The organism is Vibrio sp. Vb1337 (assembly GCF_033338715.1).
Lineage (GTDB): Bacteria > Pseudomonadota > Gammaproteobacteria > Enterobacterales > Vibrionaceae > Vibrio > Vibrio alginolyticus.
The window spans coordinates 1-230,686 of sequence record NZ_JAWOTD010000007.1 but is presented as its reverse complement, the minus strand read 5'-3'; the positions used below and the strand labels follow the sequence as shown (position 1 = coordinate 230,686).

The 230,686-nt window shown below is 45.8% G+C and carries 202 protein-coding genes and 1 pseudogene (1 of these 203 cut by a window edge); 99 read left to right on the top strand and 104 right to left on the bottom strand.

Annotation, left to right across the window (positions count from 1 at the left end; all coding sequences use genetic code 11):
- Positions 1-701: the 3' end of a PLP-dependent aminotransferase family protein gene (locus R7E42_RS10635; protein WP_182038601.1), read on the top strand. 736 nt of this gene lie to the left of the window's left edge; the window shows 701 of its 1,437 coding nt (coding positions 737-1,437); the start codon falls outside the window, past its left edge; the stop codon is at positions 699-701.
- A gap of 95 nt (positions 702-796) precedes the next feature.
- Here R7E42_RS10635 and R7E42_RS10630 read toward each other — a convergent pair whose 3' ends face one another.
- The 3 genes from R7E42_RS10630 to R7E42_RS10620 form a co-directional block, all read right to left on the bottom strand.
- Positions 797-1,933 carry a glycerate kinase gene (locus R7E42_RS10630; RefSeq protein WP_138939346.1) on the bottom strand — a complete coding sequence of 379 codons (1,137 nt, stop codon included), beginning with the start codon at positions 1,931-1,933 and terminating at the stop codon, positions 797-799.
- Positions 1,934-1,949: 16 nt separating this feature from the next.
- Complete coding sequence (locus R7E42_RS10625) at positions 1,950-3,302, bottom strand: GntP family permease (protein WP_017634362.1); 1,353 nt, start codon at positions 3,300-3,302, stop codon at positions 1,950-1,952.
- A 158-nt stretch (positions 3,303-3,460) separates the two neighbouring features.
- Positions 3,461-4,603: a sugar diacid recognition domain-containing protein gene (locus R7E42_RS10620; protein ID WP_005374330.1), complete on the bottom strand. Its 1,143-nt coding sequence runs from the start codon at positions 4,601-4,603 to the stop codon at positions 3,461-3,463.
- 234 nt (positions 4,604-4,837) lie between these two features.
- Between R7E42_RS10620 and R7E42_RS10615 the strand changes: the two genes are divergently transcribed.
- On the top strand, positions 4,838-5,011 hold the full coding sequence (locus tag R7E42_RS10615) for a hypothetical protein (RefSeq protein WP_005374332.1): 174 nt from the start codon (positions 4,838-4,840) through the stop codon (positions 5,009-5,011).
- A 70-nt stretch (positions 5,012-5,081) separates the two neighbouring features.
- Here R7E42_RS10615 and R7E42_RS10610 read toward each other — a convergent pair whose 3' ends face one another.
- Positions 5,082-5,444, bottom strand: coding sequence for a hypothetical protein (locus R7E42_RS10610; protein WP_017634365.1), 363 nt, complete (start codon positions 5,442-5,444; stop codon positions 5,082-5,084).
- Positions 5,445-5,720: 276 nt separating this feature from the next.
- On the opposite strand from R7E42_RS10610, the gene R7E42_RS10605 reads away from it, so the two are divergent.
- The 5 genes from R7E42_RS10605 (at position 5,721) to R7E42_RS10585 (ending at position 9,752) form a co-directional block, all read left to right on the top strand.
- Positions 5,721-7,568 carry a M3 family metallopeptidase gene (locus tag R7E42_RS10605; protein WP_318072637.1) on the top strand — a complete coding sequence of 616 codons (1,848 nt, stop codon included), beginning with the start codon at positions 5,721-5,723 and terminating at the stop codon, positions 7,566-7,568.
- 69 nt (positions 7,569-7,637) lie between these two features.
- On the top strand, positions 7,638-8,174 hold the full coding sequence (locus R7E42_RS10600) for a DUF924 family protein (RefSeq protein WP_213886356.1): 537 nt from the start codon (positions 7,638-7,640) through the stop codon (positions 8,172-8,174).
- 24 nt (positions 8,175-8,198) lie between these two features.
- A complete protein-coding gene (locus tag R7E42_RS10595; RefSeq protein ID WP_213897430.1) occupies positions 8,199-8,528 on the top strand; it encodes a DUF4144 domain-containing protein in 330 nt (109 codons plus the stop codon).
- Between the two features lie 139 nt (positions 8,529-8,667).
- Positions 8,668-9,153 (top strand): VOC family protein, encoded by a 486-nt coding sequence (locus R7E42_RS10590; RefSeq protein ID WP_005374344.1) that lies wholly within the window; start codon positions 8,668-8,670, stop codon positions 9,151-9,153.
- Between the two features lie 173 nt (positions 9,154-9,326).
- Complete coding sequence (locus R7E42_RS10585) at positions 9,327-9,752, top strand: VOC family protein (protein ID WP_137282899.1); 426 nt, start codon at positions 9,327-9,329, stop codon at positions 9,750-9,752.
- A gap of 76 nt (positions 9,753-9,828) precedes the next feature.
- Here the strand turns inward: R7E42_RS10585 and R7E42_RS10580 are convergent, their stop codons facing one another.
- Positions 9,829-10,956, bottom strand: coding sequence for an MBL fold metallo-hydrolase (locus tag R7E42_RS10580; RefSeq protein ID WP_137282900.1), 1,128 nt, complete (start codon positions 10,954-10,956; stop codon positions 9,829-9,831).
- 180 nt (positions 10,957-11,136) lie between these two features.
- On the opposite strand from R7E42_RS10580, the gene R7E42_RS10575 reads away from it, so the two are divergent.
- Positions 11,137-11,382, top strand: coding sequence for a Rho-binding antiterminator (locus tag R7E42_RS10575; protein ID WP_005460845.1), 246 nt, complete (start codon positions 11,137-11,139; stop codon positions 11,380-11,382).
- A gap of 96 nt (positions 11,383-11,478) precedes the next feature.
- On the opposite strand, the gene R7E42_RS10570 is transcribed toward R7E42_RS10575, so the two are convergent.
- The 3 genes from R7E42_RS10570 to ompW form a co-directional block, all read right to left on the bottom strand.
- Complete coding sequence (locus tag R7E42_RS10570; protein ID WP_318072636.1) at positions 11,479-12,969, bottom strand: MDR family MFS transporter; 1,491 nt, start codon at positions 12,967-12,969, stop codon at positions 11,479-11,481.
- A complete protein-coding gene (locus R7E42_RS10565; protein ID WP_054702114.1) occupies positions 12,966-13,991 on the bottom strand; it encodes an HlyD family secretion protein in 1,026 nt (341 codons plus the stop codon). Before R7E42_RS10565 ends, R7E42_RS10570 begins: the two co-directional genes overlap by 4 nt.
- 214 nt (positions 13,992-14,205) lie before the next feature.
- Entirely contained in the window at positions 14,206-14,850 is a 645-nt protein-coding gene (gene ompW / locus R7E42_RS10560) for an outer membrane protein OmpW (RefSeq protein WP_064354457.1), read from the bottom strand.
- Between the two features lie 495 nt (positions 14,851-15,345).
- Between ompW and R7E42_RS10555 the strand changes: the two genes are divergently transcribed.
- Genes R7E42_RS10555 through R7E42_RS10545 form a run of 3 tightly spaced genes read left to right on the top strand, consistent with a single transcriptional unit; the run spans position 15,346 to position 16,976 of the window.
- Positions 15,346-15,996 (top strand): Qnr family pentapeptide repeat protein, encoded by a 651-nt coding sequence (locus R7E42_RS10555; RefSeq protein ID WP_005460782.1) that lies wholly within the window; start codon positions 15,346-15,348, stop codon positions 15,994-15,996.
- Positions 15,997-16,005: 9 nt separating this feature from the next.
- Entirely contained in the window at positions 16,006-16,317 is a 312-nt protein-coding gene (locus R7E42_RS10550; protein WP_025522087.1) for a cupin domain-containing protein, read from the top strand.
- Positions 16,318-16,355: 38 nt separating this feature from the next.
- Positions 16,356-16,976: an HAD-IB family hydrolase gene (locus R7E42_RS10545; RefSeq protein WP_285385396.1), complete on the top strand. Its 621-nt coding sequence runs from the start codon at positions 16,356-16,358 to the stop codon at positions 16,974-16,976.
- A 116-nt stretch (positions 16,977-17,092) separates the two neighbouring features.
- Here R7E42_RS10545 and R7E42_RS10540 read toward each other — a convergent pair whose 3' ends face one another.
- Positions 17,093-18,271 carry a lytic polysaccharide monooxygenase gene (locus R7E42_RS10540; RefSeq protein ID WP_085569482.1) on the bottom strand — a complete coding sequence of 393 codons (1,179 nt, stop codon included), beginning with the start codon at positions 18,269-18,271 and terminating at the stop codon, positions 17,093-17,095.
- A 214-nt stretch (positions 18,272-18,485) separates the two neighbouring features.
- A complete protein-coding gene (locus R7E42_RS10535) occupies positions 18,486-18,926 on the bottom strand; it encodes an Lrp/AsnC family transcriptional regulator (protein WP_031780811.1) in 441 nt (146 codons plus the stop codon).
- Positions 18,927-19,040: 114 nt separating this feature from the next.
- Between R7E42_RS10535 and R7E42_RS10530 the strand changes: the two genes are divergently transcribed.
- Together R7E42_RS10530 and R7E42_RS10525 are read left to right on the top strand one after the other, a co-directional pair.
- Positions 19,041-19,625: a LysE family translocator gene (locus tag R7E42_RS10530; RefSeq protein WP_064369529.1), complete on the top strand. Its 585-nt coding sequence runs from the start codon at positions 19,041-19,043 to the stop codon at positions 19,623-19,625.
- 178 nt (positions 19,626-19,803) lie between these two features.
- Positions 19,804-20,577, top strand: coding sequence for a siderophore-interacting protein (locus tag R7E42_RS10525; RefSeq protein ID WP_045603380.1), 774 nt, complete (start codon positions 19,804-19,806; stop codon positions 20,575-20,577).
- Positions 20,578-20,676: 99 nt separating this feature from the next.
- Here R7E42_RS10525 and R7E42_RS10520 read toward each other — a convergent pair whose 3' ends face one another.
- Together R7E42_RS10520 and R7E42_RS10515 are read right to left on the bottom strand one after the other, a co-directional pair.
- Positions 20,677-21,549 carry a LysR family transcriptional regulator gene (locus tag R7E42_RS10520; RefSeq protein WP_285385394.1) on the bottom strand — a complete coding sequence of 291 codons (873 nt, stop codon included), beginning with the start codon at positions 21,547-21,549 and terminating at the stop codon, positions 20,677-20,679.
- An 80-nt stretch (positions 21,550-21,629) separates the two neighbouring features.
- Positions 21,630-22,436 (bottom strand): arylamine N-acetyltransferase family protein, encoded by an 807-nt coding sequence (locus R7E42_RS10515; protein WP_213873633.1) that lies wholly within the window; start codon positions 22,434-22,436, stop codon positions 21,630-21,632.
- 293 nt (positions 22,437-22,729) lie between these two features.
- Between R7E42_RS10515 and R7E42_RS10510 the strand changes: the two genes are divergently transcribed.
- The 5 genes from R7E42_RS10510 to R7E42_RS10490 all read left to right on the top strand — a co-directional run bounded on the left by R7E42_RS10510 (position 22,730) and on the right by R7E42_RS10490 (position 27,197).
- Positions 22,730-23,878 carry an S-(hydroxymethyl)glutathione dehydrogenase/class III alcohol dehydrogenase gene (locus tag R7E42_RS10510; protein ID WP_017821027.1) on the top strand — a complete coding sequence of 383 codons (1,149 nt, stop codon included), beginning with the start codon at positions 22,730-22,732 and terminating at the stop codon, positions 23,876-23,878.
- A gap of 62 nt (positions 23,879-23,940) precedes the next feature.
- Positions 23,941-24,780: an S-formylglutathione hydrolase gene (gene fghA, locus R7E42_RS10505; protein ID WP_064354455.1), complete on the top strand. Its 840-nt coding sequence runs from the start codon at positions 23,941-23,943 to the stop codon at positions 24,778-24,780.
- 444 nt (positions 24,781-25,224) lie between these two features.
- A complete protein-coding gene (locus tag R7E42_RS10500) occupies positions 25,225-25,680 on the top strand; it encodes a hypothetical protein (RefSeq protein ID WP_005374384.1) in 456 nt (151 codons plus the stop codon).
- A 5-nt stretch (positions 25,681-25,685) separates the two neighbouring features.
- Positions 25,686-26,783 (top strand): GGDEF domain-containing protein, encoded by a 1,098-nt coding sequence (locus R7E42_RS10495; protein ID WP_005383270.1) that lies wholly within the window; start codon positions 25,686-25,688, stop codon positions 26,781-26,783.
- A 24-nt stretch (positions 26,784-26,807) separates the two neighbouring features.
- Complete coding sequence (locus R7E42_RS10490) at positions 26,808-27,197, top strand: hypothetical protein (RefSeq protein ID WP_246542522.1); 390 nt, start codon at positions 26,808-26,810, stop codon at positions 27,195-27,197.
- Between the two features lie 108 nt (positions 27,198-27,305).
- On the opposite strand, the gene R7E42_RS10485 is transcribed toward R7E42_RS10490, so the two are convergent.
- Both R7E42_RS10485 and R7E42_RS10480 read right to left on the bottom strand, forming a co-directional pair.
- Positions 27,306-28,109, bottom strand: coding sequence for a Cof-type HAD-IIB family hydrolase (locus R7E42_RS10485; protein ID WP_054575260.1), 804 nt, complete (start codon positions 28,107-28,109; stop codon positions 27,306-27,308).
- Between the two features lie 94 nt (positions 28,110-28,203).
- Positions 28,204-29,091, bottom strand: a complete 888-nt coding sequence (locus R7E42_RS10480) for a LysR family transcriptional regulator (RefSeq protein ID WP_213965755.1) — start codon at positions 29,089-29,091, stop codon at positions 28,204-28,206.
- A 126-nt stretch (positions 29,092-29,217) separates the two neighbouring features.
- On the opposite strand from R7E42_RS10480, the gene R7E42_RS10475 reads away from it, so the two are divergent.
- The 3 genes from R7E42_RS10475 to R7E42_RS10465 all read left to right on the top strand — a co-directional run bounded on the left by R7E42_RS10475 (position 29,218) and on the right by R7E42_RS10465 (position 32,495).
- The gene (locus R7E42_RS10475; RefSeq protein WP_025545336.1) at positions 29,218-30,084 is read left to right on the top strand and encodes an MBL fold metallo-hydrolase; all 867 of its coding nucleotides are present in this window, start codon (positions 29,218-29,220) and stop codon (positions 30,082-30,084) included.
- The gene (locus tag R7E42_RS10470) at positions 30,078-30,698 is read left to right on the top strand and encodes a DsbA family protein (RefSeq protein ID WP_031848865.1); all 621 of its coding nucleotides are present in this window, start codon (positions 30,078-30,080) and stop codon (positions 30,696-30,698) included. Before R7E42_RS10475 ends, R7E42_RS10470 begins: the two co-directional genes overlap by 7 nt.
- Before the next feature lie 117 nt (positions 30,699-30,815).
- Complete coding sequence (locus tag R7E42_RS10465; RefSeq protein ID WP_318072635.1) at positions 30,816-32,495, top strand: RluA family pseudouridine synthase; 1,680 nt, start codon at positions 30,816-30,818, stop codon at positions 32,493-32,495.
- 97 nt (positions 32,496-32,592) lie between these two features.
- Here the strand turns inward: R7E42_RS10465 and R7E42_RS10460 are convergent, their stop codons facing one another.
- Complete coding sequence (locus tag R7E42_RS10460; protein WP_064354450.1) at positions 32,593-33,933, bottom strand: MATE family efflux transporter; 1,341 nt, start codon at positions 33,931-33,933, stop codon at positions 32,593-32,595.
- Positions 33,934-34,440: 507 nt separating this feature from the next.
- On the opposite strand from R7E42_RS10460, the gene R7E42_RS10455 reads away from it, so the two are divergent.
- Positions 34,441-35,589 (top strand): GGDEF domain-containing protein, encoded by a 1,149-nt coding sequence (locus R7E42_RS10455; protein WP_318072634.1) that lies wholly within the window; start codon positions 34,441-34,443, stop codon positions 35,587-35,589.
- 3 nt (positions 35,590-35,592) lie between these two features.
- On the opposite strand, the gene R7E42_RS10450 is transcribed toward R7E42_RS10455, so the two are convergent.
- Complete coding sequence (locus R7E42_RS10450; RefSeq protein ID WP_005374405.1) at positions 35,593-35,874, bottom strand: hypothetical protein; 282 nt, start codon at positions 35,872-35,874, stop codon at positions 35,593-35,595.
- Positions 35,875-36,006: 132 nt separating this feature from the next.
- A complete protein-coding gene (locus tag R7E42_RS10445) occupies positions 36,007-36,291 on the bottom strand; it encodes a pyrimidine/purine nucleoside phosphorylase (protein WP_137282907.1) in 285 nt (94 codons plus the stop codon).
- Positions 36,292-36,619: 328 nt separating this feature from the next.
- On the opposite strand from R7E42_RS10445, the gene R7E42_RS10440 reads away from it, so the two are divergent.
- Together R7E42_RS10440 and R7E42_RS10435 are read left to right on the top strand one after the other, a co-directional pair.
- Positions 36,620-37,123, top strand: a complete 504-nt coding sequence (locus R7E42_RS10440) for a DUF2850 domain-containing protein (RefSeq protein ID WP_005374408.1) — start codon at positions 36,620-36,622, stop codon at positions 37,121-37,123.
- 369 nt (positions 37,124-37,492) lie between these two features.
- Positions 37,493-40,039 carry a glycosyl hydrolase family 18 protein gene (locus R7E42_RS10435; protein WP_137282908.1) on the top strand — a complete coding sequence of 849 codons (2,547 nt, stop codon included), beginning with the start codon at positions 37,493-37,495 and terminating at the stop codon, positions 40,037-40,039.
- 168 nt (positions 40,040-40,207) lie between these two features.
- Here R7E42_RS10435 and R7E42_RS10430 read toward each other — a convergent pair whose 3' ends face one another.
- Together R7E42_RS10430 and R7E42_RS10425 are read right to left on the bottom strand one after the other, a co-directional pair.
- Positions 40,208-41,065: an alpha/beta hydrolase gene (locus tag R7E42_RS10430; protein ID WP_017633823.1), complete on the bottom strand. Its 858-nt coding sequence runs from the start codon at positions 41,063-41,065 to the stop codon at positions 40,208-40,210.
- Positions 41,066-41,193: 128 nt separating this feature from the next.
- Entirely contained in the window at positions 41,194-41,784 is a 591-nt protein-coding gene (locus tag R7E42_RS10425) for a TetR/AcrR family transcriptional regulator (protein WP_005374416.1), read from the bottom strand.
- 250 nt (positions 41,785-42,034) lie between these two features.
- Here R7E42_RS10425 and R7E42_RS10420 point away from each other — a divergent pair, with 250 nt between their 5' ends.
- Positions 42,035-43,060, top strand: a complete 1,026-nt coding sequence (locus tag R7E42_RS10420) for an acyltransferase (RefSeq protein WP_318072633.1) — start codon at positions 42,035-42,037, stop codon at positions 43,058-43,060.
- Positions 43,061-43,480: 420 nt separating this feature from the next.
- Complete coding sequence (nhaD, locus tag R7E42_RS10415; protein WP_005374422.1) at positions 43,481-44,911, top strand: sodium:proton antiporter NhaD; 1,431 nt, start codon at positions 43,481-43,483, stop codon at positions 44,909-44,911.
- A 37-nt stretch (positions 44,912-44,948) separates the two neighbouring features.
- Here the strand turns inward: nhaD and R7E42_RS10410 are convergent, their stop codons facing one another.
- A complete protein-coding gene (locus R7E42_RS10410; protein WP_017821038.1) occupies positions 44,949-45,344 on the bottom strand; it encodes a GFA family protein in 396 nt (131 codons plus the stop codon).
- Between the two features lie 201 nt (positions 45,345-45,545).
- On the opposite strand from R7E42_RS10410, the gene R7E42_RS10405 reads away from it, so the two are divergent.
- Complete coding sequence (locus tag R7E42_RS10405) at positions 45,546-46,154, top strand: YitT family protein (protein WP_005374427.1); 609 nt, start codon at positions 45,546-45,548, stop codon at positions 46,152-46,154.
- 72 nt (positions 46,155-46,226) lie between these two features.
- Here the strand turns inward: R7E42_RS10405 and R7E42_RS10400 are convergent, their stop codons facing one another.
- From R7E42_RS10400 to R7E42_RS10390, 3 genes are all read right to left on the bottom strand, one after another.
- A complete protein-coding gene (locus R7E42_RS10400) occupies positions 46,227-47,045 on the bottom strand; it encodes a hypothetical protein (protein WP_238844228.1) in 819 nt (272 codons plus the stop codon).
- A 100-nt stretch (positions 47,046-47,145) separates the two neighbouring features.
- Entirely contained in the window at positions 47,146-47,628 is a 483-nt protein-coding gene (locus tag R7E42_RS10395) for a methylated-DNA--[protein]-cysteine S-methyltransferase (RefSeq protein ID WP_005374431.1), read from the bottom strand.
- Positions 47,625-48,992, bottom strand: coding sequence for an AlkA N-terminal domain-containing protein (locus R7E42_RS10390; protein WP_213962268.1), 1,368 nt, complete (start codon positions 48,990-48,992; stop codon positions 47,625-47,627). Before R7E42_RS10390 ends, R7E42_RS10395 begins: the two co-directional genes overlap by 4 nt.
- Positions 48,993-49,186: 194 nt before the next feature.
- Between R7E42_RS10390 and R7E42_RS10385 the strand changes: the two genes are divergently transcribed.
- The 3 genes from R7E42_RS10385 to R7E42_RS10375 all read left to right on the top strand — a co-directional run bounded on the left by R7E42_RS10385 (position 49,187) and on the right by R7E42_RS10375 (position 50,864).
- The gene (locus tag R7E42_RS10385) at positions 49,187-49,390 is read left to right on the top strand and encodes a hypothetical protein (protein WP_017633816.1); all 204 of its coding nucleotides are present in this window, start codon (positions 49,187-49,189) and stop codon (positions 49,388-49,390) included.
- Positions 49,391-49,715: 325 nt separating this feature from the next.
- Complete coding sequence (locus R7E42_RS10380) at positions 49,716-50,159, top strand: DoxX family protein (RefSeq protein ID WP_005374434.1); 444 nt, start codon at positions 49,716-49,718, stop codon at positions 50,157-50,159.
- Positions 50,160-50,168: 9 nt separating this feature from the next.
- On the top strand, positions 50,169-50,864 hold the full coding sequence (locus R7E42_RS10375; RefSeq protein WP_017821043.1) for a pirin family protein: 696 nt from the start codon (positions 50,169-50,171) through the stop codon (positions 50,862-50,864).
- Between the two features lie 81 nt (positions 50,865-50,945).
- Here R7E42_RS10375 and R7E42_RS10370 read toward each other — a convergent pair whose 3' ends face one another.
- A complete protein-coding gene (locus tag R7E42_RS10370) occupies positions 50,946-51,839 on the bottom strand; it encodes a LysR family transcriptional regulator (protein ID WP_005374436.1) in 894 nt (297 codons plus the stop codon).
- A gap of 149 nt (positions 51,840-51,988) precedes the next feature.
- Between R7E42_RS10370 and R7E42_RS10365 the strand changes: the two genes are divergently transcribed.
- Positions 51,989-52,342 carry a DUF413 domain-containing protein gene (locus R7E42_RS10365; protein WP_005374439.1) on the top strand — a complete coding sequence of 118 codons (354 nt, stop codon included), beginning with the start codon at positions 51,989-51,991 and terminating at the stop codon, positions 52,340-52,342.
- A gap of 147 nt (positions 52,343-52,489) precedes the next feature.
- On the opposite strand, the gene R7E42_RS10360 is transcribed toward R7E42_RS10365, so the two are convergent.
- Positions 52,490-52,741, bottom strand: coding sequence for a DUF3081 domain-containing protein (locus tag R7E42_RS10360; RefSeq protein ID WP_005374440.1), 252 nt, complete (start codon positions 52,739-52,741; stop codon positions 52,490-52,492).
- A gap of 374 nt (positions 52,742-53,115) precedes the next feature.
- Between R7E42_RS10360 and nagB the strand changes: the two genes are divergently transcribed.
- Positions 53,116-53,916 carry a glucosamine-6-phosphate deaminase gene (gene nagB, locus R7E42_RS10355; RefSeq protein WP_005374441.1) on the top strand — a complete coding sequence of 267 codons (801 nt, stop codon included), beginning with the start codon at positions 53,116-53,118 and terminating at the stop codon, positions 53,914-53,916.
- A 90-nt stretch (positions 53,917-54,006) separates the two neighbouring features.
- Here nagB and R7E42_RS10350 read toward each other — a convergent pair whose 3' ends face one another.
- Positions 54,007-54,873: a hypothetical protein gene (locus R7E42_RS10350; RefSeq protein WP_005374442.1), complete on the bottom strand. Its 867-nt coding sequence runs from the start codon at positions 54,871-54,873 to the stop codon at positions 54,007-54,009.
- A 154-nt stretch (positions 54,874-55,027) separates the two neighbouring features.
- The gene (gltS, locus tag R7E42_RS10345) at positions 55,028-56,254 is read right to left on the bottom strand and encodes a sodium/glutamate symporter (protein WP_274342593.1); all 1,227 of its coding nucleotides are present in this window, start codon (positions 56,252-56,254) and stop codon (positions 55,028-55,030) included.
- A gap of 413 nt (positions 56,255-56,667) precedes the next feature.
- Here gltS (R7E42_RS10345) and R7E42_RS10340 point away from each other — a divergent pair, with 413 nt between their 5' ends.
- Genes R7E42_RS10340 through R7E42_RS10330 form a run of 3 tightly spaced genes read left to right on the top strand, consistent with a single transcriptional unit; the run spans position 56,668 to position 58,723 of the window.
- Positions 56,668-57,039, top strand: a complete 372-nt coding sequence (locus tag R7E42_RS10340; protein WP_005383223.1) for a GntR family transcriptional regulator — start codon at positions 56,668-56,670, stop codon at positions 57,037-57,039.
- A complete protein-coding gene (locus tag R7E42_RS10335; RefSeq protein WP_017821046.1) occupies positions 57,036-57,893 on the top strand; it encodes an ABC transporter ATP-binding protein in 858 nt (285 codons plus the stop codon). The genes R7E42_RS10340 and R7E42_RS10335 overlap by 4 nt, the downstream gene beginning before the upstream one ends.
- Positions 57,893-58,723 carry a membrane protein gene (locus tag R7E42_RS10330; protein WP_017821047.1) on the top strand — a complete coding sequence of 277 codons (831 nt, stop codon included), beginning with the start codon at positions 57,893-57,895 and terminating at the stop codon, positions 58,721-58,723. The genes R7E42_RS10335 and R7E42_RS10330 overlap by 1 nt, the downstream gene beginning before the upstream one ends.
- Before the next feature lie 100 nt (positions 58,724-58,823).
- On the opposite strand, the gene gltS (R7E42_RS10325) is transcribed toward R7E42_RS10330, so the two are convergent.
- Positions 58,824-60,059, bottom strand: a complete 1,236-nt coding sequence (gene gltS / locus R7E42_RS10325; RefSeq protein ID WP_005374448.1) for a sodium/glutamate symporter — start codon at positions 60,057-60,059, stop codon at positions 58,824-58,826.
- Between the two features lie 862 nt (positions 60,060-60,921).
- Here gltS (R7E42_RS10325) and R7E42_RS10320 point away from each other — a divergent pair.
- From R7E42_RS10320 to R7E42_RS10305, 4 genes are all read left to right on the top strand, one after another.
- Positions 60,922-61,716, top strand: a complete 795-nt coding sequence (locus R7E42_RS10320) for a DUF4344 domain-containing metallopeptidase (protein WP_318072632.1) — start codon at positions 60,922-60,924, stop codon at positions 61,714-61,716.
- Positions 61,717-61,740: 24 nt separating this feature from the next.
- On the top strand, positions 61,741-62,127 hold the full coding sequence (locus R7E42_RS10315) for a thiol-disulfide oxidoreductase DCC family protein (protein ID WP_285385387.1): 387 nt from the start codon (positions 61,741-61,743) through the stop codon (positions 62,125-62,127).
- Positions 62,128-62,302: 175 nt separating this feature from the next.
- Positions 62,303-63,964 (top strand): methyl-accepting chemotaxis protein, encoded by a 1,662-nt coding sequence (locus R7E42_RS10310; RefSeq protein ID WP_042522321.1) that lies wholly within the window; start codon positions 62,303-62,305, stop codon positions 63,962-63,964.
- Positions 63,965-64,086: 122 nt separating this feature from the next.
- Positions 64,087-64,581, top strand: coding sequence for a peptidylprolyl isomerase (locus R7E42_RS10305; RefSeq protein WP_005374458.1), 495 nt, complete (start codon positions 64,087-64,089; stop codon positions 64,579-64,581).
- A gap of 117 nt (positions 64,582-64,698) precedes the next feature.
- Here R7E42_RS10305 and R7E42_RS10300 read toward each other — a convergent pair whose 3' ends face one another.
- The 8 genes from R7E42_RS10300 to R7E42_RS10265 all read right to left on the bottom strand — a co-directional run bounded on the left by R7E42_RS10300 (position 64,699) and on the right by R7E42_RS10265 (position 72,035).
- Entirely contained in the window at positions 64,699-65,334 is a 636-nt protein-coding gene (locus R7E42_RS10300; protein WP_274342591.1) for a DUF2268 domain-containing putative Zn-dependent protease, read from the bottom strand.
- Between the two features lie 68 nt (positions 65,335-65,402).
- Entirely contained in the window at positions 65,403-66,194 is a 792-nt protein-coding gene (locus R7E42_RS10295) for a LytR/AlgR family response regulator transcription factor (protein WP_274342590.1), read from the bottom strand.
- Positions 66,195-66,209: 15 nt separating this feature from the next.
- Positions 66,210-67,232 carry a sensor histidine kinase gene (locus R7E42_RS10290; RefSeq protein WP_274342589.1) on the bottom strand — a complete coding sequence of 341 codons (1,023 nt, stop codon included), beginning with the start codon at positions 67,230-67,232 and terminating at the stop codon, positions 66,210-66,212.
- Positions 67,233-68,579, bottom strand: coding sequence for a hypothetical protein (locus tag R7E42_RS10285; RefSeq protein ID WP_274342588.1), 1,347 nt, complete (start codon positions 68,577-68,579; stop codon positions 67,233-67,235).
- Between the two features lie 45 nt (positions 68,580-68,624).
- Positions 68,625-69,410, bottom strand: a complete 786-nt coding sequence (locus R7E42_RS10280; protein WP_213903352.1) for an outer membrane lipoprotein-sorting protein — start codon at positions 69,408-69,410, stop codon at positions 68,625-68,627.
- On the bottom strand, positions 69,403-70,671 hold the full coding sequence (locus tag R7E42_RS10275; protein WP_130545306.1) for an ABC transporter permease: 1,269 nt from the start codon (positions 70,669-70,671) through the stop codon (positions 69,403-69,405). Before R7E42_RS10275 ends, R7E42_RS10280 begins: the two co-directional genes overlap by 8 nt.
- The gene (locus R7E42_RS10270; RefSeq protein ID WP_078610161.1) at positions 70,659-71,357 is read right to left on the bottom strand and encodes an ABC transporter ATP-binding protein; all 699 of its coding nucleotides are present in this window, start codon (positions 71,355-71,357) and stop codon (positions 70,659-70,661) included. Before R7E42_RS10270 ends, R7E42_RS10275 begins: the two co-directional genes overlap by 13 nt.
- A 9-nt stretch (positions 71,358-71,366) precedes the next feature.
- Positions 71,367-72,035, bottom strand: coding sequence for a hypothetical protein (locus R7E42_RS10265; protein WP_171345560.1), 669 nt, complete (start codon positions 72,033-72,035; stop codon positions 71,367-71,369).
- A gap of 392 nt (positions 72,036-72,427) precedes the next feature.
- Here R7E42_RS10265 and rodA point away from each other — a divergent pair, with 392 nt between their 5' ends.
- On the top strand, positions 72,428-73,510 hold the full coding sequence (rodA, locus tag R7E42_RS10260; protein ID WP_017633806.1) for a rod shape-determining protein RodA: 1,083 nt from the start codon (positions 72,428-72,430) through the stop codon (positions 73,508-73,510).
- Between the two features lie 70 nt (positions 73,511-73,580).
- Here rodA and R7E42_RS10255 read toward each other — a convergent pair whose 3' ends face one another.
- The 3 genes from R7E42_RS10255 to R7E42_RS10245 form a co-directional block, all read right to left on the bottom strand.
- Positions 73,581-74,297, bottom strand: a complete 717-nt coding sequence (locus R7E42_RS10255; RefSeq protein WP_005374482.1) for a YebC/PmpR family DNA-binding transcriptional regulator — start codon at positions 74,295-74,297, stop codon at positions 73,581-73,583.
- A gap of 135 nt (positions 74,298-74,432) precedes the next feature.
- Positions 74,433-74,642: a DUF3283 family protein gene (locus tag R7E42_RS10250; protein ID WP_005374484.1), complete on the bottom strand. Its 210-nt coding sequence runs from the start codon at positions 74,640-74,642 to the stop codon at positions 74,433-74,435.
- A 100-nt stretch (positions 74,643-74,742) separates the two neighbouring features.
- Complete coding sequence (locus R7E42_RS10245) at positions 74,743-76,641, bottom strand: ATP-binding protein (protein ID WP_318072631.1); 1,899 nt, start codon at positions 76,639-76,641, stop codon at positions 74,743-74,745.
- A 68-nt stretch (positions 76,642-76,709) separates the two neighbouring features.
- Here R7E42_RS10245 and R7E42_RS10240 point away from each other — a divergent pair, with 68 nt between their 5' ends.
- A complete protein-coding gene (locus R7E42_RS10240) occupies positions 76,710-77,465 on the top strand; it encodes a substrate-binding periplasmic protein (protein ID WP_005374490.1) in 756 nt (251 codons plus the stop codon).
- A gap of 68 nt (positions 77,466-77,533) precedes the next feature.
- Here the strand turns inward: R7E42_RS10240 and ribA are convergent, their stop codons facing one another.
- Positions 77,534-78,595: a GTP cyclohydrolase II gene (ribA, locus tag R7E42_RS10235; RefSeq protein ID WP_005374492.1), complete on the bottom strand. Its 1,062-nt coding sequence runs from the start codon at positions 78,593-78,595 to the stop codon at positions 77,534-77,536.
- Positions 78,596-78,833: 238 nt separating this feature from the next.
- Positions 78,834-79,031: a PA3496 family putative envelope integrity protein gene (locus R7E42_RS10230; RefSeq protein WP_005374493.1), complete on the bottom strand. Its 198-nt coding sequence runs from the start codon at positions 79,029-79,031 to the stop codon at positions 78,834-78,836.
- A gap of 361 nt (positions 79,032-79,392) precedes the next feature.
- Between R7E42_RS10230 and R7E42_RS10225 the strand changes: the two genes are divergently transcribed.
- The 3 genes from R7E42_RS10225 to R7E42_RS10215 are packed head-to-tail and all read left to right on the top strand — an operon-like array spanning position 79,393 to position 81,643.
- Entirely contained in the window at positions 79,393-80,241 is an 849-nt protein-coding gene (locus tag R7E42_RS10225; protein WP_005374497.1) for an ABC transporter ATP-binding protein, read from the top strand.
- 2 nt (positions 80,242-80,243) lie between these two features.
- The gene (locus tag R7E42_RS10220) at positions 80,244-81,176 is read left to right on the top strand and encodes an ATP-binding cassette domain-containing protein (RefSeq protein ID WP_053350124.1); all 933 of its coding nucleotides are present in this window, start codon (positions 80,244-80,246) and stop codon (positions 81,174-81,176) included.
- Positions 81,176-81,643, top strand: a complete 468-nt coding sequence (locus R7E42_RS10215) for a hypothetical protein (RefSeq protein ID WP_005374501.1) — start codon at positions 81,176-81,178, stop codon at positions 81,641-81,643. Before R7E42_RS10220 ends, R7E42_RS10215 begins: the two co-directional genes overlap by 1 nt.
- A 289-nt stretch (positions 81,644-81,932) precedes the next feature.
- Here R7E42_RS10215 and R7E42_RS10210 read toward each other — a convergent pair whose 3' ends face one another.
- Complete coding sequence (locus R7E42_RS10210; RefSeq protein ID WP_225492006.1) at positions 81,933-83,903, bottom strand: replication initiator protein RctB domain-containing protein; 1,971 nt, start codon at positions 83,901-83,903, stop codon at positions 81,933-81,935.
- 1,237 nt (positions 83,904-85,140) lie between these two features.
- Here R7E42_RS10210 and R7E42_RS10205 point away from each other — a divergent pair.
- The 4 genes from R7E42_RS10205 to R7E42_RS10190 all read left to right on the top strand — a co-directional run bounded on the left by R7E42_RS10205 (position 85,141) and on the right by R7E42_RS10190 (position 91,404).
- Positions 85,141-86,358, top strand: coding sequence for an AAA family ATPase (locus R7E42_RS10205; RefSeq protein WP_005374503.1), 1,218 nt, complete (start codon positions 85,141-85,143; stop codon positions 86,356-86,358).
- Positions 86,359-86,365: 7 nt separating this feature from the next.
- Positions 86,366-87,340, top strand: a complete 975-nt coding sequence (locus R7E42_RS10200; protein WP_005374504.1) for a ParB/RepB/Spo0J family partition protein — start codon at positions 86,366-86,368, stop codon at positions 87,338-87,340.
- Positions 87,341-87,445: 105 nt separating this feature from the next.
- Positions 87,446-89,473 carry a tRNA(Met) cytidine acetyltransferase TmcA gene (locus tag R7E42_RS10195; RefSeq protein ID WP_225495784.1) on the top strand — a complete coding sequence of 676 codons (2,028 nt, stop codon included), beginning with the start codon at positions 87,446-87,448 and terminating at the stop codon, positions 89,471-89,473.
- Between the two features lie 251 nt (positions 89,474-89,724).
- Positions 89,725-91,404, top strand: coding sequence for a DUF342 domain-containing protein (locus R7E42_RS10190; RefSeq protein WP_167415796.1), 1,680 nt, complete (start codon positions 89,725-89,727; stop codon positions 91,402-91,404).
- Positions 91,405-91,460: 56 nt separating this feature from the next.
- Here the strand turns inward: R7E42_RS10190 and catC are convergent, their stop codons facing one another.
- The gene (gene catC / locus R7E42_RS10185) at positions 91,461-92,120 is read right to left on the bottom strand and encodes a type C chloramphenicol O-acetyltransferase (protein WP_025516497.1); all 660 of its coding nucleotides are present in this window, start codon (positions 92,118-92,120) and stop codon (positions 91,461-91,463) included.
- Positions 92,121-92,208: 88 nt separating this feature from the next.
- On the opposite strand from catC, the gene R7E42_RS10180 reads away from it, so the two are divergent.
- Positions 92,209-93,120 carry a LysR family transcriptional regulator gene (locus tag R7E42_RS10180; protein WP_318072630.1) on the top strand — a complete coding sequence of 304 codons (912 nt, stop codon included), beginning with the start codon at positions 92,209-92,211 and terminating at the stop codon, positions 93,118-93,120.
- 37 nt (positions 93,121-93,157) lie between these two features.
- Positions 93,158-93,811 (top strand): peptidase E, encoded by a 654-nt coding sequence (locus tag R7E42_RS10175; RefSeq protein ID WP_318072629.1) that lies wholly within the window; start codon positions 93,158-93,160, stop codon positions 93,809-93,811.
- Positions 93,812-93,900: 89 nt separating this feature from the next.
- Here the strand turns inward: R7E42_RS10175 and R7E42_RS10170 are convergent, their stop codons facing one another.
- The 3 genes from R7E42_RS10170 to murQ form a co-directional block, all read right to left on the bottom strand.
- Complete coding sequence (locus R7E42_RS10170; protein WP_318072628.1) at positions 93,901-94,956, bottom strand: porin; 1,056 nt, start codon at positions 94,954-94,956, stop codon at positions 93,901-93,903.
- Between the two features lie 148 nt (positions 94,957-95,104).
- A complete protein-coding gene (gene murP / locus R7E42_RS10165; protein WP_025500819.1) occupies positions 95,105-96,559 on the bottom strand; it encodes a PTS N-acetylmuramic acid transporter subunit IIBC in 1,455 nt (484 codons plus the stop codon).
- Between the two features lie 28 nt (positions 96,560-96,587).
- Positions 96,588-97,490 (bottom strand): N-acetylmuramic acid 6-phosphate etherase, encoded by a 903-nt coding sequence (gene murQ / locus R7E42_RS10160; RefSeq protein WP_262665441.1) that lies wholly within the window; start codon positions 97,488-97,490, stop codon positions 96,588-96,590.
- 242 nt (positions 97,491-97,732) lie between these two features.
- On the opposite strand from murQ, the gene R7E42_RS10155 reads away from it, so the two are divergent.
- Positions 97,733-98,584, top strand: coding sequence for an SIS domain-containing protein (locus R7E42_RS10155; protein ID WP_262665443.1), 852 nt, complete (start codon positions 97,733-97,735; stop codon positions 98,582-98,584).
- 19 nt (positions 98,585-98,603) lie between these two features.
- Here the strand turns inward: R7E42_RS10155 and mpaA are convergent, their stop codons facing one another.
- The gene (gene mpaA, locus R7E42_RS10150) at positions 98,604-99,314 is read right to left on the bottom strand and encodes a murein tripeptide amidase MpaA (RefSeq protein ID WP_033907251.1); all 711 of its coding nucleotides are present in this window, start codon (positions 99,312-99,314) and stop codon (positions 98,604-98,606) included.
- A gap of 142 nt (positions 99,315-99,456) precedes the next feature.
- On the opposite strand from mpaA, the gene R7E42_RS10145 reads away from it, so the two are divergent.
- Entirely contained in the window at positions 99,457-101,082 is a 1,626-nt protein-coding gene (locus tag R7E42_RS10145; RefSeq protein ID WP_167415798.1) for an ABC transporter substrate-binding protein, read from the top strand.
- Positions 101,083-101,145: 63 nt separating this feature from the next.
- Here R7E42_RS10145 and R7E42_RS10140 read toward each other — a convergent pair whose 3' ends face one another.
- Positions 101,146-101,730: a flavodoxin family protein gene (locus tag R7E42_RS10140; protein WP_318072626.1), complete on the bottom strand. Its 585-nt coding sequence runs from the start codon at positions 101,728-101,730 to the stop codon at positions 101,146-101,148.
- 231 nt (positions 101,731-101,961) lie between these two features.
- Between R7E42_RS10140 and R7E42_RS10135 the strand changes: the two genes are divergently transcribed.
- Positions 101,962-102,300 carry a hypothetical protein gene (locus R7E42_RS10135; protein ID WP_017821886.1) on the top strand — a complete coding sequence of 113 codons (339 nt, stop codon included), beginning with the start codon at positions 101,962-101,964 and terminating at the stop codon, positions 102,298-102,300.
- Between the two features lie 300 nt (positions 102,301-102,600).
- Here the strand turns inward: R7E42_RS10135 and R7E42_RS10130 are convergent, their stop codons facing one another.
- From R7E42_RS10130 to R7E42_RS10100, 7 genes are all read right to left on the bottom strand, one after another.
- A complete protein-coding gene (locus R7E42_RS10130) occupies positions 102,601-103,194 on the bottom strand; it encodes a mechanosensitive ion channel family protein (protein ID WP_170889917.1) in 594 nt (197 codons plus the stop codon).
- 493 nt (positions 103,195-103,687) lie between these two features.
- A complete protein-coding gene (locus tag R7E42_RS10125) occupies positions 103,688-105,802 on the bottom strand; it encodes a type I secretion system permease/ATPase (protein WP_005374556.1) in 2,115 nt (704 codons plus the stop codon).
- A gap of 15 nt (positions 105,803-105,817) precedes the next feature.
- Positions 105,818-107,731, bottom strand: a complete 1,914-nt coding sequence (locus R7E42_RS10120) for an EAL domain-containing protein (RefSeq protein ID WP_005383568.1) — start codon at positions 107,729-107,731, stop codon at positions 105,818-105,820.
- A 5-nt stretch (positions 107,732-107,736) separates the two neighbouring features.
- Entirely contained in the window at positions 107,737-108,420 is a 684-nt protein-coding gene (locus R7E42_RS10115; RefSeq protein ID WP_005374561.1) for a transglutaminase-like cysteine peptidase, read from the bottom strand.
- Positions 108,421-108,534: 114 nt separating this feature from the next.
- Positions 108,535-109,926 (bottom strand): HlyD family type I secretion periplasmic adaptor subunit, encoded by a 1,392-nt coding sequence (locus R7E42_RS10110; RefSeq protein ID WP_213866652.1) that lies wholly within the window; start codon positions 109,924-109,926, stop codon positions 108,535-108,537.
- 173 nt (positions 109,927-110,099) lie between these two features.
- Positions 110,100-111,323: a sigma-54-dependent transcriptional regulator gene (locus tag R7E42_RS10105; RefSeq protein WP_005383565.1), complete on the bottom strand. Its 1,224-nt coding sequence runs from the start codon at positions 111,321-111,323 to the stop codon at positions 110,100-110,102.
- Positions 111,316-113,190 (bottom strand): sensor histidine kinase, encoded by a 1,875-nt coding sequence (locus R7E42_RS10100; protein ID WP_017634535.1) that lies wholly within the window; start codon positions 113,188-113,190, stop codon positions 111,316-111,318. The genes R7E42_RS10105 and R7E42_RS10100 overlap by 8 nt, the downstream gene beginning before the upstream one ends.
- Positions 113,191-113,305: 115 nt before the next feature.
- Here R7E42_RS10100 and pdxH point away from each other — a divergent pair, with 115 nt between their 5' ends.
- Positions 113,306-113,941 carry a pyridoxamine 5'-phosphate oxidase gene (gene pdxH, locus R7E42_RS10095; RefSeq protein WP_005374570.1) on the top strand — a complete coding sequence of 212 codons (636 nt, stop codon included), beginning with the start codon at positions 113,306-113,308 and terminating at the stop codon, positions 113,939-113,941.
- A 73-nt stretch (positions 113,942-114,014) separates the two neighbouring features.
- On the opposite strand, the gene R7E42_RS10090 is transcribed toward pdxH, so the two are convergent.
- Positions 114,015-114,734, bottom strand: coding sequence for a PAS domain-containing protein (locus tag R7E42_RS10090; protein ID WP_081008340.1), 720 nt, complete (start codon positions 114,732-114,734; stop codon positions 114,015-114,017).
- 972 nt (positions 114,735-115,706) lie between these two features.
- Between R7E42_RS10090 and R7E42_RS10085 the strand changes: the two genes are divergently transcribed.
- The 4 genes from R7E42_RS10085 to putP all read left to right on the top strand — a co-directional run bounded on the left by R7E42_RS10085 (position 115,707) and on the right by putP (position 122,406).
- Positions 115,707-116,519 (top strand): AraC family transcriptional regulator, encoded by an 813-nt coding sequence (locus R7E42_RS10085; protein ID WP_025768702.1) that lies wholly within the window; start codon positions 115,707-115,709, stop codon positions 116,517-116,519.
- A gap of 406 nt (positions 116,520-116,925) precedes the next feature.
- Entirely contained in the window at positions 116,926-120,057 is a 3,132-nt protein-coding gene (gene putA, locus R7E42_RS10080) for a bifunctional proline dehydrogenase/L-glutamate gamma-semialdehyde dehydrogenase PutA (RefSeq protein WP_222712164.1), read from the top strand.
- Positions 120,058-120,068: 11 nt separating this feature from the next.
- The gene (locus R7E42_RS10075; RefSeq protein WP_005374581.1) at positions 120,069-120,776 is read left to right on the top strand and encodes a 1-pyrroline-5-carboxylate dehydrogenase; all 708 of its coding nucleotides are present in this window, start codon (positions 120,069-120,071) and stop codon (positions 120,774-120,776) included.
- Positions 120,777-120,912: 136 nt separating this feature from the next.
- Positions 120,913-122,406, top strand: a complete 1,494-nt coding sequence (gene putP / locus R7E42_RS10070) for a sodium/proline symporter PutP (protein ID WP_005374582.1) — start codon at positions 120,913-120,915, stop codon at positions 122,404-122,406.
- 124 nt (positions 122,407-122,530) lie between these two features.
- On the opposite strand, the gene R7E42_RS10065 is transcribed toward putP, so the two are convergent.
- The gene (locus R7E42_RS10065; RefSeq protein ID WP_213866655.1) at positions 122,531-123,064 is read right to left on the bottom strand and encodes a GNAT family N-acetyltransferase; all 534 of its coding nucleotides are present in this window, start codon (positions 123,062-123,064) and stop codon (positions 122,531-122,533) included.
- Positions 123,065-123,212: 148 nt separating this feature from the next.
- Between R7E42_RS10065 and R7E42_RS10060 the strand changes: the two genes are divergently transcribed.
- Complete coding sequence (locus R7E42_RS10060; protein ID WP_005374587.1) at positions 123,213-123,452, top strand: RNA recognition motif domain-containing protein; 240 nt, start codon at positions 123,213-123,215, stop codon at positions 123,450-123,452.
- A 91-nt stretch (positions 123,453-123,543) separates the two neighbouring features.
- Here the strand turns inward: R7E42_RS10060 and R7E42_RS10055 are convergent, their stop codons facing one another.
- Both R7E42_RS10055 and R7E42_RS10050 read right to left on the bottom strand, forming a co-directional pair.
- Positions 123,544-123,978 (bottom strand): hypothetical protein, encoded by a 435-nt coding sequence (locus R7E42_RS10055; protein ID WP_017820067.1) that lies wholly within the window; start codon positions 123,976-123,978, stop codon positions 123,544-123,546.
- An 18-nt stretch (positions 123,979-123,996) separates the two neighbouring features.
- Positions 123,997-124,530: a GNAT family N-acetyltransferase gene (locus R7E42_RS10050; RefSeq protein ID WP_085569453.1), complete on the bottom strand. Its 534-nt coding sequence runs from the start codon at positions 124,528-124,530 to the stop codon at positions 123,997-123,999.
- A gap of 358 nt (positions 124,531-124,888) precedes the next feature.
- On the opposite strand from R7E42_RS10050, the gene R7E42_RS10045 reads away from it, so the two are divergent.
- Both R7E42_RS10045 and R7E42_RS10040 read left to right on the top strand, forming a co-directional pair.
- Positions 124,889-125,137 (top strand): hypothetical protein, encoded by a 249-nt coding sequence (locus R7E42_RS10045; RefSeq protein ID WP_005374593.1) that lies wholly within the window; start codon positions 124,889-124,891, stop codon positions 125,135-125,137.
- A 292-nt stretch (positions 125,138-125,429) separates the two neighbouring features.
- Positions 125,430-125,906 (top strand): Lrp/AsnC family transcriptional regulator, encoded by a 477-nt coding sequence (locus R7E42_RS10040; protein ID WP_318072625.1) that lies wholly within the window; start codon positions 125,430-125,432, stop codon positions 125,904-125,906.
- 102 nt (positions 125,907-126,008) lie between these two features.
- Here R7E42_RS10040 and R7E42_RS10035 read toward each other — a convergent pair whose 3' ends face one another.
- Both R7E42_RS10035 and R7E42_RS10030 read right to left on the bottom strand, forming a co-directional pair.
- The gene (locus tag R7E42_RS10035) at positions 126,009-126,716 is read right to left on the bottom strand and encodes a DUF445 domain-containing protein (RefSeq protein ID WP_005383549.1); all 708 of its coding nucleotides are present in this window, start codon (positions 126,714-126,716) and stop codon (positions 126,009-126,011) included.
- A gap of 591 nt (positions 126,717-127,307) precedes the next feature.
- Positions 127,308-129,158, bottom strand: a complete 1,851-nt coding sequence (locus R7E42_RS10030) for an ABC transporter ATP-binding protein (protein ID WP_005374597.1) — start codon at positions 129,156-129,158, stop codon at positions 127,308-127,310.
- 404 nt (positions 129,159-129,562) lie between these two features.
- Between R7E42_RS10030 and R7E42_RS10025 the strand changes: the two genes are divergently transcribed.
- Positions 129,563-130,564 carry an arginine deiminase-related protein gene (locus tag R7E42_RS10025; protein WP_005383547.1) on the top strand — a complete coding sequence of 334 codons (1,002 nt, stop codon included), beginning with the start codon at positions 129,563-129,565 and terminating at the stop codon, positions 130,562-130,564.
- Between the two features lie 264 nt (positions 130,565-130,828).
- A complete protein-coding gene (locus tag R7E42_RS10020; RefSeq protein WP_318072624.1) occupies positions 130,829-132,067 on the top strand; it encodes a DEAD/DEAH box helicase in 1,239 nt (412 codons plus the stop codon).
- 66 nt (positions 132,068-132,133) lie between these two features.
- On the opposite strand, the gene R7E42_RS10015 is transcribed toward R7E42_RS10020, so the two are convergent.
- Positions 132,134-132,826 carry an MOSC domain-containing protein gene (locus R7E42_RS10015; RefSeq protein WP_053307998.1) on the bottom strand — a complete coding sequence of 231 codons (693 nt, stop codon included), beginning with the start codon at positions 132,824-132,826 and terminating at the stop codon, positions 132,134-132,136.
- A 111-nt stretch (positions 132,827-132,937) separates the two neighbouring features.
- Here R7E42_RS10015 and R7E42_RS10010 point away from each other — a divergent pair, with 111 nt between their 5' ends.
- Both R7E42_RS10010 and R7E42_RS10005 read left to right on the top strand, forming a co-directional pair.
- Positions 132,938-133,753, top strand: coding sequence for an AraC family transcriptional regulator (locus tag R7E42_RS10010; RefSeq protein WP_025768697.1), 816 nt, complete (start codon positions 132,938-132,940; stop codon positions 133,751-133,753).
- 88 nt (positions 133,754-133,841) lie between these two features.
- A complete protein-coding gene (locus R7E42_RS10005) occupies positions 133,842-134,834 on the top strand; it encodes a zinc-dependent alcohol dehydrogenase family protein (protein ID WP_047102450.1) in 993 nt (330 codons plus the stop codon).
- A gap of 73 nt (positions 134,835-134,907) precedes the next feature.
- Here the strand turns inward: R7E42_RS10005 and R7E42_RS10000 are convergent, their stop codons facing one another.
- The 3 genes from R7E42_RS10000 to R7E42_RS09990 form a co-directional block, all read right to left on the bottom strand.
- Positions 134,908-135,603 (bottom strand): VC0807 family protein, encoded by a 696-nt coding sequence (locus tag R7E42_RS10000; protein ID WP_005383527.1) that lies wholly within the window; start codon positions 135,601-135,603, stop codon positions 134,908-134,910.
- Between the two features lie 166 nt (positions 135,604-135,769).
- Entirely contained in the window at positions 135,770-136,300 is a 531-nt protein-coding gene (locus tag R7E42_RS09995; RefSeq protein WP_318072646.1) for a sigma-70 family RNA polymerase sigma factor, read from the bottom strand.
- A 120-nt stretch (positions 136,301-136,420) separates the two neighbouring features.
- A complete protein-coding gene (locus tag R7E42_RS09990) occupies positions 136,421-137,107 on the bottom strand; it encodes a DJ-1/PfpI family protein (protein WP_213973042.1) in 687 nt (228 codons plus the stop codon).
- Positions 137,108-137,233: 126 nt separating this feature from the next.
- On the opposite strand from R7E42_RS09990, the gene R7E42_RS09985 reads away from it, so the two are divergent.
- Together R7E42_RS09985 and R7E42_RS09980 are read left to right on the top strand one after the other, a co-directional pair.
- Positions 137,234-138,190: a LysR family transcriptional regulator gene (locus R7E42_RS09985; RefSeq protein WP_318072623.1), complete on the top strand. Its 957-nt coding sequence runs from the start codon at positions 137,234-137,236 to the stop codon at positions 138,188-138,190.
- A gap of 127 nt (positions 138,191-138,317) precedes the next feature.
- Positions 138,318-138,857 carry a CAP domain-containing protein gene (locus R7E42_RS09980; protein WP_005398264.1) on the top strand — a complete coding sequence of 180 codons (540 nt, stop codon included), beginning with the start codon at positions 138,318-138,320 and terminating at the stop codon, positions 138,855-138,857.
- Positions 138,858-138,934: 77 nt separating this feature from the next.
- Here R7E42_RS09980 and R7E42_RS09975 read toward each other — a convergent pair whose 3' ends face one another.
- The 4 genes from R7E42_RS09975 to R7E42_RS09960 form a co-directional block, all read right to left on the bottom strand.
- The gene (locus R7E42_RS09975) at positions 138,935-139,354 is read right to left on the bottom strand and encodes a VOC family protein (RefSeq protein WP_186585576.1); all 420 of its coding nucleotides are present in this window, start codon (positions 139,352-139,354) and stop codon (positions 138,935-138,937) included.
- 919 nt (positions 139,355-140,273) lie between these two features.
- Positions 140,274-141,842, bottom strand: coding sequence for an alkyl hydroperoxide reductase subunit F (gene ahpF / locus R7E42_RS09970; RefSeq protein ID WP_318070942.1), 1,569 nt, complete (start codon positions 141,840-141,842; stop codon positions 140,274-140,276).
- A 334-nt stretch (positions 141,843-142,176) separates the two neighbouring features.
- Positions 142,177-142,734 (bottom strand): alkyl hydroperoxide reductase subunit C, encoded by a 558-nt coding sequence (ahpC, locus tag R7E42_RS09965; RefSeq protein ID WP_005374632.1) that lies wholly within the window; start codon positions 142,732-142,734, stop codon positions 142,177-142,179.
- A gap of 305 nt (positions 142,735-143,039) precedes the next feature.
- Positions 143,040-143,498, bottom strand: a complete 459-nt coding sequence (locus R7E42_RS09960) for a MarR family winged helix-turn-helix transcriptional regulator (RefSeq protein WP_136976782.1) — start codon at positions 143,496-143,498, stop codon at positions 143,040-143,042.
- A 137-nt stretch (positions 143,499-143,635) separates the two neighbouring features.
- On the opposite strand from R7E42_RS09960, the gene R7E42_RS09955 reads away from it, so the two are divergent.
- Positions 143,636-144,058, top strand: a complete 423-nt coding sequence (locus tag R7E42_RS09955) for an organic hydroperoxide resistance protein (protein ID WP_005374640.1) — start codon at positions 143,636-143,638, stop codon at positions 144,056-144,058.
- A gap of 77 nt (positions 144,059-144,135) precedes the next feature.
- On the opposite strand, the gene R7E42_RS09950 is transcribed toward R7E42_RS09955, so the two are convergent.
- Complete coding sequence (locus tag R7E42_RS09950; protein WP_318072622.1) at positions 144,136-145,233, bottom strand: ElyC/SanA/YdcF family protein; 1,098 nt, start codon at positions 145,231-145,233, stop codon at positions 144,136-144,138.
- Positions 145,234-145,531: 298 nt separating this feature from the next.
- Positions 145,532-146,431: an AraC family transcriptional regulator gene (locus R7E42_RS09945; protein WP_020195560.1), complete on the bottom strand. Its 900-nt coding sequence runs from the start codon at positions 146,429-146,431 to the stop codon at positions 145,532-145,534.
- Between the two features lie 184 nt (positions 146,432-146,615).
- Between R7E42_RS09945 and R7E42_RS09940 the strand changes: the two genes are divergently transcribed.
- Together R7E42_RS09940 and R7E42_RS09935 are read left to right on the top strand one after the other, a co-directional pair.
- Entirely contained in the window at positions 146,616-147,479 is an 864-nt protein-coding gene (locus R7E42_RS09940) for a helix-turn-helix transcriptional regulator (protein WP_318072621.1), read from the top strand.
- A 91-nt stretch (positions 147,480-147,570) separates the two neighbouring features.
- Positions 147,571-148,158 (top strand): GNAT family N-acetyltransferase, encoded by a 588-nt coding sequence (locus R7E42_RS09935; protein ID WP_167415808.1) that lies wholly within the window; start codon positions 147,571-147,573, stop codon positions 148,156-148,158.
- A 111-nt stretch (positions 148,159-148,269) separates the two neighbouring features.
- Here the strand turns inward: R7E42_RS09935 and R7E42_RS09930 are convergent, their stop codons facing one another.
- The 5 genes from R7E42_RS09930 to R7E42_RS09910 all read right to left on the bottom strand — a co-directional run bounded on the left by R7E42_RS09930 (position 148,270) and on the right by R7E42_RS09910 (position 153,677).
- Entirely contained in the window at positions 148,270-148,536 is a 267-nt protein-coding gene (locus R7E42_RS09930; protein ID WP_004746427.1) for a DUF2999 family protein, read from the bottom strand.
- Positions 148,537-148,615: 79 nt separating this feature from the next.
- The gene (locus tag R7E42_RS09925) at positions 148,616-149,737 is read right to left on the bottom strand and encodes a lipocalin-like domain-containing protein (RefSeq protein ID WP_167415809.1); all 1,122 of its coding nucleotides are present in this window, start codon (positions 149,735-149,737) and stop codon (positions 148,616-148,618) included.
- Complete coding sequence (locus R7E42_RS09920) at positions 149,737-152,247, bottom strand: ABC transporter permease (protein ID WP_167415810.1); 2,511 nt, start codon at positions 152,245-152,247, stop codon at positions 149,737-149,739. The genes R7E42_RS09925 and R7E42_RS09920 overlap by 1 nt, the downstream gene beginning before the upstream one ends.
- Positions 152,234-152,944, bottom strand: coding sequence for an ABC transporter ATP-binding protein (locus R7E42_RS09915; protein WP_167415811.1), 711 nt, complete (start codon positions 152,942-152,944; stop codon positions 152,234-152,236). The genes R7E42_RS09920 and R7E42_RS09915 overlap by 14 nt, the downstream gene beginning before the upstream one ends.
- Before the next feature lie 487 nt (positions 152,945-153,431).
- Positions 153,432-153,677, bottom strand: a complete 246-nt coding sequence (locus R7E42_RS09910) for a DUF3297 family protein (RefSeq protein ID WP_005374689.1) — start codon at positions 153,675-153,677, stop codon at positions 153,432-153,434.
- Between the two features lie 266 nt (positions 153,678-153,943).
- Between R7E42_RS09910 and R7E42_RS09905 the strand changes: the two genes are divergently transcribed.
- The 5 genes from R7E42_RS09905 to R7E42_RS09885 all read left to right on the top strand — a co-directional run bounded on the left by R7E42_RS09905 (position 153,944) and on the right by R7E42_RS09885 (position 158,815).
- Complete coding sequence (locus R7E42_RS09905) at positions 153,944-155,116, top strand: glycosyltransferase (protein WP_262637823.1); 1,173 nt, start codon at positions 153,944-153,946, stop codon at positions 155,114-155,116.
- 8 nt (positions 155,117-155,124) lie between these two features.
- Positions 155,125-156,075 (top strand): glycosyltransferase family 2 protein, encoded by a 951-nt coding sequence (locus tag R7E42_RS09900; RefSeq protein WP_130545676.1) that lies wholly within the window; start codon positions 155,125-155,127, stop codon positions 156,073-156,075.
- The gene (locus R7E42_RS09895) at positions 156,062-156,439 is read left to right on the top strand and encodes a GtrA family protein (RefSeq protein WP_167415812.1); all 378 of its coding nucleotides are present in this window, start codon (positions 156,062-156,064) and stop codon (positions 156,437-156,439) included. The genes R7E42_RS09900 and R7E42_RS09895 overlap by 14 nt, the downstream gene beginning before the upstream one ends.
- A gap of 13 nt (positions 156,440-156,452) precedes the next feature.
- The gene (locus tag R7E42_RS09890; RefSeq protein ID WP_154204080.1) at positions 156,453-157,169 is read left to right on the top strand and encodes a class I SAM-dependent methyltransferase; all 717 of its coding nucleotides are present in this window, start codon (positions 156,453-156,455) and stop codon (positions 157,167-157,169) included.
- A gap of 101 nt (positions 157,170-157,270) precedes the next feature.
- Complete coding sequence (locus R7E42_RS09885; RefSeq protein ID WP_318072620.1) at positions 157,271-158,815, top strand: glycosyltransferase family 39 protein; 1,545 nt, start codon at positions 157,271-157,273, stop codon at positions 158,813-158,815.
- 30 nt (positions 158,816-158,845) lie between these two features.
- Here R7E42_RS09885 and R7E42_RS09880 read toward each other — a convergent pair whose 3' ends face one another.
- Positions 158,846-160,837, bottom strand: coding sequence for a U32 family peptidase (locus R7E42_RS09880; RefSeq protein WP_318072619.1), 1,992 nt, complete (start codon positions 160,835-160,837; stop codon positions 158,846-158,848).
- A gap of 227 nt (positions 160,838-161,064) precedes the next feature.
- On the opposite strand from R7E42_RS09880, the gene R7E42_RS09875 reads away from it, so the two are divergent.
- The gene (locus tag R7E42_RS09875; protein ID WP_042772558.1) at positions 161,065-161,511 is read left to right on the top strand and encodes a DUF302 domain-containing protein; all 447 of its coding nucleotides are present in this window, start codon (positions 161,065-161,067) and stop codon (positions 161,509-161,511) included.
- A 95-nt stretch (positions 161,512-161,606) separates the two neighbouring features.
- Here R7E42_RS09875 and ptsG read toward each other — a convergent pair whose 3' ends face one another.
- Complete coding sequence (ptsG, locus tag R7E42_RS09870; RefSeq protein WP_079769832.1) at positions 161,607-163,049, bottom strand: glucose-specific PTS transporter subunit IIBC; 1,443 nt, start codon at positions 163,047-163,049, stop codon at positions 161,607-161,609.
- A 265-nt stretch (positions 163,050-163,314) separates the two neighbouring features.
- On the opposite strand from ptsG, the gene R7E42_RS09865 reads away from it, so the two are divergent.
- From R7E42_RS09865 to R7E42_RS09855, 3 genes are read left to right on the top strand one after another with little or no spacing between them, the layout of a single operon-like run.
- Entirely contained in the window at positions 163,315-164,022 is a 708-nt protein-coding gene (locus tag R7E42_RS09865; protein ID WP_021450481.1) for a response regulator, read from the top strand.
- On the top strand, positions 164,012-165,442 hold the full coding sequence (locus R7E42_RS09860) for an ATP-binding protein (RefSeq protein ID WP_137282960.1): 1,431 nt from the start codon (positions 164,012-164,014) through the stop codon (positions 165,440-165,442). Before R7E42_RS09865 ends, R7E42_RS09860 begins: the two co-directional genes overlap by 11 nt.
- A gap of 2 nt (positions 165,443-165,444) precedes the next feature.
- Entirely contained in the window at positions 165,445-166,689 is a 1,245-nt protein-coding gene (locus R7E42_RS09855) for an ABC transporter substrate-binding protein (RefSeq protein WP_137282961.1), read from the top strand.
- A 72-nt stretch (positions 166,690-166,761) separates the two neighbouring features.
- Here the strand turns inward: R7E42_RS09855 and R7E42_RS09850 are convergent, their stop codons facing one another.
- Genes R7E42_RS09850 through R7E42_RS09830 form a run of 5 tightly spaced genes read right to left on the bottom strand, consistent with a single transcriptional unit; the run spans position 166,762 to position 174,010 of the window.
- On the bottom strand, positions 166,762-167,964 hold the full coding sequence (locus R7E42_RS09850; RefSeq protein ID WP_137282962.1) for a type III PLP-dependent enzyme: 1,203 nt from the start codon (positions 167,962-167,964) through the stop codon (positions 166,762-166,764).
- Positions 167,957-169,786 carry an IucA/IucC family protein gene (locus R7E42_RS09845; protein WP_318072618.1) on the bottom strand — a complete coding sequence of 610 codons (1,830 nt, stop codon included), beginning with the start codon at positions 169,784-169,786 and terminating at the stop codon, positions 167,957-167,959. The genes R7E42_RS09850 and R7E42_RS09845 overlap by 8 nt, the downstream gene beginning before the upstream one ends.
- Positions 169,758-170,963 carry an MFS transporter gene (locus R7E42_RS09840; protein WP_239938456.1) on the bottom strand — a complete coding sequence of 402 codons (1,206 nt, stop codon included), beginning with the start codon at positions 170,961-170,963 and terminating at the stop codon, positions 169,758-169,760. Before R7E42_RS09840 ends, R7E42_RS09845 begins: the two co-directional genes overlap by 29 nt.
- Positions 170,964-170,969: 6 nt before the next feature.
- The gene (locus R7E42_RS09835) at positions 170,970-172,802 is read right to left on the bottom strand and encodes an IucA/IucC family protein (RefSeq protein WP_318072617.1); all 1,833 of its coding nucleotides are present in this window, start codon (positions 172,800-172,802) and stop codon (positions 170,970-170,972) included.
- Complete coding sequence (locus R7E42_RS09830; protein ID WP_213905535.1) at positions 172,799-174,010, bottom strand: acetyl-CoA carboxylase biotin carboxylase subunit family protein; 1,212 nt, start codon at positions 174,008-174,010, stop codon at positions 172,799-172,801. The genes R7E42_RS09835 and R7E42_RS09830 overlap by 4 nt, the downstream gene beginning before the upstream one ends.
- A gap of 250 nt (positions 174,011-174,260) precedes the next feature.
- On the opposite strand from R7E42_RS09830, the gene R7E42_RS09825 reads away from it, so the two are divergent.
- The 6 genes from R7E42_RS09825 to fecE all read left to right on the top strand — a co-directional run bounded on the left by R7E42_RS09825 (position 174,261) and on the right by fecE (position 182,350).
- The gene (locus R7E42_RS09825) at positions 174,261-176,297 is read left to right on the top strand and encodes a TonB-dependent siderophore receptor (protein ID WP_318072616.1); all 2,037 of its coding nucleotides are present in this window, start codon (positions 174,261-174,263) and stop codon (positions 176,295-176,297) included.
- Positions 176,298-176,417: 120 nt separating this feature from the next.
- Positions 176,418-178,556, top strand: a complete 2,139-nt coding sequence (gene pvuA / locus R7E42_RS09820; protein ID WP_053303931.1) for a TonB-dependent siderophore vibrioferrin receptor PvuA — start codon at positions 176,418-176,420, stop codon at positions 178,554-178,556.
- A gap of 101 nt (positions 178,557-178,657) precedes the next feature.
- The gene (locus tag R7E42_RS09815) at positions 178,658-179,581 is read left to right on the top strand and encodes a Fe(3+) dicitrate ABC transporter substrate-binding protein FecB (RefSeq protein ID WP_239938802.1); all 924 of its coding nucleotides are present in this window, start codon (positions 178,658-178,660) and stop codon (positions 179,579-179,581) included.
- 74 nt (positions 179,582-179,655) lie between these two features.
- Complete coding sequence (locus R7E42_RS09810; protein WP_370687806.1) at positions 179,656-180,615, top strand: FecCD family ABC transporter permease; 960 nt, start codon at positions 179,656-179,658, stop codon at positions 180,613-180,615.
- A complete protein-coding gene (locus tag R7E42_RS09805; protein WP_213915592.1) occupies positions 180,612-181,583 on the top strand; it encodes a FecCD family ABC transporter permease in 972 nt (323 codons plus the stop codon). Before R7E42_RS09810 ends, R7E42_RS09805 begins: the two co-directional genes overlap by 4 nt.
- A gap of 2 nt (positions 181,584-181,585) precedes the next feature.
- Entirely contained in the window at positions 181,586-182,350 is a 765-nt protein-coding gene (gene fecE, locus R7E42_RS09800) for a Fe(3+) dicitrate ABC transporter ATP-binding protein FecE (protein WP_130545694.1), read from the top strand.
- A gap of 118 nt (positions 182,351-182,468) precedes the next feature.
- Here the strand turns inward: fecE and R7E42_RS09795 are convergent, their stop codons facing one another.
- Positions 182,469-184,355 (bottom strand): methyl-accepting chemotaxis protein, encoded by a 1,887-nt coding sequence (locus R7E42_RS09795; protein WP_053350167.1) that lies wholly within the window; start codon positions 184,353-184,355, stop codon positions 182,469-182,471.
- Positions 184,356-184,719: 364 nt separating this feature from the next.
- On the opposite strand from R7E42_RS09795, the gene R7E42_RS09790 reads away from it, so the two are divergent.
- The gene (locus tag R7E42_RS09790; protein WP_318072615.1) at positions 184,720-187,470 is read left to right on the top strand and encodes a M16 family metallopeptidase; all 2,751 of its coding nucleotides are present in this window, start codon (positions 184,720-184,722) and stop codon (positions 187,468-187,470) included.
- Between the two features lie 87 nt (positions 187,471-187,557).
- Here the strand turns inward: R7E42_RS09790 and R7E42_RS09785 are convergent, their stop codons facing one another.
- Positions 187,558-188,010: a bactofilin family protein gene (locus R7E42_RS09785; RefSeq protein ID WP_081007941.1), complete on the bottom strand. Its 453-nt coding sequence runs from the start codon at positions 188,008-188,010 to the stop codon at positions 187,558-187,560.
- Positions 187,914-188,867, bottom strand: a complete 954-nt coding sequence (locus R7E42_RS09780; protein WP_213873729.1) for a M23 family metallopeptidase — start codon at positions 188,865-188,867, stop codon at positions 187,914-187,916. Before R7E42_RS09780 ends, R7E42_RS09785 begins: the two co-directional genes overlap by 97 nt.
- A gap of 427 nt (positions 188,868-189,294) precedes the next feature.
- Between R7E42_RS09780 and R7E42_RS09775 the strand changes: the two genes are divergently transcribed.
- Positions 189,295-191,049 carry a hypothetical protein gene (locus R7E42_RS09775; protein WP_080276972.1) on the top strand — a complete coding sequence of 585 codons (1,755 nt, stop codon included), beginning with the start codon at positions 189,295-189,297 and terminating at the stop codon, positions 191,047-191,049.
- Between the two features lie 80 nt (positions 191,050-191,129).
- On the opposite strand, the pseudogene R7E42_RS09770 reads toward R7E42_RS09775, so the two are convergent.
- The 12 genes and pseudogenes from R7E42_RS09770 to R7E42_RS09715 form a co-directional block, all read right to left on the bottom strand.
- Positions 191,130-191,671 (bottom strand): annotated as a pseudogene (locus tag R7E42_RS09770) (START domain-containing protein).
- Positions 191,672-191,748: 77 nt separating this feature from the next.
- On the bottom strand, positions 191,749-192,933 hold the full coding sequence (locus tag R7E42_RS09765; protein WP_213973071.1) for a multidrug effflux MFS transporter: 1,185 nt from the start codon (positions 192,931-192,933) through the stop codon (positions 191,749-191,751).
- Positions 192,930-193,574, bottom strand: coding sequence for a recombinase family protein (locus R7E42_RS09760; RefSeq protein WP_054576561.1), 645 nt, complete (start codon positions 193,572-193,574; stop codon positions 192,930-192,932). Before R7E42_RS09760 ends, R7E42_RS09765 begins: the two co-directional genes overlap by 4 nt.
- A 146-nt stretch (positions 193,575-193,720) precedes the next feature.
- Positions 193,721-194,728: a LacI family DNA-binding transcriptional regulator gene (locus tag R7E42_RS09755; protein ID WP_017820101.1), complete on the bottom strand. Its 1,008-nt coding sequence runs from the start codon at positions 194,726-194,728 to the stop codon at positions 193,721-193,723.
- A 217-nt stretch (positions 194,729-194,945) separates the two neighbouring features.
- Positions 194,946-196,679: a sodium:solute symporter family transporter gene (locus tag R7E42_RS09750; protein WP_005374733.1), complete on the bottom strand. Its 1,734-nt coding sequence runs from the start codon at positions 196,677-196,679 to the stop codon at positions 194,946-194,948.
- A complete protein-coding gene (locus R7E42_RS09745; protein ID WP_017634491.1) occupies positions 196,672-197,667 on the bottom strand; it encodes an ester cyclase in 996 nt (331 codons plus the stop codon). Before R7E42_RS09745 ends, R7E42_RS09750 begins: the two co-directional genes overlap by 8 nt.
- A 49-nt stretch (positions 197,668-197,716) precedes the next feature.
- Positions 197,717-198,691: an ester cyclase gene (locus R7E42_RS09740; protein ID WP_064376319.1), complete on the bottom strand. Its 975-nt coding sequence runs from the start codon at positions 198,689-198,691 to the stop codon at positions 197,717-197,719.
- A 513-nt stretch (positions 198,692-199,204) separates the two neighbouring features.
- Positions 199,205-200,485 carry a TRAP transporter large permease gene (locus tag R7E42_RS09735; protein WP_033906641.1) on the bottom strand — a complete coding sequence of 427 codons (1,281 nt, stop codon included), beginning with the start codon at positions 200,483-200,485 and terminating at the stop codon, positions 199,205-199,207.
- On the bottom strand, positions 200,482-201,045 hold the full coding sequence (locus R7E42_RS09730; protein WP_025768663.1) for a TRAP transporter small permease: 564 nt from the start codon (positions 201,043-201,045) through the stop codon (positions 200,482-200,484). Before R7E42_RS09730 ends, R7E42_RS09735 begins: the two co-directional genes overlap by 4 nt.
- A gap of 58 nt (positions 201,046-201,103) precedes the next feature.
- On the bottom strand, positions 201,104-202,099 hold the full coding sequence (locus R7E42_RS09725; protein WP_182016039.1) for a TRAP transporter substrate-binding protein: 996 nt from the start codon (positions 202,097-202,099) through the stop codon (positions 201,104-201,106).
- Between the two features lie 267 nt (positions 202,100-202,366).
- Positions 202,367-203,323: a LacI family DNA-binding transcriptional regulator gene (locus R7E42_RS09720; RefSeq protein WP_182016038.1), complete on the bottom strand. Its 957-nt coding sequence runs from the start codon at positions 203,321-203,323 to the stop codon at positions 202,367-202,369.
- A gap of 150 nt (positions 203,324-203,473) precedes the next feature.
- Positions 203,474-204,223: an HpcH/HpaI aldolase family protein gene (locus R7E42_RS09715; RefSeq protein WP_005374748.1), complete on the bottom strand. Its 750-nt coding sequence runs from the start codon at positions 204,221-204,223 to the stop codon at positions 203,474-203,476.
- 289 nt (positions 204,224-204,512) lie between these two features.
- Between R7E42_RS09715 and hisD the strand changes: the two genes are divergently transcribed.
- Genes hisD through R7E42_RS09695 form a run of 4 tightly spaced genes read left to right on the top strand, consistent with a single transcriptional unit; the run spans position 204,513 to position 208,308 of the window.
- Entirely contained in the window at positions 204,513-205,805 is a 1,293-nt protein-coding gene (hisD, locus tag R7E42_RS09710; protein ID WP_005374756.1) for a histidinol dehydrogenase, read from the top strand.
- Position 205,806: 1 nt separating this feature from the next.
- The gene (locus R7E42_RS09705) at positions 205,807-206,541 is read left to right on the top strand and encodes an SDR family NAD(P)-dependent oxidoreductase (protein ID WP_047102420.1); all 735 of its coding nucleotides are present in this window, start codon (positions 205,807-205,809) and stop codon (positions 206,539-206,541) included.
- Between the two features lie 47 nt (positions 206,542-206,588).
- Entirely contained in the window at positions 206,589-207,593 is a 1,005-nt protein-coding gene (locus R7E42_RS09700; RefSeq protein ID WP_005374765.1) for a cupin, read from the top strand.
- A gap of 1 nt (position 207,594) precedes the next feature.
- Positions 207,595-208,308 carry an alpha/beta fold hydrolase gene (locus R7E42_RS09695; RefSeq protein WP_213871300.1) on the top strand — a complete coding sequence of 238 codons (714 nt, stop codon included), beginning with the start codon at positions 207,595-207,597 and terminating at the stop codon, positions 208,306-208,308.
- A gap of 69 nt (positions 208,309-208,377) precedes the next feature.
- Here R7E42_RS09695 and R7E42_RS09690 read toward each other — a convergent pair whose 3' ends face one another.
- From R7E42_RS09690 to R7E42_RS09680, 3 genes are all read right to left on the bottom strand, one after another.
- Positions 208,378-209,463: a porin gene (locus R7E42_RS09690; RefSeq protein ID WP_318072614.1), complete on the bottom strand. Its 1,086-nt coding sequence runs from the start codon at positions 209,461-209,463 to the stop codon at positions 208,378-208,380.
- A gap of 177 nt (positions 209,464-209,640) precedes the next feature.
- Positions 209,641-210,657: a nuclear transport factor 2 family protein gene (locus tag R7E42_RS09685; RefSeq protein ID WP_005374772.1), complete on the bottom strand. Its 1,017-nt coding sequence runs from the start codon at positions 210,655-210,657 to the stop codon at positions 209,641-209,643.
- A 101-nt stretch (positions 210,658-210,758) separates the two neighbouring features.
- Positions 210,759-212,054, bottom strand: a complete 1,296-nt coding sequence (locus R7E42_RS09680) for an MFS transporter (protein ID WP_039840592.1) — start codon at positions 212,052-212,054, stop codon at positions 210,759-210,761.
- Between the two features lie 340 nt (positions 212,055-212,394).
- Here R7E42_RS09680 and R7E42_RS09675 point away from each other — a divergent pair, with 340 nt between their 5' ends.
- Both R7E42_RS09675 and R7E42_RS09670 read left to right on the top strand, forming a co-directional pair.
- On the top strand, positions 212,395-213,936 hold the full coding sequence (locus R7E42_RS09675; RefSeq protein ID WP_005374777.1) for a sodium:solute symporter: 1,542 nt from the start codon (positions 212,395-212,397) through the stop codon (positions 213,934-213,936).
- Positions 213,937-213,947: 11 nt separating this feature from the next.
- Complete coding sequence (locus R7E42_RS09670) at positions 213,948-215,318, top strand: L-serine ammonia-lyase (protein ID WP_318070918.1); 1,371 nt, start codon at positions 213,948-213,950, stop codon at positions 215,316-215,318.
- 78 nt (positions 215,319-215,396) lie between these two features.
- Here the strand turns inward: R7E42_RS09670 and glgX are convergent, their stop codons facing one another.
- Complete coding sequence (gene glgX / locus R7E42_RS09665) at positions 215,397-217,388, bottom strand: glycogen debranching protein GlgX (RefSeq protein ID WP_318072613.1); 1,992 nt, start codon at positions 217,386-217,388, stop codon at positions 215,397-215,399.
- A gap of 446 nt (positions 217,389-217,834) precedes the next feature.
- Here glgX and R7E42_RS09660 point away from each other — a divergent pair, with 446 nt between their 5' ends.
- The 5 genes from R7E42_RS09660 (at position 217,835) to R7E42_RS09640 (ending at position 224,521) form a co-directional block, all read left to right on the top strand.
- Positions 217,835-219,106 carry a maltoporin gene (locus tag R7E42_RS09660; RefSeq protein WP_005374784.1) on the top strand — a complete coding sequence of 424 codons (1,272 nt, stop codon included), beginning with the start codon at positions 217,835-217,837 and terminating at the stop codon, positions 219,104-219,106.
- Between the two features lie 100 nt (positions 219,107-219,206).
- Complete coding sequence (locus tag R7E42_RS09655; protein WP_005374786.1) at positions 219,207-220,016, top strand: MalM family protein; 810 nt, start codon at positions 219,207-219,209, stop codon at positions 220,014-220,016.
- Between the two features lie 316 nt (positions 220,017-220,332).
- On the top strand, positions 220,333-220,839 hold the full coding sequence (locus tag R7E42_RS09650; protein ID WP_017634473.1) for a hypothetical protein: 507 nt from the start codon (positions 220,333-220,335) through the stop codon (positions 220,837-220,839).
- A 120-nt stretch (positions 220,840-220,959) separates the two neighbouring features.
- Positions 220,960-222,573: an alpha-amylase family glycosyl hydrolase gene (locus R7E42_RS09645; protein WP_017634472.1), complete on the top strand. Its 1,614-nt coding sequence runs from the start codon at positions 220,960-220,962 to the stop codon at positions 222,571-222,573.
- A 331-nt stretch (positions 222,574-222,904) separates the two neighbouring features.
- The gene (locus tag R7E42_RS09640) at positions 222,905-224,521 is read left to right on the top strand and encodes an endonuclease (RefSeq protein WP_064354973.1); all 1,617 of its coding nucleotides are present in this window, start codon (positions 222,905-222,907) and stop codon (positions 224,519-224,521) included.
- 99 nt (positions 224,522-224,620) lie between these two features.
- On the opposite strand, the gene pulA is transcribed toward R7E42_RS09640, so the two are convergent.
- Positions 224,621-228,610, bottom strand: a complete 3,990-nt coding sequence (gene pulA / locus R7E42_RS09635; RefSeq protein ID WP_318072612.1) for a pullulanase-type alpha-1,6-glucosidase — start codon at positions 228,608-228,610, stop codon at positions 224,621-224,623.
- A gap of 546 nt (positions 228,611-229,156) precedes the next feature.
- Between pulA and R7E42_RS09630 the strand changes: the two genes are divergently transcribed.
- Positions 229,157-230,353, top strand: coding sequence for a hypothetical protein (locus tag R7E42_RS09630; protein WP_318072611.1), 1,197 nt, complete (start codon positions 229,157-229,159; stop codon positions 230,351-230,353).
- Positions 230,354-230,499: 146 nt separating this feature from the next.
- Here R7E42_RS09630 and R7E42_RS09625 read toward each other — a convergent pair.
- The coding region (locus R7E42_RS09625) for a hypothetical protein (RefSeq protein ID WP_318072610.1) at positions 230,500-230,686 on the bottom strand (187 nt) is incomplete at its 5' end.

Sequence of the window (230,686 nt, the reverse complement as noted above, 5' to 3'; positions counted from 1 at the left end):
AAGCGATCATCGTAACGCCAAACTTCACCAATCCAACTGGTGCCATGATGCCGCTAGAAAAGCGCCAGCGATTGCTCTTGGCATCTGGCAATATTCCTATTATCGAAGACGATGTGTTTGGCGGGTTAAGCTATGACAAGCCGTTACCAAGCTTGAGATTGCTCGATGACAAGCAACGCGTAATTTACGTGAATTCGTTATCCAAAACGCTCGATTCGCGTTTGAGAATTGGTTGGATGTTGGCGGGGCGATATCGAGATCAAATTGAGCAATATCTACTGTGTGAGAACATGGGCAGTTTGAACCTGATGCAATCCGCCGTGGCAACGTTTCTAACGTCAGGCAAGTATCGAACGCATACTGCGCGAATGGGTCGGGTTTATCAAAACAACATGCGCCGATTTATCCAGATGCTTCATCAATACTTGGATGAATACGAACCTCTAAAAAATCGATACCAGATCAACGCCGTGCAAGGTTCGTTCTTGCTTTGGTTGCGACTGCCCGAAGACACGGACAGCTATGCGTTGTATCAAGCATGCAATAAGCACAGAATCAGCCTACTTCCCGGCACCGTATTTGGCACTCAAGGGCAATATCGGCATTGCGTACGCCTCAGCGTGGCAAACTTTGGTCATGAAACCGATTGGAGTCACGCGATGCAAACACTGGCAAAATTGATAGCAAAGCATGCCTGTTAACTCGCTCTTACTAAATGAACTTATGCCGACACACGCAAACAGGTAACAACAAAAAACTCCACGCAAAGGTGGAGTTTTTCATATCGTCATCGCCTTCAGTGCGACTTAATTTGCCACATTCTCGCGACGTTTTCGGCTAAATTAGCAACGTTGACGTCGGCCTCTTTCATGGCCTCAGGTAAGCTCATCGCCCTTGGTACACAAGCAAACACCGCATCAATGCCGCACTCATAAACCGCCTGATAGTTGTCGCCCACACAGCCTGCTAATGCAATGACTGGTAAATTACACTGCTTAGCCACCTGAGCAACGCCCATCGGCGTTTTGCCATGTGCGGTTTGATGATCGATTCGACCCTCGCCTGTAAATACGATATCCGCATCCTCAACATGCTGAGCAAGTTTGACCGTTTCAAGCACAATCTCAATTCCTGGTTGCAAACGTGCTGGCGTGTACCCGAGCAAGGCCGCGCCCATACCACCAGCAGCACCCGCCCCTTCACGAGTCAGTACATGCTTACCCGTCGCTTGTTCCGTCAACTCGCCAAACTTGCGCAATGCGTTATCGAGCAGAGTGACGTCTGATACCGTCGCTCCCTTTTGAGGGCCAAAGATAGCCGACGCGCCTTTGTCACCACAGAGTGGGTTATCAACATCGCACGCTACCAACACTTCGCAAGTTGCTAAACGAGGGTCAAGACCAGAAATATCGATGGACGCAAGCGCCGCTAACCCGCCTCCATTTGGGGTAATTGCATGACCAGATTCATCAAGAAACGCCACCCCCAACGCGGTCAACATGCCCACGCCACCATCATTGGTAGCGCTGCCGCCCAAACCAATGATTAAGCGTTGAATACCTCTATCTAGCGCGTGTTTGATCAGCTGTCCAGTACCAATGCTACTGGTCAGTTTTGGGTCGCGAGCATCACTCGGCACAAGGTGCAGACCACTGGCCTCCGCCATTTCAATAACCGCGGTTTCGCCGTCGCCGAGGATGCCATAAAACGCTTCAACATCATTCCCTAATGGCGCGGTCACCGTTGTGAAGACTTGTTCGCCTTGAGTTGCATCTATCAAAGATTGAACCGTGCCTTCGCCACCGTCTGCGACCGGAACCGTAACAAACTCGGCATCATGCCATACGCGAGCAAGACCCGTTTTGATCGCCTCGCTCACTTGTTTGGCGGTTAAGCTTTCTTTAAATGAATCAGGTGCAATTACCACTTTCATACGTATTTCCAGAGACTTATAAGAGAACGAGGCTCAAAATGTACACTAATGCCATTGCCGTGACACCTTGAACGAGCGTAGCCATGGTTTGCGCGCGGTACGCTAGGCCCACCGACATGCGACTAAACTGCGAAACTACCCAGAAGAAACTGTCGTTTGCATGAGAAACCGTCATCGCACCTGCACCGATCGCCATCACCGTTAATACGCGGCCCATTTCTGAATCGAGCCCCAATTGCGTGAGCATAGGCGCAACCAAAGCCGATGTGGTCACCAATGCAACCGTTGATGAACCTTGCGCCGACTTTAGCGCAGCCGCAACGATAAATGGCATGAAAATACCCACGCCCAGCGCCGATAGCGTCGTACCTAAGTATTCACCTAGCGGCGTGGCTTTTAATACCGCGCCAAAAGCACCACCCGCACCGGTAATCAAAAGAATAGGCGCAGCAGCCGTAATACCTTGGCTGATTCGCTCGCCAAATTCTTCAATCTTGTTGTCTGACTTGAGTAGGCGAACAGAAAGGAACAGGCCAATCACCAATGCCGTTAGTGGCTGTCCTAAGAAAGTCAGAACATCAAACACAAAACCTTCGCCCAGCGGTAGGCTTGGGAATTTCGCGATAGAGCCAAAACAGATCAATAAGATAGGAACAAAAATAGGAGCGAATGCTTGGCTCGCCGTTGGCAATTTGCCGTAAGACGCTTTGAGTGCTTGCCAGTCTTGCTGAATTTCTTCTGCGGCTTCAATGCCATCTGGTTCAACATGTTGGAATCGGTTCGCCCACAACATCCCCGCTAACGCCGCAACCGCTGCAACAAACACACCCACACCAATCACTAAACCAAGGTTAGATTCCAGGCCTAAGTTACCCGCAGCGGCAATCGGGCCAGGAGTTGGCGGCACAAACGTGTGCGTTGCGTATAGGCCAGTTGCCAACGCCACACTCATCGCAACGCTTGAGGTTTTTAAACGCTTCGCGAGCGATTCTTTGAGCGAGTTCAGAATGACAAAGCCTGAATCACAAAATACCGGAACAGAAACGATGTAACCTATGATACTCATGGTCAATGTTGGGAAACGCTCACCCAACACTTTGATGACCGTATCGGCCATGGTGATCGCCGCACCACTTTTTTCCAAAATAACACCAATGATGGTACCTAAAACGATAACCAAACCAATGTAACCAAGGATGCCGCCAAAGCCAGAAGCAATGGTTTTGGCAATGCTATCTGCCGGTAAGCCGTAAGCAAATGCCGCAAGGAACGCCGCGATGATCAGCGCTAAAAAGGGATGTAATTTGAATTTGGTGGTCGTGAGCACAATAAATGCGATCACCCCGAGCAGGATTAATATAAGGTTCATGATAACTCCATTTATTCTTATTTTGCTGAGCGAGTCCGTGTTGGCTCACTCAACATGTAGGGACGCATGAATTATTAATCGTTTGCTTTCGAATTCCTTTAGGCGGAGTGACAAATGATGTGGTCAAAAAATAACGCGTATTGTGCAAATGCACAACATCACGACATTTTTGAGAGCCGAGTCGCAATATAAAGCTCCGCTAACCCCACAAAATTGGTTGTTGGTAGCCCTGTTATCTCGGTGATTTTCTCTAACCGATAGCGCAGAGTGTTCCGGTGAATAAACAGCATTTTAGAGCATTCTGTTACATTGCCATTGCATTCAAACAGTGCATCTAGGGTTTTCAATAATTGCCCAGATTTGTCTTTCTCTTTCAACCGTTTCACACCATCAATAATTTGTTCACCTTGCCAAATATCCGCCAACGGCGCTAACAAAACAGGCAAACGAAGTTCATCGAACAGGTACTTACGTTTCTCTGGGTAGAACTGCTTGCCAATAGCTAATACCTGCTTCGCACTTTGGTATGACAACGCGACATCTTTAGGCTCATTAAACAGCTGCCCTAGCGCAATGTGAAACGTATGCGAATCGTGATCGCTTAAACGCGACATCAACTTATCAATGCGCTCACTTTCAACTTGGCTATCCCACTGCTTGGCGGAATGACACGGTTTCAACACCACAATTTCATTCACTGAGACAATCGCAACTAGGTTGTTACGCTCTGGGTATTCAAGCAGCTCAACAATATTGCGCACACTCTTCATGCTTTTCGAGGCGGACGGCGTCGAGACTTCAATCACCGTTGCCACCCGTGGTTGAGTCACATCGATAGAAAGACGCATCGCCCAATCTTTCAGCTCTTCATCGGTCAATTTCCCATTGATCCAAGCCAGAATAAACTCTTCGCGATGACGTCTGTCCCACTGAAATTTTTCCACCAGTGCAGCTTGCTCTATTGTTAGTTCAGCGGTCATTTTAACCAGTTTTGCAAAATCTCGGATTTTCTCCGGCTCTCCTGTGACGCCAACAATACCGACCACGTCGCCATGTAATTTCAACAACATATTGATACCGGGTTTGACACCCTGCAACGTCAAACATTGCTGCTCATTAAGCTCTAGCGAATCGCCATGATTCAGCGCCAGTACCGCGCCATCATGCACTTGCCCAACACGTTTAGGGTCGCCACTGCCAATGATGATGCCTGCCGAGTTCATCACATTCACATTGTGACCAATGATGGACATGGTTCGATCAACAATTTGTTGTGCTAAAGCGTGGTCGAGAATCACCATTTCGAGTTTCCAAATTGACCGTTTAATCACTCAATAAATCACAAATGGCAAACTATCGCGATGCTGCGGTTCTAAATAACGGAAGCAGCTCAAAGCATTATCCAATTACCCACATTTAAAAAGTGGATTAAACCTTCATTTTTAGCAGCGGGTTATATACTTAGAACAAAGGTTACCAATGCATTCTTCACTGTGCATTGATGCCACTCGTCTACCTACAGAGGAGAGATCAACATGGAGTTACGGAATAAATCGGGGGAAGTTGCAAATATTGCTGATAACCTCACTTTGAAGGAAATCACAGAAATGGGCTACACCGTAGATTTATGCGATGAAGCATTTGCTCCTGGAGAGCATTGGAAAGCGGAAGGTAAAACGCAAGGTATGGGCGAGTATCCAGAGGAGTAAACGTCCTGACGAGCCAGCGTAAAAAAGCGTTCCACAAACAGAAAAACCGAGCGACTTAACGCTCGGTTTTTTACTTTTGAACTTCTTGAATAAACAAGCTCATCTCTTCTAGATAATTGCCGTTTGAGCATCCCCAGTCGGTGACCTCAATCAACTCTGTAACTAACTGTCCAGACTCATCATCTTGCACTCTCTGCACAAACGCTTCAAAACGTTCCAGTTGTGCCTGACTCTTAACGCCATGCACGGCATATTCTACAAGCAAGCCGTTGTACGTCTGCCAGCGCTGGTCGCCCGCAACATCATTGCTTAAAATCACAGAACACTTTTGTTGAATGCTTTCAACCGCATCATTTCTTGGTGGCGCGACTGTGGAACATCCAACTAAAATCGTACCTACCGCCAATAACGTAACTTTTGTCTTATTTATCATATCGTTTCCAACTGTATCGCCACGATATGGAAATCTTATTACACCTGATAAGGATCATCGATAGCGCACCGCAGATTAATTACTTAATAAACTGTAAACTCCATACCAGTCTTAACACTGCAAGCTCAGAACTCCTATTAACCCACCCAAATGTAAACAAATAGTAAAATCACCTTTACGCGATGCAAAATCGACAAATGAGATTAGCGTTCCTTTCTCGCGGCCAAGCGTGCAATAATCAACTGTCTACATAACGAAACCATTTGAAGGATCAAAATGACCGCAACGGATTATCTCAACGACCTCAATCAACGTTACCTTGCGATTCACCGCACCAAAGAAGATTTCTTTTGGGAAACTTACATGGGGATCAGCGATGACCATGATGGCTCGACGCAAGCACAAACGGCATGGACAAGCTTTTTAAGCAACGCCGAGCAAATTACTGCCATCAAACAACAGCTTGAAGCCGCGGACTCAATTACCGACCCACAAGAGAAACAACAAACCATTACAGGTCTTTCGGGTTGGCTGGCGATGTTTGAATCTCACGCTATCGAGGGCGAAAAGGCACAAGCGTTGAAAAATCAGCTCATTGCCTTTGAAGCTGAGCTGTTCGAGAAAAAACAGAACCACGTACAAACGTTTACCGATGAAAACGGCGAGCAAGTGGAAGGTTCACTGCCAGTATTGAGCTCAACCATTCGCACCAACAATCATGAAGAAGTTCGCCAATCGGCTCATCAAGCGTTGCTGAACCTTGAACAATGGCTACTGCAAAACGGCTTTATAGAACTGATCAAACTACGCAACCAGTTCGCTCGCTCACTCGGTTATGCGACTTTCTTTGATTACTCCGTGCAAAAAACGGAAAAGATGAGCTCTGAACAGCTATTCGAGATTTTGGAAGATTTCGAACAACGCACGCGAGATGCGCATCTAAACAGCTTAGAAAACTTGGCGAAAGAGAAAGGCGCAAGCGCACTAGCAGGCTACAACTTTGTTTACTCATTCGCGGGTGACGTTATGCGTGACCTTGACCCATACGTGCCGTTCTCAAAATCTCTGAGACGCTGGGTAGAATCATTTGGTCGCCTAAATATTGATTACTCTGGTGCGACGCTAACGCTGGATTTACTAGATCGCAAAGGTAAGTACCCGAATGGGTTCTGCCACGGCCCTATTCCTTCTTTCTATAATCAAGGCGAATGGGTCGCAGCGCAGGTGAACTTCACCAGTAATGCCAAACCAGACCAAGTGGGCAGCGGCTACGATGGCATTAACACGCTGTTCCACGAAGGCGGCCACGCAGCACACTTTGCGAACGTAAAAATGAACGCGCCTTGTTTCTCGCAGGAGTTTGCGCCGACGTCAATGGCTTATGCAGAAACTCAGTCGATGTTCTGTGATAGCCTGTTAACCGATGCCGATTGGCTAAAACAGTACGCACTGGATGATGAAGGGAATTCTGTGCCTGATGAGATTATTCAAGCAATGATCAACAGCCGTCAGCCATTCAAAGCTTATGAAGAACGTAGCATCTTGGTTGTGCCATATTTTGAGCGCGCGTTGTATCAATTGAGCGATGACGAGTTAACGCCAGAGCGCATCACTAAGCTCGCTCGCGATTGTGAAAAACAGATCCTTGGTTTGGAATGCAGCCCTCGCCCACTGATGGCGATTCCACATTTGCTATCCGACGAAGCAGCTTGTGCGTATCAAGGTTATCTACTCGCGCACATGGCGGTGTATCAGACCCGTGCATACTTCCTTGAGAAGTTTGGTTACCTGACGGATAACCCAGAAATTGGCCCACTGCTGGCAAAACACTACTGGCACGCAGGCAATCACTTGTCGCACAACGAAACCATTGTCAGCCTGACTGGCGAAGGCTTCAATGCCAAATACCTTGCAGACGTGTGTAACCTGTCGCCAGAACAGGCATGGGAAGTGCAGCAGAAGAAAATCGACTCACTTGCGACGCGAGAGCGAGCATCAGTCGCTTCACTGAACGCCGCGATTAAAGTCGTCGACGGCAGTAAAGAGCTGGCAAGCAACGCCATCTCTGACGAACAAATGTGTGACGATTTTGAACATTACATCATAGAGACTTACGGTCGATAACACGCAGAAAGCCAGGAGCTCGCCTTCTGGCTTTTTATTCTTTAGCTAATGCAATAGGAAGGAAGATCCATGCATCAACAAATCATCAAATTTTGGTTCGAGGAGCTATCGCCCAAAAATTGGTTTGAAAACAACCCAGAACTGGACAAGCGTATTGCATCGCGATTTGCCTCGGTATTAGAACAAGCCGCTCGTTGTGAACTGTTTAATTGGCGTAACAGCGCACAAGGACGATTGGCCGAAATCATCGTCCTCGACCAGTTTTCACGTAATGTGTATCGCAACACCCCAAAAGCGTTTGCACAAGACCCACTCGCATTAGCATTGGCTCAAGAGGCAATTCGGTTAGGTTACGACAAAGAATTAGCGCCTGAGCAGCTAAGCTTTTTGTACATGCCGTTTATGCACAGCGAATCTCGCCTCATTCATGTCCAAGCTGAAAAATTGTTTCGCGCATCAGGGCTTGAAAATAACTACGATTTTGAGCTAAAACACAAAGCCATCATCGACCAGTTTGGGCGCTATCCTCATCGCAATGCGATATTGGGAAGAAAGAGCACTCCCGAAGAGTTAGCGTTTTTGCAACAACCTGGGTCAAGTTTCTAAATAACAATGAATAATGAGTTAACCATGAGAGACCACGCAGTATGTTGGCCATGCTTGCTAAAACTAGACGGCGACGATGAGCTGATCTACACGCATTCCCAGTCCGACTTAGACTCTGAATGCGAAGCCCTCATTTTTGGGCAAGATGATTACGTTATCGACTCAAATGGCAACACGTTTGAATTGAAAAACCATGGTTCGAACACCACTCTTTTACATCTAAAAGAACGAACGCTGTCCGTAGAAGAGGTTACGTCATTAATCCAATCGCATGAATTCAGCCTCGCGCAACGGTGCATTATCAAGATTCATTTCACCTCGGTGAGGCAAGCTGTTGAGGCCTTAGCTCACTAACTCAATCCCAACATGCAGATCATTAAATAAAATTATCATTTTTATAATTTATGATAATTTCATGTAATCAACATCACACCATATACTCTCCCACATCGAAACAAGACAACGTTCAAACACACATGTTGGGAGCAAACAAATGAAAATGAATCATGTCGGTATTATGGTCGGAGATATGGACAAAGCGGTTGAGTTTTACACGCAAGCGCTAGGTCTAAAAGTCGTTATGGGCAACACGAAAGTGATTGAAGAACGCGAAACGGCAATTGGCAGAATGTGTATTGCGGTCTTTGGGGAAGGCTTTAAAGGCTTCAACATTGCGCACCTTGTGACAAGTGATGGCATCGGCCTTGAGTTATTCGAAATGAAAGAACGTCAAGAGCGCCATGAAGTGGATTTTTCTCGCATCGGTATCTTCCATTTCTGTTTGCAGACAGACGATTTTGAAGGTGCTATCAAACGCACCGAAGCACTAGGTGGCAAAGTTCGCATGGACATCATGCGTTACCACCCAGAAGACGATAATAAGCCTGCGAAAATGGTTTACCTAGAAGACCCATTCGGCAACCTATTCGAGCTTTACTCACACACTTACGAAGAAACTTACGCTTCTGATTACGAGTAATAGCCCCATCCATATTCCAAAAGGCTAGCAATACGCTAGCCTTTTTTGTTTGCTTTGAGTTGCAGTGTTTCTGCACTCGCTCTAGAAAAAAACATCTGGAATTTGATCATTTCTCTCACCACTTTTAAGGTCACTTTATACTTACCTCAACACAATGCAAAAAGGAGTGAAGCATGCCCACCAAAAATCCAATCGCCATCAAAGCGCTTGATCATGTTGTTTTAAGGACCTGTAACCTCGATGCTATGTTGCATTTCTATCGAGACATTTTGGGCTGCCCTGTCGAACGCGAAGTAACGGAACTTGGTTTAACTCAACTTAGGGCAGGTAACGCATTAATTGATGTAGTGACGGTAGACAGCGAATTGGGCCAACTCGGCGGTAAGCCACCAGTTCAAAATGGTCGTAATATTGACCATTTTTGCCTGCAATTGGCGCCTTTTCCCGAGGATGAATTACTGGAATATCTGCGTGCGCGCGGCATTGAAACCGAAGAGTTTGCGAAACGCTACGGCGCACAAGGATTCGGTCGCTCACTCTATATTCATGATCCGGAAGGAAATGTCGTCGAGTTAAAACCTCAAGTGATTGATGAGTAAGCGAGTAAAAACCTTGTTATATTCTGAAAATAACAAGGTTAATTTCTAAAATAATTATTGAAGTAAGAACATATTATTAAGTCAAAATTATATCTGGCTCACCTATTTCTTTTTCTCGCCACCATTGTTTATTTATATGTTCTTGATGAACGTAAAAACTCTCCCCCGGCATTGGCGTCAGCAGCGTTATATGTTCTTTTTGACAATGGGTAAGCAAATCTAAAATCGGTTCGTCCCAGCGGTGAGTAAACAGTTCGTATGTAGCCCAATGTACTGGCAACAGTTTTTTCGCATTTAAGTCGCGAAACGCTTGCACGGTATGATGAGCCTGCATGTGCCCCCAGTTTTCGACCGGATAACCTTGGCCTTTCACATCAGCAGCCACTTCCAAACAGGCAATGTCGATTGGTCCACATCGCAGTGCGATCTCGGAAAAGTGCGAATCGTAAGCTGAATCGCCACTAAAATAGAGCGTCTCTTCTTTACCTTTGATGACCCAAGAAGCCCACAAGGTCGAGTTTTTATCGAAATAAGTACGACCAGAATTATGGTTAGCGGGCGTACAAATCAGTTCGATTCCGGCATAGTGCACGCTATCCCACCAATCGAATTCCACGATGTTGTCTGCGCAAACGCCCCACTTTATCAGATGCTTGCCAACCCCTAAGGGTACATAAAACGTCACGGGTTTATCGGCGTAGAAACGTATGGTCGATGCTTCTAAATGGTCGTAATGATCGTGCGAAATCACGATAATTTCAGGAATCGGCAAACAATCTCTGGCATGGGTATTGGGAATATTGCGTTCAAACCACGCTTTTGCGATGAACGGAGAAGCGTAATCAAATACCGGATCAGTCAGAATTCGAATGCCATCGACCTCCACCAGCATGGTGGAATGGCCCAGCCAAGTAACGCGCATCGATTCACTTCGCTGCGCAAACTGCGTAGGTTGAATTGGGAAATGTGGCAGATGTTCGTTAGGACTCAATGGCGTTCTACCACCAAGATAGCTCCAACACACCTGCCAGAATGATTGCGGGCTAGGGACATTTGGCATCTCGTTTTTAACGCGGCCGTTTTCAAATTGAGGCGAGTGGTAAACACGGTGCGCCAACTGCGCATGGTAGGTTTGAGGCGGAATCAGTGAACTTGGCTTTTGTTCACTCGTTAGGTATGTGCGCTTAAGTATCGTCTCAGACATATCGTTATTTTGTCTCGCTTGTGAACGCTCAACAGTAGGTTTATTAAAACGTGCGTGTATGTCTATTTCGTGACCAAAATGAGGTGTAAGATGAAGATTCAGTTTCAATCAAACGTCTTCTATTTAAGGAAGCGGTTCTCAAACCTTCTGAATACTGCGTCGGTTTGAAAGGAGAAAACTATGGTGACTTGCAGCCAATACGATTTTATTGAAATCGCCTGTATGTTTAAGCTCCCTATCGAGATCACGCTAAAAAATGGTGAAACTCATCAGGGCAACGCGTTCGACACAGGCTACGACATGCAGCGACAAGAGTGCTTGTTTTTAGATATGGATGGTGAGCACACCGCTTTCCCGACTGAACAATTAGTCGCAATGCGCGCGCTCAAAGCCAATCCGCATTTTGATGAAGTGACGTTTGAGTAAACGTCCGTCTTTCATTGACACCGTCCAATAAAAAACACCTCTCAAGCAAATACAACTTGAGAGGCGTTCTCTTACACGATTCACCGGAACTTGTTGTTATTCTCGCGACCGGATGAAAACCAGCATCGGCATCATGATCACGAACATCACTCCCACAAGCTGGAAGGTGTGCACAAACGCGACCATTTGCGATTGCTGCTGCAACATCTGTTGGTATTGGTCTAACGCAACCGGATCGGTAATAGAAAGCCCCTGATTGGCCGCCCAGTCATGCAAGTTAGGATTATAAGGATTAATACCCTCTCCCAGCGCATGCCATTGCTGCTGACTATCACGATATTGGAACGTGGTGGCGATAGAAATACCAAACGAGCTACCAATGGTACGGAACAGATTGTAAATACTCGCCGCCGCAACAGATTGCTCTTTCGGAATCGTTAAATACGCCAAGGTGGATAGCGTCGAGAAGGTTAAACCAAGCCCCATCCCCTGAATCATACTCGGCATCACAATCCAAAATGTATCGATCTGCAGTGAGTATTGCATCATCAAATAACTACCAATCCCGATGCAGCTTAAGCCAAAGACTATTTTGATTCTGGGATCGAATTGCGGATTGAGCTTAATCACTAAAATCAACATCGCCGCCGACGCCAACCCTCGCGGTGCCATTAATAAGCCAGTGGTTGAGACCGGATAATCCAGCAAGCTTTCCAACAGCATTGGTTGTTGAGTCGTCAGACCAAACATCGCCATCGACACCACGGCAATCATCAATGACGAGACCATAAGGTTTCGGTCTTTCAGTAGCCACAATGGCGCTATTGGACTTTTGGTTTTCCAACTGCGATAGATCCACATCACCAATCCCATGACTGCGAGCAATATCGCCGTCTGAATCATACGTGAGTCGAGCCAGTCGTCTTCATTCCCTTTATCCAACACAAACTGCAACGCGCCCACACCTAACGCCATGTAACCGATGATCCACCAGTCAAAGTTAGGTTTGGATTTGTTGTCGATATGGATATAGCGATAAATCAAAGAGGTACAGATCAAACCGAATGGCAAGTTGATGTAAAAAATCCAGCGCCAGTTAATGTTGTCGGTGATCACACCACCTACAACTGGGCCCAAAATAGGACCAAGCAAAATGCCGATGGAGAAAATCGCCATCGCTTTGCCTTTTTGCTCATACGGATAGATCTGCACTAACGTCGACTGCGCCAATGGAATCACCGACGCGCCGAAAGCGCCTTGGATAATGCGAAATAGCACCATCTCTTCAAGAGACTGTGCTTGCCCACAAAGCGCACTGGCAATCACAAAACCGATCACAGCAACCAACATGACTTTGCGTTCACCAAAGCGCGACACCCAGAAACTGGTCATCGGAATGAAGATCGCTTCCGCCATGCTGTAACCCGTCAGCACCCAAGTAATTTGGTCTGCCGTTGCGCCCAACGCGCCCATCATGTGCGATAGCGACACGTTCGCAACGGTCATATCGATTAACACCATGATGGCAGAAAGCATCACGGCGACGGTGGCAATCCCCCGTTTGTCTGCCGTAATTTGATGGCTCATTGCACGCTACTTTGCAAATCAATGGTGACTTCTGAGCTCGCACCCACGCGAAGTTGCGGCGCATCGGCCGGTACTTCTAATGCCAAACGTACAGGGAAACGCTGTTTGATTTTAACCCAGTTACCCGTTGCGTTTTCTGGTGGCATCAAGGAGAACGATGTACCACTCGCAGGCGACAGTTGCTCTACCGTTGCTTTCCACACCACGTCTGGGTACATATCAATCACCACATCCGCATGCATGCCAGGTTTAATATGAGTAAGATCGGTTTCTTTAAAATTCGCGCGTACCCAATAGCTGTCTTTTAAAATCACAGGGAACAGCGTTTGACCCACGCTAACGACCGAGCCTACGTGCGTATTGATTTCACCGGCAATGCCATCCACTGGTGACGTAATGTCGGTGTAACTCAAGTTCAGCTCCGCTTGCGCTAACTGTGCCGCCGCTTGTTGAACAACCGCAGCCTCTGCGCCTTCTTCACCACGGTTCGCAATGGCTTTTTCTACCGTCGCGCGCGCTTGCTCTAGGCTCGCTTGAGCATTGGCTAGTTTGTTTTTCGCCGTATCTAAATCTTGGTCTGACGCCAGTTTGCGTTTCACTAGAGAATCCGTACGTTTGTACTCTACTTGCGCTTCTGTCAGGTTAGAGCGCGCCGCATCTAAGCCCGCAACGGCTTCAGTTACCTGCTTATCGGCAACGTCATGTTGCTGGACCGCCAATTGGTATGCCGCTTTTGCTTGCTTCACTGCCAACAAATATGGGCGTGAATCTATCTTCAGCAGTAGGTCACCTTTGTTAACGGATTGGAAATCTTTAACATCCACAGAAACCACTTGGCCTTTTACCTGAGGTGCTACCGACAGAATTTTTGCCCTAACGTAGGCATCTTCCGTGCTTGGGTGACTGTCTGAATACTGCCAAGACCAATACATCGCACCAAATGCGATAACACAGAGAGTAAAGAAAAGAGTTTTTACCAGCTTAGATCTGGAGGAGGAATGCTTTGCGATGTCGTCGCTCATTTATATTGTCCACTTGTTCAATTATGTGATCAGTGTAGGACTTTTCGATCTTCCGACAATAAAATGATCTGCAAGGTAAAGATCCAATTTTGCATGTTGCTAAGTGGAGTAAATGATGTGCAATCAAAACGAGGATAAAAAAGAGGGGCAGTCCCCGTAACCGCCCCCAAAGTCATGCCAATAATAGTAATGTGCGTGTAACTACTGGTTTTTCTTAGAACTTGTAACCGCCGCTGATCATAAATACCCAAGGGTTAATTTTGACGTCGGTTTTTTGCTTCTCTCCACCTGCTTTGTAAGTTGCTTCTGTTTCAATGTTTGCGTACCACGCAGCAGCGTTGAGGAACCATTGATCGTTGATCATGTAGTCCACACCAATATTCGCTGCTAGACCGAATGAGTCATCCAACTTAAGATCTGAAAGACCAGCGCCTTTACCCGTGCTATTGAAGCCCTCATCAAAGAACATGGTGTAGTTGAGACCTGCACCCACGTATGGACGGAACTTACTTTGTGGCTCGCCAAAGTAGTACTGCACCATAAGCGTTGGTGGAAGGTGTTTGGTGTCCGCGATATCACCAAGACCTAACAAGTCTGTTGAAATATCGTGGCTGAATGGTGTTGCTGCTAGAAGCTCTAAACTGATGTTGTCTGTAAACATGTAGCCAAACGTCAAACCAAGCTGCGTATTTGAATCCACTTTCAATTCTTCTTGAGAACCAAGAATCTTATCGCTGCTGTCGTTTGGAACGACAGACGCCGCACCAACACGAAGAACGAAGTCACCTTGTTTATGAGCGAAAACACTTGGTGACACGAGTGCAGCAACCACTGCTAGACTGCAGATTGTTTTTTTCATTTTTATTTCCTTTCGTAGGGCTTCGTTATGTCGTACCCAAAGGGGTGCCTGCTAACTGATCTGAGATTTCAAGTAAACTCAGCGCCTTGAAGCACACGGGTATCTATATCTTTTTGAGCTGTGCGCAATCTAGCACATAGAAACCCTACTATTTTGATGGAAATCAATTTGTGAAAAATATAGGTTTTTTGTATGGAGAAACGCCATACCGATCAACAAATTATGCAAATCGGATACAATTCTGTAATGCAAACTGTGCGTGTGAGTTGCCATGCATACCCATAAATGCGAATCCTCTCGTTAAGGCTCGTAGCCAGCAAAAACTTTCTTCTTCCTCTACGTCTTCTATTTTCAAAAAACAACCCACTTAAAACGCTCGTTTGACCCCTTAAAATCGCGATTTGAGGGGTTTGTAAAACACTGAAATACAAGAAGTTATTTTTCTGGAAAATCAGTCACTTGGAGTGCTAGTCTGCTCGCAGCTAAGGAGAAGACATGTTAAAAACCGATCTCATTTTTGAACGAGAAAACTTTTCTCATCACGATTTTCAGAATGCCACCTTTAAAAACTGCCACTTTTATATGTGCAGTTTCGACCATGCCGATCTGCGCGATGCTAAGTTCATCGACTGTCGCTTTATCGAATCCAAAGCGCTAGAAGGGTGTAGTTTTCGCTTCGCGAACTTAAAAGATGCCAGCTTCACGAACTGTATGTTGGCGATGAGCCTGTTTAACGGCGCAAATTGTATGGGCTTGGAGCTGCGTAAGTGCGATCTCAAAGGGGCAAACTTCCAAGGTGCGAACTTTGCTAATCGCGTCAGTAACACCATGTTTTTCTGTTCTGCTTTTATTACTGGCTGCAACCTCACCTACTGTAACTTCGAGCGAGTGTTACTAGAAAAATGTGACCTCTTTGAAAACCGTTGGAACGGTGCGAACCTCGCAGGGGCAACTCTCAAAGGCTCGGATTTATCTCGCTGCGAATTCTCGCCAGAACAATGGGGAACCTTTAACGTTGAGCAGTGTGATCTGACTCATGTCGAACTGGACGGGCTGGATGTTCGCCGCGTTTCTCTGTTTGGTGTTAAAATTTGTGATTGGCAACAAGAGCAATTGCTTGCGCCTTTTGGACTGATCATTCTCTAAGGAAAGGCCATGAATCTTTTTAAAGACTTACCGAATAACCTCGACGAGGAAGTGTTCGAAGACCTGCTGACCCACAAAAACCTGCGTATAGAACGCATTGTCTCAACGGGGCAAACCTCGCCCAAAAGTGGCTGGTACGATCAAGAAGAACATGAATGGGTCTTGGTTCTTAAAGGAGCAGGTGAGCTGACTTTTGAATCAGGTGTCGTGCAACGACTTGAGGCAGGCGATCACGTTACGATTCCAGCTCATACCAAACACAAAGTGAGCTGGACTGACCCAACGCAAGAAACCATCTGGTTGGCGGTGTTTTATCAATAAACACAAAATGATCTTAAACCCAAAAATAGGCGCTGAGTTTGCTCGATACTACTAAGCCGTCACTGGCACTGTTTGATTTTGATGGCACCATCACCCGAGAGGATATGTTTAGCCTTTTCCTCCACTATTCTGCTTATGGCCTGCGCAAACGAGTAGGAAAGGTCGCTATCATGCCATTTTATGCGCTGTACAAACTCGGAGTGTTACCCGCTCGTGTTATGCGCCCTCTCAGCAGTTTTATTGCATTTTCAGGGAAAGAAACGCAGAAAATTGAAGCGATTGGCACTCAGTTTGCCCATGAAGTGATCCCGCTGTACTTACGGCCAGAAGCGATGGAAAGGCTTGCTTGGCATCAACACCGAGGCGATACCATCGTAGTGGTGTCGGCATCACTCAATGCGTATCTCAAGCCTTGGTGTGAGGCGAACGGTTTCCACTTGCTGTGCAGTGAACTGATCTCAGAACAGCCAAAACTGAGTGGCTTTTACCAGCAAGGTGATTGCAGTTTAGAAAGAAAAGTCTCACGCGTGAAAGCGGCGTTTTCGCTCGACGAGTTTGCGTCTGTTTATGCCTACGGAGATACGCATGAAGACATTCCGATGCTCAAACTGGCAGACTACGCGATGCTCAACTGGAGCGAGTGGAGAGCAAGCGAATAACGATATGTGCTCTGATTTTCAAGACAGCCACTCAACCAAAGTGGTCGTTTTAGACTGAAAAAACAAACCCTTCTCACATGAGAAGGGTTTTATTGTTCAGGGCCCGAATAAATGGCTTAACGCCATACACCCCACTGACCCGTTGTGCCTGGTTCCTCACCAGACGTCCACCACTGGGCAGTCCATTCTTTACCGTTGTGCGTCACCACATCACCTTGGTTGTAAACGGCCGTCTTGTCCCACAAGTTGGTTGGTTCAACTGGTGGCGTGACATCCGCTTTGATCAGTGACAACGCATAACTGAAGTCTGCGCTTGGCGCTAATACTTGGTTCGCATTCACGTTCTTATTATCGAACATGTAGTGGTTCATCTCTTGATGCCAAATGCCCACATACCAATCGCCCGTTTGCTGCGCGTTAAATTGATCCGCAATTTCTGCCGCCCAAGTCGCCGTATTGTTTGCACTGATTGGTAGTGAAATATCGACAATTTCATTGCCTGTCGCATTAAACGTACGAAAACGGATGGTGTCACCCGCTTCTATTGGTCCGAAACCTTGCTGAACAAAGTAGCCCAGAGATGTCAGATTATTGCCCGGTTCGGTTGGATCAACAGGGTCAGTCGGTGGCGTCGTGCCCGTTCCGTTTAACGTAATGTCACTACAGTTGTAGAAACCTTCACCGGCAACATCAATACGCTGCCAACGAGTATAAAGCACCGCATCGCCCGAACGATCAGCAGGGAAAGTCACCTGAATACGGTAGCGTTTTTCCGCATCAACATACACATCACCTGCGGTGTCGATCAGCTCTAAATCACTCCAAGTAAGAGGTTTTGAATCATCATAAGTTGGCTTGGTGAGATAGAATTCCCAGTACGATGGGTTGTGCGGCGCTTTGCCGTAAAACACCAATTCAATCTGGTTATTTGCATCTGGCGTAACATTGGTGCGCTGCCAGTTTGGAGAAGGAATGTTCAAGCCTTTCTTAGCTGTATCGCCAGCAGAACATAGCTCACCGTCGCGAACCACGGCTTTCACATGCTCCATATCTCGGTAATTTGGTACGTTTGCTGCAATTTCGCTACGCTGCACAAACGGATACGCGCCAGATTCATCAAAAGCCGCTTTACACGCTTGGTTAGGGATCTCGTTGGTCCAAAAGCCACCGTCTAAATAACACGTATTTTGACGAGCACTTGGAAACTCTACCCAGCCATGGGCGTTGACGTTAAATGAGCTCAATGCGGCAACAGCGCTTAAGCTCAAAAGAGGAAGTGTTACATGTGATTTCATCGTTCATCCTTAATTTTGCTGACTCGCCGCTCTGAAACACAAGCGGTTTAAGCAAAACTAGCAGGATGGGATTATTTAGAAGGTGAGAATAAATATGGAAATTGTAAGAGTGCCATCTGCTTTCCAGCATTTGTTGTGAACCATTCTCATACTCGACTGACTCTTTCGAGTCACTTCAAATTCATGTGCCACAAAAACTGTCACCCTCGTTTGGCTATCGCTCGTCTTTTGGTGTGTCCATCACCACCATGGTTGTGATCGACTTGACGTGTTCGCACTCACCCAACACATCAGCATGGAACGCTTTATAAGCGGCGAGATTTTGCGTCTCTACGCGTATGAGATATTCGTTAGATCCCGTAATGTTGTGACATTCCACCACCTCGTTTACAAAACGCACATGCTCTTCGAAACCCAGCTGTGCCTGCTTAGAGTGCGAGGCCAAACCAATCGACACATAAGCGACAAAACCCACGCCAAGTTGCTGATTATCCAGTACTGCTCGGTAGCCTTTGATCACGCCTTTACGCTCTAAATCTTGCACTCGGCGTAAGGTTGCAGACGGAGATAAACCAACGCGTTCCGACAGCTCCACATTGGAGATTCTTCCGTCTCGTTTGAGCACTTGCAATATTCTTTCGTCAAATCTATCCATCATGATGTTTCATTGCTTATTTAGTTTCTAATCATCAAATAAAAGCACAATATTGACCTCAGTTCTACTTATAGTTGTTCTCAACTTATCGAGAACTGATTCAAGGAACAATCTATGGAATATCATCAACTGGGCGCTTTGGCGTTGTTCGCTTTTGTCTCCACTTTTACGCCGGGTCCCAATAACATTATGTTGATGACCTCAGGGGCAAATGTCGGCTTTAAACGCACTATCCCACACATGTTGGGCATTACCTTCGGCTTTGGTGCCATGCTAATTTTGGTGGGTATTGGCTTGATGAGCCTGTTCCACGCATATCCAATTACACACTCCATTTTGAAAGTGTTGAGCTTGAGTTATTTGCTGTACTTGACGTACAAAATCGCCACCAGCGACAAAACCGAAGCAAAACACGATTTTCGCCCAATGTCTTTTTTAGGGGCAGTGGCATTCCAATGGGTGAACCCAAAAGGTTGGTCGATGGCGTTGACGGCCATTACGGTATACAGCAGTGGCGGTTCTTGGCTCGAACTGACTTTTATCGCCGGTATCTTCTGTTTAGCCAACTTGCCATCGGTGACATTTTGGACGGCGGCAGGTATGCAATTGCAGCGTTGGTTGACCACCGATAAACGCGTTAAGGGGTTCAACTACAGCATGGCTGCGCTGTTGCTTTTGTCTACGATTCCAATGATATAAGTCCATTTATGGTTAAAAATGACTCACTTTACGTGGTTAGAGAAAGGATAGAGGTAATATTTTTCTTGAGGCTTTGGCGTTAATTCACAGTGTAAATTTGTTTAAAGACGCTACCCTCTTGTTAGGGAACTTGATAATCTTTAAATGAGAAAGAGAATAATTATCGAGTAAAGTAACAATGAAAAAGAAGCCTCAACCTAAAACGCTTGTTGTCACAGACACAGAAACCATCACTCCAAACATGCAGCGCATTACCTTGCAAGGTGAGGCGCTGAGCCACTTTCCTCGTGACTGCGAAGGCAGTTACATCAAATTACTGTTTAACGATATGGGTGGCTCGGATCTGAGCATCCTGTCAGAAGACGACCGACCAATCATGCGCACTTACACAATTCGACGCTTTCATCCAGAAACCAGTTCAATCGAAGTGGATTTCGTCCGACACGTAACGCAAGATCTGCAATGCGGATTTGCAGCGCGTTGGGCAATGGCCGCGCAAAAAGGCGACACGATCAGCATTGTTGGGCCAGGTAGCATCTCCAACTTAAATACTGAGGCGGATTGGTTCTTCATGGCTGCCGATATGACGGCACTTCCAGCACTTTCTGCGAAAATTCGTACGCTGCCAGAAGAGGCCAAAGGCTATGCAGTGATCAGCGTGATGTCTCCAGCCGACATTCAACCCCTAAACACGCCAGCCGGTATGGAGTTGATTTGGCTAACTGAACAGCAAACCTTGGCTGATAGCGTTCGCGAACTCGAGTGGTTAGATGGTAACGCTTCGGTATGGTGTGCGTGTGAGTTCGATTCAATGCGTACGCTGCGCCAATATTTCCGCAACGAAAAAGAAGTCGATCGCGAGAATATCTACATCAGCAGCTATTGGAAGCAAGGCGTGTCTGAAGATGGGCACAAAGTGATTAAACGTGAAGACGCGGAATCCAACCAATAGTGATTCATGTCTTTTCGATTCCAGCTCTCATCCTAATAAAAACGCCCGGCATCACCGGGCGTTTTAGCAACTTCAGTTGTATTAAAGTTCATGAAAACTCTAATCCGCTAGTTCCTGCGCTAAAAAGTCGATCAACAACCTCACTTTGGGCGATAAATTTCGGCTTTGTGGATACAGTGCCCAAATGCCTTCACGGTCGTCTCGGTAATCGGTCAGCACCTCGACTAGCTCACCGTTATCTAGGGCTTCTTGAACGTAATAGTCCGGCAACTGCACTAAACCCAAACCACGTTTGGCGGCGCCCATTAGCGCAAAACCACTATTGCATTTAATCCTCCCCGATACGCGCAAAGACTTATCGCGTTTATTTTCCTTAAAATGCCAATAATCGACCGAACCAACTAGGCACTCATGTCGAGCCAGTTCGGATAATGTGTGAGGCTCGCCAAATCGCTCCAAATACATAGGGCTAGCACACACGTAATTTTGACGCGACGAAAGACGCTTTGCGATCATGCTAGAATCTTGCAGGCGGCCAAGACGAATCGCCACGTCTACCCCTTGCTCTATCAAATCCAGTTTTTGATTGGTCAGAACTAAATCGAGGTCCACACGCGGGTACTTCTCCAAAAACTGATGCAAGAGCGGTGCGAGGTTCATTTCCCCATAGGTCACAGGCGCTGTCACACGCAGCAAACCTCGCGGTTCGGTTTGCATTTGCGTTACAGCAAGCTCAGCTAGTTCTAGCCCTTCGACCAAGTGTTTGCACTGCTGATAATAAAGCTGTCCAGCTTCAGACAGAGAAACTTTTCGCGTCGTGCGATGCAGTAACTTAACCGCAAGGCGCTCTTCAAGTGCCGATACGCGGCGACTGATTTGTGCCACTGACGTTTTCAGTTTAGCCGCGGCAGCTGTAAAGCTGTTAGTTTCCGCTACGGCAACAAACTCGCTGACTCCTTCCCAATTCGCCATGCTGTATTCCTGTCGACCTCTTCTAGACAAATAGTGATTACATTGTTCTCGTCGCGCTACGCTTTGAAAACGGGAAAACTTTACGCGTCAGGTAACGGACGAAGTTCGTCGTATTGCGCATCAAGCTCAATGCCAAAATATTCTTTCAACGCATCCAGGTAGGTTTGACCTGGCTCTAGCTCTATTTCTGTTAGCGCTTCATGATTGGCGCATCTGAGTGTGTAGTTAAGCAGCGTCACCAACCCACTTTCTGTCGCTCTAGCAGCGACTCTTGCGCTAGTAAAACGCGAATTAGGCGAAGTCGAGGTAAAGAAGTTGCTACATGCAATGTCACCAGCACACACGAACTCTAGGTCAAAGCTGTATAGATTGCTCCACACGTCCGTTCCATCGGTTGAAAGCACTTGGAGGAAATAACCAAACTGAGCATCTTTGACAAAACGGAAGGTTTGTAAATCCGTCTGAATCACTTGGTCAAGGATAAATGGCAATGGCGCTCGAGGGGTATTGGAGCCAAAACCCACATCGACAATCCATGTTTGTTCCTCTAAAGTCACTAACGTGATTTGATGACTACGACCTGTTGGTGTACCAGACACATGTACACGCCCTAGCAAACTTCGCGCTTCAAACCCAAGAGTGTTGAGCACATCAAGCATTAAACCATTTAATTCAAAGCAGTAACCACCGCGAGAGTGGTACACGGTTTTTTGAATAATATCTTCAATCTCAACAGAGACGCCTCGCTGCAATGCGATGTCAAAATTCTCAAACGGCAGGCAACGATGCTGCGCCACGTGAATTCTGTGCAATGACTCCAAATCGGCGGGCAATTCACTAGGCAAGCCTAGCTTGGTTAAATAGGCACTCAGATCCGTCTTATTCATAATCACTCTTACTTAGCTGATGGTTTGACAGTTTTCTACTTTAGCCCCTCTATCTAACTTCAGGTCAATCACCTTTTCCATTTCCCTTCCGCTTTAAGGAGGCATCGCACTCTTTTTACACGCTCACCTTATCATTATTACACATATGTAAAAATCATTTTCAAAATGGACGGATTATCATTTTTACTGAAACACCTAAAATGAGCACCAACAAAACGACGAAGCGCGGTAAGCAAACCTTAACTACGCTTATTACGTCACTCCATATACTGAAAATATAAAGGAAACATCCAATGTCGCTTGAAATCAAACCTGGTCAAACTCACATAAAATCAAAAGCAATGGTCGCTTGGGCTGCAGGTGAGCCGCTTAAAATGGAAGAAGTGGATGTACAACTTCCAAAAGCCGGCGAAGTGCTAGTACGCATCGTAGCAACTGGTGTTTGTCACACTGACGCATTCACACTATCAGGTGACGATCCAGAAGGTATCTTCCCTTCAATCCTTGGTCACGAAGGTGGCGGTATCGTTGAAATGGTTGGCGAAGGCGTAACAAGCGTTGAAGTTGGCGACCACGTTATCCCACTTTACACTGCTGAATGTGGTGAGTGTAAGTTCTGTAAATCTGGCAAAACGAACCTATGTCAGGCCGTTCGTGAAACGCAAGGTAAAGGCCTAATGCCAGATGGCACAAGCCGATTCTCTATCAACGGCGAAACTATCTTCCACTACATGGGTTGTTCTACTTTCTCTGAGTACACGGTTCTTCCAGAAATCTCACTAGCGAAAGTAAACAAAGAAGCACCACTTGAAGAAGTTTGTCTTCTAGGTTGTGGCGTAACCACTGGTATGGGTGCGGTATTAAACACAGCTAAAGTTGAAAAAGGCGACACAGTGGCAATCTTTGGTCTCGGCGGTATCGGTCTTTCTGCAATCATCGGTGCTCGCATGGCTGGTGCCAGCCGCATCATCGGTGTAGACATCAACGAAAGCAAATTCGACCTAGCGAAACAACTTGGTGCAACTGATTGCATCAACCCACAAAAATTCGACAAGCCAATTCAAGAAGTGATTGTTGAAATGACAGACGGTGGTGTTGACTACTCATTCGAATGTATCGGTAACGTAAACGTGATGCGCCAAGCACTTGAGTGCTGTCACAAAGGTTGGGGTGAGTCAGTCATCATTGGTGTTGCTGGTGCAGGTCAAGAGATCTCAACTCGTCCATTCCAACTGGTAACTGGTCGTGTATGGCGTGGCAGCGCTTTCGGTGGCGTTAAAGGTCGCTCTGAGCTTCCAGAAATCGTAAACCGTTACATGGCTGGTGAATTCGGCTTACAGGAGTTCATTACCCACACAATGGGATTAGCAGACGTCAACAAAGCGTTTGATCTGATGCATGAAGGTAAGAGCATCCGAACAGTTATCCATATGGATCAATAATGCTGCCTCAGGCTCTCCTTTTGGGGAGCCTGAATTCCTTCTGCTAATTAGAGAGTTTATTCATGACCATTGAAAATGTAAGCCAAGCCAAAGTGTTTGGCGGTTGGCACAAGCAATATACACACGAATCCAATGCCCTAAACTGCACCATGCGCTTCGCGATATTCTTGCCACCTAACGCAACGAAATCAAATCCCGTACCCGCGCTATACTGGCTCTCTGGTTTAACGTGTACCGATGAGAACTTTATGCAGAAAGCGGGCGCATTTCGTATGGCGGCCGAGCTTGGCATTGCGATCATTGCACCAGACACAAGTCCGAGAGGCGAAGGTATCGCTGACGACGAAAGCTATGACCTAGGAAAAGGAGCTGGCTTTTACCTTAATGCGACGCAAGCACCTTGGTCACTGCATTACTGTATGTACGACTATGTGACTGAGGAGTTGCCTGCGATCATCGAAAGTAACTTCCCAGTCTCTGACGTGAAGTCGATTTCGGGTCACAGCATGGGCGGCCACGGAGCGCTCACCATTGGTCTGAAAAATTCAGAACAGTACCGTTCTATTTCAGCGTTCAGTCCAATCAGTAACCCAATGCAATGCCCTTGGGGACAAAAAGCCTTTACTGCTTACTTAGGCAAGGAGCTTGAAAGCTGGAAGCAATACGATGCAAGTGAACTTCTAAAACAACAACAATCACCATTACCAATTTTGATTGATCAAGGTGATGCTGATGGCTTCTTAAATGAGCAGCTTAGACCGGAAGCGCTGATTGCTGCGGCAAAAATACACGATTCAAACCTAACCTTGAGAATGCAACCAGGCTATGACCATAGCTATTACTTCATCTCAAGCTTTATTGAAGAGCACCTCAACTTCCATGCAAAATATTTGTTTGCATAGTTAATTTAAGTAAGCTCATGAAATAAAAAATAAAGTCACCAAAACTAGGTGACTTTATTTTCTTTACGTACTAACAAATACATATCTGAATATCGATGATTTAAATATGTAAAATAATGTAACTTAAGAACAAATTCGACATCCATTTCTCGCCTTATTAAATTCTCATTTCCGACACAGTATCTTTATTAAAAATGACACAAAGTTGCACTAAAAACCAATTAAATACCGCGAAATCATTACGAAACTCTACCATCATCCCAATACTCTGAGCTTTTAATTAAGAAGCAACTTAATAACCTTGACGTGACGTAAACCGACAGTTATTTTTGAAACATAACGTATTATAAAATCTCATCCGGTTGGCTCTATAATTATAAATAAATTACCGCTAGCACCTTTGTCCTAGCTAAGAAAAAAGAATAAAACTCAAAAGGGCATATGATGAAAAAGATAGTCGCGCTAGGTCTGTTTTTTGTTGCGCCATTCTTGTCTGCAAATACGATCGTATTTAGTAGTAGCCAGCAGCCTAGTGTCATACTGGAACTGGAAGAGATCCAAGCTTTACCTACCACTAGCTACACGATGACATTGCCTTGGCTTCCTGCCTCGTCAGAGTTTTTAGGCGTTAAACTCAGCACGCTTCTTACACACGTCTACGGAAAGGTACCAGAGCAGGTTGATATCAGCAGCTTAAACGACTATCACTCGACATTGTCCCGACAAGATATTCTTCGATATCAACCAATACTGGCTTATCAACAAGATCAGAATTACATAAAAGTCAGGAATAAAGGCCCTTTCTGGGTGATATATCCACTCAATCTCTATCCAGAGCTAAACTACAATAAATATCATGCGCAAATGGTATGGCAAGTAAATGAAATAAAAGAAAAATAATAAGAATGAAGTTATCAGAACCCTATTCTAAGAAACAAAGAATATTGCAATATTCTACCACCAGCAAAATGCTGCTGGTGGTGTTTGCCGTTTCTTTGCTTCTCGCGAATGTCGTGCTTTTACAGCAAACACGTTCACTCTCACAAAATTTTAATAACGAACAAAAACAAGCGACTTGGTTTTTATTCCAACTCTCCAAAGAACTATCAGAACTTGTCGGCGAGGCCAGACGGTTAGATGAAAACGTATTGAATATTGATGGTGCAGAGCTTCAATACGAGTTAGCGTGGAGTCGCTTTGACTTATTGACCAGTAGCACGAAAGCCAATAAGTTCTTTTCTCGGAACAACATGCACCTTTACTTCATTAACCTTTTTGAAGAGTTCAAAGAGCTAGAAAAACAACTAGTAGAAGCTAGAACAGGTGATAGCCAAGCTGCTGCTGCATTTTATCGTTCAACTCAAACACTATATTTAGGCTTAATAGACTTCGTTAATCAAAACTTTCGTCTAAGCAGTAAAGCTTATGAAGCACAAAAAGGTCAAACCCAGCGCTTAATGCAAGCACAATATATGTTGTTTGCGACGTTCGTTTTGTCGATTATCTCTCTAACTTATTTCTTTTATCGTGAATCCCATTTTCATAGAAAATTGGCGCTAAGCGACCCTTTGACGAACCTAGGGAACCGCAATGCACTATTCATAACCCTAAACAAATTTACTCAAGAAAAAAGGCCCTTTTCTCTCTGGATTCTAGATTTAAATGGTTTTAAAGAAGTCAACGATACACACGGACACCAAGTTGGCGACACTGTACTGCGGGAAATCGCTAGGCGGCTTAATTCTATGGCACTCAATGATTTTACTGTTTATCGCATGGGAGGAGATGAGTTCGCGGTTATCCTTGAAGGTGAACATCTCAATGAAGAGAACGTACGTGAGCAGATAAATACCGTCTTTGATGCACAAATATTAAACTCCGATAAAGTCTCAACACTTTCAACAAGCATGGGCTTAGCGCAATACCCTAAAGACAGTGACAATGTTGACTTTCTTATCAGCATAGCGGATAAGCGCATGTACAAAATGAAATTTCAACGTTAAACGGTATATATGATGAGAAAGTTCATGCAAGTACTGCTTCTACTGGCAGTCATTGCGGCAGGTGTGTTGGCTTGGGTATTTATTCCATCGCACGAAACCATCGGGCAAAAAACGCTTGAGCAGGCACTCAACGACGACTACAGCCTAGTTGGGCATCGAATCTACTCAACCGATCCGGATGCTGGCAACCGATTCGGCTACTTCGTATTGGCAACGGGCCAGAGCATTGAAGAGCAAGAGCCGTTTTTGGTCACTTCGGATCAGTTTATTCGCATGGAGCAAACGGGTGATAATACCTTGTCTGTGACCGTCAATGGCCGTATTTACCATTATCATAACGACTTGTGGGTGCCAAAATCGGATGGAAAGTTGCAGCACTTTTTGGTCAGCGCAACTGCCAACTACGTGCGCTAAAAAACGGGAACATTACTACCCCCTCCCACCACACACACAAAAAACAAAGCCCCGCATGCACTGCGGGACTTTTACGTGAAGAAGAAAATAACATCGAAAAAATGAGCGTTACTTCGCTAACACTTTCTCTTTAATCACTTTGAGTACCCCAGCCTCTTGGTTGCTTGGCGCAGAATAACGAGCAATTTTCTTAATCTCTTCGTGCGCGTTGGCAACCGCGTACGAATGCTCACTGACTTGCAGCATTTCGAGGTCATTGAGGTAATCACCAAACGTCATTGTTTCTGCCGGAGTAAAATTCATCGTCTCTTGAAGGTGCTGAATGGCCGCGCCTTTAGACGCCTCGGCATTCATCACATCCAGCCAAATTTTTGCGCTCACTACGACTTTATGCGTTGCGCCAAACTTCGCGTTCATGGTCGGGAACAGGAGCTCTTCCGAACCGTCAAAGTGACAAATTGCTACCTTAATAAACTCGTCTTCGACCTCAAGCAAATCCGGCACATATTCACAGCGGTGGTAGTACTTTTGAAATTCTTCCAGCGATTGCTGATCATGCGTTTCGATGTACGCCGAGCGCTTGCCACACAATACGATGTTCGCCCCGTCAATCTCACGAGCCGCTTTCACAATCTCCAACACTTCCGCTTTAGGAATGGTACAACTGTAGAGCTCTTTGTCTTGGTACATCACTAAGGTGCCGTTTTCAGCCACATACAACAGTCTGTCTTTGATTGGCGCGAACGTGTCTCGCAGACTGTAATACTGACGACCAGACGCAGCGGAGAACAAAATGCCTTGCTCTTCCAGTTGCAAAAACAGATCGAAAAACTCTGGATCCAAACGACCGTACTGGTCAAGCAATGTGCCATCCATATCGGTAGCAATAAATTTGATGCAAACTTGTGACATTAACGAAAACTCTAAATGATGCTGCGAAAATATATCCATGTAAGGTACAGGATCTTGTATGAATCTCAAGTCGGGATGACGACGCTTTTCGCATTCACCAAGGGTGCTGCTTAAAGTAATCTTCACTGTGATCGATGAAAGCTCTCACCGCAGGAGACAAGTGTTTACGTGATGAATACAGCGCGTAAATGTTGAGATCATTTGGCTTCCAATCCGGCAACACCGACTCAAGCTGACCCGATTTGAGATAGATATTGCTCAAATAGGTTGGCAGCATCGAAATACCCATGCCTTGCAAAGCGCCATGCAATAACGCCGTGGCCTCATTGCTGGTTAGGCGACACTCAATTCCCACCGATTCGAACTGGTCGCCCTGAGACAAATGCCACACGTGACGCTCAAAGTTTTTGTATCCCAAACAGTCGTGTGAAGATAAATCTCGCGGATGCGCGATCGCGTGGTGAGTTTGCAAGTATTGTGGCGATGCCACCAACACCGATTCACACACCGCAATCGGCTTACCAATCAAAGAAGGATCGGGATCTGACGCAATTCGGATTGCCAGATCGATGCGTTGCTCGGTTAGATCACTCACTGAGTCTTGCAGATCTATGTCGATATGCACTTTGGGGTGCTTTTGCATAAAACTGTTTACTACTGGGATCAACTGTGAGAATCCAAATGAAGTGCTAGACGCGAGACGGATTTTTCCGGACAGCTCACCATCAACGGCAATGTTCGACGTCAACGTATCGGCCTGTTTTAACCAGCGCTCAATCTGAGGCAAGCTGCGCTCCCCTGCGGTGGTGAGCGACACCTTGCGCGTGGTGCGGTGCAACAAACGAGTTTGCAGCCAGTTCTCCATCGCCTCTACATAACGAGTCACCATAGGCCGAGACATGTCTAACCGCTCTGCGGTCGCGGTAAAACTGCCAGAATAGACCACATCCACAAATACTTTTGCTGCCGTTACTCTGTCCATACATTTGCTCGAAATAAGAAATAGTGATGCACATTATTGTGTATTTTTCCGAGCGTATCAATTTCCTAATATAGCTCCCGTTCCCAAGCCGTCGTCGCTTGGCCCCAAATTCTTTAGGAGCTTATTATGAAAAAATTCACTTTGATTGCTGCATCCGTTTTAATGGCAAGCCCTGTCCTAGCGGCAAACCACTCTCCCCTTACTCTTGAGGTTTACAACGCCGACGGTAACAGCTTCCACGTTAACTCAACCTTGGTATACGGTGAGACTGACGCCATGGTCATCGACACTGGCTTCACCAAAGCTGACGCGATGCGCATTGCCGCTAAAGTGTTGGACTCAGGCAAAACGCTTAAAACCATTTTTATCAGCCAAGCGGACCCAGACTACTACTTTGGCGCAGAGGCCCTACACCAACAGTTCCCTGATGCGCAGATCATCGCAACGCCTGCGGTTCAAAAAATTATTAAAGAGAAATTGGCTGGAAAGCTGGCGTACTGGGGACCAAAGCTGGGCGCAAACGCACCGGTAAAACCAGTGATCCCTGTCGCGTACGATAAAGCATCATTAGAGCTAGAAGGTCATAAGATTGAAATTCGTGGTAACCATGGCACATCAGCACACCGCCCTTACCTATGGATTCCAGATAACAAAGCGATTCTAGGTAACGTAGCCGTGTACTCAAACGTACATTTGTGGATGGCCGATGCCGCTGACCAAACCGCTATCAATGCTTGGGAGCAACAGCTTAGCGAGATGCTTGCGCTTAAACCTCAAGTGGTCATCCCTGGTCACATGAAAGCAGGCACAAAGCTGAACGCAGACACCATTCACTACTCGCAACAATATTTGCAGGATTTTCAGCAAGCGAAAAAACACAGCAATAACAGCGTTCAACTCATTGACACCATGTCAGCGAAATACCCAGAAGCTCAATTGCCAATCGCGCTAGAAATCGGTGCGAAAGTGCATACTGGTGAAATGTCATGGTAACCGTGCATTACTTCTTCGATCCCATGTGTGGTTGGTGCTACGGGGCATCACCACTCATCGAAGCCTTGATGGACACCTCTCAATTTAAGGTAGAGCTTCATCCCGGCGGTATGATTGAGAAACGCGCGATTGAATCTGAATTTCGTCAGCACATCATCAACAGTGACGCTCGTATCGCAACCGAAACCGGAGCAACGTTTGGTGAAGCATATCTGCAACGCGTGAAAAGCGAAGATGCGTTTGTTCTTGATTCTTACCTACCAACACAAGCGATCTTGAGTGCGGAGAAAATGGGGCTGAATCCATGGCACATGCTAAAGGCCATCCAATCCGCGCATTATCAGCTCGGGTTAAAAGTGAATGAAGCATCGACGCTCAAAGCCATTGCAGAATCGCTAGGTTTAGCAAACGATGCGTGGGAGCAAAACATGGCGTTAAGCGAAGCCGAACTAAACGAGAGAATTCGCTCTAGCCGACAGTTGATGCGCCAGTTACACGTTGGTGGTTATCCAACCCTGATTGCAGAAGTAAATGGCGAGTACTTGACCTTGCCGCACTCGACCTACTACGACAAACCGGCGCAGTGGAAGCTTGCATTACAAAAACTGCAATAAGCTCTTCCCCACTCGCTCTTGTTCTTAATCCAAGAGCGAGTGCCAACACCGACATGGCAATCCTGACTCAAACAGGTACAATCCTCGCTCGATTTTTTACTCGCGCGGATACCCACCATGCACTCGCCTGAACATTGTTTTACTCGTTTTACTGCTGATACTTCTGACTATGAATTACCAACGCAGTTTACGTTTCCGTTCTACTACACGCCGCATCCTCTTTGCGTTATGGCCGCAAAGCAATTGCAGCAGCACTTATTAGCGCAAACCGACTTCGAACACGATTTTGGTTTGGTTAATGAAGAAACGGGGCGAGGCAAAATGTTTGGCGTATTGCTGGTAGAAAGCCCTCAAGGCGAGCTCGGCTTTTTAAGTGCGTTTTCTGGCAAAATTGCCGACCAAAACTTGATTCCAGGATTTGTCCCTCCTGTGTACGACATGCTGACCGATGAAGGCTTCTTCCGCGCAGAAACGGATGCCATCAACGCCGCCAATGCGGAGTACAAAACCTGTGCCGCGAATCCGGAATTGGAGGATCTTAAAGCGCAAATCCAAGCCGACCGAGCCGCTTATCAACAAGAAGAGCAAACACAGCGCCAAGTGATGATTGACAGCCGCGCCGCACGCAAACGACAGCGCCAACAAAGTGAGCAAACGCTCAATGCCGATGATCTCAAAATCTTGTTGGATGAGCTGGGTAAACAAAGTGTCGCCGAGAAAAACGTTCTCAAATACTTAAAGCAAGCGTGGGATGAAAAGCTTGCAATCAAAGAAGCGCGCTTGGCCGAGTTAGAGCAGCAACTTGCTCATCTGAAAGAGCAGCGCAAGACACTCTCCAACGCTTTACAGCACAAACTGCATAAACAATACCGCTTCCTAAACAGCCATGGCGAAGCACGCGACTTGGTGGACATTTTTGCGGACACCACAAACCCAATACCACCAGCAGGTGCAGGGGAATGTGCTGCGCCAAAACTGCTCCAATACGCGTTTAAACACGAATTCAAACCGCTGGCGTTGGCAGAATTTTGGTGGGGTGTTTCGCCAAAGTCTGAAGTTCGCCAACACAAAAAATTCTACCCATCGTGCAACAGCAAATGTCAGCCGATTTTGGGCCATATGATGCAAGGACTGGATGTCGAACCTAACCCATTGGCGGAGAATTGGGCAGAAGACAAAGAGCTAGAGATAATCTACCAAGACGACGCTATGGTCGTTGTCAACAAGCCCTCGGGCTTACTTTCAGTGCCGGGTAAAACCATCAAAGACTCTGCTTATACTCGCCTACAAGCGATGTTCCCTGATGTGGAAGGGCCGTTTGTGATTCATCGCCTCGACATGGCGACCTCTGGCATTTTGGTGTTTGCCTTAACTAAGCGCGCGAACAAAAGTCTGCAAAAACAGTTTATGGCTCGCGGCGTACAAAAACGTTATATGGCACTACTCGAAGGCGTATTGAACGCGCCAGAAGGGGAAATTTCACTGCCAATGCGTGGTGACCCCGACGACCGCCCACGTCAACTGGTGTGTTTTGAACACGGGAAACATGCAGAAACCTACTGGCAACTGATTGAAGTCAAAGATGGACGCAGCAAGGTATACATGTATCCGAAAACCGGGCGAACTCACCAACTACGTGTACACAGTGCTCATCACATGGGGTTAAACATGCCGATGGTTGGTGATGGTTTATACGGCGAAAAAGCGAATCGCTTACACCTGCATGCTGAGATGCTAGAGCTGGATCATCCATACAGCAAAGAGCGCATGGTGTTCAAAGCTGAGTGCGAATTCTAACGTCTTCCCGAGTTTAAATAACAAAAAGGCACTGACTATCAGTGCCTTTTTTGGTTTCTAACAACAGAATAAGCGTGATGCGCGATACCGAAAACCGTTAGCTCACCTTAAACTTGGTCCACACCTGAGAGCGCCAACGCCTTGCCATGATGATACCACGCACCCATTCATCGAGTGCGATTGCCATCCAAGCCCCTAAAACGCCATACCCCATGTGAATGCCAAAGATGTAAGAGAAAAGCACGCCTAGTCCCCACATACTCAAAATCCCCATTTGCACTGGGAACTTGATGTCACCCGCGCCTTTGAGCCCCGCGATAAAAATCAGGTTAAACACACGTCCGGCCTCGAGCAAAATTGAGCCCATGACTAACGAACCTGCCAATGCGAGTATCTCTGGTTGATCGGTAAATACGCGCAGAATCTCTTCTCTAAACAGGTAAATCAGTGTGGTTGCCGCCGTTGATGCCACAAATCCTACTAAGAAGTAGATTTGTACGCGTTTTAAAATGCTGCTCACCCAACCTTTACCGATGTAGTAACCAGTCTGAATTTGCGCTGCCTGACCAATTGCCAGCGCGAAAGCAAACGAGAAACGGGCAATGTTTTGCGCATAAGTGAAAGCCGCTAACGATGCCGTCCCCATTTGCACCACAAAATACACAATGCAGATTTGCGCCACGTTGTAAGACAGCACCTCACCCGCGTTCATGCCGCCGATTTTTAAGATCTTTTTGTAAATCTCTACGGGCACTTGTTTCATGGTCGACATTGGTAGCTCAATGCTGCTGCGCGCGAGAATAAACCATAACATTAACGTACCGATGACTTGGCTGACGACGGTTGCTATTGCCACGCCTTGCACGCCATACACAGGTAAACCAAATGGCTGGTAAAGCGCAATATAGTTACCAATGATGTTGAACACACCCGAGATCAAATTCACCACCATTGGGGAACGTGAATAACCATGACTACGCAGAATAGTTGTAAAAACAACGCCAATCGTAACGTTAAACGTCATCGCACCGCTTATCAGCAGATATTCATGAGCGTACTGCTCGACTTGCGCTTCCAAGCCGTAATACGGGAGTAGATATATCGCACCAAGCACGGCAATCACACTCAATAGCACACCGACGAGCACAGACAACGCAATACTCGCAACACCAACGCTCACTGACTCTTGCTCGCGTCCAGCGCCATTGTATTGGGCAATCAAAATCCCCGTACCGCTACTGACAAAGGTCGAAACGATGATTAAAAAGAAGGTAATCTGCGTGATCACACCAACAGCGGATACGGCTTTGTCTGAGTAGCCACTCAGCATGAACACGTCACTGGTTCCTAAAGCCGTCCGTAGCAAAATTTCGACAAGAATTGGCCAAGCTAATGCCACGATGGACATTCGTTGGTTGATGTTTTGGCTTTTAGGCATGCTTGTAACCTTTCCTACAACTAAAAACTGCCTCACAATATTTGTGAAGCAGTTTAAAAATAGTGACTCGAACGAAGCTCGATATGAGGTTGTGATTTAGCGCGGATTCTAGTCGCATATTGGTCATAACGACAACAATATTTCGCCCTGTTTCGGAAAAATATTTCTAATGCATTTTCGAAACGACATATGCCTTGACGATACGTAGAGCAGAGATTGGTGAACAATACTCTCAATCAACGAGCACCGAACAGAATCAGGATAATCAATAGAAATATCTCCAACTAGATACATTACTTTGAGTTATCAGTCCAACCATATAGAGCCATGAAGAACCGTCATGAAAACCTGCATGCGCCACCATTCCTCTTTGAACACTCGCACCAAATCACACTGATGGCTTTGCACTAAAAATGACTGATATCACATTTGGAAACTTTGTTGTTCTATTTATCGCGAAAATACCGCCTAGAATAAGCGTACACGTTAATTAAGCAAGGATACGTAATGTCGACATTGGCTGGGGCGCGCTTAGAAGAAATGGCGGACATCCGTTCAACAAGAAAAAAGAAAATTGTCTTTTTATGCTCCAGTATCGCCGCTGCCTGTTTAACTTATGGTTCCATTGCTCAATCACTTGAGAATAACTGGGGTTTAAGCTTTTTCCATGCTTTGTGTGCCTTGGCATGCTTAGCAATCAGTTATGTAATAAAAGTCCAGCGGCACCATCAATACGCCGACTTATGGCTAAGTGCTGTCTTAATGTTCGAAGGGTTATTGTTACTTCTGTATAACGACGCTCCGTCAGGCAAAATGTTATGGCTATATCCTATTGTCGCCACTCTAGTATTAATTAATGAGTTTAAGGTCGGTCTGTTGTTCAGTGGCACCTACATTTTACTGATCTTTTTTGGGGTCGCTTTTTTAGATCGACTGCCAACAGCCACAGAAATCATAGAGCGGAGATTGATGCTGACCCTGATAGCGACCGCGTTTGTGTGTCACACGTTCTCGTATTACTACACGAAAGTCCTCAATTACATTCAAACACTGTATCGTGAGGGGATTGAGGAGTTAGCATATTTTGACCAGCTCACTGGGCTTGCCAATCGCTGGAGCTTTGAAACTTGGGCGCGCGCAAAGCTCGATGAAATCAAGCACTCATCTGATGACAGCATCACCGCATTGGTCTTTCTCGATATCGATAACTTCAAGCACATCAACGACACCTACGGGCACGATATTGGTGACCAAGTACTTCAAGCCTTCGCCACTCGATTAAAAAATAACATTCGCAACAAAGACAGAAAAACAGATAAACACGACTACTCCATCGCTCGATTTGCGGGCGACGAGTTTGTAATCATGCTTTACGATGTAAAAAGTAAAGATGACCTCGACAGCATCCTAAAACGGATCGTGAATCTGTTTCCGACAGGTTACCGAAGCTACGATATGATTAACGAGTTAACAATGAGTGTAGGTGCTGCTATCTATAAGCAAGATGCAAAGGATTTGTCTGAATTGACTCGATGTGCAGATAAAGCAATGTACGCAGCTAAACATACTGGTAAAAACCAGTACGCCTTTTATGAGCACTGCAATACGGAAGAACAGTCAACATCTAATGCATCAGCGGTACCAGAAGCTTGCTAATGACTAAGCGAACACATGCATCACCCAAAGCCCCACAACGAGGAATACGATTAACCACACTACTTGCAACGTTCTGTTCGGCTTGTCTTGCTGACGAGTGGGGTGATCTTTAAACGCACGGCCCTTCATTTTGCCCATTAAGCTCTTTCCTAGAGCACGTCGATAAAATTCACGTCTCTTATGAGCGGCATTGGCAACTTCGGTAAAGCGCTGTCTTTGCTCATTGGTGAGATCTTTGTCCTCGTAACGAGGAGGGAGATCAGAATGCTTGCGTTGTACTGCCATCACTTCCTCCCTGGTCGATGGGTACATTTTTATTAAGTATATACCCAAATAACCAAAAAGATGCGTTATAAGTGAAGCACATAGACGAAAAAACCACCCGAAGGTGGTTTTATGACGAGCAACAAATGAACGCTAGAAGTACTCACATAAATACGCAGTCGCTTCTTTCACTTGAAGCTCAAATGAAGAATTACCTTCCACTTCAAAAAACTCACCACTTTGATAAGTCGTCCAATCGTTCTCGCCAACACGCTTGACCACAAGCGCACCTTTTACAACCGTCATACGCTCTGGTGCTTGAGTACCAAACGTGTACTCACCAGGAAGCATCACACCAACGCTAACATCCTGATCTTTCTGGTTAAAGCCTAGTGATTTTACACTACCAGCAAAATAGCTATTTTCCTTAATATTCATTATTGGTTTCCTTATCAAAAGTCTGCTCTTTTTTACCTTGTTTCTTTCCGTTACTCAAGCTTTGAAAGCCATTAAACTCAACGTAATAACGCACATCCTTTGCTACTGAGCGAGAACCTTTTTTCGCGAGGATTAATCAGGCGACCTAAACCGAGCAAGAAAACCTGCGAAGTAATGAATGTGAGCAAACAACAAAACCATCAATAAGATGTGTATCTGAATGTAAAAGTGGACATTAGATCATAGTTTCGTCGTCTCAATGGCGGGATTGTTTGTTTTTAAAAAGGAAGGTTTCCACCATGTTAAAAAAGTGGAGAAAATTAGATCTATGACGGACTCGACTCGCCGAAGGCGAAAAGCACGACAAGAACCAAAACTTTCATTTTTGGCTCGCCACCAATCCAAAATCCTCAAGAGTACATTTGTCTGCTTCGGGATGGGTCTGTTGACGTTTTTTGGCTATCAAATCCACCTCTCCTATCAAGACCACATTGATCCGGAAAAGGTGTACGGCGAATGGATTGAGATTGGCGCGCCACCCTACCAAACAGAACGTCTCGTTTTCACTGAAGATGGGGTATACCGAAACCATCGACTTATTACGACGGAATTTGAATTCGATGGCAAGGTCATCACGTTGAATACCGGATTAGGAAAGACAGCGTATCAGATCTCGGGCTCTCATCTTTCACCTCAAATACGCCGTATTGAGCCTCTTATTCCAGATCAGCGATTCATTCGTAAAGGATTTGAGCATACCGTTCAGGGCTCAGAAACCGGTGCAGCCTCTAAACGTCGCGCCGCGTTGAGTGAACACTTCAGCCGTGACTAGTATGTCTTCACGGCTATTTTTCCTTTCAATTCTCTTTCTATATCAATGAAACAAAACCTTAATAAACAACAAAATAAGGCCTTCATCGCATTTAACCAACTCGTTACTGAGTAAACAATAATTTTAGTTTCTGCTGAGATTTTATAAATTATTGACTCAGTCTGACACTTTCTGTGTAACAGAGTGCGAGTTTTAGTTAAGTTCTCTCAAGTGCCTCGAAAACCGTCTTAATTTTTTTTGACGAAAAAAAACTCTCTGAAATGCTGAGTGTGATGCTTTTGCACGTGGAGTAAATCCAATCATCTTATCTGGTGCAAGAGCAGCCTATGTTCTAGGTAGAACATGAATCCAAGGATTGAGAGAGAAGTTATGATTCGATTTAACCTATGTGCAGCTGGAGTTGCTTTAGCGCTATCAGGTGCTGCAGTTGCGGCTCCAACCGCACCAAGTATCGATATGTACGGTTCCAACAACCTTCAGTTTTCTAAAATTGAACTCGCGATGGAAACCACGTCAGGCTACTACGACATGGTGAAATACCATGAGCAAGCGAAGATCACTGTTAAATTTAACCAGTGGAGTGGCACACCTGGTGACACTTACAACGTCTATTTTGATGGTGTAAAAGTAGCAAGCGGCCCTATCACTGGTAGCCAAACGACAGCTTCGTTTGAATACGGTCAAGGTGGCTTATACCAAATGGAAATCGAAGCATGTGATGCGACAGGTTGTGCGAAAAGCGCACCAGCTGAAATCACGATTGCAGATACCGATGGTTCTCACCTGAAGCCACTAACGATGAATGTTGATCCAAACAACAAAACCTACAATACCGATCCAAGCGTCGTGATGGGTACGTATTTTGTTGAATGGGGCATCTATGGCCGTGACTACACAGTCGATAATATGCCGGTCGACAACTTGACTCACATCCTTTACGGTTTTATCCCAATTTGTGGCCCAAATGAGTCTGTGAAGTCTGTTGGCGGCAACAGTTTCAACGCGCTACAAACTGCTTGTACAGGTGTGCCTGATTATGAAGTCGTTATCCATGACCCTTGGGCTGCTTATCAGAAGAGCTTCCCACAAGCTGGTCATGAATACAGCACGCCTATCAAGGGTAACTACGCAATGCTAATGGCATTGAAACAACGTAACCCTGATCTAAAAATCATCCCATCGATCGGTGGTTGGACACTGTCTGACCCATTCTTCGATTTCGTGGACAAGAAAAACCGTGACACATTCGTCGCATCAGTTAAGAAGTTCCTGAAAACTTGGAAATTCTACGACGGTGTTGATATCGACTGGGAATTCCCTGGCGGCGGCGGTGCAGCAGCCGATAAGGGCGACCCTGTAAACGATGGCCCAGCATACATCGCACTGATGCGTGAACTGCGCGTAATGCTTGATGAATTAGAAGCTGAGACAGGCCGTACTTACGAGCTAACGTCCGCTATCGGTGTCGGTTACGACAAGATTGAAGACGTAGACTACGCAGATGCGGTTCAGTACATGGATTACATCTTCGCAATGACTTACGACTTCTACGGCGGTTGGAACAACGTTCCTGGTCACCAGACTGCGCTTTACTGTGGTTCATTCATGCGTCCTGGTCAGTGTGACGGTAGTGGCGTTGATGAAAACGGCGAACCGTACAAAGGTCCTGCTTACACAGCAGATAACGGCATCCAACTTCTTCTTGCTCAAGGCGTTCCTGCGAACAAGCTAGTACTTGGTACAGCAATGTACGGTCGTGGCTGGGAAGGCGTAACTCCAGATACGCTAACCGATCCAAACGACCCAATGACAGGTACTGCTACAGGTAAACTGAAGGGCAGCACAGCGCAAGGTGTTTGGGAAGATGGCGTAATTGACTACAAAGGCATTAAGTCATTCATGCTAGGTGCAAACAACACTGGTATTAACGGCTTCGAGTACGGCTACGATGCACAAGCAGAAGCACCATGGGTATGGAACCGTACTACGGGCGAGTTGATCACATTTGATGACCACCGTTCAGTGCTAGCAAAAGGTAGCTACGCGAAGTCTCTTGGTCTTGCTGGTCTATTCTCTTGGGAAATTGACGCGGATAACGGTGACATTCTAAACGCGATGCACGAAGGTATGGCTGGTGGTGTGGTTCCTCAACCAAACCGTAAACCAACCGCAGCCGCTGGCGCAGATCAATCGGTAACAGGTCCTGCAAATGTGGTTCTAGATGGCAGCCTGTCAAAAGACTCTGACGGCACCATCGCAAGCTACGCTTGGGAACAAGTATCTGGCACAGCAGTGGTACTAACAGGTGCAAACACAGCGAAAGCAAGCTTTGATGCAGCAGAAGTTACTGTTGAAGAGCAATTAACTTTCAAGCTGACGGTGACTGATAACGAGGGTGCAACGGCATCTGACCTCGTTGTAGTAACAGTGAAACCAGCAGGTGTTGTTGACCCAGTGAACAGCGCACCAGTAGCACAAGTTGTTGCTCCAGCAACAGCAAACGCTGGTGACGTTGTGGTTGTAGATGCATCTGCGTCTAGCGATGCAGACAACGATACCCTGACATTCAACTGGACTCTACCTCAAGGTCTGAATGCAACGGTTGAAGGCTCTAAAGTCACGTTCACTGCTGCGGAATACCCGCAAGACACAAGCTTAAGCTTCACTGTAAGTGTGAGCGACGGTAAAGCGTCTTCATCGGCAAGCGCGACAGTGGTTGTTGCACAGCACGCAACCGATCCGAACCCTGGTACTTGTGACAACGCATGGAATGCGAGCGCAGTGTACACAGGTGGTAACCAAGTGACTCACGCAGGTAAAACGTGGGAAGCGAAATGGTGGACTCAGGGTGACGATCCTAGCCAATCTGGCGAATGGGGCGTTTGGAAAGAAGTTGGCGTAGCTAACTGTAACTAATTTCAGCCTTGCAGACGTTCTGCTAAATAAACAAAGGACAGCTTCGGCTGTCCTTTTTGGATTTAACCTCTTAACGAAGAGAGCAACACCAGAGACGAAAAAATCTGAGGTGTTACTTTCAAATCGAATTAGCGCAAAACGGAGCGAGTCAATCAGTAAAAGTAAGGGTTACCAAGCACTATCGAGCAAACGGTCAAAACTACTGAAGACTTGCTCACACTTCATCACTCGACCATGCCCCTGACCTTGTGTTGTCACTAACTCAACGTTTTTAATCTCTTCAGCCGCTTTTGCCGAGACACTGTATTTGGTGAACTTGTCTTGCTCATCATGAATAATAATGGTGTGAGACGGACGCTCAGACAACCGCTTCATCGGATCAATGGACTGTAACGGATAACCAAATTGGTCTTCAACTTCTGAAACCACAGCATTAAAAAGCTTCATCGAGTAACCGGAACGTGCAATGCTACCGAATAAGTTCTCTACGTAATTTAATACCGGAGCAATAAGCAGCAAAGGCTTGTTTTCTAACTTACTGTGCCTACACTCAAGAGCAGAAGCGGTGCCCATGCTGTGCCCAACTAGACCAACAATATCCTCGACAGTATCCAACACATCTTCTAATCCTCTGACAAACCCCGGAATGTGCCCATACTGCCCCTCACTCTCACCATGTGCCGGATGATCGTACGCCAAAGCAGTAAACCCTTTCGACGCAATATGTTCCATCAGTGGATAAAACTGACTTGCCGTTCCAGACCAACCATGAGTTAGCACCCAAATAGGTCCAGAGCCCAAAGTATAGGTTTTGATGATGCCTGCATGCCCTTTAATTTCACCTTTGATAAGCCCTTGAGGTTCAATATTTTTAGGTTGCGTACGAGCAGGTGTCAGGAGAAGCTTGCGCGCGGTCTTCTTTGCATGTGACGGGGCCAGTGTATGGTGTAACCGAGTACTAATGTTCACCAAACTGCGCTTAATACTGAAACGTTGCGATGTATTAAAGTAAATTTTTTCACTCATAATCATGTCCTTAACTATCAGCTTTGCACAAAATAGAACGGTCGTGCTTTTTATACTGATAAGAAAGAGCGAACTCAGCCGCTCTTTGTGATTTTATGTCTACGAATCTGGGAAGCGAATAACCGATATTAGCCTTTCCAGCGAGAAAATAAGTTGTCGATCCCTTGCCAAAACAGACGCAAGCTTTCTTGCTCACCTTTAATTGAGTAAAAAACATGCGCACTCAAATAGAGACCGTACAAATCAAACGTTGCTTGGCGTGTATCTAAGTCTGCTGCAAATTCTTGCTTCTCTTTGCCTTTCGCTATTTGGATCTCCAAATAACTCAGCCAAGTGTCTATGGATTTACGCAGTCCGGCCTGAAGCGGGCAATCTTTATCTGCCGTATCATTCCAAGCGTCAAGAAACATACAACTTCCTTGGAATGCGTGATTCCAAGTCATCCAAGAGTCGAGCAACCCTCGAATTTTACGCTCGATATTGCCATCCCCGAGTTCTCGAGCAGGCTCAATAACCCGATCAGCGAACACTTTATTGGCGTGATCAAGCACCGATAGCTGTAAATTCAACTTCGAATTAAAGTGGGCAAACAGACCACTTTTCGACATACCGCATTGCTTGGCTAACTCTCCAATCGTAAGACTTTCCAATCCGTCTTCGCTGGCGATCTCAAAAGCCCGCTGCAGAATAAACTCTTTTGTCACTTTTCCTTTTTGCATAGTCTTATTTTTAGCACGATCGTTCTTTTTTGCAATCTCGAGTTAACTGGTCTAACCATTATTCAGTGCTATTTTCGACTCACGAATCAGGTATTGATTGCGTTAATAGGTTAATAATTAAGAAGTTTGAAGTAAGTCTTAATTTTCAAAACAGCTTCAATGTAAGCGCAAGTCTGTTGACTTTTTCACGTATTACTTCAGTAACAACCTGCTATTTTCACCTAAGTTTTTTATTTAGGTAAACAATGTAATGGCAAAGAAACAAAAAATAGCCAGCTTAGAGTTTGCACGTATCATTGCGATGCTTGCGATTGTGGGTTTGCATTGCCAGATGGCACTGACGTACTGGCAGTGGAATGGGATACCATGGGTTGGCTATATGCTCAACCAACTGGCTCGTTTTGCTGTTCCGCTGTCCTTTCTCATCTCGGGTTATCTAATCCAGCCGAAGTTGAGTCATTCACCTATCGATACTCTGAAGAACTACGCCAAACCGTTAATGAAGGTTTGGCTCATTTGGAGCATGATCAGTTTACTGATGCCATTCCAATGGCAGACGGTCGCTGAGGCAGGGTATCTCGCCGAAAGGCAAGGTTATTGGGGGTACTTAATGTCAACCCCGATCAATTCACTCATCGAAGGCGGACTCGTTCATCTGTGGTTTATTCCGGCTCTGGTCATTGCCGTAGCGTTAATTGCCTTTCTCGTGCATATCAATATGGCGCAAATGATACTGCCAACTGCAGTATTGCTATACATATACGGGGTCTTTGCTGGCAGTTACGCGACCATTACCGACCTGCCAGCGCCTTTCTTTACTCGTAATGGGCCTTTTTTCAGCACGTTGCTAGTTGTTCTGGGTTATTTCGCACGAGAAGCGCAGTGGCGGTGGTCGCGAAACAATACGGTTCGATGCATTATTCTTGGCATGGCACTGCATTTTGGTGAAGCTTACTGGCTGATGCAACATGACATCGCTTTCAACTCGCACGACTTCCTATTCGGTACCGTTATCTGGGCTGTAGGTGTCTTTATGTGGTTTTTGGCTCACCCTCATTTTGGCGACATGCCTTGGATCTTCAAACTATCTCCTAGCGTGTTAGGGATATATGTTAGCCATCTGCTTATCATAATTGTCATGATGAATGTCGCTGGATTTATCGGGCTGCAACACCTCGCGAAAGATGTGTTTATTTATCCTGCAACGATTGTTGCAACCATACTGCTTGTGAAAGCAATCGACGCTTCACCGTTGAAAAAATGGCTCCTACGCTAAATGCATTCAGCTCTAGATATAGCTAGCTTTAACTCAAAAGGATTAGAGCTAGCCAGTTAAAAATGAGATTTCTCTCTCACTGACCAATTTTTGACTTTCTAATCCTTCAGAATTTGCTTTCACTCACAAAAAACATTGTTCATTTCCTTTAAATTGACTCGACTATTACAACATTGCTCATTAAACGGAGGCTGTATGTGGGCAGGTCAAGGACTCGTTCCTTTTTTAGAGATTAGTCACTGGTTAACTTACGGTTTATATGCCGCTGCGGTTTTATTCGGCGCAGCAAGCATTGCGTCACTCAGAAAATAGTGGCGCACACTATCATTTCCTAACTCCTACTGTTAATTCGAGCTCTCTCACAACTAACTCATTCATTTGTGGCTAATATTTCTCCAACCAGACAAAGGAGAAATGTCTATGCCAATCTATCCAATTGTGGCTTTCTGCTGTTTGTTGTTCTCTAGCGCCACCTTTGCTGCATCAACCAATGAACTGAACCTTGTTAATTCTGGTGTCGGTTACGCGGCTCTGATTATCTTTTCGATCGCTTACATACTGGTTATGTTGGAAGAGTATCTGAAAATGAGAAAATCCAAGCCAGTGCTGCTCGCTGCAGGATTAATTTGGATTCTGATTGGCTACACCTTTGCTCAACACAACCAGCCTGAAATCGCCAAATCCGCACTAGAACACAACTTGTTGGAATATGCCGAGTTGCTGCTGTTTTTGCTCGTGGCGATGACTTACATCAACGCAATGGAAGAACGCAAACTCTTCGATGCCTTACAGGCGTGGATGGTTGGTAAAGGTTTTGGATTCAAAAAGTTGTTCTGGCTGACGGGGTTTCTCGCTTTTGTCATTTCACCGATTGCCGATAACTTAACTACGGCCCTTTTGATGTGCGCTGTAGTGATGAAAGTCTCTGGTGATAATCCTAAGTTCGTCAATCTTGCTTGTATCAACATTGTTATCGCAGCCAACGCTGGCGGTGCATTCAGCCCATTTGGGGATATTACAACCCTGATGGTGTGGCAAGCCGGTCATGTCAGCTTTGCTGAGTTCATTCCGTTGTTTGTACCGTCATTGGTGAACTACTTGGTTCCCGCGTTTTTGATGTCACTGTTTGTTCCAAACACAAAACCGAATACGATTCACCAACACGTTGAGCTAAAACGCGGGGCAAGGCGTATTGTCGCATTATTCATTCTGACGATTGCCACCGCAGTCTCTTTCCATGCTGTGCTGCACTTCCCACCCGTTATGGGCATGATGATGGGCTTGGCGTACTTACAGTTTTTCGGATATTTTTTGCGCCAAACTCTCAAACACTCACTCGCAAAAAAAGCAGCTATGGCAATTGCCAATGGCGATGATCAGGCATTGAAGCGCTTAGGCTCAGTGGTTCCGTTTGATGTGTTTCATCGTGTGTCTCGAGCCGAATGGGACACCTTGTTGTTCTTCTACGGTGTTGTAATGTGTGTTGGCGGTTTAAGTTTACTTGGCTACCTCGAACTGGTTTCAAACGTCATGTACACGCAATGGAACCCTGTCTGGGCAAACGTAATGGTTGGTGTCCTATCTGCAATCGTCGATAACATTCCGGTTATGTTTGCTGTACTGACCATGGAACCAAGCATGTCGATGGGCAACTGGCTACTGGTCACATTAACCGCAGGTGTCGGGGGCAGTTTGCTTTCCATTGGCTCCGCGGCAGGCGTCGCTTTAATGGGAGCCGCGCGTGGACAATACACCTTCTTTGGCCACCTAAAGTGGGCTCCCGTCATCGCCTTGGGTTATGCCGCCAGTATTGCGGTACACTTGTGGATGAATAGCGGTTTATTTACTTAAAAGCACCGACAATCAGGTGCTTAACTTGCAACACAACCTAGCGGTCGGATGGATGGTTAACGCCATCCATCACTTCAATCGCTCCCAACTCATATGGGTTGACGCCCTCTAAGCAGCCGACATTATAGCCATACTCACTCGGGTCAGAACGACGCTGATGGTGCGTATAAATTCCGCACTCGCCACAGAAAAAGTGCTTCGCAGTGTGTGTATTAAATTGATACTGCTTCAAGACGTCTTCGCCTTGCACAATACGAATACCGTTCAAAGGTACAGACGCGACAATCGCGCCACGACGTCGACACATAGAACAGTCACACCGTCTCGGTTTCTCAATACCATTGGGTAACGCCAGTTCCAACTCAACTTTTCCACAGTGACAACTCAGTCGATGTAATGTGTTGATTTGGGTGTTGCCAACTTTCTTAATCATAACTTTTCCTTGTTGTTTTTCTATCTGTGTACATTATGTTAAACAGGTTAATATCATCATAATCTCGTCCAAAAACTCGACATCCATCACTTTTCGCGACATTTTATTGGCCGATTTGTTAGTTGCTATTTTGGCGACTGTCTATCGCGTCCGTGAGACGTGTTATCTCCGGCGCGGTTTTTAAACCAAGGAAATTAATTTATGGACAAAGATCATAGCCTAAGAGAGAACCTCTTGGCTCTGACGCTCGGCAGTGCGTTGGTGTCACTTGGGGTGATATTTTTTAGCAAAGTAGGATTGCTCACTGGCGGTACGGCTGGTTTGGCGATCTTCCTAACCAAAGTGAGTGACTTCAGTTTTGGTCAGATATTTTTCGCTCTTAACCTCCCTTTTTATATTTTATCTGTGATGCGCATGGGTTGGCGCTTCACTATCAATACCTTTATTGCGGTTTCGATTGTCTCTTTTGCGGTCGATCATCTGCATCATGTGATTGAGATTTCACGAATCGAACCTTTCTATGCGGCACTTTTGGGTGGTGGGCTGATTGGAATCGGTATGTTGGTAATTTTCCGTCACAAAATGAGTTTGGGTGGCTTTAACATTCTAGCGTTGTACCTTCAGGAACGTTTTGGAGTTCGAGCGGGTAAAGTTCAAATGGCGTTAGATTGTGCCATCGTGGTGATGTCACTGTTCATTGTAGATGTGCACCTTATCGCTCTATCTGTTCTAGGTGCCATCGCAACAAACTTGATTTTGGCGATGAACCATAAACCAGGACGATACCAAGCAAAGGCGCAAGCAGCATAATCATCGCTGCATAGTCAACAACCCTAAAGCCCCCAGCCAGTCGCTCGGGGCTTTTTTCATTCTACGCTAAGATCACGTCAACGAGCTCGTTTTGCAGTGCTGCTGCATCTCCTCATCCAATTTAGCTTTATATTTCTGGCTAAGATGGAAGTGTACTTGCATCAGCAAGTCATGTGCGTGGAACAGCTCAAGCGCGTCGCTACCATGTTGCTGACAAATATCTTCACAGCGCTCAGCATGCACTTTGGCTTCTTGCGGTTTATCCGCTTTAAGCAAGCTCATAGCTAAGCGATACTCTGCGCGCTCTTCTTGCATCCAACCCCCTGCCACTTTCCAATAGTCTAGCGCGAGTGTTGCTGCTTCTAACATCTTCGATGTTTCCATGCACGTGCGCTCAGCCAGCGCTTCGTACTGACATGCTAAGTTGTTCGCAGTGATCGCGATAGCGCGCGCTAATGGCCCTTCTGCATCGTTCGGCGTCATTCCTAACGCTGCCTTCACCAACCATTGACTCGCCAGTTCAAGCTGAACAAGTGCAGAAAGTTCATTCGAAATCAAAGCGTAAACTCGGCGTTGTTCTTGCTCTTCCAATAATTCCATATTGTCAGTGCCATCTACGAAATAGCGCGCAACGGCAATACTGCGTTGAAATGCCAAACTCTCGGCAACCTTGCGTTCATCAAAGTGCTCTAAACAAGTAAGAAACTGTTCTGGGCACTGGAGATGCCCAATAGCGGTATGCAGCATCAATGCGAATATTCGCTCGATTTGGGTAACGTCTTCCACCTCGCTCAGAGCCGTTTCTAGCTTAGCATAAACTTGTTCGGGATTTTCCTCGTGATGCTGCCAACACTCTCTCATGAAGGCATCAAAATCCGTTTTGAAAGGCATGTCCTTATTGTCCTTCTTCTATTCATATAACGATTATGAAACTCTACACTATCGTTACCCCTGTGTAGCACGCTTAATCCCAATACGAGAATCGCCTCACTTAAAGCGGTGTACCTTGCTCCAGCGCGAGCAAACGTTGCTTGCGCTCCACTCCACCTGCATACCCAGTCAGTTTTCCGCTTTTGCCAATAACGCGATGACAAGGTACCACGATAGAAATCGGATTCTTCCCGTTTGCTAACCCAACAGCACGCACAGCTTTAGGGTTACCTATCGCATTCGCGAGATCTTGATAGCTCCACGTTTCCCCATATGGAATGGTCGTTAGTGCCTGCCAAACTTGATTTTGAAAATCAGTGCCTGTCGCAGCAAGGGGCAAGTCGAATTCGTTGCGCAGACCAGCAAAGTATTCATCCAGTTGGGTGACAGCTTGGCGCAAGACCGGATGCTGCTCGTCTCGCACCCCCAGCTCACTCGGCTTAGTGGTGCATGTTTCAAACCAAATGCCAAGTAAGCCCTCAGCGTTCGATTGGATAGTCACCGTTCCTAGTGGACTCGGCATTTCGGTATAAAATGTTTTCATGATTGATTCCATAAGTGAAACGTCGCGTAGCTTCCCCAAGGGGCCGCAGTGTGCGTATTCAGTGATGGGTAACGCTGCATCGCCTTTTTCACCACTAAGTCTTTATCTAGAAAGCAATCGGGTTGAGATTGCCCTCGCAGTTGAGCATAACTGACGGTCCAAGGTCCAATGCCTTTCAAAGCTAGCCACTGCTGGGGGTCAGCTTCTGAGTTGTCCTGCATAAACTGGGCGAAGCGCACTAGCGTCTCTTTACGGCTTTGCGGCATGCGCAAAAAGCTCACGTCGGCGTTCGCAATATCACTGGGAGTCGGGAAAAAACGTTTTTCTGACTCACCACTAAGTGTGGCCACCAATAAGTTAAGTTGACCAATCGCAGCTTTAACCGACACTTGCTGGCCTAAAATAGCTCTAACCCCTGCTTCCCATGCATTCCATACACCAGGAATACGAATACCTTTACTCGACACGAGCCCAGGCGCGACATACTCCAAATGCTGCTCAACAGTACAAATATCAGCGTCAAGATCGAACATACGACGAATGTCAGACACCAAGTTTTGCAGCTTCGTTACGTCTTCAATTTCAAACGCCAGTTCTAAGTATCCTTCACCTTTTGTCGCTTTAAACCAGGCTTTGCTGTTATCCAAAAAAACGTTGCGCTGATAACTCTCATCACTCACTAGCTCAACCCCCTCAACCGCTCGCAAACGATAGAAGTCCAACATGTGCGACCAATTCAACTCACCTCGATAAGGTAAGGCAATTCGATTGCAACCCGCACCATCAAACTCTTTACGGCGTACTTGAGAAGGCGTTAGTTTGAGAAACTTTTGAAAAGCATCGTTAAAGCGGCGCGTACTGTTAAAACCGGACGCAAACCCCACGTCGGTGACCGACATAGAGCTGGAGTGAAGCAACTGTTTGGCGAACATTAGTTGCTGATATTGCGCATACTGCTTGGGTGACATACCTAGATACTGCTCAAACAACATACGTAAGTAACGGTCAGAAATCCCAACACGCTCAGCCAACTCAGACACCGAATGCTGATGCAACTCCCCTCTATCAATTAACGAAATCGCTCGTTGAAAGGTCGTCTCGACACCTTTCCATGCCCAAGATCCAGGCGCGCTATCAGGTCGACAGCGTAAACACGGACGGTACCCTGCTTGAAGGGCTTGCGTCTTATCAGCGAAATACTCAACATTTTCTTCTTTAGGCAAATTTGCCGGGCAAATCGGACGACAAAAGATTCCCGTTGTTTTTACCGCCACATAGAATCGCCCATCAAAACGACTGTCTCGCGCGACTCGCGCCTTGTGACACTGCTCGAAGGTCAGTGAAGTATGGGGGTGAATAAACATAGTGCTTTCCTTGCTCATGCCTTTTGTCATTTATTGTTCATAGGCATCGTTCAATATAGTGTTATTGTAGCTTGCTTAAGCGCCCACAATTAGCCATTTTCGGAACTCAATATTGAGATTTATTGGCATTAGCGCTTTTGTACACTAAAGTTAGATCCAGAACATCACAACAACGTCGGCTAAAGGGAATTGGCATGGACTTACATACTTGCGTAATTGTATTAAGAAACCAAAAGGTTATTACCAGTAAATCCGTAGATCATTCTATTGGAATTATCGAACGAGACTCAGATAACGAGATCTCAGAAATTCAGATTAATGCGACGGATGGACGTAATATTCGAACTTATCACTACAACAATGTAGAGGAGTCATTAGAGAGCTTAATGAACCTCTGACGGTTTTCTTTAACACACCTTTCTCCCTTGTTAAAAGCGAAAGCAATAGAGCACAGTACATGTGCTCTTTTTTTGTTTAACAGCAAAAATGTTTATCGAAAATAATGACAGACCTTGATTTTAAAAAGAACATAATAGGCAAATATAAACCCAAAAAAACTTTACAAAATATTGATTTAAAATCATAAAAACCACTTATTCAATTTTTTAGAATGAGTTTATCAAAATCCTCCCGTTATTTTTATGTTCGCCTCTACCTAAACTGTTCTCAACAGCACGGGAGCACACGCTTCCCACTCATTGAAAAGAGTCAGAGGACAGAATCATGAAAGCACTATTACAGAAAATTACCACATCAAACGCAGGTTACAGCGCACTATCACTTCGCGTTCCAATCGGCATTATCTTTATGGCGCACGGCGCACAAAAACTATTTGGCTGGTTTGGTGGCTACGGCCTAGAAGGCACAGGTCAGTGGATGGCATCTATCGGTTTAGGTCCTGGCGTACTCATGGCGTTACTTGCGGGCAGCGCAGAGTTCTTTGGCGGCTTGTTCATTTTACTTGGTCTGCTAACTCGACCAGCAGCGGTTGCTTTGGCGTTCACGATGGTGGTAGCGATATTCTCTGTCCACTTTGAGAATGGCCTGTTCATGGCAAACAACGGTTACGAGTTTGGCTTGGCATTACTGGCAGCGAGCGTTTCTCTGGCGTTCTCTGGCGCAGGTAAAGCAGCGTTAGATAACTTTTTAAACAAAAAGCTCTCTTAAGGAGGCCTTATGATTACGGTAAGACATGCAGCAGACCGAGGTCGAGCAAACTTTGGCTGGCTTGATAGCAAACATACGTTTTCTTTTGGTAGCTACTACGATCCTCAACATATGGGCTTTTCTGAGCTGAGAGTCATTAATGACGATGTAGTCAAGCCTGGCGCGGGTTTTGATACACATGGTCACCGTGATATGGAGATCATCAGCTATGTGTTGGAAGGTGTTATCGCACACAAAGACAGTGAAGGTAACGTCAAAACACTACCTGCAGGTGAATTCCAACTCATGTCGGCAGGGAAAGGGATTTACCACAGTGAGTACAATGCATCGAACCAAGATACGCTGCGGTTTCTACAGATTTGGATTCAACCGAACACATTTGGAACCAAACCAGGTTATCAGCAAAAAGATTTTGGTCGCAATCCTGGGTTAACGACTATCGCAACTCCAACTGGAGAAAACGGCACGCTACTTATTAAGCAAGATGCGACTTTGCATCAGTTAATTCTTGAGCCAAGTAGCGAACTAAACTTTGAGATTGAGTCGGGCCGAAATCTATTCATCCATCAAGTGACTGGGAGCCTTAGTGTCGACAATACCACTTTGACGGCTGGCGACGGCGCGAAGGTTGAACACCAGAGTAAGGTTGTTTTGCGCAATACATCAAACGAAAGCACAACAGCCCTGTTGTTTGACTTACCATAACTATCGATTCATCGAGATAAAAACAAAGCCGCCTTGATTTCTCAAGGCGGCTTTTTCGTTTTTCTGACTTTTCATTCAACGCTATTCGTCGGAAGTGCCAGAACCAATTTGCTGAAAACTGTAAGCGGTCAGTGGATCGATCTCTTTGACAATTTCTTCCACTTGCTTAATCGCGTCTACAGACGAGCTAGCTTTACGATAGCTCAAATAGATAGGGCGACACCAATCTTCTACCCCAGACACCTTGTGAAGCTGCCCATTAGCGATAAATGGCTCCACGAGAGAGATTGGTAAGTACGCGGCTCCACCCTTCTCTAAAATAAAGTCCAATGCGATACGCGCTGTTGAAGTGCGTAAGTATGGAGCCGGAATCTTAGGGTGACGCTCAGAATGCTCCGAGGAGAAACGCGTCCCCCAGTCAACGTACACATATTTGTTTTCGAAAACGGTGTCTAAAGAATCTTTCTCAGTTGATACCAGAACGAGAACAACATCTGCCACTTTTTTACAGTTAAGCTCATCAGCTTTGATCTGATCGAACGCAAATGCCATATCTAACGTGCGCTCTAGCAAGCTACGACTGAGCATCTCACGTCCCATCACTTCTGCCATGAAGCCATAACCACCAAACGAATCTGTGACGACACTTAAACAGTTCTGTAAATAAGCGTCCCAAATGTTTGGCGTACCACCTAACGTTAGTTGCAGCGCTTTGCCATCTTCAAGCGATAATTCTAGCTTCGCTTGTTGCAATGTAGTGACCATTACCTCGGCATAGCTGATTAAGCGCTCACCTGCAGAGGTCAACTTTATGTTATTTCGATCACGAATAAACAATTGCGTATCGAAGTAACTTTCCAATTGTTTGATACGTGCGCTCACAGCGGCTTGGGTAATATAAAGGTTCTCAGCAGCACGTCCGAAGTGACGAACTCTTGCCAGCTCTAAAAATGTTCGAAAGACTTTTACATCCATAAACCATCTCCTGGTTAATATAAAACCAGATTAACAACTAATTAAAATCATGACGACAAAAAAGTTTTGTTTTTCTTTTGTTAGATTTAAGCCTAATTTTCGCCGTAAGTTCACTACATTCATCAATAACGGTTACAGAGGCTGTTGACATGTCTGACACTGAATTCCGTCATGGCAAAAAACGTTTTTACGATAACGTAAAATTCCCACGCGGCTTTGCAAAGTCTGGCGATTTTACTCTTTCAGAAGAGGAAATCCTAACAATTTATGGGGATACAATGCTTGGCTTAGAGTCAGGCGAATTAACACCTGAAAACAGCGAAGAGAAACACTTCATCAAGGTGTTAGAAAACCCGGGCAAAGCAAAAACAAAACTTGAGCGTACGTGGCTAAAGTACACCCAACTTGCTCGTGGTCGCAAGCGCTTCCATACGCTAAATGGTCGTAACAAGCCTGACGCCACAGAAGAATACATTGAAGAGAGTTTGGTTGAAGACGATTAATAACCAATAACCTAGTTCTCGCCTTTTTCTAGCAGTAGGCGAAAGCTCGTTTGACTTTACTGAGCGAGCAAGACAAGCTCATTTCTTCTCCTAAAGCCCAAGGGGGCATTCTCCCAAGGGCTTTTTTAATATTTGGGTGATGACCGTTTACTTGGCGAGCGTCGCAATCTTTTTCAGAAAGCTCTCTTTCAAATGCTCTTGGTCATATTCCAAGTGATAGGTGTTGTGGAAGCCAATTTTTAGCTCAACACCATTCCCTCTCAAGAAAACGTTGTACCCATCGTAGTCAGAAAACGCTTCTACACCTTCATACATTTTACCAAATTCGGTTGGCGTACCGTTGTTCATCACACATTCGTAAGCCTGTAGTACTTTGCTCGGATCTAACTCATTTTTCATACCGAATTCCTCACTGGTTTACACATTTCAATTATGGTTAAAGAATGAGCGCCATGCCATATCTAACCCATAATATTTGAAGTTCGTGTGCGATTTCGCACTCTGTAGGTTGTTAAAAAACAAGGTTAAGTGCGAAGGCAGAACTTAATTTAGATCATAAATTTTATCTATTGATTCGTCAGTTTCATAATGCAATTTCTTTGTAAAAAATCGTCTTATAAAAGCATTTAGATATAAAAATCGTCGACAAAACCAACATTGGTTAAAGAAAAAGCAAAATTTTGACCTAAAACAATAGCAGTTCGCCATCACTTATTTTATAATGCGAATTAATGTTTCAGTACATCGTCAATTCCAATAACTAGGGGCACAAAATGAGACTTATCCCGTTAACTCGAGCAGCACAAGTAGGTAAGTGGGCAGCTGCGCATATCGCTAAGCGTATCAACGACTTTAAACCTACTGCTGAGCGTCCATTCGTTCTGGGTCTACCAACTGGTGGCACTCCTCTAGCAACCTACAAAGCCCTAATCGAGCTTTACCAAGCCGGCGAAGTCAGCTTCAAAAACGTCGTGACTTTTAACATGGATGAGTACATTGGCATCCCTGCGGATCACCCAGAATCTTACCGCTCATTCATGTACAACAACTTCTTTAATCACATTGATATTCAAGAAGAAAATATCAACCTACTGAACGGTAACACAGACGATCACGACGCAGAATGTAAGCGTTACGAAGACAAAATTAAGTCTTACGGCAAGATCAACCTGTTCATGGGCGGCGTGGGTAACGACGGTCACATCGCGTTCAACGAGCCAGCGTCATCTCTTTCTTCTCGTACTCGCATCAAGACCCTCACTGAAGACACTCGCATTGCGAACTCTCGCTTCTTTGACGGCGATATCAACCAAGTGCCTAAATACGCGCTGACTATCGGTGTTGGTACGCTTCTAGACTCAGAAGAAGTGATGATCTTGGTCACTGGCCATAACAAAGCTCAGGCACTTGAAGCAGCCGTGGAAGGTTGTGTAAACCACCTATGGACAGTTTCTGCTCTTCAACTTCACCCTAAAGCGGTGATCGTATGCGACGAACCAGCTCAACAAGAACTGAAAGTGAAGACAGTGAAGTACTTCTCTGAGCTAGAAGCAGAAAACATCAAAGGCTTTTAACCCATAGGATGGCAGCCTAGAAACACACTAAAAATACAAAACCCGTGTTGAACACGGGTTTTTTCTTATCTGAACAGCGGGCTTAAGTCGTCAATAAGCTTTAATACCAAACTGACGAAGACGCTTAGGAAGCACTTCATCCAACTTGTCTAGTTCACTCGGTTCGACTTCGATAAGATTGAAATGATGCTGCTCATAAACAGTACGAATGGTCTCACGGTCGGCCTGAGCCATCTCCCCATCGTCACTTCCCCAAAATTGCAAATAGACTTTGCCACCTGGCAAGTAAAAATCGCTAGTGACATCTTGGTCAATCGGCAACTGACGCTCATAAGCGTGCACAACACCAGCCAAGTACAGCCAGTTGTCGATGAGCAACTCCCCCTTAGAGCGCACGTAATGCCCATCTAATGTTCGGTGCTTGGCTTCAAATTTTTGGCGAAAGCTTGAGTACGATTTATCCGTAGAATGTGACTCCGCGTCTTGCCCTAAAAACTCAATGACAGACTGCTTAAGACGCTTGTTACGCAGCACCACATCGTGCCATACGACAAAGGTATTTTGTGTTTCTTTATCGGTTCTTTGCTGCCCACCAGCGCGCACACCAGCTTCTGTGACACTCCATCCCTCTTCGGATTTGGTCAACCAACCTAGTTCACTCAAAAGCTGGTTCATGCGCTTCGCATTCAATTTCAGCTTTTCACCCAGTTGTGTCGCGCTCAATGTTTTCCCTGAGCTGGGAGTCAGCTCAATATGTAAGTTGGTCGGCCAGACGATGAACTGGCCAAATTTAGGGTGATCCACATACTCACCGCCAAACTTTGCCCCTTCTTCGGTCAAAATCCACTTTTCATCTTGGCGAACGATGTAGCCTGCACGTTTGAGATCGGCAAACAGCAGCTTAGCTTCTACCTTGCGCATTTTCGCTAATGCCGACGTCGATATTTTTTCAGACATGTGGGTACCTCATGCTGCTGCAAAATTGAACACTATGTCGTCATAGTAACGCATTGATTTCACGGCTTGAAGTCAGGCAAACAAGATTTCGTGTTACAAATAGCAAAGCCAGCGTATAGGTGCTGGCTTTGTTATTTCGGTAAAAAAGCGAATGTTATCGAATAAAAGCGATGCATCCTTGCAAAATCACTAAATTCACAATGTCGATGAAGAATGCACCGACAATTGGAACCACCATAAATGCTTGTGGTGATGGACCATATCGACTCACGATGGAGCCCATATTCATGACTGCAGTCGGTGTAGCACCTAACCCAAAACCGCAGTGTCCGCTAGCGATCACCGCCGCATCGTAGTTGCCTCCCACCATGCGGAATGTTACGTAGTAAGTGAACATCGCCAACACAGCCGACTGAATAGCAAGAATAATAAGGAATGGGATCGCAAGATCGAAAATATTCCACAATTTCAAACTCATCAAGGCCATGGCAAGAAATAGAGATAGTGCAACCGTGCCAAGAATATCAACGGTTTCTAAATCAACCTTGCGCGCCTTCGTCACTTCCATGATGTTAGTGATAACAACACCAATAAACAGCGCATAAACAAAATCGGGAATCATTAACCACTTGATGTCAAAACTGCTTACCCAACTCTCCAGATACTTCGCGCCCGTCACGCAAAGTAGAATGATAGACAAGCTTTCAACGACTCTTTTCGCTGTGACACGATCTTCCTCATGTTCGTTGTACGTCACCAGTTCAGGGAAACTCTGATGACTTTGATTGGTGCGTCCGTATTCCGATTCCAAGCAGTGTTTGTTTAGTAGCTTTTGCGCAACAGGGCTGCCAATAATCCCGCCCATCACCAAGCCAAATGTAGCAGAAGCCATTGCCACCTCTAGAACATTATGCAAACCATACATTTCTTGAAAAGTTTGCGACCACGCAGCTCCAGTTCCATGCCCGCCAGAAAGCGTAATGGATCCGGCGATCAACCCCATGAGTGGATCTAACCCCAACGCTGTTGCTAAGGACACGCCGACCGCATTTTGGATAAGAATGTAGACCGATGCCACAACTAGGAAGATGAAAACCTTCGCACCGCCTTTAATCAGTTGGGTGTAATTTGCCGCTAAGCCAACGGTTGCAAAAAACATCAGCATAAAAACGTTTTGCAGTGGTAAATCAAAGGATACATCCACACCGTTTAAGTGCATCGTCGTGATTACGCAAGCGACCACTAGACCACCAACAATTGGCTCTGGAATATTAAATTTTTTTAAGGTTGGTAACTTGGTATTGATGAACTGCCCTAAAAACAACACGCAAATTGCGACGAGGAACGACTCCTGTGGGCCGATAGATATTACCTGATTCATGAGACCTCTTTACTCTACTCTTTCTCATTCATTGAGCACGCGCTCAACGTGAGATAGGTGCCTAAGCCAGTCAGATTGCCTCTCGAAACTTTTGTTTTCTAGGCCTCTTTGACCATCAATTCTCATCAAGTAAGAAATAGGCAGACCTAAAATTATGCTAATTATCATTCAGTGAGAATATTCATTTAGAACAGGCGATAAGTGTATTGATGGGAAGAGAAAAACAACACTTCTCAACTTATGAGAAGCAATTAATTTCCATATAAAACAAAACCTCAAAACAACGACCACATAGGTGGATATTTAGAGCGAATGAGACAGGCGGATACACTAGGTTTTAAATTATTACTTTCTCTCTAATGTACTAGGTGTTATACATATATATAACACCATCTCAACCAAGAGATTCACTCATGACTAATTGGCATGATCGCCAACCGATATTTCGACAGTTGGCAGACCAGATCACGCAGCAAATACTGCAAGGTGTCTGGCAAGAAGGCGATGCTCTGCCCTCCGTCCGTAGCATCTCTGCAGATATGAAAATTAACCACCTCACCGTTATGAAAGGCTATCAATTGCTTGTTGATGACGGGCTAGTGGAGAAAAAACGCGGTCAAGGTATGTTTGTCGCTTCAGGAGCAAAGCTCAAATTACTCGCAGACGAGAAGGCACGTTTTCTTCAGCAACAAATTCCTCAGATAGCCGACACAATACAGCGTCTGGATATGTCACTCGACGAATTCATTCTACAACTAAAACCACACTTGAAAGGTGACCAATGAGCGCATTAGTCAGTGTAAACAACGTCTCCAAGCACTATCAGCAACAAGGAGAAGCACTGCATGAAGTGAGTTTCGACCTACATGCAGGACAAGTACTTGGCTTACTCGGCCATAATGGCGCAGGTAAATCAACGCTTATTAATGCCCTACTCGGTGCACATGAATATCAGGGCACTATTCGTATCAACGGATTTGAACCCATTATGCAACGCGACAAGATAATGCAGAGCTTATCCTACATCTCGGATGTCAACGTTCTGCCAGATTGGATGACCGTTGCTCAACTGCTTAACTATACCGAGGGCGTGCATCCAGGGTTCAATCGCGCCCAAGCAGATACGCTACTTCGTCAAACGGACATCAAACCTCGTGCGCGTATCAAATCTTTATCCAAAGGGATGAAGGTGCAATTACACCTCGCGATTGTGATCGCAACCAACACCCAAATCCTCATATTGGATGAACCGACACTCGGGTTAGATCTCGTGTATCGCGAGACGTTTTATCGTCACTTATTGGAATGGTTTCACGACGGCGATCGCGTGTTGATCATCGCCAGTCATGAAGTATCAGAGATTGAGCACTTGCTGACAGATGTTCTGATTCTTAAGCATGGTCGCCCCGTTCTGCAAACCTCGATGGACAGTATCAGTGAAGACTATTTCATTCTTGAAGCCAACGACGAGCACCGCACACAAATTGAAGCGATGAACCCACTCTCGTCACAAAAAGGCCTCGGTTCAACGAAATGGTTACTCAAAGCCCAGTATGCCCAACAAGCAGAAACAATGGGCTCCATCCATGGGGTGAAGTTAGCGGATCTATTTTTAGCATTGCAGAAGGAGGCAGCGTAATGCGTTCAGTTGTCGCGATGTTGCAAAAAGAGTGGTTAGAAAACCCTCTTGTTTTACGTATTCCACTGTTTGTGTTGGCGTGTGGAGTTATTCTCTTTGTGAGTTTAATGAGTAACGACACTCTACAACACAATATGTTTTTCCAAATGAGCTTTGGTGGCGATGTCAGTGACATTCACAAAGAGCTTGGCGATGATGTCAATATGTTGATTACCGGAGGAGCAGGGCTGCTGTCTATCTTGTTAGCCGTTCAGTACTTCCCAAGAACGCTACGCAAAGAACGGGCGGAAGGCAGCATTATGTTTTGGCGCAGTATGCCTGTCAGTGACATAAAAACCCATTTAGTGAAGCTAGGATTTGGCTTATTGGTGATTCCGCTCGTCTGCTCGGTGCTCGTACTCGCTGCAAATTTAATGTTGTGGTTGCTGAACATCTCTACTGATCACCAATTGGCTTTATTGTACCGCCAAGCCTCGTTAGGTTACGTGCTGCTGCATTGGGGAGAGTTTTTAATCAGAATGTTTTTCGCCGGTATTCTGCTGTTACCGCTGGCATTAACTGCGATGGCTATTTCACAAAAAGTGAACTCACCACTGGTCATTTTGTTTATCGCCATTTATGCGCTGCGTTGGATGCCTATCGCACTTTTTGGTTTCTACGGGCTAGATCAGTTTTTCTCCGAAGTGCTTTACCTTCCGCTGCACGCCATTATTACACCAAACCCATTCAATGCCATTCCTCAAGCGGGTTGGTTAAACGTTGGCATTTACGCCTTCATTGGTATTCTTGGTTGGACAGCTAGCCTCAAGTTCAGCCGAACTATCCAATAATTCTTCGTTCAATAAACGACCAAACCAAGTCATAAAAAAACGGTCACAACCAGTGTTGTGACCGTTTTTATTTCGCCTCTAGGAGCTCATCCACTTAACTTTAACCAAGGAATGAAATGTAGCCTTGCAAGATAATTAAGTTGACGATGTCGATAAAGAAAGCGCCCACAATTGGCACCACCATAAATGCTTGTGGCGACGGGCCAAATCGGTTAACGATTGAACCCATGTTCATTACGGCTGTTGGGGTTGCACCCAAGCCAAAACCGCAGTGCCCCCCTGCAATAACCGCAGCATCGTAGTTGCTTCCCATCACTTTGAACGTAACATAGTACGTAAAGATTGCTAAGACGACAGACTGCACAGCTAAAATAACCAAGAATGGAATCGCTAGATCGAAGATATTCCATAACTTCAAGCTCATCAGAGCCATCGCTAAGAACAGAGATAGCGATACCGTACCTAACATATCGACCGTTTCGGCATCTAACTTACGAATCTTGGTCACTTCCAAGAAATTCGTAATGATCACACCAATGAATAGCGCATATACGAAGTCTGGAATCATCAGCCATGAGATTTCATACGTGCTTACCCATTGCTCGACATACTTGGCCCCAGTAACACAGATCAGTAGGAAGAAGAGTTTCTCCACCACTTTTTTCGCCGTTACTTTATCTTCTTCGTATTCATTGTAAGTCACCAACTCCGGGAATTTCTCGTGAGTTTTGGCATCTCGACCACCACGACCATACTCAGACTCTATGCTGTTCTTTTCCACCAGACGCTGCGCTACAGGGCTACCAATGATACCGCCGATGATCAAACCAAAAGTCGCTGATGCCATTGCAATTTCTAAGACGTTATCCAATCCATACACGTCTTGAAAGGTTTGTGACCACGCAGCACCTGTACCATGACCACCTGACAGAGTAATCGAGCCAGCAATTAACCCCATCAAAGGATCTAAACCGAGCGCCGCCGCAAGTGAAACGCCAACGCCGTTTTGTATGATGATGTAAAACGATGCGACAGCTAAGAAGATAAAAACCTTCGCACCTCCTTTCATCAACTGAGTGTAATTTGCGGCCAAACCAACTGTCGCAAAAAACATTAACATAAACGTATTTTGTAATGGCAAGTCGAACTCTAAGTCGATGCCGTTGAAATGAAGAGCAGTAATCATGCAGGCCACAATAAGACCACCTACAATCGGCTCAGGTATGTTGAATTTCTTTAAAATCGGTAGCTTAGCATTAATAAAATGCCCCAGGAAAAGCACACTGATCGCGACCAAGAAGGACTCCAGTGCACCTACAGATATTAAATGATTCATATCGCCTCTTATTATTGTTCTCTTCATTCTCCGTAATGAATGAGTGTTAGTTTAACCTTCGTTCAATAGCAAATTTTCTCGCTTTATTGTTTCGAAAATACTCAAAAAGTTGGTGTAGATGCGCCTTAGGCTAGTTTAAGGGGCGCTCCTTAAGCGATGTGTCAGTTTTTACGCTGTTAGCAAGCCCTTAAATGTGAAAGGAGCTGATACAGCTCCTTCAAATGGCCCCTCGCAATACCTGTGCGTTATCGCTTGGGGTGTCGTGTTGTGAGTAAATTCTGGGTGACACTTTCTGAACCACTTCGGGCTCCCTTACTTAAACAGAATGTGTCAATTACTATCAAACAAAGTTCCTTCCCATTGTAACCGCTAAACGCCGAGAGCGCGTTCAAAACAATTGGGTTTGCCTGTTCCTGTCGTAGCTTTTCAACTCTGGCTCATGGTGTATAAACGAGCCGAATCCAAGGAAACTCTCAGGCTGCAACAAACGTTTTCGTCACAACGGAGCAGGATTATAACATATCGCTGATAATTTTCTTCAATTCAGTGACATTCACCACCCCCATAGTTAAACCTTGCAATGATTAACTGCCTATTATCATTTTCACAGATAAAAATCGAAGCACAGTTACTCAGTAAGCTTCTTAGAATACGATGCATAGCTAATAACTTCACCGCCGTTCTTATCCAAGAGGTCTTGATAAACGCCCTAGAGAACCAAGCAGCCGAAATATGCGATGTTATCATGATTGCTTTTCGAGACCGACGTCCCGACTTTGGCTAATGAGTACACCTCCAACTATGCATCAGACAAAAACATGTATAATTTTTTATACAAGTTATTCAATAACAAGAGTCCCACATGAACATTCATTCGCTTTGCGCTGCGCTATTACTCAGCATCGTCTCATCAGCTACAGCAGCTGAAAACATTCGTATTCAATATTCTCCCATAGAGACAACTCATGAAAAAATCGCCCAACAATCGATTCAAAGCAGCGATGTAAACACCATCTTTGTTGAGCTGTCTCAGGCCTACTTTCCATTTGATCAAGCTCTCACGCTGGTTTACGGCGGAGAAGATGGTCCAATGTATGATCCTGATACACACACAATATACGTTCCTTACACTTTTTATTTGGAGTCGCTCAATTACTTCTCCAATAATCAGTATGAAGAACGCTTCGGAAAATCCCCAAAAACAGGGGCGCTAGATACGTTATTGCACACTTTACTTCATGAAGCTGGACATGCTTACATCGAAGATCAAAGCATCCCTGTTCTCGGAAAAGAAGAAGATGCGGTCGATAATTTTGCCACTATTTTAATGATTGACTTCCTAGAAGATGGCGCAGATATGGCCATTAGCGCCGCCGACATGTTCGCATTCGAATCCGACGACAGACCGGACTACTACGATTTTGGCGAGTACATTGACGAACACAGCTTTGATTTGCAGCGTTACTTTTCAACGTTATGTTTGGTGTACGGTAGTGCTCCTGAGCAATACAAAGCCTTACTCGATGAAGTAGAAAAAGACTACCTGCGTGATCGCAAAGAGTTCTGCCAATTCAATTACGGCAACATTCGCGACAATTGGCTGCATTACTTGCAAAACAATGAACCAAAAGAAAATTCGCCACGTAAAAGCGATTAGAAAATCTCAAATAAGAAGACCGCAATGACAAAACTCACCATATTTTATGACGGAACCTGCCCGCTTTGTGTCAAAGAGATGAAGGCGCTAAAACAACGCGATGCCAAGCAGCACATCAAAACCGTCGATATCTATAGTGATACATTCGCAGATTATCCGCAGATCGATCCTGAACAAGCCAACACCATTTTGCACGCCCTCAACGAAAAGGGGGAGCTTCTGCTTGGGTTGGACGTGACTCATCGTGCGTGGCAATTAGTTGGTCGCGGTTGGCTCTACGCTCCACTGCGTTGGCGCCTCGTTAAACCTGTTGCTGACTGGCTTTACCTCAAATTCGCAAAGAATAGGTATCGCGTCTCATATTGGTTAACAGGGACTTCTCGTTGCAATAGTGGGTCGTGTTCACGTTAATTGTGATCCCGCTTAAAAATGCTACGACCTTCGTCTAGATTTACAAATTTCCAGTACTTCTGATTGATTAACTCGGTTAATCTCTAAGCATTACAACAATAAGTATTAACACTTTTATCAGGCAAGCTTATTCAGCTTGTCACTTGTAACGCTGCGCCGAGAGAAGGACGTCTCTATGAATCTGACGATCAGAAAACGACTATATATCCTTTCAATAATTCCAATTCTAACCATGGCAATAGGCATGATGTGGTTCACCTATCTACAAACCACAGCCTACAACGAACACGAGATTGAGCAGACTCGAAGTCAAATGATGGAGATGAAAAAAGCCGAGCTCAAAAACTACGTCCAAATGGCGCGCTCCGCCGTCGAGCCACTACTCGCTCAAAATGCCCCACTTGAAGCAGCACTGCCTATCTTGAAACAGTTGGAGTTTGGCCAATCCGGCTACATCTTCGGTTACGATTCAAAAGGCGTGCGTGTCGTGGTGGGTAAAAACACCAAAGGCATCGGAGAGAACTTCTATAACTTGCAGGACAAGAAAGGCAATTACCTGATTCAGGATTTGATCAAAAATTCCAAAACTGGTGAGTTCACGACTTATTACTTCCCGAAACTCGGTCAGAGCGAAGCACTACCGAAACTCAGCTACTCGGTCTTCATTCCTGAATGGGATTTGATGTTAGGTACGGGCTTCTACACTGACGATATCGACGCCATTGTGGCAAACATGGAAGAAGCCGCGCATCAGGCCCTCAACACCACACTGACGGCAATTGCTCTGTTCTGTGTCTCGATTGCAGCTATCGTAGCGGTCTTCGCGGTGTTTGTTAACCGCAGCATCATGAAGCCTATCGAGCAGTTTGATGCCTCAATCCACTCTTTCGCGCAAGGCGATGCAGACTTAACCGCGCGTATGGAAGAATCAAGCGTGCCGGAGTTCACTCAGTTGAGCCGTAACTTCAATATCTTCGTTGAAAGCCTGCAAGGCATAATCAAGAGTGTTAGCCATGTCGGGCAAGAAGTCGTTTCAGAGACCAACGACATGTCACAGCGAGCATCGCAAGTGGACGAGTTGGCTTCTGGTCAGCGTGAAGAGACCGAACAAGTCGCAGCGGCAATGACCGAGATGACAGCAACAGCGCACGAGATTTCCAGTAACGCTAACCAAGCGGCGCAATCCGCCAAAGACGCCGATGAAAATTCACAGCAAGCGAAACACATTGTTGATTCGGCAGCGAACTCCGTCGAAGCGCTCGCGCTAGAGGTGTCGGAAGCCAGCACGGTGATCTCTCGCTTAGAGAGCGATGTACAAAACATTTCTTCTTCGCTAGAAGTGATTCAAGACATCGCCGAACAAACCAACCTATTGGCACTGAACGCAGCCATTGAAGCAGCCCGTGCAGGCGAACAAGGTCGCGGCTTCGCAGTCGTTGCCGATGAGGTTCGTAAACTGGCAAGTCGCACTCAAGACAGCACAGGCGAAATTCACCAAATGATTGAGCAATTGAAGTCTGGTTCGGATGCGGCAGTGAAAGCCATGGGTTCAAGCCAAGCGCGTGGTGAAGCAACGGTTGAAGAAGCACGAGCAGCCTCTGCCGCACTGCAAGAAATCCAAGCCGCAATTGCTAACATCATGGACATGAACACGCTTATCGCAACGGCAACTGAAGAGCAAAGCCAAGTTGGGCAAGAGATTTCACAACGTATTGAAGTGATCTCTCAACAAAGCAGCCAGTCGGCACACCTTGCCAACCAAAACCGAGCAGGCAGTGGCAACCTTAACCACAAGGCTAACGAGCTGTACGACTTGGTCGGTCGCTTTACGGTTTAACGCTTTCCTGACCCATTCACTATGCAAACAGCGACGCCAAAACGTCGCTGTTTTTATTTCTGCTATCATAATGCGACTTAGCTATAATGCCGCCAACTAAGCACCCACAAGGGCAAAACCAGATGATTATTATGACCACCAATTTCGGTGACATCGAAATTGAATTGAACCTAGAACGAGCGCCAGTTAGCTCAAAGAACTTCAAAAAATACTGTGAAGATGGCTTCTACGACGGCACCATTTTCCACCGCGTTATCGACGGCTTTATGATCCAAGGTGGCGGTCATACCGAAGACATGGCAGAAAAGCCAACACGCGCCCCTATCGCGAACGAAGCAAACCGTGGTCTAAAGAACCTTGTTGGCACTATCGCAATGGCGCGTACCGATGCTCCGCACTCTGCAACAGCACAGTTCTTCATTAACTTGGAAGACAATGATTTCCTAGACCACACCGCAACTACCAACCTAGGCTGGGGCTACGCCGTGTTTGGTAAAGTGACCGCGGGTATGGATGTAGTAAACCGCATCGCGAAAGTGAAAACGACCTCTAAGCTTGGTCACGATGATGTGCCATGCGATCCAATCATTATCGAGAAAGTGACGATCAGCGAATAAACCCATTCACCTCTGCAGAGAAATCTTCGCTATAAAACGAAGAAAGCGCCTAACGTCTGATGACTTAGGCGCTTTTTGTTTTTATGACTCAGCCGATTAGTTTGGCTTGTGCCGGAGTTATTGATAGAAAAGCTCGGCTTTTGCTCCGACTAAATCAAGCTCAGAGCCTTGAAAGTCAGCCAGATATTCAGCAACAAGGTTGTACCCAACCCAATACCCCATGTATTTCGGCCAGCGGCTTTCATCGCTGCCAAGAAAGTAAGCGTCGAAGTTGTAATCTAAGCTGGTCAACTTGTCTTTCATCTCAGCGTAGAAAGGGCGCCAATCTTGATCTTTGATTTGCTCAAACAAGCTCGGAGTGACGCCGCCATTCATCTTACGTTCGAAATGACAAGCTAACCCTTCCATAATCAGCACATCACCAAGTGCAACGCCATTCTCTCCGGCTCGTATACGGAACAGGTGATGCAACTCATGCGCTAACACCGCAGCCAGTTCTTTCTCAATAACGTTTTTAATATCAGCACGTTGAGTATCAAGCAGAATCTCTACACGATAGGCACTTAAGCAATAGCCGCCAATCCCCGTCTGCGGTACGTCATTGCAATCAAACGGGCTAACGGTGAGGTCAATGTTACTTAAATCAAAGTAACTAGAAAGCTGTGAGCTCAGATCATCAAGTTTCTGATGTAAATACTCAGAGATTGGAGACAACTCTCCCGTCGCATTTAATAGGGTTACGCGATAACTCATTTATCTTCCTTGATAATTTGGGTTAAGAGTAGCGAGTTTACAGTGTAAAGAGTGAACAGTTCTAGCGATTACATCCCTTTGAACAAACTTTGAGATGCACGGCTCACCGGGAGCTTGTTCTCTCCAACGTGAACAAACATTCTGCCAGCAAAGTCTTTGTTTACTTTGTTAATTTTGCACACTTGCACCACGCTTGAACGGTGTACTTGCCAGAACTGTTCTGGGTTAAGCTGCCCTATCAACTCTTTCAACGATGTACGAATCAAATACTCCTGCACTTTGCCTTGTCCTTGTTGGGCATACACAGAAACGTATTTTTCTTCCGCTTTGAAATACAACACATCAGACGTGGCGATCAGATGAATGTCTTCCCCTTGCGTCGCTTTGATCCACTGAAGATATTGCGGCGTTTGTGGCGCAGATAATTGCTGCAACTGCTCTAATAGGCTGCTCATCTGCACATTACTGCTTTCTTGCTCTCGCTTAGCAAGGCGTGCTTTCACTCTTTCACACGTCGTCAGGAGGCGCTCATCTGAGATAGGCTTGAGCAAATAATCGGCGGCATTTTGCTCAAAAGCTTTTATAGCGTAATCATCGTACGCGGTGACAAACACAATCAAAGGTGGGTTGGCGAGTTGATTGAGTTTTTGCGCCAATGTCATGCCATCCAAAACTGGCATACGAATATCGAGAAACGCAATGTCAGGTTGGCTGTGTTCAATGGCTTGCAACGCTTGTTCACCATCTGCGACTTTGGCAATTACCTCTAGCTCTGGCCACACTTCAGCTAGGCTTTTATCAAGATGACGCCTCAATAGCGGTTCATCATCAGCAATAATGGCAGTAAACCCTGTATTCATTCCTTTCTTCCTTGATTACGATTCCATTGGCCAGCTCAAGCTAACACAAACACCACCCTGAGCAGACTCACTGATAGAGACCTCTCCTTGCCCTGCGAACAAAGCTTCAACTCGCTGCTTGAGATTACTTAGACCCACGCCAGAGCCCATGTGACCACTCACGTGATTCAAGCCAATACCTGTATCTCTGACTTCAATCTTCAAGTTCTGCTGTTCGCGCTTAATCAGCAAGCTGACTTCACCACCTTCTCGCTTTGGCTCAATACCATGGATGATGGCGTTTTCGATTAAGGGTTGAAGCATCATCGGCGGTAGCTCGGTTCTGCCTAATCCCTCTTCCACCTCAATCTTGTAACTGAGTCGGTCACCTAAACGGGTTTGCTGAATGCCTAAGTAAGCCTCAATTAACGCCGTTTCATTGTCTATGGTAGTGTGCTCTTCACGTGAGCTTTTGAGCGTTGCTCGCAGCAGCGCTGTTAACTGTTCTAGCATCAGCTTAGCTTTATCGACATCTTGCGACATGAGCGCGCTGATATTCGCCAAGGTATTAAATAGGAAATGTGGTTCAATCTGGCTTTGCATCTGCTTAAGCTGACTCAGTAACAGCGCACGATCTTGCTCTGCTTTCTCGCGCTTGATGGCTTCCAACTCTCGTTGAGCAACCGCCTCTTTCTCACGCGAGTAAAAATAGAAATAACACATACCGCTAAACAGTAATCCCATTAAGCCAACAGGGATCATATCGGAGATACCAAAATACTCTCCGAGCCAAAATTGCGCATTAATCACCCCAAACAATAAACAGGCAACAAGCGAACACACCACTTCTATCATACGTGGAATGGTTGGAAACAAACGGTCAATCAACCATGAGAAGAAGATAGCCGAGTAGCCAAACCCAAAGCTCACCAGCACATGCACATAGTAGGGGCCGCCCCAAACTGAGAGCGTCATTGCTGAGATAAAGAGACAAAATACTGTGGTCACTAATAAACTACGTAACCACCCACTCTCAACTACTGATTTTGCTGAACACATTTAAAACTTCCCTTTGATATTAAATACAATCATATGCTTATCATTGATTTGTGCGTAAGCAGATTGGTCGTCTCCGGTTAAAAAGCGTGCGGCAACTTCCACTTCTACACTTTGATCGCCAGTATCAATCCATTGGTAGTTAAGCCACTGTGTGACAATCACACCACCATCTTGCGGCGACAACATCACATCCAACGTAGGGGTTACATCACTTAGCCAGCCCATATCCACTTTACCGTTCCATGCAGCCCACGCTTCCAAATCCCAACTCCAGTGCAGCATTAGGTTATGCTGAACGATATTGGCATGCTGAAACCCTTGGGCGTAGCTTGTCGCAAGTAGAGCGCTGCTAGCCAACAGAGAGTTGTTAGGTTCAGGGATCTGAGAGAGTAATTCGCCACGCTCTATTGCTTGTTGCCATTCGCTTTTCGACCATGCTCGGCTGTCGTACCAATATTCAGCAATCACGTTGTGTCCGGCTTGGTTTGCCCAATTCACCCCAACTAAGGCTTGGAATGCGCTGCCCTGCTCCTCAACCGAAACGGGTTGGTAAAGATCATCCTGATGAAACTGATAGCCAACACTTTGCTTTTGCCACAGCATGGAACCGTGCATGGCGATGGATTCATCCCACACCGCAATGGCACTGGCTCCGAGTAAACCTCGGCGCACATCATCGTAATAACCAATAAGTTGATACTCGGTATCACCCACCAGCGCATAACGACGAATACCAACACCTTGCTGCTCTGCGGCTTGATCAAGTGCACTTTGATCTTGTTGCCCCCAGCTTGAATCGGTCGCAATAACTGTCCACTCGCCGGCCATATCGTAGTGTGAAAGTGAAAACACGCCCGCCCCCTCTTCTGCGACTAAGCCAACCGGGTTTTGTCGATAAGGCTTAAACAGGTCCAAAGGTCGGTAGCCATAACCCACGCCCCAATCCACGCGCAACTTACCCAAACTCACATCAAGTGTAGTGTCACCGACTTGCCACTCCCCTAGCCAAGCCAACTCTCGAATCAACAGTTGGTTATCAGCTTCACTCCACCAATCACTCTCTCCTTGTTGGTTGAGATACAACCCTTGGCTGTACAGAGCAAACAAGCCACTGAAGTTTTGATAATTCATCTGCACATCCAAGAGTGCATTAAGTGAATCGCGAGAACTGCCCTGCGCCTGCATAAATGCGCTGTCACGCTGCTTGGCAGTTTCGTAACTGACAGCCCAATCCCACTCAAAACTCAGCTCATCATTGGCAAAAACTGGGGCTGCTGCGCCCACACACAACGACGCAGCAATCAACAAACTGGTGCTTTTGTTAAGGTTAGGCTGGTGCGATTTCATGTGACTTCCTTGCTCGTTTTCATGGTTCTATTTAAGGAGTTCAGGCTAAAGCTGAGTCGTATTGGCTTTCGGCAAATAGCTTGGGTTGTAGAACTTGTTGTCCAGTTGCCAAGGCACGATTTCTTGATACTCGATAACGGTCTTTTTGCTCGGCTGAATGCTATCAAGCAAGGTCATCTCACTGACATAGTCTTCGCCATTGTCGGTTGCGCGTCCGTATTGCGCTTGCTTGGCGAGTTTGCCAGAGCGCAAGTAGAGATCGGCTTTGATTGGAAATGCATCTTGCTCAGACAACCATAAGTCGATCTTCTGATAACTCGCCCCTTTTGTTTTCGCGGTTAAGGCAAGGTGATAAGCCGCGACACTTTCTTCATTCACCGAAACAGTTTCTGTCGCTTTCCATTCACCTTGATAATCTTGGCTCCACGTCAGGGTTGAGATGTCGCCGATAGACGCTTCACCAAGCAGCTTTTGCATTGGCGTAATGCGAATCGGACGTCGGCTCTTTGGCATTTGCAGCCAGTAGTTGTCGCCCATCATCAGCATCTTTTGTCCAGCTTCGACTGCCGATTTGAACACCACCAACGATTCACGATTTGGACGCGTGTACACGTGGTAAAGGCGGGTTTTATCTAATTCTTGGCCTTGATATAAGCGCACCAGTGACACCACTTTGGAGGAATCATCTTGCAAGCGGTAGCTGTCGGCTTTTTCAATCAATTGCGCGACTTGCTGTGCATCTAACGCTGTTTCATTCGCACTGGCATTCATGCTTGCCATGCCGCCTACCGTCAGCAGTACAATTGGTAATAGTGATTTGAAATTAAACATAAATCAGAGCCTCCGTAATTGGCTTGTTCACCCCTTTGCGTGCCGAGAAAAACGCTGCAACCAAACAAATCATCAATACTGCGAATCCAGCGACAGCCACCAGCTCCCAAGAGAAGTAAATCGTTAATGGGTAACCTTCTGTGCGTCCTGGCGGTGGCGGCATTTGCACATCCACGACCATCAGTAAAATGGTGACTAGCGCCGTAAACAAAGCGCCGATTAAGCTGCCAATCACCGCAAGTAACCCTGCTTCGCGCAAGAACCCAGCAATGATTTCGCGAGGGTAGCTACCAAGAGCCGACAAGGTGCCGATTTCACGAGTACGCTCGGTGACCGACATGGTCATGGTGTTGAACAGGGCAACAAAGACCACCAGCGCCATTACTGCACCCATGATGCCGAAGATACGGTCGTACAAATCTTTCACTTTGAGATAGAAGAACGCGCGTTCTTGCCAAGGCGTAATCTCAATATCTTGCTCGCCAAAGTTCTGCTTTTGCTTACTCAAAACCGAAGCCACTTGTTGCTCGACTTGGCTAGTTAAACTGGTATCGAACAGAAAGACAGATAACGCACTGACTTTGTCTGAACCGAGCAGCGATTGCGCGCTGTTGATGTGCACGTAAAGCTGGCGTTTATCAAGCTCTGGCACGCCAGTTGAGTAGATGCCACGAACTTTGAAGTCATACGCGTTCAATGCACCGTCGGTTGTGGTCGCCAGCAAGGTAATCCAATCGCCAACGTGTACGCTTAAGTTGTTCGCCAAATCAACGCCAAGCATCACTTCCGGCTCTGCTGGGTCATAACGCGATGCATGAATGTTGGACAGCGTTTGCCCTTCGCGCAGATCCAAAAACGGTCCTTTCATATCGAATTCGCGCTCGTTAACACCAATGCCGATAAAGATCGATGACTTGTTGCCGTTGGAAATCAAACCGCTGAACTCAACTCGTGGTTGAACCCCTCGCACTTCATTCAAGCCAATCAATTGCTTGGTGATGTCATCGGCATGAGTTAACCCGTTACTCAGCGGCATCTCTTCTTCTTTGGCGAAGTAACCCGGTGTGGTTAACGTCAGATGCCCGGTGTCACGCGCTGTCGATTCTTTCAAACTGTCGTAGGTGTACAGACCAAAGCCGCCCGCACTGGTTAAGGCAAACACGGCAATGGCGATGATCAGCATCGATAACAAACTGCGACGGCGATTACGTTGTAGGTTCAACCAAGCAAGGCGAACCGAAACAGGAATTAGCTTGCCCATGAAACCTCCTCCACACTCGCGTGCGTTTGGGTGATTTTGCCATCCACCAACTCAATGGTTCGATCACAACGGGATGCCATGCGAGGATCGTGAGTGGCGACGATAAAAGTGGTGCCTAGCTCGTGTCCGAGCCCTTTCATAATGTCGATGACCTTGTTGGCAGTTTGGCTATCAAGGCTTGCGGTTGGCTCATCAGCAATCACCAATGCTGGTTTGTGTACTAACGCACGAGCAATTGCCACGCGTTGTTGCTGACCGCCCGATAGGTTATCGGGCATGTGATGAATAAACTCGCCCAAGCCAACGTGTTCCAGCATTTGTGTAGCAAGCTCGGTTTGTTCTGCTTTTAAAAAGCCGTTGAGATGCAGCGGATAAGCCACGTTCTCTAGCGCTGTCATCACGGGGACAAGATTGAATTTTTGGAACACAAAACCAAGCTTTTCACGGCGCATTTTCGCCGCCTGCATTTGTCCGGTTGGGTATGGGCTGCCTGCAAATGTCACCTGACCTTGGTATTGAGTATCCAGCATGCCAAGCACGTTAAGTAAGGTGCTCTTGCCTGAGCCAGACGGCCCGCACAATGCCACCATTTCGCCGGCAAATACTTCACCAGAAACGTCTCGCAATGCACGCACCGTTTGGCTGCCAAGGGCATAATCGCGACTAAGTTGATTAAAAACGATCATGACGCCTCCCTAATACTTGGCTAGCAACGCTTTCGCGGTTTGCGTTTCTAGATTGCTGTCGCCCAATTGCTCCATTTGCGCTAACCATGTTTTGGCTTGTTGAACATCTTCAGCGCGCAGTGCCGCTTCAATGGCATAACGGTAAATCCACGAAGTAGCCGCGAAAGGTTGTTGGCTAAAACTCGGTTCATCGAGCAGAGAAAGGTACAGCTCGTAGCCACGCTCAAAGTGATTGAACATGTCTGGCAGAGAGGTAAACGTAGTAGCTGCCATGGCGGTAGCTAGCTGGTATTCCGGCAAACCTTGTAAGCGTTGTTGCTCTTGCAGTGGTACTGGCTGATTCGCCATTAGATCCAAACCTTTTTGGATTGTGGCAAGACCGCGCTCGGTGAACTTCATCTTGTTCCAAGGCATAAACGCCTCACGACCTTGCAACGTTTCAGCACTGCCCAAGTAAACCAAGGTCACCGGCGTTGCGCCCTGCTCTTCAAGTTGTTTGGATAATTCGCCGTAAACGGTATCAACTAAACCAGAGTCACCCTGCGCCGCTTGGTTGAATTGACTGAGTGTGCGCTCGCTTGGGTTAGCCAGAGTCAGATTGCTGCTGAGTGCAAATGCGGCGATAAAGGTACTTGCCAGTTTAAGAGCTTTGATTGAGCGAAATTGAGAAACCATCATGTACTGTCCTTAGTTGAACGTGATTTGATGGTTTCAGATTAAGGGAGAAGATCGCACGCTGCTTTTGCATGCGACCAATGGCAGTTATGCGGAGTGAATGGTATTGAGAGAGGATGAATGACATTCACTTAAACAGAAAATACAATTCCGTTCATTCGTAACGCTACATTTTTACGGCAGTCACAATAAAAACACTGGCTTAAAATCTGAGGCTAGTGTATTTATCCATCCCACAACTACCCATAACAGACAGTGCGCACTCTCCTTTCTTACACACCTTTGCATGGTGTCTGTTGTTTCGAAATCGAGATTCTTAGCATCGGAATAGTTTGAACTCTTCGAGTTTTAGTTGTTTTCGCACTCAAAATAGGTGCGTTATTAGGTCGTTGAAAATGAATAAGCGTTATTTCCCAAGAGTTGATTTGCCACTACTCATGGCGATCATTCCGATCATGCTGTTAAGTTCGCTCACTCTCTGGAGTGCCAGTAGCTTTAATGAGGCGATGCTCTTCAAACATTTGGCGCGCTGCGGACTGACATTAGTTTGTATCTTGGTCATGTCCTCGATTCCAGCGTCCAGCTATCAGCGCTCAGCTCCATATCTCTACATTATTGCGGTTGCGCTACTACTTGCTGTCGCTTTATTTGGTGATAGCACCAATGGCTCTCAACGTTGGCTCGATATCGGCTTCTTCCGCTTTCAACCGTCTGAACTAATCAAACTTTCCATTCCAATCATGATCGCCTGGATGCTTCATATTGAAGGAGGTCGACCAAACAGTCGGAAAATTGCGTTTTGCTTACTTATTACAATGATTCCTGCCGGGTTAATCGCGCTACAACCGGATTTAGACGGTGCAGTTTTTACCATCATTTATGCATTGTTCGTTTTGTTTTTGGCTGGCATGAGCTGGAAAATAATCTGCGGGTTTATTGCGAGCATTCTAACGTTAGCACCTATTTTATGGTTCTTCGTTATGGAAACCTATCAAAAGAGCCGTGTAACACAGTTCTTGCACCCTGAGTCCGATCCACTGGGTTCGGGCTACCAAATCATCCAATCTTTGATTGCGATTGGCTCAGGCGGTATGAAAGGCAAAGGTTGGATGAATGCAACGCAGGGAACACTTGGCTTTATTCCAGAAAGTCATACGGACTTTATTTTTTCGACCTATGCAGAAGAATGGGGCTTTGTTGGCAGTTTAGTCTTACTCGCATTGTACTTGTTTATCACTGCACGCGTTATGTTGCTTGCATGTCAGTCTGACCACTTTTTTAGTCGGCTGGTAAGTGGCGCATTAGCGATGAGCTTTTTTCTGTATGCTTTTATCAATACTGGCATGGTTAGCGGCTTGTTGCCAGTAATGGGTAGCCCACTTCCCTTCTTTAGCTATGGCGGCACGGCGATGCTAACTCAAGGTATCTGTTTTGGTGTAATCATGTCGCTGTGTTATTCCAAATATCGTAACGCATAGCTCTGCTTGAGAAAGCAAGCAAAAAAGGCTTCCCTAAGGAAGCCTTTTTACAACGATATGAGCGAATTAATTACAGCTCTGCGTTGTGGTAAACCTGCTGAACATCATCACAGTCATCTAGAAGATCTAGGAATTTCTGGAACTTCTCAGCATCTTCACCCGATACAGGCGTATGAGTTTGAGGAACGAATGTGATTTCTTCAACATCGATCGTTAGATCTGGAAATGCACCGTTAAGCGCAGTTTTTGTTTTGAAGAATTCTGTGTGAGGTGCGAATACAGTGATAACACCGTCTTCTAGCTCAACGTCAGTAACGTCTACGTCTTCCATCATTAGCGTTTCTAGGATGATTTCATCATCGTCGCCTTTGAACTGGAATACCGCTTGGTGATCGAACATGTGAGAAACCGAGCCCTCAACACCAATTTTCGCACCGACTTTCACAAAGCATTGGCGTACATCTTGGAAAGTACGGTTGCCGTTGTCTGTTAGACAGTCAACGATAACGCTAGTACCGCCAGGGCCGAAGCCTTCGTAACGTGCTGGAGTGTAGTCTTCACCACCGCCACCGTTCGCTTTGTCGATCGCTTTATCGATAACGTGCGCAGGAACTTGGTCTTTTTTCGCTTTTGCGATCAGGTGTTTCAAAGACAAGTTCATGTCTGGATCACCACCACCGTTTTTCGCGCACATGTAAATTTCTTTACCGTATTTGGAATAAACTTTAATTTTCGCGCCTGCAGTTTTCGCCATAGAGGCTTTGCGCACTTCAAAACTTCTTCCCATCGGGATGTCTCTCTAAATTCAAATTTAATGCGAAGGATTTTAGCAAAAAGCGAAACCTTTTCAATTTCGCTTAGCAAAGGAATAGGGAGGTTACCTCATTCGTCGCATTGGATTGAACCATTGCCACGGTTCGCGTTAAGCGACACCCATTACTCGTTTGTACTTTTCGACCGATTGCTGAAAAAACGCCTTTTCATCAGCATCGTTAATCTTGGACAACTGTTCTTCTATTGCTTCAGGACCAGATTTGGCCTCTCTGAGCTTCCAAACCAAAAACGACGCCTGCTTATCCAGTTCGATTTTGTTTTTTTCGTCAGGCGGCAATAGGGATAGATTAAACGACATTCACAGCCTCAAGGTACTTTAAATACTAGCCGGGCACTATATCACACAGAGTTACAATTACAGAATAGAAACGCACTTAACTTGATCGATTTCAAGTTAACTATTTAGGCACAGCGCTGATTTTCAGTGCTTTTGGTAAATGCTGTTCGAATATTTGTTGTAATCGAGTCTTGGTAACGGGTTTAGCCACGAACTCGTTCATCCCAACATCGAAGCAATGTTGCTGCTCCTCTTTAATGACATTGGCACTTAGCGCAATAATTGGAACGTGTTTCCCCCACTCTCCCATTTTTCGAATTCGCTCCGTAGCAATAAACCCATCCATCACAGGCATTTGGCAGTCCATAAAAATCAAATCGAAAGGCTGCTGATCACACAGCTGCAATGCTTCTTCGCCATGGTTGGCGACACTCACTCGCACACCCAGTTTTTCTAACATGATGCGAACTACCTTCTGATTGACGATGGTATCTTCAACAACCAATACCCAAGGTTTATCGTTATCTTGAGGGCTGATTTCGTTGTCTTCCGCTTTCGGGAAATCTAATACATTAAGTTGGTCGGTATAGGTCGATTGCGCATTTATTACAGCAACAGGAATCGAAAATTCAAAACAGCTTCCCAGCCCAAGCTCACTTGTTAGTTGTATTTCCCCTCCCATCAAGTTAACCAACTGTGCAGCTATCGCCAAACCAAGCCCTGTCCCACCATACTTTCTGGTGGTACTACCATCAGCTTGTTGGAAGCGTTCGAAGATTGCTTGTTGGTGCTCTTTCGCAATACCAATACCAGAATCCACAACCCGAAACCGGATATGAGCGGTCTCTCCATCAAGTCGAGATAACGCTACAAGAAGCTTCACATGACCGCGCTCGGTAAATTTAATCGCGTTGCTCAACAAATTGTTCAGAACTTGTTTCAATCGTGTGGCATCACCTTGCACTTCCATTGGCAAGTGAGGATCAATATCGCTGAGCAGCTGTAAGTTTTTCTGCTTGGCTTTGACACTATGTAAACTGATGACATCGTCAAGTAGCTCGCGAAGATCATAGCTCGTGTATTCCAGCTCTACTTTGCCAGCTTCAACTTTAGAGAAGTCCAAAATGTCGTCGATGATCGTCATTAGTGAGTGAGAAGAACTGTCAATGATCTCTACAAACTCTTTTTGCTGGGGATCGAGGTCGGTGTCATTGAGCAACGACGACACACCAATAATGCCATTCATCGGTGTGCGGATCTCATGACTCATAGTGGCAAGAAACTCACTTTTCTTACGATTAGCGACTTCTGCCCTATCGCGTTCAGCCTCTAACTCAGTCTGGTGCTCTTTCACTTTCTCAACACTTCGGTTGTATTTCTCTGCCAAAACACTCACTTCATCAAAGCACCATCGTTTAGGGAGAGTCACTTTACTCGGCACTGTACCGCCACGAAAATCGCTCACCGCACCAGACAGCAATTGTAACGGATTGACCAACAAGCGAAACGCCACCCAAAGAACACCAATGATGAGAACAAGAATTTTGATCGCTTCTGTCGTAAGTAGAAAAAAGAACTGCTGCCAAAGATCTTCATATATCGCGCTAAGATCCGATTGAACCGTTAATATCGCGAGATCATACGTTTTATCGCCGACCCGATACTGCATCGGCCAGCTTCTCTCGACAACATCCTCAGAAAGCGCCGAACCTAATTCAATGATAACTTCGTCTTCACTAGCAATACGTAAGTAGTCCACCGAGGGCATACGCATTGCACCTTGAGCTTGTGTCAGCAACAGCTCCCTATCCTCTACCCACAAACTCGCAGAAAAGCTCGATAAATAGCTAGACTCAACCTGCTTTAATTCAACATCTAAATGGGCTAAATCTTCGTGAAAAACTCGATATAAGCTCACTGTAGAAATGATGACCGTAAAGATTAAACTCAACGTTAATACCGCCAACATAAGTTGGTTGCCGATACTAAAACGACGTTGAGATCGCTCTTTTTCATCCATATGAAACCGCTCCGATAAACTTGCGCTACTCTAAATATAGCTACGCACAAATAATAATCGAGGATACGATGAAAAGACTTCTACTTAGATTGGCTTTTAGCTTAATTGTTGTAAGTTCTCATGTGACCGCAAATCAAGTGAACTATTACGTCATTGCTGAACAAGCTCGACCATTTCAAATTGAACAACAGGGACAAATGCACTCCGGAATTGTGACCGATATCGTCAGCGCTATCTTCGCGGAGTCGGATTACCAAGTGAATTATCACACTTATCCATTTAAGCGCATGATTTCCATATTGGAAGAAGGCGCTGAGCCAAACTGGTTAACTTATGGCAGCCCGAACTGGGGCAAGGTGCAATCGGAAAATTTATCTGAGGAGCCCATTTACACTGTAAAACATGTACTGGTGTCGAGTAGCGAGAAGCCTTTAGAATTCAAAAATATGGATACGATGCATGGTCGTTCTATTGTATTACTGCTGGGGTTTGATTATCCAAATTTAACACCGTTCTTTGAAAATGGCAGTGTCAATGAAATGCGTGTGAAAGACTACAACGCCGCATACCGAGTGATAAGCCGAACCCCTGGAGATACAGCTTTTGTCGAGATGGAATCCCGAGTCCTTTACAACTTAAAGCGACTCAATTTGCCGTTAGAGAATTTTCAGATACAGCCTTTCAGCTCGGTTATTCCTGACTACTCAATCTACCTGGCTTTTTCACCTCAAATGCAACCAGAAACTCAAAATTACATCAATACACGACTCGTTGAATTAAAAGCCTCAGGGGAAATTGATGAAATCATTCAAAAGTATCAATGAATCAACTCATTAACAAAAACGCCAACGATGATACGTTGGCGTTTTTGTTTCTGGGAAATCTGTAGCACTTACTTAATGTGGTTAACAAACTTAGGATCAAACATGTGCCCCAATTTACTCGCCTTGGTTTGCAGGTAATGTTGATTACTTGGGTTATTCCCTTCTTGTAATGGCACTCGTTCAATGACGTTAATATCAACCGCTTTTAAGGCGGCGAGCTTGCGTGGGTTATTCGTCATTAGACGCACAGCGTCAATCCCCAAATGCTCTAGCATTCCTTTACAGAACGCGTAATCACGCATATCAGCGGCAAAACCTAAACGCTCATTTGCTTCCACGGTATCTGCGCCATCATCTTGTAGGTGATAGGCACGAATTTTATTAATCAAGCCGATTCCACGCCCTTCTTGACGTAAATAAAGCAGCACGCCACATCCCTCTTTGACGATGTTTTGTAGCGCTCTATTAAGCTGAAAACCACAGTCACAACGCGTGCTAAATAGAGCATCTCCGGTAAGACACTCCGAATGCAACCGAATAAGTGGTGCTGCACTTTTTGTTGGCTCGCCATAGACCAGAGCAAGATGCTCTTTATTTGTCGCGGCTTCAATAAAGCCGTACATCATAAATGTGCCCCACTGGGTGGGCAATTTGGCTTTATCGATAAACTTCACGAGATTGTAAGGCTCAACATGTCTCAGCTCTGCTCGAACATTCATCAGAATCTCTCCTAGATGATTTTCTCCTTTACCATCTCCCCCGTCTCCCCAAAAGGCATCTTTATGAGAATGCTCTGTTAGGCAAGCATTACCCGTTCTCATTAATTGCTGCGCTAATGGTGGATTTTGTAGAAACTTTTCCCTAACGATGAAAGCCATAACAGCCAACTTTATATCGTCCCAATCGCTTCTGACAAAGTGTTCGTATTTACGGCTTAAAGCAAACGCTTCATCAGGGGTGCTTGCGTGCTGAATTTTACTTTGCAACTGAGCATCGAGAAACTTTTGGGCTTGGTAATAATGTTCGCTGGTGGGCCAAGTTTGGGAGGAGATATTGACTGGGGCATGGCAAAAATTTGAGAGAAAACCGTGGGGTTCATCGGGCTCATAAAAAAGGATTTGATCAACCATACTTGCGCTCCTTGCTTTGTGGTTGCGATAATCAACAAAAAGCATATCGCTACTGATATATCTAGTAACACAAGGTCAGATTGTCAAACTTCTTCGGGACGGGACGTGAGTGTGAAACTCGTGCTTTTGAGGCGCAAGACAGATAAATGGAGGGTTTGAATAAGAGAGTAATAGAGTGAAAAAATAAAAAGGGCAGTCCGTCGACTACCCTATGGGTTGCTAAACCAACCTGAGGCGATCAGTGTATCAAGCCAAGCTCCCTTGCTTCTTCAATGGTCAACCCACTTTCACGGATCTCACGTAACGCTTCAATGCGTCTTCTGGCTTCTGCTGATTTCACTGTTTTCTCTGGCTTCACAACGGTTTCCTCATCAGGTAATTCCCATTTGTGAGCGATGTTGGTCATCTCGTCATGGTCGATAGAATTAATGGACATATTTCCTCCGAACACACCATGTTTTCGATGCGTAATCTATAGCAAAACCGGAACAAGGTGGTAAGAAAAACTGTAGGGAAATGTGACCCCTCCCGCCCTTTCGTTAACTCCTTAATAGATTCATCATTTAAGTTTTGCCAAGGGACAAATTTACGATTAAATTTGAGTAATTCCCCCTACGAAAAGTGTGCTGATCTAGCTCTCAATTCTGCTCTTCTTTAGTTTTATCAACGACGCATTACACCACTTCCTGTTTCACCTAACTTTCGAGTCACTTCACTGATTCATGGTTTGATACTTTCTAAAAACCGCCACACCTGATAATGATAATAATTATCTTTTAGATTGGTAAGGTGTTTATATGGATGGTATTAACTTAAGTCATGCATACCACAATGACCCGGTCATCCAGATCCGAGATTTGTGCGTCGATTACATCACTGATAATGGTGATTTTAATGCGGTAAAGTCCGTCAGCTTTGATATCGGCAAAGGCGAAGTATTTGGTCTCGCCGGTGAATCTGGATGTGGTAAAAGCACAATCGCATTCTCAATAAATCGTCTTCATAAGCCGCCAGCGTTCATTTCTGGCGGTAAAATATGGTTTGATGGCAAAGATATCCTTAGTATCTCAGACTCTGAACTGACCGCTCTAAGGTGGAGTGAAATCGCCATGGTGTTCCAGAGCGCGATGAACTCACTCAACCCTGTCTTAACGATACAAGAGCAATTTGCAGATGTATTACGACACCATCAAGGCCTCACTAACGCTCAAGCAAAAGATAGAGCAGAAAAGTTGTTGGACTTGGTCAATATTCCTCGAGAACGCTTAGCAGAATATCCTCATCAATTTTCAGGAGGAATGCGTCAGCGGTTGGTGATAGCCATTGCTTTGTCTCTAAATCCAAAACTGATCATTATGGATGAACCCACAACAGCATTAGATGTAGTGGTACAGAGAGAAATTTTACAGCAAATTTATCAGCTTAGAGATGAGTTCGGTTTTTCAGTCCTCTTTATCACTCATGACCTGGCACTCATGAGCCAACTATGTGATCGAATTGCAATCATGCGTCACGGAGAAATCGTCGAAGTCAATCGAGCATACGATATACGCAATCATCCTCAACACCCTTACACGCAAAAGCTATGGGCTTCTTTCCCAAACATCCATGACGTCCACAAACAACCAGAGTTACAAGGAGCGTAACCATGAGCCAGCCTATCATCCAAATGAAAAATGTGATTAAAGAATTCAAAGTGGGCGGTGGTTTAGCGAAAGAGGAAACCTTTCGTGCGCTTCAAGGAGTGACTTTTGATCTGTACGCAGGAAAAACCTTGGCTTTGGTTGGAGAGTCAGGCTGCGGTAAGAGTACTTGCGCTCGTTTAATAACCAAAGTCTATCCAGCAACGCAAGGCGAGATTCTTTTCAATGGCACTGACATAAATGAGATCACGTCACGATCGGCTCTACAAGAATATCGCAGTAAAGTACAAATGGTGTTTCAAGATCCGTTTGGCTCTCTCAATCCAACTCATACCATTCGCCATCACCTAACACGTCCTTTAAAAATTCATAAACAAGTCAAAAACGAGCGCGACATCCCAGCCCGCTTGGAAGAGCTCCTAAAACTGGTGGAACTACCTGAAGAGACATTGAATAAGTTCCCTCACGAACTCAGTGGTGGGCAACGTCAGCGAGTAAACTTAGCAAGGGCTTTAGCGGTAGGTTCGCAAATCATTCTTGCGGATGAGCCTACGTCTATGCTGGATGTTTCTATTCGCTTGGGAGTGTTGAATTTAATGCAACGAATGAAGCAAGAGCTGGGAATTGGTTTTTTATACATCACTCATGATCTGGCGACTGCGCACTACATCGCGGAAGAAACCGCAGTAATGTACAAAGGGCAAATCGTTGAATGGGGCGACACTCATTCAATACTTAAGAATCCGCAGCATCCTTATACTAAGCTGTTGATTTCTGCCGTTCCTGATCCTGACTTACCTTTTGGTAACTTAGTGAAAAATGAGCCAAACTATTCGATAGATGCCGATGAAATTCGTCAACGTAGCAGCATAATTGTCGACGAATTTGATCAAATAGGGCCAAATCACTATGTAAAACAATGGACTGAGGCAGCGTAATGGATTTGAGTACTTGGCAAGATCAAATCGCCATGTGGTACGAACAGCGGAAACATGATCAAGTAGAAAAATTGGAAACGATCTTATATCAGGTGCCTGATGACGTGTTTGGACCCGAATTGAGTGATCTTCAAAGTAAAGCGATTGCTTGCTGGTTGGATGGATGTTTACGCGTGTTTCAACATGCAAGGTACCAAGACCCTCAGAAAGCATATCAAACCTTGCTTTATACGAGTGCAAAGCTTGAACAAGCAGCATGCCAAGTCTCGACTGATATTCTGATCAAAGATTGGTGTTTGAGACGACTTCAGCATCTCACCGTTGTGGCGTTAGAGTTTTGTAATCAGCAGTGTGATCAAAACAAGTGGCAGGAACAAGCCCATAGCTTAATCGAATCACATGTTGCGTTGATGCGTTCATTACATTGGAATGAACCCAAGAAGCATGATCAAGGTTTACCTCATTAGTCCGGAAAAATGATCAAGGCTTAATTAGCGGAATTTTAGGCAAAAAAAAGCGAGTTTCCTGAGGAGAAACTCGCGAAGTCTATTCAGAATGAATGTAACAATATGAGCCAATCTATTAATCATCAGAAAGGACAAAAGGTTGTCTATTCGGGATAAATAGTAGTATTAGGCTTGGCTTCTAATGTCAGTGGTTTGTAAGAGTTAAGTCTGTTTTTTATCATCGAAAGACATTGTTACATTTCAAACCGATACATCACACCTATAGCTTGATACACATCAAGCGACACTTTTAAATCGCCATTTCATCCAAGGCACGAAATACCATTTCATCCATGTGACCATCGAAGATTTGACGACAAACTTTCCGACGCACCGCTAACCCCGCAATCAAGCGCTCGATGGTAAGATGCTTAACATCGTTCTGGGTGTTAAACAGCTCGACGGTTTTACTTAATGTCTCATAAGGAATCGGCTCATCCCCTACCCTTAGCCAATCGAGCTTCTCTATGTAATCTGAGCACTCTTCTTTGATTGAGGCATACGAGTGCCCTGTCATCGCAGACAAAGCCGTTATACTGCGTTCTAGAGCCTCTGGTGAGGTATATTTAGATAGAGTAATGGTGATCTCATCAGCATTGATCTCTACCAAATGCTTTCTTTGCTTCACGCGTCGCCCTAAATTTCCTCTTGGAGATGGTGCTTTGCGTTGAATAGGCTCAAATTCGCCGTCTATGATGCCTGAGAGCTCCTCAAGCTGTTGTCGGGTTACCATCTCATTACGAAGTGGATTTGGCAGCGTAGGCGCCATGTTACGCTTTCCTGCGTTGGTCGTTCGCGCTCGCGAGTAACGTAAGACCTCTTCGACATCACATTTGATGTCGATTTGGTAGTCCATCACTTTGTCATTTTCGATCATGGTTTCGATCGTCAGGTGATAACCCCACAAATTAACGACGAATAGATCATCATTCCCTTTTCCATCAGACAAACGCTTTAGTTCTCGGATCAAATCCATGGAGAAACGTCGCCATTCAATGTTACGTGCAAGCTTCTGATTTAACTCACTCAGTAGCATGCAATCCGTGTGACGACGAACCATGCGACTACGGAAGAAAGAGTACAGTTGAAACACCAAAGTATGTTGTTTCAAGATCTCTGGCGGAAACAAGAAGAAATAATCGCGCGTTAACAGCTCTTCATAAAACGAAGGTTCCCAAACTAAAATATATAAGTTTGGCTTGATACGAATTTCACCATCGCTACCCTCCACTGGTGCCTCTTCAGAGGCTGTGATGGTTCGAGCAAGAAAACGAAAACGATCACTTTTGAAGCCCTCTGGCATGTTTTCACTTAGCCAACGTCCAGTAAGTTCATGGAGCTGAAAATCAGTGAATTCAATGCGATCAATGCTATCGCGAATGGAATCACGAGCTGGGCCACTGTCTTTTTTGCCTCTGAGCGACAAAATATCAGTGATGTATAGCGGCGTTTTGTTTGGTACGTGAGCCGCATCAAGCTGATACTGATCTTTGTGATGATCATGATACTGAACCGTTAACGTGAAGAGAGCGAACAGGGTCATGAGATCATCCACAGTCATGATATTTTTGGATGATCGCGTCTCAATAACGGCTTTTGTGCCAGAGATCGACACCATGGATTTCTGATAACTTTTTCGAGTTCTTGGTGGCGCAAGTGCTTGGTCAATTATCCCAGCCCAATTTGTTGGAGATACAACAAATTGATCGGCTTCATCTTTCATCGTGGGAGGTGTGTTTAACCCGTGCTCATTCAACAAACGTTTGTTTACTTGAGTCTGAGCCAATGCTTTCGAACGTTTTTGTTTCTCGTTCTGGCGAACTTTGTCGGTAACAAGACTTGTTGCTCCCAACACAGATATAAGCTGATTGGGATTCACAAATTTATGTAGCATCGTTTTACCAGCAAGTCCCTCTTCAAAACGCACTGGAATTTGAGTAAATAAACCAATATTTACTGCCGCGCGCAAACGTTGTTGCAGAGCTGCACGTGTGAGTTGCCCATCTGTTGCTTCCACAATCTCTGTGGTTGAAACCAAACCATCCTTGCTGCTGAAGCCTCGTAATGAGATCAGATTAAGCAACTCTAAGATGCTTTTGGTCACCCCTTTGAAATGTTGGTACTGCTCTACCCAATCCGCAGAGGATTCATGTACCTCAAAAAGATGGCCATCTTTGTGGCTTCTCGGTGCTTTAATCAGAATTTTTTCATCAGCCGTCATTTTAGATCCAGATCACACTAGCCGTAGTTGTGCTATGGTTCCGAAGAATAAAGAAAAACAGATCATAAATAAAGAAAAAGATTGTTTTTTAAATAACTGATCTTTTTGATTAATCTGATCTTAATTGATTATATGATCTAATGATCTGGCTTGAAATTTCTCGCTAAGCTTTTGTTCTATAAGACTATTATTTCCATGTGTTTCGGAACTATGATCATAAGAAGTCTGAAAGTATGATCAACAATAACCTGAAAGCATGATCATATTTATTCGTAAGCATGATCATTAAGGTTATGAAAAGATGATCAAAAGAGTCTTGAAACGATGATCATGATGTTTTTACAGGTTATCCACAGATGCTGTATTTAATAATGATCTTCACGATGATTATATTGTGCATTGGTGATGTTATTTATACTCGGATCGATGATCAAGAGCCAATATATCTATCGTTCTGGCGCCCATATTGATGAGATATCACTCATCTGATTAAAATACATTCAAGTCGCTCATATTTAGAAGTAAATCCTAGTCTCTGCTTATTTACAGGAAGCATGATCATGAGAGCGTGATTTATCATAGCAACTTGAGCAATTTCATTGTTCCGGCTTCTATAACGTCAATTTCTGCTCAATCCCCCATTCTGTCTGCACTCAACCGTAAATCAGAGAAGAAAACTCATGCTTCCGAGAGATTCTAAGGCTTGATCATATTTCCGATTAATGGATCTTATTTTATTTGCGTGTTTACACCTTACTCTGCTCTATTTTTCCATGATCATGCTTTCGGATTTGCTTATTAACACGGAAGCATGATCATAAGCATACCTTGATCATACTTCCATAGATGTTTCGCTGGAACTGCCCTATTTTGCTCGGAGACATGATCAAGGTGTTCAGGTCTTTATTGTTCCGATATTACTTACTATTTATCGTTTAAATTAGGTTGGTCTAACATAACCCGTAATTTAGCTTAAGATTATAATCGTTCCGGTAGAAAATTGATTTACATTGTAAATGAGTGACGCTGTAACACTTTTTATTTTTAAGTTTAGGTGTCCACTTATGAGAAGATTATTTGATTAAAAATAGTTATCTTTTTGACCATAAATCATAAAAGCGTCGATTTGGGTGTTTTTTTATGTGATGGTAATTCAAAATGTTCGTGCACCTTTTTGTTGTTTTTGGTCTTTACTGCTGTACAATTGCAATTATAAATCCTTCCAACGGAATTTGGCATGAAAAGAGAAAAAACGATTGAAAACCTTCTTGAGTTAGCGGAGCTGACTCAGCAGGTTCAAGCTGACCGTATTGAAATTGTTTTAGAAGAGCGAAGCGATAACTACTTCCCACCAATGTCGAAAGCGATGATGGAAACCCGTTCTGGTCTAACTCGCCGTAAGCTCGACGACGCGATTGGTAAAATGGAAGCCGCTGGGCATCAATTTACTAAAAACAACGCGAATCATTATTCAATTACGTTAGAAGAAGCACACATGCTCATGGATGCGGCTGAAGTGCCTAAATTTCATGAGCGTAAAAAGAATTCAGGTAACAAACCTTGGATTATTAATGTGCAGAACCAAAAGGGCGGTACAGGTAAATCAATGACCGCGGTTCATTTAGCGGCATGTTTAGCGCTAAATTTGGATAAACGATACCGTATTTGTTTAATCGACTTAGACCCACAAGGCTCGCTACGTTTATTCCTTAACCCGCAAATCAGCATGGCAGAGCATGATAATATCTATTCTGCGGTAGACATTATGTTGGGTAACGTGCCTGATGGTGTGGAAATTGACAGTGAATTTTTACGTAAAAACGTATTGCTGCCAACGCAATATCCGAACTTAAAGTCGATTTCAGCGTTTCCAGAAGACGCGATGTTTAATGCGGAAGCATGGCAAACGCTATCTGAAGACCCATCACTCGATATCGTCCGTCTGCTGAAAGAGCAACTGATTGATAAAATTGCTGATGACTTCGATATCATTATGATTGATACCGGTCCACACGTTGACCCATTAGTATGGAATGCGATGTATGCATCAAATGCCTTGCTAATTCCTTGTGCGGCTAAGCGTCTGGACTGGGCTTCAACAGTAAACTTCTTCCAGCATTTGCCTACGGTATATGAAATGTTCCCGGAGGACTGGAATGGTCTTGAGTTTGTTCGCTTGATGCCAACCATGTTTGAGGACGACAATAAGAAGCAAGTTTCTGTTTTAACTGAAATGAACTATCTTCTAGGTGACCAAGTTATGATGGCTACTATTCCTCGTAGCCGTGCGTTTGAAACCTGTGCCGATACCTACAGCACAGTATTTGATCTGACAGTAAGCGATTTTGAAGGCGGTAAGAAGACACTAGCTACCGCGCAGGACGCTGTTCATAAAAGCGCACTGGAATTAGAGCGTGTCCTGCACTCTAATTGGCCGTCATTGAATCAGGGGTAATAAGTAAATGGCTTTGAAAACGTCTGAATTAAACGCGAAATTATTTGGCAAAACGAATAAGCGTCGTGTTGTGACTCCGCAAGAGGCGCAAACTGCGGCAAAAGAGAAAGCTCAAACGATTGAACTAGCAGTTGCAGGTGAAAATATTGTTCAGTTTGAACTTGTGCGTATTCCTGCAAATAAAGTTGCGACAGAAACAACAGTATTTGTTGATAACGCTCGTGAGCAATCGTTCTTAAATGAACATGCTTTATCTGATGTTTTAGTCACACTCAAAGAGCGTGGCCAACAATATCCAGCTGTAGGTCGTAGAACTGAAGATGGCAAGATCGAAGTTTTAGATGGTAGCCGTCGTCGCATGTCTTGTATCCTCGCTGAACAAGATTTTTTGGTTTATGTTGCTGACAACATCAATACTGACCATGCTAAGTTTTTGTCTGATGTGGCAAATGCTCACAAGCCGCTCTCTTTATATGAAAAAGGGAAAGAGATGCAGGCTAAGCTTGATAGTGGTGAAGCTGAAGATCAGAAAGCATTGGCAAAAATGTTCCAGTGCAGTGAAGCGTTGGTAAGTGGCGCTTTAAAAGCCGCAGCATTACCGTTAGAACTGCTTCAAGCGTATCCGAATGTTGGCGATCTCGGTCGTCCAACTATCGTGAAACTGCACAAACAGTTTTCAACGCTGACGCCAGAGCAGCAGCAAGAGCTGTTAGATAAATGTCGCTCTAGCGAAGGGTTTTTATGGCAGCGAAGCACAGCTCAAGGCGTTGCTCGTCTGACAAAAGAAGTCACGGAAAGCATCGAAAATTGGATTACTGAACTTGCACCAGCAAAACCTGGCAAGAAGACGGAAAAAGTCGACTTAGTAAAAGGTCGAGCAAGCTATAGCCGAAAAGGTAGCAGCCTAGCGTTGAACTTGAAGAAAGTTGATGACAGCTTAATGGAAGAGATTCTTGCGTTTGTACAAACCAAACTGCAATAACAAATGATGATTGAATCAACCGCCTCCGGGCGGTTTTTTTATATCTGAGAAGCGTCAAATTAAAGATGTGATACCATTGCGTCAGTTCAACGTTGGATAGACAAAATGCAGACACAATCTGATTTCCTTTCATCACTTCAACATCAAGCTCACCAATCTTTCCAAAGGATTGGTGTTGTCATTCAAGGCGAGGCTTCTTGGCAAAATGCGTTGATGTCAGAGTTCCATAAAACGCAGCGCCATCAACGTTGGTTTTCTGTTGGTGATTTTGGTTTGAAAAACGTATCCAGTGTTTCGTCTAAACAAGGGCACATGTTGCTAGGCAGAGAGTGTGACGTTCTATTGTTTGATGCTCGAAATGGCTTTGACGCCAATAGTTTTACCGCCGCGCTTGGCTCATTGGTTGGCGGCGGTTTTCTTATTGTCATTACTGAGCTGCGACAAAATGCGAATTTTGCTCAGCAATGGATGCACAAACAATGGGAGAAGCTCGTTGTTATTGAGCAAGACAAACCATTGCCAACGGCTCCAGACATCAAGCAAGCAGAAAAAGAAAGCCACTACACGGAACAAGAACATGCCATTTCTCTAATTGAAAAGGTGGTGACAGGACATCGAAAGCGACCATTAATTTTGACCGCTGATCGTGGACGTGGAAAAACAAGTGCCCTCGGAATTGCGTGTGCGAACTTATTACAGCAGAAGCCGCTTAGAATCTTAATTACGGCACCATCTATAAAAGCCGTTGAGCCTGTTTACCAACATGCTTTACGTTTACTCCCTAGCGCACAGCGTATTAAGAAGGACAGATTAGAATCAGGGCAGGGAGCCATTCAATTTATTGCTCCAGATGAACTATTATTGAGTCGACCTGAATGTGATTTGTTACTTGTCGATGAAGCGGCTGCAATTCCAGTTCCTATGCTCAAGAGCATTACCGAACATTATCATCGACTCATTTTTTCTACGACTATTCACGGTTATGAAGGTTGTGGCCGGGGCTTTACGATTAAATTTGTTGATTGGCTTCAGAAACAGCGTTCGGGAATGAAAACGTGGCACATGACACAGCCCATCCGCTGGAGCATGAATGATGCGCTCGAATCATGGCTCTATGACGCGTTTTTGTTGGATGCGGAGTTAACGCACCATCAACTTAACCAGGTCGACTCAATTTCCCTTTCTAAAGCCGATAAGGACGATTTGATATCGCAGCCTAGTTTGCTGCGCGAGTGCTTCGCTCTTTTGGTTAATGCTCATTATCAGACCTCGCCGAATGATTTGATTCACCTTTTGCAAGACGACAACAGTCAGCTCTATTTTGCTAAGCAAGATAATGCGGTTGTGGGGGTAATATTAGCGGTCGAAGAGGGTGGGCTTGACGCTGAATTGGTTGAAGAAATTCAGCTTGGTAAGCGTCGTCCTAAAGGACACTTAGCCCCAGTTACGATTGCAAACCACCTAGGATTTCCGAATGTCGCGAATCTATCGACGCTGCGAGTCATGAGAATTGCTGTTCATCCGGAATTGCAAGGAAGAGGCATCGGTCAAAAAATGCTGCAGCAACTTGATCAAATGGCGGCTAAACACATTGCTTACTTATCCACGAGTTTCGGTGCGACGGAAGAGTTGGTCCATTTCTGGCTACAATCGAACTTCCGTGCAATTCGTTTAGGGTCAATGCGCGATGCTGCTAGCGGTTGTTATTCAGTCTTGATGGTCAAACCTTGTGATTCCCAACAGACGGCTTGGGTCGATGAATCTCAGGCGCTATTTGAAGAAGTGTTGTCTAACAATGTGGCTGACGTCTATCCAAAATTAGAAGCCTCTATTTTTCGAGCTCTATTACCGCAACCTTTGGGAATGAGTCCACTTCATCCCGCTAAGTTATTACTAATTGAATGCTATGCTGATGGTGGTAACAGTTATGAGTCCGTGTCTGCTTGGCTTCAGCAGTGGTTACTTAACTTAGGTTTGAACTCCGCTTCCGACTTGATGATCAGTAAGCTTTTTCTTAACCGTAGTTGGACTGAATGTGCTCAGCAATTTGGTTTACCTGGAAGAAGGCAAGTTGAGCAGCAGTTAAGGGACGAAGTAAGACACATTTGGAACGATTTACACTGTAAACACTAAAGGGAAATTTACACTGTAAATGAAATTATTAGGAGCTGATTTTACACTGTAAATCCAGCTCCTTTTTATTTCGGCGTGTATTTTGATTGAGCTTTAGGTTAAATCGAAATGCTCTCTTAATATCTGTTTAACCGTTATTGATGGATTACTTTCTTTAGTGACGTGAGCCCTATAATAAGAAATGCGAGGTTTGTTCAGAAAACGGATTTGGGTAGACTGAAAGTGTTGATGGGAAGCAAAGTGGTAAGGGTATGTGGAAGCTGTGTCTTGAGTTATCTGAAGATAAGACCAAGGTGATAGCCCGTCTTCCGGGAGAAGTGGACCTCGGTGGTGAGCTAAATCAAAATGAATTAAACGAGCAGCTCGTCGCAATGAACGCTGAAAAGATGTTTGTTGTTGAGGGGGAAGTCGTGAGATTCATTAACTGCGCCAAAGAACGTAAAGCCGAGGCCTACGAAGGCATCGTCATTGCGGAAAAACGCAACGCGCAAGTTGAGGTTGAATTATCGAATAATGACATGCTCGCCAGTATGAACGTTGTCGGCGCGTACGGAGGCCGAGGTTTACGTGGCCCCGAGATTGTTCAAGCCCTTGCTCAAGCGCGAGTTTCGAAAGGCATCAACAAACTGGCTTTGAAGAAAGTGTTGGTTGTCAGCACTCAGCTCAAACCCGGCGAAACTTTTTCTCAACCTGTAGCGGTTGGTAAGCAACCTATCAAAGGCAAAGACGCTCTTTTTACTCCTCTTGTTAAAGACATCACCAAACGCATCCTCAAACCCAAAGACGGCCAATCTGCTAGCGACAAAATTGATTTACGTAACCTCGGTGAAACTATCGCGGTTGACGTAGGCGATGAGGTGATGCGCCGCACGCCTGCGACCAAAGGTACGCCTGGTTTTACTGTTCAAGGGCGAGTGATTCCTCCACAAGCCGGAAAAGACAGCCCAATGAAGCCAGGCAAGGGCACCGAGATAAGCAAGCAAGACCCAAACCTATTGATTGCATCGGTATCCGGTACGCCTCTGATTAAAGACAAAACCATCGAAGTTGATAACGCACTCTGCCTCAATAGCGTTGGCGTGAATACAGGCCACGTGAAATTCAAAGGGAATGTGATTATCGGTGGCAACATTGAATCTGGCATGATTGTTAAAGCGACGGGTTCTATTACTGTAGGCGGCTTCATTGAATCGGCTGACGTACAAGCGCAAGACGACATCCAAGTTGGTAAAGGGATCATTGGCCACACCGTGAGTGATGGCCAGCCAAAGAGTTGTCACGTCAAAGCCAAAGGTTCGATTCGTGCCAGCTACGCCCAATATTGTGATTTGCAAGCCGGCGAAGATATTGAGTTGGCGGTGCACAGCATGAATAACGATATTGTTTGTGGGCGCAATCTGACGGTGCTAGACGCGAACGGTAGGAACGGCACGCTCAGCGGCGGAGATGCAAAAGTCGGTGGCAAAGTGGTGTGCTTACAATTGGGCGTAGAAGGCGACACCGCCACTAAGGTAGAAGCGTTCGCACGCTATTCTGCATTTAAGGAACGATTAGCAGAGCTTAAAGAACAATACAAACGCGCTCAAGAAGGCACGATGGATGTGATTCGTAAAGAGCTCGAATTTAAGAAACGTCCTAAAGCCGAACGTACCGACGAAGAACAAGCTCAGATTGACGTGATGAAAACACAAAACAACGAGCAGCTTGAAGCGATAAAGCAAAAGCTAGAACAAACGGAACATGACTTTGAAGTCGCGTTAGAAGAAAATATTGTCGAAGCCAAAGAGCGTGTCTTCACTCGCGTGACGGTGCAGTTTGGCGACGAACAAGTAACGACAAAGCGCACTCATGGCGGTTGTTCGTTCCGTTTCAATCAATACGAAATTAAAGTCTCGGCGAACTTGGAAGAAGAGGACGTCGCTGCGGTTTAAGCTTTCTTACTCACTGAGCCCACACGTCGCAACAAGATGTGTGGGCTTTTGTTTATCTACAAATCGACAATGTGCTCTTGATAGTAGTCCGCAAGCGCACCGACTTGGCTGCTACACATTACTTTCATTGCTTGTTTAATGTGTTCTATTGGCCAGTTCCACCATTGGATATTGAGTAGAGTTTCAATCTCTTTATCGCTGAATCGTTGACGTACGACTTGGTTGTTTCCAACCACCACCGAATAAGGTTGCACGTCTTTCGTCACTACGGTGCGTGCTCCGATGACGGCTCCATCGCCGATGTTTACTCCGGGCATGATCATCGCCTCGCTGCCAATCCAAACATCGTTCCCCACCACCGTGTCTCCGGCACGCTCGAAACCGTCTTGCACGCCTTCTCCAAATTCTTCAGGAGAGAAGGGGAAGGTCGAAATCCAGTCAATGCGATGACCTTGGTTTCCTGCCATCATGAAGGTGGCTCCAGAAGCGATGGAACAAAACTTGCCAATGATTAATTTGTCGATGCTATCGGGTTCTCTACTTTGCCATTCTTGAAGTGTGACGGGGTCACCCAACAAGTAGCGTACTGCTTGCTCTTCGAAGCTTTTTTGATGATAGAAGCCCGAGTAATAGCTGTAATCGCCAACGATGATATTGGGATTAGTGATGTGATCTTTAATGACTTGACCTTTTAACCACGTGTCGAAAACACTCATAACTCATCCTTTCAAATTTAGGTTGTATAGAGTTTAGAGGCTTTCTATTATTTCCAATAGTTTGATTTTAGAGATTCAGAATTACTGTATGGAAATAAAATGGCTCAGCTACGTACCACTTTACGTCGCTTTGTGCGAGGAGCGAAGTATTGCTGGCGCAGCAAAGCGACTGAAATGTTCGAATGCGCATGTAAGTCGGCAACTTAAACAGCTTGAAGACATATTGTCGGTGCAGCTTATTCAGCGAACTACGCGCCAGTTTAATTTGACCTACGATGGTTTGCGGTTTTATCAGCAGGTAAAGCAACTGCTCGAAGGCGCTGAGCAGATCAATGAGCAAGTCATTGCAAACGAGATCGTATCGGGAAAATTGAGAATAGCGGCGTCCGCTTCTTTCGGAGCTGCGTTACTCAGCCAAACATTGATCGAGTTTCGATTGCAACATCCACAAGTGAGTGTTGAAGTGATCTTCACAGAGACACCTCTCGACTTGATTGAGGCTGGGTTTGATATCGCATTCTACTTTACCGATACTCCTCCTGAGGGATACGTCGGCCATCAGCTACGCACTTTACACTGTAAACCGATCGCTCATCGCTCGTATTTAGCTGATAAACCAAATGTAAGTACGCCAGAGGATCTTGGTGACTTAGAGCACATCCTTTATAAAAGTCGTGACTTGGTGTTAGACAAGTGGACGTTTACGCATAAGCAAACTCAACAGCAGTGCAGCATTGAGTTAGAAAGTACGCTGAGTTTTAATCTTGTCCAGTCCATGTTGGATGCTACTTTGGCTGGCTGTGGTGTAGCCATGTTAGATGAATTTGCACTGGCTAAACTCGACCCTGCACAAAAAGAAAAACTCGTGAGTTTGCTGCCAGAATGGCAAACGGATGCGATTTTGCCGCTTTATCTGCTTTACCCAAAACGTGAGCACTTACCAAGAAGAACGCGAGCGTTCATTGATCACTTTAGGAACATATATTCTGTCGGCGAATAGCGACAACAAACTTAGCAACAATTGAGGAAGCAAAGGAATGCGAAAACACTGTATTGCGATTGGTGGTGGTGGCTGGATGATGGGAGAGAATCCGAGTCCGCTCGATCAATACATTTTGTCTTTGTCTGGTAAGGAGAATCCAAACATTTGTTTTCTACCTACAGCCACGGGAGATGCCGATGAAGTGATTGAACGTTTTTACGATGCGAAGCTTAGTGAAAACGTGACCCATTTTCCGCTGTTTAAGTTTGAAGCTGGTTGGAAAGAAACGCTATTTGAACAAGACATCATTTACGTCGGTGGCGGTAATACGCGTTCGATGTTGGCCATTTGGCGCGAATGGGGAATCGATAGAATACTCAAACAAGGCATCATCATTTGTGGCATGAGCGCTGGTGCAATTTGTTGGTTTGAGTTTGCGGTGACAGACAGTGATCCCGAAGCATACCAAGTTATGCGTTGTCTTGGATTTATTGACGGTTTGGCTGCGGCACATTTTTCTCATGTAGGTGAGAAGTTCGAGGTTTTCCAAGCCTTTGCTCGTTCTCAACCGAGCATCACTTGTTATGGCATTCACGATTATGCGGCATTGCACTTTGTTGATGGAAAATTGTTAGCTACTGTCACCAGCCTCCCTGATGCAGGCGTGTTGGTTAAAACAGGTAACGAAGAAAACATATTGCGAGGGTGAGCTTCTTCAAATCAGCATTAAAGGCAATAACTACTGACCGGACATAGAAGAAGCTCATGGATTCAGCTAACTTACATTAAGTATCGTGTTTACAGCTCGTAACGCAGACCTAAGTGGTAGTAGCTTTCGTCTGCGTGCGCACCGCCAAACGAGACTTCTTGTCCATTGCTGTAGCCACGCGAGCCGTTACGATCAACGTAGTTTGTGTAGATAGAAGAACGAGGCGTCAGTTTGTATTGCACTTCTAGCGTTGTATCTTTCAGCTCTAGCTCGTCACCCTCACTGTTTTCTAAAGAACGATAACCAGCACGCAGTGCCCATTTGTCATTTACACTGTAAACCGCCGTTAGTTCCATCACTTTGTCGGTACTGGTTTGTGAGTAATGGCCCTCTAGTTCATCTTCCGAGTACAACGCACCCAACATCAAATCACCTAAGTAGTAACGCGTACCTGCGCCCCAGAATGTGTAATCGGTGTCGTTGCTTTCACGTGCATCACCTTTATTCTTCTGCATCGCCACCACTGGTGCCAAGGTGCCCAAATTTCCCATGTCTAGCGTATAACGCAGTGCAGTGTTGTAACCGTAGTCGAGCTCAGAAGTGTTGTTTCCTAAAATGTACGCGACAGAAAAGTCGAAATTACCTAGGTTGTTTTGGTATTGCAGCGTGCCATCTTGACGGAAAACTTGCGTCGCGGTTTTGTCGACTTTATTCGCTTGGCGCGCCATAGAAACATCGGAAGAGGCGAATACATCACCAATGTCGGTAAACATAATCAATCCAGATGCCACGCGACCACCTGTAATGCGACCATAATCTTTCGCATCAATCCCCGCCCATACATAACGCGCGGTCAGAGACGGTTTGTCGTTTACTTGGTTTGCGTATTCAGCTGCACCCACTTGGTATTGCGCTTGGCCGATGATCGACGCGTACTCGTTGATGGTTTGTGAACCGTTTAAACCAATACGACCATCAAACTCGCCATTTGCATCGCCGTGCTCGTCATTTTTACTGGTGACATTGAAACCAAGACGAGAGTAAATATTTAAAACTGACCCATCTTCCGCTTGATACAGCTGCGCTGCCATTGCGTTTGATGCCATCAATGTAGGGAGAAGTAGAGTCAAAATGTGCTTTTTCATGATTAACGACCTTTCATTTCTATTGTTTTAGGTACGACAAAGCCCCTTCCGAGTAACGGAATAAGAAAAATTGTCGTGAAGTAGAGAGAGGGTGCGCCCTTGTTTGCCAAGGGCGCGAGCTAGTCCATTCCTATAGGGGAAGAATGATTTAGCTTAAATCGACGTCTTTGCAGCCAAAGAAGTAAGTCGCGAGGAAGCCGACGATGTAAGAGATAAGCAGGCCAGCAACAAACACCATCATGCCTGGGAAGATGCCATTTTCTGATGTCATGAGAGGAATCGCCACGATACCGGATGGGCCAAACACCGTATTAAGACCAACTGGTAAGCCAAGGTAAGAAACTAAGCCGATAAAGAAGCCGCCCGCAGCGCCACCAATACAAGCGGTAACGAATGGTTTTACGCGTGGTAATGTCACGCCGTAAATCAATGGTTCGCCAATACCTAGAAGACCAGGAATAATAGCGCCTTTAACTTGAGTACGCAGTAGAGCGTCTTTTTTGGCTTTGAAATACAGCGCCATTGACGCGCCAACCTGACCGCCACCAGCCATCGCTAGGATAGGAAACAGCGAGTTAAAGCCCTGTGCTTCCATCAATGCGAAGTACACTGGAACAAAACCCTGGTGGATGCCAAATACCACAGAAATTAAGAACAAACCTGCCAAGATTGCAGCGCCTAATGGGTTATCGTTTAAGTTGAGGAACAACCAAGACATCCCTTTAAACAGCTCGCCGCCGATTGGCATGATGATCAAGAAGGTTACCGCACCCATGATCAACAGAGTGATAACGGACGTTAAGATCATGTCCAGATCATCTGGCATGTATTGACGAACCTTACGCTCGACTTGTGCACCGATGATCGCTGCTAAAAGTACGCCGATAATGTTGCCGCGCGGATCAATCGCAAAGCCGAAAAACTCGTTCATGCCAGAGTAAATGCCGGATGTCGCCTCTGGGTTGTAACCCAGCACAAACAAAGAGGCGAGAATGGCACCATTAACACCAGAGCCGCCAAATGCTTGCTGCGCGTTGTAACCAATCAGAATACTTAGGAAAGCAAACAGACCCTTACCAAAGACTTTCATGTAGGCGATCAAATCCAACATAAACTGGCTTGGTGTCTGGTCGAGAACAAACATCTGTTCCAATAACGTCGCAAAACCTAGCAACAAACCAGCGGCAATAAAGCCTGGGATCAACGGCGTAAAGATGGTGGCAAACTTGCTTAAAAAACGCTGAACCGCACTGGTTTGCTTACTCTTCATCTGTTTTTTCTGCTCGGCTGCGACGGCAGAAAGATCTTGTTGCGGCATATCTGCTTCTTCACTGTCACCAGAGGTTAAGCTGTCGATCAGTTGATTCATCATCTCAGCCGCTTGTTGAGCTTTTCCGGGACCGAGAATGATCTGAAACTGCTCATCGCTTTCCACCACACCCATTACGCCGGGAATTTGCTTGATAACTGACTGATCAGCCAAACCATTGTTGGCGAGCGATAAACGCAAACGCGTCATACAGTTACCACATTTGCTTACGTTGCTGCTGCCACCCACTGCGGACAGCAACTGCGATACTGTGTTTGAAGTTATTTTTGCCATAGGGTCTATCCTTCAGAACTCGGATTATTTAGTTATTATTTAGTGCTGCGCGAATAAAACCGTTGTGCGCGGCGAGGCGTGATTTGGCTTGTTCGGCATCCAAATCGGCCAAAATCATTAAGATGGCAGTTTTGCAGTGGCGATCGCAGGCCTTTAATGCTCGCTCTGCTTCTTCTTTTGATGCGCCAGTTGCTTCTACAACAATGTTGGTTTGGCGTTGGATGAGCTTGGCGTTGGTGGCCTCTACATCCACCATTAAGTTGCCAAATACCTTACCGCTACGAATCATTGCACCTGTCGTGAGCATGTTTAACACCAGTTTTTGTGCGGTGCCGGCTTTCATGCGAGAAGAGCCAGTGACAACCTCTGCGCCAACTATCGGCAGAATCGCGATGTCGGCCGCTTTTGCCATGGCACATTCCGGATTACAGGCGATAGATGCGGTCGTAGATCCGATGGATTTAGCGTAGTCCAAACCACCTAGTACATAAGGTGTACGGCCACTCGCTGCAATGCCTACAACCACGTCATGTTTGGTGAGGTGAAGCGCTTTTAAGTCGTCTTGACCCATTTTCGCGTTGTCTTCTGCGTTTTCTACCGCTTTCAAAATCGCTTGGTGTCCACCAGCAATTAAGCCAATCACCATATCTGGATGCGTGCCGTAGGTAGGAGGACACTCGCTCGCATCAAGAATTCCTAAGCGGCCTGATGTGCCAGCTCCCATGTAAACCAAACGGCCACCATTGGCGAACGCTGCAGTAATTGCATCAACCGTCTTTGCAATTTGTGGTAGCACTGCTTTGACCGCGAGCGCGACTTTTTGATCCTCTTCATTAATGACTTGCAGCATCTCGATGGTCGAAAGCGTATCGATCTCTGCACTGGCTGGATTACGGCTTTCTGTCACCAATCGGCTTAAATCAATTTTCATGTTTTACACTCTTCGTAATGTTCAATCTGAGGGCGATTCTATGGAATAAAATATTCTGTTTTGGTGATAAGAATCACACTTGAGGTTATTCTTTGTGCAGGAGAAATTTGGAATAATGAGAGAAAATATACGTCCATTACATCCGATATAAACTGGCTTGGTTAGAATAATCATGGAGTTAAATCAAACTCCAATTATTTTTGTTTTGGAATAATTTATTTAAATTTTTTGAGGTTTTTGTTGTGTCAGTTATCAATAAGATAGTCGCGAGGCGTACTCAGCTTTCGCAAAGTGGTCGTTTGGTCGGCGATTGGATTGTTGAAAACGCAGAAAAGGCGGCGCTGCTCACTAGCCAAGAACTTGCGGCGCAAGTAAAAGTGAGTCAATCGAGCATTGTGAAATTTACTCAGCGTATCGGCTTTAAAGGTTACAGCGAGTTTAAATTAGCTCTGAATGAAGAGATTGGCCGTAAGCATGCGATGCAGTCGACACCGCTGCACAGTGATATTTTGGCTGACGACCCCATTGCGGTAATTTCACAGAAACTGGTGAAAGCGAAAACCGACGCTATGTTTCAAACTACCAATACGCTGTCTTACGAAGCGTGTCACCAAGCGGTGAAATGGTTGAGTGAAGCGCGTCGAGTGCAAGTGGTCGGGATTGGGGGCTCTGCACTGACCGCGAAGGATTTAAGCTTTAAACTGCTTAAACTTGGTATTACGGCGCTTTCTGAACAAGACAGCCACGTGCAGATTGCTGTTGCCCGCACGCTCTCTCCAGAAGATGTTCAGATCGCAATCTCGTTTTCGGGTGAGCGCAAAGAAATTCTCGTCGCGGCAGAAGCGGCAAAAGAGCAGGGCGCGAAGGTGATTGCGTTATCTGCGCCAGGAAGAAGTCGCTTGCGCGGTACTGCCGATATTACGTTTGATACGATTGCCAATGAAACGGAACATCGCAGCTCATCCATTGCTTCGCGTACCGCGCAAAACGTGATCACCGATTTGCTGTTTATCATCTTGGTTCAGCAAAGAGACGACAGTGCCCGTCAGTTGATCAGCGATATCAGTACCGACATCAAACAGATCCTCACATGATCGCTTGTTTAACAGCGGACTAGAGATCCGGATCGTGCCTCAGCAAAGCAATAAAAGCAGAGAGATGTTTTTCAATGGTGAGATCGGCAGAAATCGCTGGTAACTCCAACGTGATGCAAGGTAAATCACGTTCACTACACCAAGTGCCGAATGAGCCGGGTGTTTCGTAGTCGATATCGTCCACGATTGGCAGTTGGAACTGCTCGCCGAGCCATTTGGCAAGGTCGGAATGTTTGGGATCATCCACAAAAGCAAGCGGTTCATGAAACGACACCACAAACTTTGGCTTGCGCAGTTCAATCAAGTTAATTAATGCGCTAACTTCAGGCTCTAGTTGGTTTTTAGTGCCAGTTTTCACCTGTACGTCTCGAACGGGTGTGTGAGAGCTCCATCGATACACTGTGCCATGCTCAGTCCAATTTTGGGTTGGAAACGCGCGATTGAGATCCACTTGGTTTGCATTTGCGCGTGTGCCTAGTTGGTTGCCGTCAGGATTCATTGACAGAATCACATCATGTCGTAAGTTTTCAGCAGGCAAGCTTCTTAGCGCGCAGGACAAACCTGCAATCGAGGCCGTCTCGTCCCCGTGAGTGCCTGCCAAAATCAAACCTCGCGAAGCACTTTCGACTTGAGCCGGAAAATACAGTAATGGCGCACCAAGCACGGATTGACCGTATGATGTTGGCCGAATTAAAAATGCCGCTCTTTCCGTTCTTGGAATTAGACTCACCGTAATCATCCTGATTGATGAAGTAGTATCAATATCTAAGCTAATTACACCTAGCTAAACTGAACCGTTTAAACTCGTCAACGGTTGAAATGTTAATTGTGGCACTTGCTTCACAAGACGCGTTAGGAGAACGAAAAACGATATGGATTTTAAAAAACATTCAACGGCGTTGCTGATTTCCTCTTTATTCACCCCTTTTCTTGCTACATCAGTTGCTGCGGAGACCTTACCTAAAGGCATTCAACTTGCCGCAGAACAGCATGTAGTACGTGCGAATGACGCAGAGGCGGCGACGCTTGACCCAGCGAAAGCCGAAGGTCTGCCAGAAATGCATGTGATTCGTGACTTATTTGAAGGGCTTGTGATTCAAGATCGTGACGGAAACATTATTCCCGGTGTGGCAGAATCATGGGAAACCAACGACAACCAAACCTTTACTTTTCACTTGCGCAAAGACGCGAAATGGTCGAATGGCGAGCCTGTGACAGCGGATGATTTTGTCTATTCACTGCGCCGAGCGGTAGATCCGAAAACCGCTTCTCCAAATGTTTGGTATCTCAAACTCACCAAGATCAAAAACATCACCGATGTAGCAGAGGGCAAAAAGCCTTTGGACGATCTCGGTATCAAGGCAGTGGATAAATACACCCTACGTTTTGAGTTGGACAGTCAAGTGCCGTACTTTGTTGCTATGACTGGGCACACGTCCATGATGCCAGTGCATCAAGCGACAGTGGAAAACCGCGACAAGCCGTGGAGTGATCCAGACCAATTTGTTAGCAACGGTGCATTCACATTGGATAAGTGGGTCGTGAATGAGCGCATTGAACTGGTTAAGAGTCCAAGTTACTGGGACAGCGCAGATACGCATTTAAACAAAGTGACTTACATTCCGTTTGAAAACCAAAACGCGTCAATCAATCGTTATGCGGCAGGAGAGCTGGATATCACGTCAGATGTGCCGACTCATATGGCGCAGAAGCTTAAACAAGATTACAAGCAGGCTTACACGGTGGTGCCATTACTGTGCACGTATTACTACGCGTTCAATACCACTCGTCCGCCATTTGATGATGCGCGAGTGCGTCAAGCGGTGTCGTACTCCATCATGCGTGATGTGATTACGAATGGTGTCACGCAAGTGGGCAACCTTCCTGCGTACACCTTTGCGCATCAGTACACTGCCGGTTTTGATGCGACGCCCCCTGAGTATAGTAAATGGAGTCAGCAACAACGTGACGAGAAAGCGCGTCAGTTGTTAAAAGAAGCGGGTTACAGCCAAGACAAGCCGCTCGATTTTAAATTGCTGTACAACACCAGTGAGGCAAACAAATCGATCGCGGTTGCGATAGCGTCGATGCTACAAAAAAATCTCGGTGCACACGTGGAGTTAGAAAACCAAGAGTGGAAGTCATACTTAGTGGCGCGTAAACAAGGCAATTTCGATGTGATGCGCGCTTCCTGGTGTGGTGATTACAATGAAGCGTCTACTTTCCTGAGCTTACTTCGCTCAGGTTCTTCGGGTAACTTTGCACGTTACAGCAATGAAGCGTACGACAACGCGATGAACAGTGCATTGGCCGCAACCGATGAGAAAGCGCGCCAAGGTTTCTATGATCAAGCCGAGCAATTGTTGGCGGCGGATATGCCAATCGCACCGATTTACTACTACATGCAAGCGCGTTTGGTTCGTCCTACGGTTGGCGGTTTTGCCAAGAGCAACGTAGAAGGTCGTATCTACTCGAAAGACCTCTACATCAAGAAGTAGCGCTCAAAACAAGCGATAAATATGAAGCCCCGAAGATGTATCTTACGGGGCTTCTTTTTATTGTTAGCGAGTGGAGAGCTTGTTCACGAGCATAGCGACTCGTTTGCCAAGATACTCTGCTGTTGCAACATCAGAAGCATGCAACTGACCATCTTCACCACCTTGTGCAACAATACCACCTTGTACACCATAACGATTCAGTTTTTGCTCCCCAGAATTGCTGATCTTATCCAACCCGACCCACATCATGCCGTGTTGGTTAGCGAGCGTTTGGAGATATTGTAATGTGCAAGATTGGTCGCCATTCATTGCCCCACCACTGGTAAAGCCAGCCGCGATTTTGCTCGCCCATTTTTGGTAATACCAAGATTCACTGCTTGCATCTGCAAATGCTTTAAACTGCGCTGCTACACCGCCCATATACGTCGGTGAGCCAAAGATAATCGCATCACACTCAGCAAGTTCATCCATTAGTTTAGGGTTCACAAAACGTCCCTCAATAATCTCACTGCCTTCAATTCGGTGAGAGAGGATTTCACATTCATCTTGCTGCTTAATGCCTTGTTGTTCAACACCTGCGGCAATCGCGCGAGCAAGCTGACCAGTAACGTCGGTTTTAGAGAAATAAATAATCGCAATTTTGGACACAATGGTTCCTTTTTTCATTGTTGATTTTTAATCGTGCGACTAAGGCTAAAACCTCAAGCTAAGTTGAGGTCAAGAAGAGATTTGAGATAGATAAAGTACGAATTGGTATCTAAAAAGCTTTCTTATAGGGTAAGTCGACGGCATAACTACAGTGAATGCAACGACGATGAATGTCGTGTATAAAAGCGTTAAAGGAAGATCTTAAAGATGTAGAAAACTCTCTTGGAAACAATGATAAAGGTACCGATGCTAGTGATGATTAATAGGCGGAAAAATAGATTAAAATATGTAAACTCAGACCTGATCCAAGGCGGGAAAAGTACATTTCATCGTTTCTTAAGGCGAGGGATTATTATCATTATGGTAGGAGGCCTTTCTACAGCCTCTTCCACGGTATTTGCACACTTTATAGCGGGTGTGTTTGATGTGGATATGAATGTTCATCCAGAGAGCTTAGAAGAAAAAGTGCATGCACTACTTTTTGTTTCGGTCAGTCTTGTTTTTTACCTCTTTTATGCCCTTATCTCGCTAAATATTAGTGGGTGGCTCATAATGAAGCTAAAAATATAAGCTTAACTAAAACCATGTCCTTGTATTTTAAGGAAGATGGAACTAGTGACGATTTTTTCTTTGCTTGCGCCATCTCTATTTTCTGCATGTATTTAAGGTTTGTAAAGAAGACGTTTCCTTTGGTTAAAGTAGCGCTTTTGGTTTCGGCGATGTGTCATGTTTTTATCATGAAAGAATACAGTGATGACCTTCAGTTTATACGTTTTGTCTCTTCACTGTTTTTCGCTATTAACTTTGGGCTATTTGTGACCACCAAGTGATACTAAAAAGCCGGTGTAGATACATCGGCTTTTTAGTGGATTATTTCTTTCTGCGAGTATAAATCCGAGATTTTACTTTACTTGGCTCTGGCTTGTTTTTCGCCAGCTTTAGCACTGCTTTTTGCAAAATCTGGTTGTTTGGGTAAGTGATTAAGTTTCCGTTGTCGTGCTTAATTAACACGTGAAACATACTGATTTCTTGAATCTCACCGCAGATGTCTTCATCTTTATCTACGACTTTAATTCGGTCACCCACTCGGTATGGGAAGACAAAAAAGATCAAAAAGCTGGCAGTGATGTTGCTCAGAATTGACCACTGCGCAATAAACGCCACACCTAATACGGCAAAAATGGACGATAGGAACAAAGACACATCGCCATAGCCAATACCTGTGATAATGGCAAAAATAGAGGCGGTCAAAAATAGCAGCGCGACATTGAAACAGCGCTGAATAAAACTCAAACGAGCCTTTTTTACACCTTTCGTTGTTGCCAAATTTAGGATGGCTCTATTTACAATCCTCTTCAGGATGCGATACGCGATCAGGACAAAAATGCCCATCATTAGTTTGTAACCGAGGGAGCCCGTAGTGAAATACTGGCTCACTTGCTCTAATTGGATCCAATCATTCATTTCTTCATCTCGACGATATCTAGAAAGCGGCTTTTATAGCTGATTTTTTGCTGTAAGTAATCACAATTTTTCTTTACACCATTTGTCTCTGTGTTGAGGTACCACAGAGTACTGTATAAGTTAATCAAAGACTTAGTGAGAATTACGAACTCTTTGGCTTCATTACTTATATTCAATCAAAGCTGACGTGATTTTGAAGAGAGCAATCTTTGAGCTGTATCCCATATCCGACATTCTATGACGCTAGTTCCTTATAAACGAGCTGAATATGACTTTTGTCCTGATAACCTAAGGTGTATTAATTGAAATAGCTTTTAGGGCGTTGAAAAATGGAAGAAGATGAAAAGGCGATTATGATTTTATTCGTGATTGTTGGCCTTGTACTCGTTTGGGTCGCGCTTGAAGAACTTAATTATCTCGGGCTCCCAATAAAATAAGCCCCGTTAAACACAAGTTAAACGGGGCCTTTGTCTTTTATCAATGTGAATTCAGGCTAGCTAACCGCACGCACTTTGCCTTGTTTCAAATCGTTCAGCACTTGCGCTTTAGGGCCATCTGCGATGATGCTGCCTTTCTCCATCACAATTACGCGATCAACGATGTCGAGCATAGACGTTTTGTGCGTAATCAGAATCAGCGTTTCACTAGGTTTCAACTGTGCTAATTGATGTTTAATGTGCATCTCTGAGCGATTATCCATCGCACTGGTTGGTTCATCCATGAGTAGAACAGGAGGACGACCCAAAAATGCACGAGCGATCGTGACTGCTTGACGTTGACCCCCCGAAAGCATTGCACCACCTTCACCAACTTGGCGTTCTAAGCCCGCTGGGTCAGATTGCGTAAACGCAGTAACACCGGCACGATTCGCGGCGTCTAGTACGTCACGGTCATCGGTTAATGGGCGACCTAGCGTAATGTTGTCGCGGATAGAGCCAAAGAACAGATTCGAATCTTGCGGCACACAACCAATATTACGGCGAATGTCGACATGATGCAGCTGTGCGATGTCGGTATCATCAATGCGAACATGACCTTCCGTCGGCTGATACAAGCCCATGATGAGACGTTCTAACGTGGTTTTACCCGAACCGATACGGCCTATGATCGCTACTTTTTCGCCTGGGTTAATGGTCAAGCTCAAATCTCGAATCGACGCCACCGGTGAATCTGGGTAGTGGAAGGTCACGCGTTCAAGTTCAATTTTGCCTTGTACTATCGGACGGTGAATGTAACGTTTACCTTCTTCTTGTTCATCCGGCATTTCCATGACTTGATTGATAATTGTCATAGAAGACTTCGCTTGGTTGTAGCGCGTAGAGAGTAAGGATAACTGAACCAAAGGACCAATCGCGCGGCCGCTAAGCATGGTTGCGGCAATCAAACCACCCATGGTTAAGTCGCCTTCTGCAATTAAGTAAACGCCTAGGATGATCATCCCTACGTTACTACTTTGCTGCACAAAACCTGCTGCGTTTTGAATGCTATCCGTAATTCGGCGGCTTTTTATATTCCAGTTCGCCATGTGTGCAACTGCCTCTTCCCAGCGGTATTGGAATTGGCTTTGCGCACTGAGCATTTTTACGGTTTCTAACCCAGCCAAGCTCTCTATCAAATTGGCATATTTTTGCGATGCTAGGCGTGAACCCTCCTCAATGGATCGGCGCAGCGGCCCTTGTATCAGTAGCGAATGAATAATCAAAATGACCACGCCCACCATTGGAACATACACAAGATCGCCAGCCATTAGCCATATAATCACTAAGAACAGAATGGCAAAAGGCAAATCAATGAGAGCACTGACGGTCGCTGAAGTAAAAAACTCTCGAATAGATTCGAATTCTTGTAAATGGCGAGCGAAGGCACCGACCGAAGGCGGCTTCGATTCCATTCTAATCCCCATCACTTTGCTGAACAGTTTGGATGAAATCAGAATGTCAGACTTCTTGCCCGCCACATCAATGAAGTAATTTCTCAGCGACTTGAGAATGAAGTCGAACAGGAACACGACAAAGATGCCACTTGCTAGTACCCATAGGGTTTCAAACGCAAGATTCGGAACCACTTTGTCGTACACCAAGCGAGTGAATAGCGGAGCGGCAACCGCAAAGAGGTTGATGAGAAGTGATGCGATTAAAACATCACGGTAGATGCGTTTTGACTGCCACAAGGTGGACCAGAACCAGTGGCCTTCGTTGGTTTTGAGCACTTCGGGAGAGCGCTCATCGAAACGGAATTGCTTTTTAACTAAAAAGTACCGACCAGTGTATTGCTCAAGTAGGTCTTCTAATGGAATAGAGATCGGCACCATTCCACTTTCTAGGGTGGTGACTTCGGCCTCGCGTTTCTCCATATTGATGCTGTTGAGAACGCAAGAGTCACCGCCTTTAAGAACTAAGATTGCCGGCAGAATTAGGCTGGAGATGCTCTCCAGCTCTGCGCGGTTTTCCTTGGCAACCAATCCGGCCCTTTCCGCTGCTCTTGGTAGCAAAAATGGGGTCAGTTTACCGTCAGATAGCGGTAGTCCGTTGACTAGCGCTTCTGGCGAGTTAGCTAACCCATAGTAACGGCTAACGTAGATGAGCGAATTCAGTAAAGGGTCTTTCATCGTTGATAAACCTTTTTATTCCTTGTCGACGATGAATCCTTGGAATACCTCAACAAAGTGTTCAGTGAGGAAATCCAACTGGATTTGAGTTTCGATACGCGATGCGATAGTCGTAATACCAAGGTTGTGGGCAGTACGAGAGATCGACGTTAGCGTGAATTTTTGTTTTTCGTCGTGCAAGTTGTGTGTGAATAGGTAATCGAGCTTCACATAGTTCGGGCGGAACTCTTGGATGTATTCCAAAGATTGGAAGTTACGTCCGTAGTTATCTACGCCGAACTCAGCACCTGATTGGCGAATGGCATTACATAACAGTGCTGTGTGGTGAGGCTGATCGATAAAGCATTCCTCTGGAATTTCAAAGTGTAGCTTAGAGGCCACTTTGGCGTGTTTTTCCAGCATGCTAGTTGTCCAGCGAATAAACGATGGTTGAGACAAGCTGCTTTGCGCGATGTTAATCGCGACTGGGTCATTAAGTTCACCACTTTCTAGCATCTTAATCATTGATTCAATGACATACTGGTCAAAGATGTTGGTGGCGTCTAACTGTTCTAGTGCGAATAGGTATTGATTCGCACGATACGTTTCACCATCTTTTTCGATGCTTGAAAATACTTCGTTGTGGAATACTTTACCCCATGTGTTTTTCGCAGCTTGGAAACGGAATTTAACCCAATCACTATGAATGGCTTCTTCAACCAACGCTTTCCATTGCTGTTTACCCATCAAACTAGAAGGTGTATCACTGCCAATGAAGCCGTATGGCTTGTCTGGTTGCGCTTTGGCTTTCGATAGTGCGTTGTCCACCATCGAGAGGATTTCAGAGCGCGTTTTCTGATCTTTGCTGTGTGCAACCCCTAGTGACGCTTTAGGTTTTGCTAAGCCTGTTGGGTCAGTATTTAGGCCGTTCACACAATTGACGATGCTGTCCGATAAAATGCGTAACTCGCTCTCATCCATATGAGGGAAAAGCAAGCCGAACTCATCACTAGACAAGCGAGCAATAGTGGCACCCGGTACATCAATGGTGTTTTTCAAACGTTGAGACAGTTCTTTAACGTGGGCATCTGCGCGTTGGTAATCTTTGGTCTCGTAAATGTCCCCAATGTATTCAGCATGGAGTAGCGCGATACCCCCTTGCGTTTGCTCTGCAAGCCATTGGTCGATTTGGTTGATGTAGAATGAGCGGTTACCCAATTTAGATATAGGATCGAGGTAAGCCTGAGCACGCAGACGTTGCGCCTCTTTGGCTTGCTCTTTGAATGATAGCTCGATTTGAGCAGACATCATGTTAATGCCATCTACCACCGCGATAAGATCTTTGGTTCTTGGACGAGCAAGCGGTTCACCAAATTGGTTATTCGCGATTTCATGCATTTTATTTACGATGGCCGTTAATGGTTTTAGCGAGCGACGTAGGATGTATGAAATTGCCACTAAACCAGCTAGAAAAATAACACTGAATACAGACAGCAAGCCAATAAAACCTTGCCAGAGCTGCTCGTAAGCTGCGCCTGGGTGGCTAATGATTTCTACTTCGGCGAGCTGCATCCAACCACTGGTCACAACACGCTTATCGTGAATCGCTTTAAATAGATTCATGTCGATAAACCATTGTGGCACCGTACTTGGTTTAACTGGGTAAGTACGCACGATCTGGTAGTCAGAATCTAATGCTGTAAGACGAACAACTGAGTAGGTGCTGCCGTCAAATAGAGCATTAATCACGGACTCAACCGCGACTTTATCTTTGTCCTTTAGGTAAGGAGCCAATGCCAAACCTACGGTGTTAATAGTGTTGTTGACCTCTGAACGTTGCTGTTGCTCCAAGCTGTCTCGAGTCGTGTTGAATTGGATTACGAATACTGATGCCAACAAGAGTATAAAGACCGTAACCATCCCCACCACAAGCTTCTTATATAGGGTCATGTTTCTCACTCGTCATAGTTAATTTTAGGTTTATTTAACTGCAACTTACGTTCGCGCGAGCGTAAGTCATTCCAAAGGCTCAACCGTGATGCTTTCCCTGCCAGCTCTCCAGTGCTAGCAGATGACTTCATCAACCACAGGTTTGTACCATTAAAACTGTATATCGGTAGCAAGTCGCTACGCTTAGAGGCTCGGACAATGTCAGGATTGATATTATCGAGAATGAGCGGCTCAGAACTTGGGGTAGGGTAGTAAGCTAATACCATGTGAAACTGATTCAGTTCGATGGCTTTTACGTATATTAACCGCATCTTTGAATCTGGTATTCCTAGCTCGAGTAAAGAGAAGTACTTAGCAATAGTGAAATCTTCACAGTCTCCTGCGTTACTCCCTAAAAATTCGAGTGGCGTAGCCCAATAATCTGTCTTTCCCCACAGTTTTATGTCGTCAACGAAATACAGCTGATTAAAAAAGTCGTTAACGCCAGCGAGCTGTTCATGAGTCTCTAATTGTTTAAATAAGTCGAGGTTCTTTCGCCATGTATTTACGCGCAATCCCGCACGTTCGCCGTACACCGCTGTGACCGTATTGACCCATCGTTGTTCTTTACTGTTCAGCGCACCAAGTTGGAACGACAAACAACTTAAGCTGATTAATAATGTAACTTTACGCTGCAAATTGGATCGCATATTCGACTCGTATCACAAGTATACTCTTCTAGAGAGTTCGTCAGTGAGAAATAAGTGCTTTTTATTTAATCACTTATCGCTCAATACTCCCTATCGCGAGTATCTTAATGTGGTTTACTCCTTCAAGGCGTTCGTTTTGGCACTTAAAATCGGTTTAAGTAGATATTCCAAAACGGTTCGCTTCCCTGTGATGATATCGACCGATGCTGTCATTCCTGGAATGATTGGTAAATCTGCATCTTGACCAAAGTTTGTTTTTTCGGTGCGTACACGAACAATGTAGAAGCTGTTGCCTTCTTCATCTTGAGTGGTATCCGCGCTGATATGTTCCAACTCTCCCTCTAAACCGCCGTACTTTGTGAAGTCGTAAGCTGTAAATTTCACGATAGCATGAAGATCTGGGCGTAAAAATGCGATGTCTTTTGGCGCAATTTTCGCCTCTACCAATAGTGTGTCTTCTGTTGGTACGATCTCGACGATATCCATACCAGGTTGGATAACACCACCGACAGTATTGATGTTCAGTGTTTTGATTTTGCCTGTTACTGGCGAATTCACAACCGTTCGGTTTACTCTATCTTCCAAGCCCACCGCTGATTCAACCAAAGCAGATAACTGGTCTTGGGCGCTGTTGAGTTTCTCTTGCTGTTCAGAGCGGAATTTGAGTGCAACATCAATACGGTTGAGCATGGATTCTCGAATCGCTGATTGCAATACGGGAATCTTGAGCTCACTGGACGTCATTTCACGACGGGTATCGTTGACTTGGCGCTGTAATTTGAGCAGTTCAATACGAGGAACAACGCCCTCGTCTGCCAAAGGTTTGGTGATATCGAGTTCTTTTTTCGCGTATTGGTAGCTTTGACGCAAGTTCCTTACTCGCGCTTGGATCTCTACCAAGTCCTGCTGCTTTTGCTGCACTTGTTGGTCAATAACAGAAAGTTGGTTGCGCAAATTATCTAGATCTTCGCGATATTCTGCTTTTTGACGCTGTGTGAGTTGAGGTCGAGTCTCTTCCAAGGTTGGTGGGAAGGTCAGTTTACCGTAATCAAGTAGTACACTTTGACGCCAGTTTTCCGTTTCAAAATCACGATTAACGGCAACACTGTTAATAGAAGCGGATAGTTGCAGCACAGATGCGGTAAGGTTGGCAACTTGTTGCTCACGTTCACGAAAATCTGAGCGAAAGCGGGTGTCGTCGATAAGCAGTAACTGTTGGCCTTTTTCAACCAACTGACCTTCTTTGACCAAGATTTCTTTGACTAAGCCACCTTCTAAGTTTTGGACTACTTGTACCTGTGAGGAGGGAATCACTTTGCCTTGACCAACCGTGACTTTGTCGATTTCAGCCCAAGATGCCCAACCTATTGCTGCAATGAAAAATAGCACCATAACCCAGAGCATAAAACGCGCGCTGTTGGGGGTATTGAGGAGCAATGCTGCAGTTTTGTCATCAACAAAATCCAACTCTTCATCGTTGAGTTTGTTGTAGTTATCTCGGCTCATCACAGTCCCTGCTTATATAATTACGGATTATCTTTTTGATCTTATTATTATTAACCGATCATGTCAGCATGCTCGGCTAACAAAATATGAGAAGAGGGTTATTCTCTCTTCAAATGAGCTTTCTTACACTTTCTAAATCAAACAAAAGCATAATTAGCGCCGGAGTATAGCTATTACGCCTTGAACTTGGCTTTATCCAACTGATGTTTTTTTAGTTTGTCGTACAAGGTTTTGCGTGATACCTGTAATTCTAGTTGAACCTCTTTGAGTCTGCCGCGATGTCTTTGCAATGCATCGAATAACAAGCAATATTCAAAGTATTCTGTGCGCTGAGTCATACTCTGAATTTCAAGACTTTTCTCACTGTTCCAATCTTCCATTCTAAAAGTATCTGGCTTGAGGGCACGAAGTTCAGCAAATTGGCGTAGCTGCTTAACGTTTTCTGGCCATTCGAGACTGGTGAGGTGTTTGACCTCTTCTAGGCTGATATGTGGCGGCTGTAACTGATATCGGCTCGCGGTGTGGCGCACAAAGTGCTTGTATAAAGGCCCTATATCTTCCTTTCTCTCATCGAGCGTCGGTAAGTGAATTAGAGTCGCCAGGGATTTTAGAGGCGGCTCGGCTTGGGTGGTCGCGCCAAAAACACGTTCAAGTTTTGGGTGCTTGAATAAGTATTCCCATTGCTCAAATGATACATGCTCTGCGCTATGTAAGTACAAACTGCAGTGGCGTTTTCCTTCACTTAAGCGGTGTATGGCTTTGTCGAGCGCTTCTAATGAAAGCTCATAGAGGTCTTCACCAGAAGCGGCGATTAGCTCACTATCCGGTGTTGCATGTATGTCGTGGGCAAATTGTGCAGCGAGTCGCCGACCCGTACCATCTTGACCTACAAAAATGAGCGGCTGGCTTGTGGGCGCACTGATCAAGGCGCGACGAATACTAACCATGGCCTTACTGTGACCAATCATTTTCGGACCAACATGAGTTTGCATGTCGAGCTCTTTCTTAAGCCAGATGTTTTCTTGCAACAAGTTCAGTTTATCGCTGGCATTGTTGAGCGATTTCATGAGCTGTTCCGTTGAAAACGGTTTTTCTAGAAAGTCGTACGCGCCGCTTTTCATCGCATCTACCGCGGTTTTCACATCTCCATGTCCAGTAAGTACGATGAATTGAAAGTGATCGTTTTTGCTTCGCAAAGTTCGCATAAACTCCAAGCCATCCATCACGGGCATATGGATATCGGTAATGATAATCGCAGGCGTATTTGAGTCGATTACGCGTAAGGCTTCTACTGCGTTTGGTAAGCAGGTGACGTCTATCCCTTCAATCAGCAGGGCTTGAGACACGGCATCACGAATGTGTGGTTCGTCATCAACAAAGAAAACTGGGTTATTCATGGTCGTTTTCCACTTCTGGGGTACGTTTATTCTGATTGACTATTGGTAGCGTCACGATAAAGGTCATCCCTCCTGCTTGTTGTTCTGTGTTCTGATGTTTATAGGCACAGAGGGAGCCGTGATAGCTCTCTATAATCCGCTTGGAGATTGTTAAACCTAATCCAAGACCCTCCGGCTTAGTCGTAAAAAATGGGTCGAACACTTTTGCTAGGGCTTCGTCTGACATCCCTGGTCCGTTATCGGAAACAAGAATGTCGCAACTGTCATCATGACACTGAACAGCAATGGATATTTGCGGATCGATACAGTGGTTTTCCATCGCTTGTGCGGCGTTGTGGAAGAGGTTTATCAGCACTTGTTCTAATTCAACGCTGTGAATGGCCAGCTTCACATCATAGTCGATGGCCGGAACTTTTAGTGTTACTCCTTGCTTAATAAGCTTGTTGCTCAAAATGCTGGTGGCAGTATGTACCGCGTCGTGCAGTACTGAGATTTCATTGTGTGAATCGTGTGTGGCTTTCCGAGTAAAGACTTTTAAGCGGGCAATGACTTCCGAAATGGTGTCATTAAGTGTCAGCATTTTGCCCAAATTGTCGGCGACCATTGGGTATTTTTCCATTGCCAACAAACGCTGCGAGTTTTCGGTATAGGTTCTTAGTGCGGAAAGTGGCTGATTTATCTCATGATTAATACTGGCTGATAGCTCGCCCAACAGTGCCAATTTCGCGGCTTGCGTCAGTTCTTGTTGTGTTTGTTTAAGCTCTTGTTGGCTTTGCTCATATTGACGGATGGTCTGTTGTAGTTTTTGGTTGGCTTCACTCAGAACTAGTGTCCGTTGCACTACTTTTTCTTCTAGGCTCACATTGAGATGGGCAAGGCGTGCTTTGTTAACTAGGGTTTGGAACCACGCTAACGCAATTAGAGCAATGAGCGCATATAAGATCAGGAAGACGATATCGGCCTGTAAAACGGCGGCAAGAACGCTGTTGTGGTTAATTAAGGCAACGACGCGAAACCCTTTATCCAATAAGTGTGTTGCGTATGCGAGGTAATTCGGTGATAGAAGCAATTGATTGTCATCAAACTCCGTGACACCACTGTGTGCCGTTAACTCACCAAAATATTCGGGTAAGGTATCGCCATATTGACGCGTTTCGGTAAGTTCATTTATTGCACTCGATGACAGTGGGAAAAGTGCACGATAGCGCCAGTCTGGTAAATTGCTCATAAACACGACATTGTGTTTATCTGTAATGAGTACGTCAGTCGTGGTTTGCGAAAGGCGCTGTTCTAATTGCTCCAAGTTCACTTTTACTGTGATCACGCCAACGACTTCCTCATTTACCCACAGCGGAGATGAGAAGAAGTACCCACGTTTATTCGAGCGCACGCCTAATCCAACATATTGAGCGGGCTCACCGCGTCGCGCATTTTTAAAATAGGGGCGATAGCTAAAGCTAGAGCCAACAAACGTATCTTCTTGCTGAAAGTTACTTGAGGCTATGACTAACCCGGTGCGGTCATGAACGTAAATCGTATCGGCCAAACTTTGCTTCAACCAATCTGATAACAGTAGGTTGAGCTCTTGAGAGGGCGTTCCGCGCTCTACTGCTTTGAGTAGTCTTGGGTCGTGACTTAATAGGTTTGGTATCTGTTCAAACTTTGCCAGTTCGTAGTCCACTTCTTGTGACACTTGCGCGGCTTGTCTCTCTAGCTTTTGTTGCCATTGATCATGTTGGTATTGAGTTGCGTAATGATGAGTAAGCGCAAGCCCTGAAATGCCGACGGCACACAGTAGCAGTAAAAAATGACGTAGGGCTTTGGGGTTGAGTAAGTTCACGATCGGCTCACTGGTTTTTTGTGTCATGGTATCAAATGACGCACTGTGATGCTGTGAGCGGCAACGATAACAAGCACAATGATGTCCTTGTATTTCCTCAGTATCGGGAGCACAATCGACAAAAACGAGTGAAGGAGTAAAGATGGAACTTGCTGATATTCGTCGTGAGTACACCAAAGGTGGGCTGCGTCGTAAAGATTTGAAAGCTGATCCTATTGATCAATTTAATCTGTGGCTAGAGCAAGCAGTTGAAGCGGGTTTAACGGACCCGACTGCGATGACAGTTGCAACGGTTGATGAAAATGGCATGCCGTTTCAACGCATTGTTCTATTGAAAAACGTCGACAAAGATGGTTTTGTGTTTTACACCAACCTAGGCAGTCGCAAGGCCCAGCAGCTAGAGCATAACAGCAATATTAGTTTGCACTTCCCTTGGCACCCGTTAGAGCGCCAAGTTCATATTACTGGTGTGGCTGAAAAGCTTACCGCCGTAGAGAATATGAAATACTTTACTTCTCGTCCTAAAGAGAGCCAGTTGGCCGCAATCGCGAGCAAACAAAGTAGCCGTATCTCTGCCAGAGGTGTGTTGGAAGGTAAGTTTTTAGAGCTAAAACAGAAGTTTGCTAAGGGTGAAATACCAGTACCAACCTTTTGGGGTGGCTTTCGCGTAAAACCAAAGAGCATCGAATTTTGGCAAGGTGGCGAACATCGCCTTCACGATCGTTTTCTTTTCTCCCAGCATGATGGAAGTTGGGACATTGATCGTTTAGCGCCATAGGCTTATGGTCCCTCATGAATAAACAAACACCGCCGAATTGGGGCGGTGTTTTTGTAGGTGGAAGCGATGCGAATTATCGCTCTCCATTCAACACAACCGATAATTGATGCTTAAGCAGCGTTTTGGGTACAACAGAGCCGTAGCCTGCTTCCATTGCTTTATCTATTAGTTCGTTCTTGCTGTTCGCTGCAAACTTATTACGTAAGCGTGCGACGTGACCTTCAACGGTTTTTGTTGATATGTCCATGACCTGAGAGATGAATTGTGGCTTCTTGCCGTAGAGCAGGAGGAAAAGCGTTTCTTGCTCGCGACATGTGAGCTTCTCTGGTTTTGGTTGTAAGTCAGAGAAACGAAAGATGGATTGTTGATTTGGGTTGGTACTGATAGCACGACAAACCCAATACCCGACTTCAATCACGGCAGTGTCGGTGAGTTCTCTTCCGTAGAAAATGGTGCCTACAATGTCGCCATTGTCATCTCGCCACGGTGTTTTAGTAAATATATGTGCTCGCCAGCGGCCATCTGGATAAGGGTGGATATCCAGAATTTTTAGTGACTCGCCAGTTTCGAGAACGTGTTTATCTTGGCGTTGAAATTCTTGCGCGCATTCAGTGGTTGGGCTGGCCATATCAAAATCAGTTTTACCCAAGCACTCCTCGGGCGATGTGTGCCCTAACAGTTCTGCGTATTCCTGGTTTACGTATAGGAATACCGAATCTTTATCTTTGCATCCCCAACAACCTGGTAGCTGTTTAAGGAGGGATTGTTCTATGGTATCGACTGAAATATTCACAAAAGGACTCACTACATACTGCTTATACCAATACAGAGACGTCCGTGTTATATGGCTCGTATTGATGTTGCCAAGTAGGCAGTTACGTTGCTAGAACACGTTCGTTGATTGGCGCTCAATCCAATTAAATTCATGGTGTTCGATGTTTTCGTCAGGTAGTCATAGACAACGACGAAATGGAACGAAGAGTTTAATTGGGAAAATGGTCTGTTTCATTACAGATATGTGCGCTCACGGATGTCCGCCTAATGTTCGGCTTACAACTCGTATCGTCCTTGATCATGCTTCCTACAACTCAGTTGTAGTGTGGTTGACGTTCATATCACTTGTGAGTGAAAGAGCAGCACCTAAGCATATGAGAGGGACAGTGAGACAAAAGCTATGATATCAGCTTATGCCATTGTTTTCATTGTTGAGAAGCGAAAAAAAAGCCAGCCTGAAGACGGGCTGGCAACACAAGATATAATCTTGTCGACGTGTAGAAGAGGTTCTAAATTACCTAGCGAGGGTCTGCTAAGTAAGTTAGAGGTATCAATGAGATACCGAGAGCTTTAGATCGTATGCATCTTAAAGCTCGATAACTAATGTATTGAATCAGAAGCATATTAGTAAGGGGGGAAATCCCTCTATGTTGAGTTTAAGCGTGGGTTTCGATCCGTTTCAGGGACGACCTATCTAATATGGAGCACGATGTTTTACAAAATAACGGATTGTTCGGTAATAAGGATCTTTACATTGATTGATTATGTATACGTAAGGTGTTGCCTATCTATCCGTTTTTGTTAATAAAATTGGTTGCTCACTGACCGTAAATTAACCTCGCATGATCATCGTTCCGGAACTATGATCATGTAAATGAACTTAATCATGCTGATTTGATCTTGTCGATTGAGTTGGGTAAAAGTTGCAACCCAACAAAGAAGGTATATGATGCGAAGACGTAAGCTGACCGTGTAAAGACGACTGTTTAAAATGAGTGACTCAGATAACCAAAAAATCCTTTCATATCAAGAGATTATGCTGCCAAAGCCGGCGGAGCTGATCACACTTCCGTCTTATATGGATTGCCACGATCATTCTTATACGCAGATCGTGATTGGTTTAAAAGGGCAAGCCGAATTTGAAGTGCGCGGGCGAGGTAATCTTGTCGGCCCTGGTCAAGGTTGTGTGGTTACCGCATGCTCTGATCATGCTTTCGGTGGCGTCATCAATCAATCGGATATTTTGGTGCTGAATATGCCCAAACCGACAAATGATGATCCTGAAATGCTTCAAAAAATCAATAACCTGGAGAGAGACCATGTCTACTTCCAGTTAGATAGTCAAATTCAGAAGCTGATACAGATGTTGGTTCAGGAAATGCGAAACCATCCGGATGACCTGCTGTTAAGTCGTGCGTGTAACGACACTGTGATTGCATTAATGCAGCGCCATATCTCGGCATTTGAGACCAGTCGAAAAGAGTCGCGCTTTGATTTGGAGGCGATTGATCGTTACATTGAGCAGCACCTGAGTCATAAGATTAGTGTGGCTCAATTGGCCGGGCGAGTGTTTCTTGGGGAAAGTCAGTTCCATTGCTTGTTTAAAGAGCAGATGGGGATTACACCTCATCAATATGTTCTCGGAAAGCGTATCGACATGGCTCGTGAATTAATCGAGCAAGGGCACCTTTCTTTAGGGCAAATTGCCGAGTTTACTGGCTTCTCAAGCCAGAGTACTTTTACTCATACTTTTACTCGCTTACAGGGAATATCACCTTCCCGTTATAAAAAACAAGTTGGATAACAACGCGTTTTTTTAGGTCAAATAATCATCAATCAGAATAAAGCCATGCACTATGCATGGTTTTTTTATGTTTTATTCACGTGACCTATCTCTCGTTTTTTTAAATTCTCTGTTCTTTGCAGTGGTTGATATGCCACTTGATCCTACATTTTCTCTTAGAACGAGCTCTTCACAAAAATCTTATTGATATTCTTGATATTTTGTTGTGAATGCAATGAAAAAATTAAAATTTACAACACAAAATATTACCTATTTGAATGTGACTATGTGGATGTTTTGTTATAAAAGCGAGTTTTTGGCAAAAATGTCGTAGTTTTTGACAAGTATTCTTATCGGCCTCAAAATACACTGCCAGCCATTGATAATCCTCGAAGCGGTTTTCGAGGAGTGAGATTGAGGAACACACATGTTTACAGCTACGAACGTGTTGACACCGGAATTTATCGGGCAGCCGCTTGATAAGTTGTGGTCACTGATCTCGCCATTATATATGGTGGACGAGTCTCAATGGCTAGAGCAACTATTGCCACTAGCGACGCCGACAGAGGATGAAAAATCGGCGATCACTACCCAAACGACCCACCTTATCGAAGCCATTCGTGCCGATAAGAAGTCAATCCAGATGATTGATGCTTTATTGCTGGAATACAGCTTAGATACTCAAGAAGGTATCTTGCTGATGTGTCTTGCAGAAGCATTAATGCGCATCCCAGATGCCGCGACAGCAGATTCTTTGATTAAAGATAAGTTGAGTGTCGCAGACTGGAAATCTCACCTGAAGAACTCTGACTCTGTGTTTGTTAACGCATCAACATGGGGCCTCATGCTAACAGGTAAAGTGGTTGGTCTTGGTGAGCAAGGCACCCAGAGCCCAGGTCAGGCTGTAAACCGTCTGGTAAATAAATTCTCTGAGCCCGTGATTCGTAAAGCCATGTATCAGGCAATGAAGATCATGGGTCACCAGTTTGTTCGTGGTCGTACGATCGAAGAAGCGCAAAAGAACGGTCGCCCAATGCGCGACAAAGGTTTCACCTACTCGTTTGATATGTTGGGTGAGGCGGCGTTAACGACAGCGGACGCGAACAAGTACTTCAAAGATTACCTAATGGCGATCGAAGCGGTGGGTCGCGAGACTTACGGTAACGACACCAGCCCTGCGCCTTCGATTTCCATCAAGCTTTCTGCATTACATCCGCGCTACGAAGTCGCAAATGAAGAACGTGTAATGACAGAGTTGTATGACTCACTAATGCAACTACTAAAACGTGCTATTGAAGTCGACGTTGCAATCACAATCGATGCAGAAGAAGCGGATCGCCTTGAGCTTTCTCTGAAGCTATTTGAGAAAGTGTACCGTAGCGATCTTGTGAAAGGTTGGGGCAAGTTTGGTTTGGTTATTCAAGCCTACTCAAAACGTGCGCTACCAGTCTTGGTGTGGCTAAATGCACTCGCAAAAGAGCAAGGTGACGTTATTCCTCTGCGTTTGGTTAAAGGCGCGTACTGGGACAGCGAAATCAAGTGGTCTCAACAAGCGGGTTATGCAAACTACCCAGTATACACTCGCAAAGAAGCGACGGACGTTGCATACCTAGCTTGTGCTCGTTTCCTACTTAGCGAAGGTGTTCGCGGTAATATCTACCCACAATTTGCAAGCCACAATGCTCACACAGTTACGGCAATTGCTGTCATGGCGGAGCACAAAGAATACGAGTTCCAGCGCCTGCATGGTATGGGTGATTCACTGTATAACCATGTTATGAAAATGTACGGTCAGCCAGTACGTATTTATGCTCCTGTCGGTAGCCATGCTGATCTTCTTCCGTACTTGGTTCGTCGTCTGCTTGAAAATGGTGCGAACAGCTCGTTTGTACACCGTCTAGTTGATGCGCGTTGTCCGATTTATGAGTTGACCCATCACCCTGTGGATGTGTTGACGGGTTTTGACACGCTACACAACGACAAAATTCCATTGCCTGCCGATATTTTCCCTGAGCGTAAGAACTCATATGGCGTCAACATTGACATCGACAGTGAAGCGAAGCCATTTGAAGCTCAGGTCGAAAGCTTCATGGACAACCAGTGGGTTGCAGGCCCGATGATCAATGGTGAACGCTTTGCCGAAAGCATGATCAAGGAAAATGCGGCTGAGATCATCACCGCACCATACGATCGCCGAATTGAAGTCGGCAAAGTGGCATTTGCAACACTTGATCATGTTTCCGCTGCAATTGATGCGGCGCAAACTGCTTTCTCTGATTGGAAAGGTGTTCCTGTTGAGCAAAAAGCGGCTTGTTTAGAAAAGCTTGCTGGCTTAATGGAAGAAAATCTGGCTGAGCTGGTGGCGATTTGTCACAAAGAAGCGGGCAAGACGATTCACGATAGTATTGATGAAGTTCGTGAAGCTGTGGATTTCTGTCGTTATTACGCGAAACAAGCGCAAAACCTACAGCCATTTGAGCTAGAAGGTTTTGACGGTGTGAAACGCATTTCTAGCCGTGAAGGTCTTGGTGTGTTTGTGTGTATCAGCCCTTGGAACTTCCCGTTGGCTATCTTCCTTGGTCAGGTAACGGCAGCACTGATTGCAGGTAACACTGTGGTTGCAAAACCTGCTGAGCAAACAAGCTTAATTGCCGCTCGCGCTATTGAACTAATGCTTGATGCTGGCTTCCCTGCAGGTGTGATTCAGTTACTTACTGGTCGCGGCGCTGAGATTGGTCATGCACTGACTTCTCATGATGCTATTGCTGGTGTGGCATTCACTGGCTCAACGGCAACGGCGCAACGCATTAACGTCACGCTCGCGGAGCGCAGCGCGAAACCGGTTCCGTTTATTGCGGAAACAGGTGGTCAAAACGCAATGATTGTGGACAGTACTGCATTGCCAGAGCAGGTGGTGCGTGATGTGATTCGTTCGGCGTTTGCATCTGCTGGTCAGCGTTGTTCTGCCCTTCGTGTTCTATTTGTACAAGAAGATGTAGCAGACCGTATGATCAACCTGATTCAGGGTGCGATGAATGAACTGCATGTTGGTTTACCTTACCTACACAAAACAGATGTTGGTCCGGTTATCGACAGCAATGCTAAACAAAAACTCCTCGCTCACCTTGAGCAAATGAGCAAAACACAGACTAAAGTCGCTCAGCTACAGCTGGATGAATCGTGCCAGCATGGTGACTTTGTCTCACCAAGTGCGTTTGAAATCTCGGGCATCGATGTGCTGAAAGAAGAACAATTTGGTCCAATCTTACACATTGTTCGCTTTAAAGCGTCTGAATTACCGAACGTGGTTGCGCAGATCAACAAAACGGGTTTTGGCTTGACGATGGGTATCCATAGCCGTAACGAAACCACGTACCGTTGGATTGAGAAACATGCTCGAGTAGGTAACTGCTACATCAACCGAGACCAAGTTGGCGCTGTGGTTGGTGTACAGCCGTTTGGTGGTCAAGGCTTGTCGGGTACTGGCCCGAAAGCTGGTGGTCCACACTACCTATTCCGCTTTACTCAACATCTTCTTGCTCAAGCAGAAAACGCATAAGGAGTCGCATAATGGTTCATCAGATCACCTATTTTAAAGATGCATTCTCTGCGTGGGAGCAGTGGAATCTGACTGATTTTGATTACAAATGCGAGCATGTTCTGGCATTTAAATCTGCACTAGAAGGGCAGCAGTCTACCGTTGCCAAAGTGGTTTCTTACCACTTGCAACAAGCATCAACTCTTCTTGCAGAAACTCACCAGTTAGTTGGCCCTACAGGGGAAACTAACGAACTGTATGCCGCAGGACGCGGTGTGGCTTTGGTGATTTGTGAAAACAACATCGAGCCTGCTGATAATGCGTTATACAGTGCTTTTGCGATGATCACCTGTGCCTTAATTGCAGGCAACAGTGTGGTCGTTTGCAGTGACAATGCAGAGCTAAACCAACTGGTTAAGCAAGCTGTAGCGTTGGCAAACTTCCCATCTAACTTAGTCCAGGTTGTTGCGTACGATGCGTCTGCCCCGTTGCTTGAGAGCGATGTACGTAGTGTGGGTTATGTTGGGCGTTCACAGATTGAGCATGCGCTCAATCTTCAACTAGCTAAGCGTGACGGTGCAATCGTCGGCTTAGTTTCTGAAACGGATTTAGAGTCACCGAAATTGGCTCATGATCCTCATCTCTCGTTGCGCTTCATTACTGAGCGCACTCGAACGATAAATATTACCGCGGTGGGTGGTAACGCAACTCTACTCGAGTTGGGGAACGAAACTCACTAACCTGACTTGTAATGCCAATCTGGAGTAACTGGACTGAGAGCCGGTCCAGATTGGTTTTTTATACTCTGATGTATTGCTGAGACGGTAAAATATCAGGGCAGGCAAGGAAGGAAATAATTATAACGAGGACTATCTAATGATAGAAAATAGCTTTGCTATCACGTCCACTTTTGTGGCGTATTTACTGATTATGGTTGCTATTGGCGTTTACGCGTATAAGAGGACTTCCAATTCATCTGACTACTTCCTAGGTGGCCGTAGCCTAGGTCCGTGGCCTGCTGCATTATCTGCAGGTGCTTCAGACATGAGTGGTTGGTTGCTGCTAGGCTTGCCTGGCTATGCGTACGCTGCGGGTATCGAGGCCTTCTGGTTAGCCGGCGGTCTACTTCTTGGTACATGGGCAAACTGGCTCATCAGTGCAAAACGCCTCCGTACCTACAGTATCCAAACTGACGCGCTAACGTTGCCAGAGTTCCTGTCACGTCGCTTCAACGATAAGTCGAAACTGATTCAGACAATCTCTGCGTTTTTCATTCTTCTATTTTTCCTTTTCTACACCAGCTCAGGTTTGGTCGCAGGGGGCAAACTGTTTGAGACGGTATTCGGTCTAGATTATACCTACGCTGTTATCATCGGTACGGTGTGTGTCGTTTCTTACACACTATTCGGTGGTTTCCTAGCGGTATCTTGGACTGACTTAGTGCAAGGTCTTCTAATGGCGGCTGCGCTAATGATTGTTCCTATAGCGGTAATGGACGGTGGTTTAGGTCAGCTAAGTTCTGATCTACATGACATCAACCCAGAACTTGCAACGCTATGGAATGACGCGAAAGGCGAACCATTATCTGCGATTGCCATTATCTCTCTAGCGGCGTGGGGCCTTGGTTACTTTGGTCAGCCACACATCCTAGCGCGTTTTAAAGCGTCTCGTTCAAACAAAGATCTAACGACTGCACGTCGTATCGCAGTGATTTGGACGGCACTATCTATGGTTGGTGCAATGCTTGTTGGTCTTGTTGGTCTGGTTTGGGTTACGGGTCATCCGGGTACTCAACTAGAGGACGGTGAGAAGATCTTCATGCTATTGGTTAACGCAGTATTCCACCCTGTCGTTGCGGGTATGTTGTTAGCAGCAATCCTAGCGGCGGTAATGAGTACCGCTGACTCACAGCTCCTTGTTTCATCTTCAGCGCTTGCAGAAGATTTCTACAAGCAAGTATTCAAGCCAGAAGCGTCTTCTGAAGAAATCGTAATGATTGGTCGTATCGGTGTTATCGTTATTTCGCTTGTTGCGCTATTCCTAGCGATGACGCCTGATAGCTCAGTACTCGGTCTTGTATCTTACGCTTGGGCTGGTTTTGGTGCGGCATTTGGTCCTGCGGTTGTACTTAGCCTTTACTGGAGCGGTATGAACCGTAACGGCGCGTTAGCAGGTATTCTTGTTGGTGGTATCACTATCGTAGTTTGGAAGCAGCTAACTGGCGGTTGGTTTGATGTGTACGAAATCGTACCGGGCATCATCTTCTCTACGCTTGCCATCATTGTGGTAAGTAAAGCAACGGGTGGTGCTGCGCAAGACGTGTTAGACCAACACCAGTCGTTCGAGAAAAAACTGGTTGAACTAGACTAGTAACTTCCCGTATATGAACACAAAGCCCGCTATTTTAGCGGGCTTTGTTTTATCTGAAACTTAATTAACGTTAATGGTGGTAGCTTGAGATCAGAGCTTAGCATTGCTCGGTTAGATTGGAGTGTTAGTCGCGACGAATTTTGGAGTAAATAACGGTGTTACTCAACTCTCCCGATGTAGTCAGACGTTCGTTTCTGAGCTCTCCTTCGAACTCATAACCACAGCGCTCGGCTACAGCCCGGCTCTTTTGGTTGGTGCTATCAGCATGAATTGCGACTCTCTTGGCGCCCAAGTCATCAAACGCATAGCGCTCAACTTCGAGCACAGCCTCGGCAACATAACCATTGCCAACGGCAGCATTATCTAACCAATAACCTATCTCAAAGGATGGTACGTCGGGATCTCGAATCATCAGGCCGACCGCACCCAGTAAGCGATCGCTTTCCTTTTCAATCATGTAGTAACGCAGCTCTTCTTCGAAGTTTTCAAAGTTTGCGATGGCTTTCTCTGTCCCTTCTATCATCGCTTCTAATGTCAGCACATGAGGCACCCACGGCAGATAGACTTCGAGAGTTTTTTGGCTACGAACGACAGCTTGATGCGCCTCTTCGGCTCGTTCTAAACAAGCAGGGATGAGTTTGAGACGTTTCGTTTCCATGCCGACTCTCCTATGGGTGAAAAATGAACGGAAAATCATTTAAACAGATGTACTTAGAATGATCTAGTCAACGCCGTCATATTATTCACTTGGTTTGCCAGAGAGAAACTGAGAGAATCGAACCGTTATCAAACCAACTAGGTTCATTATGAAACTTTTAGTAAGAAACTTGGCTCGTCACATGACCGAGCAAGATATCCGCAAATTATTCTCAGCGTACGGCAAAGTAGAACTGTGTTCGCTAGTGCTTGATCAAGACACGGGTTTGTCGAAAGGCTTCGGTTTTGTCATCATGCCGGACGAAGCAGAAGCCATTTCTGCTCTTGAAGCACTGAATTTGACGAACGTAGAAAAAAGCAAAATTCGCGTGAAAGTCGCACAAGACTAATACAGAGAAAAGCCAGCGTTATTGCTGGCTTTTTTGTCTTTCTATTTAGAGACCAAATTGGCAACATTCTAGAATGTCTTCTCTTTTCGTTTTAGCGAGATTGATCATCAATTCTCTCTTCAAGTTGTTTCATTAAATCCTTTAACTGTAGAGAATCGAAATTGTCTGAATTCGGCACTTGGTAAGCGTCGTTGACTGTGTAGAGCATCAAACTTTTGCTAGAGAAGAACTCTTTCTGTATTTGGACTTTGACAATGTCATCAAGAGGTAGACGGAAGTAAACCGTTGAGCCCTGGCGGTACTTCAAGGTGTTGGTGCTTGCATCGATATCTAGCGTTTTAGGATTGAACGCGCGGCGCGTGAAGTACGTTGAGAGCAGTTTCAATCCTATTATTGTGAGTGCTACGAGTCCAAACTCGACGATCTTGTCTGCTAGGTAGGAAAAATAGAACAGCGACAACAATACAGTTCCTAGCAAGAAAGGGTTGTTCTTGGGCAGATTTTGTGAAGTTTCATGGATGATCATCCGACATATTCCTCGACTTTATTCAGAAGCGACGAACGTGAGTTGGTAGACACAAACCTTTCGTTCTTTGCCTTGCATGCGCAATGTTTTGTCACCGATGTAAGGGATATTTAGTTTTTGGATCACCGATTTAGAACGCTGATTGTCCACCAAATGCATCACGGTTATTCCGTTTAACTCAAAGTGCATTCGAGCAAATTCGAGTAAGGCTTTGGAGGCCTCGAATGCATAGCCTTTCCCCCAATGTGGCACGCCAACCCAGTAGCCTAATGTACCGTAGCCCTCTTCGATACGCGGTAAACTCACTGCACCAAGTAACTCCCCAGTGTTTCGCAAGGTAATAGCGTACGCCACGCCTTGATGCTGCTGATACATCGGATCGTGCCTATCTATCCATGCTTGCGCCATCGGTCGCTCATAAGGATGAGGGATGTTTGCTGTCATGTCGGCAATTCGCTTATCTCCAGCGAGTAAAGCCACTTGTTGGCAGTCATCGATATTGAATGGCCGGAGGACGAGTCTTTCGGTAGTGAGAATCGGTTGTATCGTCATGCATTTCTTCCTTGATGAGACGGCTATAGCTGCTAGCAACTGGTTTGCGGGGTAAATCGAGATAACAAGGCGTCTCGAAAGCTCGATCTAGCCAGCTGTAAAGTTGTCATGCGCCTTACTAAATAATAAGCCCGAACAATTGCTTATGTGTAATGTGTCGTATCATTACACACATAAGCACGTTTGCTCATATTGATGGTACAAAAGTTGAGGTCTGACCAATGTCTCAGTTTTTTGATACTTTCGTTCAATTTTTTGAAGATAGGGCACAAAAAATTAAAGGAGCTTTTTAATTGTGGAATTATTTTGAACAAAATATGTCAATTGTCAGTAGGACGAAAAAGTAGGGAGAAGAGAAATGCCGGATATATATTGCGCAGCTTGTAGAAAATCAACGCAACATAAAGTGATTATGAAGCGTTGCGAGCCTCAGTCTGTTGACTCGTTAACAGGCAAAATGGTGAGTTTTACACAGCTGATGGCGAAATTTGTATCAGGTGAACATTATTACGAGATGGAGCCTCAATACTACTGCCGTTGTTGTAATCATCGTGCAATTGGAGAGGTTGTTCCACATCCTACACGGCATACATCGGCCGCACTCTAACTCTGAGTGATAGCCATGATTAATGGCTAAATAGGGCGGCGTTGCCCGAACGACATATCTATACAGGCGTGTCATGCGCTTTCAAATTTGCGACTCCGCGGGAGCCGCTAGGTTGCTTTTTCTCTTCACTTCACGGCTACTAAGTGAGCGGCAATAATCATAGCTCTTTCCCTCCTTCGTTGTTTTCTGGTTATTCTCTGCTGAATTTCACATGCTGTGCATTTGATGGTTTGCAATTGTTTGAGCAACGATTAATGTGATGCTTTCTAAGTGGTTACAAGGAAGTGGGTTAATGAGTTATCAATTGGACCGGATTGATTTACATATTTTGAGAGTGCTTCATTCGAGAGGCAGAATTCCGGTTGTAGAACTAGCAAAGCTGATTAACTTAACGACTTCTCCATGTTCTGAGCGTGTAAAGCGACTAGAAAAAGAAGGGTATATCAATGGTTACCATGCAGAGTTGAATGCGGAAAAGTTGGGGCTGGATGTGCAAGTATTCATCCATATTCGTTTAGACCAAACCAGTTTTTCTATTTTTGAAAAGTTTGCGAAAGCGGTGGAATTGATGCCTGAAATTGAAGAGTGCTACTCGCTCTCTGGAGATTTCGATACCATGATAAAAGTTCGTGTTAAGAGCATGAAAGCGTATCAGGAGTTTATGTCGAGTAAGTTAGGCACGCTTCCGGGCGTGATTCAAACTCGTAGTGAAGTGGTCATAGAAGAACATAAAACGGGATTTGGTGTTAATCCCGAGCTCCTTGGTTAGGCGAGGCATGTGTTGAGCCTCCTTATTTAGCGTGGCTTGGTATATTACTTTTTCACGATTAAAAAAGGAGCCGAAGCTCCTTTTTAATAAATCGGTGAGCGATTATGCCCCGATAAAGGTGCTGATAACGCCAATTAAACCACCAAAAACACCGCCCCAAACGACTAGCCATCCAAGGTGTTGTTTAATCATTTTTTGCACCATTTCTTTAACTAATGCCGGTGTTAATTCGCTTAAACGTTGATCGATGATACCTTCAATGTTCTGCTTTATCTCATCCATCATTGCAGGAGATTCGAATTGCTCTTTCAGTGCTTCTTTGATGTTATCGCTCTTGCTCAACTCAATGATGGATTCTTGCATCTTTTCGACGAAAGGTTGGCGCATGGGTTGTAGCGCTTCCGAGCCGCCAAACATCGCTAGCATGCCACCAAACTGAGAGCCTTCAATTACTTCCACTAGGGAATCAAATGCTGGATTTAAATCTACTTTCTCAATTACTGGTTGAAGATCGATGTTCACACCGCCCGCCATTTCTTTATTCAAGAATCGGTCAATGTTCGCTTCAGTAAAAAACTGTTCCATCATCAGGTTTTTGATAGCCAGTTTAAACTCTTCAAATCGGGCGGGGATCACGCCAGAACCGTATAATCCAGGCACTTTCTCAAACAGCATATGGATGGCAAGCCAGTTGGTGATGGCGCCTGAGAACGCAAACAGCCCTGCATACCAAAGATAGTCGTTTTGTAATTGATGACCTCCAGCCATCAAAGCGATAGCAAGGACATTCGTTAGCAAACTTTTGTTCATAGTGACCAGTTATATGTGAATATCGGAATAAATAAGTGGGCCTGATTCTATACCTAAGTCACATTGAGATGCTAGGTTTTGCCGTGATGAGTGACCGTGTTGCGAAGGGATAAAAATGGATGTACAGAAAAACAAAACCCGACAATCATTGTCGGGCCACTGCTTTTTCTTAGAAAAACTAAGATTCTATTTTTAATTTTAGATGCGGTAGATCTTACAACAAAGTTGGCATTTCCATCTTTCTGAGTAGCCAAATAGCTTGTCAGCCCAACTTGGTTTGAGTTGTACGATCTGCATTGAACCACATTTACACATAAGCTAATTACCTTATTGTTAATATAATAACTAAGCCATCTATTGAGTATAGCTGTTTCTCAAAAAGTGAAATGACAAATGAAGACGGCTCAATACTCTGTATTGTGTTCATTGCAATGGATACGCAACGAGGCGGTATATTAGCAGAAAAAGTGTGAGCTTTATCATGGAGAGTGTTTCATATATGAGAAACCACAATGGCTATATGAGCGTCTAGCCATGGATTAAAATAAAAAACGGCGCTTAAAGCGCCGTTTTTATTGAGCTTATCACTCGTTAAGAAGCGTGTTGATTGTCTAGCTCTTCAGCGATAAATCCGCCAGTTTGATGCGCCCAAAGCTGGGCGTAAATGCCGTTATTCGCAATGAGTTCTTGATGAGAACCTTGTTCAACGATGCTGCCTTTATCTAGCACGATGAGGCGATCCATTTGTGCGATGGTCGATAATCGGTGAGCGATAGCAATAACCGTTTTCCCTTGCATTAATTCATTCAAGCTTTCCTGAATCGCTGCTTCGACTTCTGAATCCAGAGCCGATGTGGCTTCATCCAATACCAGCAATGGTGCGTCTTTGAGTAGCACACGAGATATTGCGATACGCTGACGTTGGCCGCCAGACAGTTTCACACCACGTTCACCAACTTGCGCATCGTATCCGACATTACCAAATGGGTCGGTCAGAGTTTCGATAAACTCATGGGCATGCGCTTGCTTAGTGGCTTTCAGCAAATCTTCTTCTGTCGCATCTGGATTGCCATACAAAATATTGTCTCGAATTGAACGGTGTAGCAGAGAAGTATCTTGGGTCACCATACCGATCTTTGAGCGCAAAGAGTCTTGTGTGACTTCTGAGATGTTCTGTCCATCGATCTTAATGCTGCCGTCTTCGACATCGTGGAAGCGAAGTAACAAGTTCACCAAAGTCGATTTTCCGGCGCCGGAGCGCCCGACCAAGCCTACTTTCTCTCCTGGTTTGATGTTGAGGTCGAGATGGCTAATCACGCCTTTGTTCTCACCGTAATGGAAGCTGACGTTATCAAAGTGAATGCCTCCTTCAGTGACAACCAAGTCTTTTGCGCCTGGTTTATCTTTAATATCAATAGGCTTAGAGAGCGTTTTCATTCCATCGACAACGGTTCCCATGTTTTCAAAGAGGGCGCCAACTTCCCACATTATCCACATAGACATACCGTTTACGCGCAATGCAAGACTAACAGCAATCGCAATCGCGCCAACGCTAATGGCACTATCCAACCACAGGTAAATCGATAAAGCAGCAACGGAAAATACCAAAATATAGTTTGAGATCTCTACAGCGACGTCGAAGCCGGTCACTAGGCGCATTTGACGATAGACCGTATTTAAAAATCCTTTCATGCCTTGCTCGGCATATTGGGTTTCGCGCTGGCTATGAGAAAACAGTTTGACGGTTTGAATATTGGTATAACTGTCGACGATACGCCCTGTCATTGTCGAACGAGCATCGGCCTGCGCTGAAGCGACGTCTTTGAGCTTAGGGACAAAATAGATTTGGATAGCGATGTAAGCGAGCAGCCAGACGATCATTGGGATCATCAAACGCCAGTCTGCCGTCGCTAACATAATGATCATGCTGGTGAAGTAAACCGTAACGTAAACAAACACATCCATAGCTTTCATTACGGTTTCGCGCACAGCTAATGAGGTTTGCATGACTTTCGTTGCGACTCGGCCTGCAAAATCATCTTGATAGAAGTTCAAGCTTTGATTGAGCAAATACCGGTGTGCAAGCCAGCGGATAGACATTGGGTAGTTGCCCAATAACGTTTGATGAACGAGCAACGAGTACAAGATCACCAATATAGGCATGACAACCAGCAATAAGGCTCCGTAGAAAATCAAATCCGATTTGTTGTCTTGTAAGAACGTTTCTGGATTGCTGGTAGACAACCAATCAACCAATTGTCCCATGGCGCCAAACAACATTACCTCAACAACAGCCACAATTGTGGCCATCAAAGACATGATGATCAAAGGCTTTTCATAACCACGAGTGTAATAACGCAGAAAAGCGAACATCCCTGAAGGAGGCTGATCCGGCGTAGATTTGGGGAACGGCTCTGTAAAGCCTTCAAATCGTTTAAACATAACTCATCCTAAAGTTAAAACAGTGCCATTTGGGGTGGCTAAATCCATCGATTCACGCTGCTTTGGACGAAACCGCGTGTATGAGAGTTTCTTGCCTGCTCCTCGATAAAGCAGACCGATTGACGAGAGGGGCGAAAAAATAGTCTAACCGATTGTGTCTTAAATGTAACTAGTTGGTTATGAGTGTGATTGTCTATGGTTCTGATTCTTATGATGAATTCTTATCATGTTCATCACGGTGCCATAAAATCTTAAACCTGCAAAGTGACAATAAAATTTAGGGAAAAATAAACTTAATGCAGCAAAAAACACTTTTGTGCAATTAAATTAATTGTCAAAACAGCAAAACTGAAGTTAACAATAAATTTACAATCTCCTCATTCTAGTGATAAGGAATATATTGGATGCTATTACACGAATCAGTGACCCAATTTGCTAATGGGAAAGAAGAAAGCACGCAAAGTGCTCAGCGCCAAACCGCAAACTGCGTAGTGATGGTGCCACCGAAAGAGTTTCGTTTTAATGAAGAAACCGCACAAGATAATGAGTTCCAACATAAAGTGTCACTCAGCCAAGAAGAAGTCTCACGTCGAGTAATGGCCGAGTTCGCGAGTATGGTTGCAACGCTGCGTCAAGAGGGCGTTCAAGTTGTTGAGTTTGATTATCCAACTTCAGATGTTGCGACGCCAGACGCGGTATTTCCAAACAATTGGTTTAGCACTACGCCAGATGGCACGTTGTACACCTTTCCAATGGCCTGTGAAAACCGTCAAAAAGAAGTACGTCCCGATGCGCTTGTGGCAGCACTAGCGCAAGCAGGGCGAGAAGTTCATCGACGCAGCAGTCTAACTGAATATCTTGACGAGCAAGCGTATTTAGAAAGCACGGGTGTGATGGTGTTTGACCACCTAAATAAAACGGTCTATGCCGCACTCTCACAACGTTGTGATCGTCTGGTTTTAGAAGATTACGCCGATCGTATTGGCTATGAACGAGTGATTTCTTTCCAAACTCGTTTGCCGTCTGGTGCGCCGATTTATCACACCAATGTGATGATGGCGGTTGGCGAACAGTTTTGCGTGATTTGTGACGAAGTGATCCCAGAATTTGAGCGTCGTTTTGTAATGAAGTCACTCGCCAAAGACAAGCAAGTCATCTCAATTTCGCTTGAACAGATGAACCAGTTCTGCGGTAACATTCTGCAACTGGAAACGATCAACGGCGACAAGGTGATTGCGATGTCGCAATCGGCGTACGATGCATTCTCACCAGCACAAAGAAACCAATTGGCAACGCACGGTAAATTGCTGCCATTCGACGTTTCTACCATAGAATCTATTGGTGGTGGTTCGGTTCGTTGCATGTTGGGTGAAGTGTTCTTACCGAATCGTAAAGCTGTGCTTTAATAAACTGCACATTTCTTTTCAGCCGCAGTGAAAGGCTGACGAAGCGTTCTCTTCAAGGGTTTTTAGCCGTTAGCTCTGTGGCAGTACAGACTAACGGCTTTTTTGCGCTTTTTAGTTTTCTGAAGATTTGCGTAGGCGACGCTTGGTTTAAGCGCCTAAAATAGGATGGTTCACCTAGCAGATTGTGGTAAAGTCCGCGCCTGCGTTTTACCGCATCTTCATTGTTTTTATTGCCTCTTCAACCAAAAGTACAAGGTTTCGCTAATGCCATTTTCTACTCTCTCATTGAGTTCTGAGCTGATTCACGCCCTGCCAAAAGACTTCAAGAAACCGACCGATATTCAAGCGTTGGCCATTCCTGAGCTGTTGGCTGGTCAAGATCTATTGGCTTTGGCAAATACAGGCAGCGGCAAAACCCTTGCTTATGGTTTGCCTTTGTTGGAAAAGCTGGGTGTCAATCCAGAGCAAAAAGCGCTGATTCTTGTGCCAACTCGTGAGCTGGCAATGCAAGTGAGTGAAGCAATTAACCAAGTTGGTCAAGTTCTTGAACTCAACGCAGTGTGTTTGTGTGGCGGCGTTGATAAAGAGCAACAACAGCAGGCGCTAGCGACAAATCCTCATATCCTTGTCGCGACGACAGGTCGTTTGGTTGATCTGGCAAACAACGGTTTAGACTTAAGCAATATCCATTACCTAGTGTTGGATGAGGCGGATCGTCTGTTGGATATGGGCTTTTGGCCTGACGTGCAAAATATTGCGGGGCTGATTTCAAACCAGCGTCAAACCGCAATGTTCTCGGCAACGTTTTCAGATGAGTTGAAGGGTAAAGCGAAGCTGCTTATGCAGGCACCAAAGCAAGTTGCAGCGCATCAAGAAAACAGCACCAACCAAGATATTGCTGAAACGCTGTACCTCGTCAACAAAGGCAGTAAAACCAAGGCATTGATTGAACTGATTCAAAAAAACGCGTGGACTAAGGCATTAGTCTTTATTGGTGCGAAAGAGAACGCCGATGGCTTAGCGAAGAAGCTGAATAAAGCGGGCATCTCAACCAATGCGTTGCATGGCAATAAGAGTCAAGATGAGCGAGAAGAAGCACTGGCGCAGTTTAAATCTGGGCAAATTCAGGTGTTGATTGCCACCGATCTACTAGCGCGTGGCATTCACATTGAGCAATTACCTGTAGTGATCAACTTTGAACTGCCAATGTATGCAGAAACCTATGTTCACCGAGTAGGACGTACCGCTCGCGCAGGCGAACAAGGTGTCGCGATGTCATTGGTTTGTCATGGTGAAATGGACGCACTAAGCGCGATTCGTCACCTGACTCAACGTGTATTACCAGTGCAAGATCTGGCAGGTTTTCCAGTAACGGATAAGCCATCAACTGGCGAGAGCAAACGCGCGCCACGCGATAAAAAAGCCAACCGCCGAACTCATGCTAAGAAGAGCATTAAGCAGTTCCAAGGTAAGTCGAAACGCCCAGCCCCGAGTGCGAAGTAAACCAAAAAAAACACGCTCTGACGGCATAGTCGGTTCAGAGCGTGGCTTAAATTTTACTTTGGGGTGTTAACCCACAGTTGGGCCAACCAAGCGCATTTCCCAATCTTCAACTTCGCCAGTTTCTAGGCGGCGCTCGACCAACTTGCCCCAAGACTCGACTAACGGCAGCTCAGACAGCTTAGTGAGTTCTTTTCTATCTAAACAGCCAGTGAAAACCGCGCCCATGATGCGAGCCAGTGGCCATTCTGGATAAGGTCTTTCGCACAGAATAATCTCGTCACCTGCACCGATATCGCCTTCTTCCAACACTCGGAAATACCAGCCTGTTCGAAGCGTATCTTGCAGTCTTCTCGCCATGTCGTGTTGGTCAAAACGTACGTTAAGTTTCCAACAAGGCATGCGACCTTGCGACACTTCCAGTAGTGTTGAGCCGATGCGAATTTTATCTTTCAAGCAAATCGTGGATTCGGTGACGCCTTCGGAGCTGATGTTTTCGCCAAAGCCGCCGGCGGATTGGAAAATTGGTCTTTTGCCTAATTCTTGTTGCCAGATTGGGTAGTGCTCGCTTGGGTAAATATGAAGCGCTTTTTGAATGCCACCATGAAAGCGCGGATCACCTTGCTCATCACTGGTAAAACCAAGCTCTGTTGCGTGCTGGCGCTCAGGTAGCACTTGTTTGTTGATTGCGCTTTGCGCTCCATGAGCATAAGGGACGGTTTTCCCTGCTAGCACAGCTTTTACGACGCCGATTTTCTTCATATAACCTCCTTATTATTTGAATGAGAGATAAAGTGTTTACCTTCATTCGCGATGCGGAGCATGATAGCCTAGTAAACTTGTGTCGGTGTAGGGATGAAAAGACAACTAACAATGCTAACTCGCCAAATTGATTCGAAGTCAGGCGTCGTCACCTCCAATGAGATGATGGCCGCGAATCCCCATTCTCCTGTTTTAGTGAAAACCATCGACATGCCAAAAGGTTACATTGATGCGCTGCATCAACACACTTGGCATCAAATCATCTTTCCTATCAAAGGGTTATTGCAAACACAAACGGAGCATTATCAGCACTTGGTTCCGCACACCTCTGCGTTATTTGTTCCTGCGGGTGTTCAACACGAGTCGATTGCTCTAAGCAATACGATATTTGTTGGCATTTACCTCAACCCTGAGTTTGGTGCGACGTACGAGCCACAAGTGAGAACCATTGCTTTAACGTCGTTTTTAAATGAGCTTTTACAAGAGATCCGCAGACTGTGTGAAGGTGAGACAAGCCACGAAGAAGTGTTGCATTTACTGGCGGTGCTGCATGATCAAATTTTGAAACGCAACGTGCAGACATTTCAGTTATTGCTGCCACAAGACAGACGACTAAAACTGATTTTCGAGCGACTGACTGACGAGCCAGCGTTGAGCTGTTCGCTAAAAGAGTGGGGGGAGAAAATTGGGGCGTCTGAGCGTACTTTATCACGGCTGTTCGCCAAGGAATTCAACACTTCATTTCTACTTTGGCGGCAACAAATTCGGCTAATTTACTCGCTTTCTTTGTTAGATGAATCGTTGCCAATCCAAGCCATTGCAGACCTAGTGGGTTATCAAAATGACTCATCCTACATCAAAGCATTTAAAGCCTATTTTGATATGACGCCACAACAGTTTAGAGTGAACGGCGCATCGCGCAGGTAGAAATACAGAGCTTCGACTTCACTTAATGCTTTTGAGTAGAAGTCGCGAAACTTCCTTTTTGAATTTCAATTACATGGTATGAATAACAATGGCACCAACGATAAATACTCGAGTGAATCAATTCTGTTTTGGTCAACCCAAAACGTCGCTGTCGTTGGAAAAAGAGCCCCTCAAACCGCTTGCTCAGGGCAAGGTTCGGGTGCGACTGGAAGCCACCAATATTAACCCAAGTGACTTGCTTTCCATTCATGGTGTTGGGCAATACCGCCGCGTTCACGTACCACCTCGCGTGCCGGGATTTGAAGCGGTTGGGCGTGTGGTGGAAGTCAGTGCAGTTGGTCAAACTGACCTTCAAGTTGGGCAAAAGGTGTTGGTGGCGATGAGTGGTACTTGGCAATACTACATAGATGCCTCGCCTGAGAATCTTTTTCCGCTACCTGAGAGTTTGGAGAACGGCTATGCCTGCCAATTGTACATCAACGCGCTAACCGCGTGGGTTATCACCACTAAAGTGGCGAAGTTGAACAAAGGCGATGTGGTGATCATCAATGCGGCAGGGTCAGCGATCGGTAAGATATTCGCCCAGCTTGCTCACTCACTGGGTTTTACACTGATTGCTGTGACTTCAAAGCCAGAAAAGTATCCGTACGATACGATTCCAGTGTTGGACGCGAAGAAAGACTTACAAGCGCAGCTGCAAACGCGCCAACTGCCACAACCAACGGTCGCTCTGGACGCGATAGGTGGTGAGGCTGGCACGGATCTCATTCGTACCTTGAAAGAAAACGGCCAATACATTAACTACGGAACATTGTCGTTAACGCCTTATACGCCTGGGTTTTTTGAATCGATGGAGGCCAACAACATCGACTTTAGTACATTCTTTTTGCGGTATTGGGAAGAATCGGTAGGTAAAGGTGGGAGAAAGACGGTGTTCGCTGAAATGTTAGAGCACTTTATTAGCAGCGACATAAAGTTAAACGTTGCATATGATCTGCCGTTAGAGGACTTTCAAACAGCGATTGAAATGGTTGAGCGACGCTCGTCAGCAGTTTCAGGTAAAATCATTTTGACGCTATGATTTACAGTGAGTCTGTTGAGAAAAGGGAGGATAAAATCCTCCCTTTTTTATGGGTTTATTTGTAATGATAGGGCTATTTTAGATGGAAGATTTGCTCTGTTTCGAGCGATGTCATCGCACGTACTTGACGCCAAATGTAATAAAAAATACCGAACATCATCAACATACTTGGGATGGCAATCATTGGGTAACTGTACAGCGTCATTTTTCCTAACTCTTCGTTAAAGGCAGCAGTACCAGAAGGGCTAGTCACAATCCAAGTCGCAAGGAAGTAGTTCATTGCAGATGAGAACGCAAAAGTACTTGCAAACAGGTAGTTAGAAGACATAAGGCAACGTTCGAACGCATCGGTTTTACCATTTTCTTTTAAACGTTGGTTAATCAACGCGAGATTCAACACTGTGTCATTCAGTACTAACTTCTGCATCAGTGGGTAGCGGGTAAACGTTGAACCCAAAACCGCTAAACCGATCAGGCCAGGAATCAGGGCTTCTTTTAGTGCTAACCAGCGTGTATCAAGCTCTAACAAGCCGATGCCACCAGTTAGTAGAACACTGATAAAGCCTAGAGCTGAAATAAAGTTAAATTTCTTGTTACGGACAAGGTCCATACCGCCATAAATGATAGGAAATAGCAAAGCGACAACCAGCGCCATTGCTGTCCCTAGATGCTCATCGCCACTAAACTTCATCAAAATGAAGGAAGGGATAAATACGTTGAAAAGGATTTCAAATAAGGGATTCGGCTTTTTCGCCGTCGTGTTACTCATAATGTTTTACTGACTCTACTCTATGTCGGCTGTTATTGTACTTTGACAAGAAGTGTTCATCTAGTCGCGCTTGATGTAAAGCGTTAAAGCGTCGAGTTGTGTAACGACTTATGAAATAGACCGGAGCATAGCCAGTTAGTTTACATGGTTGACTACTTTTTGTGTCTTAATGACTCTCCTTCTGTGCGATGATCTGATTACGCGCTCTGAATAATCGAGTCGCCACTGTGCTGTGGTTGAGCCTCAAGGCTTGGGCAATTTCATCATGATTCAACCCAGCCACTAAGCTCAAGAGCAACGGCTCTCGGTATTTGGGTTCGAGAATCATCATTTGTTTTTGAAGCCAATCTTGGGCCATGTCGTAGTCACTGCCAGGGTAGGTTTTTGTCTGTATTGCACACTCATCAATGTCGACAAAATCGTACTGTTTTCTATCAAAGCGCCGAGCATTCTCACGACGCAAAATAGTAATGAGCCAAGACTTCGCGGCGTTGGGGTCATTTAATTTATCAAAGAATCGCCACGCTTTCAGAAAGGTTTCTTGCGCTAAATCTTGAGCAAGGTGGTGATCTTTGCATAACCAATACGCGAGACGGTAGATCTCTTGGTATCGCTCTTTCGTCAGTGCTTCGTAACGTTTACGTTTTTCCATAGCATTAAGATAAAAAGTTTGGAGAGCACGTTGTGTCTGCCAGATGAACGACAACCCTTTTTATCGCTTTTACAGTGATAAAAAGGGTTGTTCGATTAGGAAGATAAATTCGAAGAGTTAACCTTCGAAATATCGAAGGGTGGCTCTGATTACTTTCTTACACGCTTAAAATGGTTGGTTGGAAAAACGTGAGTACTGGATGGCATCTGCGACTTCCTGAGCTTTAGACTCTGAAGTCATAAGGTGAAGTAGCTTAAGAGCAGCTTGATAGCTAACTAGGCTACCGTTCGAAGTGATAACGCCATCATCAATGACAAAATTCTGGTCGACTTGTACTTTGACTGCAGGGTAATCTCTTTGAAAGCCGTTTTCACCTCCGGCCCAAGTTGTTGCTTTTTTGCCGTTTAAAAGGCCAGCTTCGGCTAACAAATACGCGCCAGAGCAATTACTTGCCATCCAATCTGCCGCCTTTGAGGTAGTTTTAATAAAGTGAATGAGATCTTTATTTTCGATTAGTGCATCCATGTCATAGCTGGATGTTAAAACCAATACGTCGAGTTCCGGCTGATCGCCAATCCAAGCATCCACACCAATTTTTAATCCTTCTTCAGTGGTGATGGTTTTCTGATCGGAGACGGAAATGGTGAGCACGTCATAATCACTAAACCAAGTGAGACGACTTGCGACGCCAAAAACCTCTAAAGGAGCAGTAACATCAGAGGTCAGTACGCCATCGTAAACTAGAATACCAATTCGTTTATCTGCGGCATGTGCTGTTTGAAGCACCCCAAAGAATAGGACTAGTGTTGCTATCAATAGTTGTAGTGCATTCTTCAATCCGATTTTACCCATGGTTTTTTCCTCGCTAACAGAGCATCAAGTTATTGAGGTTCATTATATTTAGGCTAATTAGTGATTGAAGAGCCACTTGGTCTTTACTAAAGTGAATAAAATTCATGAATAGAGTTCATTGGTTATATGGATAAGATACGGTCCCTACGATTTTTTATTGCCACTTTAGATGGCGGTAGTTTTGCTGCGGCTGCCAAAGTGTATGGCACTGACCCTTCGACCGTGAGCAAAGCCATACATCGTCTTGAAAGCGATTTGGGTATACAGCTTTTTCAACGTTCTACGCGACAGAGCCGACTGACAGAAGCTGGTCGTCGGTACGCAAATACTGCTAGGTTTGTACTGGAAGAGCTGGCGGCATGTGAGGATTCATTAAAAAGTCACAATGATGCACTTTCAGGGCAGCTTAAGATTAATGTGCCAGTCTCGTACGGTCGCCTCTATATTCGTCCTTTATTAAAAGAGTTTTGTCGCCGCTACCCTAACATCACTATCGATATTCATTACGATGACGCCTACGTTGATATTATTGAGCAAGGTATTGATGTGTCGATTCGCTCTGGTGTCGTTCACGATAGTCAATTGATTGTGCGTCAGCTCAGCCCTATCGATTTTATCATTTGTGCCAGTCAGGATTACTTAGCGCGCCATGGTGTTCCGAGTGGCTCGGATGTATTCAATGACCATTCTTGGGTTCGTTTTCGTTTTAAACAAACGGGGAAACTGTTGCCGATTCGGATGTCAGAACCAGACGGTGCGAGTGAATATGACCCCGAAAGAAACTACATTGTAAATGACGGTGAATCCATGGCAGAGCTTTGCGCAGAAGGCTTAGGATTAACTCAGATCCCTCATTTTATCGCGAGAGACTGGCTTAAAGCGGGGCGTTTAGTGCCGATATTTCCGAGCATGCGCCAAGCAGGAAATGGCGTGTATCTTCTCTATGCCAACCGGGAATATGTGCCTGCCCGAGTTAGGGTGTTCATCGATTTTATCACTCAAGCAATACAGGATATGGATGAAACGCCATTCCATACTTGGGCTGAAACGTTGCCGATTTATCGACCGAACCAAGGCGATTGAAAACTTCATGTGAGTCTTTGGTTAAAAACCCCTAAGCTATATGGTGCTTTTATTGGTTTTTGTTAGTTTATTGGGCGTTATTATCGAAAAGCGCAGTTTGCTCTTCGTCACTCATAAAGGAAATACAATGCCAACTAAGATCTTAGTGCCTGCTTTGGCCCTACTTCTCAGCGCATGTGGCGGCGATGGGGAGTCGTCAGCCCCAGCAGAAAGCGGCTCACAAAACACAGGTTCCACATCGTCACAAGGCACATTTGCCGAGCAGATGCTTGCAGCGGTCAACAGCGCCCGCTCTACTACACAACAGTGTGGCGCAACCACCATGCCACCTGTAGGGGCCCTGACTTGGAGCTACGATTTGGAAAGCGCCGCTTATCGACATTCAAGCGATATGGCGAACAGCGATTTCATGAGCCACACAGGCTCTGATGGCAGCAAAATGTCAGATCGAGTTAACGCAACGGGTTATGCTTGGAGCGCCATTGGTGAGAATGTCGCCGTAGGGCAAAGTACCATTAACGCCGTCGTTAACGCGTGGTTATCGAGTGAAGGTCACTGCCTTAATATCATGAGTGCGGATTTTGATCAGATGGGCGCGTCGCTTGTCGAAAATCACTCTGCACGTTACGGGTATTACTGGACTCAGGTTTTCGCCAAACAGCGCTAATGCGATAAAGAAGCCTGATAGATAAAATAAAACGCCAGCAGTCACTATCTGCTGGCGTTTTATTATTTACATCTCTTTTAGCTTGTCAGGTTACGAAGTTTTGGGTCATCCACCAGGTATTCAACAAATTCAATCTCAAAACCTGCAGGGTCAATAAAATACACATTTTTGCGGTATGGTTCATCAGCGCCAGGTTGGGCAATCGGATAACCTGCATCGGTTAGTCTTTTGATGATTGCATCGACGTTGTTGGTCACATAAGCAAAATGCGCTAGCCCAACTTGGTGCCCGCTCAACTCGCGGTTTTCTCCTTCGCCGTGGTCACTCATGGCTATGTATTGATACTCGTCGCCAAAATGTAGCCAGTTTCTTGGTTTGCCACTCCATTCGCCTTTACCTTCATCACGCACGTACCAATGTGGAAATGCAGTTTGGTAAAACTTCAGCATTTCAGGGATATCTTTCACGACTAAGTTAATATGTTCTAGTTGGATCATGATGTGCTCCTTTTTGTCATTTTCTAGCCAACGATGAATATGCTAAAACCTCAAGTTAAGTTGAGGTAAAGGGCTTTTTTAAAATTTTTTAGGGTTGATATCTTTGGATCTGGATACATTGAGAAATTCGGTGGGTTTGGTGCTTTGAATCTGAGAGCTGGGTTAGGGGCTTGCAACCTTGTTTCACCTTTTGTTTGTTCGTGTTCTTGCTAATCATTTTCGATCGAGTTTGTGGTGAGTAGATTCCCAGCCTCACCTAGGTTCGCGGCAATGACGGAAAGAGAGTGCTAAACGAAGAGCGTCATTCTGAAAGAGCCTAAGCGAGTATTCAGAATCTACTTTCAGTGTGTTGTTATGTTGCGTTGTGAATTGAACTATCCGCGAGCACAGAACCGGTTCCTCCCTTTTGAGCTCTGCGTGTTGAGAGCTTCGGAGTTTGATACAAGGGGAGGTTAGGTGGGGTTGCTGGTTGAATGTTGGGTAAGGTGCTTGCAACCTTGTTTCACCTTTTGTTTGTTCGTGCTACTCATTTTCGATCGAGTTTACGGTGAGTAGATTCCGAGTCTCACCTAGGTTCGCGGGAATGACGGAAAGAGAGCTAAACGAGCAGCGTCATTCTGAAGGAGCCTAAGCGAGTATTCAGAATCTATTCGCAGCGCGTTGTGATGCTGGTGGAGTGAACTGAATTATCCGTGATTGTAGAGCCATTCCCTCCAGTTTGAACTCGGAGCGCTGAGGGATTTGCTTACACCTCTCCCCAAACCAAAAAAGCCAGCAGTTAGTACCTGCTGGCAAAGTCTTTGGGCTTCTAGGTTTTTTGATTTTATTTCTTGTTACTCATCGCTGCCACGGTGCCCCGATTGGTTTTCCGGGGAAGAAAACACAGCACCGTGCGCTTTGTGTCCAAGAAATTTGGAGATTAGCCTTGCTTACGGATTAGGTAGTCAAATGCGCCTAAGCTTGCTTTTGCACCTTCACCCATCGCAATGATGATCTGCTTGTAAGGAACGGTTGTTGCGTCACCCGCTGCGAACACACCTTCTAAGCTAGTATCGCCACGGCTACCGACTTCAATCTCGCCGCGCTCAGATAGGGCTACTTCTGAATCTTTTAGCCATTCTGTGTTTGGTACTAGACCGATTTGAACAAAGATACCTGACAATTCAATCTCTTTGATTTCATCTGTGTTGCGGTCTTTGTACTTCAAGCTTGTTACGCGAGTACCGTCACCCACTACTTCTGTTGTTTGCGCCATCGTGATGATGTCTACGTTTGGTAGTGAGTTCGCTTTGTCGATAAGCACTTGGTCTGCGCGAAGTACGTCTGCGAATTCAAGAACCGTTACGTGTTCTACGATACCAGCAAGGTCGATAGCCGCTTCGATGCCTGAGTTACCACCACCGATAACCGCAGTTTTCTTGCCTTTGAACAGTGGGCCGTCACAGTGTGGGCAGTACGCGACACCTTTGTTGCGGTACTCTTGCTCACCCGGAACGTTCATTTCACGCCAGCGTGCACCAGGGCTTAAGATGACACTCTTACTCTTCAGTGTTGCACCGCTTTCAAGTTGGATGTGAATCAAACCATCTTCTGTGTGTGCTGCGCCCATTAGCTTCTCAGCTTGTTGCTCGGTCACGACATCTACATCGTATTCTTTTAGGTGTTCTGCTAGGTCAGTTGCCAGTTTTGGACCTTCAGTACGTTTTACTGAAATGAAGTTCTCAATTGCCATGGTGTCCATAACCTGACCACCAAAACGCTTAGCAACAACGCCAGTACGAATACCTTTACGAGCTGCGTATAGAGCAGCTGCGCTACCACCAGGGCCACCACCGACAACAAGTACATCGTATGGGTCTTTTTCGCTCAGTGCTTTCGCCGCTTTCTCGCTCGCGCCGTCATCCACTTTGTTTAGGATTTCAGTCAGAGACATACGGCCTTGACCGAATAGCTCACCGTTCACGAATACGCTTGGTACGGCCATGATGTCGCGTTGTTTCACTTCATCTTGGAACAAACCACCGTCGATCATGGTTGCTTTTACTTTCGGGTTGATCGCCGCCATCATGTTGAACGCTTGAACCACGTCCGGACAGTTTTGACACGACAGTGAAATGAAGATTTCTACGTCTAGATCTTTGTCTAGTGCTGCGATTTGCTCAATCACTTCTGGTTCTAGTTTGATTGGGTGACCGCCAGAATGAAGCAGTGCCAATACTAGAGAGGTAAATTCGTGACCCATTGGCAAGCCTGCAAAGCGTAGTGCTGTGCCTTTTGCTGGGTTAGTTACCGCCATCACTGGTTTACGTGCGCTTGCGTTGTCGTCACGTTCAACGGTGATTAGGTCGCTCATCTCTGCGATTTGGCTCGCTAGAGACAAAATGTCATTGGATGCTTTGCTTTCATCTAGACTAACCACTAAACGAACTTCTTCTTTTACATTAGCCAGATATTGTTTGAGTTGTTGTTGGATCGCTTGGTCTAACATAGTTGTTACTACCTTAATTAAATAGTTACCAATCAAAACAAGTATTTGTTCATTCTTGCTAGCTAAAATCGTTGATAACTGCGTTATAGATTTTGTAGTTAGAGGAACTAGCTATCGAAAATCTATGCCTGGTTCTAAACGATTTTTTCTACGCAATTACTGCACACCTACTTATTCAGATAGGCAATAAAAAGTGGTTACTGTAGATAAAACCTGAGGGGGAGAGAGCAAATCAGGCAGAAGGTCGTCAAGGTATCTAACCTGAAGTGCTCTCTAATTCAGTTCTAATCAGAAAAAGGAAATCGGAACTGATTAGAACTTAAATTTCAGTGACTTAGATTTTGCCAACTAGGTCTAGTGATGGAGCTAGTGTCTCTTCACCTTCTTTCCATTTAGCTGGGCAAACTTCGCCTGGGTGTGCTGCTACGTATTGAGCTGCTTTCACTTTGCGTAGTAGGTCTTCTGCGTCACGACCGATACCTTCAGCAGTGATTTCCATTGCTTGGATAGTACCTTCTGGGTCGATTAGGAACGTAGCGCGGTCTGCAAGACCTTGACCTTCACGCATCACACCGAAGTTGTTTGTGATGTTGCCTGTTTGGTCGCCAAGCATGTAGTACTGAATCTTACCGATTGTGTCTGAGCTGTCGTGCCATGCTTTGTGAGTGAAGTGTGTGTCAGTTGATACTGAGTAAACTTCTACGCCACGTTTTTGTAGCTCTTCGTAGTGGTCTGCTAGGTCGCCCAGTTCTGTTGGACATACAAACGTAAAGTCTGCTGGGTAGAAGAAGAATACTGCCCATTTACCTAGAACGTCTTGTTCTGTTACTTCAACGAATTCGCCGTTTTTGTACGCTGTAGCGGCAAATGGTTTGATTTGAGTATTAATCATAATTTACTTTCCTTTGAATGTTTTAAGCTGAGCTGTTGTTGCTTTCGGAAAGTATATTCTCATCGGAGTGTGTTTAAGGAAAATCGCTTGTAACTATCCTATTGATAGCCATTTCCTATTTCACTTGATAGGGAAATCCGATGTAAGTGAGTTTGCTTTGATAGGTTTTATTGAAGATGAAGGCAGATTAGCAATAGAGAATACTGATGATGACCTTAAGTGGATGTTCTGAATAAGATCGAAAGAGCCTGCATCTCGGCAGGCTCTTTCTAATAGGAAGTGGGGAAGCGGATGCTTCTATCTTGTTAGCTCAGATTATCGAGCACTTTGCCACACAACTTCTTCAGCATGATCATTTCATCCAGCTCTAAGGTGATTTTACACATCATGGCGTTTGGCACTGACTTGGCTTGTTCCTTAAGATCACGACCTTGTTCTGTTAGGTTGAGTACACGAACGCGCTCATCGGTTTCACTGCGACCGCGCTCTACATAGCCTTTTGCTTCTAAGCGTTTAAGCAACGGCGTGAGCGTGCCTGAGTCCAAATGCAGTTGTGATCCCAGCTCTTTCACGCTGGCACCGTCTTTTTCCCACAGCACCATCATCACTAAGTACTGCGAATAAGTCAGAGCAAGCTCGTCCAGCAACGGGCGGTAAGCTCGGATCACTGCATTTGCTGCGCTGTAGAGCGGGAAGCAAACTTGGTTTTCGAGTAAGAGTTTATCGTCGTCGGTCATGGTGTTGTCGGTGTAACACTGGCTCATTGGCGTTGCCTACCTGATCACAGAGAAAGAGAGTCATAAAATAAATTGTGCACAATATAGTTGCAAACGATCTTTACTTCGATATAAGATTGCAAGCAATTAAATTGCGTACAACTTAAATTAAGAGGGACACTCGCATGACTACTCTATACAAAACTCAAGCTACCGCTTTGGCTGGTCGTAATGGTCAAGTAAAAACTGATGACGGTCTTCTCGATCTAGAGCTGTCATATCCGAAGGAAATGGGCGGCACAGGCGCAGCAACTAACCCAGAACAGCTTTTTGCAGCGGGCTATTCGGCATGTTTTTCTAACGCGATTCTGCACGTAGCACGTGAAGGTAAAGTAAATCTAAAAAGTGCACCCGTAACAGCGGAAGTGGGCATCGGCCCGAACGATAACGGCGGCTTTGCACTAACAGTGAGCCTAGCGGTAGAGCTAGACATGCCACAAGAACAAGCGCTAGAACTAACGCGCATTGCACACCAAGTTTGCCCATACTCAAACGCGGTTCGTGGCAACATTGATGTGGCAGTAACGGTAAACGGCGAAGCAATTTAAGCGGTTCTTATCACTGCACAAAGACAAGAAAGCCTGCAAGTACGCAGGCTTTTTTGATTGGTATGAGTCGAGAATACTTAACGCGACTCTAGCGGGTAAGAGCGGTAGCTCCACATACCGTAGGTACGCAGTGCATCGCGGTAGATACCAAGCAATTCGCCATCGCTGGCTTTGGCTAAGTCTTTCAGTGGCTTGTCTGGATAGCTCACTGTGTCAAAAGTGATGTCTTGCGGGCCAGTTTGCCAGCTTGCGATTTCAAACAAGGTTTGACCACGACGTACGTGGCTCGCTGAGCTTATGATGGTCGCGTGTTTGATGTTATGACGTGCTAATGCGTAGCTGCTGAATAGAGCGTTACCTACCGTGCTGGTGGCGTAGTTTTCTTCAATGATGTGATCTTTGCTGATGCCTTTTTCGATCAGCCAGTCTGCCATTAATTTGCCTTCGGTTTTGTGGTTCTTTGGTACGCCGCCCGTCAATACGATCAACGCGTCTGGGTTTGCTTTTGCCATGGCTAGCGTGGTTTCCAAACGCTCAACCAAGATTTGGTGCATTGAACCATCCGGATTCAGTGCGTATCCCAGTGTGACGATCGCCCCCTTGTCATTTAGTTTGCCTTTATCGGCTTTCTCTTTTAGTGGCGTGGCAAGCACGCGGTCTACAGTGTCGAAGATGCGTTGGATGTCTGCCGCTTTACCAGCATTGAGCTTCGTGAGCGTCGCCATGTGTTTCGCTGATTCCGCTTGGTTGCCCTCAAAGCGTTGCCATACCGCTAAGTAAGCGTGCAAATCCACATCGTCTGGTGCGACCGAAAGGGCTTGTTCGAACAGTTCAATCGCGCGGTCTGCATTCTTGTTGTAGATCTGCGCGTTTGCCGCAGAAATCAGCAGGTCAGTACGGTATGGCTCAAGTTTGTAGGCTTCTAGTAAGCGGTCGGTAACAATCTCCATGTTGCTCGGCATTTTGGCGGTAAAACCCGCATGTGAGATACGCGCAGGGGATTTGAATGCTTGTACCGCGTCACTCAGCAGTTGGTCGACAACCTGACGTTTGGTGACGATCTGTGAGTAGTCGGCCGAAGATTGGACGGCAGCATCGTTAGCCGCGATAGAGTATGGGGCAGCAGTCAGCGCAATCACGCTACCAAGAGCAATGGCAAGTAAGTTCTTCTTCATGGAATGTCCTAGAGGTGCTGTAGTACCTAGTTTTTATTGTGCCTAGCGTTGTAGGTCGAACGGGGTCGATAGAATTTTTTCAGTCTAGGTTCGCTTCATGAATAATCTGTGAAATGAATCCCAACTCAGCCGAGCAAATGAATGCGCGTGGTCAAAACGCGAAGTAGGATCACGAAAATACTGAGGTATTCGTTCGTGTTCTAAGTAATTGGATTAAAAGATAAACAGCGTTTGGAAGAACGGATTTAAGCAACCAGAGTAAGAAATGAAAAAGCCTGCAACGATGCAGGCTTTTGGTTTATTTGATGGCGGTGCAGAAGCTAACGTCTGCATGGTGCGTTTGTGGGTCGAAGCTGTGGTAAAGCTCAAAGCAAGGGCGGTCGTCGTTCTCAATACCGGATTCAATTACCTTGCTCATGACATCATCCCATGCTTTTGAGTATTGACTCGGGTCAGTAATGTGCTGGCGCATCACTGCATACTGACCTCCAGGAAAGTCTTGCAGCTCAATGCCTTTCGGAACTTCCGTATCTTCTGGCACCATCAAGCAGATATCAGTGCGACACTTCTCGTCTGGCGTGATTTCTGGGTTGTCGTGGTAGATGAAGATGCAGGTATTGCCCGCCAAACCTTTCATTCCTGCCCATTGATACAAGCGACCTGATGGCTCTTCATAGCCTTGGCCGTAAGGGCCGTTTACACGAATGTAAGCCAGTTTTGCTTTTTCAAAGTTTTGCGTTTCCATTGTCGTGCTCCATTTGGTGAGTTCAGAGCCAGTATATGAATCGCTTGGTGTTACTTCGTTTCCATTCTTGCGCAACGTGTGTCCAATCTTGCTGTTTCGTGCTAATTCAGAAAACTGCTGGTAGTTTTCGCAGTCACGAAAGGCCGTAGGTGTGACACCATAATGTTGCTTGAAGGCTTTGGCTAAGCTCTGTGAGCTAGAAAATCCGTACTCTAGGGCAATGTTCAATACCGGTTGTTTGGATTTGAATAAGTCATCGGCGGCGGCTTCTAGACGTAAACGTCGAATGAAGTCGGCCAGTGTTTCGCCTTGCACGGCTTTGAAGGTGCGATGAAAGTGATAAGGGGAAAGGTTCGCCAGCGCGGCCACTTCTGGCAGGTTTAGTGGTTCATTAAAGTGTTGTTCTAAATAACGAATCACAGGAACCAGTCGTTGGTGGTAGTCGACGCGCATCGGGGTATATCCTTGTTCTGTTCAGCTTGTATTCTCTGCTCAAAGCCTACCGCAATCCAACAAGCTTGCAAGGGAGCAGGGTGAGAAATGCGTGGCGAGATGCGCGCCAATCAGTCACACTCAACGAGCAGATGTTTAAGCAAAAACGTCGCGCTTATTATCTTTGCTAACCGCTAGGACAATCATGATAGCTTGGAAACAGTCTCTGCCAGAGTACGAATGGCTCATTCATCAAATTTGGTACTTGGAAGTGCCAGAGGGTGAAGTCATTGACCCCAAGCCGCACCTTATTCCAAACCCGCGTGCTCATTTACTCTTTACGCCACCAGAGCAAGGCTACAGCTACGACACGGGAGACACTAAGCTTGCTGGCAAAGGCTGCCACTTATTAACGGCTAACGAACACTTGCTGTTGTTGGAAGATACGGCTCCTATCAAGCGTATCGGCATCACCTTTCGCCCAGAGGGTTTGTATGCCATTGAATCACGGTTTAGTGATGCACCCCAAGTAGCTGCAATTAACCAATGCGAATGGTTTGATTGGCTCAACACGGCGTTTGATGTGCGCTTTCAACAAGGGTTATGGCAGCTAGAGTTGCAAGATTCACCGCAATGTTTGCTGAACTACATCAAACAACATTTAGATGCGTTAAATATCGAACCTTGTCGTACCAAACCGTTTTTGGCATCGCAAAAAGCGGTGGCCGTGATGGACGCTCAAGCACTACGTTCACCTGAGTTAGCAATGGATATTGATGAGATAGCCAAACAGTGCGCCTTTTCTCGAAGAACGCTTGAGCGCAGTTTCAAGCAGGTGGTGGGGTTGAGTGTTAAGCAGTATCAACAAATGGCACGTCTGGAGCAGATGATTTTGACCCTCTACAAGCAACAAGAGGCGATTGATTGGGCGAGCTTCTCACAGCAATTTGGTTTCAGTGACCAATCGCATTTGATTCGTACCCTCAAACAGCAGCTAAGAAAAACGCCGAGCAAGTACTTGAAAAAGCGCGACTTAACCATCGATATCTATGGCGATTTTGAGTCGTAATACATTGCTACTCAGCCTGAAAGTTGTCGCAAAAATCCAATTTTTCTCTTATCCGCTGGGCTACTATTTTCAGCAGATAACGAGGTAACACATGTCATATCAAAAACTAAAACAAGGCGAAGCCATCCCATTTAACGAATCGTTGACTATCCAACTGATTCAAGGCTCTGATCTACAAGATATTATCGAGATGTTGAACGACGATAAGGTCAATCAATATCTGTTCTTCGCACCTGCTGACAACAGCCTATATGAAGGCTTCTTTGGCCCTATTATTGAAAATACGGCACAAGCGATTAAAGACGATGTTTGGCCAGATAGCCCAACGTTCGTGATTCGTGACCAACAAGGTCAGTACATGGGAATGTGTGCAGTGACCGCAGTGATGTTCTTAACTGGCAACTACGAAGTGGGTTATCAGTTACCAACTTGTGCATGGGGTAAAGGCGTTGCGACTCGCGCTTGCCAAATGATGACCGAGATTGGATTTACTGAGCTAAACGCGCATAAAGTCAGTGCCGATTGCTACGATTCTAATGCTGGCTCTTACAGGACTTTAGAGAAAAATGGTTTTACTCAAGAAGGCCGTCAGAAAGACTATTACAAACTAGAGCAAGGCTTTGACGATAAACTTTACTACGGCATGACAGCAGAGCAATTCGCGTCTTTAAATCGCTAATAATTAGCTGACAAAAAAGTAGCTAACAACAAAGTAGTGAACAAAAAAGGCCGTTAACCCAGATGTTTGGGTTAACGGCCTTTTCTATATTCAGCGCTAGATGGCTAAGACTTAGTTGCCTTGGTTTTGGCTTTGAAGCTTCTCTTTTGCTTCTTCAACCTTTGAGAAATCCAATCCCAACTCGTCTACTGCTTCTTTAATTAGCGCAGGGTTTTGCATCACTTGCGCCATCAGCATTTGTAGCTTGTCTTGTGGCAAACCTAGTTGGCTGATTGTTGCCATTGCCGCGAGCGGGTTTTGCGTCAGAGTCTGGAAGATTTCGTTGATCTGTTCATCGCTGATGTTGTTCTCTTTCAGCAAGGCGATAATTGGGTTCATCATATTTCCTTTCAATCAGTGTATGACTTGGTTGCCAGTATTTGTTCTAGCAGAATAATTGGGGCTCCCGCGCAATATTTCAATACCCTGTTAGCTCCATGTAACCTGTCCCAGAATGAGAGCCCTCAATACGCACTGGGCCTTCCCAATAAGGCACAGAAAGGGGCATCTTTGCGTTCGGATTGAGGGCAGAAACGGTTAGCTCGATTTGCTGATTAGGAATCGACACTTGCCACTCGGTTGGATACTTTCGCCCTTGGATTTCAGTTTGCTTAGTCGCCTCTAACTGAATGTCTTTTTGTGAGATAGCGATGCCAGAGCCGTCTTGCTGCATCAGTCTTGCACTGGAGTAACTGGCTGCTCCGGTTTTGGAATCCCGCAATTGGAACACCACCAAGCTGGTGTCGTCACTCAACCTTAGGGCAAACCAGTCCCAGCCTTGTTGTGAGTCGAGTAAGAACTGCGAGCTCCACTCTCGGTCTATCCAACCTTTGCCGGATACTTGATGGGTTTCGCCGTCGATAGTGACCTCACCAGACACATCAATAAACGGTTGGCTGTAGTAATACGAAGCCACCTGACCATCGGCACTTTTGGTGCTGTAACCTTGTTCGCCTTGCTTTTGATAAGGTGCGCTGCTGGTAAGCGTCAGCGAGTAGCCAAACTGTTCGGAGTTTGCCTTCAATGTGGCAGGGAAGAGGTCGTTGGTTGAAGAAGTCCACTGCCAATCATCGAGGTAAACACGAAACGGTGAAGTGTCGACGCCGGCTAGAGAGGCTTGAGCGCGTGACCATTTTTCATCGGCGTAATGTTTGTCCGTTGTAGTGACCGCGCTGTGCGCCATGTAGATTTGCTGAGTCTGCCATTCGGTTTTCTTCACGTCATCTTCGCCCTTTGGCGGTGGCGGCGGCGCAGCAGCAAAGCGAAATTGTGTCCACTGGGCGCCAAGTGGGTTGCCATCTTCATCAATTAAGTTAGCGGTTAAGTACCACCATTCATGACGAAAGTTCGGGTGCGCTTGATGGTCTGCTGGAAAGGTGAGTTCAACTCCTTTTTCTACGGAGGTGAATAGGTTGCTCTCGCTTTGCGTATCTCCGCTTCCCAGCAACGTGCCCATATTTTGTTGCTGCGTATCTTCACAACCGAACAGGAATAAGCTGCTTATGAGTAGAGTAGTAAGTTTGCTTGCTAATCGAACCATCACAACACCTCGCTTTGCAAACTGGATACGACAGGCTTGCTGACCAATCGCCACAGCGGAATCAAGGTTGCAATCACCGCCACCAAGATGGTGATTGCCGCAATGCTGAGGGCGTCACTCCAATTCCACAGATAATTTAGGCTCCAACCAAAAGCGCGCAAGGTGACGATGTCTGTCAGCACATAACCCACCATGGCTCCGAGGGGCAGGGCGATAACCAGAGTAAAACTGACTAAAGCGACGATCTGCCCGACCACCATGGTCATTAATTTACGACGGCTGACGCCAAGTGCATACAGCCTTGCAATGGCGGCTTTGCGCGCGTCGAGCAACATAAAACAAGCACTGAACAAACCAATCACCGCGACCATCAACGTCACGCCGTTGAGTGCGCGTGTAATGGCGAAGGTCTGCGAGAAAATATCCAACGCGATGGATTTGATTTGCGCCTGGTCGTAGAGTTGACTCGGATGCAGATTCAATTGCTCGCGCAGTTGCTCGTAGACGATTTGTGGGTCCCCTGAGACTTTAATGCCAAGGCTTGTTGGCAGGTCGGTAAAGCCACTCTCTTGCCATAACTTTGGTGCTAATAAGACTTCACCGTTAGGTGAGCCGTAATCATGGAATACCGCACCCACAAGTAGGTTCTTATTTGGAACGGCATCAAGCGTGAGCTCGCTACCCAGTGATAAACCCAGTTTGACCGCGGTTGGTTCACTGATGGCAACCAGCTCACCTTGGTAAAAGCGGGACCAGAAGTTCTCCAAATGCGATTTGAACACCATTGTTTGCTCTAAGGTGTCTTTGTCTTTGGTGCCAAGCAAAATCGGTAAGCCTTGTAGGTTATCGTCGACGTAGTATTGCTTGTAGACGGTCTCAACATTGTCGAACTGTCCTAATGCGCGCTCTACATCTGCGATTTCCCCTTGCGCAGGGCTGACGTAAATATCGGCGTGTAACCTTTGTTCTAACCACTGCTTTAGGGTGGATTCAAAGCTACCAACTAGCGTGTTCATCCCCATATTGGCAGTAACGGCGAGTAGCAGTGCCATCATGGCGAGAGAAAGCGGAGAAATCAGCTCACGCAGCTCAGCAAACAGATACTGCATCAAACCGGAAGTGGTGCGCTTTTCACACCAATTGGCTAAGACGCTGAGTGTTTTGGGTAGATACAATGGAATCGACACCACAAGCACGCCGAGCCACGCCATGGTAAAGCGATGATGCTCACTCAGCCATAACCCTGCGAGTGCGAGAGCCGTCAACGCAGCACCTATCACGAACAATTGGTTTTCGTTAGAGGCTTCCGGCGCTTGATAAAATCCGCCATGAGAGGAAAGCGGCTGGCGCACTCGCTGTTTAAAGTGCTGCCAACACGCCAATAGGGTTGCGGCTAACGTGAGCAGCAATGCTTGCGCCCACCATTGCCACTGCCAAGTGCCAGGTAACAGTGTCGCGCCATAAAGTTGTTCAAGCGTTAGTGCCACGGTCGGATGTAACCAGTGGCTAAGCTGCATGCCCAATACAAAACCGAGGGAAGCGCCGATGGTAACGAGAATAGTGAGTTCAACTAACAGCGCAGAGAACACAATGCTCGGCGCGACACCCGCCTGTTGGATTTGTACTAACAGACGATTGCGTTTCAGCAAACTGTATTTTACGCCGTTGTAGGCAATGAACAGCCCGACTAAAAAGGCAAGTAAGCTCATTGCTGTGAGATTGAGGTGAAAGCTGTCGGTCAGCGAGCCAAGGTCTGTGCTTTGATTGTTGGAAATCCATTGCCCTTGATCGCCAATCAGCTTCTGCCAATTTGCTTGCGTGTCTTTATTCCCTTTATCACCCGAATGGAAAACCGCAATGTAACTGAGCTGTCCTTGTTTATTGAGCAGTTGCTGGGCAAAGCCAATGTCCATCAACATTCGGCTACCTAACTGCCATTCGTCAGGTAGCACCACCACTTGGGTTGGAATGTCGTCCAGAGTTAGGGTTTCTACCTCTCCTAAGTTTTGATGTTGAGATTGGCTCATCATCACGATTGGCTTGCCGGCTAAAAGCTCAGGCAAAGGTAAAGCACTATCGAACAAAGAGACGTTCTGTTCACTATCTGATGAATAGCGAGAACGTGAAGAGATAGCGGCAATCAACTCGCTACCTTGTACTGACCAGCGTCGACCTTGTTCGTCTCTCACTCGCCCTTCGATTACAGGTAGCGCTGCACTGAGTCCGTTTTGTCTAAGGGTGAAGTAGAGCGATTCAGGCAGGTAGTTTTGCCCTGCTGGTGGAATAATTAAGTTCTGAGCTTGTGCGCTGAGCTGCTCGGTAGACTCAGCATAACTGCGCTTGGCATTGAGGTTGATGGCTTGCACCGCAACAAACAAGGTCACGGCCAGCACGATACCGATCAGAATTGCGGCGGCTTGCAGTGGCGCCTGCCGATAGTGCGCTGCAAACAGATTCAGGGCGAGTCGAGTATGAGTGAATCTGGTGTTTGATGGCTTAGTTTGCTTCATGGTGAAGCTCATGTTTGTTTACTTGATGGCTGTTCTGTAGCTGACTGTTATCCAATCGCAGCCGTGCTTTCATAAATTCAGCGCATTCATGGCTGTGGGTCACCAAGAGCACGGCGGTATTGCCTTGGGTGGTGATTTCACTGAGCAGTTTCATCACTTCTAACCCTGCTTTTTGGTCAAGGTTTCCTGTGGGTTCATCAGCAAGTAGCAGTTTAGGTTTGTGTGCCAATGCGCGCGCAATAGCGACTCGTTGTTGTTGGCCACCGGAAAGGGCAGAAACATGCCTGTCGAGCAGTTGGCTGATGCCTAGAGTCTCGACCAAATAATCGCACCAGTCGTTCCATTTTTGTTGATTCAAATGCAGAGGGAAGGCGATGTTTTGCTGCACGTTGAGTGGCGTTAATAGATTAAATTGCTGAAAGATAACACCGAGTTTTTTATGTCGAAATCGGCTCCATTGTGGGTCTTTCCAAGCCGCCGTGTTATCGCCATCTAACCACAACTCACCATCGGAAAGCGGCTCAAAGCCAGCGATGACATTGAGTAAGGTACTTTTGCCGCTACCACTTGCACCCGTCAGCGCAACGCTCGCTCCTGTGTTCAACGTAAAGTCGACGCCTTCCAACACGCGATGTGTCTCTTTGCCATCGACAAAGCTTTTGCTGGCGTGTTTGAGTGTGACAAGTGGGCTTTCCATTTCCTCTCCCTGTATTCAAAAGGTGTCGTTTCTTTTGGCAATCGCTATTGCTGTTCGTTCTTTAGAAACTTTAGACAACAATCAGATAAAAACAGCGATTTACATCGAGTTTAGGGTCTGTTGACCTTTCGAGCTGATTTTTGCAGCGAATTGTTGGGTATTTGTGCAAGGCAGAAGCTTTGATGTGTAGTTAGCCTACATAAAAAAGCTGATAACGCAGTAGAAATGACCAACAAACGCTGTCCAAAGGGTTCGGCTAAAATCGTTCTATGCTTTGTTAAGGAGTATTTACTTAGAATGCTAGGCTACACACTCCTTGCCTCGCCTAAAACGATTTTATCTCGAACAAAACTTAATCTCGAAAGATAAACAGACCCTACTTTGTACTGAAAAGAAGAGGGAAGAGATTAAATGAGGAAGGGATATGACAGGCATTAAAAAAGCCCGAGTCAAACTCGAGCTTTCAAATATATTCAGCGTGGTCAGCTTACACGTAGTACGCTTCAACTTCGCCTTTAAGCTTGATTAGCATTGGGTTACCGAAACGGTCTTTTGCTTTAGGAGAAGCAATTTTTACCCAACCTTCGCTGATGCAGTATTCTTCTACGTCAGTACGCTCTTGGCCGTTGATACGAATACCGATTTGGTGCTCGAAGCATTCTTTGATGAAGAATGGGCTACGTGGGTTACCCGCTAGGCGATCTGGTAGAGCTGGTTTAGCTGTATCTGTCATTTTGTGTGACCTTGAAGTCATTAAAAAAAGTGCGTCATTGTAGTCAGTGCAAGGCGAGTGTTCAAGGACTGTGACTGGTTTTAATGGACCGAACTGCAATAAAGCCCTGATTTTTATCTATCTCCTTTTGCTCTTTCGGTGAGCCCTTTTAAAACTAATTCAATCATTATCTTTTTATCATTTTGATTCTCTTACTAGTAAACAGTTTCTCAGGTTCTCGTTGTTTATACTATGGTTATTAGGTGCGATAAGTATTAGGAAAACAAATGGAACTTGTGATCTTAGCTATCGCTAGATTTCGAAGTGATCAAAAAGAAGCAATGAGTAAAAACTTCGTCAATTTAGCGCAGTGCTTAACTGAGAATGGACATCATGTTGTCACTGTTACTCCAACTGAGTTTCGTTCTCATATTAAGGTTGAACAACATACCTTTCGTAATGAGAGTCGATATGAATCTCTGTTTGAGGGGCTGATGAATCTTATTTACTTATGTAGAGAGCTCAACAGGCTGATCGAGAAAACCAACAGTGCGAAGGTTAACCTACATATTGCTACGCCTATAGAACTATTGGTGGTTTTTTTCTTTTTAAAATCTCGATATCAAAAGCAGACGACTTTATCCATTTGGCAGTCATATTTGACCTTAGACGAGGTCCGTAATAACAAGCATTATTTTTTTCGGAATTGGTTTAAGTATTTACATTTATTGCTATTTAATTCGTTTATCAGTGCGCCTTTATACAAGCTTTTGTTAGACAATTTTTGTCAAGCGATTGTGCACAGTAACTACCAGAAATTTCAGTTATCTTCTCTGTCTCATTTGCCAGTCTATTTCATTCAAAATGGGGTTTTTTCTGAGCACTTTTCGCGACCCATTCCTGCAAAGAAGACACAAAGAATGTCTTTACTTTATATCGGGCATTCTAAGCCATCAAAAGGCGTTGACGCTTTAATTGAATTGGCTGCAATACTAAAGAAGCGAGAATGTATCGATTTTGATCTAACGCTCTGTCTCAGTGGCTTCGGCGACCAAGCAAATATAGAGAAACTTGTTTCTAAACATGAGCTACATCACCAAATAGAGTTTAAAGAGAGCATTGATATTTCAGTTGAGATGGCGAGTGCAGATTTGTTGGTTTTACCACTAAGGACATGTGTCGGAACGAGCCTAACACCTAACCTAATCGTGGAGGCGGTATCTTGCGGATTACCGATTGCGATTCCGGATTTCGAGCAATTATCGGATGTCATTCAATTCGGTTCTAATGCCATTGAAATTGATCTGGATGATTTAGAAGCGAGTGCAAGTGCGATAGAGAACGGTTTTAAGTTAGGTCAACTTGACCAGATGTCTAGAAATCAAATAGAGCAGTTTAAAGTTCGTTATACGTTAGAAAGTTTTGTGTCTGGCTATGCGCAAACACTCGGCCTTGGGTAGGAGGGAGTATGGATAAAATTAGCTTTATCGCTCCGTGTTTTAATGAAGAGTCTGTCATCGAGGAGTATTACTCGCGTTTGTGCGAAATTGCTAAGCAATACGATCAGTATTTGTTTGAGTTTGTTGTAGTTAATGATGCTAGTGTTGATAAAAGTGCAGTAATTTTAGACAAGCTGGCTATGGCGGATGAACGATTAGTGATCGTGCATCTTGCTGCGAATGTTGGGCAGCAAACCGCTTTGTTTGCTGGAATCGAAGCTGCAACTGGAGATATTAATATTACAATTGATATCGATCTTCAAGATCCCCCAGAAGTTATTACACAGTTCTTGGAAGAGATCGATAAAGGCTTTGATATCGTCCATGCCCAACGCTTGTCGAGAAGAAATGAAACCGCTTTTAAGCTAATTAGTGCAAAATTGTTTTACCGCTTTTTATCCCTTACTTCTCCCGCTAATTTAATTGAAGATTGCGGTGATTTTCGAGCATTTACCAAGCCAGTTAGAGAGGCCATTTCATGTTACCGAGAGAAGCACAAATACTTGAGGGGTATTTTTGCCATTATCGGATTTAATCAAACCATTATTCAATATGAACGTGATGGTAGACATGCAGGAGAAACGAAGTATTCACTTACTAAGATGTTTGCTTTAGCGTCAGACGCGGTACTTAATTTTTCCCGCTTTCCTATTCAACTGATGTTTGTTATCTCAACATTGATGTGGTCACTTGGCTTGTTATATCTCACCAAAGCACTAGTAAGTAAGTTCGTTTTTGGCACAACTGTCGATGGTTGGACATCAATCATCTTTTTCCAAGTCTTTTTCTCAGGGATTTTATTGTTCTTTATTGCCTTAATCGGCTCTTACGTCGGGCGAATTTTCGAGCAAGGTCAAGACCGACCCGATTACATTATTCGTTACACAAGGAATATAAAGAGTAGCGATGAAGATAGTTAAGTTTGGTTCAGTGGGTATCATGAATACTCTGGTCAGTTACCTCGTTTTTTGTGTTCTTATTTATTTTGATGTCTATTATTTGACATCTTCTGTTTTGTCTTTTTTAGTGGGTTCTGCCTTTAGTTACATCATGAACTCAATATATACGTTTTCTGTTTGTACAAATGTAAGAAGCTTTTTTAAATTCATCACCATAACGGCAGGATCATTGTTCTTGAGTGTTTTGCTGCTTTATATCTTTAAAAGTATTGTAGGCATTCATGTTCTCATTTCGCAGATTTTGGTCGTGTTGATTCGTTTCCCAATTGTATATCTATTAATGAAACGCATCATCTTTAATCAAGCTCATTTGTTTCAGCGCTGAAAAGAGGTGACTTATGAAAACGAATCGGCAAGAAAAACAAGATTTCTACAGTGATTCTGAAACGGTGAAAAAGTATGAAGATCTACGTTTTTCAAATGTTGGTGGACAATTTGTACATCAGTCTGAAGTGTCTTTGTTTTCACAGTTTCTTAATATCTGCTCCTTGCAAGAGTCAATTCTAGATATACCCTGTGGCACGGGAAGAATGCTTCCAACTATTAAGGCGTCTGGCTTTAAAAAAGTTTATGCGGCAGATTACTCTGATGAGATGCTCGCAGTTTGTTACGAGAACCCTTTGTTCCAAAAAACACATTTTTCTAAACAAGACATCTATTCAACGACATATCCAGAGCAGCAGTTTTCAGTAGTATTATCTAGTCGTTTTCTGTTTCATTGCGATGATCAAGATCGGTTGTTTTCGGAGTTTGAACGGGTAATTGCACCAGAAGGATATCTTATTTTTGATAGCCTAAGGTGGTCTCCGCGAACTTGGACCCGACTTTTTTCTGAACAGCTAGGAGGAGATGTTTACACCAATAGCACATCTAGTATTTACAAGCTGGCAGATGCACACGGTTTCGAGGTTATAGACTCTCAAGTGATCCTGCTCTTTCCTAGCTTTGTCTATAACTTTATTCCAGGCATTTTAATGCGCCCGTTGATATGGCTTGAGTCAATTTGGCCGAGTTTACTCAAAACGAAACAAGTTTGGATACTTAAGAAGCGATGAGTGAAGCAAGAGTTAGATGGCTACTTGGGATTAACTTAAGTCTGTTATTCGGTTTTTATGTTTACATCATATTCAATCTCGCGCTCGTTAATGATGATTACATGGCGCTTTATACCACATGGTTAATGAGCGTTGGGAAACGGCCGAATCTTGACTTCAATGTTGATAGCTATACTTTGCTTTTTGATTGGATGACGCCAGTTTACTTTTTCTTTGGCGAACGATTCGAGCTTATTTACGTTTTTCGTTCGTTTTTTGTTTTGTTTTTGTTGGCGATAGGTTGGCAAGTCTATGTGCTTCTTCGCCAAATATTTACAGTCAATATTGCACTCACTACATTGTTATTGCTCTTTGCCTCTTCTGCGATGGTGATGCGTGGCATTGACCTTCGTCCTGACCTCGTTATTCTTTTTCTTTGGTTACAAATAATCATTGTGTTGTATGTGTGCCCAGGAAGTGATGCTCATAAATTGTTTTGGGTGGGGTTATTATTCGGGCTTGCGATACTCTTCAAATTTAAGGCGATTTTGATTGGCGTAGTGATTGGGCTCTTCGGGCTTATTCGGCTAATTCAAAAGCGCTCCGTACGTGACTTTGTCTTGGATGTCAGTGCGCTTTTGTTAGGCATTATCTCTTGCGTAGCTTTGTTTGTTGCGACCGTTGGAATCTCTTCACTTGAACTGTTTTTGTACACGACGTTTGATTTATTTCTGTATTCGACATCGCATGTTAGTGACGCAAACTCTCTGAAGGTTGATGTACTGATACAGTACTTTTTACATGATATTGTTTATTGGCTGTTTGCTCTCATAGGAGTGGGAATATGTGTCGGTAAGTGGAAAGTACTGTCGTTTAAGCAAGCTCAGTTTTTGATAGCTTTGGTTATATTAGCTGTGTTGTCGGTTTTGGCTAACCCTCACTATCATGCATATAACTTGGTCACACTTTACCCTATACTTGCGGTATTTGTTGCGTTCTCAATCCAGTACGTTGTTTCATCTACTCGGGAGTGGTCGAAAGGGACGGTCGTCACTTGTATCGTACTATTCTTGATTGTGATTGCTCGTATCCTCCACTATCCGGTACAACATAATAATCAGCACCAAGTCGCCCTACAAACATTCATAGAAAGGCACACGCAAGTTGACGACGCTATCTTTGCCTATGAAGGAATAGGTCTTTTTCGTCCATCTACTTATCATTGGCGAACATCTGCCATCAAGATAGACAACTACTATCGGGGTCAGTATGACGTTTGGCAGGAAATTCGTGCAGTAAAGCCGATACTCATCGTCGAAAGTTATCGAATTCCTGATTGGTTATTAGAGGAGGACCGTGATGCTCTTCGGCAACACTATGTATCTATTGCTCCGTTTATTCTGACTCTTGGGTTAAAAACACAATCTAGTGTTCGAGGCGATTTACTGCGCTCGGGTTGGTACGTGCTTGAGAGTGATCGCTTGAACCGTTGCTTTATTGATGGTGTTGGTGTGTCTGTCGGAGAGAAGATATGGCTCAACTCCGGAGCGTATACACTGATGTCCCAAGATGGTACTTGTACTCTTCATTGGTATTTTTCTCACCTTGGCATTGAGGCGCTCAGGCAAAGCAATCCTGAGAGTTCCCCCTATTTGTTTGGCCCTTAGCAAAAAGTTGTAGAACCTAGTTTTGTTCCCCTACAACCCCTTCAAATACTGCGCGTTGGTTGTTGGTTGAATCATGGCATTCAGCGTTTGGACGGCTTGTTCACTGTGATCTTCAAGTAGAGCTAAGAACGCGTCAATCAACTCAGGTTTGCTTGCTGAGAGTTTCGTTTCGGTCTGGATATCACGCAGATCGATCAACACATCGGTAAACAATTGCGGCAGATCGTGCAGCACTTGCAGGTTCAATACGTTGTGCTCGCTGTAGATTGAATTGTGGCTGCCTTTCTGTTTTTGCACCACGTAAGGATTGTCTTTTAAGTTGATGATAGACGTGCGTTTATCACAGCGTTTCAAACAACCTTTGTTGACCTTCACCTTACGGCATCCTTCGGTTTGTTGGAACAAACATTGGCGGCTCGTGAGTAGGGTATTTGGATGATAAATGCTGTAGAAGCTGCGCATGTTTTTCGGACGCTTTATGTGACGCATCTGCTTCATATTCAGCTCGTTAGAAACAAACGCGCCACTTGCCGCGAACTCGTCTTGAAGGCATTTAAACGCGTATGAGTTCACCGTGTTCATTTGTGGGCCTGCCACCCAGCCTAAGCCGAGTTCTTTTGCGATCATGCCGACGCCTGAGTTGTTGGTGATCAACAATTCAGGTTGGATGGTTTCCAAAAATACACGAACTGCTTGGTAGTCTTCGCCAATCAAAATGGCAGGGAACCAAGGTTTGAGCATTGGGTTGGCTTGGAACAACTCAATCATCGCGCTCAGTTCACCAGACAATCCCATTGGCAATTGATAGTAAACATCAATGTCTTGGTATTCGCACAGCATGGCTTCTTGTGCTGACGAGATCAGAACCGATAATTTTGGCGCACCTTGGCGAGGTTCTGGTTGAGGTAACGCTGGCAGAGTTGGCACATCAATCGACCCTTTCAAGCTGCTGCCGGATACTTGTGTTGAAGTGACATCGAACGACTTGGTTTGCTCTGCCACTTTCTCAATGATCGCGGTTTTGTCGTCGTAGAGTTTCTTTTTCACCGCTTGCACATCATCAGCAGACTGGCATTGATAAACCTTCGAAAAATGCTTTACAGCGTGGTCGCGCGGGTTGTCGATGTACATCGCCTTGCCGAAATCACCTTGCAAAAATGCGTTGGAGAAATCGCGGTTGAATACCGTGTATAACTCGGTGGTGTCTTCAGCGAGTTCCAAACCCTCGCACAAGCGATCGATTTGCTGACGCCAATTATCGACCACGGTATAGACGTAGTGTGATTTCTTGATTCGTCCTTCCACTTTTAATGAATACACGCCAGCATCGGCAAGCGCTTTCAAGTCCCCAAAGGCGGAGTTGTCTTTCATATTGAGTGGGTAGTTGTTGCCCGTTTTGGTCGTTTCGTACTGTTCGCGACAAGGTTGGCTGCAGCGTCCACGGTTACCTGATGCACCATTGCGAGCGGAACTGATATAGCAAATTCCGGAGAATCCGATGCAGTATGAGCCGTGGACAAACACTTCCATCATTACGTTGTGCTCGCGACCAAATTGCGCCAGATGTTTTATTTCATCGATGTTAAGTTCGCGAGATAAGTTTACTCGGCTTGCGGTGAGCTGGTTGAGAAAGAGGATCTGGCCTTCGTTATGCGTGTTTAGTTGCGTTGAAGCGTGCACATCCAAATCGGGAAAGTGATGTTTGAGAATGTAGGCCAGACCGAGATCTTGCACGATCACGCCGTCGATTTTGGTGGTGTTCAGTTGGCTGAGTAAGCGAACAATCGCTGGAATTTCACTTTCTAAAATCAGCACATTCAACGTTAGGAAAATCTTACAGCTGTGCTGATGGGCCAACGTTAACACGCCATTTAAGTTATCTAAGGTGAGGTTGGTCGCTCGGTTACGAGCATTGAAGCGGTCGAGCCCACAGTAAATTGCATCGGCGCCAGCGGCAATGGCGGCTTTGATGGAATCTAAATCACCACCGGGTGCTAATAACTCAAATTGATCGCGTGTCACTATTTTTCTCTTTCTTACTAAAATTGGCTGTAAATGTTACGTATTTCACGCTTTTGATGCTCAGCTAGTTAACGCTTTATTAATCTGAATCAATTAATCCGTGTTACACGGTCGACTCTTGAGTGGGTAGAGTGCAATTCGCGATAGCGGAATCTGACTTCTATAGTTTTCCTACACTTGGTTTTTCTATATCTAGTTTTCGACTCAGAGAGAGGAAGGGACGACAAATGAAAAAAGTAATCATCGGGTTGGTCGTGGCGTTGACGTCATTGAGTGCGTTGGCTGGTGAGGGTGTGGTAACCGTTGCGAGCACGCATTCAGCAAAAGATACGGCGGATAAATTTGTCGCTATCGCGCAAGAAAAAGGGTTGAACGTCTTTGCGCGCATTAACCATCAAGAGAATGCCACGAAAGTCGATATGACGTTGCGACCAACCGAAGTTATCGTGTTTGGGAACCCTAAAGTGGGCACGCCACTGATGATCTGTGCGCAGGAGGTGGCGCTCGATTTACCCCAAAAAGTGTTGGTGTATGAAGATGCTGAAGGCAAAACGTGGTTAGCTTACAACGATCCGATGTATTTAAAACAGCGCCATCATATTGAAGGCTGCGACGAGGTATTGAACAAAATCAACGGCGTGCTGGGCAATTTAACCAACGCGGCGGCGAAGTAGGGCTGGTTATTGGCTTCGCTTTTTTTACTCCGAAAACGAAAAAGCCAACCTCACAAGGAGGTTGGCAAATCTTACCTAGATTGGGGGAGGTAAGATCAGGAGGTGGCGAGTACGCTGTGCACTTCTGACTTAATTGAGTCAGACTGCGTGCCGAAAATCGCTTGTAAACTGTCGCCAATCACTAACACATCTCGCGCGCCAAGTGCTTTTAGCTTAGCAACATCAACGTTAGCGATGTCTTTTACCGAGACACGCAGACGAGTGATACACGCATCGACTGACTTAATATTGGCTTTGCCGCCCAATGCAGCGACTACATCCACCGCAATTTCATCAGGCTGTCCGGCAATCTTCACTTCTGCAATGTCGGTTTCACGACCCGGCGTTTTCAGATCCAACTTCACAATTAGGAAGCGGAACAAGCCATAGTACAGCGTCGCCCAGATTGGACCGATGATGATGAACATCCACGCGTTGCTCGACATTGGGTAGTAAAGGAAGAACTGGATCGCGCCGTGCGCAAAGTCCGTACTGTGTTTGATTTCCAAAAATGCGGTGATCGCAAACGCAATACCAGTTAGGAAAATATGGATTACGTACAGCACCGGCGCGACGAATAAGAAGGTAAATTCGATTGGCTCTGTGATACCGGTTAACCAAGAGGTCAACGCCGCAGACATCATCAAACCGCCGACGATTTTCTTACGCTCTGGAGACGCGCAGTGGTAAATCGCCAGTGCCGCTGCTGGTAGCGCCCACATGGAGTACATAAAGCCACCAGACAGATAACCTGCGGTTTTATCGCCTGCGAAGAAGCGAGTGAGCTCACCGGTAAACTCTTTGCCGGTTTCTGGGTCTACATAGCTGCCGACTTCAAAGAAGAACGGCGCATTCCAGATGTGGTGCAAACCAACCGGGAGTAGAGAACGTTCGCCCGCGCCGTAAACCGCCCACGCGAGTACAGGGTTTTGGTACGCTGCCCAATGAGAGAATGCATCAAGAAGTTGTCCGACAGGTGGCCATGCAAACGCGAGAATCGCACCAACGATGATCGCCGATAGACCGGTGACAATGGGCACAAATCGCTTACCCGCGAAGAAGCCCAAATATTCCGGCAGTTTGATGTTGTAGAAGCGGTTGTACATGATTGCCGCGACCGCACCGATAAAGATGCCGCCAAACACCCCGGTTTGCAGCGTCTCAACGCCCATGATGGTGGCGTCAGTTTCTAAGCCGCGCAGGCCAGTCACGATACCGAGCGATGCGTTCATAATAATTAGGCCAACTAAGCCAGCGAGCGCAGCGGCACCGTCATTGCCTTTTGATAACCCGAGCGCCACACCGACCGCAAACATCAACTGCATGTTGCCGAACACGCCTTCACCGGCGGCGAGCATCACTTTGTTGACCGCGTCTGGAATAAACGCAAAGCCCGCGTTACCAATACCCAGCATCAAGCCGGCCACTGGTAACACCGCCACAGGCAGCATCAACGACCGCCCTATTTTTTGTAGTTGTCCAAATATACTTGCAAACATGGTTTCCTCCTGACGAATGCCAGTGTTGTAGGACCTGATTCCTTCAGGTCATGTTGTTTCACGTAAGGTCAGGATGATCATAGCGAGCAAGGCGGCGCCTAAGGTTACAAAAGGCAATCAGTTTGTAAGTGACCGCTTACAAATCTCTTACACCGAGAAGTGAAAATTGTAATCGGCTCGATTGTGAATGTGCGTTTAAGAATGCATTATATTGGCCAGCGCCAAACTCAGGGGCAGGCACAGGGACGGACACAGGGAAAGTAGGATGGAAAACAAGCAGATACTGGTCGTCGATGACAACCTCGACCTTCGCGAAGCGTTGTCAGATTACCTTGGCCGTGCAGGGTTTGAAGTGCTTTGTGCGGAAAACGGCGGCGTGATGTGGCAACTGCTCAACGATCACCATCCTGATTTAATCATCCTCGATATTATGATGCCCGGTGAAGACGGTTTTACCCTGTGCCAGAAACTGCGCAAAAACTCCGATATCCCGATCATCATGCTGACCGCCGTCACTGAAGAAGCCGACCGAGTCGCGGGGCTAGAAATGGGCGCAGACGACTACATCACCAAATCATTCAGTCCGCGTGAACTGCTCGCGCGCATCAAAACGATTCTGAGACGCAGCCAAACGACCGCCAATAGCAAACTGACGCGTAAAGTGCGTTTTGACGATTGGTTATTAGATACCGTAACCCGGCAACTGACCCACGTTGCTAGCCGCGAGGTTAAGCAACTGAGTGGCGCGGATTTGTCGCTGCTCGGTTTGTTCGTCAACCACGCGCAATCAATATTGTCTCGCGATGACATTGCGCGCGAGATCTGGGGACGCGATGCCGACCCGTTTGAACGCGGCATTGACGTGCAGATCAGCCGCTTGCGTCATCACCTTGAAGATAAAGACCGCTCGCTGATCCTAACGGTGCGCAACAAAGGCTACATGCTGACCACGGATGTACATTATGAGAATTAAACGCTGGACGGGATCACTGGTCGTTCGTACCAGTGTGTTCCTGTTGCTGGTGATCATTCTGGCGCAGGTATTATCCGGGATTATCTGGTATCAACACGCCAGCGAACGCGACAAAGAAGGCCTGACCACCACAGTCAAAAGCTTAGCATTGAGCGCTTCTTCCACCATCGCTTTCTTTCAAACCCTCCCTTCGGAATATCGCCACTTGGTGCTCAATCAACTACGCAACATGGGTGGTACGCGCTTTTTCGTCTCACTCAACAATCACCAGATTGACGTCGACCCACTGCCAGAGAGCGAGCGCAAAACGTTGGTCATCAACCAAGTTCGCGAGGTATTAGAAAGCGAGCTGAGCGGCATTCCTAATATCGAGGTGGAGTTCACCCAGCGCGACAAACTCAAAGTGTTCAACAACGAGCTACCTATCGACGAACTACCGCTATTGTGGGCGCATTATTCGCTTTCGTTTGGTGACCTCAATCCGCCTATTCTGGTGATGCAGGTCGAAGTCGCGCAGAACGAATGGTTTTATCTCGCGGCGGTGCTACCCGCGCCTTACATCAACCTAGAGACTAACTATTTTGAGCTGCGCCAATGGCTGACGCTATTGGTGTCCGCGCTAATGCTGTTGCTGTGTACCTGGTTTATCGTTCGCAAAGAAATTCAACCCATTCGAGAGCTGGCAAAAGCCGCAACCCTGATGTCGAGCCGATTAGACGTGCCCGAAGTCTCTGAACGCGGCAGTAACGAACTGAAAGCGGCGGTACGTGCGTTTAACAAAATGAACCGACGCATCGACAGCCACATTAAAGACCGCGAGATGCTGTTCAGTGCCATTTCACACGATCTGAAAACGCCGATTGCTTGCCTAAAACTACGGGCGGAAATGCTGGATGACGACGCCGACCGAGAACGCTTTATCCGCCTGAGTAACGACCTAGATTTGATGGTCAAAGGCGCATTGCAATGCATTAAAGAGACCGATATCCACGAGGAAATCGAGCCGATCAATTTCACCCAACTGATTCAGCACATTTCCGCCAATATCGCCGATGCGCCGGACACAATTCGCATCCACGGTGAAATCCGCACCCACTTTGCTGGTAAACCGTTAGCGATTAAGCGCTGCATTCAGAATCTGGTCGATAACGCGCTCAAATACGGCCATCAAGCGGACATTACGCTGAGTGAAAGCCCAGAGTCGATCCAGATTGAAATTGAAGATCACGGTGATGGTGTTGACGATTTATTACTTGAAAAGCTCTGCCAGCCATACTTCCGCGCTAGCAACGATAAAGAAGGCAGTGGGCTGGGGTTAACCATTTCACAGAGCATTGCAAAGGCTCACGGCGGCAGTTTGTCGCTGAGCCATTCTCAGTTTGGCAGCCTCTGCGCCACGCTGACTTTCCCGAGAGACTGACTATGAACAAACTGGTATTCTTGTTCCCACTGTTGCTCGCCCCTTGCGTCGCTCACGCTGAGTCACCACAAGGGGTAGAGTTTTTGCATTGGTGGACTTCTGACGGCGAGCAGCAAGCGCTGCAAACACTCAAAGCTCAGCTAAAACAGCATGATATCGAGCTGCTGCAAAGCCCGGTGTTAGGCGGTGGTGGCGACAGCGCGATGACGGTACTGCAAGCTCGCGCGCTGGCGGGCAATCCACCGAGCTTCGCGCAAATCGAAGGGCCAAGTATTAAAGCGTGGGATGCCATCGGTATTTTGCACAACGTCAACGCGGTAGCGGATGAGCAGCGCTGGGACGAGGTGCTCTACCCGCTGTCTATCGAAATCAATAAAACACAAAACGGCTATATCGCCCTGCCACTTACGCTGCACCGTTTGAACTGGTTGTGGGTCAACCACAAGCTGCTTAAACAACTGAATCTGTCCGCGCCGAACAACTGGCAAGAGATGTTCGCCGCCATGGAGCTTGCTAAGCAAAATGGCATCGTGCCGATCGCGGTCGGCGAGCAGCCGTGGCAAGTCGCCCAACTTTTCGAGAACTTAGTGATCTCCACTGGCGGTGTTGAGTTCTACACCAATGCGATGGTTAAACTTGAGCGAGACAGCATCGACAGCGAAACTCTGCGCCAAGCGCTGACGCAATTTCGCCGCCTGAGTTTGTTGATCGACAACCAATTACCTGACAGTAAGTGGGATACGGCGACCCAAGCGCTAGCCGACGGTCATGCGCTGTTTCAAATCGGTGGAGATTGGATTTTGGGTGAGCTGCTCGCCAATCAAGTCTCAGTTCCGCAAGAGATCGGCTGTTACCCAACGCCGGACAGCGATGGTGTATTCCTCTACAACATGGACAGTTTGGTGTTTATGTCGAGCAAATCGTTTTCTGCCGAGGCGGCTCAGCAAACCGCGAGCGCGCTGACAGACGTCGAGTTTCAAGCTAAGTTCAATAAGGTAAAAGGCTCGATTCCGGTACGCACCGATATCGACATCAGCGATTTTAATCCTTGTCAGGTCCAGTCATATCAAGACTTTCACTACGGCGTTAAACACAATCTCGCTGTGCCGAGTATGATTGATTCGATGGCGGTCAATCCGGTAGCTCAGCAAGCGATAAACTCGGAAATCTTCCGTTTTTACCGCAATCCCAAGATGGAACCCGACGAGCTGATAAAACGCATTATTGCTATTTCGCAAAGCGGTTAATGGCAATTAATTTGTGCCGAGTGGAATAAAAAAGCCCCAATGATTGGGGCTGAGTAAAGCGAAGTATGCCGTTTAAAAATAGTGGAAGATCGGCGGTTCATGCATCAAGAAGTTTTGATGGGAGATGTTCCACGCATAGGCGCCCGCTAAGGTAAACACAACGTAATCACCAATATCGACGTGGGCGACGTGTTGATTGCGTGCCAGCACATCTTTGGGCGTACAAAGCTGGCCGACAAAGGTCGCTTGTGCATGCTGAATTGGATGAGAAATCTCATGGTGTTGCTCGCTTTTCAGGATGACGAATGGATGATCATGGCTCTGCGCCGCTGGCGTGCGGAAGTGGTGAGTTCCTCCGCGCGCGATGACAAAGTTTTCGCCAAGATTTTGCTTAATATCCAGTACTTCCATCACGTAATAACCGCATGCCGCCGTGATGAAACGTCCGCATTCAAAACGCAGTGTCCAATCTTGCACTTGCTCTTTGGCGATGAGGAATTCCAACTTGTCGCAAAACTCCATCCACGGAAAGTGTTGCTCAGGGTTTTGGTAGTTAATCCCCATGCCTCCACCCAAGTTGATCATCAGCTCACCGAGTTCAAACTCTTGTTGCCACGCTTTCACGACTTGGAAATAGCGCTGCATTAACGCTAAGTGACGTTCAACATCGAGCTGATGCGACATCAAGTGAAAATGGAAGCCTTTGAGTGACACTTGCGGGAAATCGCGCAGCAACATCAAAGTATTGCTCAGCTCGGACTCGTCAAAACCAAAAGGGGTCGGCTTGCCGCCCATCGCCAACTTGCTGAGCGTGATGTCGCCGATATTAATGTTCATACGCAAAAAGATCGAAGCAGGGCGGTTGAGGCGCTCGGTTAGTGCTCCAATGCGCTTTAGCTCGGTGAGGCTTTCGACATGAATCGCATCGACATCCAGCTCAATCGCTTGTTGCAATTCACTTGGCATTTTTCCTGGGCCGCCGAAGATCAATGGCTTATCGAGTTGTTGCTGGTGGAGGTGTGCCAACTCCCCACCAGATGCCGCTTCAAAACCATCGACATACGGCGCGAGCGTTTTAAGAATCGGGCCTGATGGATTGGCTTTGGCTGCGTAAAATAGCTCGACATTTTTCGGCAAAACGTGGCGCATTTGTTTGATGTGTTCTTCTAAGGCGTTTAGATCATACAAGTACGCGCACAAGGGTTGATTTTGCTGCTGTGCGAGCGTGTGAATTTGCTGGCTAACGCGTGTCGGTAGAGAGAGTGAATTAGACATGTTGCGCTCCTTTTTCGTGTTGCTGCCAAGGCGCAGCGACTTGGGTATAGCCCGACTCCTTATCGGCTTTTTGCATCAAACGCGTGGTGAAATTATTTTTGCTTGGGAAGTGACCGCCATTCTGCAACGCTTCTAGTTCCGGCTGTTTTCCATTCACTGACTGCCAACGCACAATGGCACTTTGCACCGCATTCCACAGCGTTTGCTCTAGTGGCTCATCACCTTCTGCGATGAAGAAAATCGCTTCGCTGATGTTGTTGATAAAGGTGCAGTATCCGATGCGATTCCAGCCTTGTTCGCGACTGTAGTAAACCGATTGTCGCGCGCGTTCAGACAAATCAGTTAATGTTTCTGCTGGCCAGAACTCTGGCAGTAATTTAGTGCCTTCCAAATCACGAATCCAAACACAACACGGCATCTCTTGCTCAAAGCCAATCAAGGTGTTTTGCAAATGCGGCTCAAACGCCACCCCGTGTTTGAAGTAGTAATTAAACACGCCCGGAATTAGGCAATGCAAATAGCGCTCAAACCACAGTGTCGCGATGTCGGAATAGCGATTTTGCGTAGTACGCGCTTTGTTTTTAAGGCGTTGAGCAATGCAACTGTTGCCGTTTTTGTCGTAAGCAAACAGAGCGCCAGCGAGGGTTGGTTTTAAGATATCGACTTCGCTCAGCGAGAAATTTTCGCGGTATAAAATCCCAAACGATTCGCGCGCTTTGGTGTTGTCATCCCAATTACGCTCAGCGACACTTTCTAGATTCAATGTGGTGGCGTAAGGCTCTGTCATCACTTTAAATACGGGGTTGTGCAGCTGTTCGTTTTCTCGAATTGGTTTGAGAATCGACGTGAGCTGCACGGCGCTGTCGAGTTCGTACCACGCGTTTTTGCGCACGCAATTGGTTAATCGTACGTTGATGGAGAATTTCGCAAACCAATCCATATCTGGGTGGTAGAGGGTACGAACTGAAGAGGTCGGCTGCATCTTTTCACCACCTAAACCCAGTGGCGCGATCATGCCTTGTTCAATGGCACGCTTCACGCTTGGGTTGCTCAAAATGGTGTAGCTTTCCCAAGGATGACAAGGGTAGAGGGTCTTCCCATTGCTGGTGGCGTGTTGTGGCGCGAGCTGTTGTAGCATGTGCTGAGCAGGGTTAGCTTCTCCGTCGGAACTCAGCACATCAAGTAAGGACGTATCCACTTCAAACCAGTACAGCGGGACTTGCGCGCCGACTTCTGGAGAAAACGCCAAGAGATCATCCATGGTGACGCCCGAACGACTTTTCGGGGTCGGATGGAAAGTATGCCCCCAAATCAGAGACTGTTCCGAAGCGATAAACTCGTTGTGATGCGATTTGGGCGCGACGTTGAGAAACTGCTCGGTAACCAGCACGCTATTTTCCAGTTGTTCGATCAGCTCATGGTTGAACGGGATCGCCAACACCTGCTTGAGATAGTTAAGCAAAAGCGTAAGAGTTTGCGTGGCATCCAATTTCGCCCAACCAGAGCCCGGCATTTTCGCCCAAGGCAGTTCTGCCAATTTGATTTTGCCCAGTTTGCTCGCGTAGTGAATCGGCAAAACCAGCACGCCATTTTGTTGAGAAAGATGAACGGCTACCCGCTGCTTGGCGGAATAGTTGCGTTTTAACGTTTGGGGTAGCGATGTCGATTGGTAGTGCCATTCCACTTGTTGATTCGGCAGTGCAAATTCACGTAAGTAACAATTAAGAACACCCATTATCGTGTTGAGTTGGGCTTTCTCACGATTGAGCTGCACATCATGCGCGCGCAACTCGCTAGTCTGAGAGGATTGAGTTTGTAACATGTTGATTTCCAAATTTTGAGTGGAGAACCAGCGCGATCAAGGTGATTACGCTGACTATCGCAGAAAGTAGGAAAGGAACCTCAAGTAGCCCCAAGCTAGAAATGAAAGAAGCGCAAAATCCCGCCGCCACGCCACCCCATTTGGACATGGCATCAAAGCGAGAAAATACTTTGCCACTGAGTTTGCGATCCAGATTGCTCGCAAGATGCTGATGCAATCCGTGATAACAACACACCATCGCGATGCCGAAGATAATTCTCGCAGCAATGAGTGCGGTTTCGGACGCAATCAAATGCAAGGCAGAGCTCACGGCCAGCAATGCAAACCCAAGCCACAACGTGCGCAGCGGTTGATTGCGATTCAACCCATCTGACCACACGTGGATTTTGCTTGCCAGCAACAGATAGACGCCATGCGGCAGTGCGTACAAAAAACCGATCCATGCGTGGTTAGTGATGCCATATTGCTGCACAAACGGCGAGAAGTAAGGAAAGGTCACCACCATAGAAAACGCAAACCCGAACTGAGCAAAGAAGATCCAACGAATGGCATGCATTGCGTTTTTCTGTGCAATGGGTTGTTCTTGCTGAGATTCTGAGTTTGGCTTTTCGAGGTTTTGTTCGGCGGGTTTATCCGCTGGCAGTGCTAGCGTGATGCCCATAGCAATTAAAGGCAAAACGCATAACCACAGGTACGCGTTGAGCGGGTTGGTCTCTGACAAGCTCCAGCCGAGCCCAATGGGCGCAACGATCAGCGCCAAGCGAGCAGATAGTTGGGTTTTATTAAGTGACTTGCCGAGTGTTTTGGCTTCTTTAATTTGACTAGATAAGTAGCTGTTTGAGGCGGCCATGGTGCCGCCAAAGGTTCCTTGAACAATAAGACCAAACACAAACATGGCGAGGTTGTCTGCCAAGCCGCACAGCGCAAACCCTGCTGCAAGGCCAAGTTGCGCACGCAAGAGTGAGCGGCGGCGACCATAGCGATCGGCAAAGCTGCCCCAAAATCGTGCCGCCAACGCAGTACAAAACGTGGGTAGGATAAACAATACCCCTGCCCAGTCCGCATCAATGCTTGCGCCTAACGTTGGCAACACGACGGGTAGAAATAGCGGCATACCTAACGCGGCAAACGCAGCGATAAAGTGGCACAACAACACACTGTAGATGAGTTTGGTCATAATCGTTTAACGTACGCTTTTTTTGATGGCTTCTAAGTAGGCGCGTTGCGCTTCTTCGCTAGAAAGCAGCAAGAAGTTCGGAGCCGACAAACCATAGAACTTATTGATGTCGCTCGCGCCGGAGGCTTCTTTCGAAAGCAAACTGCCAGAGCTCAACAAGTACTTGGCGTATAAGTCAGGTGCCTCTTGCAGCAACTCGCGAGCCAGTTTTGTCTCTAACCCTTCGCCTTCTAATCGGTTGAGTTGCTCTGCAATGCTTTTGGCCACGATGGCGTAAAGCGATGCTGAAGAGGCAATGCCCTTCGCTGCCATAGATTCTACAATCGCTGCGATATCCAGTTGCAGTGTGATGGTGGTAAACATCTGACCGAGCGCCAATTCATTGTCGACTTTGATGCGTTGGTCGAGCAGTTCATCGCAATCCACTGGAATTGTTTTTGCGCCGTGTTTTTCGGCAGCATGGTCTGTTGCAAAGCGGAAGCGCTCTGGCCAAACTCGCGCCGCGTCGTTGTCTTTCATCGCGAGCGTCATTCTGCCCTGTTGATCAAATGCAACGATGGCGTTTTGCTGGTTGGACTCCAATGCGATGCCATAACGAAGCCACAAGGTGAGGTGCACTTGGCATAATAGATCGACGTAATCTTGGAACCACGCCAGCGTATCTTGTTGATAGTAATGTTCTGCCAAATGTTCTAAGAACAAGCGGTCGTCAGGCATTGGGCTTGCTAGTGCTGCAACCGGAACTAACGCTTTGTCTTCGCAATGAGTAAGTGGATACTCACGTACGATGTACGCGAAGGTTTTATCCTCGCCGATGTGTCCACCGTGTTTTTCGTTGCAATGGAACAAGCGACTGTTTAAGTCGGCGTCCGTTTGTTCAAGGTGGCTGAGTAGGCGTTCAAACCAGTGGCCGTCATACAGTGTTGAAGGCTTGATTAAGCGAATATTTTTCGTGCCTAGCGATCGCATGATCAGCGGAACCTTGATGTGAATGTGCGGTGCGTCGTTCACGACCACCGTACGAACGGAAAGCGTCGGCGTCACGTCTAGATACGTTAAAGGCGCTTCTATCATACCTTCGGGTAAGGCTTCTAAAGATCGCAGGGTGAGCGGATGCGCAGGGAACAGTACGTGGCTCAGTGCAAAATCAGCAGGAAGCCCAACTTGCTCCATGGTTGGCCAGCAATCAGGTTGTTCGCTGGTTAATGTCAACAGTGATTTTTCAATCGCAATCCAATGCAGAGCAAAGCTTGGTGCAAACTCGGGCGCGTACTTAGCAAGGTCTTCATCGCTCAGACCAAACTTCGCCCGCGCAGTTGGATAGTACGGATGGTCAAGGTAAGAAGCGATCTGGTCGGCTAGCAGCAGTTTTTGATGCCAAGAACCAAGCTCGGATATTGGTTGAGAAATTTGGTCTGCGTGATGATGAAACGCTTGGTCACACAGCGCTTTGTGTTTCTCTGCACATTCCAGTTCTTGAAGATACCCCGCCAACAATTCGTGAGAGCTCTCATGCGCCAGTGTCGTTAGTAGTGTAATCCACTCTTTGTAATGCTGTTGATGCTCGACTTGGCCATTTTTCTCCACCCACCAACCTGGTGGTGTTTCGTCATTGGCGTGACCGTAGCGCCAGTGCTGCATGTAATACGTTGGCGCAACGGGTAAATACAACGTGAAATCAGAGTTGGCAAATATCAGCCAGACTTGCTCGCCTTGAGGAACAATTCCCCCTTTTGGCGCGTCGCTACTGAACTTGGCTTTCGACAAAATGCCAAACATGTCTTCGCGTAAGCAAGTGTCGATCAATCGTTGCGTTAGATACAAAGCGTTGTCATTCATGCTGCCACCTCACGAGTCGGAGCGAGATCGAAATTGCTAAGCGCGTTCTGCAGCGCTTGGTCGAGGTTTCGCCCTGATGGTGAGACAATCGAAATTCGGGCGAGATAATCCTTATTGGAATAACTCTGTTGGAAGTGTTCTCCCGCGGTTTTTAGTACCTGTTGCTGGGTGATGACATCGCCATCGTGTTGGATGAAGGAGGTCGAATCTCCATCAATAACACCACTGTGTTCCGCAACCACATAGTGCACGTGTGCTGAGCCATGAATTTGGTAATCGCCGTCCAATCTTCGGCCCAAATGCAGACCTAAAATTGTGCTAAACCAACCGAAGTGAGCGAGATTGTTGAGCAAGAATTCGCGGCCATCTCCAATACTGCGGTAGTTAATTTCCACCAAAACTGGGCCGTTTTCCGTGATGATAAATTCGCTGTGGCAAACTCCAAAACCAACGCCGAACGCTTTCAGTTGAGCCAAGCAAGCTTCTCGGTGAGCAATGCCGTTTGGTCCGTTCCAGTCTGCGGCGGTTTCGATAAAGTAAGGCGGCTCAGAGAGCGACACATCAAAACCGCCCACGGCGATAAGTTGGTTACCGTCTCCTAAAGTTTCGAGCGTAACCAACGGTCCTTGAAGAAACTGCTCCACCAGAATGGCGGCGTTTGGGTGCTTTTGCCAAAACGCCTCGCAGTAAGCATCGAGCTCGCTTTGGGAGTCACAGCGCTGTACATCTAAACTTGCCACGCCTTCTTTGGGTTTTGCTACGACAGGGAAGGCCATGCCTAATGCCACATTCGAATGGCGATGCAGCAAACAGCTTTGTGTGTTGGGTAAGGATTTTTCATTTAACACTTGTCGAGTTAAGTGTTTGTTTTTGGCCTTTAACGTGACAGACCAATCTTTGGATGGAAGGCCAAAAAATTGCGCGCAGATGGCGGTGGAAGTTTGTAAGTGATCACTATTGCTGAAAATAGCGTCTGGCTTTAATTCATGCTCCGTGATGGTTTCGATGAGTTCTAATGGGTTGAAGACATCACATTCTAGAATGGTATCCGGATTAAAGTGACTATCACGACTCGCCAGCTCTAAATGGCTTAGCTTGTGGTCGGTGATAAGAACGACGTGAAGGTCCATCGCTTTAGCTGCAGGCACGAAGCCGTGAGTGACTGCATCGTTAACGACATGACTTACGATAATCATCGTAGATTTCATGAGCTTTCCTAATTTTCTAACATTTTCTTCTAACGTTGATAAAGTCGCTCACGGTCGTCTTCCAATGTGCCTCTCGCGAGACGGAGGGCAGAAGTTTTAGTGTTTATTGTTATTATGTTTGGTTTTTTTTGTTGTTAGTTGTGTTTTTAGGGTAAATAAATATAGAGCATAAAATTAATATTGCAAATAGAAATAATATTTGTTCTTATTTCCATCCGTTGGCTTTATAACAACTAAACGGAATTATGGAATGAATAAATTATTGACCCTGACCCCCTTGGCGGTCGCGATTGGTTCTTCACTAGTAGCACCAAGCGCAGTGGCTTCAGAAGAGACGAACTCAACCTCATCAGCAACTGAAACGATTCAAGTCTTCGGGCATCAGTACGAAGGTTATGCTGAACACATGCCTCAATCAGGCACCAAAACCGATGTGGAATGGCTTGATGTGCCACAAGCGGTATCCGTAGTAACGAAAACAGAAATGCAAGACCGAGGCGCGGTGCGCTTAGTGGATGCGCTAGATGGGGTAGCCGGGGTCAATAACACCTTGGGCGAAGGCAGCCGCGATCAGTTCATGATCCGTGGTTTTGATTCACTCAACGATATGTACCGTGATGGCTTGCGAGATGACGGTACGTTGCAGTCTTACCGCAGCTTAGCGAACGTTGAACGCGTTGAAATTGTGAAAGGCCCTGCGGGTGCTTTGTATGGCCGTGGTTCGGCTGGGGGCATCATCAACTTGGTGACGAAACGCGCTAACGGTGAGAATTTTACTCACGTAAACGGTAGTGTAGGCAGCAACAACCAATATGTTGGTCAGGTCGACAGCTCAATGGCGTTTACAGATAAGGTCAACGGGCGTATTAACTTGGAATACCGTCAAGCCGACTCGTACGTTGATCATGTTGATTCAAACGATTTCTTCATTGCACCGACCATTCGTGTGTTACCAGCGGAAGGTCACACCCTTGATATTGACGTGGAATACGCCCATCAAGAACTAGTGCCGTATCGTGGTGTGCCATCAAAAAATGGCAAGCCAGTTGATTTGCCAGTAAGCACTTACTTTGGCGGCACAAACGACTATCAGGAGTCAGACAGTCTCCGTATTGCGGTGGATTACGAATGGCGTCTGAATGATCAATGGGTATGGAACAACCGAGCGGCATTCAACCATATCGAACTTGAGCAAAAAGGCATGCGTCAGGGCAAAGTGACGGGTAATGAAGTGTCTCAAACCGTCAACAACTTTGGTTACGATCCACGTACTACGACCACTTTACAATCTGAGTTGGTTTGGGAAACCAGGGACAATCAATTGATGGTGGGTGCAGATTTCAACCAGATCGATATCGACCTAACGTTGGCAAGTGACAAAACGCTTCCTGCGCAAAATATCTACGATCCAGTCGTTGGTCCAACGCCTGATCCGGGCTTTAAGCCATTTCGTGACAATACCACCACCACGACAGGTTTGTATGTGCAAGACGTCTATACGTGGGGTGACCTTTCTTTGATCGGTAACGTGCGTTACGACTCGATGGAACTCGAACAACAAAAAGCGGGCTCAGATAAGGAAAAATTGGATGATGACAAAGTCAGCTACCGTGCTGGTTTGGTATACCGCATCAATTCCGACACATCCGTATACGCCAGTTTAGCGCGCTCTTGGCAGTTACCGTACGCTGGTATCTACATCAATCCAAAATTGGCGGAATTCTTCCACACCGACTTAAAAGAGGTGGGTGCGAAAGCGTACCTTTTGGATAACGCATTAATGTTAAATGCGGCACTGTTCCAGATTGATCAAGAGCAACCACAAACTAACGTGGACGGCGATGTGATCGATAAAATTGAAGTGCGTCACCAAGGCATTGAATTAGAGGCTCGCGGCCAAATCACCAAACAGTGGGACATCTCTGTGGGTTACAGCTATTTGGATGCGGAAGACAAAGCCACAGGCAAAAAGCCGAACGATGTATCAGACCACTTGTTCTCTCTTTGGAGCACTTACCAATTGAATGACAACTGGCGTTTAGGCGGTGGTGTGAAGTACGTGGGCGACCGTTACGCAGGTAACGACGAAGCTGTCGCACTTGGCGATTACACAACGGTGGATTTGATGGCGGCGTACACCACTGGTCGTCATAAAATCCAAGCGAACGCTTACAACATTTTGGATGAGAAATACATTCTTGGCGCAACAAACGGCACGTCTGGCTTAAACCAGATTGGCTACGGCGCACCAGCCGAGTTTATGCTCAGCTACGGATATCAGTTCTAGGCTTTTTGTGCGTAGTTAGCGCCTGTTAGCCGATTTTTTCCTCATATTGAGGATGTTTAGCCCCGAGAGCCTACGGGATGTATTCTGCCCGAGGCTCAATTTCTCGCAAAGGAGATCTTAATGTCTTACCAGAATTTGGATGGTAAAGTGCGTGTACGTGCTGGTTTGTCTACCACTTACAGTGTGCTTGCGATTGCAATCGCTTCTGCCACATCCATGAGCGCGGTTGCCGCTCCTGCTAAAAAAGAACAAACTACCGCGATGGAAACCGTCGTTGTCACTGGTAGCGTGATTGGTAAATCTGAAATTGAAGACGTCAAAGAGTACCCAGGTGCTCGTACCGTCATTACCCGCGATCAAATCGAGAAAACCGCCGCAGGCTCGATTGATAACGCGCTACAGCGCGTGCCGGGTATTAAAGTTCAGGATGAAAGCGGAACGGGCGTATTGCCTAACATTTCCGTACGTGGTTTGAAAGCAAGCCGTAGTGGTCATGCTCAGTTCTTGATGGATGGTGTACCGCTAACACTTGCGCCATATGGTCACACTGGTCAGTCTATCTTCCCAGCAACACTGTCGATGCTTGATCGTATTGACATTGTACGCGGTGGTGCCGCAGTACAGTACGGCCCAAACAACGTCGGTGGTGTGATCAACTTAGTGACCAAACCGATTCCACACACGTGGCAAACTGAAATCAGTAACCGCCTTACCGTGTTTGATGGCGGTGATGCGCCGCTGAATGATTTTTACCTACGCACGGGCGGCTGGTTAAGCGACACATTTGCACTACAGTTGGAAGGTAACTTCCTAAAAGGTGAAAGCTTCCGTGAACATTCCGATACGGACGTGAAGAACTTCCAAGCCAAAGCACAGTGGCTACTGAGTGACACTCAAGAGATTCAAGCATTCCTGCAACGTTACGATGCTGAAACGCAAATGCCGGGCGCACTTTCGCCACAAGATTACGAGCAAGATCGTCACCAATCGAAACGTCCTTACGATGATTATGAAGGTAAGTCGACGCGCTGGAGTGTTAAGTACATCCACGATTTGCCATTTGCCGACAGTGCCGAGCTAGAAGTGCTAACGTTTGGCCATAAGTCAGAGCGTCTTTTCAAGTGGGGCTTTAACAGCGCGGGTGGCCATTGGGCGGATCCGGCTCTGCCAGCGACGGACGTTCGTACCTCTCCACGTGAATTTACCGTGTATGGTATAGAGCCAAAAATGGCGATGTACTTTGGCGAAGGTAAATCCGTTACTCAAAACTGGATCGTGGGTACCCGTTATGTTAATGAAGACATTGACTACAAACTCACTCAGACTCCAATCGCCGGTGGTGCAACCAGCGTTCCGCGTGATTGGCATCTAGATACGGACGCGTTTGCTGGATACGTTAGCAACGAAATTGGTTTGTTCAATGATACATTGAAGGTAACGCCTGGGTTGCGTGTTGAGTCGGTTCGAATGACGTTTACCGATCGTGGTAAAAAACAAACGGCAGACAACACCGTGACGGAATGGTTGCCAGGTTTGACGGTGGCATACAACTTAACTGACCAGTGGGTGACGTATGCGAACGCGCAAAAATCACTTCGTGCGCCACAAATTGCCTACATCCGAGGTTTGGGTGAAGAAGGTAGCGAACTGGCTTGGAACTACGAAGTCGGCGCGCGTTACACCCAAGATGCGACCAGCTTTAACGCTGCACTTTATCGCATCGACTTTGAAGATCAATTGCAATGGCAAAGCTCAACGCAGACCTTCGATAACATCGGAAAAACACTTCACCAAGGCATAGAGCTTTCTGCTCGTTACGTGCCTGAAGCACTACCTGCACTGAGTTTAGGCGCAAGCTACAACTATCTAGACGCTACGCTTGAAGAAGAAGGCGCGAATAAAGGTAATCAACTGCCTTACACCTCTAAGCATCAGCTTGGTTGGGATGCAACCTACGCATTTTACGGCATGGACACCACGCTATCGGGCTTCTACTTTAGTGATTCGTATACCGATAACGCCAACACCAGTGCCGAAGATGCAACTGGCGCAACGGGTAAAGTACCATCTTACATGGTGTGGAACTTCAACTTGGGGACGGATTTATACAAAGACGACAAAGGCAAGTTACGCATGAATGTTGCGGTGAACAACTTGTTTGACGAGGAGTATTACTTCCGCGGGATTGATACAAGCCCAGTTGGTCGGTACCCAGCTCCGGGACGCTCTTACACACTGGATCTGAACTATCAGTTTTAAGCGTTTCGTTCACCGAGTTTGAAAAGAAAAGTCGCCAATTTACCTTGGCGACTTTGCCGATCTTAGGTAATGGAAAACTCTTAGCACTGGAAAAAAGCAAGATGAAAAATAAAAAACAATTTACGATCAAACACTTTTCAACCGTTTTGCTGATGCTGTTGAGCTCAGCTTTGATGTCATTTAGCGCATTTTCTCAGGCGCGCAGCGTGCAAGATGAGCAAGGCACTTTTGAGCTAGAAGCGATACCTCAACGTATTGTGGTTTTAGAATTTTCGTTTGTCGATGCATTAGCGGCAGTCGATGTCTCACCTGTAGGCGTCGCCGATGACAACGATGCCACACGAGTCATTCCTGCTGTTCGTGCCAAGGTTGGTCCTTGGCAATCGGTCGGCATGCGCTCGCAACCGAGTTTAGAGGCGATTGCGGTGCTCAAGCCGGATTTGATCATTGCTGATGCAGAACGTCATCGCGCGATTTATCAAGATTTGCAGCGAATTGCGCCAACTTTGCTGTTAAAAAGCCGTGGTGAGACATATCAAGAAAATCTCGAATCCGCACACAAAATCGGCGTGGCAATTGGCAAACAAGCGAAAATGACACAACGAATTGAGCAGCACAAACAGACAATGGCGGAGTTCAAACAGCATTTTGCAACACAAGAAACCATTCAGTTTGGTGTGGTTTCTGACAAAGGGATGTGGTTGCATAGCCCGGTTTCTTACGCTGGGGGCGTTTTGAGTACGCTGGGCATCCAAAGCCCGCTGGCTCCATCTGAGCAAAAAGCGTATATCCCAACCAGTTTCGAACTTTTACTAAAAACCAACCCTGATTGGTTGTTAGTTGGACTTTACTCTCAACCAAATATTGTGGATGAGTGGCGCAAAAATCCATTGTTTAAGTTGCTAACTGCTGCGAAAAAGCAGCAAATTGTTGAGGTTTCTCCTGAACTGTGGTCGTTAAATCGCGGCATGTTGGCTGCGGAAGAAATTGCCCGCAATCTTGAAGCGTTATTGGAGCGCTCATGAGTGCGGCGATAAGCTCGGAAAGCGCGTCTTCGGTTAGCAAATCGCATTGGAAAGCGAGCTTGTTTGTCTGTGCTATGGCGTTGTGTACGCTCTCAGGCTATGCAGCCTCAATGATTGGCTGGTCCAACTTTTCCTTGAGCGTTAATGATCTGACAAGCTATTGGTTTGCGTTTGATGAGGGCAATATGCTGCATCAAATCCTCGCGACGCTGCGTGCGCCTCGTGCCTATGCTGGGTTATTAATTGGCGCTTCGCTTGCGGTATCCGGAGTGCTGATGCAAGGATTAACTCGTAACCCTTTGGCGTCGCCATCCATTCTCGGCATTAATGCTGGTGCGGCTTGTTTTATGGCCTTGGCGTCCATCGGCGTACCATTCTTTAGTCAATTGAACCCAATCATCAACGCAGTACTCGGCGCGCTACTAAGTGGTGGTGCGGTCATGTTGTTGGGCGGTTTTTTTTCCGCGCGTTCTCACCCATTGCGTTTAGTGCTAGCGGGCATTGCCATCAGTGCACTGCTGATAGGGTTAACTCGTGCGTCGGTAATTTTGGCGGATGACATGGCTTACAGCGTGTTGCATTGGTTAACGGGTTCACTCTCCGCGGTAGATTCTGAACAGTGGCAGCAACTGTGGCCTTTTGCGACTTTAGGTTTGGTGCTCGCCATGGGCTTAGCGCGAAACTTAAATTTACTCGCGTTGGGGGACGAAGTTGCTGTTGGGCTAGGTGGTAACATTCGTCTTACGCGATTTATCAGTGGTTTAGCGGTTGTGCTGTTGGCAGGAACTAGCGTAGCGATTGCTGGGCCAATTGGCTTTGTCGGGTTGTTAGTGCCGCACTTGGTACGCCCGATTGTTGGTCACAACTATCACATTCTCATTCCGGTTTCCGCCTTGTGTGGCGCGGCATTGGTGACGTGGTCAGATGCTTTATCACGCGCGATTGCCTTTCCGGCTGAAACGCCAGTGGGCGTGATTACCGCGCTGTTGGGCACACCTTGCTTTATCGCGATTGCAATGAGGAAATCATCATGATGAATCAAACCAAACTGTTTGCATTAGTTGGATTGTTGCTGATTGCGTCTTCTCTCACGCTGTTTGTTGGCGCGGCGAACATGTCGGCTCAACAGGTTTTTGCATTACTGTTTTCTTTCTCTGACTCGGACTTTGTGATTCACCAATATCGATTACCGAGAATGTTGCTCGCCATTGGCGTGGGCGCTGGGTTGGGGCTGTCAGGCGTTTTAGTTCAAGGCGTCATCCGTAATCCACTTGCCTCACCAGATTTAATGGGGATAAGCGCCGGAGCAGGACTGGCGGCTACCGCTTGTTTGGTGCTGTATCCGAATGCGCCAGTGGCAATGTTGCCGATGGTCGCCATGGCGGGAGGCTTGCTTGCTGCTGGCTTTATTGCTGTGCTGGCTTACTGGTCGAAACCAACACCAGCACGTTTGGCGCTGATTGGTGTTGCTGTCAGCGCATTTTTAGCCAGCGGTATCGATTTTCTTCTGATTGTGCACCCTATCGAAATCAACACGGCGATGGTATGGCTAACCGGCAGTTTGTGGGGACGAAATTGGCAACAAGTGCCGTTTATTTGGAGTGCTCTATTGCTGCTACTGCCATTGGCGTTTTGGCTGGCTTGGCGGCTAGATGTTATGGGACTGGGAGAAGAAAGCGCTACTACGCTTGGCATGAAACCAAGACAGACCCAAATTCTTGCGCTGATTGCTGCCGTGTTATTGGCGAGCATCAGTGTGTCTGTGGCAGGCACGATCAGCTTTGTTGGCCTGCTTGCGCCGCATCTTGCGCGTTTGCTGTTTGGCCACAACCACAAGTTGTTAATTCCAGCCGCTGCAACCCTTGGCGCTTTGTTGGTGATTTGCGCCGATGGTTTAGCGAGAGGCTTACAGCCGCCAATTGAGCTACCAGCGGGAGTGCTGACATCTGTTATTGGCGCACCATATTTCATTTTTCTTTTGTATCGTTATAGAGGTTGGTAAGCATGTTACGAACGCAGAACTTATCCGTCGCGTACGGCAAACAGACCATCATTCCAGATCTCTCTTTGTCGATTCCTCAAGGTAAAATTACCGCACTAGTTGGTCCAAATGGTTGCGGTAAATCGACACTATTAAAAACCTTGGTACGCATCAATAAACCCGCTTCTGGCCAAGTGTTGTATGACGAAAAACCACTAAGCAACTACGGGGATAAACGCTTGGCGCGTTCGTTGTCTTTGCTGCCGCAAATTCTTGTCAGCCCTGAAGGCATTACCGTCAGAAAACTGGTCGAATATGGCCGCTCGCCTTATCTCTCTCATTGGGGCAGGTTAAGTCAACAAGACAAAGCCTTGGTCGAGCAAGCAATGCAAGATACTGGCGTGATTGAGTTTGCTGACAAGTCAGTTGAATCGCTGTCTGGCGGTCAAAGGCAAAGGGCGTGGATTGCGATGGTAATGGCGCAAGATACCGACGTAGTGATGCTTGATGAGCCAACCACTTACTTGGATCTCTCTCACCAAGTTGAGCTGATGAAACTCATGAGGCAGATGAACGACAAAGGCAAAACAGTGGTCGTAGTGCTGCACGATCTAAACCAAGCGTGCCGTTACTGCGATCATTTGGTGGTGTTGGAAAAAGGTCAGTTAGTCACGCAGGGAACACCGCAAGAGGTACTGACAGAAGGTATGTTGGCATCGGTGTTTGATTTACAAGCGAGAGTATTTAACGACCCAATCTCAGGCACGCCGATGTGTGTGGCGGTGTAGGTTTACGTCTTTCGAAAGCTATCTGCAATAAAAACGTCGATCCATAAAAACAAACCCCGCTAGTAACAAAGTTGCTAGCGGGGGGTTATTGTTTTTAAGAGCGTCCTTAATGTGGCGTTTAAGCCAGTTTAAACGTCGCCACTTTCGAGTTGAGATCCTCAGCTTGCGATTTCAGCTCAGCAGATTGATTCATCGATTCTTCGGCACCAACTACCAAGTGATCGGTCACATCTTTAATGGACGTGACGTTTTGCGTGATTTCATTGGTTACGTGCGTTTGCTCTTCGGCGGCTGTCGCAATTTGCGTTGCCATATCGCTGATCAGCGCAACGGCCGCGTTGATTTCATCCAGAGCCAGTGCTGCGCGATCAGCATCTTCCACCGAACCTTGCGCGAGCTGAGAGCTTGTATCCATGATAGTCACAGCGCGTTGTGTGGTTTGCTGCAAGGTCTCGATCGTCGAGCGAATTTCTTCGGTTGAGGTGTGTGTGCGTTGTGATAGCACGCGAACCTCGTCTGCAACAACGGCAAAACCGCGACCTTGTTCACCTGCACGCGCCGCTTCAATCGCCGCATTCAGAGCCAGTAAGTTGGTTTGCTCTGCGATGTCTCGAATCGTTGATAGCACGGTTGAGATGTCTTGCGCGTGCTGGTTGAGCTCACCGATGACAACGCTCGCTTGGTTGACTTCAGAAGACAAATTATTGATGGACGATTTGGAGTTGATCACCAACTCATGACCATTTTGTGTGCTTGCTGAAGAGTCTTGAGCGGCTTTAGCCGTCTGCTCTGCATGTGCTGCAATCTCTTGCGTTGCCGATGCCATTTCAGTCACAGCGGTCGCCACCATCGTGATTTCTTGTTGCTGATGGTTCAGATCGGAAACCGATTGATTCGCGCGATTCGTGCTCAGCTCCGATTGTTGGCTCAGTTCTTCCGCTTGGTGACGAATGTGACCAATAAGTTGCTGCAAACTTTCAACGAACTGGTTGAAGTTTTCAGCCAGCTCACCAACTTCGTCACGGTTTTCTACTTTGATGCGTTGAGTTAGGTCGCCGCTACCGTTTGCGATTTGTGTAAGCGCATTCGAAACGTTGTAGAGCGGACGGAACAAGATGTTACATAGCAGATTAAACAAAGCTACGCAGATAACGACGACGATGGTGGTTGCGATGATCTGATCCCAAACAGCATCGTAGAGTGGGGCAACCAACGAGTTTTGATCTAACACCGTCACTGTTGTGAGCTTGGTACCCTCTATGTGGCGCGCGTAAATCACATATTCGGTGCCGTTAATAGAGACGCGACGCTCTGTACCTGAACGTGCGGCAGACGTAATGTCGTTGTTGTTGAGGCCTAGCTTGCTAACCGGTTGATTCAGCAGTTTACCGTTGTTATGAGTGAAAATATTGCCCTGTTCATTGGCAATAAACATATAACCTTCACCCGGTAGGATCACTTGGTTCAGACTGTTCAGGATATCACCGATCTCTACGTCAGCACCCAGAACGACGGTTTGACCATGCAATTGCAGGGCTTTACCGAGCGACACGACGTTAGCCCCCGTGGCTGCTGCGACGGTTGGGTTATCCATAAAGACTTTCGATGGGTTGGCGATTGCATTGGTATACCAACCCCACTTACGAGGATCGTTATTACCTGGTGGCAAAACCACCCCATTAGCGTTGTCTTGTGACCCGTCCGGGTAAGCGAGGAAAACGTTATCGAACGCGCCAGAGTCTCGGACTTGTTTCAAATGCGTAACCAGAGAACGTTTCTCTGAATCAGAAGAGAGTGAAGTTAGTGCGCGCTCTTTAGAGAGTAGCCAGTCCTTTACGTATTGATTGTAAGATGCGCTAGTGCTTTCTAGTCGCTGTGCGACTTCGACATCGAGCCTGTTTAATGAATCTCGAAAAGACAGCCCCTCTACCAGCACTCCCCCTAGAATGATGGCGGCACTGGCAGAGATTGCCAGTTTGTTTTTTAGTGATAGATTTTTGAACATAAAGCGAATAGTAGATCTTTGAATAATAGTTGTTGTGTTTTTATTCTCATCAGTACTCTCTGTGCTGTTGAATATGCAGCAGAAAGTCAGATTCGAATCTGTTCAATAATTATATTTTATTGCTCAAAATAAATACTGACTCCATGTCGCGAATTTGAGTTTTACATCAAATAAGCAAAAGGATTTGGAACGATATTTTTTATGTATTTGTAAAGTAAGGATTTGTCGATTTTTGTAAATGAGAATTGATTTCAATAAATGGTGATCTTCATCACATTTGCGTGTCTGACAATCCATTAAAAATGTGAAGGTTATAGCACCGGATATATATTGATTAGCTTAATCATTGTTATGGGCAATCGTTATGCGCAGTATATTGTTAGTCCCCGCGTTATTAGTGTCAGGGTGTGCTCTGATACAACAGTCGACGCCGATTCAACCTGACGCCAACTGGCACGTGGACCAGTTATCGAACGGTATGAAATACCATCTTTATCCAACAGAAGACCAAGAAGTCTCGGTCCGTTTGGTGATGAATATCGGCTCATTCCAAGAAACATCTTCTCAAAAGGGTTACGCTCACTTTGTTGAGCATATGGCGTTTAATGGTAGTGAGCATTTTACCGGTAACGACGTTGTCAAACTTTTCGAGCAATCTGGTGGTAGCTTTGGCGCTGATATCAACGCTTTTACCAGTTATCAGCAAACGTCTTACCAACTTGACCTTGCGAATAATACGAAGCTAGAAGATGCCCTGAAGTGGATGAGAGATATCGGTAACGGACTTGAGTTTGCTCCTGAGCAAGTAGAGAAAGAAAAAGGGGTGATTCTCGGGGAATGGCGACGTGCTAATCCGGATGATAAGTCCTTTTCTATGCATGCTTACCAAGCCTCGATTGAAGGCACTATGTATGGTGAGCATGACCCAATAGGTACTCGCGAAGCGATTCAAAATGCTTCCTCGAGTAAGTTAAAGGCGTTTTACGACAAGTGGTACCAGCCACAAAATGCCGAGTTGATTGTGACCGGTAATATCGACGTAGATTCACTGTCCAAGATTATCAAAAGCAAGTTCTCGAACTGGGAAAGTACCTCGGATACGGTAATAGAGAAGCGCCGCGATATTCGAGTGAACAACGAAAACAGAATCTTGCCAAGTAACACGATGGAATCACCAAGTCTTCATTTAGTGATTGAGCGTGGTCTAAGTGGCGGCACGACGATTGAGCAACAACATGAAGTGTGGCGTGATGAAGTCGCAACACAACTCATTCAACAGCGTTTGATCCGTGTACTCAGTGATGCCGCTGAACCTTTTCAATACGCTTATGCAGAGCCCTATTACTCTAACTATCAGCGTATGATGTCGGCAGGGATTTCGTTTGCACCAGATCGCCGCGAACAAATGCACCAGACTTTCATTCGTACCTTGGCGTCGTTAAGAGATTATGGTGCGACTCAATCCGAGTTAGATAGCGTTATGTCAAATTGGCAAGGTGAACTTGCAAATATTGATTCAGATTGGAGTCAGCGTAAGCCAAACAGTTACGCAGAAGCACGTGTTTTTCAAATTGGACAAGACAGTGTCAGCCAATCAAAAGAGAATTATGCCCAGAGTTTGGCAGAATTCATCAACAACGAGAATTTAGAGAGCATTAACACACAATTGACGGCTTTGTTATCTCAGCAGCCAAGCTTTTTTATTGGTTTGGGGAAAAGCGAAACGTCAGAGCAGTTCAACGGTGTATTTGCCGCTCTAAACAGTGCCTATCTTCAAACTGGCGAAAAACCGTTAGAGATGTATGACAAAGTGGATGGATTCTTAAAGCCTACCCAGGAAGGCAGCATCACGAGCATGCGTCAGGAAGCGGGTGGTTTTCAAGTCTATACGCTATCAAACGGTGTCGAAGTGTGGTTCCAAAAAGATACTAAAGCGGGTGGTCGAGCGTATATTTACTATGCGAGCCAAGGTGGTAAAGCCGCTGTTGATCCGACGTTGTATGCCGCTTATGAAATCGCAGCAACAACGGCAATACGCAGTGGGTTAGGGGCATTTTCTGGTTCAGAGCTAGATAGCTACTTACGCAAAAACAACATTGCGCTTGGCGCGATGCTTGATGCGACCAGTCACGGAGCGCAAATTACGGCGCCAAATACGCACCTAACTGATGCTTTGAATGGACTATACAACCTAGCGACGGAGATTAAAGTCGACGAGCGCCAGATGGCGGCAGCGAAGCAAGAGTTTAAACAGCAGAGCGGCGCTTTTTTTGAATCACCGATGGGCAAACTGATTCAAAAAGCAAACGGCAATTCTTATTTGCCGGGGAGTCGTCATCGTATAGTGTCCAGTGATGATGTTGAACAAGTGACTTCCGAGCAGATACTAGCGGTGCATGAGCAACTTTTCAAAACCAATGATGGCTTTAAGATGGTTATTGTTGCAAACGTAGAGCCGGAAGAAATTACACCACTTTTGCGTAAGTATGTGGCCTCTATCGAAATGAAACCGAGTCGTTCGATTGATTATCACGTTGCGTTTAACCCGGAAGTACCGGAGCGAACTGTGGTTGCGGATGGGCATGAACCTTCATCGTTGTATGTAATGCGTTTGACTAATACGAGCGATTACCAACGTACGGCAAGAGACACGGTTATCGAAGATATTTTGCAACGTATTAGTAATGCACGTGTTTTGGATATTGTGCGAGAAGAGTCTAGCCTTGATTACAGCCCGAGCATTTACACCATGACACAAGATCGCGAACCCATCTCTGATTGGCTCTTGGAGTCTCAAGTCGAGCCCGAAGAGGTGGCACTTTTAGAGAGTAAACTGGGCAAAGTGTTTGATGATTTAGCGTCAAATATTACCCAAAAAGAAGTGGATACGGCCGCGAAACAACTGGCAGTCGCGATGCAAGGATTGGATGATAACCCAGCACAGAGATCATGGGCATATACTCGTTATTTGGTGCATGATTACGGCGTCGATGTGTTACTTGACGTTGAGAAAGTGGCTAAAAGTGTGACGTTAGATGAAGTGAAAGCGCATGCAAAATCAGCTTTTGGTCCACAAGCAAAACGCTCGGTGATGGTTTTAAATCCGGCCGAATAATCACGTAGTTTCTGACGAAAATCGTGGCAATAGTAATAAAAAAGACGGCGTGAAAGCCGTCTTTTTTAAGCACTTTAATCAAAGCTTTTATGCTGATTTACGCGAAAGTCGCTTTTCATTGTTGGTGTTGTTTTCTTTTGTGATCGCACCGTCTTGAGCCTTACCCTTTAACGTTACCACTTCCTTTTCAGGTAATTCGGCTGCTTCACCAAAGAATTTGCCACCAGGTTCAATGCTGAGGTTATTGCTCCAGATCCTACCGCTTACGCGTCCCTTGGCAAGCACTTGAATGTGTTCTGCGTGACAGTTTCCGTCCATCATGCCGTTAATGATCAGCTGTTTAGCGTAAATTTCACCGTTTACTCGCCCGCTTTCTGCGACAACGAGAGTGCCTTCCACGTTAATTTGACCATCGACGATGCCATCAATCTGGACATCGTTTTCTACTTTGAGTTCTCCGCTAAGAGAACAGCCTTTGGCGATGAGAGTTGAAGCTGCTGAGCTACTCGTTGTTCCACTGTTTTGATTAAAGATTCCCATCGTATTCTTCGCTCCTTAGTAAAAATGTCTTCGAAATCATTAAGGCTCCAATCGACAAATGGTTTCGGATTCAGTGCTCGCCCAACAAATCGCACCTCGTAATGCAGGTGAGGGCCAGAAGAGAGCCCACTGTTGCCGGAAATTGCAATCAGTTGCCCTTTTTTGACGAACTGACCACTTTTTACTTTGAACGCTTTCAAGTGCGAATAAGAACTCGAAAAACCGAAAGAATGTTGCAGCCTGAGGAAGTTACCAGAGCCTTTATTACTGCGGCGGGTGACTTCCACTACCCCATCGGCAGGGGCATAAATTTTGGTGCCGATATTTACGGCAAAATCGAGCCCACGATGCATCTTGGCAACTTTTGTCACCGGATGGATACGCTTACCGAATCCGGAAGATAGCCGTACCTTGCCGACTGGAGAGCCACTTGGTATTTGGTTTAATAACACCATGCGAACGTTTGAGGTTATCGCCGCCGCATCGAGCCTAGCATCCAAGTTATTTGTCGAGGTATGTTCTCCAACCCCAAGCACTTTCTCTAATTCACCCAAACGTTCCGAAACAAGTTGTACCCGTTCTTCCCGTTCTGAAAGGTCATTTTCTAGCTCTGATTTAAGTGTTTTCAGTGTGCTGAGCTCTTCACCCATGGTGCGTGAATGTTCTGTCAATTCAGCTTGTTTTAACGCTGCATTATCAACGCGAGTGTACAAGTGATGAATTAAGATTATGGTCGCGGCCAGAGCAACAACAAAAAAAACGAAAAACGTTTTTATGTTGCGTTGCATCCTTTTACTGAAGTACCAATGTCTTGAGCCATTGATAGTTGATATAGAGATCGTCAATTGGTCTTTCATCGTCTTCTATTGCTCGTATTTGGTATACGTCTCGTCACTGAGTTAGTAGGAATGTAAGGAAAACGAGTAGGGACCGCCAGAGGCAAATTGGAAAGAAGTGTCAGGTCGTGAGGCGTTTTCAGATATTAGATAAAAGACTCAATAAAGATTTAATATTCTGCTGATTTTGGTCGTAATTACTCCAAATCGCTTCATTTAACTGAATATTATGATTTTTAAGGCGGTTATCCGAGAAATTGGATTGTGAATATTGCCAATAGCATCCGCACGCAATTCAACTTACTTCACGGTTTGCCTTATAAATGTTGGATAATTTATCAAACCGACATTCATTACATCGATAACTTGTTTATGATAGCGGTTGATATAAAGCACTATTCATTGGCTTTAAACCTAAGCGTTACATTTCGTTTAGGAACACATAACTATGACAACGGAGTTGGTCGTGAAAAAACTACTATTGGCTACAGCAGTGGTCGCAGCAGCAGGGGGCGCTGGCTACCTGTACCAAAACAATACTACCGCGAGTGATGCTGGCTCACTGTTAACGCAAGTTCCTGCAGATTCACTTATGGTGACGTATCAGACAGAACCTTTTAACCATTATAAATACATGAACGCATTCGGTACGGCGAATCAAGGCTCGATTGCAGAACTTTTTGCCGATGAACCACTGTCTCCACAACAGCAGTTTGCAGTTAACTTATTCGATGGATACCTAGAGAGTGCTGCGTCGCCAGAAACATTAAAAGCTTATTTGGGCACCGGGGAAAACATTAATCCTGTGTTGTACACAATTGGTATGGTACCGGTGTACAAAGTGGATATTGAAGACCCTGCCGCGTTATGGAAAACACTGGATCATGAAGAGCAGATGAGCGGCGCTAAGCATGAGTTGGTTAAGCTTGGTGAAGTCGAGTATCGTCGTTACGAGATGACTGATTCAATTGACCCGCAGGACGGTATTGGCTTGGTTGTAGCCGTGGTTGATAACGTGCTTACGTTAACGGTTGATGTTCCGCAACTGGGCGTTCAAAACCCGATTAAAATGGCATTAGGGCTTGAAGCACCAAGTCAAAATATTGCTGAGAGTGGACGTCTTGAGGCGTTGCAAGCCAAATACGGTGAAAACAACAACTCTTTTGGTTACTTTGATCATCGCGAAGTGATTAAAGGTTTGACGACGAAAGATGGCAATATGTTTGCTCGTCAAATTAGCACGTTGGATGCAATAGATCCTGAACCAACTATTGAGGAAATGCGTTCACCAGCCTGCCATACTGAGCTTACTCAAGTTGCAGAAAACTGGCCTCAGTCCGTCGCGTTTGCAGAATACAAGATGAAAGGCGATCAGGCGTTCATTAAAGGTTCTTTTGTTGTTGAGTCCAACAATAAAGTGATTCTAGATGCGCTCAAGTCGATTCGTGGTGTATTGGCTGAGTCTAAAAGTGATAAGAGTTTCTTTAGTATGGCGCTTGGTTTAGACATTAATACGCTAGCGCCATCGATTGGTCAGATTTGGGCTGACTTGACCCAGCCTCAATACCAATGCTCTTTATTGACACAAATGCAGCAAGAGATGGGCGGCCAGAATCCAGCAGCCGCTGTAAGCATGGGGTCAGGCATGGTTAACGGCCTCAAAGGCTTAAGCCTACAAATGTTTGATATCAAAGTAGATACTAATGCTCAGCATGGTGAAGTATTTAGCCAGCTAGATGGTATGTTGTCTCTTTCTGCCAATGATCCAATGATGCTTATTCAAACTGCGCAAATGTTCGTTCCTGAACTTGCTCAATTGCAAATTCAACCGGATAACCAACCTGTTAATGTCAGTGACCTATTAGAAATGCATACTGGCATGAAGGTGGACGTGTTTGCTCGTCTAAACGAAAACCATTTCACCCTTTACAGTGGTGATAGTGCTGCGGAAGCAAGCAAAGAAGTGATGGCGCAATCACTTTCTCCAAATGGCTTGTTCAGCTTTGATTTTGATTCAGAGCGTATTTTGGAAGTGTTGGAGAGTGCGTCGTCAATCACAGGGGAGCCGGTTCCGGATGATGTTGTCAAAAGCTTACAAGGCGAGCTTGTTGGTGGTATGACGATGGACGTGACAGACCAAGGTATTGGTTTTGAGTTTGATTACCGTGGTGCAACTAAACCTGTAACGGTTGCACTGCAGTAACACATTGAGTAGAAAAAGGCGGCATATGCCGCCTTTTGTTATTATGTACCGTATTAAAAAGCGAGTGGGAAGAGCGACGCTTACTCATCTATTTGAGGATGAGAGTATTGCTGATATTCAGGTAACTCTTTTCTTAAATTACTAAATGTCGCCCATGCACTGTCTTTTGAAAGTTTGTTGATCAGCCAGTTTGGCAATAGACCTCCGGGGTCAGCAAACGCCTTGTATTCCACGAGTGTTGTATCGTTTGTGAGTTTTTGTAACTCCCAGGTCGCATCAACCGAGCGAATTCGAACATAACCATTTTGTTCAGCAATATATGAGTCAGGTGCGCTTTTGATTTCTATGGTGAATCCCAGCTCATCGACCCAGTACTTTGAGTAGGTGACCATATCCCGATTTTTGGCAGGCCATGGTGCTTTAAACTGAGTGTAAACGATGTTCTCGGTGGCCGATATCTGATTTAAAACCCGGCTATGACTGGCATTGTCAATCCAGTTCGGGATATTGTCACTCCATTCTTGTCACTCTCGAACTGCCAGTTCTCGTTGGCGCTCGCATCAGTACCAGCGGATATCAATGTGGCGAGTGTTAAGGCGCCAATTCTTATATGCAACATCATGTTAGTATCCGCCAACTTTTCCTAAATTTAAGTTTATACGATTTGTTGTAGCTATAAGGACAATAGTATGTTTTTTGTTATTGTTCTGAAGGTTGCTCAGCACTGAAGCCACGTTGAATGTTGGTGAAGGTAAGCGATGCAAATATTACGATAACGATCGCTAGATGCCATGCTTGACTCAATCCAAGCTGCACCAGAGTTAAGCTGACCAATGAGGAGACGACCATTTGTCCACCACCAGACATTGCCGCTGCGGCACCTGCTTGCTTTTTATAAGGTTGCATTACCATCGCTTGTGCACAAGGTAGGGCAATACCATTACCCAAGATCATTAATAGCTGTCCTAGCATCAGAAATAGAGGCTCAACAGGGCAGAAAAATAACCATATTGCGGCAGCGAGGTGAAGAAATGGGGTGCAAAGCAGCATTTTTTTATTGCCAATAATTGGCCTTACTCGGTTACAAATCGTGGTACCACATAACATACCCAAAGCGGGAATGAGCGCCCACATCGCGTATTGAGCGGAGGTCATGCCAATTTGATCTTGCATGATAAATGGCATCACAGAGACTGTCGTAATCATTAAGCTGAAGTTTAACCAACTGATACTGGCGAAACTCATAAAGTAACGAGACGTAAGTAAGCTCTTGTATTGGAGCAACATGTTTCGGGGTGACGGAATGACAGAACGTTTTGCGATGGTTTCTGTGAACTTAAAGGCGATGATTACCCAGGCCAGCGAGACATAGCCCAACAGAGAAATAAACACCATACTCCAACCGAAGTGGAAGTTGATAAAGCCGCCAATCACAGGTGCAATAAGTGGCGTGATTGAAGCCGCCATAGCGATGTAAGACATTGCCACTGGGAGTTCATCCCCGCTAAATCTATCTCGAGTCGACGCCCTCGCGAGTACCGCGCAGCATCCTGTACCTAACCCTTGTAAAAAGCGCCCCATCACCATCCCTGTAAATGTGTCACTGAAGAAAATAATCATCAGCAGACCAGACATCGCGATGAGTAAACCGGTAAGTAATACTCTTTTTCGTCCTAAAGCATCTGACACTGGCCCGTAGATAAATTGAGAGGGGCCAAAGCCGAGCAAATAAATACTCACAAGTAGTTGAGCTTGGTCGAGGGAGATGGAAAAGTCTTTTGCTATCCATGGCAAAGAGGGCATGACTAGCCCCATGCTCAACTGGCCAACGCTAATAATAAGACAGGCGAGTAGTATAGTATGAAAGTTGATTGGGCGACTCATGACTGGTCTCCATTCAAACAACCTTTTTGGCGTCGTGATCTTAAGCCGCCTTCGTCATCCACTTCATTTAGCTTTGCTTTGACCCGCTTCACAGTCGATAGACTGACTTCGCATTGCTCTGCCACGTTTTGCAATGTGTAGCCTTCTAGCAGTAACGTTGCGATCTGTTGGTGTTTGGTTTTGTTTGCGGGGCGGCCGCGAAACTTCTGTTTCCATAATTCTGGCTGCTCTTTAATGGCCTGTCGCCCTTGCTCTGCGGCAAACAGGCGATGTTCAGTCTGCACTTTCCCATATCCAGATAACACTGTGAGTAGTGTTTGAGTTTGAACAGAACCTGGCTCAAAAGTTAGTGATTCACATACGGTTTTCAATGTTACCCCTTTATCGAGTAGCATTTTTATTGTGTTCAATGCTTGACTAAAGTCGCGACCAAATGCGGTCAGCCACCAGAGCACAATCGTATCCCCAGTTCTGACGGAATCGAGCAGTTGTAAGAATGCCTCTCTCTCGGTTGGAGGCATGCAACCACGAACCTTATCCTCAAAATGCTGAGCTTCGGGAGCAAAAGCTTTTAGAGTATTAAGGTGCTCTTGGTAAGCTCGATTTTTTGGCGAATAACGAGTGTAAAGATACGTGGTCATAAGGATTATGAGCCTTTTTTTGTTTGGTTCATATAGTGTAATAGCTCATAAATATACATGGGTTCATTAATGCTTACAACACTAAATGAGCCGTTTGGGAGTCAGAGGCAAATAAAAAAGCCAACCGAATGGCTGGCTATAGCTATTTAAGCTTTTGTTGTCTGGCGCTCGATTAACTTCACTGGCACCATCATTTTTACTAGGCTGCCGTTTTTCGTATTAATTTGATCAACAATGATCTTCACGCACTCGCGAGCGAGGCGACGGAAATCCTGGCGGAACGTGGTTAATTGATAGCTTAACCATTCTGTCTGAGGAATATTATCAAAACCAATGACTTGTAAGTCCTGAGGAATCCTCAACCCGCATTCTATACGGGCGATATCCATGACCGCCATCGCAAGGTTATCGGTTGCACAGAACACTGCTTCAGGCCGATTTTTGTCTGCCAGTATGGCACGGACTTTATCAAGTGAGCTCGCGTAGTCATAGCTGGCTTCAATGATGCGTGGCGTCTTGCCGGTTAGGTCTTCAAATTCAGAGCAGAAGCCGCTTTGGCGTTCGTCATTCGTAAAGGTTGGCACTTCTCCCGTCAAATAAACCGCGTTCTTCACGCCACTTTTGTGCAGAAGTTGCGCGGCTTGTTGGCCTGCTTCGTAGTTGTCACTGATAACGTAGCTACTCCTAGTACCTTCAACAACTCGTGCGTATTGAACAATTGGGATATTAAACTCTTCACATTCTTCATAAAGGGACTTATTGAAGGTTGCGGAAGCAGCAATGACACCATCGACGCGATACTGGAAGATATTTGGGATTGAGTGGCCCTCTTCTTCATCCACTTGCCATGGAATCAATACGGCAGAATAACCTTTTTTCTGTAACTCACTGGAAATTAATTGCAGTGTTTTCATATGGATAGGGTAATCCGCATCAGGAAACACCAAACCTATCAATTTCGATTCGTTTGTGGTCAGGCTACGTGCAAAGGCGTTAGGGCGGTAGTTAAGGGCTTTAGCCGCTTCAAAGACTTTTTGCTTGGTCTTTTCGGATACTGAGCTACCCGGAACAAACACGCGCGATACAGTAGATTGAGAGACGCCTGCCATCTTTGCCACATCTTTTGATGTGACTACGTGTTTAATTGATTTCATGAATAAAACTTAGTTGCCAGTAATTGAGGTCATAAGACTAGCATAAATAGGTACGTATTCATAAATGTTCTGACGGGGTATCCTAAGTAGAATAATGGCTTTGGAGTGTTAAAAAGCAAAATGTGGGTTAACCCATTTGGTTTGCTTTGAGCTAGCACTAGATCTAGAGCGTAGATACTGTCCGTTTGTTGGACGTACAGTATCTGCGTAAAGAACATTAATTTGCTTGTTTGACTGCAACTTTACGTTTTGGGGAGAGGAGTGAATACCCCATGTATCCGATGCAAGCGGTAGCGACAAGAATAGAGCAGCCACGCATAAAGTTAATCAGCATAGGAGCGTTGTCGGTAAACGCGTTGATCCCCCAAAGCATCACGATCGAGAATACAAACATCACTAGTAAGCCATAACATGGAGCATCGATTTTGCCGGGAACGACATACCAACCATCTTCCTTGATTGGTTTATTTAGACGAGCATATTCCGCTTGCTGGCCTTTCACTGTGTAAAGATGCATTTCATCTTGTTTACCCGTCAGGAGAAGGCTAGCAATGTAAGCGACAACGGCATTCACAAGGACTCCAATCACGCAATACCAAGGCCACGCAATATCGGTCGCAACGGCTACATACCAAATCACCAAGAAGCTAGCAGCAACGCCAATTAACAAGCCTTTTTCCGTAATGTGTTTTGAGTAGAAACCAAGGACGAACATACAGAAGCTCGCACCGACAAAGTAAGAGCCTGCCTTACTCAGCACTTCCAGTACCGAGCCTGTGCTGGTGGCAAACATGATCGCTGGAATGATGACCAAAATCGCCCACGCCACCGTGAAGAAACGCGATACCTTTAAGTAATGCTCTTCCGACTCGTTTTGCTTGTAGAAGCGTTTGTAAAAGTCAGCCACAGAAACGGTCGCCATTGAGTTAAATGCGGAATCGAGACTCGACATACTTGCCGCCAGAATCGCAGCGGCAATGATGCCCATCAAGCCTGGCATTCCATATTCACTCGCATAATGAAGAATGATGGTGTTGCCGTTTTCAAACTCTTTACCGTCGTAATAAGCGTTGAATAGGACGCCAAGCAAGATAAAGACAAAGTAAATAAAGAAGGCCACGTAGCCCATCATCAACATTGCCTTTTTCGCATCGCCCATGTTTTTCGCGGCCATACAACGTTGTACCATCATCTGGTTACCGCCATACACGGTGGTGTGGAACATCGTCATTGCGATAACGCCGGCCCATACAGTCGTTACTTGGCTTAGGTCAAAACTTGTTTGTAGGGCATCGGTCATTCCTTTCGCTTTGAGTTCTGCCATGACCTCCGTCATTGGAGCAGGCATGCCATTCCAAACGGCTTCAATGATGATGAATGCGCCAATAAATAAGATTACTGCTTGAATCACATCGGTCCAAATGACAGCCGCGATACCGCCCATTACGGTGTAGATAAGGGCAATTGCAGTGACGATCATGATGCAGTACATCACGTCGATACCAGTAATGAACTCTAAAATCATTGCTGTCGCGTAGAGTACGGCTGCCGAGCTCAATGCTTGTTTGATAAGGAAGATAAACGACAAAGTCAGTCGTGAAGCCTTGCCGAAGCGTCGTTCTTGATACTCGTAGATAGAGGTTAAACCGTTGTTGTAGAAAAACGGCATAAACACAGCCACGATGAAGAAGATCACCAGCGGATAATTGAGGTGAATCGCGATAACCGACAGGCCTTCTTTGTAAGACCAAGCTGGCCCACCAAGGAAAGACATGGCACTCACGTAAGTACAAACGACAGAAATACCGATCGCCCACCAAGGGATGCTCTTATCACCCAAAGCGAATTGGCTAGCTGAAGTTACTCGCTTACCAATCACCGCACCCAATACTAGCGTTAGGGCTATGTATCCCCCAAGGATGCTCCAGTTAAGTGCGCCAAACTCATGCATAATTAGGTCCTTCTAACTGTTCTTTCATTTGTGCAAACACGTCATAGCCAAGTTGCAGCAGGATATGAACGATGTCGATCGCCACCCAGTTTTCTTTCAGTAAATCGCCTTCGCGTCGCCAAATGTCCATAACGCGAAGTTCGATGTGTTTTCCTGTCGGGGCGAGACCGAGCCAGCCACTGTGACCAGTGTGAGTACCATGCATATGTGGCCAACCACCTGTGGATACGTAGTCATTTTTGGCCAAAAAATTGACCTCAATATCGACACTTCGGTCAGGGAAGGCAAACACAAATGGCGCTTGATGGTGGTTACGGAAACCTTTGATACCGCGCGTAGTACCAATACCAGCAGGGCCGTACCACATAAAGTCATTGTGCCAGTAGTTTTCTAAATCCATCGAGAAAAGATCTTTGCCATCAAAACGACCCAAGCAAGACAGCATATCTTCAACCAGCTGGGCGCTCTTTTCACTTTCTTCCAAAGACACAACAGATTGTTGAATACCGTTAGAAGTTGCAGGAGAAGGAACCAAGCCATCGTGACCTAAGCTTTTACGAAGAGGGTTGCAGCCTGCTTGATTCATCGCGTCGATGAAGTCTGGGATCATGTAAGATTCGGTGATTTGGTCGTTCTCCACACACACCATTTCGGTGTAACGCAAGTAGAGTGTTTTCCCTGTTGCTGGGATGCCAAACAGTGGTTGTTCAAATGTACCGATAAAGTAGCCGGTAGAGTTGTACCAAGTGCGGCCTTCGTATTCGCCGTGCATAACAATTATTGGTCGGCGCTCGGCGTCAGGCAAAGCATTAACAAGTGGTGAGAGGAAAGATTCGTGGGTTGCATCTGGGCCATTAAGATCGTTCACAGGGTGCGCCACGCACCATTTTACGTCAGGGTTCAAAGTTTGCAGAGCGGCCTGTTTTTGCTCGATGTCTGCGGCTTTGAAGTAGTTCTGGTAGAACTGTTCGATGATGTTGAGTGACATGTTGCTTCCTTACTGTCCGTGATTTTAATAAATAGTGTTTAGTCAGCCGTTAGCCTTGCTGAAGCAGGATTTGCTTCCAGATTGCGGTCTCGTCAAACAAAGTGAATTCGCGACGAAGACCCCAAGGGCCAAACTCAGCGTGGCTGATCCCCATGATGTAAACCTCTTTTCCTGAAGGCTTACCAAACATCCCATATCCCTCATGCTTACCGTGCAAAGACCATCGAATTGCCGCGCGTGGTGACATCATGTCGTCATCTCGGCCAATACGATGGTGAACGGTAAATTGAGCATTTGGGAAAGACGCACGAAGTGCCATCCAAAAATGATCGACTTCCGAGTGTGATAGGGCAGTTTGACCGCCAGTGTATTCGCCGATGCAAGCGCGGTCGTACTCTTTCGGTACTATTGAGAACTCGGCATTCATAAGGCTTCTGAGAATTGCTTCATATCGATGACCATATTCGTTGTCGTTGCCTACGCCCAAATAAGGTCCAGGAATGTCGACTTCAGGTGTGAACGGAAATGGGCTTGATTCCACGCCACCTTCAAATTCGATTTGTTGGCGTGCAAACTCTTCTGACGTCATGCCCAGTTGGTTCGCGATATCGGCTTGATCGCGAACCAACCATTCGTCATTGATTTGGTTATTGATAGCGTGGCAATCTGCGATAATACGGAAACGAAGTTTGCGGTTCGAGGCTTGCCCGTAGAAGCCGTTGCCACTGTGTGTTGCAGTAGAGATGATTCGATGAGAAGAAAGCATGCCTTGTTCCGGGGTGCCTGACCAAATGACGTCTTCGCCATATAGCGTGCGATCGGGAAACTCGGCCAGTGTCGCCATTGTTGCACTGATCACCCCTTCGTTTCCTTGAACGATAGAGAGTGGAGTACGCACAACAATGTCGGGAGAGTAGTAGTGTTCTAAGGTGTTTAAACCTCGGTCTTCCCAAATCTCTTTTGTGATACCAAGAATGTAGTCGGGAAAATCACGCCACTTTTCATCGAAGCCAACCATGGCCATAAATCACCTCCGTAATTGAATAATTATGTTTTGATTACGTATTCAAAATATATCATGTTGCCATTTTGTCAACGGATTGTTTTTTGATTGTTTAAATAGCGTGCTGATGATCAGACTTTTAACAATTGAGCGGAAAACAAACTAAAAAAGTACAGGAGAGATGGAAGCTATCTCTTATCGAGACGTGTTAATAAGAAAGGAGGTCAAAGTTTTTTGTATGAATTTCCTAATATCTTATTGTTTTTTAATCGCTTAATTTATTTTTATCTGTTTGAATGGAAACAAATGATTAAGCCAAAACTGATAATCATGCAGATCAAGGCACCCAAATAGACTTTATCGCTAATATTCAGCTATTTTGGTGTCAATTATCCTTATATCTTTCAAATTTTCCTTTTGCATACGAATGCTTAAAGGCTTTTTTATTAAATCGGAAGTAAATAACGAATAAGCCACTAGAAAGGTGTTTATCTAGTGGCTATAACAGTCATAAGCGCTCTATGAGTGCAACGATCAGGATAAAAGCGCAGGTAACGATAGCGAGATGGCAGGGATGAAGGTAATCAACATCAAGGCCACTATCATTGCACCAATCCAACCCATGATGGCTTTAGAGAGCGACTCTATCGGTACTTTTCCTACCTGACTTGCCATAAACAGGTTAGCACCCAGAGGAGGCGTAACAAAGCCAATGGCCAAGTTCACGATCATCACGATACCAAAATGAACGGGGTCCATGCCGAGTGCTGACGTAATGGGTAACAGAATTGGTGTGAGAATAACAATCGCTGCCAGCGTTTCCATAAAGGTACCGACGAGCAACAACAGGACATTGATGCAAAGCAGTATCAGCAGTTTGTTTTCGGTAATCGATAGAATGAACTGAGCGATCTCGGTCGGTAGACGTTCTAGGGTCAATATGCGGCCAAACGTCACGGACGCACCCACAATGACGAGCACTGCGCCAACTAACAGTGACGACTCTAGAATGATTTTCACAACTTGCGCTGGTTTGAGCTCTTTATAAACAAACATGCCAAAGAATAAGCCATAGAGCACGCCAATCGCTGCGGATTCGGTAGGCGTGAAGATACCGGAATAGATACCGCCGAGAATGATTACGGGTAGTAGCATTGCCCAACTGGCTTCTTTTAGTGCATCAAGACGCTCTGACCAAGTGGCTTTGCGTTCGTTACCTGTGTAGCCCCGCATTTTTGAGACAATTAGACAATAGCCGATCAATACCATACCGACGACCAAGCCAGGAATGATGCCTGCCATGAACATTTTAGTTACCGAGACTTCAGCTGTGATCGCGTAGACGATCATCACCACAGAGGGTGGAATAATGACGCCAATTCCGCCGGAGGAAGCGATTAAAGCACCCGCAAAGCTGCGGTCGTAGCCTTTCTTCACCATCGAGGGAATCATCGTCAGGCCGATAGCGGCAACAGTGGCAGACCCTGTACCAGAGATGGAAGCGAAGAACATACACGCCACAATGGCCACGATGCCAAGCCCGCCAGTAAAGTGGCCAAAGAAGACCTCCGCCACGTGTAATAATCGTTTTGAGATCCCTCCTTGGCTCATAAGGTTACCTGCCAAGGTAAATAGAACGACGGCGAGGAGAGGGAAAGAGTCGAGCCCTGTTACCATTCCTTGGACTAAAAACTCGATGTTAAGAAACGGCAGACTGAGTATCGCGACCATACTGGCTGCCGCCAGAGCAATACCGACCGGAACGCCAATGAGCAGAAGCAGACCAAAGCTGCCAAACAAAAGTGCAGACGTCATGCGTTAAACTCCAATAGTCGGTTAGAAGTACGGTACTTTGCTTTGATATGGCGATAGCGTTGTCGAGAAAAGCGAACTCTTTCATTGCTGGTGGAGCACGCGTTCACACGTTGATAAATGCTTGTCACTAGGCGCGCGCAGCTTAATAGTGCGCAAACTAAAACAGAGGCATACAAACACGCAATAGGAATTTCCATTGCGGGTGCAATCTGACCGAGTTGCAGGCTGCGGTTTATAACCTTAAATCCAAACCAGGCGACAGTGGCACTAAAGGCAAGGTAGATAAGATCAGAGACAATCAAACTGAATTGCGTCCAATTGCCCGGAAGTTTATCGATGAACACACGAATGCGGATGTGTCGATCATCTCGGATACAATAGCTGATACTCAGGTACATCGCCCATACGAATAAATAACGTGCCAGTTCTTCTGCCCACGCGATCGTTGCATCGAACAAGCGTAGGGCGATTTGCAAGCACAGTAAAGTTGTCATCGTTGAGATCGCGATAACGATAAGGGTTGGTTCTAGGTATTTGTCTAGTAAGCGAAACCACTTCATGTTCACCTCCAAAACGAGAAAGCACGACCTGTTGCCAGATCGTGCAAAAGAGTGGGAGTTATAGGCGTTCTATCTCGGCCATCACGTTGTCAAACAAGTCTTTACCCGTTTTACTGCGCAAGTCCTGGTACACGGCCGCATTCATTTTCTCTTTCATGATGCTGCGTACCTCGTCTGGGACGATGTTAACCGTCATGCCTTTTGCTTCGAGCTCTTTGATTACTTCTTGGTTTTGCTGCGCGGCGAGCTCACGCTGTTTTGCGATGGTTTCTTTGCTTACTTCACTGATCAGCGCCTGTTGCTCTGCAGGAAGTGAATCCCAAAACGATTTGTTCATGAACAGCACGTAGTTAGTGTAAATGTGGTTAGTCAAAGAGAGGTATTTCTGCGCTTCATAAAAGCGTTCGGCATAAATTGAATAGATGCCGCTTTCTTGAGCGTTAATCAGACCTTGTTGGAGCGAGGTAAAAATTTCTCCCCAAGACAGAGGTGTTGGCGCAGTACCAATAGATTTCCACGCGCTTATTTGAGTGGGGTTAGATGCCGAGCGAATCTTTAGCCCTTTCAGGTCCTCAATACTATCAATTGGCTGTTTGTTGTTGGTCACGCTACGAAAGCCGACCTCCATAAAGCCAAGTCCATGAAAGCCTTTTGATTCCATAGCATTCAACAATGGTTGTCCGATCTTCTCACTGTCGAGCGCTTTGTGTGCTTGCTCTTCGCTATCAAAAAGGTAGAACACGTCGAGCACGTTAAACTCTGGGACGTAGGGAGAGAGTAAAACTGACGCACCAAACGTCATTTGTAAGTTGCCTTGCTGTACGAGTTCAGTCGTCTCACGCACATCGCCTAGTTGTCTTGCCGGATAGATTTCAACTTCTATCTCACCGTTTGAGCGAGCTTCCACTTCTTGTTCGAAATAGAGCATTGCTTTGTGTACGGGAGAGGTTTCTTGACTGTCATGAGCAAGACGAATAACACTGTTTGCAAACGTATTCATGCTGCTAAATGCAAGCCCCAGTGCGGTAAGTGAAGTAAGGATTGCTTTCTTCATCGTTCTTCCTTGTTTCTGGTATGACCTGCCATGGGCATTCGTCGGCAAGTCACACAACTTTTTATGTTTTTATAAATTAGTTGAGCAATTCATATCCATTTTGCATACGAATCCAAAATAAAACATTAAAGTAACAAGTCAATAACAAAATTGATGAATTGATGAGGAATTAAATAACGATTGGTGAAAATTTAATCGCAATCACAGAAAATGCCTTACTTGAAAGTAAGACATTTTGTTTATGAAGAATGAATAAAAATGGATTTATTAAATAGTGCTACTACGTTCGATCAAGGTGCCTTGCTCGAAAAGGTATTCGCCAGTTGCATCCAGGTTGCCGTTGATTCGATTCATCAAGTCTTCAACCGCTCGTTTAACAATTTTGTCGACTGGTTGAGCAATGGTGGTCAAATCATAGCTCGGCCATGCAGACATCGGAATGTTATCTACACCCATCACAGAGAAGTCTTGGGGGATCTTTGCTCCGGCTTGTCGCAAGCCATCCATCACACCCATGGCGAGGATGTCGTTTGCACAAAAAATTGCATCGGGTTTACTGGTATGCGACAAGATCGCTTTCGCCGCTTTTAAGCCTGCTTCAAAGCTGTACTTGGCTTGGATAAAGGTTGGTGACGGGGAGCCGAGTTCTTGCAATTTTGAAGAGAAACCCAGCCAACGCTCTTCACTGGTCATGGAGCCAGCATCGCCACTGATGTAAGCACACTGTTTTGCGCCTTTCTGCGTTAAATACTCGGCTGCTTGTTGGCCCGCCAAGCGGTTATCAATACCAGAGCTGTTGGCATTAATGCCTTCGGCGTAGCGGTTGATCAAGCTTAAGTGAACGCCAAACTTTTCGCATTGGGCAAACGCGCGTGAAGTTAAACGGCTGGTGGCGATAACGAGTCCGTCCACTTGGTATTCAATGGCGCGTGAAATGGCGAGATCGAGGTCGTCCTTGTCGATAGGGCAAAGCACAACTTGTCCGCCTCGCTTTTGAATTTCGACAGCCAAAGCACGAGATTGCATGTCGTACATTGGGTTTGATTCGCTATCTAACGCAATCGCCACTAAGCCTGAACGATTCGAAATCAGACCTCGGGCGATGGCATTCGGTGTGTATCCGAGCTTAGCTGCGGCATCCATCACCATTTTGCGTTTCTTCTCGCTAATACTCGCAGTCGGGCTGAATGCTCTAGATACCGTCGATTGAGAGACGCCGAGCATCTTCGCGACGTCGATCGAAGTTACTTTCGCTTTAATGGTGATACTCCTTATTTAAGGCCATTGAACCTGCTCATACGTGCTGAGTGTATGGGCTAGGGGATTTCTGTGTCTAGAGCATTACATTGATAAGGCGTAAATATCAGAGAAAACTCAAGAATTCATCACATTTCTCTCTTGTTTGAAGCCATCAATGATCATTTTGTGTTCAGACCCAACACAAAAGAAGCTAACGCCGAGTTCACGCCATTCCCGAGCTTGTTGAGCCGTCGCGACAAACATGCCAACAGGTTTATTGGCGGCTCTGGCCGCTTCGATTACTCGCATACTTGCTTGTGCGACTTTCTCATCATGAACGCTATCAGCACCATAAGCGACAGTGAGATCAACTTGGCCAATGAAGAGCGCATCAATTCCTTCAACATTGGCAATCGCTTCAACATTTTCAACCCCTTGAGGGTCTTCAATTTGTGCAATGACAATCGTATTCGCACGGCTGTCTTTTAAGTGTTCAACCATGGGCTTAGTGGCGTATTGCGCTGCTCGACTGGAACCAGCATACCCTCGGCCACCTTCTCCGTAATGGCAGATTTTCGCCAGTTGCGTCGCTTGCTCAGCAGTACAAACATGGGGAATTTGTACACCCGCCGCGCCACAGTCAAGCGCGTTCAAAATGGTTGAAGGGGCGCTGTCTTGTACTCGTACCACGCACGCGAGGTCATTCGCTCTGGCCGCCATGATGCACAGATCAAGCGAGGAACGATCGAAAGGTGCGTGCTCTGCATCCAGTACCACAAAAGGCAACTCTGCCAGTGCCAATACCTCGATAATGTGAGGATGAGGGGTTTTAACAAATGTACCTAATAGCGTTTCTTTAGTCAGACGTTGCTTAAAATTGCTCATAATTCTCTCCATTGCAAAGGTATGCAAAAACTAACACGGTGAAATGTAAATGATGAGTAAAAATGATGTGATCTAAAACTCATTTTTGATTAAAAATTAAACTCAATCAAGGTCCTTATTACTTGCTTTTATTTGTTTAAATTAATAAATACAAAGGCTTAAGGATGGTTTTTGTGGTTTGTTGACTTAACTTGTCAAATGTTAACTAAGTGTTTAATCTGATTTTGCATTCGTATCCAAAAGCATGAAAATAACCGTTCGTCAGCCTCAATGTTCAAGGAGAAACCCAATGGCACGCATTTTAAAAAACGGAATCACTGAAGAAGCATCAGCATCAAACGACGCAAAAGTGCGTCAGATTGTCGAAAACATTCTTGCTGATATTGAATCGAAAGGTGATAGCGCTGTACGTGAGTTGTCTGAAAAGTTTGATAACTGGTCGCCGGAGCAATTCCGCCTGTCAGAAGAGCAAATCCAAGCCTGTGTGGATGCGCTTGATGAATCGACTCGTCATGATATCGAGTTCGCTCAGCAACAAGTTCGAAACTTTGCTCAAATTCAACGTGACTCAATGAAAGACGTCGAAGTAGAAACCATGCCTGGTGTGGTACTGGGGCATAAAAATATTCCAGTAAACAGCGTGGGTTGTTACATCCCTGGTGGAAAATACCCATTGGTTGCATCCGCTCACATGAGTGTACTGACGGCGAAAGTCGCGGGCGTAAAACGTGTTATTGCTTGTGCGCCTCCGTTTAACGGCCAGCCGAACGTCGCGATTGTCGCTGCGATGGCAATGGCGGGTGCGGATGAAATCTACTGCTTCGGTGGTGTTCAAGCGGTAGGAGCTATGGCATTGGGCACGGAGACTATTGCGCCAGTCGATATGATTGTAGGGCCGGGTAACGCATTTGTAGCAGAGGCAAAACGTCAGTTGTTTGGTCGCGTTGGTATCGATTTGTTTGCAGGGCCAACGGAAACCTTGGTCATTGCTGATGAGAAAGGCTGTGACCCGGAATTGGCTGCGGCAGACTTGCTTGGTCAGGCTGAGCATGGTTACAACTCTCCCGCTGTATTGTTGACCAATAGCGAAACATTTGCGCAAGAAACCATCAAAGAGATCGAACGTCAGTTAACCATTCTCCCAACGGCTGAAGTTGCGGGTAAAGCGTGGGCAGATTACGGACAAGTTATTGTGTGTGATAGCTACGAAGAAATGGTGGAAGTGGCAGACGATATCGCTTCTGAACACGTGCAAGTGATGACGGAAGATCCTAAATACTTCCTAGATAACATGACCAACTACGGTGCCTTGTTCCTAGGTCGTGAAACCAACGTTTCTTACGGCGATAAATGTATTGGTACCAACCATACACTGCCAACGAAGAAAGCGGCGCGATACACCGGTGGTCTTTGGGTAGGTAAATTTATCAAGACCTGTACTTACCAGCGTGTAACGGAAGCTGCGTCGCTAAAAGTCGGTGAGTACTGCTCTCGCTTGTGTGCACTCGAAGGTTTTGCTGGCCACAAAGAGCAAGCGGATATTCGTGTGCGCCGTTACAAAGGCAAAGTGGAAGAGGCGTAATATGTCGAAACTTGCCTTAGTCACAGGCGGCAGTGGCGGACTGGGTGCCGCCATTTGTCGCAAGCTAGCTGAATCGGGATATCGCGTAATTCTGACTTACAACAGTAATCAGAAAGCGGCCGAGGATGTGCTTTCCTCGCTGCCACGTAACGAGCATCTAGCATTCAAATTGAACGTGGCAGATTCTAGTGCGATTGAACAGCTTAAACATCAAGTCAGTGAAATAAGCGACAAGCTGGATTTGTTGGTCAACTGTGCGGGGATGACGAAATTCGTCGCGCACTCTGATTTGCAAAGTTTAGATGACCAGCTGTTTGACCAAATTTTCCAAGTGAACGTCCGTGCGCCTTTTGCCATGGTTCGAGCGTTTGAGCCTTGGCTTAAGCAAGCCAATGGTTGTGTGGTGAACATTACTTCTATCGCGGCACAGACTGCGATGGGGAGCAACATTGCTTACTGTGCAAGTAAATCTGCCGCGGAGAACATGACCCGTTCTTTAGCTCGCGCTCTGTCTCCCGAGGTTCGAGTTCTGGCTGTTGCTCCAGGGCTTGTCGACACTGAGTTTGTCAAAGGCTTGGATGACGCATGGCGTAATCAACAAGAACAATCCACACCGCTTAAGCGTTTAGCCAATGATGAAGAAGTCGCTCAAGCCGTGTACGCCGCGGCAGAAGTTTTGACCTTCTCGACAGGCAATACCATCGCGGTTGATGGTGGGCGACCTTTAGGTCTGTAACTAACAATTCAAAGGCTAGGTCCAAACAAGGACAACAAGGATTTACAATGACTCTACAATCTAAAATGAATAATAATCTGGTCCGCTACATGGAACTGATTCCGGGTACGAGTGCGTTTATTGATGCGCGCACGCCAGGCAGTGATCTGAAAGATAACTTCTGCATTATCGGTGCTGGGGTGGCAGAAAGCAGTCGTCAGCATGTTCATATTCGCGATACGGCGGGCTTTAACATTGGTGCCGCAGGCCAACCGCCGGGCATCAAAAATTCGTTGCACTCTCATCGTACCGCCGAGCTTTTCTTGGTGTTCAAAGGTCAGTTCCGTTTTTATTGGGGGAACGATGGAGAGCATGAGGCGGTGTTGTCTCACGGTGACGTCATCTCGATTCCAACCAATCTCTTCCGTGGATTTGAAGTGGTTGGCCGCGATTACGGCTTTATGTTCTCGGTACTTGGCGGCGACGATTCAGGTGGCGGCGTTATTTGGCATCCAAACGTTATTAAAGACAGTCAAGGTTATGGTTTATACCTCAAAGCCGATGGCACACTCGTGGACACCATTAATGGCGACCCGGTGCCACAAGAATCAGAATTGATGCCGCTGCTTACCGAAGAAGAGCTCGCGACCTTTGATACCTACACCGCAGAAGAGATGATGCCATTTGTCGCTCTGCAAAAAGATTATCGTGAAATCAAAGGCGATTTCGGCGGAAGCAACGTGAAACAATACGCCTTAACGGGTCATCCTTTGGCGAGTTATGACTTCCAAGTAAAGAGTGAAGATGAAGTGAGCATCATGGCTTATGAGCTTTCTGAAGGTGGCTCGATTCCTCAACACTGCCGAGAAGAAAAACAAGTGCTTATCAACTTTGATGGCGATACTGAAGTGGTTCTCACGCATCAAGGCGAACAAGCGAGTGTTGTTTTAACGCGCGGTGATGTGCTGAATGTTCCAGAAGGTGCGTCTTATTCACTGACGAACTTGCGGGGTAATAGTTTGACGTATTGCATTCTTGGCTCTGATCAACCAAAGCCGCTTGCAGGAGAATAAAATGACGCAACCCACCTCGTTAGTTTGGCTACCCGGACTACTTTGTGATGGCACATTGTTTGAGGATATCAACCGAGCGTTGCCAAGTTGGGTTGAGCCTTCATGCCCGACGCTGGCTTCATTGCCGTCAATGGAACAGCTGGCGCAGAGAGTGTTGCAAGACGCACCGCAGGAGTTTGTCTTGGGTGGCTTATCAATGGGTGGGATTCTTGCCTTTGAGGTGTACCGTCAAGCGCCAAACAGAGTCAAAGGCTTGATCCTCATGGATACCAATGCAGCAGATGAAAAGCCAGAGGTGACACAAAAGCGTGATGCACTGGTTAGCCGTGCGTTAAGTGGTGAGTTTGAACGCATTACGGCTGACACTCTGATGCCTGTGCTGATTCATCCAAGCCGTTTGCAAGACAAAGCGTTAACTGAGCGTATCGAAGGCATGGCGGTTAATGTAGGTTTGGAGGCATTTGAAGCACATGCTAAAGCGTTAGCAACTCGCCCGGATGCTCGACCTTTATTGGCGGACATTCAAGCTCCTACGTTGGTGATAACAGGTAAAGAAGATAAGCTTTGTCCGCTAGACAATCATCTGCTCATGGAGAGATGCATCCCAAACGTCACACTTCATGTTATCCCTGAGTGTGGGCATCTATCTACGCTTGAGCAGCCTTTAATTATTAGTGAAGTGATGGCTACTTGGCTTCAAGATAACTTTGCTTAGTGTTGATAAGAACTTCATCACTCACCACCTTAAGGTTACTTGGGTATAGGTGGTGAGCGATGAGTATTATCAGAAGTAGTAGCGAATACCTGCCGCGAATTGATCATCACGGTTTTCGAATTTGCTGCCATCGTACTGATCTTTACCTAGGTCGAACTGGTATTCAGTCCAAACTAGGAATTTGTTCTTCTGGAAGTGGTATTCAAGACCAGGGATCAGCAAGTTACGCTCGTAACCTTGTGTCTCGTCACCACTATCCTCCATGTAGTTGTAGTTCAACGTTGGGCGCAAGCCGTTGTCGAAGTGGTAGTAAGTGTAGATTTCGCCACCTAGGGTATCGAACATTACGTCCGTACCGCCTTGGCTCACTGCTTCCCAGTTTTCGCCAACGTGGAAAGTCGCACCTGCGTAGAAGCCACCGTTGCTGTAGTTTGCGCCCAATAGCATGATGCGCATGTTGTCGCCGTTTTCTACGCCAACCACGCTTGTGTCTAGATCCGCAACTTCATTTTGATGGTAAGCCGCACCCAGTGTTACGCCATCAACCGGTTTGTAAGTGATAGACGCACCCATGCCGTTTTTCAGTGAGGCTGTCGCATTGCTTGCTAGAGCAACATCTTCACGCGTGGTTTGGTAAGTAAAGCCGTAGCTCACTTTTTCATTGATTGAATTACGGTACGTAATTGAGTTTTCTGCACGACCCGCGCCGGATGCGATACCCCAGTCAGCTAGGTTGTAAACACCTGAGCCACGAGTACCGAATACACGACCTAAATCGGTGTACCATGCTACGTCGTAGAAGGTAGACCACTGCTTAGTACCCGCAGCAATCTTGCCGTATTTTTCGTGATCAACACCTGCGTATAGCAAGCGGTCGTAAATGTTGTCACCGTTCGCGCCAGAGTTGTAGCCCCATTCCGCGTGACCGAAACCAATCCAGCCGTTATCTAGGCCCATTTGGCCTTTCAAACCGAAACGTGAGCTGCCGCTGTTCCATTCACCGTTGTCATCACCGCCACGGTCTTGGTAGCGAAGATCGAAACGGCCATCGATGGTTAGGCTGTCGCCAGCGTCATTAACAAAAGTGTGTGCAGCAAAGGCTGAGCTAGAAGTAAGCGCTGCTAGAATCACTGCAGAAAGGGTCGACTTTTTCATCATCAATCTCATTATTCAGGGCGCAGAAAGCCACCGTGCGTTCATGCCCGTTTTGAATAAGGGTTCTATCTTGAGGTTGTGCCCCATCCTTGAGGCACGAGTTGGGAGCATGTCGCCTGAACCGAGAGGGTATTCAGGCAACATAAAGGCGGGTTGACAATCCGCCCCTAGGACTTCTTATAGAGAAGGGTTTAGGATCTGTTGAGTACGTTCGAACACGTCTAGACCTTGCTGTTTTAGCCAGTAAGGAAGGTCGATCAGTACCCAGTTCTCAGATAGCTTGTCGCCGTCACGGTAGTAAACATCAACCACTTGCATGTCTGCACGTACTTCACCACCTGTCATACCTAGGAAACCACCGATTGGTGTGTTAGATAGGTTTGGCCAGCCGAAGAAACAAGAGAAGTTACCTTCTGCGAAACGACATACGTGGCCATTAAACTTCTTGTCTTTCAGGTTGTTACGGAACGGCAATTGGTGCTGCTGTTGGTAACGAGGGATTGTGTAAGACGCACCGATACCACATGGACCGTACCAGATCATGTCTTTAGACCAGCTCTTTTCAAGAACTTCTGGTGGGCAACCCATTGCGCCGCTGTCGTTTAGTGCAGATAGGTCATCAACCATCTTGTTCACTAGTGCTAGTGTTGCTACGCCTTCTTCTGGTGCTGCGTCTTCGAACAGTAGGCCGTCGTGGTTACGAGGACCAGGGTATACGAAGTGCTTACCTGTTGATGGTGGTAGTGGGTAACAACCCGCTTGGTCCATTGCACCTAGAAGGTCTAGGAATAGGCCAGTCTTAGTGATCTTGCCGTTTTCAACACAGTTAAATTCTGCGTAACGGATGTTCATGATTTTGCCAGTTGGGCGCATGCCTAGGTATTCAGCGTCGAATAGACCCATGAAGTGACCCATGCTCATTACCCAGATTTCACCTGATGTTACTTCGTTCTCACCACCGATGAAGATGTCTTGACGACGCTGCATGCGAGTCATTGATTTCATCAAAGGAGCCCAGAAAACGTCAGCCGCTGCTTGAGCGCCTTGTTGCTCACGGAATGGGTAAACACCACGCCATAGGTAATCTTCTGAAGTGTGTGCTTTTAGTACTTCTGCCACGTTCTCGTGAGTTGCGTTTTCCATTGCGCTGAAGTATTCACGTACAACGCGTTTCGCTTCTTGATATTTAGACATAATAAACTCTCTTATTTGCTGTCGAGTCGGCTTTGGGAACAGGACTCGAAATTAAGTTTTTTCATCCGGCCGGGGAGCCAGCCGGAGTTTTTGAAATTCAGTTACGCTTTTGCTGCTTCGGCTTTTTTGCTCTTATCGAACACGCCGCCTTTTAGTGTCTCTGGCAGTGATAGCCATAGAAGACCAGCAAGGATCCATACGATTGGTGAACCCCACATTGCGGTTTGTAGGTCGGTACGCTCTTGGATGAAGATAAGTACCATTGGTGCCCACATACCGAGGATACGACCGCCGTGGAATAGCGCCGCGCCGTAGCTACGTAGGTGTGCTGGGAACAGTTCTGAGAAGTAACCACCCCATACCGCTGAAGAAGACAGGCCGAAGTTGTAAATCAGACCAAGTAGAGCCAGCATGTTTAGGCCGCCAATCACCATGTCGCCAGGTGCAACAAAGAAGATTGAAACCATGATGCCCGCTAGGATGAAGCCAAACGCGTTCACCTTACGACCGAATTTGTCAGCTACCCAACCCCAGAACCACGCACCAAACAGTGAACCAAATGCTGAGATAGAGAAGATGAGACCGATGGTTGCACCGTCGAACATACGTACATCACGTAGGTATGTGGTTACGAAGCCACCAAAGAATTGGAAACCGTAGAAGTTAAGGCCAGCCAGTAATAGACACGTTAGTGTGATCTTACGGTAAGGCTTGCTTAGCATTTCGCCCCAAGAGCCTTTTTTCGCTGGTGCATTTGATTCTTCTACTTTTGCTTGCTCTTCTTCACCGTAAGCGATCACTTTGCTGTCGCTAGGTAGTACAAAGATCATGACAACAGCGGCTGCCAATGGTGGGATACCACCTACAAGCATTAGGCTTTCCCATGGTGCATCGATGCTTGCAATAAATGCTGCATACGCACCCATTACCATCAGTGCTACAGAGAACATAGAAGACGCGAATGCCGTCAACTTACCACGTACCGTTGGCGTAAATAGGCCGATCATCAAGCTTACTGCCACGGTGAAGTAACCACCCAGTGACAAACCAATGATGAAACGCATTGCTGCCCATGTTGTGTAGTCGGTGAACATCATATTGATGATCGTAGCGCCACCGTTTAGGGCTGTGATGGTAATAAGAGTGGATTTCTTACCAAATTTTGTTGCGAACCAAGCACAGCTCAATGCACCAATAAGTGCACCAACCGACTGCCATGTATAGAACTGGGCAGTGTCTGACAGACTAATACCATCATACGCTTCAACGATGTATGGGCGTACGTAGTCAATAATTACAAAGTTATAACAATAGAAAAAGTAACCAACCAGTATCGCTAGATAGGCAGCTACCCTTTGAATCATAGGAACTTCGCTCATGTGTCTTTTGGCATTCATGACCGATAAACCTCTATTTTACTTAGGATTTGTTGCTATTCAAACTTAAAGAACACGATCTTATTGGGATCATCTTCGATTTCGTGTCGTGGTGAATCATAGTTTTTTTAAGGTCATTAGATCCGTGATCAATATCAATTTTAAAATGAATGCGTACCCAATTAGTGGTTTTTAGTGATGGGAGTCTCATTAAATCGGTCTTTTTGGCATTTTTGAATATATAACCGTCTATATTGGTGATTTTAGTCACAGTTATGGCGGGATTATCGTTTAGATATGCTTTTTTAAAGTAATATCCAAGCAACAAATAATTAGCACCCAGAATTATGGAAACCCTGAAATGGTTACGTACTCAAGTTTTGTGGTGATTGCGTTATACGTGTTAATCACCATATTAATCAGCTATTTAGTGAATAAGCGCTACAGCAATGGTGGCGACTTTTCTACGGGTGGAAAGCAATTTGGCTGGTTTACGGCAGGTGTTTCGATACTTGCGACTTACATTAGTGCGATGACGTTTGTAGGGATGCCAGGTTGGGTTTATAGCTCTGGCATGGAAGCGATGAGTATTCACCTTAACTATCCCATCGTTATTTTTTTCACCGTCATTTTCTTTGTGCCTGTTTTCTATAAGCTGGGTCTGACTTCGATTTATGAATACCTTGAGCACCGCTTTGGGGTGTATGCAAGAACCATCAACTCGATTGTGTTCATTGTGGTTCAATGTATCTCAGCGGGTGTGATTTTGTATGCCGTGGCGCTGATCTTAGTGCAAGTTCTGCCTATCAGTATTTCTGAAGCCATTATCTACATCAGTATTTTCACCGCTTGCTATACCTATGCGGGCGGGATTTCCACGGTTATCTGGACCGATATGTTGCAATCTGCAGTATTGGTTGCGGGCAGCATCGCTATTTTTGCCATTCTAATGACAGAGATTAATGCGGCAGATTACCTTTCTCGTGATCACCTGAATATCATCAACTTAGACTTTGATTTGGGTGTAGATACCACACTCTGGGCTGGCGTGGTTGCTGTGAGCTTTTTGCATTTGAGTGTGTACGGCACCAACCAATTGATCATCCAACGCACGTTAGCGACGAGATGTGAAAAGACCGCGCAGAAATCGATGCTGTTGTGTGGTTACGGTGCGTTTTTCGTGTACTTGTTCTTCGCGGTACTCGGTGTTCTTCTAAGTGTTTTCTATCAAGATCAATCGTTTGAAAACAGCAATGAAGTGATTTTGGATTTCGTCTTCAACCACACTAACCCAATCGTCGTTGGTTTGATCATTTCCGCATTGGCGGCCGCCGCAATGTCGACGCTGGATTCGACCTACAACTCAATGGCGACCGTCGCAACGTTCGATATCTACAAGCGTTTCGTTCGCAAAAGTGCCGATGATGAGCACTACGAAAAAGTCGCGAGAAAGATGAGTTTGCTCGCTGCGGCCATGGTGGTAGTGCCAGCTCTTCTAGCGGTATCGAATGAATCGGTACTCAAAACCATCGCTAGCCTGACTTCTATCTTCGTTGGTATCCGATTGGGTTCATTCGTGCTTGGTTTATTCTGGGCGAAAGCCAATGAGAAAGGCGTGATCGTTGGCAGTATCATGAGTGTGATTGCGGTATTTACTGCGATGTATCTCGACGTGGCTTGGCCGTGGTTCGCGCCAATTGGTACGTTCGTCTTCCTTTTGTTTGGTGTGTTAGTGAGTCGTCGTTGGGGCGCGGTGACTGCCGAGCAACAAATCTTTATCAATAATCAAAAACATCTTTTTGCAAAGCCAACCGCAAGCCATTACGGATTGTTGGTGTTCGCTGTGGCGACCATCGCTGCTTGTATGGTTCTCCCTGATTGGCTTTATGCTGCATTGTCGTAATAGGTAAGTTTATGCTGTCCATCTTTGATATTTACAAGATTGGTGTGGGCCCTTCTAGCTCTCACACCAATGGTCCAATGATCGCGGGTTACCACTTCACTCGTTTGATTGAATCGAACTTGGCAAAAGTGGTTCGTATTCAAGTCGATTTATATGGCTCACTCTCGTTAACGGGGATTGGTCACCATACAGACCGTGCAACGATTTTGGGTCTGTTGGGTAACAAACCAGATACCATCAAAATCGCTTCTGCGAACAAAGCGATGCGCAAGGCGATTGAAGAGGGCATGATGTCTGTCGATGGCCGTCATGAAATCGAATTCAACTACAAAACGGACATGTTGTTCCATGAAGAGAACCTTCCTCTGCATGAGAATGGCATGACGATTACTGCCTTAGATACGCACGGCAATCAGGTTGGGTTTGAAACTTACTACTCTATCGGTGGTGGTTTCATCGCAACGGCGGATGAACTGCAAAATGGCAGTGCGACTGCTCCCGTAGAAGTTGAGTTTCCATTCTCCAGTGCAGACGAAATGTTGGCACAGGCAGAGAAGAATGGCATGAGCCTTGGCGGCATGATTCTGAAAAACGAACAAGCGTTTCAGGATATGGAAGCCATCAATCAACGTGCCGAACAGATCTGGCGTGTGATGACGCGTTGCATGGAGCGCGGTTTCGAGACAGAAGGTATCTTGGATGGCGGCTTGAATGTGACCCGCCGTGCGCCTAACTTGCTGAAGAAGCTTGAAGCAAATGCAGCAATTGAACACGATCCAATGGAAATCATGGATTGGATTAACCTGTTTGCTTTTGCTGTGAGTGAAGAAAACGCGGCTGGTGGACAAGTCGTAACGTCGCCAACCAATGGTGCGGCGGGTGTGATTCCAGCGGTATTGATGTACTACCATCGCTTCATCAAAGAGCTCGATACTAAACAGCTTAAAGACTTCCTTGCTGTATCCGGTGCGATTGGCATTTTGTACAAAACTAATGCGTCTATCTCGGGTGCCGAAGTGGGTTGTCAGGGCGAAGTTGGCGTGTCTTCTTCCATGGCGGCAGCTGGCTTGACGGCGCTGCGTGGTGGTAGCAATGAGCAAATTTGTATTGCGGCCGAGATTGCCATGGAGCACTCACTAGGCATGACTTGTGACCCAATTGGGGGCTTAGTGCAAGTTCCGTGTATTGAGCGTAATGCAATGGGCGCAATGAAAGCGATCAATGCTTCTCGCATGGCATTAAAGCGTAATAGTAAATGTTTGATCTCGTTGGATAAAGTGATTGAAACCATGTACCAAACGGGCAAAGACATGAACAAGAAATACCGCGAAACGTCACTGGGTGGGTTAGCTTTGATTCACCTAGCGCCACCTTGCGAATAATGAGTTAGGCAAATCTAACCAACAAAAAAGCCGAAGCACTGAGATGCATCGGCTTTTCTTTTTTGGAACGTTTATAACTTAGCTATGCGTTTGCTCACCTTTTGGTGTGCTTTGGTTTGGTTGATAGTGCAAAATCACCATCGAGGTGGGTGACAGCAAGACTTCGCCTTCAGCATGTCCTGGGTTGAGGTTACGTACGTTTGTATCACAGATCGTCACCCATTCTTGCTTTCGCTCATTGGGGAGCTTAAAGCGCGCTGTGGCGTTAGTTTGGTTGATGAGGTAAACCAGCTCTTGTCCTTCTTTACCGATACCAAGGTGAAGTGCGACAGAGCTTAAACGGTTCCAATCATCGTGCTCCATTAAGCGACCGTCTGTACGGCGCCAGAAAATACGGTTGTTATTGCGATTCTCGCCACTGAAAGCTCGGATAAATGGCACCATGTATTGATTTCGGTTGGCGACCATTTGTGACATCCATGCTTTGAAATGTTGCTTACGTTCTGTCTCTTCCCAGTTCAGCCAACTGGTTTCGTTATCTTGGCAATAGGCATTATTGTTACCGCCTTGGGTGTGAGACAGCACGTCAGCAGTGAGGATGTGTGGGATTCCAAAAGCAAACAGCAAGCTAGCAATAAGATTGCGTTTTTGCTTCTCACGCGTGGCGATGATCATCAGATTTTCTGTCTCGCCTTCGACACCGTAGTTTTCTGAACGATTGTCACCGTGACCGTCGCGATTTTCTTCGCCATTAGCTTCATTGTGTTTGTGCTTGTAAGACACTAAATCTTGCAGTGTGAAGCCATCGTGATACGTGATGTAATTTACGGTGAGTTTGTATGGCCAGTTCGCTGCACTGTAAATGTCACGAGAGCCCATTAATCGAGTGGCAAACTCTTTTAAATAGCCTTGATCACCGCGCCAAAAACTGCGGGAAATATCACGCAGTTTGTCATTACATTCGTTCCAACCAAATGGAAAGTTACCCACTTGGTAGCCATTTGGACCAATATCCCAAGGTTCGGCAATCAATTTGGTTTCACGCAAAATTGGGTCTTGCGCAACGGCTTTAAAGAAAGCTGCTTCTGGGTTGTAATCATCGCCCTGTCGACCTAACGTTGCAGCCAAGTCAAAACGGAAGCCATCGACTTTAAATTCGCTAACCCAGTAGCGCAATGTATCCATCACAAGGTTTAAGGCTGGTTGGTAGGTGAGATCCACTGTATTTCCGCAGCCAGTGTAATTGGCGAAGTGGTTGCCATGTTTGATGTAAAAACAGGAGTCGAGGGCTTTCAGGTTGAAAATTGTAGGCCCTTCACCACCTTCAGCAGTGTGGTTGTAAACCACGTCGAGAATCACTTCGATGCCGTTTTTATGCAATTCGCGAATTGTTGTTTTTAATTCCGTAACGGCGTCTTGTTCTGCGTAGCGCGGATCGGGCACCATAAAGAGATAAGGGTTGTATCCCCAATAATTGACCTTTTCCATCTCTAGTAGGTGAGGCTCATGCATGCATGCTGCGACAGGTAGCAATTGCAGCGTGTTGATGTTTTGCTGTTTGTAAAAGGCCAGCATTTCAGGTGATGCAAGACCTAAATAGCGCCCCTTCAGCTTGTCCTCAACCTCAGGGTGGCGTTGGGTAAGCCCTTTGACGTGCGTCTCAAACAACACCATCTCTTCTCTGGGTATACGCGGGTGATCCGTGTTTTGCCAGTCAAAATCATCTTCGATAACGACGCACTTCGGCATATCGAAACTTTTGGCTGGAGAGTACGGAGGGTGATAGTGGAGGGCTTTATCTATTGATTTTGCGTACGGATCAGAAATTAACAGTGGCTCTTCCTTGTGGGAGACAAGGTAACCGTATTTTTGCCCCGGCTTAATATCTGGAATAAAAGTATGACGTATGCCAGCGTATTCATTCGGTAAACCGTGAAGCTCGTAGCTGCCATCGTCTGCAAACAATGCCAGTTGAATGTCTTTTGAGCCTGGAGCATGAATAGAGAAGTTACAGCCTTCTTTATTCAATGTTGCGCCCAGGGGGTAGGGGCGAGAGAGAAGTCGTGTCATCGGAGATACTTTATTTAATATTTATTGCTACCTTTAGGAAACTATAAGTTAAAAACTTTGTCTTACTAAGGTCAACCACCCTAAATATAAAAATATTCGTGTAATTTAATTACTTTATGTGACGGCTTAGAGTCAAAAATATGAAATGGCTATCACTTTGTAGCGGCTCAAAACCGAACAAACTTACTAATTCCTCCCTAGATTGGTGATCTGACTCGAAAAAACACCATTCGGTAAATTTTCTACTCCCTTCTCATCCCCCTTAAATTAGTTTAGGGCGGAGGAAGTCATCCTTGTACGCCTCGGGTAATCTCACAACTGTTGAAACAAACGGGGATTCGTTCCCATCTTACCTCTCTTTCTTTAGGTGTGTTTTTACTGCCTATATTCACCTAAAAGAGTGAGCAGGGAAGACAGAATTATAAATACCCTTAATGGAGTTAAGAATGAAAAAAGTAAGTGCAATTGCTGCTGCTGTAGCTGCAACTTTAGCTGCTGGTTCTGCATTCGCAGTGGATTTCCACGGTTACATGCGTGCTGGCGTTGGCGTGAACGCTGACGGTGGTCAACAATTAACATTCGAAAAGAACAAGATCGGTCGTCTAGGTAATGAAAGCGATATCTACGGCGAGATTCAACTAGGTAAAGAAGTTTACAACAACAACGGCAAAACGTTCTACGTAGACTCTATGGTTGCAATGACTTCTAACGGTTCAAACGACTGGGAAAGCACTTCTGCTAACTGTGGTTTGGATAACGGCGAAGTGAAATGTGTAGACGATGCACAATTCGCACTACGTCAGTTCAACGTTCAAGCTAAAGGCCTACTAAACTTTGCTCCTGAAGCAACGCTTTGGGCAGGTAAACGCTACTACCAACGTCACGACATTCATATCTCTGACTTCTACTACTGGAACATCTCTGGCGCGGGCGCTGGTGTTGAAGGTATCGAAGCTGGTCCTGGTAAAGTTTCTTTCGCTTGGGTTCGTAACGACCGCGGCGATATCGCAGACCCAGGCAACGATGGCGGCGCAACAAACGTAAACACTCTAGACGTACGTTACGCAGGTCTTCCTCTATGGGACAACGGCTCTCTAGAAATGGGCTTGAACTACGCAATTCTTAACGAAACTGACGCTGCGCCAAACGGCACTAAAGATGCGAAAAACGGCGTAATGTTCACAGCAGAATTGACTCAAGGTCTAGACGCTGGTTTCAACAAAACAGTGCTTCAGTACGGTACTGAAGGTTACTCAAAAACAATGGCATTCTACGGCGACGGTAGCTGGTACGGCGCAGAAGCTGACAACGGTGCATCTGGTTACCGCCTAATCAACTGGGGTGTAATCGGCATGGGCGACAGCTGGGAAATGGGTCACCAGTTAGTGTACGGTGTTGGTGAAGACATGTGGGCTGGCCAAGACAAGTGGGAAACAATGTCTGTTGTTGTTCGTCCAATGTACAAATGGGATGACAACCACAAAACTATCTTCGAAGCTGGTTACGCTATCGACGATAACGACGGCGAAGAAAACAAATACGGTAAGCTAACTGTTGCTCAAGCATGGTCTGCTGGCTCTAGCTTCTGGGCTCGTCCTGAAATCCGTGTTTACGCTTCTTACCTAACGGCTGACAAAGAAGACAACTCAAACACATTTGACAACGGTCGTTCAGACGATACGTTCCAGTTCGGTGTACAAGCTGAAGCTTGGTGGTAATCATCTAACCACTAAGTCCTAAATTGTCCTAGAATGATACAGCCAGAACTTATCTGGCTGTATTTATTTAAAAAACAATAAAGAGTCGAGGTAGACAGTAATGAAAAAATGGCTTGCTCCCGTACTGCTGGGCATGTTGGCTACTGGTTGTGCGTCTGTAGAACAAGTAGAGATGAGTCCAAAAGGTCAGCAACAAGTGATCACGCAATCGGGTGATATTCAATGGGTACCGCTTAACGTGCCTGTGGTTACTGAATTCGCTTTGACTGATAAAAGCCAAATGTTGTTGGATGGTAACAGTGCTGGCGCTATTGCAGCGTTTGCTCTTCCAGGTAACCGTGGCAGTCTCGATATCAAATTAGAGACATTCGTAAGTAAAGAACTTCAATTTTATGCTCCTAATGTCGCAGTGATGAACTCGGCAGGAGAAACCATTTACCAAGCAGATTTTTCAAAGTTTAAGTACGAACCAGCAAAACTGTTGGACAACGATAAATTCGTACTTGATCTCAATGTGATTCCAGACATGACAGGTAACGATCTGCATGTGTTGGTTTACACGACTTCCGCCGATCTAAAAGGAAGTACACAAGTTTTACACCCTGCAAAAGCCTTCGCCATGGCGCGCCACACTCAGCCGCCAGATATTGCAGACCCTCTAGCGAAACATAGCCCACTCGGTCAGTTCCGCTTTTCGGTATCCGCGAATGATATTGTGAATACTAAGATTGTTGCGAAAAACGACAACATTCCCCAAGGTACGGACCTTACTAGCTACTACTACAGCTCAATTGAAGCAGCAGTCGCAGCGAATGATATTCCGAAAGCGCTCACTTTGCTTGATGAAGCAAAAGAGCTGGGTATCGAAGGTGCACAACAAGTGTTTGTGAAAGCCGTAAATAGAAAATAATCAGATAAAAAAGGTCAGCGAAATGCTGACCTTTTTCATAGAAAATAAACCAATAAAAATACCCCTACATAGAGTTACCTTATTCACATAATTATTTTTATTACTTTGTTTTTTATATAGGTTGGATCAATAATTAATGGCAGTTCCTAACTTATTTTTTGTACTTAGGAAATAAACAAACTTCTCGAAGTGATTTAAATTCGCAATCTGACGATATTTATTTGGCGTTTGATATTTCCATTTTAATAACGATTAATATTTCTTTTAACCGTTGAGTTTATTTTGCTTTGGATATACTAAAAAGGAATTACGTGAAATGAACATGATGAAGACCTCTCTTGCTGCTGCCCTACTTGTTGCCTTAGTAGGTTGTCAATCGACGGCAGAACCTGAAGCGGCCACAGAGCCAGTTGTTAATATGTCTCAAGACGAAGTGGTTGCTTTCATGAAAGCGTGTGACAACCCAGACAGCACGGCGAAAGGACCTATTTCTAAACCACTATTTGTGGTGGGTACTTTTGCGGATTCCGATTGGAAACACGTGCCTCAGCGTCAATACACCTACAAAGGGAATAATTTCTACCAAGCCGTGGTTCAAGAAAAAGTAGGCTCCTACAAAATGCAGTATGCGACCGAATTATGGTTCCCACAATTTACCGCAAAAGGTAATCGAATGAACGTTGGTGAATTAACACCATTAACATTTGGTGGTTACGGTACGGATACTTCGGTTGATATTAAAGAAGATGGTAAATATGTATGGAGTCTTCAGTTTGAAGGAAAAGGCAAACCTGTTCATGTCATGGTAAATAAGTGCCAATAATATTCCATTCAATTATTTAAAATCTATTTTTATTTATTAACCCCTGCATGAAACACATGTCGGGGTTAATTTTATTACTCAAATTTCCGTAGTTTATTTGAGTAAGTTAGGGAGAATAAAATGCGTAATATCCTACGTAACCATCGCCTGTCTCGATCGTTGCTTGCGTTAAGTGTGATTGGTGCTTTATCTGCGTGTAATTCTTCTGGTGGTGGCGACACTAATAGTAGCACTCCGCTACCGGATACCAGTTATGCTTGCCAAGCCAATGTCATGGCGCAAAGTAACCAACTTCGTACTTATCAAATCATGGTAGAGAGTTTTGTAGATGGTGATGCGAGCATTGGTCACGGTACAGGTTATGGCACCAGCCATCATAACGGCGATTTGCAAGGAGTGATTGATTCACTCGATTACATCCAAGATTTAGGGATGAACGCGATTTGGTTGACGCCAGTTTTTGAATCGGAAGCGATAGCGGGCCAAGAACACTGGGCCGATCGTCTGGATGCCACGGGCTACTTTGCTACGGATTACTTCACCATTGATCCACGTTTTGGTGATTTAGAAACGGCGAGAACCTTGGTCGATGAAGCACACAAACGCGGTTTGTACGTGTTTTTTGATGGCGTATTTGGCCACCATAAGAATGGTTTGATCAAACCATCTCCCTCCGGTTTGTTGCCATCGGGATCGAGCAACCCCGTTGATTACCCAGCCAGTCTCGATTTCTACAAAGAAGTGGCAACGTATTGGATCAAAGAACTGAAGATTGACGGCTGGCGTTTAGATCAAGCCTATCAAGTTCCGACAGACGCTTGGACACAACTTCGTAAAGCCGTCGATGAAGCCTCACAAAGTGTGACGTACACCAATAGCAAAGGCGAACAAGTGAATCCGTTGGGTTACATGGTGGCAGAGATTTGGAAAGGGGAGTCTGAAATCGCGAATGAGGCGTATGGATCGAACAGCGATCCAGCATTGTGCTCTGCATTTGATTTTCCTATGCGATATAGCATCGTTGAAACTTTGGCCGTGAATGAGAGTGGCGTGGGTGGTCGCGGTGCGGATTGGTTAGACAACGGCTACAGCACACACAACCAATATCCAACACATGCGCAGCCGAATTTGATGATCGGCAACCATGATTTAGTGCGCTTTGGTGACTTGTTACAGCGCGGAAATTTAGCGGATGTGAATGATGTAGAATATTGGTTACGCCATAAAGCTGCATTTGCTTTCCAAGCGGCGTACACCGGGCCAATCACGTTGTACTACGGTGATGAAATCGGGGATCAAGTGGATGGTTTTGCCGCAAAAGAAGACAACAGCACCTGTGCCATTCAAGGTTTGTGCGATGATCACGTTGCGCGCAGCAGTGCGAAAATTGAAGGCGTGACGGCGACGCTTGATGCAAACCAAGCCGATCTCAAATCTTATGTGACATCGCTGATGACAATGCGCGATGCGCATCCTGCACTTTATCAAGGGTCACGCACGAATTTAGTTGCGAGTAACGGCAGTTATGTGGACTTGAAACAATCTGGTTCGGACAAAGTCTTGTTTGCGCTAAATACCTTAGAGAGCGCTAGAAGCGTCACTCTTACTCAGGAGAGTGTTGGTACTGGTGAGTTGGTGGATTTGCTCACGAATGAAAAAATTACTCCGAGTAATGGTCAATATCAGATTCTGATGTCGCCACTACAAGGACGATTCTTTGCGGTAAAACCTTAAGGAATTATCCAGAATTGATGCTCACCAGTTGAGCTGACCACAAGCTTTCTTATAAACAAGCCAAGTGTTGTTGCTGACCCCCATAGGCGCACACTTGGCTTTTTTCTGTCTGTTTTACTTTTCCCTTAATGGTTTTACGACGATGTAGCCAACAAGTTGCTTCGCTTTTTGTATTGGCGTTTGTTTTCAGCAGATGGATATTTGTGAGATAAGCTGCACATTAAAAAGTAAATTAACACTTGTGCAACGTAAAAATGTGACTGAAGGATTATTTATGCCCCACTAATATGTTTATCGTGTCTGGGATTTATATAACTAATGGAAAAGTATAATGAAATCCATAACGAACTCCCTCTGTCTCCTTGCTGCTGTTAGCTCTCCGTTTGCATATAGCCAAATTATCAACGGTGACTTTGAACAGTGGAATGGCAATGTACCTACGCAGTGGTCAGAGATTGACGCGGGCATTACAGTGTCGCCAAGCAGCGAGCAAATCAAATCGGGTGGTCTGGCTGCCCAGGTCGTCGTGAATACAGGTACCCAAAGCAACACCGACTTTTTGCAAACCATTAATGTGGAGCAAGGGAAAACCTATCCGTTTTCTGTCTCGGTTTATCATACCGAAGGAAATGTAAAAGCACGTCTGGTGGTTGATGGTTATCACAATTACTCGAACCCACAACAGATAAACCAGTGGCAAGAGCTCGCGCACAACTACACAGCGAGCTCGAACAAGACCATCAACGTCGGTTTGCGTTTTTACGATGAAGCCAGTTTTGATGGCTCAGAAGTTGTCTACGTCGATAATTTTCAACCGACTGAGACGAGTACACAACCTCCTGTAGAAAGTTGTAGTGATCACCAAGTGGTCTTGACTCTCACAACCGATAACTATGGTTCAGAAACCAGCTGGACGTTAAAAAACAACCAAGCCGAAGTACTGTTTTCTGGTCAGGGATATGAGTCAGCAACCACCATTGAAAAGAGCATGTGCTTAGCTGACGGTAATTACCAATTCACGATTCAAGACGAGTATGGTGACGGCATTTGTTGTGGCAGTGGCGCGGGGTCGTACATTCTGACTGAGGGAGATAAGACTCTTGCTTCTGGCGCTGAATTCTCGAAAAGTGAAACCACCGATTTTAACTTAGGTGACACAACGACGACCCCACCAGTGGTTGATGGTTACTATCAAGCGGCATCTGGTAAGACGGGATACGCTCTAAAAACAGCGTTGTTTAACATTATCAATAATCACTCCAGCCGAGGCTATTCTGCGGTCTGGACCTTGGTAAAAGATGCCGATATTGATCGTTATTATGAAAATGATGGCTCTATTCTCGATATGTACTCTGAAAAGCCATCTGCTAGCGATACAGTAAGCTTTACCAAAGTCACAGACCAATGTGGCCAATACAAAACGGAAGGGGATTGCTACAACCGTGAGCACTCTTTTCCGAAAAGCTGGTTTGGCGGTAAGGTTGAGCCGATGAACTCAGACGGTCATCACTTGTTTGCAACTGATGGTTATGTAAACGCGAAGCGCAGTAATTGGCCATTTGGTGAAGTGGGCACCGCGACCTACGTGTCTAGTAATGGCTCTAAACTTGGCCAAGCAAGCACTAGTCTGGGCTACTCCGGTACGGTGTTTGAGCCGATCGATGAGTTTAAAGGCGATTTTGCTCGTGCCTATTTCTACATGGCAACCCGCTATGAAAATATTGTAGGTAACTGGGAAGGCAATTCAAGCAATGCGGATGCTGTCCTTGATGGTTCAAGTTCAACGGTTTTTGAACCTTGGATGTTAAACATGCTGAAACGTTGGCACAAAAATGATCCTGTTAGTGAAAAAGAACGAAACCGCAATCAACAAGTGTTTGATTTTCAGGGCAATCGTAATCCATTCATTGATCATCCTGAGTTTGTTGAACAGATTTGGGGAAACTAACACCTTTTTGATTTTGGTATCCACCATTTAGTGACGCCAACAAAACAAAGGGGAAGCGTGATGCTTCCCCTTTTTCATTACGGATGTTTTTAAATGAAACTAGTTTTTCGTTACCGTCACGATTGGCGCCGACTTGTCAGCCGCATTGAAGTGGAAGTTGTAGTTTCCTGCTTCTGCAATCGCAATTTTTAGGTTTGCGCTACCGCCACCGGCTTCCATCGTCAGCGCTTTACCAAGCTCAACACTGCCTTCACCACCGAAGTTGGTGTCTTCTGCCCAGTCTGCGCTCGCAACTTTCATCTCGTAGTTGCCCGCCGCTAGGGTAATGTCTAGCGAATAAACGTCATTTGCAACATAGCTGAACTTCGCTGTTGAGTCTTGTGCTGGAGCATCCCATGTAGTGATAGTGCCACGTAAGTAAAGTGCTGTTTCACCGAATGTTGGTGCATCTGCTGACTTGGTCACTGACACGACCGGTTTTTCTACGCTTTCATCTTGAACATGCAGCGCGTTCAGAGTGAAGTTGTACTTACCTGTTTCAGCAACAGACAGCTTACAGTTACCTTCTGAACCTAAGTCTAGTGAACCAGAAGCTATATTCGCAGCATCACAACCGATGTTTGGATTTGCCCAACCAGAGTCCGCGAATTTGAACTCGTGTTCACCAGCTTCAAGAACGCCAGTTACAGAGTACATACCGTTGCCAATAAAGGTCATCGCCCAATCACTGCTATCAGACCACTCGTTCATCGTGCCTTTCACGTAAACAACGGTTTCGCCGTAAGGAGGAATACTCGATACGTCTTTGTTATCCGTGTTTACTGGCAGGCCAGCACCTTGCGCGCTGTTTTGTGGCTGCACGAATACCGCTGTTGTCAGTGCTGGTACTGTGAACGTTTCATTGGTGAAGCTTGCACCTTTCACGATGTCATCCGCAGAGTTTTGTTGAACTTCATGTAACTCGAAACCAGTTGCGCCGGCAACTTTGAAAGATTTCTCAGTTGATGTTGAGTTCACAACCGCCACGATAGCATCGTAGTTCGAATCTAAATCGGCACCTGCTGATGTACCATCGTCGATAGACATCACAATCAAGCCTTCCATTTGGTCTTTCCCTACGTTGCGGAAGTCAACACGGTTCATCACTTCTTGCGCGGTATCTAGGCGGAACAGTTCGCTTGTGCTACGGATTTTTAGTAGCTCTAGGAATTGTTGCTTAGTCAGCTCGATGTCGGTTGAATCTGGTTTCGCCGTGCTGTCACCAACGATGGTTTTGATCAGCTCCCAGTTTGCACCGTCTTTGTCTTCACGTGGTAGACCAACGTTCCAGTTATTGTCGCTTCCGTCGAAGAATACACGGTTGAACCAGTCACCAGAATCGTACGAGTCGCGCTGCATAGATTTAGAGCGCAATAGCTCAGAACCCATGTGGATGAATGGAATGCCTTGACCAAGCATCACCGTTGATAGGGACACAGACTGCATACGTGCACGCTCGGCAGATGAAGTGCCTGTCGCAATCTTGTAGGCGTTGTTATCCCACAATGTTTGGTTGTCGTGCTTAGACACGTAAGAGATGTTCTCTGATGGCACTTTTGTGTAGCCTGCAGGCGCACCATTGTAATCAACGTTCTTACCCAGCTTGGTTTCGCCTTTGTAATCAAGAAGGATGTAGTCAGCCAAGTTACCAGCCATACCTAGACGAACCAGATCTTGGTTGTGTAAACGACCATTCACCGATTCGGCGTCAGTTTTGGTTTCTTCGTTAGGATAAGCTGCGTTACCGAAGCCTTGGTTAAAGCGAAGTGGGTGCTTACCTTCAGAATCTACACCGCCATCAAACGGGCTTCCGCCACGAACTGCGTCACGCAGACGATCAGAGAAAGTACCGATTTCTGTCCCTGCCATGTTGACTTGTGTCGCCTGATCGAAGCGAGCGTTTTGCGCGACTTCACCAAAGTCCCAACCTTCGCCGTAGAACAAGGTATTCGGGTCAATTTCACGGACTTTTTCAAGTGCGTAAACCATCACATCTTTCGGCTGGTGGCCCATAAGGTCAAAACGGAAACCATCGACTTTATAGTCATCCGCCCATACCATCAATGAGTCAACCATCAGTTTACCCATCATCAAGTTCTCGGTTGCGGTGTTATCACAACAGGTTGAGTTTTCGACGCCGCCAGTGTTGACGTTTAGGCGGTGGTAGTACCCAGGGACAATCTTATCCAGTACTGATTTTTCGTTCACACCAGATGCATTTGTGTGGTTGTACACGACGTCCATGACCAGTTTCAGATCCATTTTATGCGTCGCTTGAACCATTTCGCGGAACTCAAGAATACGCTTAGACCCGTTAGGATCGGTCGCATAACTGCCTTCTGGCACGGTGTAGTGGTAAGGGTCGTAACCCCAGTTGAAGCTGTCTAGCATGCGAAGATCGTTCATCAACGCTTGTGCTTTGCCCGTTGTTGGGTCGTAGCTATTTAATACCTCTTCAATCACTTTGCCGTCATCTTCGGTCTCACAAATGGAGGCTTCTGGCTTGATGCCACAAAGTTTACCCACGGTGTCGGTGATATCGACTCGCTTGTCAGCGTCTTCATCCACGGTTGCAATATCAAATGCTGGCAGGATATGTAGCGTTGTTAGGCCAGCATCTTTTAGGGCTTGTAAGTGAGATACAGACTCACGCTCAGGTTCTGTAAGCGCCAGATATTTGCCATCAAGACTTGGTGTGCCTTTGCTGTCGTTAAAGCTGAAATCGCGAATGTGTGACTCGTAAAGGACGTGGTCTTCGTCTTTTTTAACCGTTGGGCGTGCGTAGTTTTTCCAATCTTGAGGCATTAAGCTTGGATCATCTAAATCAACCACTTGCGAGTATCGTGAGTTCTTAGACAAGCTCATTGAATATGGGTCTGTTACCAAACGCGTTTCAACGACGCCAGTTGTTGGGTGGTATACCTTAACTTGGTAGCGATAATATTTGTTGACAACGTTGCTTTGTGCCTCAGAAACCCAGATACCTGTTGCTGGGTCTTCCGTCATGGCAACGGTCGCTTCTTCTGCTAAGTTTTCATCGTAGATTATCAGAGCAACATCTTGGGCAGTTGGTGCCCATAGTTTGAAGGTTGCGGCACCGCCTTCCACAATCGCACCGAGTTCTTGACCGATCGCGTTACCTGCCTTGGAATCGGCAAACACTGCATCCAAAACGCCCGGTTTTTGCACTTCAGTTGCAGAAATGACGTCACCATTTGCGTTGTAAGCCACCATAACGATTTGTGACTTCAGGATCGTACGCAAGGTCGCGTCATCGACATCGATACCCGCAGCTTGAAGGCTAGCAAGGTGACGGAAGCGTGATTTCAGACCATCAGACAACTCACCAGCTTTTGTCAGCTCAACTGCTGTACCGCCAGAGATTTGCTTATCTTCATCCATTTTGATGTCATTGCTAAGGCTGTAGAACAGCTTCATGGAATCCGCACTGGTCGCCGCTTCCCATGCAATGGTGTTGGCGTCTAACCAATGGGCTTTTTGACCATCAATATCAACAGGGCGCTCTTCTATTGGCTCGTAGTAAAGTTCACTGCTGCCGTGGAAGCCAAACAAACCTTTCGATTCGCCGATTTTCGTCAACTCTACTTTTGAGTTTGCGCTGCCAAACGCTTTCTCATCACCTTTGTGCAGAATGAAGTTCATGCATTCGTGTGGGTCAGAGGCGTCAGGGTTTATTTTCAGTACGTAGTAAGCACCGTAGGTGTCGTTGATGCCATCGAATGGGTGTGGCGCAGACCAATCCGTTCCTGTTCCCGGAATGCCCATTGCGTCTAAATCTGTGCTGGTACAGCCCTCACCGTTCCATAGGTGCAAGCCCCAACCTTCGTAGTCGCTTGCTGTTGAAGCTGATGCTACGTCACGTTTGTAATAAATGACGACTTCGTTCTCTCCCGCAGGGTACAAGCCTGAGCCAGGGTTCGTCGTATCTTCGTTCGTGCTATCACTACCACAACCGCTGATTACCGCGACGGAAATCAAAGGCAGTACGGTTTTGGCAATTGTTGATAATTTAAATGTCTTATTGTCCACGTTTACAAATCCATTGTTATTGAATTGATATTGAGCTGCGCGCTGCCTTCGCTGACTCAATCATCAAGAAGGTTTTGCACACGCTAGAAAGGCAGATGCCAAAAAAGGAAATGTTCAATTAGATGCTAATACACTGAATCATCAGCAAAATGTGAGAGCAGGCTGTTAAGTTTTTTACAGGTGCAAATTTTCTGTCACAGTCGATTTTGTTCACAAATTAAATAATAAAACAGGCGCATAGTGAGAGATTCTGCACATCATTAAAATGTAAATTTTTATGGGATGAGTAAGGGGGGATGATAGGGGATGAGAATGTCTCAGCCCCAAAACCGTGATTAAGTTCTATAAAAATGAGGGCTATATTTTTCTTCTAAAAATAAGTTGCAGTGATGTTGAATAAAATACCGCCATTAAGTCTTCGCAAGCTTCAGATTTTCGCTAAGTGGTCGTTATATAATGAAGGTAGTCGGCGTTACGTCGGCGCGTAATCATAAGATTTCCCTGAAAGGGAGTTGAATTGGGCCCTGAAACCAAAAGAGGCTATTTATGAGTAGTATGGGCATTGCCATTGCGGCAACTGGCCTTTCACTCGTCCTGATATTTGTGTGGATGATCTCGTTGTCGATGCGGAAACAGAGACTCGAGGCAGAGAGGAAAGCTCGCGAAGCCGCTTATCGAAAGGCGATGCATAAAGCGCGAGAGCAAGAGCGTAAAGAGCGAGAGTTCAAAGCAGAAACCGGGCATATCCCCACCATTTTATTTCTAGCGAAAGAAGCCGAAAAGGACAACATTCGTCAAGCGCTGTATTGGTATGATAAAGCCGCTAAACTGGACAATGTGACGGGGATGTACGGCATTGTTCGCTTAAGTGAACGCATGCGCGAAGATGTGATTTTAAAAGAGCAGGCAAACTTCTGGCGTACCGCAATTGCGGGAATGGAAGGAGATACCGAAGCGAAATTTTCGACGGGCAAGGCCTTGGTCTTTGGCCGAGGAACTGAAAAAAATATCCCAAAAGGTAACCAACTGATTGAAACTGCCGCCGAAGAAGGCTGCATTGATGCCATGATTTATATGGGGGAATGGCAGCTTTCACCAGACAATTGTGCAGGACGCAGTGCAGATGCGCTTTACTGGTTTATGAAAGCGGCGGAAAAAGACAGTGCAGATGGCAAGATCCAAGTCGGCTTATGTTACCTAAATGGCATTGGTACAGAAAAAAGCATGGTTAAAGGTTGCTACTGGCTAGAACGGGCCGCGGAAGGTGGCAGTGCTAAAGCGATGTATCATGCTGGCGAAGCGTGGAAGGATAAAGGTAAAACGGGTAATGCAATTGCTTACGTTTGGCTGTTTCTTGCTGCCAATATGGGCTACCAACCTGCGCGTACGTTGCGTGATGAAGTGGCGACCAATATTGGTGTTGATGTTGTCGTTGGATTGCAGTCCATAGCGAAGCCGTTGCAAAGAAAGCTGGCCTCAGGAATGGTGAGAAAGCACTCTATTATTCGAGCCCTGAACAAAGTGTACAAACGCGAAGCGTATTTTCCTGCGGAAGAGGAGCTCAATGCGGTGTTGAATGATGAGAATAAAGACGCCTCCGAAGCTTGGGAGGATACATCAACACTAGATTTTCAGCCTAACATGACAACGGTAACAGCAGAAGACCAGGCAAGCACATTGCCCAACGAAAAAAAACTTTCTAAAGAGGCGCTCGATTTCACTCAAAACTTCCTTCAGCCATAACCTATCTTATCCAGAAGCCTCAAGATTGAGGCTTTTCTTTTGCTCTTTTGCCAGTATCTCTATCAGTCACGACAACAGAATGTAAACTTACTTAAGCAGTCATTTTACTGATGTGCATACTATTTATGCGATTTTTCAACATATTTTTAGTACTTAACTAAGATGGGATCTGTGTACCTTAAAAAAGAGGTTTTTCCCTCTTTATTTACTTCCGCTATTGGGCTTAGATCAAGCCTTTTCAATTGATAGTAATAATGTAACCGTTCACCAGTCCCCCATTGACAATCAAGTGTGACTCTCCGCACTTGATCCACTTTTTCTTCTTGAGTGATC

Excerpts from the sequence above, each read along its gene's own strand:
- R7E42_RS10425 (WP_005374416.1), bottom strand. The coding sequence starts at position 41,784 with ATGCAAAAAGGAAAAGTGACAAAAGAGTTTATTCTGCAGCGGGCTTTT.
- R7E42_RS10265 (WP_171345560.1), bottom strand. The coding sequence starts at position 72,035 with ATGATGGTTTCTCAATTTCGCTCAATCAAAGCTCTTAAACTGGCAAGT.
- R7E42_RS10300 (WP_274342591.1), bottom strand. The coding sequence starts at position 65,334 with ATGAGTTATCGCGTAACCCTATTAAATGCGACGGGAGAGTTGTCTCCA.
- R7E42_RS10320 (WP_318072632.1), top strand. The coding sequence starts at position 60,922 with ATGAACATTCATTCGCTTTGCGCTGCGCTATTACTCAGCATCGTCTCA.
- R7E42_RS09675 (WP_005374777.1), top strand. The coding sequence starts at position 212,395 with ATGGTTACGTACTCAAGTTTTGTGGTGATTGCGTTATACGTGTTAATC.
- R7E42_RS10175 (WP_318072629.1), top strand. The coding sequence starts at position 93,158 with ATGCGAAAACACTGTATTGCGATTGGTGGTGGTGGCTGGATGATGGGA.
- R7E42_RS10450 (WP_005374405.1), bottom strand. The coding sequence starts at position 35,874 with ATGGCAGTACAACGCAAGCATTCTGATCTCCCTCCTCGTTACGAGGAC.
- R7E42_RS10065 (WP_213866655.1), bottom strand. The coding sequence starts at position 123,064 with ATGGAAACGAAACGTCTCAAACTCATCCCTGCTTGTTTAGAACGAGCC.
- R7E42_RS10100 (WP_017634535.1), bottom strand. The coding sequence starts at position 113,190 with ATGACACAAAAAACCAGTGAGCCGATCGTGAACTTACTCAACCCCAAA.
- pvuA (WP_053303931.1), top strand. The coding sequence starts at position 176,418 with ATGTCTTACCAGAATTTGGATGGTAAAGTGCGTGTACGTGCTGGTTTG.
- R7E42_RS10190 (WP_167415796.1), top strand. The coding sequence starts at position 89,725 with ATGTGGAAGCTGTGTCTTGAGTTATCTGAAGATAAGACCAAGGTGATA.
- R7E42_RS09655 (WP_005374786.1), top strand. The coding sequence starts at position 219,207 with ATGAAAAAATGGCTTGCTCCCGTACTGCTGGGCATGTTGGCTACTGGT.
- R7E42_RS10380 (WP_005374434.1), top strand. The coding sequence starts at position 49,716 with ATGAAAGCACTATTACAGAAAATTACCACATCAAACGCAGGTTACAGC.
- R7E42_RS10385 (WP_017633816.1), top strand. The coding sequence starts at position 49,187 with ATGGACTTACATACTTGCGTAATTGTATTAAGAAACCAAAAGGTTATT.
- R7E42_RS10410 (WP_017821038.1), bottom strand. The coding sequence starts at position 45,344 with ATGATTAAGAAAGTTGGCAACACCCAAATCAACACATTACATCGACTG.
- fecE (WP_130545694.1), top strand. The coding sequence starts at position 181,586 with ATGTTACGAACGCAGAACTTATCCGTCGCGTACGGCAAACAGACCATC.
- R7E42_RS09900 (WP_130545676.1), top strand. The coding sequence starts at position 155,125 with ATGGATAAAATTAGCTTTATCGCTCCGTGTTTTAATGAAGAGTCTGTC.
- R7E42_RS10485 (WP_054575260.1), bottom strand. The coding sequence starts at position 28,109 with ATGTCACAAGTTTGCATCAAATTTATTGCTACCGATATGGATGGCACA.
- R7E42_RS09760 (WP_054576561.1), bottom strand. The coding sequence starts at position 193,574 with ATGACCACGTATCTTTACACTCGTTATTCGCCAAAAAATCGAGCTTAC.
- R7E42_RS10465 (WP_318072635.1), top strand. The coding sequence starts at position 30,816 with ATGCACTCGCCTGAACATTGTTTTACTCGTTTTACTGCTGATACTTCT.
- R7E42_RS09695 (WP_213871300.1), top strand. The coding sequence starts at position 207,595 with ATGACGCAACCCACCTCGTTAGTTTGGCTACCCGGACTACTTTGTGAT.
- R7E42_RS10470 (WP_031848865.1), top strand. The coding sequence starts at position 30,078 with ATGGTAACCGTGCATTACTTCTTCGATCCCATGTGTGGTTGGTGCTAC.
- R7E42_RS09950 (WP_318072622.1), bottom strand. The coding sequence starts at position 145,233 with ATGAAGAAGAACTTACTTGCCATTGCTCTTGGTAGCGTGATTGCGCTG.
- R7E42_RS09875 (WP_042772558.1), top strand. The coding sequence starts at position 161,065 with ATGAAAAAAGTAATCATCGGGTTGGTCGTGGCGTTGACGTCATTGAGT.
- R7E42_RS09735 (WP_033906641.1), bottom strand. The coding sequence starts at position 200,485 with ATGACGTCTGCACTTTTGTTTGGCAGCTTTGGTCTGCTTCTGCTCATT.
- R7E42_RS09990 (WP_213973042.1), bottom strand. The coding sequence starts at position 137,107 with ATGGGTAAAATCGGATTGAAGAATGCACTACAACTATTGATAGCAACA.
- R7E42_RS09915 (WP_167415811.1), bottom strand. The coding sequence starts at position 152,944 with ATGGAAAGCCCACTTGTCACACTCAAACACGCCAGCAAAAGCTTTGTC.
- R7E42_RS10395 (WP_005374431.1), bottom strand. The coding sequence starts at position 47,628 with ATGAAAACATTTTATACCGAAATGCCGAGTCCACTAGGAACGGTGACT.
- R7E42_RS10535 (WP_031780811.1), bottom strand. The coding sequence starts at position 18,926 with ATGGATAGATTTGACGAAAGAATATTGCAAGTGCTCAAACGAGACGGA.
- R7E42_RS09640 (WP_064354973.1), top strand. The coding sequence starts at position 222,905 with ATGAAATCCATAACGAACTCCCTCTGTCTCCTTGCTGCTGTTAGCTCT.
- R7E42_RS10245 (WP_318072631.1), bottom strand. The coding sequence starts at position 76,641 with ATGGATGAAAAAGAGCGATCTCAACGTCGTTTTAGTATCGGCAACCAA.
- R7E42_RS09745 (WP_017634491.1), bottom strand. The coding sequence starts at position 197,667 with ATGTCACTCAACATCATCGAACAGTTCTACCAGAACTACTTCAAAGCC.
- R7E42_RS09830 (WP_213905535.1), bottom strand. The coding sequence starts at position 174,010 with ATGAAATCTACGATGATTATCGTAAGTCATGTCGTTAACGATGCAGTC.
- R7E42_RS10335 (WP_017821046.1), top strand. The coding sequence starts at position 57,036 with ATGAGCGCATTAGTCAGTGTAAACAACGTCTCCAAGCACTATCAGCAA.
- R7E42_RS10215 (WP_005374501.1), top strand. The coding sequence starts at position 81,176 with ATGGATTTGAGTACTTGGCAAGATCAAATCGCCATGTGGTACGAACAG.
- R7E42_RS10475 (WP_025545336.1), top strand. The coding sequence starts at position 29,218 with ATGAAAAAATTCACTTTGATTGCTGCATCCGTTTTAATGGCAAGCCCT.
- R7E42_RS09795 (WP_053350167.1), bottom strand. The coding sequence starts at position 184,355 with ATGTTCAAAAATCTATCACTAAAAAACAAACTGGCAATCTCTGCCAGT.
- R7E42_RS10515 (WP_213873633.1), bottom strand. The coding sequence starts at position 22,436 with ATGAATAAGACGGATCTGAGTGCCTATTTAACCAAGCTAGGCTTGCCT.
- R7E42_RS09845 (WP_318072618.1), bottom strand. The coding sequence starts at position 169,786 with ATGTTACAAACTCAATCCTCTCAGACTAGCGAGTTGCGCGCGCATGAT.
- R7E42_RS10270 (WP_078610161.1), bottom strand. The coding sequence starts at position 71,357 with ATGATCGTTTTTAATCAACTTAGTCGCGATTATGCCCTTGGCAGCCAA.
- R7E42_RS09930 (WP_004746427.1), bottom strand. The coding sequence starts at position 148,536 with ATGAACCCAATTATCGCCTTGCTGAAAGAGAACAACATCAGCGATGAA.
- R7E42_RS10105 (WP_005383565.1), bottom strand. The coding sequence starts at position 111,323 with ATGAATAACCCAGTTTTCTTTGTTGATGACGAACCACACATTCGTGAT.
- R7E42_RS10040 (WP_318072625.1), top strand. The coding sequence starts at position 125,430 with ATGAGTTATCAATTGGACCGGATTGATTTACATATTTTGAGAGTGCTT.
- R7E42_RS10045 (WP_005374593.1), top strand. The coding sequence starts at position 124,889 with ATGCCGGATATATATTGCGCAGCTTGTAGAAAATCAACGCAACATAAA.
- R7E42_RS09935 (WP_167415808.1), top strand. The coding sequence starts at position 147,571 with ATGTCATATCAAAAACTAAAACAAGGCGAAGCCATCCCATTTAACGAA.
- R7E42_RS09630 (WP_318072611.1), top strand. The coding sequence starts at position 229,157 with ATGAGTAGTATGGGCATTGCCATTGCGGCAACTGGCCTTTCACTCGTC.
- R7E42_RS09835 (WP_318072617.1), bottom strand. The coding sequence starts at position 172,802 with ATGAATGACAACGCTTTGTATCTAACGCAACGATTGATCGACACTTGC.
- R7E42_RS09810 (WP_370687806.1), top strand. The coding sequence starts at position 179,656 with ATGGCGTTGTGTACGCTCTCAGGCTATGCAGCCTCAATGATTGGCTGG.
- R7E42_RS10555 (WP_005460782.1), top strand. The coding sequence starts at position 15,346 with ATGTTAAAAACCGATCTCATTTTTGAACGAGAAAACTTTTCTCATCAC.
- R7E42_RS10460 (WP_064354450.1), bottom strand. The coding sequence starts at position 33,933 with ATGCCTAAAAGCCAAAACATCAACCAACGAATGTCCATCGTGGCATTA.
- R7E42_RS10600 (WP_213886356.1), top strand. The coding sequence starts at position 7,638 with ATGCATCAACAAATCATCAAATTTTGGTTCGAGGAGCTATCGCCCAAA.
- nhaD (WP_005374422.1), top strand. The coding sequence starts at position 43,481 with ATGCCAATCTATCCAATTGTGGCTTTCTGCTGTTTGTTGTTCTCTAGC.
- fghA (WP_064354455.1), top strand. The coding sequence starts at position 23,941 with ATGACCATTGAAAATGTAAGCCAAGCCAAAGTGTTTGGCGGTTGGCAC.
- R7E42_RS09860 (WP_137282960.1), top strand. The coding sequence starts at position 164,012 with ATGAGAATTAAACGCTGGACGGGATCACTGGTCGTTCGTACCAGTGTG.
- R7E42_RS10010 (WP_025768697.1), top strand. The coding sequence starts at position 132,938 with ATGCTAACTCGCCAAATTGATTCGAAGTCAGGCGTCGTCACCTCCAAT.
- R7E42_RS09975 (WP_186585576.1), bottom strand. The coding sequence starts at position 139,354 with ATGATCCAACTAGAACATATTAACTTAGTCGTGAAAGATATCCCTGAA.
- R7E42_RS09715 (WP_005374748.1), bottom strand. The coding sequence starts at position 204,223 with ATGAGCAATTTTAAGCAACGTCTGACTAAAGAAACGCTATTAGGTACA.
- R7E42_RS09780 (WP_213873729.1), bottom strand. The coding sequence starts at position 188,867 with ATGAAAGACCAATTGACGATCTCTATATCAACTATCAATGGCTCAAGA.
- R7E42_RS10440 (WP_005374408.1), top strand. The coding sequence starts at position 36,620 with ATGACGGACTCGACTCGCCGAAGGCGAAAAGCACGACAAGAACCAAAA.
- putP (WP_005374582.1), top strand. The coding sequence starts at position 120,913 with ATGATAGAAAATAGCTTTGCTATCACGTCCACTTTTGTGGCGTATTTA.
- R7E42_RS10145 (WP_167415798.1), top strand. The coding sequence starts at position 99,457 with ATGGATTTTAAAAAACATTCAACGGCGTTGCTGATTTCCTCTTTATTC.
- R7E42_RS10310 (WP_042522321.1), top strand. The coding sequence starts at position 62,303 with ATGAATCTGACGATCAGAAAACGACTATATATCCTTTCAATAATTCCA.
- R7E42_RS10315 (WP_285385387.1), top strand. The coding sequence starts at position 61,741 with ATGACAAAACTCACCATATTTTATGACGGAACCTGCCCGCTTTGTGTC.
- R7E42_RS10275 (WP_130545306.1), bottom strand. The coding sequence starts at position 70,671 with ATGGGCAAGCTAATTCCTGTTTCGGTTCGCCTTGCTTGGTTGAACCTA.
- R7E42_RS10420 (WP_318072633.1), top strand. The coding sequence starts at position 42,035 with ATGGCAAAGAAACAAAAAATAGCCAGCTTAGAGTTTGCACGTATCATT.
- R7E42_RS10620 (WP_005374330.1), bottom strand. The coding sequence starts at position 4,603 with ATGGTGATTCTCGACCACGCTTTAGCACAACAAATTGTTGATCGAACC.
- R7E42_RS10005 (WP_047102450.1), top strand. The coding sequence starts at position 133,842 with ATGGCACCAACGATAAATACTCGAGTGAATCAATTCTGTTTTGGTCAA.
- R7E42_RS09670 (WP_318070918.1), top strand. The coding sequence starts at position 213,948 with ATGCTGTCCATCTTTGATATTTACAAGATTGGTGTGGGCCCTTCTAGC.
- R7E42_RS10225 (WP_005374497.1), top strand. The coding sequence starts at position 79,393 with ATGGATGGTATTAACTTAAGTCATGCATACCACAATGACCCGGTCATC.
- R7E42_RS10430 (WP_017633823.1), bottom strand. The coding sequence starts at position 41,065 with ATGAGTGAAAAAATTTACTTTAATACATCGCAACGTTTCAGTATTAAG.
- R7E42_RS10205 (WP_005374503.1), top strand. The coding sequence starts at position 85,141 with ATGAAAAGAGAAAAAACGATTGAAAACCTTCTTGAGTTAGCGGAGCTG.
- R7E42_RS09865 (WP_021450481.1), top strand. The coding sequence starts at position 163,315 with ATGGAAAACAAGCAGATACTGGTCGTCGATGACAACCTCGACCTTCGC.
- R7E42_RS10525 (WP_045603380.1), top strand. The coding sequence starts at position 19,804 with ATGAAAAAGAAGCCTCAACCTAAAACGCTTGTTGTCACAGACACAGAA.
- R7E42_RS10455 (WP_318072634.1), top strand. The coding sequence starts at position 34,441 with ATGTCGACATTGGCTGGGGCGCGCTTAGAAGAAATGGCGGACATCCGT.
- R7E42_RS10135 (WP_017821886.1), top strand. The coding sequence starts at position 101,962 with ATGATAAAGGTACCGATGCTAGTGATGATTAATAGGCGGAAAAATAGA.
- gltS (WP_274342593.1), bottom strand. The coding sequence starts at position 56,254 with ATGAATCAGGTAATATCTATCGGCCCACAGGAGTCGTTCCTCGTCGCA.
- R7E42_RS10610 (WP_017634365.1), bottom strand. The coding sequence starts at position 5,444 with ATGATAAATAAGACAAAAGTTACGTTATTGGCGGTAGGTACGATTTTA.
- R7E42_RS09685 (WP_005374772.1), bottom strand. The coding sequence starts at position 210,657 with ATGTCTAAATATCAAGAAGCGAAACGCGTTGTACGTGAATACTTCAGC.
- R7E42_RS09660 (WP_005374784.1), top strand. The coding sequence starts at position 217,835 with ATGAAAAAAGTAAGTGCAATTGCTGCTGCTGTAGCTGCAACTTTAGCT.
- R7E42_RS10120 (WP_005383568.1), bottom strand. The coding sequence starts at position 107,731 with ATGACCCTATATAAGAAGCTTGTGGTGGGGATGGTTACGGTCTTTATA.
- R7E42_RS09755 (WP_017820101.1), bottom strand. The coding sequence starts at position 194,728 with ATGAAATCAATTAAACACGTAGTCACATCAAAAGATGTGGCAAAGATG.
- R7E42_RS09765 (WP_213973071.1), bottom strand. The coding sequence starts at position 192,933 with ATGAGTCGCCCAATCAACTTTCATACTATACTACTCGCCTGTCTTATT.
- R7E42_RS10595 (WP_213897430.1), top strand. The coding sequence starts at position 8,199 with ATGAGAGACCACGCAGTATGTTGGCCATGCTTGCTAAAACTAGACGGC.
- R7E42_RS09705 (WP_047102420.1), top strand. The coding sequence starts at position 205,807 with ATGTCGAAACTTGCCTTAGTCACAGGCGGCAGTGGCGGACTGGGTGCC.
- R7E42_RS10435 (WP_137282908.1), top strand. The coding sequence starts at position 37,493 with ATGATTCGATTTAACCTATGTGCAGCTGGAGTTGCTTTAGCGCTATCA.
- R7E42_RS10280 (WP_213903352.1), bottom strand. The coding sequence starts at position 69,410 with ATGTTTAATTTCAAATCACTATTACCAATTGTACTGCTGACGGTAGGC.
- R7E42_RS10490 (WP_246542522.1), top strand. The coding sequence starts at position 26,808 with ATGCAAGTACTGCTTCTACTGGCAGTCATTGCGGCAGGTGTGTTGGCT.
- R7E42_RS10605 (WP_318072637.1), top strand. The coding sequence starts at position 5,721 with ATGACCGCAACGGATTATCTCAACGACCTCAATCAACGTTACCTTGCG.
- R7E42_RS10285 (WP_274342588.1), bottom strand. The coding sequence starts at position 68,579 with ATGAAATCGCACCAGCCTAACCTTAACAAAAGCACCAGTTTGTTGATT.
- R7E42_RS10550 (WP_025522087.1), top strand. The coding sequence starts at position 16,006 with ATGAATCTTTTTAAAGACTTACCGAATAACCTCGACGAGGAAGTGTTC.
- R7E42_RS09650 (WP_017634473.1), top strand. The coding sequence starts at position 220,333 with ATGAACATGATGAAGACCTCTCTTGCTGCTGCCCTACTTGTTGCCTTA.
- R7E42_RS09680 (WP_039840592.1), bottom strand. The coding sequence starts at position 212,054 with ATGAATGCCAAAAGACACATGAGCGAAGTTCCTATGATTCAAAGGGTA.
- ahpC (WP_005374632.1), bottom strand. The coding sequence starts at position 142,734 with ATGATTAATACTCAAATCAAACCATTTGCCGCTACAGCGTACAAAAAC.
- ribA (WP_005374492.1), bottom strand. The coding sequence starts at position 78,595 with ATGGTTGATCAAATCCTTTTTTATGAGCCCGATGAACCCCACGGTTTT.
- ompW (WP_064354457.1), bottom strand. The coding sequence starts at position 14,850 with ATGAAAAAAACAATCTGCAGTCTAGCAGTGGTTGCTGCACTCGTGTCA.
- R7E42_RS09700 (WP_005374765.1), top strand. The coding sequence starts at position 206,589 with ATGACTCTACAATCTAAAATGAATAATAATCTGGTCCGCTACATGGAA.
- R7E42_RS10020 (WP_318072624.1), top strand. The coding sequence starts at position 130,829 with ATGCCATTTTCTACTCTCTCATTGAGTTCTGAGCTGATTCACGCCCTG.
- R7E42_RS09690 (WP_318072614.1), bottom strand. The coding sequence starts at position 209,463 with ATGAAAAAGTCGACCCTTTCTGCAGTGATTCTAGCAGCGCTTACTTCT.
- R7E42_RS09910 (WP_005374689.1), bottom strand. The coding sequence starts at position 153,677 with ATGACAGATACAGCTAAACCAGCTCTACCAGATCGCCTAGCGGGTAAC.
- R7E42_RS10170 (WP_318072628.1), bottom strand. The coding sequence starts at position 94,956 with ATGAAAAAGCACATTTTGACTCTACTTCTCCCTACATTGATGGCATCA.
- R7E42_RS10370 (WP_005374436.1), bottom strand. The coding sequence starts at position 51,839 with ATGGATGTAAAAGTCTTTCGAACATTTTTAGAGCTGGCAAGAGTTCGT.
- R7E42_RS10375 (WP_017821043.1), top strand. The coding sequence starts at position 50,169 with ATGATTACGGTAAGACATGCAGCAGACCGAGGTCGAGCAAACTTTGGC.
- R7E42_RS10250 (WP_005374484.1), bottom strand. The coding sequence starts at position 74,642 with ATGTCGTTTAATCTATCCCTATTGCCGCCTGACGAAAAAAACAAAATC.
- R7E42_RS09945 (WP_020195560.1), bottom strand. The coding sequence starts at position 146,431 with ATGCGCGTCGACTACCACCAACGACTGGTTCCTGTGATTCGTTATTTA.
- R7E42_RS09790 (WP_318072615.1), top strand. The coding sequence starts at position 184,720 with ATGCGCAGTATATTGTTAGTCCCCGCGTTATTAGTGTCAGGGTGTGCT.
- R7E42_RS10585 (WP_137282899.1), top strand. The coding sequence starts at position 9,327 with ATGCCCACCAAAAATCCAATCGCCATCAAAGCGCTTGATCATGTTGTT.
- R7E42_RS09855 (WP_137282961.1), top strand. The coding sequence starts at position 165,445 with ATGAACAAACTGGTATTCTTGTTCCCACTGTTGCTCGCCCCTTGCGTC.
- catC (WP_025516497.1), bottom strand. The coding sequence starts at position 92,120 with ATGAGTGTTTTCGACACGTGGTTAAAAGGTCAAGTCATTAAAGATCAC.
- R7E42_RS10570 (WP_318072636.1), bottom strand. The coding sequence starts at position 12,969 with ATGAGCCATCAAATTACGGCAGACAAACGGGGGATTGCCACCGTCGCC.
- R7E42_RS10530 (WP_064369529.1), top strand. The coding sequence starts at position 19,041 with ATGGAATATCATCAACTGGGCGCTTTGGCGTTGTTCGCTTTTGTCTCC.
- R7E42_RS10330 (WP_017821047.1), top strand. The coding sequence starts at position 57,893 with ATGCGTTCAGTTGTCGCGATGTTGCAAAAAGAGTGGTTAGAAAACCCT.
- R7E42_RS10360 (WP_005374440.1), bottom strand. The coding sequence starts at position 52,741 with ATGAAAAATGAGTTAGATCCGAGCAAAGTACTACAGGCTTACGAATGT.
- ahpF (WP_318070942.1), bottom strand. The coding sequence starts at position 141,842 with ATGTTAGACCAAGCGATCCAACAACAACTCAAACAATATCTGGCTAAT.
- R7E42_RS09925 (WP_167415809.1), bottom strand. The coding sequence starts at position 149,737 with ATGGTTCGATTAGCAAGCAAACTTACTACTCTACTCATAAGCAGCTTA.
- R7E42_RS10295 (WP_274342590.1), bottom strand. The coding sequence starts at position 66,194 with ATGAATACAGGGTTTACTGCCATTATTGCTGATGATGAACCGCTATTG.
- R7E42_RS09805 (WP_213915592.1), top strand. The coding sequence starts at position 180,612 with ATGATGAATCAAACCAAACTGTTTGCATTAGTTGGATTGTTGCTGATT.
- R7E42_RS10500 (WP_005374384.1), top strand. The coding sequence starts at position 25,225 with ATGAAAAAGATAGTCGCGCTAGGTCTGTTTTTTGTTGCGCCATTCTTG.
- R7E42_RS10195 (WP_225495784.1), top strand. The coding sequence starts at position 87,446 with ATGCAGACACAATCTGATTTCCTTTCATCACTTCAACATCAAGCTCAC.
- R7E42_RS09940 (WP_318072621.1), top strand. The coding sequence starts at position 146,616 with ATGATAGCTTGGAAACAGTCTCTGCCAGAGTACGAATGGCTCATTCAT.
- R7E42_RS09905 (WP_262637823.1), top strand. The coding sequence starts at position 153,944 with ATGGAACTTGTGATCTTAGCTATCGCTAGATTTCGAAGTGATCAAAAA.
- putA (WP_222712164.1), top strand. The coding sequence starts at position 116,926 with ATGTTTACAGCTACGAACGTGTTGACACCGGAATTTATCGGGCAGCCG.
- R7E42_RS09850 (WP_137282962.1), bottom strand. The coding sequence starts at position 167,964 with ATGTCTAATTCACTCTCTCTACCGACACGCGTTAGCCAGCAAATTCAC.
- R7E42_RS10510 (WP_017821027.1), top strand. The coding sequence starts at position 22,730 with ATGTCGCTTGAAATCAAACCTGGTCAAACTCACATAAAATCAAAAGCA.
- R7E42_RS10575 (WP_005460845.1), top strand. The coding sequence starts at position 11,137 with ATGGTGACTTGCAGCCAATACGATTTTATTGAAATCGCCTGTATGTTT.
- R7E42_RS09740 (WP_064376319.1), bottom strand. The coding sequence starts at position 198,691 with ATGGCCATGGTTGGCTTCGATGAAAAGTGGCGTGATTTTCCCGACTAC.
- R7E42_RS09895 (WP_167415812.1), top strand. The coding sequence starts at position 156,062 with ATGAAGATAGTTAAGTTTGGTTCAGTGGGTATCATGAATACTCTGGTC.
- R7E42_RS10350 (WP_005374442.1), bottom strand. The coding sequence starts at position 54,873 with ATGTCTGAAAAAATATCGACGTCGGCATTAGCGAAAATGCGCAAGGTA.
- R7E42_RS09785 (WP_081007941.1), bottom strand. The coding sequence starts at position 188,010 with ATGGGAATCTTTAATCAAAACAGTGGAACAACGAGTAGCTCAGCAGCT.
- R7E42_RS10290 (WP_274342589.1), bottom strand. The coding sequence starts at position 67,232 with ATGTGTTCAGCAAAATCAGTAGTTGAGAGTGGGTGGTTACGTAGTTTA.
- R7E42_RS10520 (WP_285385394.1), bottom strand. The coding sequence starts at position 21,549 with ATGGCGAATTGGGAAGGAGTCAGCGAGTTTGTTGCCGTAGCGGAAACT.
- R7E42_RS09885 (WP_318072620.1), top strand. The coding sequence starts at position 157,271 with ATGGCGCTTTATACCACATGGTTAATGAGCGTTGGGAAACGGCCGAAT.
- R7E42_RS10110 (WP_213866652.1), bottom strand. The coding sequence starts at position 109,926 with ATGAGCCGAGATAACTACAACAAACTCAACGATGAAGAGTTGGATTTT.
- R7E42_RS10615 (WP_005374332.1), top strand. The coding sequence starts at position 4,838 with ATGGAGTTACGGAATAAATCGGGGGAAGTTGCAAATATTGCTGATAAC.
- R7E42_RS10130 (WP_170889917.1), bottom strand. The coding sequence starts at position 103,194 with ATGAATGATTGGATCCAATTAGAGCAAGTGAGCCAGTATTTCACTACG.
- R7E42_RS09890 (WP_154204080.1), top strand. The coding sequence starts at position 156,453 with ATGAAAACGAATCGGCAAGAAAAACAAGATTTCTACAGTGATTCTGAA.
- R7E42_RS10115 (WP_005374561.1), bottom strand. The coding sequence starts at position 108,420 with ATGCGATCCAATTTGCAGCGTAAAGTTACATTATTAATCAGCTTAAGT.
- R7E42_RS10365 (WP_005374439.1), top strand. The coding sequence starts at position 51,989 with ATGTCTGACACTGAATTCCGTCATGGCAAAAAACGTTTTTACGATAAC.
- ptsG (WP_079769832.1), bottom strand. The coding sequence starts at position 163,049 with ATGTTTGCAAGTATATTTGGACAACTACAAAAAATAGGGCGGTCGTTG.
- R7E42_RS10220 (WP_053350124.1), top strand. The coding sequence starts at position 80,244 with ATGAGCCAGCCTATCATCCAAATGAAAAATGTGATTAAAGAATTCAAA.
- R7E42_RS10495 (WP_005383270.1), top strand. The coding sequence starts at position 25,686 with ATGAAGTTATCAGAACCCTATTCTAAGAAACAAAGAATATTGCAATAT.
- R7E42_RS10480 (WP_213965755.1), bottom strand. The coding sequence starts at position 29,091 with ATGGACAGAGTAACGGCAGCAAAAGTATTTGTGGATGTGGTCTATTCT.
- R7E42_RS10015 (WP_053307998.1), bottom strand. The coding sequence starts at position 132,826 with ATGAAGAAAATCGGCGTCGTAAAAGCTGTGCTAGCAGGGAAAACCGTC.
- R7E42_RS10540 (WP_085569482.1), bottom strand. The coding sequence starts at position 18,271 with ATGAAATCACATGTAACACTTCCTCTTTTGAGCTTAAGCGCTGTTGCC.
- R7E42_RS09980 (WP_005398264.1), top strand. The coding sequence starts at position 138,318 with ATGCCAACTAAGATCTTAGTGCCTGCTTTGGCCCTACTTCTCAGCGCA.
- R7E42_RS10055 (WP_017820067.1), bottom strand. The coding sequence starts at position 123,978 with ATGATCATCCATGAAACTTCACAAAATCTGCCCAAGAACAACCCTTTC.
- R7E42_RS10590 (WP_005374344.1), top strand. The coding sequence starts at position 8,668 with ATGAAAATGAATCATGTCGGTATTATGGTCGGAGATATGGACAAAGCG.
- R7E42_RS10340 (WP_005383223.1), top strand. The coding sequence starts at position 56,668 with ATGACTAATTGGCATGATCGCCAACCGATATTTCGACAGTTGGCAGAC.
- R7E42_RS10445 (WP_137282907.1), bottom strand. The coding sequence starts at position 36,291 with ATGAATATTAAGGAAAATAGCTATTTTGCTGGTAGTGTAAAATCACTA.
- glgX (WP_318072613.1), bottom strand. The coding sequence starts at position 217,388 with ATGACACGACTTCTCTCTCGCCCCTACCCCCTGGGCGCAACATTGAAT.
- rodA (WP_017633806.1), top strand. The coding sequence starts at position 72,428 with ATGAATAAGCGTTATTTCCCAAGAGTTGATTTGCCACTACTCATGGCG.
- R7E42_RS10230 (WP_005374493.1), bottom strand. The coding sequence starts at position 79,031 with ATGTCCATTAATTCTATCGACCATGACGAGATGACCAACATCGCTCAC.
- R7E42_RS09815 (WP_239938802.1), top strand. The coding sequence starts at position 178,658 with ATGAAAAATAAAAAACAATTTACGATCAAACACTTTTCAACCGTTTTG.
- R7E42_RS10035 (WP_005383549.1), bottom strand. The coding sequence starts at position 126,716 with ATGAACAAAAGTTTGCTAACGAATGTCCTTGCTATCGCTTTGATGGCT.
- R7E42_RS09720 (WP_182016038.1), bottom strand. The coding sequence starts at position 203,323 with ATGCTCGGCGTCTCTCAATCGACGGTATCTAGAGCATTCAGCCCGACT.
- R7E42_RS10075 (WP_005374581.1), top strand. The coding sequence starts at position 120,069 with ATGGTTCATCAGATCACCTATTTTAAAGATGCATTCTCTGCGTGGGAG.
- R7E42_RS10565 (WP_054702114.1), bottom strand. The coding sequence starts at position 13,991 with ATGAGCGACGACATCGCAAAGCATTCCTCCTCCAGATCTAAGCTGGTA.
- R7E42_RS10060 (WP_005374587.1), top strand. The coding sequence starts at position 123,213 with ATGAAACTTTTAGTAAGAAACTTGGCTCGTCACATGACCGAGCAAGAT.
- R7E42_RS09725 (WP_182016039.1), bottom strand. The coding sequence starts at position 202,099 with ATGAAGAAAGCAATCCTTACTTCACTTACCGCACTGGGGCTTGCATTT.
- hisD (WP_005374756.1), top strand. The coding sequence starts at position 204,513 with ATGGCACGCATTTTAAAAAACGGAATCACTGAAGAAGCATCAGCATCA.
- murQ (WP_262665441.1), bottom strand. The coding sequence starts at position 97,490 with ATGAAAATTGATTTAAGCCGATTGGTGACAGAAAGCCGTAATCCAGCC.
- R7E42_RS10000 (WP_005383527.1), bottom strand. The coding sequence starts at position 135,603 with ATGAGTAACACGACGGCGAAAAAGCCGAATCCCTTATTTGAAATCCTT.
- R7E42_RS09750 (WP_005374733.1), bottom strand. The coding sequence starts at position 196,679 with ATGCATGAGTTTGGCGCACTTAACTGGAGCATCCTTGGGGGATACATA.
- R7E42_RS09960 (WP_136976782.1), bottom strand. The coding sequence starts at position 143,498 with ATGAGCCAGTGTTACACCGACAACACCATGACCGACGACGATAAACTC.
- R7E42_RS09825 (WP_318072616.1), top strand. The coding sequence starts at position 174,261 with ATGAATAAATTATTGACCCTGACCCCCTTGGCGGTCGCGATTGGTTCT.
- R7E42_RS10210 (WP_225492006.1), bottom strand. The coding sequence starts at position 83,903 with ATGACGGCTGATGAAAAAATTCTGATTAAAGCACCGAGAAGCCACAAA.
- R7E42_RS10390 (WP_213962268.1), bottom strand. The coding sequence starts at position 48,992 with ATGTTTATTCACCCCCATACTTCACTGACCTTCGAGCAGTGTCACAAG.
- R7E42_RS09730 (WP_025768663.1), bottom strand. The coding sequence starts at position 201,045 with ATGAAGTGGTTTCGCTTACTAGACAAATACCTAGAACCAACCCTTATC.
- nagB (WP_005374441.1), top strand. The coding sequence starts at position 53,116 with ATGAGACTTATCCCGTTAACTCGAGCAGCACAAGTAGGTAAGTGGGCA.
- R7E42_RS10580 (WP_137282900.1), bottom strand. The coding sequence starts at position 10,956 with ATGTCTGAGACGATACTTAAGCGCACATACCTAACGAGTGAACAAAAG.
- R7E42_RS10305 (WP_005374458.1), top strand. The coding sequence starts at position 64,087 with ATGATTATTATGACCACCAATTTCGGTGACATCGAAATTGAATTGAAC.
- R7E42_RS09775 (WP_080276972.1), top strand. The coding sequence starts at position 189,295 with ATGACAACGGAGTTGGTCGTGAAAAAACTACTATTGGCTACAGCAGTG.
- R7E42_RS10625 (WP_017634362.1), bottom strand. The coding sequence starts at position 3,302 with ATGAACCTTATATTAATCCTGCTCGGGGTGATCGCATTTATTGTGCTC.
- R7E42_RS09955 (WP_005374640.1), top strand. The coding sequence starts at position 143,636 with ATGACTACTCTATACAAAACTCAAGCTACCGCTTTGGCTGGTCGTAAT.
- R7E42_RS10025 (WP_005383547.1), top strand. The coding sequence starts at position 129,563 with ATGCTATTACACGAATCAGTGACCCAATTTGCTAATGGGAAAGAAGAA.
- R7E42_RS10125 (WP_005374556.1), bottom strand. The coding sequence starts at position 105,802 with ATGAAAGACCCTTTACTGAATTCGCTCATCTACGTTAGCCGTTACTAT.
- R7E42_RS10200 (WP_005374504.1), top strand. The coding sequence starts at position 86,366 with ATGGCTTTGAAAACGTCTGAATTAAACGCGAAATTATTTGGCAAAACG.
- R7E42_RS10240 (WP_005374490.1), top strand. The coding sequence starts at position 76,710 with ATGAAAAGACTTCTACTTAGATTGGCTTTTAGCTTAATTGTTGTAAGT.
- R7E42_RS10400 (WP_238844228.1), bottom strand. The coding sequence starts at position 47,045 with ATGCCTTTCAAAACGGATTTTGATGCCTTCATGAGAGAGTGTTGGCAG.
- R7E42_RS10050 (WP_085569453.1), bottom strand. The coding sequence starts at position 124,530 with ATGACGATACAACCGATTCTCACTACCGAAAGACTCGTCCTCCGGCCA.
- pdxH (WP_005374570.1), top strand. The coding sequence starts at position 113,306 with ATGGAACTTGCTGATATTCGTCGTGAGTACACCAAAGGTGGGCTGCGT.
- R7E42_RS10030 (WP_005374597.1), bottom strand. The coding sequence starts at position 129,158 with ATGTTTAAACGATTTGAAGGCTTTACAGAGCCGTTCCCCAAATCTACG.
- R7E42_RS10255 (WP_005374482.1), bottom strand. The coding sequence starts at position 74,297 with ATGGGAAGAAGTTTTGAAGTGCGCAAAGCCTCTATGGCGAAAACTGCA.
- R7E42_RS10085 (WP_025768702.1), top strand. The coding sequence starts at position 115,707 with ATGAGTGACTCAGATAACCAAAAAATCCTTTCATATCAAGAGATTATG.
- R7E42_RS09840 (WP_239938456.1), bottom strand. The coding sequence starts at position 170,963 with ATGACCAAACTCATCTACAGTGTGTTGTTGTGCCACTTTATCGCTGCG.
- gltS (WP_005374448.1), bottom strand. The coding sequence starts at position 60,059 with ATGAATCATTTAATATCTGTAGGTGCACTGGAGTCCTTCTTGGTCGCG.
- R7E42_RS10180 (WP_318072630.1), top strand. The coding sequence starts at position 92,209 with ATGGAAATAAAATGGCTCAGCTACGTACCACTTTACGTCGCTTTGTGC.
- R7E42_RS10630 (WP_138939346.1), bottom strand. The coding sequence starts at position 1,933 with ATGAAAGTGGTAATTGCACCTGATTCATTTAAAGAAAGCTTAACCGCC.
- R7E42_RS09920 (WP_167415810.1), bottom strand. The coding sequence starts at position 152,247 with ATGAAGCAAACTAAGCCATCAAACACCAGATTCACTCATACTCGACTC.
- R7E42_RS09645 (WP_017634472.1), top strand. The coding sequence starts at position 220,960 with ATGCGTAATATCCTACGTAACCATCGCCTGTCTCGATCGTTGCTTGCG.
- R7E42_RS09985 (WP_318072623.1), top strand. The coding sequence starts at position 137,234 with ATGGATAAGATACGGTCCCTACGATTTTTTATTGCCACTTTAGATGGC.
- murP (WP_025500819.1), bottom strand. The coding sequence starts at position 96,559 with ATGGCAAAAATAACTTCAAACACAGTATCGCAGTTGCTGTCCGCAGTG.
- R7E42_RS10405 (WP_005374427.1), top strand. The coding sequence starts at position 45,546 with ATGGACAAAGATCATAGCCTAAGAGAGAACCTCTTGGCTCTGACGCTC.